Raw genomic sequence first — 218,404 nt, forward strand, 5'->3', positions numbered from 1 at the left:
GGCAAGGCGCACACCGCCCTTTTCGCCAGCAGCGGCTTCCTTGAACGAGCCCTTGCCGCGCCCGCCCGCGTGGATTTGCGCCTTCACCACCCAGAGCGGGCCATCGAGCGCTCCGGCGGCAGTCTTGGCCTCATCGGCCTTCAGGACGGCGCGGCCGTCCGAGACCGGGGCGCCGTAGGAGCGAAGCAGGGCCTTCGCCTGATACTCATGGATGTTCATGAAGGTGTTCCTCAAGCTGCGGTTTGTCCTGTCCTTGACACAGGCAGCGCGGCAGGCAAACAAAAATTTCCTGTAAATGCAGGGGTTGGGCAGGATTAATGCGATTTGTGATCACAGCCGAGAATTGTGTGATCACAAGTTAACGGGCTGCTAACGCTACCATGAGAATCACCCTGCCCGGCTCGCACCGGGGCTGGCCAGAGCCCGAGCGGGGCGATATGCATAACCACATGAACACGACCCCGAAAGCAGAGGCCTCGCCCGCAGGCAAACCAGGCCGCGCCCCCAGCTTTGCCGTAACGGCCACCGTTCGGGAGCCCGCCGAACTGGTGCTGGCCTTCGTCGCACACCACCTCGAGCTCGGTGCCAAGAAGATCATCATCTACCTCGATGATCCCGACGATCCGGTGCGCCCCCTTCTGGTAAAAACCCCAAGGGTCAACGCCATTCGCTGCACCGAGGCCTATTGGAACGACGTCACAAGTGGCCGAGGCCGCCCGCCCAACCAGAATGCCCGCCAAGCGGTCAATGCCTCTCAAGCTTATAAAAAGGTGAAGGCCGACTATCTGCTGCACCTCGACGCCGATGAATTCCTGCACATGGCCCGCCCCTTCGCTGAAGAGGTCGCGCGGCTGGAGGACGATGATGTCTGGCTCCGTGTGCCCGCGGTTGAACGCTGCTGGCTGGAGGGCGACGCCTCCGACCATATCTTCTCCGGAGTCTTCCGCCATCCGATCAAACAGGCCCCGCTGATTGCCAAGCGGATCTACGGGGAAGAGGTGACGCCATTTCTGGCCAATGGGCTGGCAGGCTCATCCCACGGCAAGCCGCTGGTGCGCACCGGGCACAAGGTTCAAGTGCAGGTCCATGCTGCCAAGCTGCCGGGCAAAAACAACGGCTGGGCCAAGCACAAAAAGGCGACCGGCCTGCACGTGCTGCACTTCGACGGGCTGACGCCGCTGCACTGGGCCGCAAAAACCCTGCGCTATGCCGAGCAGGGCGATGAGGCCATCGACAAGCTGCTGCACCAAGAGCGCGCCCGGCAGGTCCGTGAGGTGCGAGACAATATTTCCACCATGCCCGAGCTTTTGCGGTTTTTCCGCAAGATCACCGGTCTGACCCCGGATCAATCCCGCGCGCTCACCGAGCATGGCCGCCTCAGCGCCATGAAGATCGACCCCGAAGCGGCGATGCGCCGCGTCTTCCCCGAGGTCGAGGCCGATTTTTCCTTCCGCGCCTTCGATCTGAAGCTGGGCAGCGAGAACGCCAAGCGACTGATGAAGAAGATCGCTGCAAATCAGGCGGCGTGAACGGCTTCAGTACCGCGTGAAGAGGCGGCGAAGGCCAGCGGGGATATCGTTGACCAGCAGGTGTATGGCCCCAAGCAAGCCACGGCGCAGAAGCGGCGTGACGGCCCCGTCATTGCCAAGTGTCCGGTCTGCGGTGATCAGGCGCTTAATGTGACGGGCATAGCGCGGGCCGCAAACTTCCTCGAGCGTGCGGAGCTCGCGTCGCGTGCGTTGCTTGCGCAGATGCTTGTGAAGGCGGGGCAGGTGCAAAAGGCGGGGCGCAGCGGTGCGTCGCCCCATGGCCTCCAGCGCAGTGAACTCGATCAGGTTGTACTCACTCGGCAGCACGGCCAACCTCAGATCGCTCTGATACAGCAATTCGCGCAGCACAGGCTGGTCGCGGTCGTATCCGCTTTCAGTCAAAACGGCCTCGATATTCTGCATGAAGGCGCGCGTTTGCGGTGAGGCACGCAGCCCGATGCAGCCCGAGTTGATCTGCGGAAAAGCCGCCGGAATGGCTGTGCGAAACGGCCTGCGGCCCCAGTCGGAGTTACGGTTGGGCTCATGAGCGGCGGCGATGTCGAAGTGATGGAGCAGTTCGAACACATCCGCCATCGGGGCCGTGCAGATGACATCGCCGTCCAGATAGATCGAGCGGTCAAAGCGCGAGCGGTACAGCGCCTCGAACTTGGGCCGAAACCCCGAGGTTTGCAGCATCGTGACCTGCGAAAACACCGATGCGTCACAGGGCACATCGGTGAACAGGTCTATCGGATGGTCGGGATGGTGACGGCGGATGGTCTCCGCCGCCCGCACCGTCAGCGGGAGGTAGGCCGCACCGCTGACGGCAAAGACGAAACCTTCGTCAGGCAAGCGAGCTGTCGATGCCCTTGCAGGCCTCGACAAGGCCCTTCACGGCTTCGACCGACTTGTCGAACATCACTTGCTCTTCCTTGTTGAGCTTGATGTCCACAACCTTCTCGATGCCACCAGCGCCGATGACGGTCGGCACGCCAACATACATGTCCTTCACGCCAATCTCGCCGTCGCAATAGGCGGCGCAGGGCAGCACGCGCTTCTGGTCTTTCAGGTAGGCCTCGGCCATCTCGATGGCGGAGGTGGCCGGGGCGTAATAGGCCGAGCCGGTCTTCAGCAGGCCAACAATCTCGGCGCCGCCGTCACGGGTGCGCTGGATGATCGCGTCGAGCTTTTCCTGCGTGGTCCAGCCCATTTCCACGAGGTCCGGCAGCGGGATGCCGGCAACGGTGGAGTAGCGGGCGGAGGGCACCATGGTGTCGCCGTGGCCGCCGAGCACGAAGGCGGTGACGTCTTTCATCGATACGCCAAATTCGAGGCTCAGGAAGTGGCGGAAGCGGGCGCTGTCGAGCACGCCGGCCATGCCGCACACCTTGTTGGCGGGCAGGCCACTGAATTTCTGCAGTGCCCAAACCATCGCGTCGAGCGGGTTGGTGATGCAGATTACGAAGGCGTCGGGCGCGTGGGCGGCGATGCCCTCACCGACCGACTTCATCACCTTGAGGTTGATGCCGAGCAGGTCGTCGCGGCTCATGCCGGGCTTGCGCGGCACACCGGCGGTGACGATGCACACGTCGGCGCCGGCAATGGCGGCGTAGTCGGTGGTGCCCGAAAGGGCGGCGTCGAAGCCCTCGGAAGGGCCGCTTTCAGCGATGTCGAGCGCTTTGCCCTGCGGCACACCATCGGCGATATCAAAGAGGACAACGTCCCCAAGTTCCTTCATTGCGGCAAGGTGGGCGAGCGTGCCGCCGATCTGTCCCGAGCCGATAAGTGCGATCTTCGGTCTGGCCATTATGGGTCGTCCCTCATTGGTGACATGAAATCTCGCCACGCCTAGCCAATGGCTTGCGGGCGTGCAAGGCTGCAATGCAGCAAACATGCCGCACCTGCACATGGGGCACGGGCGGAAAGGCTAAAAGATGCAAGGAGTTGGCAGGCATGTGGCCTGATCCATGGGTGATGGCCGTGGCGGTGCCCGCGGTGATGTTTGCGGGCATTTCCAAGGGCGGTTTCGGCTCTGGCGCGGCCTTCGCTGCGGCCCCGATTCTCGCCCTTGCGATTGATCCGCGCATGGCCGTCGGGTTGTTACTGCCGCTGCTCATGCTGATCGACGTTTTTACGCTCAAGAGCTTCTGGAAGCAGTGGCATACCCCCTCCGCATGGGCCCTCTGCCTTGGCAGCCTTCCGGGTATCGCGCTTGCGATCTGGCTCTTTCAGGTTGCCGATGCCGATACTTTCCGCCTGCTGATCGGAGCCATTGCTATCTTCTTCGTGGTCTATCAACTGGCACGGTCGTGGGGTCTGCTCAAAATTCCCGACCGTCCGTTCGATCCCGTCACCGGAGGGGCGGCAGGGGCGGTTGCAGGCTTCACCAGCTTCCTCAGCCACGCGGGCGGCCCGCCCGTCGCGGTGTTCCTCTTGGCCCAGGGAATGGGCAAGACAACCTATCAGGCGACGTCTGTCATCGTGTTCTGGGCGATCAACCTGCTCAAGTTCATCCCCTACGCGGCGCTCGGCGTTTTCACCAAAGAGACCGTGGTGCTCGATCTCTGGTTGGCCCCCGCCGCCGTGCTTGGCGCATGGCTCGGGGTGAAAGCGCATCACGTGGTGCCCGAAAAGCCGTTCTTTGCCCTCACCTACGTGATGCTCCTGCTCACCGGCGGCAAGCTGATCTGGGACGCGCTGACCTGAGACCAGCGCATCCGCGCGGTATCAGGCGTCTTTCTCACCCGCAGGGATCAGCGCCTCTTCCACCAGTTCAAAGGCCTTGCCCGAGGCGACGAGGCAGGTGATGCCATTGGGCATGGTCACAACCACAGTCCAGGTGCCGCTTTCCAGGTTGGCGAAGGTCTCGACAACCCGGTTGTTGGCGCCCAGCCCAATGGCCTGGCGGCTCTCGCCGTAACCATCGGCGAGGCGGGCAACCACCTTTTCACGGTTGGCGCAGTTGCGGTTCTGAGCCTCGGCCCCGGAGGCGGCGAGGCAGGCAAAGCCCGCGGCGATAAAGAGAAGTTCTTTCATGGTCCAAACCCTTTTAGACAGCGTGGCCCCATGTCGGGCGTGCCCGGCTTTGCCGGTGGCATGGGTGGCGCATTCGGCGCCGGTCTTGCAAGGTCGGACTGATTATTGCCGTCTGTCTTGGCGGCCCTGCCAAGAACGGCCCTCCAGTCGCCCGACTCGGTCAGAATGCTGCGCCAAAAGTGGTGATCATCTCGTTAACCCTCCGCGACGGTGGCAAAGGCCCCTCTTCGGAAGGACCGAAAGTTGCCATCCTGCCTCATTTTCAGAAATGATCTTGCGCGGCGGCGCAGCATTTGGTCTTTCTGCGCGTGCAACCTGCCCGGAGAGAATCAATGCCCGCCACACGCCCCTATCGCTCGCTGCTCTATATTCCCGGTTCCAAGCCCCGCGCGCAGGAGAAGGCGGCAACCCTGCCGTGCGATGCCATCATCTTCGACCTTGAAGATGCGGTGACGGCGGACGCCAAGGAGGAAGCGCGCGCGCTGCTGGCCAAAACCCTCCCGACGGCAGACTATGGCCCGCGTGCCCGCATCGTCCGGGTCAACGGCGCAGACACGCAGTGGGGCGCGGCGGACCTTGAGGCCATGTGCAAGCTGGCCCCCGATGCAATTTTGCTGCCCAAGGTCGGCCACGCTGACGAAATTTCCGCCGTAAAGGGGCAGCTCGACGCGGCCGGTGCCACCAACACGAAGATCTGGGCGATGATGGAAACGCCGATGGGCATCTTTAACGCGCTCCCCATCGCGCAGGCTCCGGGCATGGGCGGCTTCGTGATGGGCACCAATGATCTGGCCAAGGAGTTGAACTGCCGCAGCCGCGCGGACCGGTTGCCAATGATGTTCGCCCTCCAGCAATGCCTCATGGCTGCCCGGGCCGCCGGGATCGTGGCCATCGACGGGGTCTATAATGCCTTCAAGGACGACGAGGGCCTGAAGGCCGAATGCGCGCAGGGCCGCGACCTCGGGTTTGACGGCAAAACCCTGATCCACCCCGCGCAGTTGGACATCACCAACGCTGCCTTCGCCCCATCGGATACCGAGATCGACCTCGCACGCCGCCAGATTGCGGCCTATCAAGAGGTCGAGGCGAGCGGGCAGGGGGTGGCGGTGGTCGATGGCCGGATCGTGGAGAACCTGCATATCGAAACCGCCCGCGCCACGCTCGCCAAGGCAGAGGCCATTGCAGCGATGGCCGAATGAGGGCAAAGTGAACTCAACGGTTCACTTGCTGAGGATACCCAGATGGCACTCCCGCTCACACTCCTGATCGCCGGCCTTGCGCTCTGGTGGCTCGCCCACCTCTTCAAGCGCATCGCGCCAGAGCGCCGCGCGGCTATGGGCAATGGCGGCAAGGGAGCAATGGCACTGGCCCTCATCGCCTCCGTCGTGCTGATGACCTTCGGCATCCGCATGGCCGATGCGTCGCCCGACATCTGGTATCCGCCCTATTGGCTGCGCCACCTCAACAACCTGCTGGTGCTCGTCGCGCTCTATTTCACCTCGCCCGGCCCCTCCAAGGGCGCGCTCTTCTACAAGATGCGCCACCCCATGCTCTTCGGCTTCGCGCTCTGGGCCTTCGCCCACCTGCTGGTCAACGGCGACCTCGCCACTATGATCCTCTTTGGCGCGCTGCTCGTCTGGGCTTTGGTGGAAATGGCGGTCATCAACCGCGCCGAGCCGGAGTGGACTCCGCCGCCGAAAGGCTCCATCGCCAAGGATGCGATGTTCTTTGCCATTTCCATCCTGCTGCTCGGCCTGATCGGCTGGATCCACGGCCTGCTCGGCTACCCTGTGTTTGGATAACTCTATGAAACTCTACCGCTTTCTCACCGAAGACGACACATCGGCCTTTTGCCACAAAGTCACCGATGCGCTGAACAAGGGCTGGGTGCTGCATGGCGACCCGCAATACAGTTTTGACGCCTCCAACGGTGTGATGCGCTGCGGTCAGGCCGTGATCAAGGAGGTCGAGGGCACCTACACGCCGGACACCAAGCTGGGGGCGCACTGATGAGCAAAACCAACGCGGGCCGGTTCTTTGAAGACTACAGGCTGGGCGAGGTGATCCGCCATGCGGTGCCGCGCACGGTGGCCGAAGGCGAGCGGGCGCTCTACCACGCGCTCTACCCGGCCCGCCATGCCTTGCACTCCTCCGATGTGTTCGCGGCAAACTGCGGGCTGGAAGGCTCGCCGCTGGATGATCTCATCACCTTCCACGTGGTCTTTGGCAAAACCGTGCCCGATATCTCGCTGAACGCCGTGGCCAACCTCGGCTATGCTGAAGGCCGTTGGCTGAAGCCTGTCTATGCGGGGGATACACTGAGCAGCGAGTCCGAGGTGATCGGGCTCAAACAAAATTCCAACGGCAAGTCTGGCGTGGTCTACCTGCGCACCACCGGGCGCGACCAGCTTGGCGAGCCGGTGTTGGACTACGTTCGCTGGGTGATGGTGCGCAAAGGCAACCTAGATGCCCCCGCACCCGAAACCACGATCCCCGAGCTGGCACAGGTCGTAGCGCCGCAGGATCTGGTGATCCCCGAAGGGCTCACCTTTGCCGACTACGACTTCACCGCCGCCGGTGAGCCGCACCGCTGGGGCGATTATGCTGAGGGTGAGGTGATCGACCATGTTGACGGAGTCACCATCGAGGAGGCCGAGCACATGCTGGCGACGCGCCTCTGGCAGAACACCGCCAAGGTGCATTTCGATGCCACCAACCGCGAAGACGGCAAGCGGTTGATCTACGGCGGCCACGTGATTTCGCTGGCCCGCGCGCTCAGCTTCAACGGGCTGGCCAATGCGCAGATGCTGGTGGCGATCAACGGCGGCGCCCATGCCAACCCCTGCTTCGCGGGTGACACAGTGCGCGCCTGGACGGAGGTGCTCGACACTGCGGCGCTGACCGAAGACATCGGCGCGCTGCGTCTGCGGCTCGTGGCGGTCAAAGGTGCCAAAACCCGGGCCGGTGAGCTGAAGGGCGACGACGGCAAATACCTCCCCCACGTTCTGCTCGATCTCGACTACTGGGCACTGATCCCGAGGTAGAAACTTAAGCGGTGAGGGTGGTTGAGGAGCGACGGGCAAAGCCGGGCCAGAACCCCTGGATTTGTGATCACGCGCCGGAAATTCGTGATCACAAGCCGAAGAAAACTCTCTGTTAGCGCCCAAACTCCGGCCGATTTTCATCGGTTTAACCCGTGACTCCCCCGACGAAAAATGCCAATGGAAAGGCGCAGCACGCCCGCACGGCCACCCGCGCGGCACGCCACCCACTGCGCCGCGTCCGGCCACTCGCACCGCGACAGCGCCCAACAGGAGAGCGTTCATGGCAGATATGAACCGGGACCGCCCGCTTTCGCCCTTCATGATCGGCCCGTACTACCGGCCCCAGATCACCTCGATCTCCTCGATCATGGTCCGCATCACCGGCATTGCCTCCTTCGGCACCGCCTTTCTCGTGGTGTGGTGGCTTCTGGCCGCGGCCTTCTCGGAGCCTGCCTTCAACTGGATCAACTGGCTGATGACCAGCTTCATCGGCGATATCATCATGTTCCTCGCCAGCTGGGCGATCTGGTATCACATGCTCGGCCGCCTTCGGCACGTGATCTGGGATTTCGGCTACTGCCTTGAAGTCCCGATCTCCGAAAAGCTCGGCTGGGGCATGTTCATCGGCGCCACCGTTCTGGCGCTCTTCACGGCCATCGTGGTGTAAGGGAGAGAGACGATGAAATTCATCACCGACCGCAAACGCGCCACCGGCCTCGGCTCTGGCTCCGAGGGCACCGCACACCACTGGAAGATGATGGCAAGCTCGCTGAGCCTCGTCATCCTCGTGCCGCTCTTCGTTTTCATCTTCGGCGCCGGGCTGGGCCGCGGCTTTGACGAGGTGCAGAGCTATTTCGCCAACCCCTTTGTCGCCCTAGCGCTGGGCATCGGCCTCACCATGGGGCTGCTGCACATCAAGATGGAGATCGACGAGGCGGTAGAAGACTACGTGCACGGCGTCGCTGGAAAATTGCTGCTGATGGCCGTCGCCGCCGGAACCTGGGTGCTGATCGCCGCCGGTGTTCTGGCACTGATCAAGCTGGCGCTCTAAGGGGCGGCAATGTCTGAATTTACTGACTACATGCAACTGCAAACCAGCGCCGAGACTCTCTCGGCGCTAGAGGCGCAGATCGTGCTGTTAGTGGGTTCTGCAAGCCTGCCGCTCTACGAACTCTCTGGAGACGCCGGGGAAGACAGGGAGCTGGCAGAGGCTGTCTGGGCTGGGCTCGCCAAGCCGCATTGGATCATGCTCGGAACCGACGGCACGCTTGAGCAGCTTGCACAGGCCGGCCCGGCCTATCACCACCTCGTTGAAGAGGACTTCGCCACCTGGTCGGTCACAACCTATTTCGACGGCGAAATCCTGTCTCTCGCCTTCCTCGCTGATCCGGCCAGCTACCGCGAGGCAACACTGAGATACGCCGCAACGCAGGTTTACGATCCCGCGCAGCACGGCGAGGAACTGGCACGCCTGGCGCGCTACTTCGGGGTCGACAGCGCCGCGCTTCACTCCACATTCCTGCCTGACGGCGGCGAAAGCTTCAGCGCCCTCATCGGCGCGCGCTACGAACAGATGGAAGATCTCAGCTCCCCCGGCCTCGCTCCGGGGCAGGTGGAGCTGGGTGTTCTCTCATGGTTCGAATAGTAGAAACAACCTGACGCGAAAGCGCCCGAGACAACCGCAAGGACGAGACCATGGCAGCTTACGAATACGAGACGCACACCTATGACGTGGTGGTTGTGGGCGCAGGCGGCTCTGGCCTGCGGGCAACCCTCGGCATGGCCGAGCAGGGGCTGAAAACTGCCTGTGTCACCAAGGTCTTCCCGACCCGCTCGCACACCGTGGCGGCGCAGGGTGGCATTGCCGCGAGCCTCTCCAACATGGGCCCCGACCACTGGCAGTGGCACATGTATGACACCGTGAAGGGCTCCGATTGGCTGGGCGACACCGACGCGATGGAATATCTCGCCCGCGAGGCGCCCAAGGCGGTGTACGAGCTGGAGCACTACGGCGTGCCCTTCTCCCGCACCGAAGAGGGCAAGATTTACCAGCGCCCCTTCGGCGGCCACACCACCGAGTTCGGCGAAGGCCCGCCCGTGCAGCGTACCTGCGCGGCGGCCGACCGCACCGGCCACGCGATCCTGCACACGCTCTACGGCCAGAGCCTCAAGCACAACGCCGAATTCTACATCGAGTATTTCGCCATCGACCTGATCATGGGCGATGACGGTGCCTGCCAGGGCGTGGTCTGCTGGAAGCTGGATGACGGCACGATCCACGTCTTCCGCGCCAAGATGGTGGTGCTGGCGACTGGCGGCTATGGCCGCGCCTACTTCAGCGCCACCTCCGCCCACACCTGCACCGGCGACGGCGGCGGCATGGCCGCCCGCGCTGGGCTGCCGCTTCAGGATATGGAGTTCGTCCAGTTCCACCCCACCGGCATCTACGGCTCCGGCTGCCTCATCACCGAGGGCGCGCGCGGCGAGGGCGGCTACCTGACCAACTCCGAAGGCGAGCGCTTCATGGAGCGCTATGCACCGACCTACAAGGATCTCGCCTCGCGCGACGTGGTCAGCCGTTGCATGACGATGGAAATCCGCGAGGGCAGGGGCGTCGGCAAGGAGAAGGATCACATCTTCCTCCACCTCAACCACCTGCCGCCTGAAACCCTCGCCGAGCGACTGCCCGGCATCTCCGAGAGCGCCCGCATCTTTGCCGGGGTGGACCTGACGAAAGAGCCAATCCCGGTGCTGCCCACCGTGCACTACAACATGGGCGGCATCCCCACGAACTACTGGGGCGAAGTGCTGAACCCCACGGCGGATGATCCCGATGCCATCGCGCCCGGCCTCATGGCCGTGGGCGAGGCGGGCTGTGCCTCGGTGCATGGCGCCAACCGCCTCGGCTCCAACAGCCTCATCGACCTCGTGGTCTTCGGCCGCGCCGCCGCGATCCGCGCCGCAAAGGTGGTGGACCCGGCCAGCGCCAACCCCGACCTCAACACCGCCTCGGTCGACGCCGCGCTCGACCGCTTCGACAAGCTGCGCCACGCCGATGGCTCCATCTCCACCGCCGATCTGCGCGACGAGATGCAGCGCACCATGCAGGCCGATGCGGCGGTGTTCCGCACCGACAAGACGCTGGCCGAGGGCGTGGAGAAGATGAAGGCCGTGGCCGCCAAGATGGACGAAATCAAGGTGACAGACCGCTCCCTCATCTGGAACTCCGACCTGATGGAAACGCTGGAGCTGACCAACCTCATGCCCAACGCGCTCGCCACCATCGTCGGCGCTGAGGCCCGCAAGGAAAGCCGCGGGGCCCACGCCCACGAGGATTACCCCGACCGCGACGACAACGAGTGGCGCAAGCACTCCCTCGCCACCGTCGAGGGCAACGGGGTGAACCTCAGCTACCGCCCCGTGCACCTCGACCCGCTCTCCAAGCACGAAGACGGCGGCATCGATCTCAAGAAGATCGCCCCCAAGGCGCGGGTCTATTGAGGCATTCGTGATGAGGCAGGGCACCATATCCCGGTGGGCGGCATGATCGTCGCCAACCTCGCCACCTATCCGCCGCGCGAGAGCAACCTCGCTGATGTGGTCGCGGCCATCCTGCCGCAGGTCAACCGGTTGAACATTGTGCTCAACCAGTATGACGCCCCGCTGGAGGCCTTCGCGGGCGAGGAAAAGATCGCCCAGATCATCCCCGATGAAGACCAGAAGGACGTGGGCAAGTTCTACCCCGATGTGAGCGGGGCCGATTGGGTGTTCATGATCGACGACGACATGATCTACCCGCCCGATTTCGTGGCCAACTCCATCGCCGCGATGGAGGCGCTGGGGCCGGGCAAGTTTCTCGGCGGCTACCACGGCTCGCTCTACTACGAGCCGCAGTTCAGCCTCGCGCCCAGCAAGCTGCTGAAATACCTGCGCTACAAGCCGGTCAACATCGCCGATTACCGCAAGCCCTTCCGCTTCTACGAGGCGCTGGAAAAGCCCTCCGTGGTTGACCAGATCGCCACCAATGCGGCGGTGATGCGCGGTGAGGATTTTCCGCTGCACAGCTACATGGCCGGCAGCCAGAAGTTCGTCGACGTGCGCCTGGCCCGCTGGTGCTTCGAGCGGGGCATCACCCCCGTCTGCCTGCCCCGCGCGGCGGGCTGGCTGGGCGAGGTGCGCTTCGAGGAAACCATCTTCCGTGGCTTCACCCGCCAGAACCCGCCCCACGTGGCCGAGGAAATCTGGACCTATGCGCTCAAAGTGCAGGGCCGGGGCCAACCCGTGGGGGCCACCCGCTGATGGCTCGCCTGATGTGCTTTGCCACCCACCACAAGTCCGGCACCGTCTGGATGCGTCGCACGATTCAGGCCATGGGTTGGGCGTTCGATCTCGATTGGCACGGCATCTGGCGCGACGAGGCAATGTGGAAGGTGCCCGCCGAGGGCCGCGCCTTCCTCGTCAACTGGGCGGGCTACTTCCCGCCTGACCTCTGGGCGCGAGACGACGTTGCCTTTGTCCATGTCATCCGCGACCCGCGAGACATCATGCTTTCGGGCTGCGTCTATCACCACTTTGCCGCCAAGCAGGGCGAGAAATGGCTGCATGAGCCGCGCGAGGATCTCGGCGGCAAGACCTACCAGCAGCACCTGAACGCGCTGCAAGACGACGAGGCCAAGCTGCTCTTCGAGATGGACGGCAAGCACCGCGAAACCGTGGAAGAAATGCGCGCCTGGCCCTGGGGCGATCCGCGCATCTTTGAATTGAAATACGAAGACCTCATCGAAGATACCGATTGCGCCCTCTTCGGCGCTGCGATGGCCCACCTCGGGCTTGAGGGCGAAGAGCTCGAAACCGCCAAAAAGGCCTTCTGGGAGCAGTCTCTCTTCGGTGGCATGGCCAAGATGGATGATCGCCCCCGCCACCTCATGGGCCATGTTGCAAGCGAAGGTGCGCTCAAGCGCTGGCAAACCGAGTTGCCGCCCGCCGTGGCGGAGGTTTACGCTGAACGCTACGGGGCCGACCTTGCGGCGCTGGGCTATGAACAAGACAACAGCTGGCTGTCGCAGGTTGACGGCGCTGCCGAACCCGCCGCGCAAGCCGCCGCCGGAAAGGGCTGAACCATGAGCCGAACCTCCAAGATCGCAATCGCGCTGGCCGCCCTTTCGTTGGCGGCCTGTGATGTGAACCCCGCCGATCTGGTCGCCCGTCAGGCGGCCAAAAGCGTGGTGCGCCCCATCGTTGTTGAAAAGCTGCCCGGCGTGCCGCCCGATCTGGTGACCGAATGCCTGATCGACAATATGACCGCCGGCGAAATCTCGACCATCGCGCAGGAGGCCGCCACCGGCATCTCCCCGCGCTCGACCGAAATCGTCGTGGCCGTGGCGCAACGCCCGGACGCCATCGAATGCATCACGCGGGAAGGCCTCCCGCTGATATTGAACGGATAGGAGCCTGATCCATGGTCCAACTCACCCTTCCCAAAAACTCCCGCATCACCACCGGCAAAACCTGGCCCAAGCCGGAAGGGGCGACGAACGTTCGCAAGTTCCAGATCTACCGCTACGATCCGGATTCGGGCAAAAACCCGGCGGTCGATACCTATTTTATCGACATGGACCAATGCGGCCCGATGGTTCTGGACGCGCTGATCAAGATCAAGAACGAGATCGACCCCACGCTCACCTTCCGCCGCTCCTGCCGCGAGGGCATCTGCGGGTCGTGTGCGATGAATATCGACGGCATCAACACGCTGGCCTGCATCTACGGCATGGACGAGATCAAGGGCGACGTGAAGATCTACCCGCTGCCCCACATGCCCGTGGTCAAGGATCTCATCCCTGATCTCACCCTGTTCTACGCCCAGCACGCCAGCATCATGCCTTGGCTGGAGACGAAGACGCAGCGCCCCGAGAAAGAGTGGAAGCAAAGCATCGAAGACCGTAAAAAGCTCGATGGCCTCTATGAATGCGTGATGTGCGCCTCCTGCTCCACAGCCTGCCCGAGCTACTGGTGGAACTCCGATCGCTACCTCGGCCCCGCCGCCCTGCTCCACGCCTACCGCTGGATCATCGACAGCCGTGACGAGGCCACCGGCGAGCGGCTCGACGACCTTGAGGATCCCTTCAAGCTCTACCGCTGCCACACCATCATGAACTGCGCCAAGACCTGCCCCAAGGGCCTGAACCCGGCCAAGGCCATCGCGCATATCAAGGGCATGATGGTCGAGCGGGTGGTGTGATGCGACTTGCCGTCAGCGCCGTGGGGCGTGGTCAGGGCACGGCCCGCACCACTCCCGTGACGCCGACGGTTGCGCCTTTCGTCTAACGCGCCGTGATCCTCTGGCTCCTTGCCTGCGCCGTCGTGGCATGGCTCGCCGGAGCAGCCGGTTGGCTCTGGCTCTGTGCCGGACTGCGCCATCAAGGCGCGCGGGGCAGGGCAGGGCGCATCGCTGTTCAACTCTCAGGCTTTGCCCTGCTGGCAGGCACATTAGCCGGAAGCCCCCTGATCGCGCTTGCCGGGGCCGCCTTCCCGCCCTCCGCGCTCTTTCTGATGGGCCGCATCCTGCGTGCTCCTGCGCTCGCCGCCGAGCTGATGCCTTGGGCACTCGGTGGCTTTCTCCTCGCTGGCGTGGGCGGATCGCTTTTTCTCAAATGGCGCGGTGCCCGCCCCGTTTGGGCATTAGGTGTTGCGCTGCTTGCGGGCACTTTGGCGATGGTCGTTGCAGGAGAGCTCACAAGCCGCCGGGCGATGTGTGCCGAAGCGGCCAAGCATGGGGCCACTGCCTTCATGCGCAACAGCTTTTCGTGGAGCCTGCGCCACCCGAGGCGCGAGTATAACTTCGAGGTCCACGCGCTGTCTCAGCAAGATGATGTTACCCGGGTCTGGAGCTACCAGCACATGCGTTGGGACGAGATCCCGCCGACAGTCTCGCAAAACACAGACGCGCCGCCGCACCGCATGGTCTGCCCGCGCCAGCCCTGAGCGCGCAAGTCAGTGCCGCATTGCCTCTTCGCGTGAAAATGGCTGACGGCCCCGAAACTCGGCAGGCACCAGCGCGTCCACCGCATCGCCTTCCGCCTGCCAGCGCCAGCCGCGCCAGTCGTGGGTAAAGATCAGGTCTTCCCGTTCAATCTCGGTGGTGGTCTTTTTCAGCTTGCCCAACACGCCCGGATGGGTGGGGGAGGCAACGCCAATGGTAAAGGCCATATGGCAATTGAAGGCATCTTCCCGCAGCCGTTTGCAGGCCCCGCGAAAGTCGCTGTAGGTCACACAAATCTCCACCTCGGGAAATTTGCGCAGGTTGGAGCGAAAGCCAGAAGGGCAGTTGTTCGTCGGATACTGCTTGTTCAGGGCGTTGAGAAAACCGCGTTTCAAGTCGCCCGAATGTGGCTCGGGGCTGATGAGCTTGGCCGTTGCGTAGGCCGGGATCACCTCGGCGGGCACCTCCGGCGGGGCATCGACAGGCCCGGACAAAAAAATTGCGGAGAGGACGGAACCAAGTGCGGGCAGAAGCATTATACCTCCGTTGACTGCCATTCGGGTGTTGGGTCGTACGTGCTCAACCCCACCCTAGACCGCTGTCTTCCGCCCTGTCATCCCCCTGTTACCTTGAAATCCAGTTAATGCCCGCCGATTGCGCAGCCTGCTGCGCCCGTGCCCTTTCGCTGGGCGCAACTGTCTGCTTACAGTCACGCCGAGCAGTCACAATCCCCTGAGCCCCATCATGAGCACACAAGAGCCCGACTATGCCGAGGCCGCCCGCGCGGTGCCGCCGGTCATTTGCTATTCGCCGAACAGCCTGCCGCAGCCGGACCTTGGGCTATACAGCCGTGCCCGCGCGCAGGCCCGCAAAACCGGCGAAGAGCTTGTGCCGCCCCGCGAGGCGCGCTGCATTCCGGTGCGGGCCGGGCAGTTCCTGCGCATTTCCTGCCCGGAGGGCGGGCAGGTGGGCGATTTGAATCTGTGGAACCTCGCCAATCTTTCCGAGCGCTTCTACTCGGGCAAAACCCGGGCACTTCATGGCACGCATATCACCACGGGCGATCGCATGTGGGCATCCTTCCCCACGCTTCGCCCCATGGCCACCCTCACCGCCGACAGCCTCGCTTGGTATGGGGCAGATGAATTCGGTGGCCGGGTGCATGATGTCATCGGCACCCGCTGCGACCCCTACACCAACACCCTGCTGACGGGGGGGCTTTACCACCACTGCTGCCACTCCAACCTCACCCGCGCTCTCGCCGCATGGACGGGGGAGGGCATCCAAGGTGCCGAGCCTCTGGTGCACGATGTCCTGAACGTCTTCATGTGCACCGGCTTCACTGCCGACACCGGCCAGTATTTCATGAAGGCCACGCCCGCGCGGCAAGGCGATTACATCGAACTCTTCGCCGAGATCGACCTGCTCGCCGGCCTGTCCGCCTGCCCGGGCGGCGACTGCGGCGCAGAGCATAGCTCTGATACCGCCCAGTGCTACCCGCTGCTTTGCGAGGTCTTTGCGCCGCCCCCCGCTGCGCTGGAAGGCTGGGAGAGCCCGTCGGTCAACGGCTATGACGGCAGCCATGGAGCGTGACCGTCGATTGGTGGGTTGGCACCCACCCTACAACCTGCGGAAACGTGGCGGTTGGCTGTAGGGTGGGTGAAACCCACCGCTAACAATAGCGCTCAACTCCAATAGTCTGCGTGTCCGAATAGCGGTCGCCATGGGCAAACCCTACCGGCAGGATCGCTTCGATCTCGGCATAATCCTCCGCCGTCAGCTCCATCTCGGCGGCGTCCACCCATTCCTGCAAATGCGCGCCCGTGCGCGTGCCGGGGATCGGGATAAGATGATCGCCGCGGCCCAGCACCCAAGCCATCGCGAGCTTCGAGGTTGGCACGCCCCGCCCAGCGGCATAGGTGCGGAAACCGTCTAGCGCTTTCTGGTTATAGCTGCGGTTGGGCTCCTGCCAGCGCGGGTTGTTCTTGCGGAAGTCGGTTTCGGCCATAGTCTCGGGGTTAGGCACCGTGTCGCTCAACTCGCCGCGCGCCAGCGGGCTGAACGGCACAAAAGCCACGCCCAGCTCTTTGCAGGCCTGTATCACCCCCATCTCGGGCTGGCGCGACCAGAGCGAATATTCGTTCTGCACCGCCATCACCGGCTTCACCGCATGAGCGCGGCGAATGGTGGAGGGTGCCACTTCGCTCAGCCCGTAGCCCCCAATCAGCCCTTCTTCCATAAACTTGGCCATGGTTTCAGCCAGCTCCTCCACCGGCCGCTCCTGCTCTCGCCGATGGGCGTAGAACAGGCCAACGCTGCTCACGCCCAGCCGCTCAAGGCTCTTTTCCAACTCGCTGCGCAGGTGGTCTTCGTCATTGCGATAGTGCCGCGTCGGCTTGGGCACGATAGAGGCTTTGGTGGCAATCACCGGCTTCGCATCGGTGCCCTTCAGCCATTCGCCAATCGCGCTCTCCGAACGGCCCATGCCATAAATGTTCGCCGTATCCAAAAAGTCGATCCCGGCAGCCCATGCGGTATCAAGGCAGGCGACAGAGGTTTCCAGATCGGTTTCGCCAAAAAAACCAGCAAATGACATACAGCCCAAGCCGATTGCCGAAACCTCTGGCCCGTTCGCACCAAGTTTGCGTTTCTTCATTTCTTGAGTCCTTTATTCAGGAAAGGCTGCTTCCAACGCGATTTCGACCATATCGCCGAAAGTCTTTTCGCGCGCATCACTCGGAAGCGCTTCATGGGTTTTCAGATGGTCAGAAACGGTAAGCACGGCAAGCGCCCTGCAACCGTAGCGGGCGGCAAGAGTGTAAAGTTCGGCCGCCTCCATTTCGACGGCCAAAATTCCGTGCCGCTCCATTTGCTCGTTCAGATCGGGGCGCTCGTCATAAAACACATCCGACGAATAGATGCCGCCAACATGGGTCGTGATAGATTTCGCCTCAGCTGCCTTGGCCGCTGCGCGCAGCAGGGACCAGTCGGCACAGGGCGCGAAGCTCAATTCCCGAAATATCCCGCGCGACGGGGTCGAAAGCGTGCTCGCCGTCATGGCCAGCACCACATCCCGCACCGCAACGGCCTCCTGCATCGCTCCGCAGGAGCCGATGCGGATGAGCGTTTTCGCTCCATAATCGCGGATCAACTCATTTGCGTAGATCGACAGCGAAGGCATCCCCATGCCGCTGCCCTGGATCGTCACCGCATGGCCGCGCCACGTGCCGGTGAAGCCCAGCATGCCGCGCAACTCGTTGATGCACTTGGGTTTTTCAAGAAAGGTCTCTGCCGCCCAGCGGGCACGATACGGATCTCCCGGAAGCAAGACCACCTCGGCGATCTCGCCCGGCTTTGCGCCGATATGCAATGTCATGCGCTGTCCCTCTGTCTGTCAGAGGGCGGCTCTTCTGTCCGCCCCGCACAGAAGTTGGCTCAGATAGCGAAATCCTCAAGCGACTTTCCCGCCTCAAGGCCCGACTTGATCCAGGCGGGCTGACGGCCGCGCCCAGTCCACGTCTGGCTCTTGTCGTCAGGATTGGCGTATTTCGGCGCGCCTTTCGGGCCCGATGCCTTGGCGCCCTTACGGCCGCGTTTCGCCGCACCGCCGGTCAATTCATCAAGGCTGAACCCATGGGCCAACGCGGCCTTTTCCGCAGCAGCTTTCGCAGCTTTGCGATCTTCTTCGGCAGCCTTTTCCAGTGCCTTTTCCACATCCGCTTTCAGCTTTTCCAGCTCTTTGCGGTTCATCCCCTTGAGGCTTACGGCCATTATGAAACCCTTCCTAGTTGTTCCGGTTATCGTGTGAGTGGTTGCGCGGGAACGTTAAATGGCGCCCAAAAATACAGGCAGCCCGCAAGAACCCACCATAATCGGATTAAAAATGAAATGAAAGTGTCAGAGGTCCAAGAGCCATTTCGCCCGGGAATTCCGGCCAATCGCCCTCGCGCACCAATCTCAGGCAGCCGCTTCCTGCGGCTCGGCCAGTGCGACGATATCCATCATGATCCGGTTCAGCTCAAAATCCTTTGGCGTATACACTTGGGAAACGCCCATGTCTTTCAAAGCCTTGGCATCCTCATCCGGAATGATCCCGCCCACAATCAGCGGAATATGCGAAAGTCCGGCCTCCCGCATTCTTTCCAGCGTTTCGGTAATGAGCGGTAAATGGCTACCCGAAAGGATCGACAGGCCCACAACATGCGCCTCTTGTTCCTGCGCGGCGGCCACAATCTCTTCGGGCGTCAGGCGAATGCCCTCATAGGCAATATCCATCCCGCAATCACGCGCGCGGCAGGCAATCTGCTCGGCCCCATTGGAGTGGCCATCCAGCCCCGGCTTGCCAACGAGAAAATTCAGCCGCCGCCCAAGCCGGTCTGATACCAAGTCGACAGCTTCGCGGATCTCGTCCAACCCCTCGGTGCGGTTGGAGGGCGCCCGCGCCACGCCGGTCGGCCCACGATATTCGCCAAACACGGCCCGCATCGCACCGGCCCATTCGCCCGTGGTCGCCCCCGCCTTCGCCGCGGCAATCGAGGGCTCCATCACGTTGTCGCCCGCCCGCGCCGCCGCGCGCAGCGCCTCCAACGCCTTGGCCACCGCGTCACTGTCGCGCCCCGCCCGCCACGCCTGAAGCCGCGCAATCTGGTCGGCCTCAACCGCCGGGTCCACCGTCATGATGCCGCCATCCTCGCCCATCAGCGGCGAGGGTTCGCCCTCGGCCCAGCGGTTGACGCCCACCACCACGGTTTCGCCGGTTTCCACCCGGCCAAGCCGCTCGGCATTGCTCTCTACCAGCCGCGCCTTCATGTAATCGATCGCGGCAATGGCGCCGCCCATCCCATCGAGTTGCGCCAGCTCCGCGCGGGCACCTTCCTTCAGCGCCTCCACCTTGGCATCGACCGCCGGGTTGCCATCAAACAGGTCGCCATATTCCAGCAGGTCGGTCTCAAAAGCCATGATCTGCTGCATCCGGAGCGACCATTGCTGATCCCACGGGCGCGGCAGGCCAAGCGCCTCGTTCCACGCCGGAAGCTGCACCGCCCGCGCCCGCGCCTTCTTGCTCAGCGTCACAGCCAGCATCTCGATGAGAATACGATAAACGTTATTCTCCGGCTGCTGCTCGGTCAGCCCAAGGCTGTTTACCTGCACACCATAGCGGAAGCGCCGCATCTTCGGGTCTTCCACCCCGTAACGCTCCCGGCAAATCTCATCCCAGAGGTCCACGAAGGCGCGCATCTTGCACATCTCGGTCACAAACCGGATGCCCGCGTTCACGAAAAACGAGATCCGCCCCACCAGCACCGGAAAGTCCTCCTCCGGCACCTGCCCCTTCAGCGCATCCAGCACCGCAATCGCCGTGGCCAACGCAAAGGCCAGCTCCTGCTCCGGCGTCGCCCCTGCCTCTTGCAGGTGGTAGGAACACACGTTCATCGGGTTCCACTTCGGCACGTTGGTGTAGCAGTAGGCCGCCACGTCGGTGATGAGCTTAAGCGAGGGCTTGGGCGGGCACACATAAGTGCCACGGCTCAGGTACTCCTTGATGATGTCGTTCTGCACCGTCCCTTGCAGCTTCGACACATCCGCTCCCTGCTCCTCGGCCACCGCGATATAGAGCGCCAGCAGCCACGGCGCGGTGGCGTTGATCGTCATCGAGGTGTTCATCTGCTCCAGCGGAATATCGGCAAACAGCGCCCGCATGTCGCCCAGGTGCGCCACCGGCACCCCCACCTTGCCCACTTCCCCCTTGGCGCGCGGATCGTCACTGTCGTAGCCCGTCTGCGTCGGCAGGTCGAAGGCCACCGAAAGGCCGGTCTGCCCCTTGGCGAGGTTGGCGCGGTATAGCGCGTTGGAGGCGCTGGCGGTGGAGTGCCCGGCATAGGTCCGGAACAGCCATGGGCGGTCTTTTTGCTGCGGTTGCGACATGATGGGCCTCCGATGAATCGGTTGAGCAAGAATATTCCGTTCGGCGTGTTTCTGACGAAAGAATATACCATTGTCAATTCGCTGCAACGCGGCGAGGGCAGGGATGCTGCAATTCCCCCCAACCGCGGCGCATTCGGCGGCCTCTGCCGGGGATTTACCCGGGGCGCGGCACCTGCAACTCTCTTCCCATGACGCAGACGGTCTCGCTCCCTCTCTGGCTCTTTCTCCTGATCCTGCTGTTTGCCGGTGTCACCTTCGCCTCGCACTTCCTCTTTCCCTCCGTGCGCTGGTTCTTCCGGCGGCGGCTGGAGAAGGCCGTGGCCCGGCTGAACACACGCCTCGCGCGGCCCATCGAGCCCTTCAAGCTGGCCCGTCGGCGCGACACGATCCAACGGGTAACTTACGCGCCACAAGTGCTCGCTGCCGTCACCGCGCACGCCAAGGCCGAGGGCATCCCCGAAGAGGTCGCCTTTGAGCAGGCCCGCCGCTACGCCCGCGAGATCGTGCCCGGCTTCTCCGCCTTCGCCTACTTCGGCTTTGCCATACGCGCCGCCAGATGGCTGGCCACCTCGCTCTTCCGCGTCCGCCTTGCCCGGCTGGATGAGGCCAAGCTGGCGGCCATCCCGACCGACGCCACCGTCGTTTACGTGATGAACCACCGCTCCAACATGGATTACGTGCTCGTCACCTACCTCGTAGCCCAACGCACCACGCTCTCCTATGCCGTGGGAGAATGGGCGCGGGTCTGGCCGCTGCGCACGCTGATCCGGGCGATGGGCGCCTACTTCATCCGCCGCAAATCCCGTGGCGAACTCTATCGCACGGTGCTGGCCACCTATGTTTCCGTGGCCACGCGAGCCCACGTGGCGCAGGCGATGTTCCCTGAAGGACGGCTCTCGCTCACCGGCGCACCGGGCGAGCCCAAGCTGGGGCTGCTGGCCTATATCACCGAGGCCGCGCAGGACGGCACCGAAGTGGTCTTCGTGCCCACCGCCCTCAATTATGACAGGGTGCTGGAAGACCGCGTGCTCATCGCCGCGCAGGGCGGCGGCGGCTTTCCCACCCGGATCCGCGTCGTCTTCCGGTGGCTGCTGCGGCGGTTGGTGATGCGGGTGCGTGGCATGTCACATCACCTTGGTTATGCGGCCGTCAGCTTCGGCGATCCGCTTTCGCTGTCCGGCTTCCCGGGCGATACCGAGGCGTTGGGGGGCGAGTTGATGCGCCGGATCGAGGCGGTGATGCCGGTGCTGCCGGTGCCTTTGCTCGCGTCGATGCTGCTGGAGGCAGGGGGGCCGCTGCCGCGCGCCGAACTGGAGCGCCGGTGGAACGCCCGGATCCGCCAGTTGGAAGCCGCCGATGTGGTGCTGCATGTGCCGCGTGGCAATCCGGCATATGCGCTGGAAAATGCCCTGCGCATCCTGCGCGACCGCAATCTGCTGTCTGAAACCCCGGAGGGTATCGCCGCTATCCGTGACGAAGCAGCGCTTTTCGCCTTCTACGCGGCCTCCGTTGCCACGCAGTTGGCGCAGGTTACAGATGCTGCAGATGCAACCTTGCCACGCTCCAGACTCCTGCCTGCCGATGATGCAGTTGCGAAGGGCACTGCCAAGGTTGACGCCGATCTGAAATCGAGTGAGACATAAAATTACAAATAAGACGTCAGTCGTATTGCAATATTGCGCAGGCATTCGTAGAACCCCGTGAGAGCACGGCGCGATTCTGCGCCGCAGAACGACCTGAGGAGAGAAGCCCATGGCTCTGGACACCACCGAAGCCCCGCAGGCCGCTTACGAGGCCGAGGAGAAAGAACTCTACGAAATCGGCGAGATGCCCCCGATGGGCTACGTGCCGCCCAAGATGTACGCGTGGGCGATCCGCCGCGAGCGTCACGGCGAGCCTGATGTTTCGTTTCAGAAGGAAGTGGTCGACACATGGGAGATCGACAGCCACGAGGTGCTCGTTCTCGTCATGGCCGCAGGCGTCAACTACAACGGTGTCTGGGCCGGTCTCGGCCAGCCGATCAGCCCCTTCGACGTTCACAAGCAAGATTATCACATCGCCGGCTCCGATGCTTCGGGCATCGTCTGGGCCGTGGGCGACAAGGTGAAGACCTGGAAGGTCGGCGACGAGGTGGTGATCCACTGCAATCAGGACGACGGCGACGACGAAGAGTGCAACGGCGGCGATCCGATGTTCTCGCCCACCCAGCGGATCTGGGGTTATGAGACGGGCGATGGCTCTTTCGCCCAGTTCACCCGCGTACAGGCGCAGCAACTCATGCCGCGCCCCAAACACCTGACATGGGAAGAGAGCGCCTGCTACACGCTCACCCTGGCCACCGCCTACCGGATGCTCTTCGGCCACCATCCGCACGAGCTGAAGCCGGGCCAAAACGTGCTGGTCTGGGGCGCGTCGGGCGGCCTCGGCTCCTACGCGATCCAGCTTGCCAACACGGCGGGCGCAAATGCCATTGGCGTCATTTCAGATGAGTCCAAGCGCCAATTCGTGCTCGATCAGGGCGCAAAGGGCGTCATCAACCGCAAGGATTTCAACTGCTGGGGCCAACTCCCCACGGTGAACAGTCCCGAGTATAACGAGTGGCTCAAAGAGGCCCGCAAGTTCGGCAAGGCGATCTGGGATATCACCGGCAAGGGCGTCAGCGTCGACATGGTCTTCGAGCACCCCGGCGAGGCGACCTTCCCGGTGTCGACGCTGGTCGTCAAGAAGGGTGGCATCGTGGTGATCTGCGCGGGCACCTCCGGCTTCAACACCACCTTCGACGTGCGCTACATGTGGATGCACCAGAAGCGCCTGCAAGGCTCCCACTTCGCCAACCTCAAGCAGGCCGCATCGGCCAACCGCCTGATGGTTGAGCGCCGGCTCGATCCCTGCATGTCCGAGGTGTTCCCCTGGGATGAGATCCCGGCAGCCCACATGAAGATGCTGAAGAACGAGCACAAGCCCGGCAACATGGCAGTGCTTGTGCAGGCCCCAAAGACCGGCCTGCGCACCCTCGAAGACGCGCTCGAAGCCCGCGCCAGCGGCCTCTGACCACAGCTCCGAGACCCCGCCGTGCATCCCTCATGCGCGGCGGGCTGTACTCGCTTAGGTTGTTTTTAATATTCACCGGGAGATGCCAGTTTCCCCGATTTTTTTGGCTGATTTACTAAACATCGCAACTAAATGCCTAAAAATTAACATCTCCCCATTTAAGGGGACCGCTTTTCCGCGAATTTTCCCGGGCGAAATCACATGCTAGGGTTGTGTTAATATGTCGTTAACCTTTAGGATTGAGGCTGCCTATGAAACACGAGTGGGTACTCGACGTCTTGGCCGATCTGCGGACCTACGCAGAGCGTAACAAGCTGACCGCGCTGGAGGGGAAGCTGCTGGAGACGATCGACGTCGCGCGTCATGAGACGGGCTGCGCGCCTGCATCGTTTAGGGGAGACGCTTCGGCGGACGGCGATGGCAGCTGTGCTGGAACAGTTTATCGAGGGCTTGCAGCAGGCGAGCACGCTTGACGATGTGCAAGCCAGCGTCTTCGATCTGCGCGATATCTACGAGGTCGAGCACGTCGTTTATCACTCCGTCAACGCCACCGGCGGGCAATACGCCGCGCTAACCTATTCCACCGACTGGGTCGATCAGTACCTTTCCAATGGATATGACCGGATCGACCCAGTGGTTGTAGGCTGCTACCAGCGTTTTCACCCGGTCGATTGGCGGCGGCTCGATTGGTCGGGCAAAGTCAGCCGCGATTTCATGGGCGAGGCGCAAAATGCCGGGGTTGGCAATCAGGGCTACACCGTGCCCATCCGCGGGCCCTCCGGGCAGTTCGCCATGTTCACCGTGTCCCATAACGCCAGTGACACGAAGTGGACGCGCTTCACCGAGGCCCACACCCGAGACCTCATCCTTGCGGCCCATTACCTCAACCAGAAAGCCCTCGAAATCGAGAATGGCGGCACCGCCAAGTCCACCGCCAGAGCGCTGTCCCCCCGCGAGCGCGACGCGCTGACCCTTCTGGCCCTCGGCTACAGCCGGGCCCAAGCCTCCGAAAGCCTCGAAATCTCCGAACACACCCTGCGCGTCTACATCGAAGGGGCCCGTTACAAGCTTGGCGCGATGAACACGACCCACGCGGTGGCTCTCGCCTTGGCGCAGGGACGGCTGGTTTTCTGAGCAGATCGGCAGAAGATTTACGCAATCTTAACGTGTCGTTTTTAGCTCATTAACAACTTTAACGATAAATTCCTAATCTGACTCCCGTTCCAAGCAACCATGACGGAGGGAGTCCCAATGTTGCGCTATATCTACGGTGAAGAGCTTTCCAAGTTTCCAAAACTGCGTGAGACCATGTTCCGCGACCGCGCCCGGCAATTCTCGGATCGGCTGGGCTGGGCGGTCACGGTCGATGCCGATGGGGCGGAGCGGGATGCCTATGACGCGATGAACCCGCTCTATGTCATCTGGCAGCGCGCCGATGGCAGCCACGGCGGGTCCATGCGGTTTTTGCCCACCATCGCCCCCTGCATGGTGAACGATCACTTCACCCACCTCACCGATGGCGTCACCATTTCCCACCCGCTGATCTGGGAATGCACCCGTTTCTGCCTCGCGCCGGAGGCCGAGGGGCGGGTGGCCGCCGCGCTCATGCTGGGCGGGGCCGAACTGGGGCAGGGCTTTCACCTGACTGACGCGGTCGGGGTGTTTGATGCCCGAATGGTGCGCATCTACGCCCGGCTTGGCTGGCCCCCCACGGTGCTCGGCACCTCCGGCAAGGGGCGCGAGGCCATCTCTGTCGGGCTGTGGCAAATGTCCGAGCCGACCCGCCTCGCCATGGCCCGCAAGGCCGGCCTCAGCCCGGCGCTCTCCCGCCACTGGTTCGACCGCGCCTTTGGCCGCCTTTCCGGCGCGCGCGAGGCGGTTTCGGCCTAGAAGCCCGGGGGCGGAGCAACTAAAGCCTTTCGGGTTCTGATCGTTGAACCCTGCAGCGCTTTTCGCGTTCGACCGAATGGAGAGTCAGCGAATAAGCGATTCAATGTGCACCCGAAAGGCTATAGTCTCCGCCCCATGACCCTCCCCGCACTCCACCTGTCCGACGACCAGGCCCAAGCCTGGGATACCCTGTCCGATGTGCTGCGCCGCCACGGTGTCGATCTCGACAACGAGGCAACGACGCCAATGGCAGAGGGGAAGGGAAGCGTGACGGCGGTGATGGGCAAGGCCGGCTCGGGCAAAACCCTGCTGCTCGCCCGGCTGGCCGATGCGCTGGCCGAAGCCGGGGTGGATGTGATCTCCGGCGATTGGGAGGGCAAACCCCGCAAGGATCGCCGCACCCTCGCCATCCTCGCCCCCACCAACAAGGCCGCCTCGGTGCTGCGCAATCGCGGCGTCGCGGCCACCACCATCCACCGCATCCTCTACACGCCGGTCTATGACCCTGAGTATGAACGCATCGCCGAGTGGTTGGCAGGGCAGGGCGACCGTCCCGAGCCGATGGAAGGGCTCACAGAGGCCGCGCTGGACCGTGCCTTTGCCGTCTATCAAACCCACAAATCGGTGCCCGCCGCGCTGGCCTCCGCTGGCCTTCGCGGCTCCGACTTCATCACCGGCTGGAAACGCCGCGAAGAGCCGCTCGATATCGGCTTCATCGACGAAAGCTCCATGCTTTCGGATGACCAGTTCGAAGACCTGCGCGAGATCTTCCAGGCGCTTGTGCTCTTCGGCGACCCGGCCCAGCTCGCACCGGTCAAGCAATCGGGCAACATGGTGTTCGACCGGCTGCCCGAGAAGCGCCGCCTCGAACTGCACCGCATCCACCGTCAAGCCGATGACAACCCCATTCTAGACCTCGCGCACGCGCTCGCCGATCCCGCCCTGTCCTTTCAGGACTTCGAGCAGATGGTCGCCGACAAGGCCCGCGCCGATGACCGCGTGGTAATGGCCGAGCGGGTCGAGGCCGCGCTCATGGCCCGCTCTCCCGTGCTGGTCTGGCGAAACAACACCCGAATCCGCCTGATCCACGCCTTCCGGGCCGCCTACCACGCTCCGCCCGACGCGCTGCTGCCCGGCGAGCCGCTGATCTGCGACGGGATCGAGCTGCCGATGAAGCACCGCAAAAAGCGGCTCGATCTTGAGGCGCGTGGACTGATCAAGGGCGCACAGGTCGTCTACCTCGGGCCGGGCAAGAAGGCGGGCTTCTCCAAGCTCCACGTCATCGGGGCCGAGCAACCGCAAGTCTCTGCGGCTTCCATCGTAAAAATCGAACTGCCCGACGAGGAAGAGCCCTTTATCCCCTATGCCGCCCGCATGGGCGCGACCTTCCTGCATGGGGCGGCGGTGACGATCCACAAGGCGCAGGGGTCACAATGGCCCTCCGTTCAGGTCTTCGCCCCCGATCTTTTCGTCGCCGCGCGGATGGGCCGCGAAGAGGCCGGCCAACCGCTGTGGAAACGCCTTGCCTATGTGGCCATCACCCGCGCCGAAGAGCGGCTTCTGTGGTGCACCCGCAACCGCCTCGCCCGGCCCACCGAGCCGCTCACCACGGCAGATCTTGAGGCCCCCGTGGCCCCGCTCACGCTGGAAGCGGAAGCGCCGGAGTAACTCCATCCCGCCAGCAGAAGCGCACCGTCATCCTCGGGCTCGACCCGAGGATCTCTAGCTGCCAGATCCCCGGGCCAGGCCCGAGGATGAGGCCTCAGTACCCCGCGCCCCGATCCACCAAGCCAATCAACGGCTCCCCGGCCTCGGCCCGGCGGATATTCTCCGCAACCGACTGGCTCGCGCTCCATGGCCTTGTTTCCGAGGCTGTATGCGCCGTCACCGTCACTTTGGGATGCGCCCAAAACGGGTGCCCCTCCGGCAACGGCTCCTCGCGAAACACATCCAGCGTCGCATGGGCCAATTGCCCGGACTCCAACGCTGCAACCAGTGCCGCATCGTCAATCAGCGGCCCCCGCCCGGGGTTAATCACAAATCCACCCTCCGCCATCGCCGCAAAGGCGCGCGTGCCCATCACATTCTCCGTTGCGGGCGTGTCGGGCAGTAGCAGCACCACGATCTCGGCTCCCTCCAAGGCCGCCATCAAGCCCGCATCGCCCGAAAAGCTCTCAACCCCGGCAATCTGCTTTTCGCTCCGCGACCAGCCCCTGACCCGAAAGTTCAGCGCCACCAGCGCCTCGGCGCAGGCCGTGCCCAAGGCACCCGTGCCCAGCACCGTCACCACCCGGTCACGCGCCAGTGGCGGGATCACGAATTTCCACTCATGTTCGGGGTTCACGATATGCCGGTCGATCCCGAGATGGTGGCGCAGCACCTGCCCCGTCACCCATTCCACCATGCCCTCGGTCAGCGAGGTGTCCACCATCCGCGCCAGAGGCATCGCCAGCGTGTCGTTGCCCACGATCTGCTCCACCCCGGCCCAAAGGCTCAAGGCGGCCTTGGCGCGGGTGAAGGGCGCAAAATCCTCTACCGGGCCATTTGGCGCAAAAACGATGTAATCCACATCACCCGCCGCCACCTCGCCGGGTTGAAACACCTGCGCGTCAAGCCCGGCCTCGGCCAAGGCGCGGGGCAGAGGGGCTTCGTATTGCTTCCAGAAGGTCGGGCGGGCGGAGAAGAGAATATTCAGGGTCATGCCGCGGACCCTATCTGCGCCCGCACCCGCCGCCAAGCCGCTCATCGGCCCGTGCGGCCCTCTCTGCAGATGCGATGCGAGGCAGCGCCGTCAGGCAAAGCCGCAAAGAGCTATCCCCGCCCTCGCGGTCGATGCACATGCGCGCTCTGCACCAGCCCAAAGGCCCCCAGCAGCACGATCATCGCCGAGCCGCCATAGCTCACCAGCGGCAAAGGTACGCCCACTACCGGTGCGAGGCCCATCACCATGCTCATGTTGACCGCGAAGAACAAAAAGAACGTCCCCGCAATCCCCAGCGTCAGCAGGGATGAAAACCGGTCGCGGTTCTTCAGCGCCGAGGCCACGCAGAACACGATTATCAGCACGTAAAGCAGCAACAGCGACACGCCGCCGACAAAGCCAAACTCCTCGGCCAGCGTGGTGAAGATGAAGTCTGTGTGCTTCTCGGGCAAAAAGTTGAGGCGGCTCTGCGTGCCTTCCATCAACCCCCGCCCTGTCCATCCGCCCGAGCCGAGGGCAATCTTGGATTGGGTGATGTGATAGCCCGCGCCCAACGGGTCGGACTCCGGATCAAGGAAGGTGTCGATCCGGCGATACTGATAATCCTTGAGCAGCTGCCACGCCGTCCCGCGTGAGGCCAGAACCGCCGTCACAAGCCCCGCCCCCGAGGCAAGGACCACGCCAAAGTAAAGCCAGTGCACCCCGGCGCAAAACATCACCATCGCCCCGCCGACGACAAGCAGCAGCGCGGTGCCAAGGTCGGGCTGGCGCAGCACCAGCGCCGTGGGCACGAGGATGATCAGCACCGGCAAGACCACCCAGAGTGGCCGCGATGTCTTGCCCACGTCCAGCCAGTCGTAATAGGCCGCAAGCAGCATCACGAGGGTGATTTTGGCAACTTCCGATGGCTGAAGCCGCATGAACCCAAGGTCGATCCAGCGCTGCGCCCCCATCCCGATATCGCCGAAAAGCTCAACGAACACGAGCAACAGCAGCGATCCGAGGTAGGCCAGCAAGGCAAGGTTGCGCCAAAAGTAAATCGGCACCATCGCCACAAGAAACATCAGCACGAGGCCAAGGGCAAAGCGCTTCATCTGCGGCTCCGCCCAAGGGCTCAGCGTGCCCCCGGCCACCGAGAAGAGCATCAGGAAGCCCACGGAGCACACGGCCACAAGCAGCACCACCAGCGCCCAGTTGATGTAGAGCACCTTGCTCAGGCCGGTCGGCACCGTCTCGCGGTTGTATTCAAGGTAACTCACGCCGCGCGTTCCCTCATGCCCGGTCGCTGGCTTCCTGCCGCAGGTCTTCGCGCAGCTTCAGATCCTTGCGCATTTCCTGCACCTGCCAGCGGCTCGCCTTCGGGTAGGCTTCCAGCGGCGGCAGCCCGCCGTAGAGCGCCTGAAGCATCACATCGCGGGCGATCGGCGCAGCCACCGCCGAGCCCCCGCCGCCGTGCTCCACAACCACCGAAACCGCGTACTTCGGGTTGTCGTAGGGCGCAAAGGCGACAAACAGCGCATGGTCGCGCTGCTCCCACGGCACATCCTGGTTGCGCACCACGACCGAGCGCACCTGGCTGGTGCCGGTCTTGCCCGCCATGGTCATGCCCTCGGCCACAATCCGGCTGCTCCGCGCGGTGCCCCGTGAGGAGTTCACCACGTTGTACATTCCCTTGCGCACCTGTTGCAGCGCGGTCGGCGAAATATCCAGCGGCTCCAGCCCCTTCACCTCGGTCTCGCGCCCGTCGACCGATTTGATGAGCCGCGGCTCGATTTGTGTGCCACTGGCCAGCCGTGAGGCCATCACCACGAGTTGCAGCGGCGAAGCCAGCACAAAGCCCTGCCCGATCGAGGCGTTCAAACTGTCGCCCACCACCCAATCCTGATCATAGCGCTCTGCCTTCCACGCCTTCGTGGGGGCGATCCCCTCTGCCACGGCGCTCATCGGCACATCATGGCGCACGCCAATGCCCAGCTTCTTGGCCATCGCCGAGATGTTCTCGATCCCCGCCTTCAGCGCCAGCTCGTAGTAGTAAACGTCACAGCTCTGCTGGAGCGAGGCATCAAGATCCACCCAGCCATGGCCCGAGCGCTTCCAGCAGTGAAAGCGGCGGCCCGAAACCTCCTTATGGCCCGGGCAATAAAACGTCTCGCCCGCCGTCACCACGCCCGCCTCCACGGCGGCCAGCGCGGTTATCATCTTGAAGGTCGAGCCCGGCGGATAAAGGCCCTGCGCCGCCTTGTTGGCCAGCGGGCGGTGGTCGTCTTCGGTGAGGCCTCGGTAGTCGGCCACCGATATGCCGCGCACAAAGAGGTTCGGGTCAAACGACGGGGCCGAGCCGATGGCCAGCAAATCGCCGTTGGTCACATCCATTACCATCGCCGAGGCGCTCTCATCGCCAAGCCGCGCCTGCACGAAGTTTTGCAGCTGGCTGTCGATGGTCAGCTGCAAATCGGTGCCCGAAACACCTTGCTGCCGGTCCAACTCGCGCATCACCCGGCCTGAGGCGTTCACCTCGATCCGCCGGTTGCCCGCCTTGCCCCGCAGCGGCTCCTCCCACTTGGATTCCACGCCGGTCTTGCCAATCTGAAACTGCGGCAGCTTCAGCAGCGGGTCCGGGTCTTCAATCTTGCTCAGGTCATAGTCGCTGACCCGGCCCACGTAGCCGATCACATGCGCCAGATCTTCGAGCATCGGATAATGCCGCGAAAGGCCAACTTCGGGCGAGATGCCGGGCAGGGCAGGGGCGTTCACCGCCACCTCCGAAAGCTGTTGCCAGCTCAGCCGGTCGGCGATGGTGTATTCGAGGAAGGGCGAGGATTTGCGGATTTCCTCCAGCGCCTCCGCCATCTCCTCATCGGAGATCGGGATGATCTTGCGCAGCCGCGCCAGCGTGTTCTCGATATCGCCGGCATCCTCCGGCACGATCACCACGCGATAGATCTGCTCGTTCACCGCAATCGGCCGCCCGTTGCGGTCAAAGATCAGCCCGCGCTCCGGCGGGATGAGCGAAAACTTGATCCGGTTTTCTTCGGCCAGCAGCCGGAAGGCGTCAGCCTGCTCCACCTGCATGTAGCGCATACGGCCCGCCAGCAGCGTGGCAAAGCCGCCCATCAGCCCGCCCATCACCAGCCCGCGCCGGGTGATCTTGCGAACGCTTTCCTCGGTATCCTTCGGCGCGCGCCTCATAGCCGGTGTCCCAACGCATCCACCTCACCCGGTGCCGCCTTGCGCAGCCCAAAGAGCATGTGTGAAGCCGCCACCACCAGCGGATAGGTCACAAGCGTCATTCCCATCTGCAACATCGCTACCCCCAGCGGCGGGCGCGGCACCATGAACAGCGCCAGCAGCGCCATGTTCGCCACCATCAGCACCACCATCAAAACGCCCGCCATTGCCCACTCCAACGGAAACGGCAACTCGCGTGAAAGGCCCTGCCGCGCGCGTAAAAACTCGGCGCCCAGCAGCACCAGCAGCGCCCAAAGCCCCGGCGGGCGCTGAAAGATGAAATCGGCCATCAGGAAAACGCCAACGATGAGGGCAGGGGGCACAAAGGCCGGGCGGCGCAGCACCCATGCGAAGGTAAGCGCCAACATCACATCGGGGCCGGGCATGCCGCCCGCCGTGGTGTCGAGCGGCAGCAAGCGGAAGAAGGCCAACGCCATGCACAGGCCCAGAAAGGCGGCGCGATAGGTCCAGATGCGCGCCGTGACCGGGTCAACCATCCGAGCCTCCCTCGGCCTGGCTCACCTCTTCGGGGTGCGGATTCGGCTGGCCTTCATGCGTCAGGATCAGCCCGCCGGGATCGGCAATCACCTCGGCCTCGTGGCTGCGCAGCACCCGCAAAAAGTCGAGCCGCTCGTAATCCGCTGAAAGTCGCACGCGCAGCCGCCCGTCACGCCCTTCCACCAGTTGCCCCACCAGCAGCCCGGCCGGGAACACCCCGCCATCGCCGGAAGACACAACCCGGTCGCCGGGCTGAACGCTGTCGCGATCTTCGATAAAGTCGAGCGGCGGCGCGGCGCGGTTGTCGCCCGCCAGCATCGCGTGCTGGCCCGAGGGCTGCACCGTCACCGGAATGCGGCTTGCGGCATCGGTCAGCAGGATCACACGAGAGGTCTGCTCACCAACCCCGGCAATCCGGCCCACCAGCCCCAGCCCGTCCATCACCGCCCAGCCATCACGAATGCCATCGCGCCGGCCCACATTCAGCAGCACCGACTGCCGAAAGGGCGAGCCGCTATCAGCAATCACCACACCCGACACGCTCGTCAGCCGCGGGTCCAGCCGCAGGTTGTTCAGCGCCAGCAGCTTGGCGTTCTGCTGCTCAAGCTGCACCGCAGCCTCTTTCCACGCCTTCATCTGCTGCAACTCGCGCCGCAGCTCCTGGTTCTGCTCGTAAAGCCGATTATAGCTCTGAAAGCTGTCGGCCATGTTGCCAACCTTCGTCGCGGGCACGCTCGCCCACTCAAAGCTCGGCACCACCGCGTCGATCAGATTGCTGCGAAACCGCTCCACCCGTGGGCTGTCGATCCGCCACAGCAAAAAGAGCCCGAAGCAAAGCACCACGAGCACAACGGTCAGGATGCGCCTGACCGGGCTGACATAGTCGATGTTCGTGTCTCTCTTCGCCAAGCGGGCAGCCTTTCCGCAAGGCCGCTCCCCAGCGTGCGGCCTCAGCTGTCGTAGTCTATCACATGCCTGAGCTGTTTTTCATATTCCAGCGCCTTGCCGGTGCCCAAGGCCACACAATTGAGTGACTCGTCGGCCACCGAGATGGCAAGCCCCGTCTGCTCGCGCAGCGCAAGGTCCAGCTCGCCCAACAGCGCGCCGCCCCCGGTCAGCATCACGCCCCGGTCAACGATATCGGCGGCCAGATCGGGCGGGGTGGCCTCCAGCGCCGTCATCACCGCCTCGCAAATCTGCTGCACCGGCTCGCTGAGGGCCTCGGCCACCTGCGCCTGGTTGATCTCGGTTTCCTTCGGCACGCCGTTCAGCAAATCGCGCCCCCGGATCTGCATCGAGGCTCCGCGCCCGTCATCGGGCATCCGCGCCGTGCCGATCGAGGTTTTCACCCGCTCGGCGGTGGCGTCCCCGATCAGGATGTTATGCTGGCGGCGCAGGTAGCTGACAATCGCCTCATCCATCCGGTCTCCACCGACGCGCACCGAGCGCGCATAAACAATGTCGCCCAGCGAAAGCACGGCCACCTCGGTCGTGCCGCCGCCGATATCCACCACCATGTTGCCGGTCGGATCGGTGATCGGCATGCCCGCGCCAATCGCCGCCGCAATCGGCTCGGCAATCAACCCGGCCCGCCGCGCGCCCGCGCTCAGCACAGACTGACGAATGGCCCGCTTCTCCACCGGGGTCGCGCCATGGGGCACGCAGACAATGATCTTGGGTTTGGTAAACGTGGTGCGCTTGTGGACCTTGCGGATGAAGTGCTTGATCATCTCTTCGGCAGTGTCGAAGTCGGCGATGACGCCCTCGCGCATCGGCCGGATCGCCTCGATGCTGCCGGGCGTGCGGCCCAGCATCAGCTTGGCGTCTTCACCCACAGCCAGCACTTCCTTGCGCCCGCCCTTGGTGTGATAGGCCACCACGGAAGGCTCGTTGAGGATCACTCCACGGCCCTTCACGTAAACCAATGTGTTGGCGGTGCCGAGGTCGATCGCCATATCCGACGAGAAAAGACCGCTCAGAAAAGCCATTCGAAGTTCACCCTTGCCCTATGCCACAGCACGTTCAGGGCACGACTCAGCCGCCCCCTCGGAACTTTCGGCTTATAGGGGCTTGGGCGGTTGAGGGACAAGGGGGCGCGATGGCCGAACACGGCAAGTTGCTGCCGGGTGCCGCGCCCCTTCGCCCCTCCCGGCGGCCCGGGCCCTCTTCGCAGCGGCGAAACTTGGGGCTAAAGTAAGCCCATGGTGGAGACAAAACCAAAAGAGCAGGATCTCTACGCCCCCGTCAAAGCCCTCCTCGAAGCCCAAGGCTACGAGGTGAAAGGCGAGGTGGGGGCGGCGGATGTGGTCGCAGTGCGTGCAAATGAGGCGCCCGTGGTGGTCGAGCTCAAGCTCGCCTTCTCGCTCGCCCTCATCCACCAAGGCATCGCCCGCCAATCGCTCACCGATGCCGTCTATCTCGCCGTCCCCCGTGGCTCGGGCCGCCGCTGGATGGCGGCGATGAAGCAGCACCGCACCCTCTGCCGCCGCCTCGGCCTCGGCCTCATCTACGTCCGCCTTTCCGATGGCCACACCCAAATCGCCCTCGACCCCGCGCCCTACCAGCCGCGCAAATCCGCCCCCCGCAAGGCCCGCCTGCTGCGCGAGTTCGCCCGCCGCGAAGGCGACCCGAACACGGGCGGTGCGGCGCGCAACGGCACCATCGTCACGGCCTACCGGCAGGATTGCATCCGGCTGGCCCAACACCTCGCCGCCAATGGCCCCTGCAAGGGGGCGCATGTCGCCAACGCCACGGGTGTCGAAAGGGCCACGCGGATGATGGCCGATGATCACTACGGGTGGTTTGAACGGGTAGACAAGGGTATCTACGCGCTCACTCCGAACGGCGCACAGGCGGTTGCCGGCGATGTGGAAGGCTAGGGCCTAGGCTTAAAATTGCCGCAGGTTATCAGAAGGTTGAATATGTATCAGGTGCAGTCGGCAGGTGACGCGAGGATCTTTGCCGCGCTCGATAAATGGATTCGGCTGCGGCACGGGCGCATTCTGGCATGGCTGGACAAGATGGAAGGCAGCACCGGACGCGTGCAGACGCCGGTGCTCCCGACCTGCCTGAACGACAAGTACACATGGCGCAAGATTTTCGATCGCAACCCGCTGTTTCGCATCGCCAGCGACAAGCTCGCCACGAAAGACTGGGTGGCGGAACAGGGCTACAAAATCGCATCCGCGCGGACGCTGTGGCAAGGCAACCGGCCCGCCGATATTCCCGAGGCGCTGCGGCTGAAACCGGGGTATCTCAAGGCTGCCCATGGCTCTGGCCGCAACATCGCCTTGGGGACAGATGCGCCGCCGCGCGATGAAGTGGTGGCAAAGGCAAAACGCTTTCTCAAGCAGGGGTACGGGCGCGGCGCGGGGCAGTGGGGCTACTACCGCGTGCCGCGACGCCTTCTCATCGAGGAAGACCTTGCCGGCGCGGCGCCGGCGGCAGACATCAAGTGTTTTGTCTTTGGCGGCCAAACGCAGTTTGTGGCGCATATCATGCCCCAGCCCGAGGGCGGCTACCGGGCCGATATGTTCGACTTCCACGATGGCAAGCTGGTGCGCTCTCCGCGTCAGTTCAAACCCGAGTATCCCCTGCTTGAGCAGCCATTGCCCAAAACCATCGAGCCCGCGCTGGCGCTGGCGCATGAGATTGGCGCGCAGTTTGACCATATGCGGGTGGATTTCCTGACAGACGGCACCTCGCTCTGGATGGGCGAGCTGACGGTCTACCCGCGCGGGGGGTTCCAGCGCGACTTCGGCACCGATCCAGATCACCCGGCAAACATGGCATGGGATTTGCGGCAAAGCTGGTTCATGCAAACCCCGCAAAAGGGTTGGCGCGAGGTCTATCGAAACGCGCTCTTGCGAACCTTGGAAGTACAGGTTGGGGAATGAGGGAACTTTGAGTTAGATGGACGCCGCGCCTTTGAATCCTCTCGCTCCTTTGAAGCCTCAATCTCGGGCGGATGGGCGTATTTTCGAGGTGGTCAACGCCTGGGCCCACCTGCGCCATCGTCGCATAATGAGATGGCTTGAGGCGCAGGAGCCGGGACAAAACCGGCGCATGAACGCGGCACTCCCCGATTGCGGGAATGACAAGTTCACATGGCGCAAGATCTTCGATCACGACCCGCGTTTCGTCACTCTCACAGATAAGCTCGCTTGCAAGGCTTGGGTCGCTGATCTCGGCCTCCCGATTCTCATCCCGCCAGTTCTCTGGCAAGGTGGGGATGCCGCCGACATCCCGCCGGACCTTTTACGCCAAGAGGTGCTGGTTAAAGCCAACCATAGCTGCGGCACCAATCTCTTTGCGGGTGCTGGCGGGCCGGATCGCGCGGAGATTGTGGCGCGTACCAACGCCTTCTTGCGCAACGGATACGGTAAGGGGGCGCGGCAGTGGGCCTACTTCGGAATCCCCCGCCAACTCTTCGTCGAACCGGTGGTTGGTGAGGGAGCGCCCTTGACCGAGATGAAGATCTACACCTTCGGTCGTTTCGTTGAACGCCTCATCCACATCGTCGATCGCTTCGGAGACATGGGGGCCGATGTCTGGGAGGATGAAGGCAAGGGTCTCCGGCTGTCGGATCGGAAGAGCAATATTACAAAGCGCGCGCCTAACCTGCCCTTGCCGGATTGCGCCTCGGAGGCGTTGAAAGCCGCCGCGGAGATCGGAGAGCGGTTCGATCACATGCGCGTCGATTTCCTGACCGACGGAACCCGATTTTGGCTGGGTGAGCTGACCGTCTACAATCTGGGCGGGCATCAGGGCCCGTTCGGTCATGCGCCTGATCATGCCACCAACCTCGCGTGGGATATCGGCAATACATGGTTCTGCCGCACGCCACAACGCGGGTGGCGTGAGCGATACAGACAGGCGCTGCTGCGCAGCGTAGCGGCGTCGCGGGGCGAATGAGGCCACTGCGGCCCGTCCAGATGGCGTTGCAGTCGGCTGTCTTGGGAAGACGGAAGCAGGTGCAGGTGTCGGCTTGCGGTGTTGGCCTGAGTACAACTGGCGCAGAGCGGGCAAAACCCCCTCTGCGTGGTTCTCAGTCAGCTCGGTGAGCTAATCGTAGGCAACACTTCACCCCGCGTCCTTGTAGCTCACTTCCCGGGTGTCCTTCCCGCCGAGCTTTTCCTTGCGCACCCGCAGCCGGTTCAGCGCGGTCACATAGGCCTTGCACGAAGCCACAACCGTGTCCGTATCGGCGGCCTCGCCAGTGGCCAGCACGCCCTCTTCCTCCATCCGCACCGTCACCGTTGCCTGCGCGTCAGTGCCCTCGGTCACCGCATGCACCTGATACAGCTGCAACCGCCCACCATGCGGATAAATCGCCTTTACCGCGTTGAAGGCCGCGTCCACCGGCCCGTCGCCCTGCGCGGTGGCCTGCTGGTCCACGCCGTCCACGCTCAGGGTGATATCCGCCGATTGCGGTGCTTCGGTGCCGCAAATCACCCGCAGGAACTTCACCTTCAGGTATTCCGCCGCCGGGTCGGTGCTGGCCTCACGCATCAGCGCCACCAGATCGTCGTCAAACACCTCTTTCTTGCGGTCCGCCAACTCCTTGAAGCGCACGAACACGTCCTTCAACTGGTTGTCGCCCATCTCATAGCCCAGCTCCGCCAGCTTCGAACGCAGCGCGGCCCGGCCCGAGTGCTTGCCCATCACCAGATTGGTGGCGCTGAGGCCCACATCCTCGGGGCGCATGATCTCGAAGTTCTCGGGGTTCTTCAGCATCCCGTCCTGGTGGATGCCGCTCTCATGGGCAAAGGCGTTCTTGCCCACGATGGCTTTGTTGGGCTGCACCGCAAAGCCGCTCACCGTGGCGACGCGGCGCGAGATATGCATGATCTTGGTGGTGTCGACGCCGGTGGTGAAGGGCATGATGTCATGCCGGGTCTTCACCGCCATCACCACCTCTTCCAGCGCGGTGTTGCCCGCGCGCTCGCCCAGCCCGTTGATGGTGCACTCGATCTGTCGCGCACCCGCCTCAACGGCGGCGAGGCTGTTGGCCGTCGCCATGCCCAGATCGTTGTGGCAGTGGGTCGCAAACACAGCATCGCCCGCGCCCGGGATCTCGGCTATCAGCCGGCGGATCAATTCGGCGCTCTCACGCGGGGCGGTGTAACCCACGGTGTCGGGGATGTTGATCGTGGTCGCGCCCGCCTTGATGGCGATTTCGATCACCCGGCAGAGATAGTCGAACTCGGTGCGCGTGGCGTCCATGGGCGACCACTGCACGTTGTCGCAGAGGTTTCGGGCGTGGGTGACCGTCTCGTGGATACGGTCGGCCATCTCGTCCTGCGTCAGGTTCGGGATTTGCCGGTGCAGCGGCGAGGTGCCGATGAAGGTGTGGATGCGCGGGGATTTGGCGTGCTTCACCGCCTCCCAGCACCGGTCGATATCCTTGAAGTTGGCGCGGGCGAGGCCACAGATCGTGGCGCTCTTCGCGGCGCGGGCAATCTCGCTGACGGCGGCAAAGTCACCCTCCGAAGCAATCGGAAAGCCCGCCTCGATGATGTCCACGCCCATTTCGTCGAGCAGGCTGGCAATCTCCAGCTTCTCGGCATGGCTCATGGTCGCGCCGGGCGATTGCTCGCCGTCGCGCAGGGTGGTGTCAAAGATCAATACGCGGTTTGCGTCGGACATCGGAAAATCTCTCTGGCTTGCTGTGCTTTTTCTCTGGGTGCTTCGGCGCGTCTATACCCCTGAGCGGTCGCGCCGGAAAGGCACGCTCAGAGGCAGGTAAGCAGAAGAAGCAGGCCAGCAAGGGGCAGGGCGACAACAGCGAGAAGGGGAAGCCGGGGGGCTTCCTCCTGACGGGCGATTGCGATGGCCCGCGGCTGGTTGTGGCGCTCTTGCGTCATGAAGGCGACTATACTGCCCGTTTGGTAAAAGGGAAGTGAAGATTTCCCCCGGCCCTCGTTGCGCACATTTGCGGCCCGTGCCGGCCTAGTCTGGCGGGTGGATCAGCGGCTTCAGACCTGTCGGAAAAAGCGCCGGCCCGCCTGCGTCCAGCCCGTCGAAGTCAAACCAGCGCACCGTGAAGGGCAGGCCGTTGTCCTCGCGCACCTCCAGCGAGTCGCTCTCCGTGAGTCGTCCCGGCGGCAGTGCAATCGGCGCGGCAAAAACCACCTCATGCCCTGTCTCGCCCTCGTGGGTGTAGATGTTTTCCATCACCACCGGCGGCCCGGTCACGGCAATCTCCAGCCCGAACTCCTCGGCCCACTCCCGCGCCAGCGCCTCTTCCCACCGCTCGCCAAATTCCACGCCACCGCCCGGCGGGCGCACGCCCTTGAGCCGCCCGGCATCGTCGCGCACCTCGGCGGCCAGCAGGGCAGAGCCGCGCCAGGCAAGGCCGATGGCCAGCACGCGAATGCGGGGGAGGGGGCGCCACTGTGTCATGTCGCCGCCATAGCACGCACCGGGCGGGTAGGGCAGGGGCCACCGCCACTTCCCCCCGCGCGATCAATCCCATAGCGTCGCCCCATGGCCCGCTACCTCGCCTCCCGCCTGATCTCCCTCGCGCTCTCGCTCGTCGCGGCCAGCGTGGTGATCTTCTTCATGCTCGAGGTGATCCCCGGCGATCCCGCAGCATTCATGCTCGGCCTCAATGCCAGCGAAGAGACCGTCGCCGCCCTGCGCAGCGAGCTTGGCCTCGATGGCAGCACGGTGCAGCGATACCTGCGCTGGATCACCGGGCTGGTGCAGGGCGATATGGGCACCTCCTACACCTACCGCGTCCCGGTCGAAGAGCTTATCGTGGACCGGCTCGCGGTGTCGGCGCCACTGGCCGCCTATGCGCTGGCGCTCTCCACGCTCATCGCCATCCCCGTCGGGTTGGTGGCGGCCGCCTTCCGGGGCCGCGCGGCGGATTACGGCATCATGGGGGTCACCCAGCTCGGCATCGCGGTGCCCAATTTCTGGTTCGGGATGCTGCTGGTGCTGGCCTTTGCCATAACCATCCCGCTCTTCCCCGCAGGCGGCTTCCCGGGATGGGACGCGGGCCTCTGGCCGGGGCTGAAGGCTTTGACCCTCCCCGCCATCGCGCTCGCCCTGCCGCAAGCCTCCATCCTCGCCCGCGTCATGCGCTCGGCTCTGGTCGAGGTCCTGGGGCAAGATTTCATCCGCACCGCCCGCGCCAAGGGCCTGACCCGCGCCCAAGCCCTCACCCGCCACGCCCTGCGCAACGCGCTGGTACCGGTGCTGACGATCCTCGGGTTGCAGTTTTCCTTCCTTCTCGCAGGCGCAATCATCATCGAAAACGTCTTCTACCTCCCCGGCCTCGGTCGCCTGATCTTTCAGGCCATCACCCAGCGAGACCTGATCGTGGTCGAAAGCGCCGTGATGCTCCTCGTCTTCGCCGTGATCTGCGTAACCTTCCTGACCGACATCGCCTACGGCCTCGCCGACCCACGGCTCAGGAGGCGCAGATGAACCAGAGGCCCCAACCGCAACGCAAGCCGTGCAGCGCCGTCCCGCGGGGGGGCGCAAGCAACGGCTGTGCGTGGCACTTTATGGCGCGGTTGTCATCTGCCCACAGAGGGAGGCGCTTGCCTAACCGAAGCGCCGCCCCGGGGGGCGGGACGGCGCTGCACGGCGCCTACGGCTTGATTCCGTGCAGGCCCACTCCATCGCCAGACCTTGCAGATCCGCTGGCGCACACAGGGCCCTACAACGCGGCCTCCATCCAGATGCCCACTCCAACACCCCACACGCAGCGCCGCCCCGCGCCACCCAAAACCGTGGCGCGCCACCATCAGCTCCGCGCTGCACTCCCCCTTACTCGAGCGCCGCAATGAAGCTCCCAGCCCAACTCGTCATCGGCGCCGCCCTCACCGCCGTCTTCGCCGCCGCCGCGCTGCTCTCCCTCGTCTGGACACCGCACTCCACCCTCGACCTCTCGATCGCCAACAAGCTCGCCGCGCCCAACGCCACCAACCTGCTGGGCACCGACCACCTCGGGCGCGACATGCTCTCCATGCTCATGGCCGGGGCGCGCACCTCCATCGCCGTCGCCCTCGTCGCCGTCACCATCGGCCTCACCATCGGCGTCCCCCTTGGCCTCACCGCCGCCGCCGCCCGTGGCTCCCTGCTCGACGAGGTCATCATGCGCGCGAACGACCTCACCTTCGCCTTCCCCTCCCTCGTCATCGCCATCCTCATCACCGCCACCTTCGGCCCCTCCGCGCTCAACGCTATCCTCGCCATCGGCATCTTCAACATCCCCGTCTTCGCCCGCGTCGCCCGCGGTGCGGCGCTGGGCACTTGGCAACGCGAGTTCATCCTCGCCGCCCGTGTGGCGGGCAAATCCCGCGCCCGGATCAGCGCCGAACACATCCTGCCCAACATCGTCAACCTGCTGGTGGTGCAGGCCACCATCCAGTTCTCGCTGGGCATCCTCGCCGAAGCGGGCCTCTCCTACGTTGGCCTCGGCGCACAGCCGCCGACCCCAAGCTGGGGCCGTATGCTGGCCGATGCGCAAACCTTCTTCTACGGCACCCCGCGCCTCGCCATGCTGCCCGCCTTTTCCATCGTCTTCATGGTCCTCGGCCTCAACCTCATGGGCGATGGGTTGCGTGACATGCTCGATCCCCGCCTGAGGCGCGCCGTCCAATGATCGCGCTGCAAAACCTCTCCCTCACCATCCATGGCACCCCGATCCTGCGCGAGGTCTCCCTTACCCTTGCCCCTGGCCAAATCCTCGGCCTCGTCGGCGAGTCAGGCTCCGGCAAGTCGATGACAGCCCTCTCACTCATAGGCCTCCTGCCGAACGGATCGCACACCACCGGCACCGCCATGCTGGACGGCGAAGACCTGCGCCAAGCCACCGAACGCCGCCTCTGCGCCCTGCGCGGCAATGAGATCGGGATGATCTTTCAAGAGCCGATGACGGCGCTGAACCCGATGCAACCCATCGGCACTCAAGTTGCCGAAACCCTGCGCATTCACGGCGCCGCCTCCCGCGCCGAGGCTGCCACCATCGCCCGCGAAAAGCTCGATCGCGTCGGTCTGCAAGACATCCCCGCCACCCGCTACCCGCATGAGCTGTCCGGCGGCCAGCGCCAGCGCGTCTGCATCGCCATGGCCATCGCCCTGCGCCCCCGCCTGCTCATCGCCGATGAGCCGACCACCGCGCTCGACGTCACCACACAGGCCCAGATCCTCGTCCTCCTGCGCGACCTCACCCGCGACGAAGGCATGGCCCTTTTGCTCATCACCCATGATCTCGCGGTGGTTTCCAACATGGCCGACGAGATCGCGGTGATGAAACAGGGCAGGGTGGTCGAGCACGGCCCCGCCGCCCGCATCCTCACCAACCACCGCCACCCCTACACTGCCGCCCTGCTCAAGGCCTCCGCCCACCAGCCGAACCGCGCCGCCACCCGCATTGAAGAAACGCCGCTCCTCTCGGTCCAAAACGCCACCCGCGAATACCCCACCCGCAAAGGCCCGTTCCGCGCGGTGAACGATGTGTCCTTCACCCTGCGTAAAGGCGAATCCCTCGGCCTCGTTGGCGAGAGCGGCTGCGGCAAATCCACCCTTACCCGCGCCATTCTTGGCCTTGATCCCCTGCAAGGCGGCACCATCGCGCTCGATGGCCAGCCCGTCTCGCCCGCCATGGGCTTCGAGCTGCGCCGCCGCCTCCAGATCGTTTTCCAAGACCCCTACGGCTCCTTCAATCCGCGCCACCGCACCGCCCGCCTCATCGCCGAGCCCTTCCACCTCACCGGCAAACCGCCCGACCTGCCCGCGCGCATCGCCGAAGCCCTCACCGCCGTTGGCCTCCACCCCGATGACGCCCACAAATATCCGCACGAGTTTTCCGGCGGCCAGCGCCAACGCATCGCCATCGCCCGCGCCCTTGTCACGCACCCAGAGCTGATCGTGCTCGACGAGGCGGTCTCGGCGCTCGACGTGCAAGTCCGCGCCACCATCCTCGACCTGCTCGCCCGCCTCCAAGCCGAGCGCGGCCTGTCCTACCTCTTCATCAGCCATGACCTCTCAGTGGTCCGCAACGTGACCGACCGGGTGCTGGTGATGAAAGCCGGCGAGATCGTGGAGGAAGGCGGCACCGAGCAGGTCTTCACCGCCCCCGCGCACCCCTACACGCGCCAACTCATCAAGGCCGCCCCGGTGCTCGCCGCGTAGGGTGGGCAATCTGTCCACCGCCACCCAGACACCGCCAAAATGGTATACCATCCCCCTTCCCAACCCGGCCCCACCAACCTAACCTCCCAACCGGAGGAGCCCATCATGACAGACATCACCGCAGGCTGGTTCGACCCCAGCGAATACCTCATCGCGGGCCAGTGGCACGACGCCCCCGCCACGCTCCCCATCGAAGATCCCTCCACCGGTGCCGAAATCGGTGCCATCGCCCGCTGCGGCGCAGCCGAGGTCTCCGACGCTGTCGCCGCCGCCCAAACCGCGCTGGATGGTGAATGGGGCGGCCTCACTGCCGCCGAGCGGGGCCGCATCCTCCTGCGCCTCTCCCGCCTGATCGAGGAGCGCGCCGAAGCCCTTGCCATGCTGGAGGCCCGCGACGTCGGCAAACCCCTCACCCAGGCCCGCGCCGACGCCCGCGCGCTGGCCCGCTACATGGAGTTCTACGGCGGCGCGGCAGACAAGATCGCGGGCCAAACGCTGCCCTACCTCGACGGCTACACCGTCTACACCCTGCGCGAACCGCATGGGGTGACCGGACATATCATCCCGTGGAACTACCCGATGCAGATCATCGGCCGCTCGGTCGGCGCGGCGCTCGCCATGGGCAACGCCTGCGTGCTGAAACCGGCGGAAGAGGCCTGTCTGACGGCCCTCGCTTTCGCACGCCTCGCGGATGAGGCGGGCCTGCCCCCCGGCGCGCTCAATGTCGTCCCCGGCACAGGCGAGGAGGCGGGCGCCGCGCTCTCCCGCAATCCGGGCGTCCGCCACCTCAGCTTCACCGGCTCGGCGGGCGTCGGCACGCTCATCCAGCAGGCGGCGGCCCATAACATCACCCCCGTCACCCTCGAACTCGGCGGCAAGAGCCCCCAGATCGTCTTCGCCGACGCCGATCTCGACGCCGCCATGCCCTTCCTGCTCTCCGCCGGGATCCAGAACGCGGGGCAAACCTGTTCCGCCTCCTCTCGCATCCTCGTCGAACGCCCGCTCTGGGAAGAGGCGATGGCCCGCATGTCCGAGGCCTACACCAAGCTCGCCACCGCCCCCGCGCTGGAAGACGCGGACCTCGGCCCGCTCATCTCCGCCCGCCAAAAGCAGATCGTGCAAGGCTACCTCTCCCGTGACGAGGGCCTGCAACTTCTCGCCGAAGGCCATGTCTCCCAAAGCGCCCCGGCGGCGGGCCACTACATCGCCCCCCGCCTCTACGCCACCACCGACCCGGCCCACATCCTCGCGCAGGAAGAGATCTTCGGCCCCGTGCAGGTGATGATCCCCTTCGAGGGCGAAGAGCAGGCCGTCGCCATCGCCAACGGCACTGGCTACGGGCTGGTGGCCTCCATCTGGTCCGAGAATGGCGCGCGGCAAATGCGCATGGCCAAGCGGCTGAAGGCCGGTCAGGTCTTTATCAACAACTACGGGGCAGGGGGCGGCGTCGAGCTGCCCTTCGGCGGGGTAGGCCGCTCCGGCCACGGGCGCGAAAAGGGCTTCGAGGCGCTCTACGGATTTTCACAACTCAAGACGGTGGCGGCAAAACATGGCTGACATCTTCCCGAACCGCTTCGCAAACCGCAAAGCCATCATCACCGGCGGCGCCTCCGGCATCGGCCTTGCCGCCGCGCTGCGGATGCAGGCCGAAGGGGCCACGGTGACGGTCTGGGACGTGAACGAAGCCGCCCTCGCCGCCGCCGAGGCCGAAGGCCTCACCCCGGCCCTTGTCGATGTGACCAACCCCCAAGGCGTCGAAGCCGCGATGAAATCCGCCGCCGCGGCGATGGGTGGGCTCGATATCCTTGTCTGCTCCGCAGGCATAACCGGCCCCAACGTGCCGACGTGGGAGTATCCGCTGGACGATTGGCACGCGGTGACCAACCTCAACTTCCACGGCGTCTACTACTGCTGCCGTGTCGCCGCGCCCCTGATGAAATCCGCAGGCTATGGCCGCATCGTCAACATGGCCTCCGTCGCGGGCAAGGAGGGCAACCCCAACGCCCCCGCCTACAGCGCCACCAAGGCCGCCGTCATCGGCCTCACCAAGTCGCTCGGCAAGGAGCTGGCCGACACAGCCGTCACCGTCAACTGCATCGCCCCGGCAGCGGTCGAGTCCCCTATCTTTGACCAGATGACCCCCGAGTTCATCGCCTACATGAAAAGCAAAATCCCGATGAACCGCTTCGGCACCCCCAACGAGATCGCCGCCATGATCTGCTGGCTCGCCTCGCCCGAAGCCAGCTTCACCACCGGCGCCTGCTTCGACCAGTCGGGCGGCCGGGCAACGTTCTGAAACCCGGCGCAGCCGCCCGGCGCCTTCAACCCTGAACGCCCACGGTCCGGACTCACCCCGGTCCCTGATCCCGCCACCGCCCTACCGACCCAAATGTCCGGTCCTTAACCCCGCATTAAGGTTAACGCGCTCCCCCCTGTTCATTTTCTTGCTGCAAATATCTCCGGGGGTGTGGGGGAAGCGCCCCCCCTCCCACACCAGCCCCCCGCGCCACCGTGCCCCCCCTTGCACCCCGCCCCCACATGCCCTCTGATCCCGCCACCAACAGGGAGGACGAACCATGAGACTCACGGGCAAACGTGCCATCGTCACCGGCGGCGGCTCTGGCTTCGGCGCGGGCATTGCCCGCAAGTTCGCCGCCGAGGGGGCCGAGGTGCTCGTCACCGACATCAACGCCGAGGCGGCCATGGCCGTGGCCGATGAAATCGGCGGCAAGGCCCTCGCAATGGATGTCACCCTGCTCGCCGATTGGGAGGCTCTCGCCACGAGCCATCCCGCCGACATTCTGGTGAACAACGCCGGTGTCACCCACCTTCCCGCGCCGATGGAGGAGGTTTCCGAGGACGACTTCGACAAGGTCGCTGCCGTCAACATGAAGTCGATCTACTACTCCGCCCGCACCGTCATCGCCGCGATGAAGGGCAGGGGGGCCGGGGCGGTGCTCAACATCGCCTCCACCGCCGGCCTCTCGCCCCGCCCGCGCCTTAACTGGTACAACGCTTCCAAGGGCTGGGTCGTCACGGCTACCAAGGCCATGGCGGTGGAGCTTGCGCCCGAGGGCGTGCGGGTAAACGCGCTCTGCCCGGTGGCGGGCGAAACGCCCCTGCTGGCCAGCTTCATGGGCGAGGATACCCCCGAGATGCGCACCAAGTTCCTCTCCACCATCCCCCTCGGGCGCTTCTCCACCGCCGAAGACCTCGGCAACGCCGCCTGCTTCCTCTGCTCTGACGAGGCAGGCATGATCACCGGCGCCACGCTGGAGGTGGATGGCGGGCGCTGCATATGAGCCTGCCTCCGGTCTGGTGGGCGGCGGTGCACGGAATGGCGGCGGCCCTCACCGCGCTGCTGGTGGCATGGCTCTGCACGCTGGGCTTTGGCGCGCCGCCGAGCCTCCTTTTGCGCCACTTTACCGAAATGCTCCAGCCGCTGCTCTTCCTCCTCCTGCTGATGGGGGCGCTGCTTGGCCTGCATGGGCAGCCATGGCGCGGCACTTGGGTCTGCCTCTCGGCGCTCGCCGTCCTCGGCGTTGCGCTGTCCTTCCTCGGCTACGTCGTGCCTCTTGGCCAATTGCGCTTCGCTCTCGCTGCCGCCCCTGGGGCCGGTGCTGCCCTGTTCGCCAGCCTGCCGCTGCTCTGGCCGCTCGCCCTGCTTGCGGCGCTGATCTGGCACCTCACCCACGTCTGGCGCAGGCACCCCTCTGGTGGGCGCCTCGCAGTCGCAGCCGGCGTGCTCTGGCTCGGGCTGGCCCTCGCCGCCATAGTCCTGCCGGTCCTCTTCCCACCAGCCCCTGCCGCCGCGCCAAACCCTTTCGCCTCCGTGGACGACATCATGCAATCGACCGCGCCCACGCATCTGCCTGCGTCCCCGCTCTCCACACCGGCCCACATCCTTCCAGACCCATGGCTGCTGCCGTTCTATGGCGTCCTCCGCGCTCTGCCGGGCAAGCTGACAGGGCTCGCCGCCCTCGGCCTGTCCCTGCTGGTCTGGGTCGCTCTGCCCTGGCTCGACCGGCACCGCGCCCAGCCCCTTTGGGCGCGCGGGGCCAGCGGCGGTGTTGCCGTGGCGATCGCGCTGTGCCTGCTGTTGCTGGGTTGGATCGGCACCCTCGGGCCAGACGCGGAAGGGTGGCTCTTTCCGCAACTGCTCACCGCAAGCTATTTCGCGCTCTTCCTGCTGGGCCTGCCGCTGGCGTCGCGCTGCTTGCCCGCCGCCCAGGCGGGCGGCTAGGGTGGCCCATGCGCCGTTTCCTTCTTCGTCTCTTCGGCCTCGCCCCCCGCCGCGAGGCGCGCCGCCCGGCCCCGCCGCTGGCAGGCCGCCGCCGCGTGCACCTGTTTTCCGGCACCTTCGGCAACGAGCCAGAGGCGATGAGCTACGTCATGGCCCCGATGGAGGGCCCCGTGGCCGACGCGCCCGCGCCGCTCACCGTTGACCTCCCCGAAGCCTTCATCGACCCGGCTTATGTGCAAATGGGCCACGGCGCCGGGCTGGAGCCTCTGCTGGAGCAGATCTTTTCCGACGAAACCCTGCTCGACGTGCGCCACATCACCGCCGGGGCCGACACCGTGGTGGTGATCGACGAGCGGGCGATGGGCGGCTACCCTTTCCGCCTCACCGATACCCCCCGCCTCAGCTACCATGGCGCCTTCGACATCCCCGCCTGATCGCGCCGCCCCATCCCCCTCTCGCATCGCCGTGCAGCACAACGAAGGGCCGCGCCCCCTTGCGCCGCGCCTGCAAACCCGCTTGAACATCCCGCAAGGGAACGAAGGGGTAACGATGAAACCGGGTCCACGCAATCTCATCACCGATGTCGCCGGGCTGCGCGTCGGCAATGCCACCAACGCACAGGTCAAATCCGGCGTCACCGCGCTGGTGGGGGATGATCCTTTCACCGCTGCCGTCCACGTCATGGGCGGCGCGCCCGGCACCCGGGAAACAGATCTGCTCGCCCCCGACAAGCTGGTGCAAAAGGTCGATGCGCTGGTGCTCTCCGGCGGCTCCGCCTTCGGGCTCGATGCCGCCTCGGGCGTGGCCGACGGGTTGCGCGCACAAGGGAAGGGTTATCAGGTGGGCGAGGCGGTGGTGCCCATCGTGCCCGGCGCGATCCTCTTCGATCTGCTCAACGGCGGCGACAAGGGCTGGAAGGACAATCCCTACAAGTCCCTCGGCCGCATGGCACTCGACGCGGCAGGCACCACCTTCAAACTCGGCTCCGTGGGCTGCGGCACCGGGGCGACCACGGCCACGCTGAAAGGCGGGCTCGGCTCTGCCTCGCTGGTGCTGGAGAGCGGCATCACCGTGGGCGCGGTCGTCGGGGTCAACGCGGTTGGCTCGGCGGTAGAGGGCCGCGGCCCCCGCTTCTGGGCCGGGGCCTGGGAGATGGCGGGCGAGTTCGGCGGTCTCGGCGGCCCCGAAACAACAGACCCGGGCTTTGAGCCCTCGCTGGAAAAACTGGCAGGCGAGGCCACCACCATCGCCATCGTCGCCACCGATGCGGCGCTCGATTCCGCGCAATGTCAGCGCATGGCCGTGGCCGCTCATGATGGCATGGCCCGCGCCCTCGTGCCCTCGCACACCCCGTTTGATGGCGATCTCGTCTTCGGTGCAGCCACCGGCCGCAAGGCCCTGACAGACCCGGATTGGGACAGTCTGCGCATCGGCCACGCCGCCGCCACCTGCCTTGCACGCGCCATCGCCCGGGGCGTCTATGCCGCCACACCCGCCAAGGGAGATACGCTGCCCACATGGCGGGAGGCCTTCGCGTAGGGTGGGCAATCTGCCCACCAGCGCATCACCGTATCATCTCACCATAGCTGCAGGCCGCTACGCGCCGCCCATCTTCTCCAACCGCTGCTGGGCCACAGCCTCATGGCCCTCGGCCTTCACCTGCTCGGCCAGCGCCTGCTCCACAAAGTCCAGATGCGCTTCCACAGCCGCCCGTGCCGCCGCCGGGTCGCGTCCAAGGATCGCTGCGGCAATCGAGCGATGCTGCTCCAGCAAGCGGCTGCGCGTTGGCTGGTTCCGAAACATGATCTGCCGGTTGTAGAAAACGCCCTCCCGCAGCAGCCCGAACATCGCCCGCATCATGTGCAACAGCACCACGTTATGCGCCGCCTCCAAAATCGCCATGTGAAAGCCCGCATCCAGCTCTGCCTCTTCCTCGGCGCTGGAGCGTCGCCCGTGGGCCGCCTCCATCGCCTCCAGCGCGCGGGCAATCACCGCATGGTCCGCCTCGGTCCCATGCACCGCCGCCCGCTCGGCAGCCTGCCCCTCCAGATCGCGACGAAAGCCGATGTAGTCCACCACCGCCTCCCGGTGCCCGGCAAACAGCCGCACCAGCGCCGGCGGAAAGACAGAGCGCAACTCCTCGGCCACAAACACACCCGCGCCCGCCCGCGCCTCCAGCAACCCTTTTTCCTGCAGGCTGCCCAAGGCCTCGCGCAGCGAGGGCCGCGACACGCCCATGCGCTCGGCAAGGTCACGTTCTGCAGGCAGCCGCTCTCCCGGGCGCAGCACGCCGCGCAGGATCAACAGCTCGATCTGCTCCACCACGGCCTCGCTCAGGCGGGCGGCAGCGACAGGTTGGAACGGCATGAAAAAGCCCCCCGGAATTGGTCAGTTGATTTGACCACGTTCCGGGGGGAGGGGGCAAGGTGCCCCCGCCATAGGGGCGGCGGGAGCGAAGACGGAACGGGGCAGGGACAGGCCCCGATCCGAAATGCGTCAGCTGTTCGGGATGATGATGATCTCAACCCGGCGGTTCGCGGCGCGGCCAGATACGGTCTGGTTTGTTGCAACCGGCTGGCTCTCGCCACGCCCGATCGCCTGAACACGCCCGGAGGAGACGCCACCATTCAGCAGCACGCCCCGAACGGCCAGCGCACGGCGCTCCGAGAGGTCTTGGTTGTAAGAGGCAGCGCCGGTGCTGTCGGTATGGCCGATCACCTGCACGGTGGTGTTCGGATAGTCGTTCAGCGAACGGGCCAGCGTGTAAAGGTCATCTTGAAGCACGGCAGAGAGCGCGGTGCTGTCAGTGGCGAAAAGGATGTCCTGCGGCATGGTCACAATCAGCCGGTCGCCGGTGTTCACCACGTCGATCCGTCCGTCGAGGTTCTGGTCCAGCTCGCGGGCCTGCTTGTCGAGCTGCGCGCCAATGGCACCGCCCACGCCTGCACCCACGGCCGCGCCAAGCACGGCACCGCGGCGGCGGCTCTCTTCGTCATCGCCCAGTGCCACGCCAGCCAGCGCGCCCACGGCAGCGCCGGCAAGGGCCCCGTTCTGGGTTTTCGGGCCAACGCCTTCGCACCCTGCAAGAAGGGTCACGGTGGCGGCGGAAATCATCAGTGAATTGCGGATCATGTCTGCTACAGTCCTTGTTTTATCGAGTGGTCCCCATGGACATTGAGGCCTTAACGCCCTCTTGAGCGCTTCGTTCCGTTAAAACGTGACATAGCCAACTGGATTTTACGTGATCTGCCGCCTGTGAGCGGAAACCTGCCAGAGACGGGGCGGCAATGTTTCAGCCACGCACCTCGATGTCACATGACGTGAGTCAGGGGGTGATACGCCCCGGCGCAGGCACCTCCGCGCCGCCCCGCTCAGCTAGCCGCCAACCCCTCGCGCCGCGCAGCTTCCCACGCCAGCATCGTCCGCTTCACCGGCAGCCCCCAATGATAGCCGCCCAATCCGCCCGATTTGCGCATCGCCCGGTGGCAGGGGATCAAAAAGCTCACCGGATTGCGCCCCACCGCCGTGCCCACGGCCCTTACGGCACGCGGGTTACCCACCGCCTTGGCGATCTCCGAATAGGTCGTCACATGGCCCGTCGGCACCTGCATCAGCGCCTCCCAGACCTTGATCTGAAACGGCGCGCCGATCAAAAACAGCGGCGTCTCCTCCACCCGGCCCTCAGCCCCAAAGGCGCTCTGCACCCAAGGCCGCAATGCCATCGGATCTTCCGTAAAGACAGCCCCCGGCCAGCGCCCCCGCAGGTCGTCCATCGCCGCCTCCGGCCCCATCTCGGCGGCCAGCGCAATGCCGCAAATCCCCTTTTTGGTCCCCATCACCAACGCCGGGCCGAAAGGGCTTTCAAACCATCCCCAGCGAATTTCCAGCCCCGCACCGCCCTTGGCATACTCGCCCGGGCTCATCGCCTCCCAACGCAGGAAGAGGTCATGCAGCCGCCCTGAGCCACTCAGCCCCACCTCATCGGCCGCTTCCAACGTGGTAAACCGCTCGCGCAGCAGCGCCTTGGCGTGGCCAAGGGTCAGATATTGCTGATACCGCTTCGGGCTCACCCCAACCCACTGGCTGAACAACCGCTGAAAATGCGCTTGGCTCATGCGCATCTCCCCCGCAAGCGCCTCAAGCGTCAAATTGCCCTCGGCCCCGTCGATCACATCGAGCGCCCGGCGCATCACCTGGTAGTGGTAGCTCTCTTCCATCTCTCTCACGGGTGCATTCATCGCCGCATCTCCTTCAAGCCTACAGCTAAGCCGCATCGCCGCACAGGGCGACCCGGAACTTGCGGGAGCGGGCCGGGCAGGGCATAGGAAGGCGATGCCTGCGCCCGTCATGACATACCACCAGATCTCCGAGGTCTTCGCCCGCTTCGCCGCGCAAGAGGCCGAGCCCAAAGGCGAGCTGGAGCACACCAACGCCTACACGCTGGTCGTTGCCGTGGCGCTCTCGGCCCAAGCCACCGACGTGGGCGTCAACAAGGCCACCCGCGCACTCTTCGAGGTGGCCGACACGCCGCAAAAGATGCTCGACCTCGGGCTCGACGGCCTCACCGAGCACATCAAAACCATCGGCCTCTTCCGCCAGAAGGCGAAGAACGTGATGAAGCTGAGCCAGATCCTCGTGGATGACTACGGCGGCGAGGTGCCCAGTTCTCGCGAGGCGCTTGTCTCGCTCCCCGGCGTGGGCCGCAAAACCGCCAACGTGGTGCTCAACATGTGGTTCAAACACCCGGCGCAGGCGGTCGATACCCACATCTTCCGCGTCGGCAACCGCACCGGCATCGCCCCCGGCAGGGACGTCGAAGCCGTCGAACGCGCGATCGAAGACCGGATCCCCGCCGAGTACCAGCAACACGCCCACCACTGGCTCATCCTGCACGGGCGCTACACCTGCAAGGCCCGCAAACCGCTCTGCGGCACCTGCCTCATCCGTGACATCTGCCTTTACGAGGAGAAGACCCTGTGAGTCGCACCCTTGTCTCTTCCGGCTCCTACCTTGAGCCGATCATGGGCTTCTCCCGTGCCGTGCGGGTGGGCAACCATGTGTCGGTCGCGGGCACCGCGCCCATAGCCGAGGGCGGCGGCACCCACGGGGTCGGCGACGTGGCCGCGCAGACCCGCCGCTGCTTCGAGATCAGCCTGAAGGCGCTGGCCGAGGCGGGCGCGGGGCCAGAGCACGTCACCCGCTGCCGCCTCATGCTCACCGACATCAGCCGCTGGAGGGAGGCCGCCGAAGTGCATGGCGAGATCTTCTCCGCCATCCGCCCCGTCCTCACCGTTGTCGAGGTTTCCGCCTTCGTGGAACCCGACTGGCTGGTGGAAACCGAAATAGACGCCATCATCACGGAGACACCTGAATGACCACTCAATATGACGTCGTCGGCATCGGTAACGCGATCGTCGATGTGATCTCGCATGGCGATGACAGCTTTCTGGATAACATGGGCATCGAGAAGGGAATCATGCAGCTGGTGGAGCGCAAGCGGGCCGAGGTGCTCTACGCCGCAATGACCGACCGGGTGCAAACCCCGGGCGGCTCGGTGGCCAACACGCTGGCGGGGCTGGGCACGCTGGGGCTGGCCACCGCCTTCGTCGGCCGGGTGAAGGATGACGCGCTGGGCCGCTTCTACGCCGAGAACATGGAGCTCGAAGGCACCACCTTCCCCAATCCGCCAGTCGATGACGCCTCCCAGCCCCCCACCTCCCGCTCGATGATCTTCGTCTCCCCCGATGGCGAACGCTCGATGAACACCTACCTCGGCTGCGGCGCCGAGTTCGGCGAGGATGACGTGGACGTCTCTGTGATGAAGAACACCCGCTACCTCTTCCTCGAGGGCTACCTCTTCGACAAGGACAAGGGCAAACGCGCCTTCATGGCCGCCGCCAATGCCTGCCACCACGCGGGCGGCAAGGCGGGCATCACCCTGTCAGACCCGTTCTGTGTGGATCGCCACCGCGACAGCTTCCGCGAACTGATCGAAAACGACATGGATTACACCATCGGCAACGAGGCCGAGTGGAAATCGTTCTACCAGACCGAAAGCCTCCAGACCGCGCTCGATGAGGCGGCAATGATCTGCCCCGTCGTGGTCTGCACCCGCTCGGGCGACCCGGTGATCCTGATCCGCGAGGGCGAGCGCGTCGAGGTGCCGGTCGAGAAGGTCACGCCGGTGGATGCCACCGGCGCAGGGGACCAGTTCGCCGCCGGCTTCCTCTATGGCCTCGCCACAGGCCAAACGCTGGAAATGTCAGGCCGCATGGGCGTGACGGCGGCGGCAGAAGTCATCCGCCACATCGGCCCCCGCCCCAAGCGCCCGCTGCGCGAAGTCTTCCACGACGCGGATCTGCTCTAAGGCAGAACGCCCCCACGCCGTGAGCGCCCGGCACGAAGGGCAGGCCAAAAGAGATACAGGCCTTCGGCGAGGATATTTTCAGAACCAATGAGATGCCAAAAGAAGAAGGCGGGCGCCGCACTTGGCAGCACCCGCCCCTGACAGAGCAAGGCTCTCATCGGTCCACGGTCATCGCCGTCCCCGGCTGTACCGTGGCCCCAGTCTTCACCAGCTTGGTTAACAAGTCCTTACCCGCCCCCTCATTTGTCCTGTAAATATTCCTCGGGGGGTTCGGGGGGGCAGACAGCCCCCCGTGCGAGGCTGCATCCCCGCGCGGCGGATCGGTCAGTCGCCCAGCTTGGCATGCACCTCCTCAAGGTCGATCTCGCCGGTGGGCATCTTGTTGCCCGGGTTCTCGAAATCGTATTTGAACAGGTGAAAGTCCCGCTTGTAGATCTCGTAAACGAGATGCATCGACAGGTCGTCGAAGTAATCTTCCACCGGATGCGCCCGCTTGGGCCCGTGCCCTTCGCTCTCGTTAAATCTGGGAATGTCCTCGATATTCACCTCATGCGGCACCTCGATCTCGTCGAGCACCGATTGCATCCCCTCGTTGAACTTCTCGGTCCAGAAGATGTTGTCATAGGTGCCACCGTTCACGATGAAGGTGCTCACGTGCCCGGCCATCGCGCTCCAGTGAATGTCCGGGTCCATCGGGCGACGCCAGCGAATGGTGTCGCGCGCAAACAGCAGAAACCGGCGGAAACTTTTGATCTGGTCGAAGTCAAACTCGTCTTCCGGCGAGCCAACCTCGATCCCGTATTTCTGGATCAGCATCGGCACCAGCTTGCCCCGGTAGCGCTTGCCGTTGCGCTGGATGCCGCAGATCTTGTCGAAGAAGCTGCTCAATATCCGCGTGTAGGGATTGCGCACGCAGGTGAAGGCGTAGCTCTGATGCGCCGTCACATTTGCCTCGATCAGCGGCTGGCTCTCTTCCTGCGCCCATTTGTGCAGCCCGCTTGTGCTGTCATGAATATCGCCGTCAAAAAACTTGCCGTGATCTGAGTAGAACATGATCTGCCCGATCGTCGAACAGGCGCACTTGGGCACCACGCGGTACACAACGCTCTCACTCTCGGTCATCCACGTGCCGGGAAAGCCCATGATTTACTGCCTCCAGAAATGCAATCGGCCACAAGTTGCTCTTGCGGCATCATTGTCGCGGAAATTTACAAGGAAACCCTGTCTTTTCAATGTTTGGTTACGCTACTAACCCTAAACAGTGGTTTCAAAACAGGGCAGAAAGTTTCCACATTGGCCAGAATCGCCTACATCCTCCTCTGTCACAAGGATCCAGACGCGGTTATCGCGCAGGCCCGCAGCTTGACGGCGGTGGGCGACTTCATGGCGATTCACTTCGATGCCCGCTCCAAGCCCGAACATTTCAACCGTATCCGCGACGCCCTGAAGGACAACCCGAACGTCACTTTCGCCCGCAAGCGGATCAAGTGCGGCTGGGGCGAGTGGAGCCTTGTGCAGGCCACGTTGAACACCGTGGAATCTGCGGTCGAGGCCTTCCCACGTGCCACCCATTTCTACATGCTCTCGGGCGATTGCCAGGCCATTAAATCGGCTGAATACGCCCATGAGTTCCTCGACCGGGAAGACGCCGACTACATCGAGAGCTTCGATTACTTCAACTCCGACTGGATCAAGACGGGGATGAAGGAGGAGCGGCTGATCTACCGCCACTTCCTCAACGAACGAAAGAACAAATGGCTGTTCTACAAAAGCCTTGAGCTGCAACGCGCCATGGGTCTTTCGCGCAATGTACCCGGCGATCTGCAGATGATGATCGGCTCGCAATGGTGGTGCCTGCGCCGCCGCACGGTGGAATGGGTGCTGGAGTTCACCCGCCAGCGCCGCGACGTGATGCGCTTCTTCCGCTCCACATGGATCCCGGATGAAACCTTCTTCCAAACCATCGTGCGCCACCTCGTCCCCGAGAACGAGATCCGCTGCCGCACCCTGACCTTCCTGATGTTCACCGACTACGGCATGCCGGTCACCTTCTATAACGACCATTACGACCTGCTGCTGAGCCAGGATTTTCTCTTCGCCCGCAAGATCAGCCCCGAGGCGAGTGAGCTCAAGGAACGGCTGGGCATGCTCTACGCCTCCGAAGGGCAGGAGTTTCAGATATCCAACGAGGGGCGGCGGCTGTTCCATTTCCTCTCCGGGCGGGGCCGGATTGGGCGCCGCTTTGCGCCCCGCTTCTGGGAGACCGAGGCCAGCCTTGGCCGTGGCCGCGAGCTGATGATCGTCCTGTGCAAAAAGTGGCACGTCGCCAAGCGCCTCTGCGAGCGGGTGCGGGCCACCACCAACATTCCGGTCATCGAATATCTGTTCAACGAAGAGGGCACCGATCTGCCCGATCTCGGCGGGATCCAGACCACGCTGGAAAAGCGCACACGCCACCGCCGTGCGCTGATGCGGATGCTGTTCGACTACCACGACAGTGACAGGCTGGTGATCTGCCTCGATCCCTCCAACATCGACCTGATGCAGGATTTCCACTCCGACAAATCCGTCACCAAGATGCTCGATATCGAGTGCGATTTCACCGACGATTACCTGCTCGGCCACGCCCGCCGCGTCGGTTTGGCAGGCGACCAGACACCGCAAGACACGCTGGAGCGGCTGCTGCCGACAATCCGCTACGATATCGTTTTTGAAAAAGAGCGCATCCGCGACGCCGGCTTCGAGCACCTCGACCGCATCCGCGAAAGCGCCAGCGTTGAAGAGAACGTGCCCCCGCTCGCCCGCTTTTTCGACATCCCGATCGACACCGCGTGGGAAATTGCCTCCACGCCGCATCTCTTTACCGACTGAGGAGGCCCCGGCTCATGGGCTACAGCTACGACCCCGAGAACATCTTCGCCAAGATCCTGCGCGGTGAGATCCCAAACGACACAGTGCTGGAAACCGAGCACAGCCTCGCCTTCCGTGATCTCTATCCGCAAGCCCCGGTTCATGTTCTGGTCATTCCAAAGGGCGCCTACGTGAGCTACGACCACTTCGCGCAAGCGGCCAGCGAGGCCGAGATCGTCGATTTCACCCGCGCCGTCGGCAAGGTCTGCGAGATGGAAGGGGTCGAGGCGCACGCCGAGGGCTGCCGCTTCATCTCCAACGCCGGATCCCACGGCGTTCAGGAGGTGCCCCACCTCCACGTCCACGTCCTCGGCGGCCGCCCCCTTGGCCGAATGCTCAACCCCGCCTAATCCGGGGCGCACCCCGCCCCATCGCCCGTAGGGTGGGCAATCTGCCCACCTCCAAACCCCATTTTCAAACGCCGCCTACCGCGCCAAAGCCTCCAGCGCGGCGCCAATCACATGCCGCGCCGCCTCCCATTGCTCAGGCCCGCTCGCTGCATAGGCATCCAACCCCGGCGCGGCGTTGACCTCCAGCACCACCGCTTCTTCTCCCACAATCACATCGACGCCGCCCCACCGCAGGCCAAGCGCTTCCACCGCCCGCACCGCCAGCGCCTCAGCCTCCGGCCCCGGTCCGCCCTCGCGCACCACCGCCCCGGCTGAAAGGTTGCCCGGCCCGCCGTCGGGGCCGACCCGCTCGTAGGCCAGCACCACGCGCCCCTCCAGCACCATCACCCGAAACTCCCGGCCCGGCACATCCACCTGAAGCAGCACATGGCGGTCCGCCACACGCAGCGGCACCATCGCCTCGCTCAGCGCATCGGCATCCGCCACCCGCACCACGCCTTCGCCGCCGTGGCCGTCATTCGGCTTCACCCAAAGCGGAAAGCCGCTCTCCTCCCGCGCCCATGCCAGCCCCGGCGCCGCATCGCGGCCCGCCAACACAATCACATGCTCGGGCACCGGCACGCCCGCGTAGGCCAGCGCCTTTGCGGCATAATCCTTGTCGCCCGCCAGCCGCGCCGCCGCATCGCTGTTCAGCCCAAGGGCGGCCCCATGCACCGGATGCGCCCGCCCGCTTGCCGCGATGAAAAACCCGAACCGCCCATGCAGCGGCTCTGCCACCACCCGGCCCCCCATCGCCGCGCCCGCCTCCGCCATCAGCCGCAGAAAGGGCCGCGCGCGCTCCGTTGGCGCGACAAGCCACCGCGCATCTTCAATGCCGTTGCCCACTTGCGCCATACCCCCATCCTGCTATTTTCGCCCCCAATTCTGGCCCGCCCCAGCGACCCCCGCAAGGAGACAACACATGCCGATCGACGCCCCCGAAACCGAAGTGGTCTCCGCCTGGCGCGTCGCCTGTGATGGCGGCGAAGGGGCGCTTGGCCACCCCCGGGTCTGGCTGTCGCTCAGCCATGAAACCGGCGAAGTCGAATGCGGCTACTGCGACAAGAAGTTCATCCACGAGAGCTTCGCCAAGGCCTCCTGATGGCCCCTCACCGCGTCATGATCATGCAGGTCGTCGACCCGGTCGCATAAGTCCGCCCGTCCTCCACACCCACGATCTCGCCCCGCGCAACGCCGGTCGAGCGCCCCACATGCTGGGTCTCGCCAATCGCCAGCACCTCGCAGCCCACCGGGATCGCGCGGGTGATATTCACCTTGTATTCCAACGTCGTATACCAGCTGCCCTGCGGCACCTTCGTCATCACCGCGCAGGCCATGCAGCTGTCGAGCAGCGTGCCATACCAGCCGCCATGGGTGCCGCCCATCGGGTTAGCATGGGCAAACTCCGGCGCACCGCGAAACACCACGCGCCCGTCCTCCACCTCATCAAGCCAATAGGTCATCACCTGCGAAATCGGCGGCCCCGCAATCTCCCCGCTGAGAATGCCCCGCATGAAGGCCAGCCCCGACATCGAGGTGAGTTGCTCAAAGCTCGCCAGCTCTTCCGGCCTCGCCGCAATCTTCCTGCTCATCCCGCAAATACCCCCGCGTACCTCTCCCGCAGCGCCGCCTTCTGCACCTTGCCCATGGTGTTCCTCGGCAGCGCCTCCACCAGCTCGAAGTGCCGCGGATGCTTGAACCGCGCCAGCGCCTCCCCCAGCGCCGCCTGCACCACGTCCAAATCCACTGACGCCCCCGGCTCCGCCACGATCACCGCCACCGGGCTCTCACCAAAATCGGCGTGCGGCGCGCCTACAACCGCGCTTTCCAGCACGCCCGCCACATCGTCGATTACAGCCTCCACTTCCTTGGGGTAGATGTTGTAACCGCCCGAAATGATAAGGTCTTTCCCGCGCCCGACGATGCTCAGATACCCACGCTCATCCATCACGCCCAAATCGCCGGTGATAAAGAACCCATCCTTGCGCAGCTCGGCAGCCGTCTTCTCCGGCATCTGCCAATAACCGCCAAACACATTCTCCCCGCGCACCTCGATCATCCCCACCTCGCCATCCGGCAAGGCGTCGCCGCTCACCGGGTCGCACACCTTCAACTCCACGCCCGGCAGCGGCCTCCCCACGGTGCCCGCCACCCGCTCGCCCTCATAGGGGTTTGAAGTCAGCATATTGGTTTCGGTCATCCCGTAGCGCTCCAAGATCCGCTGCCCGGTGCGCGCTTCAAACTGCCGATGCGTCTCCTCCAGCATCGGCGCAGAGCCGGAGATGAACAGCCGCATATGCCCCGCCAACTCGCGCCCAAACCGCGCATCCTCCAGCAGCCGGGTGTAAAACGTCGGCACCCCCATCATCGCCGTCGCCCGTGGCAGCGCCTCCAGCACCTGCGCCACGTCAAACTTCTCCAACCAGATCAGCGGCGCACCCGCCAGCAGCGCCACATTGGTCGCCACAAACAGCCCATGGGTGTGAAAGATCGGCAAGGCATGCAGCAGCACGTCCTCGCCGGTAAATCTCCAGGCCTCCACCAGTACCCGCGCATTGCTCAGCAGGTTCCGGTGGCTGATCATCGCCCCCTTCGAGCGCCCCGTCGTCCCCGAGGTGTAAAGGAAAGCCGCAAGGTCATCCTCGCCCCGCGCCACCGGCGCAAACTCGGCAGAAGCTCCCGCCGCCAGCGCCGCAAAGCTCCCCGCCGCTCCCGGCCCGAGGGCCTCAACCCTCGCAAAAGCCTCCAGCGCGCCCAGCGCCTCCCGCTTGCCTGGGTCGCACAAAAACAGCCGCGCCCCCGAGTTCTCGACAAAATATTCAAGCTCCGCCACCGGATACCCCGTGTTCAGCGGCAAAAACACCAGCCCAGCGGCAATACAGCCGCCCACCAGCGCCAGCATCTCCGGGCTCTTCTCCAGCTGCATCGCCACCCGGTCACCCGGCTCCAGCCCAAGGCTGACCAACGCATTGGCATAGCGCCCCACGGCGGCATGAAAATCGCGATACCCAAGCAGCACCGAGCCATCCGCCCGCAGCAAAAAACCGCCCTCGCGCCCAGCGCAGGGCGCAATCAGCGCGTCATAAAGCGGGTTCATTCCGCCGCCACCTCGCCCAGCCCGCTCAGCGCCCGGATCTCGCCAATCACCGCCTCCACGCCCTCGCCATGGCGCATCGCGCAAAAGAAAAACGGCCGCCCCGCCCGCATCCGCGTCGCATCCCGCTCCATCACCTCCAGCGAGGCGCCAACATGGGGCGCAAGGTCCGTCTTGTTGATCACCAGAATGTCCGACTTGGTAATCGCCGGCCCTCCCTTTCGCGGAATTTCCTCGCCCGCTGCCACGTCGATCACGTAAATCGTCAGGTCCGCGAGCTCCGGCGAGAAGGTGGCCGAAAGGTTGTCGCCCCCGCTCTCGATCAGCACCACCTCCAAATCGGGGTGCCGCTTTTGCATCTCCGCCACGGCCGCAAGGTTGATCGAGGCATCCTCACGGATCGCCGTATGCGGGCACCCGCCCGTTTCCACCCCGATGATCCGATCCGCAGGCAGGATCTGCGCCCGCACCAGCGCATCCGCATCCTCGCGGGTGTAAATATCGTTGGTAATGACCCCAACCGAATGGCGCGGCGCAAGCGCTTTGGCCAGCGCGCCCGTCAGCGTCGTCTTGCCCGCCCCCACAGGGCCACCAATGCCAATCCGCAAAGGTCCGTTCATCCGGGTCATGTCAAAGCTCCATAGGTCAGAATGAGAAATCCAGCGCCGAGCGCCGCAAAGACCAGCCCCGCCATCCGCTCCACCACGCAGGCAATCCGGCCCCCAAGCGCCTGTCGCACATGCAGAGCCGCAAACACGGTCAACACCAAGGACAAAAGGAGCGCAAGCAGGGTCATCGCCCCATCATTCCCACGGCCTCTGAAGGCGCGCAAGCTTGTCCAAACGCACAGCAATGCTCATTTTCTTGCTGCAAATACTCAATCCCGCGGGCGCAGCCCAGGTGCGGCCAGGCTTTGAGGCGATCACGGCGCAACATGCCCCGCCGATGAGGCGCAGCCGAAGAGGCCCTCCGCCGAGCGCAGCGAGGCCACCAAGGCGCCTCAGCTTCGGAACACGCGGGAATAGAGCGCCTCATGCCGCATCGCCGCCACATCGGCGGCAAAGCTCGCCGTGCCCATGCCCTCCAGCCCATCGGCAATTGCCGCCTGCGCCACCGCCTCACAGCGCCCCGTCAGACGGGCGAGGATCTCCTGCGCCTCGGTCTGGCCCAACGGCACCGCGCGGGTCGCCACGGCCACGAGGTTGCCGATGAAGGCTTGCAGATACATCACCGCCGTCAACTCCAGCGGCAGGCCATGCAGGCCCGCGGCCCGGCCCACGGCCACCGGGTAGGCCGCAGGCTCCACCGGCAGCTCCGGCCAGAGTGCTGAGACAGTGGTGGCAAAGGCCGTGCCCTGTTCCACCGTTTCCGCCAGCCGCTCCGCCGAGGGGGCCATGGCCCGCGCTAGCGCATCCACCTCACCCAGCGCCGCGCCCTCTGCTCCGTGGGCCTCGGCCAACAGCGCCACATCCGCGCGGCCCGCGCCATCGGTCAGAATGCCCTCCAGCCAGTGCTCTACACCGTCCCGGTCCAGCCGGCCCTCTGCGAGCGCCGCTTCCAGCCCGTGAGACCATGCAAAGGCCCCAACGGGAAAGCCGGGCGAAAACCACTGCGCCAACCGCAGAACATCCGCCGCCGCCGCGCCGGGGTTCGCGGCCTCAGCTCTCATGCGCGTGTTCATGCCCGTGCCCGTGATTATGCCCGTGCCCGTGCCCGTGCCCGTGGTCGTGACCATGCCCGTGGGAATGTCCGTGGTCATGCCCCTCCGGTCCATGCTGCGCCCCATGGTCATGCCCATGCGTGCGCCCCTCCCCATAGGCCCCGCCTTCGGGCGTAAACGGCTCTTCCACCTCCGCAACCTCGGCGCCGAGGCGGGCCAGCATGTCGGCCATCACGTGATCGCGCTGAATGAGCAGCCGCCCCTCTTCCACCTGGCAGGGGGTGTGCCGGTTGCCGATGTGCCAAGCCAGCCGCACCAGCTCTGCGCCGCGCACTTCCAGCAGCGGCTCCCGGTCCGCCTCCACGGCCACCAGCCCGCCGCCCGCAAGCACCAGCGCATCGCCCGCATCCAGCGATGTCGTGCGGGGCAAATCCACCAGCACCCGCGCTCCGGCCTCCGTCACCAGCACCTTGCGCCGCAAGAACCGCGCATCGTAACTCAGCCGCACCCGGTCGCCCGCTTCCACGCCACCGCCGCGCCGCACCTCCTGCGCCGTCTCAAGCTCTGCCATAATCTCTCTCCATCCTCTCGCGCCGCCAGTGTCGCCGCCCATGTGCCGCCGGGCTCAATCCACCGCTTCGATGGAGACGTATTCATAGCGGTCCACGTTGTCATCCTCATACCATGCGGCCGCATAGCTGAAGCCAAGCTCCGGCAGATAGCTGCGGGTCTCCCGCGCCACCAGCTCGCCATCCTCGTAAATCCGCTGCTCCACCGGCACCGCCGTGTAACGGCAGTCGCCAATCACAACCTCTTCCTCGGCGCCAAAGCGGATGCCAAGCATCTCTGGCACCGGCTCGCCGGAATAGGTCGCCACCATCTTCACGCCCCAGCCATGGCCGGGCAGCGGCTCGGGCGTCTCTGCGGGCAGAACAGGAAGGGCGAAGGTGGAGCGGGTGTCGGGCAGGGGGCCTGCGGCAGTCACATCAATGGATTCCAGAAGGTAAACGCCGCGCGCATAGGTAAACCGCGTTGCTGTCTCCGCGCCCTGGCTCAACCGGCTCTCCACCAGCACCTCGCTGGTGGCACGAAACACCTCCGTTTCGCCATCCGTCAGCGTCAACCGCACCCCGCGCGCCATATCCTCCGCCTGCGGACAGGCCGCCGCAACCGCCGCGCCCGTGACCGTCACCGCAGCCGTAAGCACCAGCGCCGCTGCACGTCCCATGCCCCGCGTCATCGCACGGCCTCCACGTTCACATAGGTATAAACGTCCTCACTCTCCTCGTCGGCGTAGGAGGCAAGGTAAGAATGGCCGAGCGCGGGGAAGTAATGCGCAACCTCCCGGCTCATTTCCTTGCCCGCTTGGTTGAAGTGCCGCGCCGTAACCGGAATCATCGCATAGGCGCATTTGCCAAGCGTCCATGTAACCACCGCACCAAAGCTGTAATCATGCCGCTCGCGCTTGGTCGCCTCGCCTGTCACCGTAACCTCTAGCGAAACCTCCAACCCCGGCGCAGGCGCGGGCAGGGGGGAGCTGGCATAGGCAAAGGTCTCCGGCGTTCCGGCAGGAACGCCGCCGTTCAGCGAGGCAATCTCCAACGGATAAACCCCATGGGCCAGCCGCACCACGCTCGCATACCCGTCCGCGCCATAGCTCGAAATCACCTGCCCCGCATCATCCGCCCGCTTGGCCGTTTCCACATCGCCATTCGCCACCTCAAACCGAATGCCCTTGCCCATATCGGCCCCCACCGGGCAGGCGGCATGGGCGGGCAGAGCCACGGTTGTGGCGGCTGCGGCTATGGCAGCGGCCAGGGAGGCGCGGCCGAGGCAAACAGAGTGGCGCAAAGCAAAACTCCCGGTAGGCTTCACTCCGAGCCTACCGGGAAAATCCCGCAATGGAAGGGCAGGGGCTCAGCTGTAGAGCAGATCGCGGAACACATGCCGCGGAATGTCTTCACGCTTCAGGCCCATCGCGTTCAGCTCCCGGTCGGAAAGCGCGTTGAGGCGGGTGATCTGATGCATCCGCGACCGGCTCTCCATATAGGCGTTGAAGCCCATGCCGACTGAAGCAAAAAACCGGTCGAGCCGTGCGCGCAGGCCGGGTTGGGCGGCGCCGTCTGTAGCTTGATATGTCATATTCGGAAACCTTGTCTGTCGTTCGGGTTGCAGGGTTTCCTCCCTTGCATTCAATCTAACATCGTACAGGCAGGGGGGAAGGGCCCGGGGCGCAGGGCAGCCATGTGCTGGCGGCAAGTCTGGCCGTGGGAGGGTAACGCCCTGTTAACCGAAATTGCGCCACCATCGGGCCATGAGCCGCATCGAATCATTCCCCGCCACCGCCCGCCCCGCTGCCCCCACCGCGCTGGCCGATGCGCTGGGCGCTATCCGGGCACAGATGAAGGCGCTCAAGGCCTGTGAGGCAGAGCTGTGCCGCGCGCTGATTGAGGCCCGCCCCAACGTTGTTGTCGAAGGCGCGGCCTATACCGTGACGATCCGCAAGAGCGCCCGAAAGGTCATAGACCCCTCCCGCCTGCCCGCCTACATCCGCGAAGACCCGGCGTTCTATCGTGAGACCGGTGGCACTACCGTCGTCACCTGGCCCGCCAGGCAAAACCAGCCTGCGGTGCAGCCGGAGGACGAAGACGAATTCGACGTGATCGAGCGCTTCGCCTGAGCCTGTGATGGGCGACGACCGCCACCCGCGCCGTAGGGTGGGCAATCTGCCCACCACCCACTATCCGGGGCGTCACTTCGGTCCCTACCGTCCTCATCGCAGCTGCGAAGAGAGACCGTAAGGCCCTGATGAGCTGCTGCCTGCCCTCAAAACATGAAATACCGCTGTGCCATCGGCAACTCCCGCGCCGGCTCGCAGGTGAGCAATTCGCCATCCGCCCGCACCTCGTAGGTCTCCGGATGCACCTCGATCTGCGGCTTCGCGTCATTCAGCTTTAGGTCGGACTTGCCAATCCCCCGCGTCCCCTTCACCGCCAGCAAATCCTTCGCCAGCCCAAGCTGCCCGCGCAGGCCGCCCGCCATCGCCGCCTCGCTCACGAACAGCGCCGCCGAGCGTTCCACCGCGCGGCCCATGCTGGCGAACATCGGGCGCGAATACACCGGCTGCGGCGTCGGGATCGAGGCATTCGGATCGCCCATCTGCGCCACCGCAATCGACCCGCCCAACAGCACCATCTCCGGCTTCACCCCAAAGAACGCCGGGCTCCAAAGCACCAGATCCGCCCGCTTGCCCACCTCGATGCTGCCGATTTCATGGCTCATCCCATGGGCAATCGCCGGGTTGATCGTGTATTTCGCCACGTAGCGCCGCACCCGGAAGTTATCATTCTCCCCGGTTTCCTCCGCCAACCGCCCGCGTTGCTTTTTCATCTTGTCGGCGGTCTGCCATGTGCGGATCAGCACCTCGCCCACGCGCCCCATCGCCTGACTGTCCGAGGCAATGATCGAAAACGCCCCCATGTCGTGCAGAATGTCCTCCGCCGCAATCGTCTCGCGCCGAATGCGGCTCTCGGCAAAGGCCACATCCTCGGGGATCGACTTGTCGAGGTGGTGGCACACCATGAGCATATCCAGATGCTCTTCCAGCGTGTTCACCGTGAAGGGCCGCGTCGGGTTGGTGGAGGAGGGCAGCACATTCTCCTCACCGCACACCTTGATGATATCCGGCGCATGGCCCCCGCCCGCGCCCTCGGTGTGGAACGCATGGATCGTCCGCCCCTTGATCGCCGCCACCGTGTTTTCCACGAAGCCGGACTCGTTGAGCGTGTCGGTGTGGATCATCACCTGCACGTCCATGTCGTCGGCCACGCTCAGGCAGCAATCAATCGCCCCCGGGGTAGTGCCCCAATCCTCATGCAGCTTCAGCGCACAGGCCCCGCCGTTCACCATCTCCACCAGCGCGCCCGGCAGCGAAGCATTGCCCTTGCCCGCCAGCCCGATGTTCATCGGCACGCCATCAAGCGCCTGCAACATCCGCCCGATGTGCCAAGGCCCCGGCGTGCAGGTCGTCGCCAGCGTCCCATGCGCCGGCCCGGTGCCGCCGCCCAGCATCGTCGTCAGCCCCGAATGCAGCGCATCCTCGATCTGCTGCGGGCAGATGAAATGGATATGGCTGTCAAACCCGCCCGCTGTCAGGATCTTGCCTTCCCCCGCAATCGCCTCGGTGCCGGGGCCAACGATGATATCCACCCCCGGCTGCGTATCCGGGTTGCCCGCCTTGCCAATCGCCGCAATCCGCCCGTCCTTCAGCCCGATGTCGGCCTTGTAGATCCCGGTGTGGTCCAGCACGAGCGCATTGGTGATGACAGTATCCACCGCCCCCTCCGCCCGCGTGGCCTGCGCCTGCCCCATGCCGTCGCGGATCACCTTGCCGCCGCCAAACTTCACCTCCTCGCCATAGGTGGTGAAGTCCTTCTCCACCTCGATGATCAGGTCGGTATCCGCCAGCCGCACCTTGTCACCCGTGGTCGGGCCAAACATCGCGGCATAGTCGGAACGGGGAATGCTGGTGGCCATCTCGGTCTCCTTCAGGCGGCCCAGAGGCCGTGTTTCTTGTGCCAATCCTCAAGCGAAAGCTCGGGATAGGCGTCATAGGTTTCATCCTCCGGCCCCGCCTCCAGCGGCACCCAGTCCGGCTTGTCGGCCAGCATCAGGTGCACCCGGGCGGGGGCAGGGGGTAGGGGAGTGTCGATGGCGCTGGCCATCGGGTGGATCAGCTCGGGCCATGTCGGATCAAACAGCCAAAGCTCGCTGGCGCAGGCCGGGCAGAAGTTCCGCTCTCCCGTCGAAGTCTCGCAAACCCCGCCGCGCTCCACCTTTGCCCGGTAAACGGCCATCTCGCCCTCCACCTGCATCGTCTCGGCGATGCCGCCAATGTTGATCGCATAGCCGCCCCCGCCGCCGGTCTTGCGGCAGATGGTGCAATAGCAAAGCTGGTAGGGCACAGGCGTGTGGCTTTGCAGCGAGAACCTCACAGCGCCGCAGCGGCAGGAGCCTTTAAGGGTCATGGGCATCGGCACATCACCTTGAAGTGGTGCCGGGGCTGAAGCCCCGGCTCGCGCCCGACCCGCCCCCGTCGCGCCAAAGGCGCGCGTTCCGCGCGACGGCGGGCGCGACCTTGTCGCCCCCACCCTCGGGTCGGGCGCGAGCCTCCGTGCCATCCCGAGCCCTCACACATCAAACACCTCATCCACCGGCACCTGCAGCGCCGTGACCATCCCGTTAGTCATCATCGCCGCGCCGATCACCCGGATCAGCTCGGCGTGCATCTCCTCGCTCATTCCCTTGCCCTTCGCCGCCGCCGTATGGCTGTGCACGCAATACGAACACCCGTTCGCCGTGCTCACCGCCACGTAGATCATCTCCTTCACCAGCGGGTCGAGCGCCCCCGGTCCCATCAGGACCGAGAGCTTGCCCCAGGTCTCCTCCAGCGCGTCCTCGTCATGGGCGAGCGCGCGCCAGAAGTTGTTGACGTAATCGGTGCCCCGCGCCTCACGGATCGCGGCAAACACCGCCGCCGCGCGGGGTGATAGCTCCTCGTCGGCCAAAAGGGGCACCGTCGCCATTCAGACCACCGCCATCACGCGGGCCGGCCCGCCGGTGCCGCCGCCGTGCTTCGGTGCGCCCACAAACAGAGTCGCACCGCTCGCGGGCACCGCATCGAGGTTCGCCATGTTCTCGATCCCGTAGCGCCCGGCTGGCAGCCAGGAGTAATGCACGGCAAAATCCGCCGAATTGCCCGGATCGAGCGAGAGCGTATCCACCCCGATGCTCGCCACACCCATCTCCAACAGCATATCCGTCGCCGCCTTGGCAAAGCCCGGAAAGGCGAAGTTGCCCTCACCGTCATTGCGGAACGACGGATCGCCCATCTTCGCGCCCCAGCCCGACTTCATCGCCACGCAGGCGCCCTCGGGGATCTCGCCATTGGCCGAGACCCATGCCTCGATATCCTCCGGCTCCACCATCGCGTTCGGCTCCTCGGCGGCCTTGGCCTTCAGGTCGATCACGCAGAGCGGGCACATCAGGCTCTCGGGCGGCAGCATGTCCACCGTGTGACTGTCCTCGGCAAAGTGGGCAGGCGCGTCGATATGGGTGCCGGAATGCTCGAAGAAGCTCACCTTCCAAACCTTGTAGCCATCCGGCCCGTAATCCTTGTCGATCTCCATCTCGATCCCCGGCATCCCGTCAAAGGTCGGGAACTCGGGCGTCAGCGTATAGGTTAGGTCCACCACCTTGCCGCTGGATTGCGCCAGCGCGGGCTTCGAGGCCATCGCCCCGGCAGCCACCGCAGCGGCCCCGGCGGCGGCGGAGCGGGCAAAGAAGCTCCTCCGGTTCATCGCGCTCTTGCGAACGTTCTCGATCAGGCAGGCATTACACATCTTTCAGTACTCCCTTTCCGGTTGGTCTTCCCGTCACCTCTTCACCGCAGCTTCGGCCCCCGCTTGGCGAGCCGATACACGTTCGAGCGGGTCTTGCGCCGCACCGGGCGCAGCGCGGCAGCGGCCACGTTGCGGCCCCCCATCGCGGCCAGCGAGGCCTCCTGCGCGGCCTTCACAAAGGCCACCTGCTTTTCGCGCACCATCCGGCTGTTCTCGCCGCCAGCCACGTTCCATGCCCCTGCCATGCCCATCATCCGCATCCAGATCACGGCGCTGGCTTCCATGGTCATCACCGCCATCTGCATCTGCAGGCGGATCAGCGCAGCAGGGCTCATTCCAGCGCCCCCATGACCTTCTGGTTGAAGCCATAAATCTTCCGCGCACCGCCAATCGCAATCAGCTGCACCTCCCGCGCTTGCCCGGGCTCAAACCGCACGGCGGTGCCTGCGGCAATGTCCAGCCGCATCCCCCGCGCGGCGTCGCGGTCGAAGTCGAGCGCCGCGTTGGTCTCGGCAAAATGATAATGGCTGCCCACCTGCACCGGGCGGTCGCCGGTGTTGGCCACCATCAGCGTCACCGCCTCGCGCCCCACGTTCAGCGCGATCTCGCCCTCCGCGGTCATAACCTCTCCGGGGATCATTTGCGGCTCCAGAGCAGGGCCGCAAACCCGGCAGCCACGATCACCGCCAGCGCGGCCATCAACGGCAGGGCAGAGTTGGCCTCATGCGGGTGCAAATGCGCGCCGGAATGGGCGAGGGCGGGGGAGGCGGTGGCCAGCAGGGCAATGGCGTATTTCATGTCTCGGTCCTTCTCAGCGTATCGGGTTATGCACGGTCACCAGCTTGGTGCCGTCGGGAAAAGTCGCCTCCACCTGCACCTCGTGGATCATCTCTGCGATCCCCTCCATGCATTGCGCGGCACTCACCACCTGCGCCCCCGCTTCCATCATGTCGGCCACCGAGCGGCCATCGCGGGCGCCCTCCACCACCGCGTCCGTAATCAGCGCAATCGCCTCAGGGTGGTTCAGCTTCACGCCGCGGGCCAGCCGCTTGCGGGCCACCTCGGCAGCCATGGCGATGAGGAGCTTGTCCTTTTCGCGGGGGGTGAGTTGCATCTCTCTAGAGCCTCCAGGATCGTGGAAGGGTATTGCCGCTGAGCCGGTCCAGCGCGGGCATCAGCAGGCGGCGCAGGCCAAAGCCATCGGGGCCAAGGAATCGGGCCACCATCATATCTTGTGCGATCAACGACGCGCCCGCCAGTGCGTCCTCGGGCAGGGCATGGCGCAGGGCATCGCGCTGATGCTCGGCATCCGCGCCAACATAAACCACCAGTGCCGACGCTCGGCAGCCCGCGCCGGTGGCAGGCCCCGCAAGCTGGGCAGAAATGTCCCCTTCCAGCCGGGTCGCATCGGTAAAGGTGCGCTGCCCGTCGCGAAACAGCTCCACCCGGTCGCTGAGCCAGCCTTCCGTCAGCTTCTCGCCCATCGCCGTGCGGCCAAAAACCAGCGGCTCGCACAACAGCAGCCGCGCATCGCCCTCAAGCTCCACCCGCAGCCGCCGCCTGAGCGCGCAGGCCTGAAACAGGATGGTTTCCTGCGGCAGCCAGTGCAGCACCGCGCCCGCGCCCGCTTTCAGCCGCACCGTCACTTCGGCACATTCTCCCGGCTGGGCGCGATAGGCCCGCTCGGCGGCCTGCGTCGTCAGGCTCAACGCTGCGCCCGCCTCGGCCTCCGCCTCCAGCCTGAAGCGATCACCCCCGGTGATCCCGCCCGCCGAGTTGACCAGCATTGCCTGAAGCACGCCCCGCGATTGCGGAAACAGCAGTTTTAGCGCCCCCGACATCCGCAAATCACCAATCCGGCTGCCCCCCGCGCCACGCCGGGCCGAAACCCGGGCCGCACCTTCGGCCCTTGGCTGTTTCGCCCGCACCGCGCTTATCTTGCTCTCAATGGTGATGGCCGGTCCCCTCGTCTGCATCCTGCCGCCGTTTTCACCATGCGGCCCGGCGGCTGACCACATGGGAGAGCGGTTCTTGTCCTCAGGTCAAGTGCTGTGCGCAATAATTGGGCGATGACCCAGTTTGCCGCCCATGATTTAATCATTTCCGGGCGGGGGCTGCATTTCTGCACCGGCAAATTTGCGCCTTTCGGGCTCCGCTACAAAGCATGACCTCGCCCGGCAACGGTGGCCCAGATGCCACATCCGGGTGCGCAGCCACCGCTGAGGGAGATCAGGCGGACCGCCCGCGCAATTGGCAACAAGAACTGGTTCCGGGGTCTCGATGCGTGCTGCCAAAAGCCCGCCCGCACGCCCCGAACGGAGGGATGAAATGACAACTTTCAAGAAAACCGCCGCCTCAGTGCTGGCCCTCGGCCTCACCGCCGGCGCCGCCTCGGCACAAGAGGTGAGCTGCCCGATCAAGGTCGGCGTGCTGCACTCGCTTTCCGGCACCATGGCGATTTCCGAGACCACGCTGAAAGAGACAATGGAAATGCTGGTCGCCGACCAGAACGAGAAGGGCGGCCTGCTGGGCTGCGATCTCGAAGCCGTCGTCGTCGACCCGGCCTCCGACTGGCCGCTCTTTGCCGAAAAGGCCCGCGAGTTGCTCACCGTCCACGAGGTTGATGTGATCTTCGGCAACTGGACCTCCGTAAGCCGCAAATCCGTGCTGCCGGTGATCGAAGAGCTGAACGGCCTTCTGTTCTACCCGGTGCAGTATGAGGGCGAAGAGTCCTCCAAAAACGTGTTCTACACCGGCGCCGCTCCCAACCAGCAGGCCATCCCGGCCACCGACTATTACCTCGAAGAGCTGGGCGTCGAGAAGTTCGCGCTGCTGGGCACCGACTATGTCTATCCCCGCACCACCAACAACATCCTCGAGTCCTACCTGAAGGACAAAGGCATTGCCGAAGAGGATATCTTCGTCAACTACACCCCCTTCGGCCACTCCGATTGGTCCAAGATCGTGTCCGACGTTGTGGCGCTGGGCGCCGACGGTAAGAAGGTGGGCGTGATCTCCACCATCAACGGCGACGCCAACATCGGCTTCTACAAGGAGCTGGCCGCGCAGGGCATCTCCGCCGAAGACATCCCCGTTGTGGCCTTCTCCGTGGGTGAAGAAGAGCTTGCCGGTCTCGACACTTCCAACCTCGTCGGCCACCTCGCCGCATGGAACTACTTCATGTCCGCCGACACCGAGGCCAACGCCGAATTCATCGCCAAGTGGCATGAGTTCATCGGCTCCGAGGATCGCGTCACCAACGACCCGATGGAAGCCCATTACATCGGCTTCAACATGTGGGTGAACGCCGCCACCGAGGCCGGCACCACCGATGTCGACCCCGTGCGCGAGGCGATGTGGGGCCAGGAGTTCCCCAACCTGACCGGCGGCACCGCCGTGATGGGCGTCAACCACCACCTCTCCAAGCCGGTGCTCATCGGTGAAATCCGCGAGGATGGCCAGTTCGACATCATCTCCGAGACCGACCCCGTGCCGGGCGACGCCTGGACCGACTTCCTGCCGGAATCGGCTGTGCTGAAGTCGGATTGGAAAGATCTCGAGTGCGGCATGTACAACACCGAAACCTCGACCTGCGTGCAGCTCGAAAGCAACTACTGAGCCCTCTCGCTCAGCCGGGCGGCGCCCCCTCGTGCGCCGCCCGAATTACCATCGAAAGGGGCGGCCCGCGCTGCCCCCTTCGAACCCAAGGAACAAACGCGCGGTGGGACTTTCCAGCATGATCAAGGCCTTGAAGGCTCTGGCGCTCCTCGGCGCCCTCATCCTCGGCGCGCCGGTTACGGCGCAGGACACGGCGACTGACAGCCCCGCTGACACAATCACCCCCGGCCCGATCCAGAGCCTGCTGCAAGAGCACGCCGCCGACATCGCCAAGCCCTCCCGCCGCACCATCCAGCCGGTGATCGACGCGCTCGCAGGCTCCGGCCTGCCTGGCATGCAGCAAGTGCTGCAAACTTGGGAAGCCCGCGAGATGTATCAGCGCGAAAGCGACGGTTGGTTCTTCGCCGGTGAGAAGGGCCCCGAGCGCACCGTCATCCTCACCGATTTCGACAGCGGCGAAGTGCTGGAGCCCGTGCCCTCCGATACCGTCGATATCCTGCGCCCCAACTCCGGCGTGCGCGGCCTCATCGCCTCCGCCCTCGTCCGCTTCCAGCTGCAAGACGAGAACCCCGCGCTGCGCCAAGACGCGCTCACCGCCATCTCCCGCAACCCCGACCCTTCGCACCTCGCACCCCTTGCCGAGAGCATCGAGGGCGAGCCAAGCCCTGCGCTGAAGGCCCAGAAAGAGCGGCTGCTGACCCTGCTCACCATTGCCTATGGCGAGGCAGAAGCCGACCGTGTTGCCGCGATCGAAAGCGTCGCGGGCGACCTCAACGTCGATACCCGCGCCACCCTCAACCCTCTCGTCGCCACCACCCGCCGCTTGGCCGAGGGTGAAATCCCCGAGGCGGCCAACGTCGCCCGCACCCTGCGCCCCGGCACCGAAGAACTGCCGCGCGGCGAAGCCTATGATCTTGTCGCCGCCGAGGCTGGTCTGCCCGCCCGGATCGACCCCGCCGACAGGCGCAACGTGCTGCAAGCCAATGTCGCTGACGGTGCCGTAGGCGGCGTGCCGCTGGCAGAGCTGAACACCGACGCCGCCCGCGAACGCGCCTATGAGGCGCTCGAGGCCTCCGGCGCCGTCCCGCCCGCGCCCACCGAGGCCGAGATCGACGAGGCCCTTGCCCGTTTCACCTTCTACGAAGAATACGCAGAGCCCTCGGAAGCGGTGACAACCGCGGCCACCAAGGCCCTGCGCACCATCGATTCCAAGGTGGCGCTCAACACCGCCGCCGACCTCGGGCTCGACGCGCTCTCACTCGCCTCCATCTACTTCCTCGCCGCCATCGGGCTGGCCATCACATTCGGGGTGATGGGGGTGATCAACATGGCCCACGGCGAGTTCATCATGATGGGCGCCTACACCGGCTACGTGGTGCAGCAGATCATCCCCAACCACACGGTTTCAATCATCGTTGCCATCCCGCTCGCCTTCGCCGTCACTTTCGCGGCGGGCGTGGCGATGGAGCGGCTGGTGATCCGCTGGCTCTACAACCGCCCGCTCGAAACCCTGCTGGCCACCTTCGGCATCTCCATTGCCCTGCAACAGCTCGCCAAGAACATCTTCGGCACCCAGGCCCGCCCGCTCACCGCGCCGGGCTGGCTCGATGGACAATGGCAGATCAACGAAATCATCGGCATCTCCATGATCCGCGTCGCCATCTTTGTGCTGGCCATCGTCTTCCTGCTCTTCTTCCTCTTCCTGATGAAGAAAACGCGGCTGGGCCTCGAAACCCGCGCGGTAACCCAAAACCCCCGCATGGCCGCCTCTATGGGCATCAACCCGGGGAAGGTGAACATGCTCACCTTCGGCCTCGGCTCCGGCATCGCGGGCATCGCCGGGGTGGCCATCGGCCTCTATGCGAAGGTGACGAGCGAACTCGGGGCCGACTACATCGTGCAAAGCTTCATGACCGTCGTTGTCGGCGGTGTCGGCAACATCTGGGGCACCCTGCTTGGCGCGGGCATGATCGGGAGCTTGCAAAAGGGCATCGAGTGGCTGAACCCCTCCAACACGCTCGCCGCGCAAACCTACATGATCATCTTCATCATCATCTTCATCCAGTTCCGCCCAAGGGGCATCATCGCCCTCAAGGGCCGCGCGGCGGGGGATTGAGCATGTTTGGTTTGACCCTCCGCACCCCCCGCATCACGCCGCACCGGCCGCAGGACCAATCCGGCGGCTGCCAAGCCGACGATTCTTCACGCAAAATCTTCCCCGCGCCCAAGAGTTTTCAAGAAAACTTTTGCCACCCCAGCCCGAAAAATCTTCGTGAAGATTTTTCCGCCCCGGAGGTCACCGCATGAAACGCTCCTTCATCGCCCGTAACCCCTCCATCCTCATCTTCCTCGCCTGCCTTGCGATCTTCACCATCGCCGTCACCGTGGCCTCCGAAGGCTTCGGCCTCGGCCTCATCTCCACCTCCTTCGTCAAGACCTTGGGCAAAACTCTCTGCCTCTGCCTCGTCGCCGTCGCAATGGATCTGATCTGGGGCTATTGCGGCATCCTCTCCCTCGGGCACTTCGCTTTCTTCGGCCTCGGTGGCTACATGATCGGCATGTGGCTGATGTATGAGCGCACCCGCCTCATCGTCACCGAAAGCATGGCCGCGCAGGAAATTCCGCCAACCCCGCAAGAGGTGATCGACGCTATCGGCACGCAAATCTTCGGCGTGGTCGGCTCGTCCGAGTTCCCCCTTATCTGGTCCTTCTCCCACTCGCTCACGCTACAACTCATCCTCGTGGTCGCCGTGCCGGGCCTCCTCGCCCTCGTCTTCGGCTGGCTCGCCTTCCGCTCCCGCGTCGCAGGCGTCTACCTCTCGATCCTGACCCAAGCGATGACCCTCGCCCTCGCGCTCTACCTCTTCCAGAACGACTCCGGCCTGCGGGGCAACAACGGCCTCTCCGGCCTGCAAAACCTCCCCGGCGTCACCGCCTCGCAAGACGTTGTCTCCATCTGGTTCCTCTGGGGCTCCGCCCTCGCGCTCGGCCTCGGCTACCTGCTCTCCGCATGGGTCGTCTCCGGCAAGTTCGGCTCGGTCATCCGCGGCATCCGCGACAACGAGGCCCGCGTGCGGTTCTTGGGCTACTCGGTCGAAACCTACAAACTCGCCATGTTCACCCTCACCGCCTGCATCGCGGGCATCGCTGGCGCGCTCTATTACCCGCAGGCGGGCATCATCAACCCGGCCGAAATCGCGCCCATCGCGTCGATCTACCTCGCCGTCTGGGTCGCCATCGGGGGCAGGGGCCGCCTCTACGGCGCGGTCATAGGCGCGGCGCTCGTCTCCCTCGTCTCCACCTATTTCACCGGCGGGCAGGCCCCCGACATTCCGCTCGGCTTCTACACGATCAGCTGGGTCGATTGGTGGACAGTCCTGCTCGGCCTCACCTTCGTCCTCGTCACCCTCTTCGCCCCCAAGGGCATCGGCGGGCTGTTCGACCTCGTGGCAGAGCGCTTCCCGTCCAACCGCCACGGCGCAGATTACGGCCCCGACGCGGGCGCCAAGCGCGAGGAGGAAGGCCAATGAGCACCCTGCTGGAAGTCAACGGCATCTCCGTCACCTTCGATGGCTACAAGGCCATCAGGAACCTCAGCTTCAACATCGGTGAGGCAGAGTTGCGCGCCATCATCGGCCCCAACGGCGCGGGCAAAACCACCTTCATGGATATCGTCACCGGCAAGACCAAACCCGACGAGGGCAAGGTGATCTGGGGCGAGATGAGCCGCAACCTCGTGGGCATGAACGAGGCCAAGATTGCGCAGGCGGGCATTGGCCGCAAATTCCAGAAACCCACCGTGTTTGAAGATCAGACCGTGCGTGAAAACCTCACCATGGCCCTGCAAAACAAACGCGGATGGTCTTCCGTGCTGTTCTGGAAGCCCTCCCGCGCCGATGAGGGCCGCGTCGAGGAGCTGGCAGGCGAAATCGGCCTCGCCGATGCGCTGGAGCGCACCTCCGGCGAGTTGTCTCACGGGCAAAAGCAATGGCTCGAAATCGGCATGTTGCTCGCGCAAGAGCCGCGCCTCCTGCTGGTCGACGAACCGGCCGCAGGCATGACACTGGCCGAACGCGAGCACACCACCGACATCCTGAAGGAAGCGGCCAAAACCCGCGCCGTGGTGGTGGTCGAACACGATATGGAATTTGTCCGACGGCTCGAATGCAAGGTGACGGTGCTGCACGAAGGTTCCGTGCTGGCCGAAGGCTCGCTCGATCACGTCACATCCAACCCCGAAGTCATCGAGGTGTATCTTGGCCGTTGAAACCTTAAAGACCGACATGTTGAAACTCGACGGGCTGACGCTTCACTACGGCCACAGTCAAATTCTCCACGGCATCTCCATGGAGGCGCGGCTGGGCGAAGTCACCTGCGTGATGGGCACCAATGGCGTCGGAAAAACCTCGCTGATGAAGGCGATCTCCGGCACCCATCCCCGCTCCGGCGGCACCGTCATTTTCGACGGGCAGACCATCGGCAAACTCCCGTCGCATGACATGGCCCAACGCGGCCTCGCCTATGTGCCGCAGGGGCGTGATATCTTCCCCCTGCTGACGGTGAAGGAAAACCTTGAAACCGCTTACGCCTGCCTGCCCAAGTCAGAGCACTTCATCCCCGATGAGGTCTTCGAGCTCTTCCCGATCCTCAAGGATTTCATCGCCCGGCGCGGCGGCGACCTCTCCGGCGGCCAGCAACAGCAACTCGCCATCGCCCGCGCAATGATGACCAAGCCCAAGCTCCTGCTTCTCGACGAGCCGACCGAGGGCATCCAGCCCAACATCATCCAGCAGATCGGCCGCGTCATCGAGTACCTCCGCGACCGGGGCGACATGGCGATCATCCTCGTCGAGCAATATTTCGAGTTCGCCTACAACCTCGCCGACCGTTTCGTGGTGCTGAGACGCGGCGAAGTCACCGCCCGCGGTGCCCGCGGCGAGATCGAAAAGAGCGCACTGATGGCCGAAGTCTCCGTCTGATCGCCCCACAGGTCAGGCCTTGTCGCGACCCGCGAGGCGCACCGACACCCGGCCAGCCCCCAGTTGATTGACGGGCCACTCTCCGCTGCATAGGTCTGAGGCCACGACCCGCCTCGAAGTAAAGGCCCCATGTCCGACGAAATCGCCCTCCTGATGGTCCCCACAAGGCCTCTGCCGTTCGACGAGACGATCGCCCGGCTCTACGGCCCCGGCGCCACCCTCGGCGCACCCGGCCTGACCTTCGGCGAAGCCGCAAACGGCCATCAGCCCGCCGCCGTCGAATGGAACGCCCAGGCCTGGATCTTCGACCGCAGCCGCATCGCCGACTGGTTCTCCATCGCCCCTGTCGCTGCCGGGGAAGCCATCGCTCTCCACCTCGACCCGCAAGCCGATATCTACGGCTACGCGTTCTGGCAGGACGGTCAAAGGATCGCGGGCCGCCGCGGCGTGGGAGAGGTCTTCGAGATCACCCCCGGCGCCAACGAAAAATTCTACGAGCACCGCGGGGTCGGCACCTATTGGCCAGACGCCCCGGAGGGCACTGCCGAAGTCCTCCAGAACGGAGGCCGTTTCGTCGCTCCGCCGCCGCACAAACTGCGCCGCAATATCGTGCTCGCCGCGCTCGAAAACCACTTCTACGTCGCGCCCTTTGGCGAACACGCGGCCCATTTCAACAGCGTCCCCGTGCAGCCACTCCTCTAGCGCCCCCCACGTCGCCCGCGCTAGGCAGGGGCAGGCAACCCCGGAGGCCCGCCATGACCCTGCCCACCCAAACCATCGCCCTCATCGGCACCGGCATGCTCGGTCGCGAGATTGCCCGTGGCCTGCTCGCGTCCGGCCACCCGCCCGCGCGGCTGATCCTCGCCAACACCACCGGCACCCCGCCTGAGGGTCTGCCTTGCCGCACCACCACGCCCGACGTGGCCGCGGCAGAGGCCGACGCGCTCCTCCTCTGCGTCCCGCCCGCCGCCGCGCCCGCGCTCGGCATCACCACCGACAAACCCGTGCTCTCCACCATGGCCGGTATCACCCTCGCCCGGCTCACCGAGCTCACCGGCAGCGCGCGCACCATCCGCGCCATGTCCTCCCCCGCCGCCGGCCTGCGCCTCGCCTTCTCCCCCTGGGCCGCTGCCCCGGGCGCCACGCCCGCCGACAAGTCTCTCGCCAACGCCCTCTTCTCCGCCATCGGAACCACCGCCGAACTCCCCGACGAAGCCCAACTCGATGTCTTCACCGCCATCACCGGCCCGGTCCCCGGCTTCGTCGCCTTCTTCGCCGAGGCGGTCCAGCGCTATGCCGAGGCCGATGGCATCGCCCCGGAAACCGCGCTCGCCGCCACACGCAAGCTCTTCCTCGCTGCCGGCACCATGCTCGCCACCGGCCCCAGCCCGGCCGAGCACGTGCAGGAGATGGTCGACTACGCCGGCACCACCGCCGCCGGCCTAACCACCATGCGCGCTTCCCCCCTCGCCGACCTGATCGCCGAGGGCCTCGCCGCCGCAACCGCCCGCGCCCGCACCATCGGCTGAACCCGGGGCAGGGGGCTTCCCCCACCGGCCTCCCCGGTGCTAGATGGCCGCGACCTGACGAAAGACCACCCATGACCAGCCCCAGCTACGCCCGCCCCCCCGGCGGCCTGCCGCCACAGACCGATAAGCTCGCCTCCGCCGCCACCTTCACCCCGGCCTACGCGGTGATCCCGGCCAGCGTGCAGCGCGATATCGTCACCTCCTTCCTTCCGCATTGGCACAACGCCCGCTTCTGGGTGCTCGCCCGCCCGCTCTCGGGCTTTGCTGAAACCTTCTCGCATTACATCGCCGAGCTCGCCCCCGGCGGCGGCACCACGCACGAGGAGGGCGAAGAGGGCGTGCAATCGGCGCTCTTTCTGACCCACGGCGCGGCGCGGCTCGACATCGGCGGCGAAACCCACCTGCTGACCCCGGGCAGCTTCTGCTACATCCCGCCTTCCGCGCGCTGGTCACTCACCGCCGAAGGCGAGGGCGATTGCGTCTTCCACTGGCACCGCAAGCGCTACCAACCGGTCGATGGGCTCGACGCGCCCGCCTTCCTGCACCGCAACGAGCAGGAGATCACGCCCACCCCCATGCCATCGGCCCCCGAATGGGCGACCACACGCTTCGTGGACCCGGCCGATCTGTCGTTTGATTTCCACATCACCATCGTCACCCTGCAACCCGGCGCCAGCATCCCCTTCCTTGAAACCCATGTCATGGAACACGGCCTCTACGTGCTGGAAGGCAAGGGCGCCTACCGGCTCAACGCCGATTGGGTCGAGGTTGGGCCGGGCGATTATATGTGGCTGCGCGCCTTCTGCCCGCAAGCCTGCTACGCCGGTGGCCCCGGCCCCTTCCGCTACCTGCTCTACAAAGACGTCAACCGCCACGCCGCCCTGCCGCCGGTGCCGCACCTGTAGGGTGGGCAATCTGCCCACCACCCCGGCCCCGCCTCAAAACACCAGGCTCCGGTGCACCGCCGCTCCGGTAAACGCCCCTTGCCCCACCGCCAGCGCGATCGAATGCGGCTGCTTCGCCGCGTCTCCGCAAGAAAACACCCCCGCCACGCTGGTTGCGCCCATCGCATCCACCGCCAAAACGCCCCCCATCGGCGTTTCTTCCACCGCGCAGCCCATCGCCTCGGGCAGGGGCGACGCGGGCCACACCCGGCTCACCGCGAACAACCCGGCAAACCGCAGCGCCCGCCCGTCGGCCAAATGCGCCACCGGCCCGGCCTCCAGCCGCACCAGCTCGGCGTCCTCAACCCGCACCCCGCGTGCCGCCAGCGCCACCACCTGCTCCGGCGTGGGCACCGCCCCGGCGGGCAAAAACGTCACCTCGCCCCACTCGGTAATCAACTCCGCCACATGGGCACTCAACTCCGAGCTGCCGATCACGCCAATGTCGCCGCGCTCCAGCTCGTAGCCGTGGCAATAGGGGCAATGAAACACCTCCCGCCCCCAAAGCGGCTCCAGCCCCTCGATCTCCGGCAGGTCATCCCGCACCCCCACGGCAAACACCAGCCGCCGCCCCTTCAGCACCCGGCCCCCTGCCAGCTCCACCCGAAAGCCGTCCATCTCGCCAGAGGCTGCAACCGCCTCGCCCTCAACCCACTCCAGCGTGCCATAGCGCTCCAATTGCGCGCGCGAAATCTCCAGCAGGCTGCCCGGCGGCGTGCCATCACGGGTGAAGAAGCCCTGCGCATGAGCCGCGCGCCGGTTGCGCGGACGGCCTGCGTCCACCACCGCCACCGAGCGCCGCGCCCGCAGGAGTTGGAGCGCAGCAGATTGCCCGGCGGGGCCACCGCCGATCACGATCACATCGAATGTCATTGTTTTACCCTTTCAAAGCTCCGCCGGACTGTCCGGCAGCCTTATGCGCCGAAAACCGCGCGCCAAACTCTTCGGCCAGATCCGCCAGCGTCACCGCCGCAAACCGCTTGAGCAGCAAGGCTTCGGCGGCGGCAAAGGCATCGTCCATCACCGCATTCACCGATTGCTCCACAAGGCAGCCGGGCGCCTCGCTCTTGTTGCCGATGGCAAACACCGTCGGCTCCCCGAGCGCCTCATGCAGCGCCCGCAACGTCACGCTCTCCAGCGGCACCGCCACCTCCCAGCCCCCCGCCGCGCCCCGTGTTGCGCGCACTAGCCCGGCCTCGCGCAACAGCCCCATGGTGCGGCGCACCACAACCGGGTTGGTGCTCATGCACTTGGCCAGCACCTCCGAGCTCATCGGCCCGTCATGCTCGGCCATATGCAGCAGCGCATGAAGCACCGAAGAGAGCCTGCTGTCGCGTTTCACTAGCGCCTCCGATTAAACGTAACTTTTAATATTACGATTCGCCCCCACCCGCAAGTAGGGTGGGCAATCTGCCCACCACGCCGCCCACAACCGGCCCCCCTTGCCATCTGCCCATCCCCGCGCCACCTTCCGCCCCAACCGCCGCTCTCACCGGAAGCACCCCCATGCCCACCATCGCCATCAACGGCTTCGGCCGCATCGGCCGCACCGTCCTCCGCCAGCTCCTCGCCGGGCGGACCGGCCTCACCCTCGCCCTGATCAACGACATCGAGCCGCTCGACACCTGCGCCTACCTCTTCGCCTACGACTCTGTCTTCGGCCCCTGGCCCGGCACTGTCACCACCGCCCCCGAGGCCCTCGTCGTCGATGGCAAGCCCATCCGCTTCACCGCCACGCCAGACCTCTCTACGCTCGACCTTTCGGGCGTCGACGTGGTGCTCGAATGCACCGGGCTGGCAGGCAAGCGCTCGGTGGCCGAGCGGGGCTTGGCGGCAGGGGCGCGCACTGTGCTGGTCTCCGGTCCTTCCGATGAGGCCGACATCACGGTTGTCATGGGCGCAAACGACGCGGCGCTCACCAATCAGCGCATCGTCTCCAACGCCTCCTGCACCACCAACGCCCTCGCGCCGCTGCTTCGGGTGTTGGATGAGGCCTTTGGCATCGAGGCCGGCCAAATGACGACCGTTCATTGCTACACCGGCGCGCAGCCCACCGTGGATGCGCCGCGCAAGGCCCCCGAACGCTCCCGCGCGGCGGCCCTCTCGATGGTGCCCACCACCACCTCTGCCGCCCGGCTGATCGACCGTGTGCTGCCCTCCCTCGCAGGCCGCATCGAGGCCCGGGCGCTCCGTGTGCCCACCGCCTCCGTCTCGGCCATCGACCTCACTGTCACCACCCGGCAGCCCACCAGCACTGAGGCGGTCAATGCCGCCCTCGCCGCTGCCACCGGGCCGATCATCGGCACCACCGATCAGCCCCTCGTCTCCTCCGATCTGCGCGCCCGCCCCGAAAGCCTCATCCTCGCCCCGCGCGAAACCTCCGTGGCAAGCGGGCTCACCCGCGTTTTTGGCTGGTATGACAACGAATGGGGCTTTTCCGCGCGGATGCTCGACATGGCCGAGCGTATGGGCACCCGCTGACGCGCCAACTGGCCGCGCCCGCCTCCGTGCGCCAGTTTCAAGGCCCCGTCACACCGCGTTAACGGCGTGCGGTGCTCGTATTCTCGTAGGTATGGGTTGTGCATAGGATGTGCATGGGTTGTGCATCATTACTAATCATAGTTAACGCCAAACATCCCGGCGTTACGTGCGCTGCCGCACGGCCCCCGCTCCCCCCTAAACGCCCCCGCAACTGCGCATTTCAGCTCCGGCTAAATATGTGGAGGCCGTCTAAGGCTATGAAAATAAACAAATAAATGAGGCGATAGCCTCAGCCGAGCGCCTTCCCCGCCCCCCCTTAACCTCTCCATGCCATACTCCAGCACAGCAACGAGGGCTTCATTCCCCCCACCGGCCTGCTAGGGTCGCTTCAGCCAGACCAACACAAGGATCAGCCCAATGGCGGGATATCTCACCACCCACGTGCTCGACACCGCCCGCGGCCTGCCAGCAGAGGGGCTGGTGGTCATGCTGTTCCGGATCGAGGGCGGCGAACGTCGCGGTATCGTTCAAATGGTCACCAATGAGGATGGTCGCACCGATACACCCATTCTCCCGAAAGAGGATTTTGAAACAGGAACTTACGAGCTCCTGTTCCACGCGGGCCACTACCTTCAGGCCACCATGCAGGGCGAAGATGACACGCTGTTCCTCAACGAGGTGCCGATCCGTTTCACCATGACGGAAGACACGCATTACCACGTCCCCTTGCTGCTCTCGCCCTACAGTTATTCCACCTATCGCGGCAGCTAGGCTCTTGACCCTCCAGTGACTGGAACCCCTATGTAAGGTGCCGGACAGTCCCGTCCCCGGAGCCTTATCCATGCGCGACGATACCACAGCAACAGCTCGCTTCAGCATCTCAGGCATGGGCTGCGGCGCCTGCACCGCCCGCGTCGAAGCGGCCTTGCAGGAGGCGCCCGGGGTGCAGTCTTTCACCGTCACCCGTGCGCCGGATGAGGCCATAACCCTCTATGATCCCTCGCAAACATCTCCATCCGCGCTCGCCGAGGTGGTGGCCGCGGCTGGCTACCCGGCCACCGTCCAAACGCCCCAAGTCGAAGAGCCAGCCCCAGCCGAAGAGCAGGGCGATGGGGCCCGCTCCCAAGCCGATGAGCGCAGCGAGGAGGCTCTCCAAACAACCCAACTCAACATCGCAAACATGCACTGCGCCTCCTGCGTCTCCCGAGTCGAGCAGGCCCTTTCCGCAGTCCCCGGCGTCAGCTCGGCCAGCGTAAACCTCGCCACCCGCCGCGCCACCGTCGCGCACAGCCTGCCCGCCGAGACCCCGCTGCTGGAGGCCGCCGCTGCCGCAGGCTACCCGGCAATTCTCCAATCCCGCCAAGAGCTTGCAACCTCGCCCGACGCAACGGATGAAACCCGGTCAATGGTCCGCCGCACCTTGATCGCAGCCTTGCTGACCGCGCCGGTTTTCTTCATCGAGATGGGCGGCCACCTCTACGCGCCTCTGCACCACTTTATCGCCGCCACGATCGGCGTAACCCCTTGGCGCATCGTCCAATTCCTGCTCACCACCGCCGTGCTCGCAGGCCCTGGTCGCCTGTTCTTCAGCTCCGGCATCCCCGCGCTCCTACGTGGCGCGCCCGAAATGAACGCCCTCGTCACCCTCGGGGCAGGGGCCGCATGGGTCTATTCCACCCTCGCCACCTTCGCGCCCGGCCTGCTGCCCGAGGGGGCGAACCACGTCTACTTCGAGGCCGCCGCCGTCATCGTCACCCTCATTCTGCTGGGCCGCACGCTCGAAGCCGGCGCCCGTGGCCAAGCCGGGGCCGCGCTGCGTGGGCTGATGGCGCTCACGCCCGAAACCGCCCCGGTCGAAACCCCGCAAGGCCTTAAAAACACGCCGCTTTCCGAAATTGCCCCAGGCTCCATCCTGCACCTCGCGCCCGGCGCGCGGGTGGCGGTGGACGGCGTGGTCACAGAGGGCAGCGGCTGGCTCGACGAGGCCATGATCACCGGCGAGGCCCAGCCCGTCGCCAAGGCCCCCGGCGACAGCCTCACCGGCGGCACCCTCAACGGCACCACCGCCCTCAGCTACCGTGCCTCCGCCGTGGGCGCCGATACCGTGCTCGCCCGCATCGCCGCACATGTGGAGCAGGCACAAGCCACCAAGCTGCCGGTGCAGCGCACGATCGACAGGGTCACCGCCATCTTCGTCCCCGCCGTTCTGGTCATCGCCGCCCTCACCGCCTTGCTCTGGCTGGCCACCACCGGAGACATCTCCCGCGCCCTTGTGGCGGCGGTCTGCGTGCTCATCATCGCCTGCCCCTGCGCCATGGGTCTGGCCACGCCGGTCTCTATCCTCGTCGCCACGGGGCGCGCCGCCGAGCTGGGTGTGATCTTCCGCAACGGCGCCGCGCTAGAGCAGCTCGGTGCCGTTGAAACACTGGCGTTTGACAAGACAGGCACCCTCACCGAGGGGCACCCTGCGCTGACCTCGCTGACCACCTCCGGCATGGATCGCGCCGAAGCGCTCCGCCTCGCCGCCTCCGCCGAAGCCCGCTCCGAGCACCCCTTGGCCAAGGCCCTGCTCGCCGCAGCCGAGGCCGATGGGCTCGCCCTCTCCCCCGCCACAGCGGCCACCGCAAAGCCCGGCTACGGTCTCACCGCTGCGGTCGAGGGCAAGGCGCTGGTGTTGGGCGGCACGCGGGCCATGGAGGCCGAGGGCTTCACCCTCCCACCCGCGTTGACCGAGGCGCTGGAAGCCGCCGAGGCTAGGGCCGAAACCGCCTTCTTCCTTGCTGCCGAAGGCGAGGTCACCGCGCTCTTCACCGTCGCAGATCCGATCAAAGCAGATGCCCCCGAGGCACTGAAAACGTTGAAATCCAAAGGCATTTCCCTCACGCTCCTCTCCGGCGATTCCCCCCGCGTGGCAAAGGCCGTCGCCGCGCGCTTGGGCATCGACGCGCCTGAAGGCGGCTTGCTGCCTGAAGGCAAACTCACCCGCATCGAGGCTTTCAAGGCGCAGGGGCCGGTGGGCTTCGTCGGTGACGGCATCAACGACGCTCCCGCACTTGCGGCTGCCGATGTCGGCCTCGCTATCGGCACTGGCACTGAAGTGGCCGTTGAGGCCGCCGATGTGGTGCTGCTTTCAGGCCGCCTTGAAGGGCTCACCGCAGCGCATGAAATCTCCCGCCGCACCACGGCCAACATCCGCCAAAACCTCGTTTGGGCCTTTGGCTACAACGTGCTGCTCATCCCCGTCGCGGCAGGCGTCCTTGTGCCCTTCGGCGGCCCGCAGCTTTCGCCCATGATCGGGGCGGGGGCCATGGCGCTCTCGTCTCTCGCCGTCGTCGCCAACGCTCTCAGGCTCAGGAGGGCCGCCGCATGAATATTTCAGAAGCCGCAATCCGCGCGGGCCTGCCCCCCAAAACAATCCGCTACTACGAAGATATCGGCCTCGTCGCGCCCGACCGTGGGGCCAACGGCTACCGCTCCTTCTCCGAAAGCCACATCCACAAGCTGCACTTTCTCGCGCGCGCCCGGGGCCTCGGGTTTTCCATCGAAGATTGCCGCACGCTCCTTGCGCTTTATGAAGATGCAGGCCGCGCCTCGGCAGATGTGAAATCGGTCGCGCAGGAGCATCTCGGCCAGATCGAGGCCAAGATTGCCGAGCTAACCGCCATGCGCGACACGCTCACCGAGCTTGTGCAGGCCTGCGCGGGCGATCATCGCCCGGATTGCCCTATTCTCAAGGGTTTGGAGGAGTAAGGCGCGGCAGCCGTTGCTGGTGCTCAGCCTAGGCCGCCCGCAACCCCTTCAGTAGGGCAGCCCAACGTAGTTCTCTGCCATCACCTTCTGTGCTGCTTCATTGGAGCGCAAAAACTCCAGTTCGGCCCGCTGAATCTTCAGGTCAAACTCGGTTTGCTCTGGGAAGCGGTGCAGCAGCGTTGTCATCCACCAGCTGAAACGCTCGGCCTTCCAGACACGGGCAAGCGCCTTCTCTGAGTAGCTGTCGAGCCCCTCGGTATCCTTCTGTTCATAAAATTGGACTAGACCATGATAAAGGTAATGAATGTCCGAGGCGGCGGTGTTCAGCCCCTTCGCGCCAGTGGGTGGCACGATATGGGCGGCATCCCCGCACAGGAACAGGCGGCCCCAGCGCATTGGCTCGCAGACAAAGCTGCGCAGGGGCGCGATGGATTTTTCGATAGAGGGGCCGGTGATGAGGTTGGCCGCATGTTTGGCCGGGATACGCTGCTTTAGCTCCTCCCAGAACCGCTCGTCAGACCAATCCTCGGGTTTGTCGGTCAACGGGCACTGAACGTAGTAGCGCGAGAGGTTTTCGTTGCGCATGGAGCAAAGGGCAAAGCCCCGCTCGGAGTTGGCATAGATCAGCTCCTCATGCACCGGCGGCGTTTCTGACAGGATGCCAAGCCAGCCGAAAGGGTAGGTCTTTTCATATTCCCGCCGCACGTCCTCGGGGATCTGCTGGCGCGAAACACCGTGGAAGCCGTCACATCCGGCGACGTAGTCGCAGTCGAGCCGCACCACCTTGCCGTCCTTCATGAAGGTCACATAGGGCGCGTCGGTCTTCAGGTCATGCGGCATCACCGCAGAAACCTCGGTAAGCACCCGCCCTTCGTCCTGCTGGCAGGCGTCGTAAAGGTCGCGCGTCACTTCGGTTTGGCCATAAACGATCACAGAGGTGCCGGTATGTTCCTTGAAGTTGATTTCAAACTCTTCGTCCCCGTAAGAAATCAACGTGCCGTCATGGACATAGCTCTCATTGTCCATCCGCTCGCCCACGCCCGCTTCGCGCATCAGCCCGACAAATCCGGTTTCGAGAATACCGGCACGGATGCGGCCCAGCACGTAGTCGCGCGAGCGCCGCTCAAGCACCACGCTGTCGATGCCCTTCTTGTGCAGAAGCTGCGAAAGCAAAAGGCCCGAGGGGCCGCCGCCGATGATGGCAACCTGAGTGCGCATGATGTCTCCTCCCACATGTGGTGTCACACAATGCCGCGGATCGGGCGTGGGCCGAATGGACGGCTCGCGCGAAGACTTGTATATTTCGAACATGGAGCCCGCGTCTGAGATCACAAATTACAACCTCTTCGGTGAGACCGACGAAATGGCCGATGTGGTGCATTGCGAAACCATCGCGGCCCGCTCTGCCCTGCATGACTGGGAGCTTTCTCCCCATCGCCACGCGCGTCTGCATCAGGTGTTGCTGCTGGCCTCCGGTGGCGGCGTGGCGCTGGTGGAGGGGCAGGAACAAGCGCTTGGCGCGCAGGTCATGGTAAACATGCCTGCGGGCGTGGTGCATGGCTTCCGCTTCGATCCCGGCACCGAGGGCTGGGTGCTGACGCTCCCGGCAGATCTGGTCGATCACATCCTGCGCCCGGCGGAAGGGCTCTGGGCCGAGCTTCGCCAGCCAAGGGTAGAGCCCGGCGCGGGGGTGCTGGCCGCGCCGATGCGCGCGATATTTGGCGAATACGAAGGCCGCAGCTTTGCCCGCGCGCAGATGCTGCGCATGCTCACTGGGCAGGTTCTGGCGCTGGTGGCCCGTCATCTCGCGCAGCGGGCCGGTACGGGAGAGGGGGCCGCGCATCCGCTCTTTCGCAGGCTGGAGGCGCTTATCGAGGCGCAATATGCCGAGCGCCCCTCAGTGACGCAGGTGGCAAAGGCGCTGGCCGTCAGCCCCCAGCACTTGAGCCGAATAACCCGCGACGCCACGGGCCAACCGGTCAGCGCGCTGCTCGCGGCCCGCAGTCACCGCGAGGCCCGGCGGCTGCTGACCTACACCAATCTACCTGTCCAGCAGGTCGCCTTCCGGCTTGGCTATGCCGACCCGGCGCATTTTTCGAGGGTGTTCTCCCGCGAAGCCGGTGTGAGCCCGCGCGGCTTTCGTGCCGCGCTTGCCTAGGGTTCGCCCCGCTTCGTCGCGCGCATCAATGCTTCAGCGCCAACCCGGGTGAGAGCACATCAATCCCCAGAGCCCGGCCCACCGCGTAGTTCGTCAGCCGTCCCGCGTGGGTGTTGAGCCCTGCCAAAAGGTGCTCATCTGCTTCGCAGGCCGCGCGCCAACCCTTGTTGGCCAGCTCGATAACGAAGGGCAAGGTGGCATTGCCGAGCGCAATTGTAGAAGTGCGCGGCACCGCCCCGGGCATGTTGGCCACGCAGTAATGCACCACACCGTCAACCTCGTAGATCGGCGCGCCATGGGTGGTGGCCTTCGAGGTTTCAAAGCAGCCGCCTTGGTCGATCGCCACATCCACCAGCACAGCACCTGGCTTCATGCCCGCAAGCTCCGCCCGGCTCACCAGCTTGGGGGCCGCCGCACCGGGGATCAGCACCGCCCCCACCACCATATCGGCCCGTGCCACAAGCTCGGCCGTGGTGGCCGAAGAGGCGTAGCGGGTGGAGAACTCGCCGCGGAAGGCGTCGTCGAGATAGCGCAGGCGGGGCAGGGAGCGGTCCAGCACCGTCACCTGCGCGCCCATCCCGGCAGCCACGCGGGCGGCCTGCGTGCCCACCACGCCACCGCCGATCACCACCACTTCTGCAGGGCCCACACCGGGCACCCCGCCCATCAGCACACCGCGCCCGCCATTGGCTTTCTGCAACGCCCATGCGCCCACCTGAGGCGCCAGCTTCCCGGCCACCTCGCTCATCGGGGCAAGCAGGGGCAGGGCGCCCGCGCGGTCGGTGACGGTTTCATAGGCGATGGCAGTCACGCCGCTGTCGAGCAGATCCTTGGTTTGCTCCGGGTCCGGCGCGAGGTGAAGATAGGTGAACAAGATCTGCCCTTCACGCAGCATTGCTCGCTCTGCGGCCTGCGGCTCCTTCACCTTCACCACCATCCCGGCCTCGGCAAAAACTTCTTCGGCGGTCGTCGCAATCCGCGCGCCCGCGGCCTCATAGTCTGCATCGCTAAAGCCCGCGCCTGCCCCGGCACCACGCTCCAGCAGCACCTTATGGCCATGCGCCACAGCCTCCTGTGCTGCGGCGGGCGTCAGACCAACGCGAAATTCCTGAGCCTTCACTTCCTTCGGGCAGCCGATGAGCATTGCGGTTCCTCCTTCTGATTGTAGCACCAGAGTGCCACGCCCCCGGTGCAACAGCTTTGACTTTTCGCGCCCGTCCAGCCAGCTTGACGTGGAAATACTAGCGCCGATGCGGACAAGGGCGGGAGATACGTGCGTGGAAACGGAAATTGACGAGACCGACCGTCGAATCCTCTCGGCCCTTCAACGGCGCGGGCGGATGACATCGGCAGAGCTTGCGGAAGCGGTCAACCTCTCACCTTCGGCCTGCCATCGCCGGGTGCAGCGGCTGGAGAAGGCAAAGGTGATCCGCGATTACGTAGCGCTGCTGGATGCCCGTAAGCTGGGGCTGGCCACCACCGTTTTTGTCGAAATCAAACTCGCAGGCCAGACAGATGACATCCTCGACGCCTTCGAAAAGGGCGTGGCCCGGGTGCCTGCGGTGCTGGAATGTCACCTGCTCGGCGGTGCGGCAGACTATTTGCTGAAGGTTGTGGCTGAGGACACCGAAGATTTCGCCCGGATCCACCGCCAGTATCTTGCCCGCCTGCCCGGCGTTCAGGGTATGCAATCGAGCTTTGCCCTGCGCACGGTGTTCAAGACAACGGCCCTGCCCACCTGACCGTACCCCTAGATTACCCTTTCAAATGCGAGCTCTGCGCCCCGCTCATTCCGCGCAGTCGCCCCATTGTGGCCACGCTTCCGTGTCACCTGAGGAAACAATAGGGGTACTTTCGAGGGATCGGGATGCGTAGGCAGATCCGCAAACTTCAAATTGGGGCATGGCTATTGGTGCTGATCGGGCTGGCGAGCTTTGGCCTCGCCGGTGTCGGTCTGTTGAAGCAACTGCATGAAGCTGAACAGCGCAAGGTTGCTCTGGCCTCCGATGCGCCCACCCCTGTCGCGATTGAGGAGTTCAACCGCGAAACCGATGTTCACCCGCTCCACGAAGTCCGGGTGATCGGCCAGCTTGATGTCGAACTGCAATACGACCTCATCGCCACAACCCCGGATGGCGACCGGCTCGGCGTGATGATTCCGCTCTATCCTGCCGGTGCAGAAAATACCGCAGGCCCCGCGCCAGCCGTGCTGCTCTATGACCAGGGGCCGGGCGGCGAAACCATTGGCGATGCCGAGATCAACACCCTTGTCGCGCAGATCGACGGCGAGGGCGGGGTAGGGCCGATGATCACCCTTGGCGGCACGCTGGGCCATGGCAACATCTTCGGGCCGCTGATTGCTGACAGCTTCGCCGAGGCGGGTCGTCCGCTGGCAGAGAACGTAGTTATTATCTTCCCCTTCCGCACTGACCGCGCCGCTGCGCTGGCCAGCGGGCCGCAGTTTGAGCAGCTTATTCAGGTCGTGTTCATTGCTGCTGGTTTCACCCTCGTGGGGATGATCTTGCTTGCGTTCGCGCGCAACCGCTTGCGCCGTCTGGCGGCGGGCGATCCGGCAGATGCAACGGATGCGGCGGATGCCGCGCCGGAGCAGGATGCAGATGATTTGTTCAGCGATTACGCGCCAGAGGTGAACCCCGCTAACGGCGCGGTGATCATCCCGAGCTACGCGCCCGAAATGGCCGATGGGTCAAACGGGCTAGCCGTGATGCGTGAAGTTCTGGCCATCGGGCGCAGTAGCGAAGAAACCGGCACCTACACAGCGCGCCGGGACGGGATCGACGATTTTGCCGCGCTTGACAGCGGCGGGTTGAAGCGAGCCCTGCCGGGCCGGGGCATCCCCGAACAGCTGGCCGGGCCGAAGCCGGTGAAAAAGGAAAGCCCGCTTGCCGCAAAGCAGGATCCGACACAGGCCGCCGATATCATGGCTGCGGTGCAGGCCGAGATCACCGCGCCCACTCTCGCCCGAGCAAAAGGGGAAGCCGGCGATATATTTGCGGCAGTGCAGGCGGCTGTCGGTAGCCGGTCGTAGGCACCGGAACTTCCACGACAGGGATCGCGCCTATAGGCGCGGGCCGCGCTTCAGAAGTCGGCGGAGACGCCGGGTAGTTTGAGGTTGGTGATCAGGTCGCGCAGCTCTTGGCGGGCGGCAACGTTGGAGATGTTCAACCGCTCCACGCCCACATCCCCAAGGTCGAGCAGGGTCAGCCCACGTGGGAAAAGCTCGCGGAAGATCACGCGCTCCGAGAAACCTGCCGAAGCGCGGAAGCCGATGCGCTTGGAGAGTTTATCGAGCGCGTCACCCATCTTTTTCTTGTTGTGCATGGCCTGTGGGCCGAGCCGGTTGCGCACCACCAACCAGTCAATCGGCGGCAGCCCGGCCTGCGCCCGGACCTGACGGGCCGACCAGACCATCTCGGAATAGACCGAGGGGCCGAGGATTTTGCCAGAGGCCGGGTCGATCCGGGCCAGCAGGTCGAAATCCACGAAGCTGTCGTTCAGCGGTGTCACCAGCGTGTCGGCCAGAGAATGCGCCACCTGGCTGAGGCGGGTGTGCGAGCCGGGGCAGTCGATCAGGATAAAATCCATGTCGCCTTCCAGCCCGGCCACGGCAGCCGAAAGCCTGCGATCATAGATGTTCTCGCCGTCTTCAAGGCTTGCCTGATCCACCTGAGGCAGTTCGCGCAGCACCGGGCTGGCGAGCTCAAGCCCTTGGCTTTCGGCAAAGACCCGGCGGTTGTCGAGATAGCGCGCAAAGCTGCGCTGGCGCAGATCGAGATCGAGCGCGCCCACTTTCCTGCCCATCCGCGCAAGCGCAGTGGAAATATGCATGGAGGTCGTGGACTTGCCCGACCCGCCCTTTTCATTGCCGACGACGATTATATGCGCCATGGCCCTTGCCCTTCTGGCCGCGCGTCACAGCGGCCTCTGCCCCTTCTTCTTTGGCGCGCACCTTATATCCCGGAGTCTGCCGGGAAAAGCGGCTATCGGGGATTTTCAATAACATTGGCAGCGAGCGTGGTGAGGGGCGGTTGCGCGCCACCCTGCGCAGTTCACGCGATGGTGTTGGCTTTTGCGCTTCAAACGCTGTAATGTTCGCGCCAGAAGGCCGACGACAGATCGGCCCCTATCGGGCGGCCCCCTGCGCGGGGCGACATAACAAGAGGCGGGAACGAGGCACATGGGTTCCGAAACAGCTGCTATGGCGCAGGAGATCGACTTCTCCCTGCTTGCGCTTTTCATGCGCGCTACCCTGACAGTTAAGATCGTGATGATCATGTTGATCATTGCATCCTTCTGGTCGTGGAAGATCATCATCGAAAAGATACTGATGTATCGGTCGCGCCGGTCGGAGGCGGGCAGCTTTGACCGGGCGTTCTGGTCGGGCGAGCCGCTGGACGAGCTCTTCGACCAGATCGGCACAGAGCCAAAGGGCGCGAGCCAAAAGATTTTTGCCTCCGGTATGATAGAATGGCGGCGCTCGCACCGCGAAGACGGGGCGTTGATTGCCGGTGCGCAGGCGCGGATTGACCGCTCGATGGACGTGGCAATTGCCAAAGAGACCGACCGGCTCAATCAGGGCCTGCCGTTCCTGGCCACGGTGGGCTCCACCGCGCCCTTCGTGGGCCTCTTCGGCACGGTCTGGGGCATCAAGAATTCCTTCGAGGAGATCGCGATTTCCAAATCGACCGATCTGGCCGTGGTTGCACCCGGTATCGCCGAGGCGCTTGTGGCCACGGGCCTCGGCCTGCTGGCTGCTATCCCGGCGGTGATTTTCTACAACAAGCTGTCGAGTGACAGCGACAGGATCGCCGGCAATTACGAGAGCTTCGCCGACGAATTCGCCACTATCCTCTCGCGCCAGTTGGACAGCTGAGATGGGTGCGGGTGTCATCAACACCGGCGGCGGCAATCGCAAGCGCAGATCGCGCGGGCGGGGCCGAGCTGCCGCGATGAGCGAAATCAACGTCACGCCCTTCGTGGACGTGATGCTGGTGCTGCTGATCATCTTCATGGTCGCCGCGCCGCTGCTGACCGTGGGCGTGCCGATCCAGTTGCCCGAAACGGCGGCGCAGGCGTTGCCTTCCGAGCAGGAGGAGCCGCTGACCGTGACGCTGACAGCCGAGGGCGAAACGCTGATCCAGACCACCCCGGTTGACGAGGGGGCGCTGATCACGCGCCTGCGGGCGATTGCTGCTGAGCGCGCCGATGACAAAGTCTTCCTGCGGGCCGACGGGGCCATTCCCTACGAGCGCGTCATGCGGATCATGGGGGCCCTCAACGCCGGTGGCTTTGGTAACATCGGCTTGGTGACAGATACCGGCGGACCCACGCTCGACGGGTCGGACGGGTAGGGGGCACCATGCCCGAGAGCCTCGACAAAAGCACGATCATCTCCGGCGCGGGCCACCTTGGCCTGATCGGTTGGGCGCTGGTTGGCGGCATCATCCATTGGGATACGCCGACGGAGACCGTCACCAACGTCAGCATGATCTCTGGCGATGAATATGCCGCGCTTGTGTCGAACTCGACCCAAGAGGCCACGCCCGGGCCTGAGGTGCCTGAGGCCCCCGAAACGCCGGAGCCGCCCGAGGTGGCTGAGCCTGAAACACCAGAGCCGCCCACGCCCGAAACCGAGCCTCAGCCCTCCGAGGCCCCGCCGCCGCGTGCTACCGAAGTAGCGCCTGACGAGGCCCCCGATACCTCCGCACTGGAACCTCTGCCCGAAGCGGAGGTGACAGAAACCGCGCCCCCCGCGCCCGAGGCACCGGTTTCGGACCCCGATGACACCCCCGGGGCAAGCCTCGTGCTCGACAGCTCGAAGCGGCCCAAGGAACGCCCGGCACAGCGGGTTGCGCCAACGCCAGCCGTGGCCCCCGAGCCTGATGCGGCGGTGGATAGCGAGGTGGCTGAGGCCGCTGAGCCGACCCCTGCCGAGGAGGAGCCCGCGCAGGAGGCACAGGAAGACACCGCGCCCGAAGCGGCAAACACCGAGATTGTTACCGAGGCGGAGGAGCCGGCGGGCGGCGAAGTGGTGGCCCTCGCCCCGACCGGCTCGCCCCGCCCCAAGAGCCGCCCTGCACGCCGCACGCCAGAGGCAGAGCCGGCGCGCGCCGAAACCTCGCAGGAGACTTCCGATGCCATTGCCGACGCGGTGGCCGATGCGGTGAGCGAGGGACAAGCCGCCTCCGAACCCTCCACCAGCGCCCCCTCGCGCAGCGGTCCGCCGATGACGGCGGGCGAGAAGGACGCCTTGCGCGTGTCCGTGCAGCAATGCTGGAACGTCGGCAGCCTGTCGACCGATGCGCTTCGCGTTACCGTCACGGTGCTTGTGGCGATGAACGAGAACGGCACGCCCGACAATGGCTCGATCCGCATGACCGACTCCGAAGGCGGTTCCGGAGATGCCGTGCGTCAGGCCTTCGAAGCGGCGCGCCGGGCGATCATTCGTTGCGGCGCGAGGGGCTTTCCGCTTCCGGCGGAGAAATACGGCGAATGGGCCGAGATCGAGATGGTCTTTAACCCCGAAAAGATGAGGATCAAATGAGCTGGCCCCGCGTGCATGCCGTGCTGCTATGCGGGGCGCTGGCCCTTTCATCGCATGCGCTGGCGGCAAAGGAGCCTGCGCCGCGCCTTGCGGAGATGATCCCGGTTGCCGAATGCTGGAACGTCGGCGGCCTCTCTGCCGAGGCAGTTCGCACGTCTGTCACCGTGGCCTTCTCGCTGGACAGGACGGGCAAGCTGGTGGACGGCAGCTTGGAGATGGTCGAGTGGGACGGAGCCGATGTAGCTGCCGCAGAAGAAGCCTATAAGGCGGCCCGGCGCGCGATTTTGATCTGTGGACGGCAAGGATTTGCCCTTCCGGCGGAGCAATATGAAGCGTGGCGGAATATCCGGTTAACCTTTGACCCGCGCAACATGGTCGTGTCGTGATGCCGTGGGACAGTGCAACTGGCGGAAAATTTAGCGCCCCGGAGGCCTGAGGCACGCAGATCGGAATGGCAGGAACCTGCCGATATTGAATAACAGGAGCCCAAGAGGCTTCATGAGCGGTGAAATGCGAGGAATGAGAGCGGCATGAAAAAGTTAACGCACCTTTTGGCGGGGTTCGCCCTTGCCCTCGGTCTTACCCCTGCCATCGCGCAGGACGGACCGCTGCGGATCGAGATTACCGAGGGCGTGATCGAGCCGTTGCCCTTCGCCATTCCGGTATTCATCGCCGAAAACGCGGCGGCGCAGGAGTATGCCGCGCGGCTCAGCCAGGTGGTTGCCGCTGACCTTCAGGGCACCGGACTCTTCCGCCAGATCCCTCAGGATGCCTTCATCTCCGGTGTCTCCAACTTTGACGCACCGGTGCAATTTGCCGACTGGAAAGCAATCAACGCCCAGGCGCTGATCGTTGGCGCGGTTTCGGTGGCAGAAGGCGGGCGGGTGAACGTGAAGTTCCGCCTGTTTGACGTGTTCTCCGAAGCCCCCCTCGGTGACGGCCTCCAACTTGGCGGCACCACCACAAGCTGGCGCCGGATTGCGCATAAGGTGGCCGATCAGGTCTATTCGCGGATCACCGGTGAAGGTGGCTACTTCGACAGTCGGGTGGTTTTTGTCCATGAAGAAGGCCCCAAGAACGCCCGCCAGAAGCGCCTTGCGGTGATGGATTATGACGGTGCCAATGTGCAGTACCTCACCAACAGCGCCTCGATCGTGCTGGCACCGCGCTTCTCGCCCACGGGTGACCGGGTGATCTACACCAGCTACGAGACCGGCTTCCCGAAGATCTACATCATGGATGTGGGCACGGTGCAGCGCCGCATCCTCGACGATCAGCCGGGCACGATGACCTTTGCGCCGCGCTTCGCGCCAGATGGGCAAACGGTTGTTTTCTCGCTTGAGCGTGGCGGCAACACCGACATTTACAAGCTCGCGCCGGGAGGAACTGCGCAACCGCTGACCAACGCCCCCTCGATCGAAACAGCGCCGAGCTTCTCGCCTGATGGCACGCAGATCGTGTTTGAGAGTGACCGCTCCGGGAACCAGCAGCTTTATAAGATGTCTGCTTCGGGTGGTGAGCCGACACGGATCAGCTTTGGCGAGGGTCGCTACGGCACGCCGGTATGGTCGCCCCGCGGCGATCTCATTGCCTTTACCAAGCAGCATCAGGGCCGGTTCCACATTGGCGTGATGCGCACCGATGGCTCGGAAGAGCGGTTGCTGACGGCGAGCTTTCTCGACGAGGGCCCAACGTGGAGCCCCAATGGGCGGGTGATCATGTTCACCCGGTCGGGCAGCGGAGCGGGCGGTGAAAGCGCGCTTTATTCGGTGGATATCTCGGGCCGTAACCTAAAGCGCGTGCCCACCCCGGGCGCCGCGTCTGACCCGGCTTGGTCGCCGCTTCTGCCCTGAGGGCGAGCGCCCCGGCGCGGTAACACAGGTGTTTCCCAACACCCGCGCAGGGTGGTATAGACGTCACAAGGAAAGCGCCCGCAACAGGGCGCACCATGAGAGAGAGGCAGTCGAGATGAACAAGATCCTCGTGAAATCCGGGTTGATCGCCCTGGCGCTGGCCGTGTCGGCCTGTACCGACCCTGGCCGGTTTGGAGCCGGGGGCGCTGGCGCTGGCGGTGACGGCACGGTGGGCGCTGATGCCTACGATCCCAATAACCCCGCATCCAACCCCAGCTCGCCCGAGTATTTCTCGCAGCGCGTCGGCGATCGGGTGCTGTTTGCTGTCGACCAATCGACCCTCTCGCCCGAGGCGCAGCAAACCCTGACGGCGCAAGCGCAATGGCTGAACACCAACAGCTCCTACGCCGCTATCGTTGAGGGCCACGCCGATGAGCAGGGTACTCGCGAATACAACCTTGCGCTGGGCGCACGCCGCGCCAATGCGGTGCAGGAATACCTGATCTCCCAAGGCGTTGCCGGCTCGAGGCTGAAGACTGTCAGCTATGGCAAGGAGCGCCCGCTGGAGGTCTGCTCTACAGAGGTTTGTTACTCCAAGAACCGCCGCTCCGTGACGGTGCTTTCGGCTGGCGCGGGGTTCTGACATGAGGCTCCGGGGGGCTTTCGTCGCTTCGCTTGTCGCATTCGGCGGCCTGCCTGCAGTGGCGCAGGATGCGCAAACGCTGGCGGATATCCGGCAGGAACTCGCGACGGTTTATGTTTCGATGCAGGAGCTGAAGCGTGAGCTTTCGACCACGCAGGGCGCTTCAGGTGGCGCTGTGGCTGGTTCGGTGCTGGACCGGGTAAATGCCATTGAGGCCCAGCTTCAGGCGCTCACGTCGCGCACCGAAGAAATGCAAAACCGGATCGACAGGGTGGTGGCCGATGGCACCAACCGGGTCGGAGATCTCGAATTTCGCGTGTGCGAGATCGAGCCGGGCTGCGACTTCGGAGAAATTGGTGACACGCTGCCACTCGGGGGTACGGCCCCGGCGAGTGGCGGCGGGGGCGGCCAGCAGGCTGTGATCACCCCCGACAATGGTAACGGCAACGGCGGCACCACCGCTCCCTCTACCGGCCCCGCGATGGCCGTGGCCGAACAGGCCGATTTCGACCGGGCGAAGGCGGCCCTCGACTCTGGTAGCTTTCAAAGCGCCGTTGACCTCTTTGCGTCCTTTACCCAATCCTACCCGGGTGGGCCGCTGACCAGCGCTGCGCATTTCTGGCGCGGCGAGGCGCTTTATGAGCTGTCGAAAGTGCCCGAGGCCGCGCGCGCCTATCTGGAAAGCTATTCCTCCGATCCGCAGGGCCCAATGGCTGCCGATGCGCTTTACAAGCTGGGCACCTCGCTGGCCGATCTGGGCCAGAACACCGAGGCGTGCACCACGCTGGGCGAGGTTCAGGTGCGCTTCCCCAACAGCGACGTAGCGTTTGACGCTGGCGCCGCCCGCCGCACCATCGGGTGCAGTTGAGCCTCGCCGCAAACGTCTCTGCCGCTTACTCGCGCCTTTGGACGGACGGGCCGCCAACCCGGCTTGGTATTGCCCTTTCGGGGGGAAGTGACAGCACAGCGCTGTTGATCCTGACTCGTGAGGCCTTGCCTGAGACACAGCTTTTCGCGGCGACGGTAGACCACCAGCTGCGGGAAGGGTCCGGCAAGGAGGCCGAGCAGGCCGGGCAGCTTTGCCATTCTCTCGGTGTGCCGCACGAGATCTTGCCTTGGGAAGGCTGGGCCGGGGAGGGAAACCTTCAGGCAGAGGCCCGATCAGCGCGAAGCGCCTTGCTTGCGGATTGGGCAGAGCGCAACGGGCTGGCGCATGTTGCCCTGGGCCACACACGCGACGATCAGGCAGAAACTGTGCTGATGCGCCTTGCCCGCGGCTCCGGCGTGGATGGGCTCGCTGCGATGGCACCGTTGCGCACCTCGGCTGGCATAAGTTGGCTGCGCCCGATGCTGGAGGTTTCGCGCGAGGATTTGCGTGCGGAACTGACGGCGCGCGGGGTGGCATGGGCAGATGATCCCTCCAACGATGACTTGCGGTTCGACAGGGTGAAGGCGCGGGCGATGACCAAGGATCTATCACGCCTCGGGCTGACGCCGGAGCGCCTTGTGCGCACCGCGTCCCAGATGGCAATGGCGCGAGACGCCTTGAACCACGGCGCCGCGGCCTATCTCGGACGCGCCAGCGTCGAGCAGGGCGACCTGCTGATGCCGAGCCCCGCCAGCCTTTCGCCCCCCCGTGAAACCGTGTTGCGGGCCTTCGCCCACGCCCTCTGCTGGGTGTCGTCCACCGTTTATCGCCCCCGGTTCGAGTCGCTCACGGCTATGCTGGATGGGCTTGAGCAGGGCAAGGCCGGCACGCTGCATGGTTGCCGGATTTCTAGCGAAGGCACCACTTGGCGGATCACACGCGAATATGCCGCAGTGGCCGATGTGGCCACGCCACCCGCCGCACGATGGGACAAGCGCTGGCAGTTTCACGGCCCCAAGCCGCCGGATGGTGCCCATGTGGCCGCACTTGGAGCTATCGGCCTTGCAGAATGCGAAAACTGGCGCGACTCCGGCCTGCCAAGGGCGTCGCTGCTGGCCTCACCCGCGCTCTGGCTGGGAGACCGGCTGCTCTCCGCCCCGCTGGCCGGGCGACCCAAAGGCTGGGCCGCGCGGCTATGTCACGGGGCGGAACATCTTGTTTCCACCCTCCGGGCCGATTGAACCCCGGGCAAAAACCCCTATGTTGTGCGATGAACCGCGCCCGCGCGGCATTTTAGCTTTCCGGGAGGTGTCTGCCTGATGGGCAACGCACGAAATATCGCGTTCTGGGTCGTTCTGTTTGTTCTGATCCTGGCGCTCTTCAACCTCTTCTCCGGCGACAACGCCACTATGTCGTCGCGCAACCTCAGTTACTCCGACTTCATCGAAGCGGTCGAGGACGGCTCGGTGACGGAGGTAACCATCGACGGCGAGGAGATGCGCGTCCGCACCACGGATGACACCACCTACACCACGATCATTCCGCCCGAGGTCGATCCGACCGAGGTGCTGATCGACAATAATGTTGAGGTCTCAGCCAAGGCCCAGCAGCAAAACGGGCTGTTGGCCTACATCGGCACGCTGCTGCCCTTCATCATCCTGATCGGCATCTGGATTTTCCTGATGAACCGGATGCAAGGCGGTGGCCGTGGCGGTGCGATGGGCTTCGGCAAGTCGAAGGCCAAGCTGCTGACTGAAAAGCACGGGCGGGTGACGTTTGACGACGTTGCTGGCATCGACGAGGCCAAGGAAGAGCTTGAAGAGATCGTCGAGTTCCTCCGCAACCCGCAGAAGTTCTCGCGCCTTGGCGGCAAGATCCCCAAGGGTGCATTGCTCGTTGGCCCTCCGGGTACAGGTAAAACGCTTCTCGCGCGCGCCATCGCGGGCGAAGCGGGCGTGCCATTCTTTACCATTTCCGGCTCGGACTTCGTTGAGATGTTCGTGGGTGTTGGTGCCTCCCGTGTGCGCGACATGTTCGAACAGGCCAAGAAGAACGCACCCTGCATCGTCTTCATCGACGAGATCGACGCTGTGGGCCGCTCCCGTGGCGTGGGCTATGGCGGTGGCAACGACGAGCGCGAGCAGACCCTCAACCAGCTTCTGGTGGAGATGGACGGCTTTGAGGCCAACGAGGGCATCATCATCGTCGCCGCCACCAACCGCCCTGACGTGCTCGACCCGGCGCTTCTGCGCCCGGGCCGGTTTGACCGGCAGGTGCAGGTGCCCAACCCCGACATCAAGGGCCGCGAGAAGATCCTTGGTGTGCATGCCCGCAAGGTGCCGCTCGGCCCCGATGTGGACCTGCGCATCATCGCACGCGGCACCCCCGGGTTCTCGGGCGCGGACCTCGCCAACCTCGTGAACGAGGCCGCACTCATGGCCGCGCGTGTGGGCCGCCGTTTTGTGACGATGGAAGACTTCGAGAACGCCAAGGACAAGGTGATGATGGGGGCCGAGCGCCGCTCCATGGTCATGACCGAGGACGAGAAAAAGCTGACCGCTTATCATGAGGCGGGCCATGCCGTTGTGGGCCTCAACGTTCCGCAGCACGACCCGATCCACAAGGCCACGATCATTCCGCGCGGCCGGGCCTTGGGCCTGGTGCTGTCGCTGCCCGAGCGTGACCAGCTTTCGGTGAGCTACACCAAGTACAAGTCCAAGATCGCCATGGCGATGGGCGGGCGCGTGGCGGAAGAGCTGATCTTCGGCCCGGAAAATGTGACCTCGGGGGCCTCTTCTGACATTCAGCAGGTCACGCGGATTGCCCGCGCGATGGTGACGCAGTTCGGCTTTGACCCCGAGCTTGGATATGTCGACTATGCCAACGAGCAGCAAAGCCACCTTGGCAGCTATCAGGGCCAGACCAGCCATTCCGGCATCACCCAGAAGCTCATCGACGACAAGGTGCGCGAACTGGTGGATGAGGGCTATGAAACGGCCAAGCGGATCCTGACGGAAAAGTCGCAGGATTTGGAGAACCTGGCTCAAGGCCTGTTGGAATATGAAACTCTGACCGGCAATGAGATCACCCGCGTTATCGCCGGTGAGCCGCTCAACCGGGGCGACGATGACGATACCGGCGCCACGCCCGGTGGTGGTCAGGATGACAAGCCTTCGCTGACGGCGGTTCCAAAGACCAAACCGCGCAAAGGCGGTGGCATGGAGCCTGAGCCATCGGCTTGAGGCGATAGCCCCAGCCGCTCAGAACTGGGCTGATATCGAAATTCAGACGCCGCGCCTCGCGCGGCGTCTTTGTTTTTTGGCCCCCCAGCGCTCGATCGCGGCTGCCCGTGCAGCGCGCTCTTCCCCTTCTGGCAGCTCTTGCTTAGGGTCCGACGCAGAAGCGGAAGGAGCACTTCGATGGCAGGGCTGAAGAAACTCGAAACCGTGGCAACCGTCGCTTGGCTCGGCTGGGTCGAGAGCCGCGAGGCGACGCTGCGTTCGGAGCCGCTCAAGGCGGTGGACGCCACGCTGCAGGGCTTTCCCGGCGAAGACCATGGCGGGGCAACGCGGCCCTCCTGCTCGCGCGTTCTGGCGCTTCATCCCGAGCGGGGGACGACCATTCGCAACACGCGGCAGCTTTCGATTGTCTCGGCAGAAGAACTGGCGGAAATCGCCAGAACTTTGGAGCTAGAACATCTCTCACCCGATCTGATCGGCGCATCGCTGGTTGTTTCCGGTCTGCCCGATTTTTCTCACATCCCGCCCGGCACCCGTCTTCAGGCGCCCTCTGGCGCGACGATCACGGTTGATGTGGAAAACGGCCCGTGCAACTTCCCGTCCAAGGAAATCGAAGACACCCACCCGGGTCATGGGAAGGGCTTCAAGGCCGCTGCCATGGGCAAACGCGGGGTGACGGCGTGGATCGAGCGTGAAGGGCGGATTGCGCTTGGGGATCCGCTTTCCGTCTTCATACCGGATCAGCCCGCATGGGCTGGGCAGTAGGTGCCTGAAACGCGTGGTGCTGTGTGGTGCGCGCGGTAAAATGGCGTGGGTTAGGGGGCTCAGTTTCCAATCTGCCGCCTCGGTTTCCGCGTCTGGGCGTTTCCGCGCTGGAATGTGTCGGAAAACGCGCCCTGCCGGGCTGGTGTGAGCGTTACCACGTCAGTAATACCGCGACCGGAGGAGGGAGGCCCCATGAGCGTCAAGTCCGACATCGAGATTGCCCGCGAGGCAGTGAAACGACCCATTCAGGAGATTGGGGCCAAGCTGGGGATCCCATCTGCCGACCTGCTGCCCTACGGCCATGACAAGGCCAAGGTGGGGCAGGACTTTATTGCGGGCCTCAAAGACCGTCCCAATGGCAAGCTGATCCTCGTCACTGCGATTAACCCAACGCCCGCGGGAGAGGGCAAGACCACGACGACAGTGGGCCTTGGCGATGGGCTCAACGCCATTGGCAAGAAAGCGGCGATTTGCATTCGCGAAGCCTCGCTTGGCCCGTGCTTCGGCATGAAGGGCGGCGCGGCGGGCGGTGGCTATGCCCAGGTGGTGCCGATGGAGGAGATGAACCTCCATTTCACCGGCGACTTCCACGCCATCACCTCGGCCCACAACCTGCTCTCGGCGATGATCGACAACCATATTTACTGGGGCAATGCGCTGGGGATTGATGAGCGGCGGATCACGTGGCGCCGCGTGCTGGACATGAACGACCGCGCGCTGCGCGATGTGGTGGTGGGCCTTGGCGGCGTGGCCAACGGCTTTTCCCGTCAGACCGGATTTGACATCACCGTGGCCTCTGAGGTCATGGCCATCCTTTGCCTTGCCACTGATCTTGCCGATCTTGAGGCTCGGTTGGGCCGGATCATCGTGGCGTACACCCGGGATCGTGACCCGATCACTTGTGCCGACATCGGGGCCAGTGGTGCGATGACCGTGTTGCTCAAGGATGCGATGCAGCCAAACCTCGTGCAGACGCTGGAGCATAACCCTGCCTTTGTTCATGGCGGGCCCTTCGCCAACATCGCCCATGGCTGCAACTCGGTAATCGCCACGACCACGGCGCTGAAGCTCGCGGATTATGTGGTGACGGAAGCTGGCTTCGGGGCTGACCTCGGGGCCGAGAAGTTCATGAACATCAAGTGCCGCAAGGCAGAGCTGGCGCCCGATTGCGTGGTGCTGGTGGCAACGGTCCGCGCGATGAAGATGAATGGCGGCGTGGCCAAGGCCGACCTCGGGGCAGAAAACGTGGGGGCCGTTCAGGCAGGCTGCCCCAACCTTGGGCGGCACATCCAGAACCTGAAGGGTTTTGGCGTGCCGGTGGTGGTGGCGATCAACCATTTTGTCTCCGACACCGAGGCCGAAGTGGAGGCGGTGAAGGACTACGTGGCCGAGATGGGTGCCGAAGCGATCCTGTGCAAGCACTGGGCTGAAGGCTCGAAAGGCACCGAAGAACTGGCGACCCGCGTGGCCGAGATAGCCGATAGCGGTCAGGCCCAGTTTGCCCCGCTCTACCCCGATGAGATGGGGCTGTTTGAGAAAATCGAAACCATCGCGACGCGCATCTACCATGCCGATGAAGTGCTGGCCGACAAAAAGATCCGCGACCAGTTGCACGCATGGGAGGCGGCTGGTTTTGGCAACCTGCCGGTCTGCATGGCCAAAACGCAATACAGCTTCTCGACAGATCCGGGGCTGCGCGGTGCGCCAACGGGCCATTCGGTGCCGGTGAGAGAGGTGCGGCTTTCGGCTGGCGCGGGCTTCGTTGTGGCGATATGCGGTGAAATCATGACCATGCCCGGCCTGCCACGCCAACCGGCGGCAGAGTCGATCGGGCTGAACGACGCCGGAGAGGTGGAAGGACTATTCTGATGCGTAAAGCCCCTGCCGAGATCGACAACATGGCCGAGATGCGCGCCCAGATTGATGAGATCGACGGCGCGCTGATTGCCTTGCTGGCCGAGCGGCAGGCCCATGTGGATTGCGTGCCGGCGCTGAAGAAGCTGGCGGGCATTTCCGCAGCCGCGCCCTCGCGGGCGGCCGATGTTTTGGAGAAGGTCAGCGCGAGGGCCAAGGCGGAGGGCTTCGCCCCGGACTTGGCTCGGGCGATGTGGCAGGAGATGATCGACTTCTACGTAGCCCGCGAGCAGGAACACCTCGGCACCGCCGGAGCCGACCTTTAGGCCCTTCGCGCCACGGTCGCCGATCGCCAAATACGCACCCAGATGGAGAGCCACATGAGCGCAAAGATCATCGACGGAAAAGCCTTCGCGGCAACGGTTCGGGAGAAGGTGGCCAGCCACGTGGCCCGGCTTCAGTCAGACCACGGCATCACGCCTGGGCTTGCGGTGGTTTTGGTGGGCGAGGATCCGGCGAGCGAAGTTTATGTGAAGGCCAAGAACCGGCAGGCGGTTGAGGTTGGCATGGCCTCCTTCGAGCACAAACTGCCTGCGGACACCCCCGAGGAGGAGCTGTTTGCTCTGATCGACAAGCTCAATGCTGACCCAGCGGTGCATGGCATCCTCTGCCAGTTCCCCGTGCCCGACCACCTCGATGAGCGCCGCACCGTGGCCCGGATCGCCCCGGCCAAGGACGTCGACGGGCTGAGCGTTGCCAATGCCGGGCTATTGGCCACCGGCGGAGGGGCTTTGGTAAGCTGCACGCCGCTGGGCTGCCTGATGTTGCTGCGCGATCAGCTGGGTGATCTGACCGGGCTTGATGCCGTGGTGATCGGGCGCTCCAACCTGTTTGGAAAGCCGATGGGGCAGCTTCTGCTGCGCGACAATTGTACGGTCACGATTGCACATTCGCGCACTAAGGATCTGGCAGAGGTCTGTCGCCGCGCCGATGTGCTTATCGCCGCCGTCGGGCGCGCCGAAATGGTGAAGGGCGATTGGGTGAAGCAGGGCGCCACGGTGATCGACGTTGGTATCACGCGCATTCCGCATCCCGACAAACCGGGCAAGACCCGCCTGATCGGCGATGTCGATTTTGCGGCGGCATCCGAGCGGGCTACGGCCATAACCCCGGTGCCGGGCGGCGTGGGGCCGATGACGATCGCCTGCCTGCTGGCCAATACCGTGACGGCGTGCTGCCGCGCAAATGGGCTGCCCGAGCCCGAGGGCCTAACCGCCTGACCGCAGCCGAACTTCCCGGGCGAGTGCCTTGCGTTCGTCCGCCAGCGCGCCTTCGATGGCAAAGGCCTCTTCAGTAACGGCGCCCGGATCTTCCTGACCGTCGCGCATTGCCTCTTCGAGCCAGTGCAGGATTTCATCCTGACTGCGCCCTGCAATGAGCATGGCGATAACTTGGCGTTGCGCGATCAGGCGTCCTTCGGTGGTCGGGTCCATGTGGTCCTCCTTGAATGGGTTTTCATCATGGATAGTAGCGCGTTCGCGGCGACAATCACTCCAAGGGCACTGCCCACGCCCGTGGGCCGGTGAGCACGGCGATGGCGCGGGCGCTGAAAAGGCCTCGCAAAACCGGAGTACTGCAGCGCAAACCGCCGGTGTAGGCCCCGAAGGCGGGCAATATCAGGCGGCGCTGATCATAGACAAAGGCGGGCCGGGAAGTGCCTGAGCGGGGCAGCCGGTGCTTGGGGTGGTAGTGGCCCGAGACCTCGCCTGCTTCGGGGCGACGGCTTGCGATGTGGCGAAACACAAGCCCTTCCTCTGCCAGTTCTGCCTTGTGCTCGCCGCCCAGCTCCAGCGGCCCCGGGTCATGGTTGCCCTCGATCCAAATCCAGCGCCGCCCGGCCTGCATCGCCTGAAGCCTGAGCTGCATGTCCTCTGGCAGCGCGAGCGCGGCTCCGAGATCGTCGAAGCTGTCTCCAAGGCACACCACGCTGCGCGGCATCAGCGCGGCCAGTTCCGCTTCCAGCCTCGTTAAGGTTTCTTCAGTTTCATAGGGCGGCAGCAGCGCCCCGCCGCGACGTGCCATGCGCTCGGACTTACCAAGATGCAGGTCGGAGACGCACAGCAGTCGCGCATCCGGCAGCCAGAGCGCCCCGGATGGCCGCGCGTCAAGTCTGCAACCGGCGAGGGTGAAACTGTGGGCGTTCATGGTCCGTTCTTAGGCTGGAATGTTGGATTTGTGCAAGCCCTAGCCCTTGAGCCCGACCTTGGCCATGAGCGCTTCGGCCTCTTCCTCCGCCAACCGCTCGCGCCCCTTACCCGCAACAGGCACCTTGCCCACTTCGAGCAAAAGGGGAGCGGCCATGGGGGTGACGCGATCCAGCTGCATATGGTCGATCCGCCCGGCAACACGGGCGAGCATCTCTTCGACACGTCCGAAATCTACAAGGCCCTTCATCGCCTCTTCGCGTGTGATCCGCATAAGCAGGTGGTCAGGGTCATACTTCAACAGAGTGTCATAGAGGATATCGGAGGAGAAGGTAGCCTGCCGTCCCGACTTGCGGTTTTGCGGCAGGTTGCGCTCGATCAGACCGGCGATGGTGGCAGAGGCACGGAAGGTGCGTTTCATCACGGCGTTCTTTGCCAGCCACCCCTCCAATGCATCGCGCAACACCTGCGGAGCGAGCAGCGGGTCCGGGTCTTCCACCGGTTCAAGGCCCCAGATGAGCGTTGCGTAGTCCGTCGCCACAAAGCCAAGCGGATCAAGCCCCAGTTCTTCCATCCGGCGCGTTACCAGCAGCCCCAATGTCTGCTGCGCGTTGCGCCCGGCGAATCCATAGAGGCATGTGTGAGCGCGGCTGTCGTGCGGAAAGCTCTCGATAAGCAGCCTGTCGCCGCGGGGTAACTGCGACGCGTCGCGTTGGAGCGCCAGCCACTCTTGTACGTGGTGAGGCAGGGCAGACCAATCGCCGTGGATCAGCTCCAGAATGCGCTCGGTCAGCCGGGTCGAGGCCGAAAATTTGGTGCCGCCGAACACGGCGATCTTCGGCGTCTTGTTGCCCGAGCGGGAGACCTGGACGGTCATCTCCTTGAGCCCTTCATAGCGAACGATCTCGCCACCGATCAAAAAGGTGTCTCCCTCGGTGAGGGTCGCGGCAAAGCCTTCCTCGATTTCGCCCAGCGGTTTGCCGCCGCGCCCGCGCAGGCGCACTTTCAACAGCTCAGTGTCTTGGATCGTGCCGATGTTCATCCGGACACGCTGCGCCGCGCGGGGGTCGCGTAGCGTCCAGCGGCCATCGCGTTGCATCAGTTTCTGCCAACGATCATAGGCTTTTAGCGCGTAGCCACCTGTTGCGCAAAATTCCAGACAGTCATCAAACGCGGCCCGGCTGAGATTGCTGTAGGCTCCCACCGACTTCACCTCGCCGAAAAGCTCGGTTTCGTCGAACGGACCGGCGCAGGCGCGGATGAGGATGTGCTGGCAGAGCACATCGCGCGGGCCGGGGCCGCGCGGCTCGCCATCGAGGTCATGGGCGGCAACGGCCTCCAAAGCGGCGCGACATTCGAGCACTTCGAAGCGGTTGGCAGGCACAAGCCGCGCCTTTGACGGCGCGTTGTAGCGGTGATTGGCCCGGCCGATGCGCTGAACGAGCCGCTTGATGTTCTTGGGGCCGCCGATCTGGATGATCAGGTCGACATCGCCCCAGTCGATCCCCAGATCGAGCGTGCCTGTGCACACAATCGCGCGTAACTCCCCAGCCACCATCGCCGCCTCAACCTTCTGGCGCTGCTCGCGGGCGAGGCTGCCGTGATGGATGGCGATGGGCAGGCCTTCTTCATTGGCGAGCCAGAGGTTGTGAAAGAAGATCTCGGCCTGAGCGCGGGTGTTGTGGAAGATCAGGGTGGTGCGGTGCTTGCGCACCTCCTCCAGCACTTCTGGTAGGGCATGGGCCGCGCCGCCTCCGGCCCAGGGCGGTGGGGCGGCAGTGTTGAGCATGGCAATGTCGGGGAGGGGGCCCGGATCGGCGAGGATCACGGGGCAGGGATCCGGATGACGGGCGAGTTGGTGAGCAAGCGCGGGCGGGTCTTCTACCGTGGCGGAAAGGCCAACGCGGCGCAGGCCGGGCGCGAGGGCCTGAAGCCGCGATAGCGCGAGCATCAACTGATCGCCACGTTTGCTTTCTGCCAGTGCGTGGATTTCATCGACCACAACGCGGGTGAGGCCAGCAAAGATGCGGGGAGCATCCTCGTAAGAGATCAGCAGCGCCAGCGACTCGGGTGTTGTCAGCAAAATATGCGGAGGGTCGGCGCGTTGGCGTTTGCGCGCTGAGGCGGAGGTATCACCGGTGCGGTCCTCAATGCGGACGGGCAGGCCCATCTCCTCCACCGGACGGCGCAGGTTGCGGCGAATGTCGGCGGCCAGCGCCTTGAGCGGCGAGATATATAGGGTGTGCAGCCCCTCGTGAGCGCCATCGGCCAGCTCAACCAAGGAGGGCAGAAACCCGGCGAGGGTTTTGCCGCCCCCTGTGGGGGCGATAAGCAAAGAAGCCGGTTCTTCAGCGCGTGCGAGCATCTCCAACTGGTGGGGGTGCGGCTGCCAGCCATGGCTTTCAAACCAGCTGGCGAAACGCGGTGGAAGAGCGGCCATGCGGCTTTAGCTGCCCTCCGGCGCTTCAGCGAGGTCGGCGAGGCTCTCTCGCAGGTCGGCTATTTCTGCGGCAATACGCCCGCTCGGATCTTCCGGCGCATCTGACCAGCTGGAAAACCTTTCGAGCAGGGGCACGAAGGTGCGCACCTCTTCTTCGGTCCAGCTCTTCAAGAAGTTCCCGAGGGTATAGAATTTGAAGGCCCGAACGGCCTTAACGATGCGGCCACCATCTGGAGTGACTTCTAGAATGGCCCGCCGGGCATCTTCTTGGCTTACACCGCGCCGGATAAGCCCCTTGCGTATGAGCTCTGTTGTCAGGCGGGAGGCACGAGAGGGGTCTATTCCAAGGCGGTTGGCCACGCTGCCAACGGTGGTTTCGCCCGACACTTCGTCGCCAAACTCATTCGAAGGCCGCCACACGGCAATGAGCGCATCCAGCTCTGCCAGTTCAACCTTCAGCCCAAGCTCCTGCACCGCCCGGATGCCCAGCTCGCGCTTGAACACTCTGCGGCGCCAGCGCTGTAACACTGCATCCAGGTCAAGTGCGCTTCGGGCCAGGGATTCATCAACCCCGACTTGCTCCAACTTGCGCACCACTTCGGTGTCTCTGTCGCCCAAGGCGGCCCTCCTGCTTCGTGCTGTTGACACATGTATGTTGACGACACATATATGCGCTATGCAATTTTCCCAAGCCCTTTGGCTTGAATGGAGAGGAAATACATGTGCGACCGGCAGACGAAAAGACATTTGTGAGCAACGAAGAGCACAAGAGTCGCATTGGGCTGGTTCTTGTGGCTGTCGCGGCCACTTTGCTCTTTGCCTCACTGGGCCAAACCATCGTGACAACAGCGATGCCCACCATGGTGGCAGAGCTTGGCGGGGTGGACCATATCACCTGGATCATTACCGCGTTTTTGCTGGCGTCCACGATCGGCGCACCGATCAGTGGCAAACTGGGTGATCTCTTTGGCCGCAAGATCGTGATCCAGGGCGGTATCCTCGTTTTTGTCCTCGGTGCCGCGATCTGTGGTTTTGCCCAGTCGATGGAAATGCTGATTGCCGGGCGCGCCGTGCAAGGGCTGGGCGGCGGCGGGCTGATCGTGGTGTCGATGGCCGTTGTTGCCGATGTTTTGCCGCCGCGCGAGCGTGGCAAGGCGCAGGGGCTGCTTGGCGCAGTTTTCGGTGTTTCCACGGTGATCGGCCCGCTCATTGGCGGCTTTCTCGTTGAAGCACTCAGCTGGCATTGGATTTTCTTCGTGAACTTCCCCGTCGGCCTGCTGGCTTTTGTCGTTCTTGGCTTTGCACTCGAAACACCGGTGCGAGAGAGCAGGGCGAAACTCGACTTTGCAGGCGCCGGGCTTTTGGCCACCGTCCTTTCGGTGGCAGTGCTCGGTTCCAACCTCGGCGGGACGGTCCTCCCCTGGGGCAGCCCTGCGTTCCTCGGCCTTGTGGCTTTGGGCGTGGCGGCTGCTGCCGGGTTCGTCATCGCCGAGCGGCGTGCGGAAGAGCCCATCCTCCCTCTGGGGCTCTTCCGCAACAATACATTTTTGGTGGTGAACGCGGTTGGTTTCATGGTGGGGGTGGCGATGTTTGGCACAATCACCTTCATCCCGCTTTACCTTCAGGTGGTGCAGGGCGTTTCTCCCGCCGTTTCTGGCCTGTTCCTGACGCCAATGATGGCCGGGCTCATCGCGTCCTCTACGGCGGCTGGGCAGATCATGGGGCGCACGGGGCGCTATAAGATCATGCCCACGCTCTCTACCGGGCTCCTCGCGGCCGCGATGCTGTCGCTTTCCACTCTATCGGAGGGTTCGCCGCTGTGGTTGGTGGCTGTGTCCATGGTCTGCGTTGGTCTAGGCCTTGGGCCGGTGTTCTCCATCGGGGTTGCGGCGATTCAAAACGCCGTGCCGCGGCACATGCTTGGCGTCGGCACCGCCTCTGCCAATATGTTTAGGCTCATTGGGGGCTCTATCGGCACTGCGGCGTTCGGCGCGCTTTTTGGCAATGGGCTGGCGAGTAACCTTGGCGGAGCTCTGCCGGACGATGCCAGCCTCAGCTCCATCAGCGCAGCCACATTGGCGGCCCTCCCACCGGAAGCGCAGCGGGAGGTGACGCACGGCTTCTCTATGGCCCTGCATCCGATCTTCTGGACGGCGGCGGGTGTGGCGGTGATCGCCTGCCTCGTCTCGCTCGCATTGCGAGAACTGCCGCTCGAGCAGGGCCCGGCCAAGGCCTGACGGTTAACGGTTGCCTGATCTGCCCTAATCCCCCATCACGGGGGCGAGCGAGGCAGCAGTTGAGCGTTAAAATGCCACTTCCAGTGACGATCCTTTATGCCAAGGGCCACGCAAAGCGCGGCTCAGTAACGATGCGGGCGATGCAACTCGCAAAGATCGGCCAACGCCACTTAAAGGACTTCGACGTCACCGCCCGCTCAATGCCCCAGAGAGATACAGGAGAGCAGATCGGGGCGGTGCGTGACATCACCGAGGGCGTGGTGATCCTCTGCAAAGCGATGATCCAGCATGTCGATCACGAGGTGATCGAGCATCTCAAATCGAAGGGTGTCGCCATCGCCGCAGACTGGATCGACAAGGCCCCGCGCTCCCGCCATATGGCGGCGATCGACCTGCACATCGGCTCATCGCGCAAGCAGGTGGTTGAGCTGGTCGAGAAGATGCCGGGCATTCGGGTTGCCTACGTCACCCACCATTGGGACGTGCGCCTGCAAAAGCTGGAGTTTGCGCCGCTCGACCGCCTCAGGATGATGTATCTCGGCCGGCCCGAGAACACGGCGATGCCCGACGGCGTGGAGGCCGAAGTGCTTCAGGCCGAAACCTCGGAGCAGTTCGAAGCGGTGCTGGCGCGGCTGCCAGAGTTCAACCTGCACTACGCTGTGCGCGCCGATGACACGCCGGAGGGCATTTGCAAGCCCTTCACCAAGGGTTTCACCGCCGCGGCCTGCCAGTCGAACATCATCCTGCAACCGGATGTGGATGATGCAGTCAGCTACCTTGGTGCCGATTATCCCTACTTTGTTGCCAACGACTCCCCGGAGGCCGTGCAGGACGTGCTCAAGAAGGCACGTGATGAGTTTGGCGGACCGGTCTGGGCAGAGGGGCTGGAGCGGATGCGTGACGTGGCGCACCGGGCCTCTCCCCGGCAAGTGGCGCGGGAGCTGGGCGCGGCGGTGGAGGCTGTCGCCGAGTAAAACGCAAAACGCGGACCCAAAGGCCCGCGTTTCTGATTTGTGGCTGACACGTCCGCCTCAGTGCACGATTTTTTCTTCCTTGACGAACATGTTCGCCCAAGCCCGGTCGATCAACTCAGGGCTCATCTGGTAGGGGATGCCCTCAAACTCGCAGATGGCGATCATCTGGTCGATCAGGAAGATCGGCTGATAGTTGGCGTAAACATTGTCGATCTCCGGATACTTCACCTTGAGCAGGTGAATGAGCGCATCCTGATCCAGCGGCATGCCGCGCTTCTTGGCGACCATGGCGAAGATCTTGAGGTAATCCTCCTGCTCCGGCCCGTCGATTTTGATCTTGAAGAAGATCCGGCGCAGGGCCGCCTTATCGAAGATCTCATTGGGGTGGAAGTTGGTCGAGAAGATCACAAGCGTGTCGAAAGGCACCTCAAACTTCTCGCCTGATTGCAGCGCGAGGATATCCTTGCTTTCTTCCAGCGGAACGATCCAGCGGTTGACCAGCGCCTGCGGCGGCTCGGCCTGACGGCCAAGGTCGTCCACGATGAAGATGCCGCCCGACGACTTCAGCTGAAGCGGCGCCTGATAAGTGCGGGCGGTGGGGTTGTAGACGAGGTCCAGCATGGAGAGCGAAAGTTCACCGCCGGTGATCACGGTGGGCCGCTCGCAGCGGACATAGCGGGTATCGAACCTCCCTGATGTGCGGCGCAGGGAGTTTGGATCATCGCCCTCTTCTTCAACTGCGTTATGCACAATCGGGTCATACACAGTGATCACCTGGCCGGCGTATTCGATGGCGCGGGGCACAAAAATCTTGTCACCCATGGCGTCGCGAATCCCGTTGGAGATCGAGGATTTACCGTTGCCGGGCGGGCCATACATCAGGATCGAACGGCCTGCGGAAACCGCTGGGCCGAGATGGTCTAGCAACTCGTTTGGCAGGATCAGGTGGCCCATCGCGTCGGTGAGCTGCTGACGGGTGATCTGAATGTTGCGGATCGACTGGCGCTTCACCTGCTCTTGATACACCTCGAGCGGCACCGGCATTGCGCCGTAGTATTCCGACTGCGCCAGCGCATCCAATGCCCGCGCCTTGCCAGCATCGGTGAGCTGATAGCCCATTTCGCCCGTACCGCCGGCCATCATCGAGCCGGTGGCCTCCACCAGCTTTTGCGTGCGGGCCAGATCAACCAGCTCCTGCGTTACCGGGATTGGCAGGCAGATTGCGGGGGCAATCTCGGCCACGGTCTCAACGTTCTTTCGGAAAATGGTTTTCAGCACGATGTCGCGCATCATCACCAGGGGCAACTGCATGTCTTCCAACCGCTTGGGGGCGGGGGGCGCAATTACATTGGCCACTTCCATGTTCATCCGGATCACCTGCTCATTTTTGGCGCGCGTCTCATTATTTCCCCGAGTCTCGCCCGATAACCGCCCAAAGCGTGGACAATACCCGTGGTGAACAAGACTGTGCCTCGCTAATGTGGCCAAAAAATGGACAAGAGCAGTGATGAAAAAGACAAACTCGGGAAGGTTGTTCGCGTTTCTGCTGGCCGTTCTGGTGATTCAGGCCGGAATTGCCGTGTGGCGTGGTGAGCTGCTGGTGGGCAAGCATGAAGGTGACACGCTGCACCTGCTTGAGATTGTCTTTCGCATGTCCGAAGGCGAGTGGCCGCATCTCGATTTCATGACACCCATCGGCTTCATGGCTTTCGCTCCCATCGCACTTTTCGTGAAGCTGGGGGCCGGGGTTGGCCATGCAATCCTTTACGCGCAGGCGCTGGTTGGGTTGTGCCTCGTGCCGCTGGCGTGGCGGGCCGGGCTTTCGCGGCTTGGGGGCTACTGGCCCTACCTGTTCGGGGCCGTTCTGATCGTTCTGGCCACTGCGCTGGTGCATGGCGAGGCGCAGCGCTCCGTGTCGATCTCGATGCATTACAACCGCTGGGCTTGGGCGGCAGCCTTCCTCGCCATCCTGATCGCCATGCTGCCTCCGGTCCCTGAGCGTCGCAACCAGATTGCCGACGGGCTGGTGGTGGGCGTGGCCCTGTCGTTCATGGCGCTTTGCAAGGTCACCTATTTCGCTGCCTTTGTGCTCCCGGTCGGTATTGGGCTTCTGGTGCACAAGCAGCATCGGGCCCTGCTCGTAGCGTTTATCACCGGGCTGACGGTGGCTGCCGTTGTCACGGCTTTTGCCGGGTTGGATTTCTGGCTGGCCTATATTCGGGATCTGCTGCGCGTTTCCGTCTCGGAAGTGCGCTCCAACCCGGGCGAGCCCTTTGTCGCCGTGGTCGCCGCGCCCGCCTATCTTGGCGGCTCGCTGGTGTTGCTGGCGGCCGTTATCCTTTTGCGGCAGGGCGGCAAGTCGGCGGAGGGCATGTTGCTCTTGCTGCTTACGCCGGGCTTTTTCTACGTCACCTTCCAGAATTACGGGAACGACCCGCAGTGGCTTCTGCTGCTCGGCATCCTTCTCTTCGCGGCCCGGCCCCCGCACGACGTAAGCAATGGCCTAGGCTGGGACATGCATAATGCCGTCGGCCTCACAGCTGCGGCCGCCTTCGCGATGATAGTCCCTTCGGCGATAAACCTCGCCTATAGCCCGCTTCGCCACCTTGGCCAAAAGGCTGAAGACCACGCTCAGTTGCTGCCGCGCGCCACGCTGCATGGCGATCTCAAAGCCGCTAAGATCAGGGTCTATAGCGCCGCCAAGCGCGTGCCGATGGACCTGCCGGGCGACGGCACCGCAGATTGGCCGGAGCGGCCCGAACAGGAAGAGCCACAACTGCTTAACGGCGAGCTGCTGGCCCAATGCGAGATCATGATCGGCGTGCCGGCTTGGTTCGACTCAATCGCGCGGAGCCTCGAAGACAGTGGTCATCGGGGAGAGCGGATCTTCTTCGCCGATCTTTTCTCTTCGATCTGGCTTTTTGGAGAGTTCGAGCGGCTGGAAAACGGAGCACCCTGGTACTACGGCGGGCTCCCGGGCTTCGACGGTGCCGATTACATTCTGGTGCCCATTTGCCCGGTTCTGCCGCCAGTGCGCAAGCTGGTGCTGGAGCGGATCGAAGAGCGGGGAGTAACGCTTGAGGAGGTGGATCGCACGCCGCTCTACATCCTGTTCAGAAGGAGCTAAGCGGCGCTACTGAGCGCCGTATTTCGCCGCCATCGCCAGATAGGCCGCAAGCGTTCCGCCTAGGGCAAGACCCATAGGAAAGTCCTTCCGCTTCCAGCTTTCCCACTCTGGCACAAGGTTGCGAATGGGTGGGATGGCGCGGGCGAGGCGGTGCGTGACGAAGGCGGCAAGCATGATGGCAGCGAAGAGCATCATCACGTTGAACAGATCGCCGAGCGCGATGAAGGGGGCCATGGCTGCGGCAAACTTGGCGTCCCCTGCGCCGAGCATGCCGACCATGTTCATCACGAAGCCAATCGCGAGCACCACCACGATATGAAGCCATCGCCATGCATAGTCGCCGAAGGGTAGCAGGATGAGCCCCGCCACGGCGAAGACCAGCAAGGTGAGGATAACCGCCTTGTTGGGGATCTTCATACGCGCCATGTCTGACCACGCGACGAAAAAGCAGATCGGCGCGGTCAGCCAGAAGAACCACAGGCTAGGGTAGGCGGGGGCGAGCATCTATTGGCCCCGCGCTCAGTTGGTGACGTTGTTTTCCAGCGCCCTGAGAGCGCGCACGGCCTCTTCGAAGTGCTGTGGGTGGGCGTCGATTGCTTCCTGCAGCAGGCCCTTGCCAGTTTGCACATCGCCCTGCTTCACAGCGGCCAACGCTGCGGTGTGCAGAAGTTGAGCGCGTTCGACCTGCGTCATCTGAACCAGCGGCAGCCGGTAGTTGCGCTGGGCACCGCGCGCGAGGACGAGGTTGTTTTTGGCGGTGAAGAGCTCGGGATCATACTGGATCGCTTCAACAAAGAGCTTCTCGGCGCCTTTGTAATCGCCCCGGGAGAGCTTGGAATAGCCCCAGTTGTTGAGCACACCGGAGGGCTTTGTCGTAAGGCCCACGGCTGTTTCATAAAAGCTATCGGCCTTCTTCCACTCCTTGTTGCTGTCAGCAACCATGGCCTCAAGGCGGTAACGCTTGTAGGTCTCGTGGGTGGGGGGGATGCTGTCGAGCTCGGTCTCGGCTTCTTTCCAGTCACCGTTGCGCAGAAGGGCGTCGGCGAAATCGACCTTATCGTCGAGCGTGCTGTCTTCATGTTTGATGACCCGGCGCCATGCTGCGACGGCTTCGGTGCTCTTCTTGGCGCGGACGAGGCTCATCGCTAGACCGCGTAACAGGTCGATCCGCTTGGGATTTTCCTTGCTGGCGCGCTTGAAATAGCTGACGGCTTCGTTGGGGTCGGCGACTGTTAGCATGATGTCGGAGAGGCCGTTTTCGTCTACGGCGTTTACCGAGGCCATGGCTCGGGAGACTTCTCCATCGGCCGATTTTTGGCAGGCCGAGAGGGCCAGGGCACTGGTAAGTGCTAGGGAAATAGCGATTTTCTGGCGCATTTTGCTGCGTCCTTTTACTGCTCTTGCTGCCTCACGGTGTGCCGAGGAGAAGGTATTGCCCACTGCCTCTGCGCACCAAGTCGAAATTGTATTCTTGTTCTTCTTCAGGACCATAGCCGGGGATCTTTATGCGATCCATAGCGAGGTTCAGGTTTTTCTTGATCTCGGCGGAATTGCCACTGTCGAGCGCGAAGGCGATTTTGAACACCCTTGCGGCCTCTCCGTAGTTCCCCTGTTCCATCAGAATAACGCCTAAGTTATTCCAAGCAGGGGGAAATTTCTCATCCTTCTTGACGGCGCGGCGCAGCAAATCCTCGGCCTGGCCCAGACGGCCGAGCTTGAGATTTGCACTGCCAAGTGCGCTCAATACATCAACGGTCAACCCCTGTTCGGCCCCGGCGCGATAATAGGCGGAGAGCGCCAGCTCATACTCGCCGGCATTCATCAGACGATGGCCGACGATAAGGCCGTCGGGATCTTCGAAGCTGCGGCTGACGGGGGCCTTAGTGCCTTGATTCAAACCGGAAAGCTTGTCGGACCCGCAGGCCGCCAGCGCGAGCAGGAGAAGGGCCGCGAGGGCCTTGGGGAGATGTGCCATGTGTGACAGGTGACTGCTCGCCTGCATGTTCTCGTTGCAGGCGAGAATGCGCAGGGCAGAGGTATCTGGCAACCACCATCCCCACTTCTTCCGGCCGTCAGGCGGCAAAAGGGGCAAAAAGGTGACAGGGGCGCCCGGTGGGGCAAGGGGCGCACGGGGGGTAACAGAGCACCTCAGCACAAGTGATGCACAAGCTATGCACAAGTGATGCACATGTCGTTTGACATAGTGGGGTGGTTAATGGGGTGGGGCGGTGGGGCGGGGGCATATCCATCCGATGAATTGCAATGAACGCGGATTCGATGGGCAAAGGCCCTCCTACGACCGACTGGTCGACACTGAGTTGTCCATGCCTGCATCCACCAGTGTGGTTGAGATGCGTGCAATAACATCCTAAAATTGTCAAACAACAATCAAGGGACATAATCGGCTGTGGAAGATTTGAGATCAATTGAGTCGTTCGGTGACATTGCAGCGGAAGACGATGCTGTATTGGATTATTTTCTCACAACTTCGGCTGTGGATGAGGTTTTGGAAGGAAAGAAGCTTCTTGTGCTGGGGCGTAAGGGGAGCGGAAAGACGGCTCTGGTTAAGCACTTTACACAAGGAGGGGCGAAGGAGCATGGCTCTCCACTAAGTTTGCGCAACTATCCATGGAATGCTCATGCAGAGTTAATCGACAAAGGGGCTTCCGACACTGAGGCGTACGTAGCTTCTTGGAGGCTTTTGATAGCAATCAGAATCGCAAGCTTGGTGTGTGATATTGGTTCGGCAACTTATACTGACTCATTGGATGCGCTTCGTAAGTTTTTAATGACGAACTTCGGAACGATCGATCCAGATACACGATCCATACTGACGAGAGGAAAGCTTGATATAGTTGGTCTTTCCCTCGGGCCTCAAATAGCGGGGTTCTCCCTAGGGTCAATAAGCTTTGGCAGCGATAAAAGAAAGGATGTCTTGGGGCTGGAGTTGAACTCCTTGACAAACTCCATTCTTCTGGATGCGACCAATGCTATTGCTGAACTAAAAATAGAAAAGCTATTCCTACATTTCGATGAACTTGACCAAGGTCTAGACAAAATTGACGACACCAAGTCACGTATGTTGATTGGTCTTATATTGGCCGCTAGGGAGATTGGGAAATCTGACGCCGTGAGGGCAAATATTTGCCCGATTGTTTACCTAAGGACAGACATTTGGGAGCAAATCAGTTTTAGCGATAAAAACAAAACCACTCGGTCCGGGTCGATCCAATTGATTTGGGACGAGGCTTCACTTCTAAAGTTGGTAGAAACAAGAATAGCAGCAAAGTTGGGCGAAAAAGCTACTTGGGTCGAGATAGCCGAAGAGCAAAAGATGAGAGGTTCCCAGCCAAAGTTCCTTCATATCTTAGCGCGCACATTTATGAGGCCAAGAGATGTGATCCAGTTCCTAAATGAAGCACATAGTGTAGCGTTGAGGCGTCAAGATAACCCGCTAAAGTTTGTTAACGACGATATAAACAACTGCCGAGAGAAGTATTCAAGCTATCTGCGAGATGAGCTCGACGACGAGATACAACCTCATTGGGCGTTTTGGGCCGATGGCCTAGCTGCCTGTAGCAAAACTGAGACCATAACTTTTAAGAAAGAAGATTTCTTGAAGAGCTATAGAAAGATGAAGGACAGGGACAACCCATTGGACGCCGAGAAGGCGCTCGAAACGTTGTATCGCTTCTCGGTTATTGGCTACGAGCGGCGGATTTCCGGTGGCGGCAGTAGCTGGGCTTTTCGGTATCTAGATCCGAGTGCCCCTTGGGATTCCAGCGCCCCGAGATACAAAGTTCATCAGGGCTTAAAGGAATATGCAAAACTTAAAGAAGAGCGTGCCTAGGGAAGAACGCCAATCTAAAGAAGAGTGTGGTCGCCGGCACCCTGTTGCCCCCCCCTCAAAAGAACGTCGCGTTGCTCAGCGTCTCGTAGATCTTGTAGACCGACGGGCCGATGAGGATGATCATCAGGGGGGGCACGGTGAACATCATGGTGCCCAGCGTCAGCTTGGTCGGCAGCACGTTGGCCTTTTCTTCGGCGCGCATCACCCGCTTGTCGCGCATCTCCTCGGAGAACACCCGCAGGGCGTCGGCGATCGAGGTGCCGAAGCTGGCGGACTGGATCAACTTCCACCTTCTTGCCCCACTCGTTCAGTGTCTGCGGCGCACAGCCGATCTTTGACGCAATCGACACAATCGCCGCCCGACGGCCTGCTCGGACGCTTCTCAGGCCGACGACATGATGGGCTTGTCATGGGCATGGGAGTACTGGGTTTCCCTGCGCACGGGGCCGACGAGTTTGCACAGGCCGGAGGTGGACGAACTGGCCCGCCCATATCGCCGACAGGGCGTATCGGGGCGGGCGGCGTGTCAGAAGTCCCAGTCTTCGTCTTCCGTGGCGACGGCCTTGCCGATCACGTAGCTTGATCCGGAGCCGGAAAAGAAATCGTGGTTCTCATCCGAGTTGGGCGAGAGGGCGGCCATGATCGCGGGGTTCACCTTGCAGGCCTCGTCGGGGAAGAGCGCCTCGAAACCGAGGTTTTGCAGTGCCTTGTTGGCGTTGTAATGCAGGAAGTTCTTCACGTCTTCGGTTAGCCCCAGCCCGTCGTAGAGCTGTTCGGTATAGCGGGCTTCGATCTCGTAGAGGTCGAAGAGGAGGGAGAAGGCGAAGTCCTTCAGCTCGGCGCGTTCGGCCTCTGTCAGGCGCTCCAACCCGCGCTGAAACTTGTAGCCGATGTAATAGCCGTGGATCGCCTCGTCGCGGATGATCAGGCGGATCAGGTCGGCGGTGTTGGTCAGCCGCGCGCGCGACGACCAGTGCATCGGCAGATAGAAGCCGGAGTAGAACAGGAAGCTCTCCAGAAAGACACTGGCCACCTTGCGACGCAGCGGCGAGGCGGTGGCGTCATACTCATCAAGGATGAGCCGGGATTTGGCTTGCAGGTGCTCGTTGTCGGCCGACCAGCGGAAGGCCTCGTCAACCTCGGCGGTCTGGCAGAGCGTTGAAAAGACGGAGGAATAGCTGCGGGCGTGGACGGCTTCCATGAAGGCGATGTTGCTCAGCACCGCTTCCTCATGCGGCGTGATCGCATCGGCCATCAGGCTTGGGGCGCCGATAGAGTTTTGGATGGTGTCGAGCAGGGTGAGCCCGGTGAACACCCGGATCGTCAGCTGCCGCTCGTCGTCGGTAAGCTGAGACCAGCTTTGGATATCGTTGGAGAGCGGCACCTTTTCGGGCAGCCAGAAATTGACGGTCAGGCGGTTCCAGACGTCGAGGTCCAGCTCGTCTTCCAGGCGGTTCCAGTTGACGGCTCGGGGGACGGGGCGGGAATGGGGCAGGTCTTTCATGGCGTCGGTCCTTTGGCGGAGCGGGTGGTGGGCAGATTGCCCACCCTACGAGGGCGCGGTTACAGCGTGCAGGAGACGCAGCCCTCAACTTCGGTGCCTTCCAGCGCGGCCTGCCGGAGGCGGATGTAGTAGATTGTCTTGATGCCCTTCTTCCATGCGTAGATCTGGGCGCGGTTGATATCGCGCGTGGTGGCCTCGGCGGGGAAGAACAATGTCAGCGACAAGCCCTGATCGACGTGTTGGGTGGCGGCGGCATAGGTATCTATCACCGCTTCGGGGCCAATCTCGTAGGCATCGCGGTAGAACTCGAGGTTATCGCCGGTCATGTAGGGCGCGGGGTAATAGACCCGGCCAATCTTGCCCTCCTTGCGGATCTCCACCTTCGCGGTGATCGGGTGGATCGAAGAGGTGGCGTAGTTGATGTAGCTAATCGAGCCGGTGGGCGGCACCGCCTGTAGGTTGCGGTTGTAGAGCCCGTGCTCCATGACGTCGACCTTCAGCGCGGCCCAGTCCTTCTTGGTGGGCAGGGTGATGCCGAACTTCTTGAACAACGCCTTCACCTCGGCACTCTCGGGCCGCCAGCTGCGGGCGGTGTATTTCTCGAAGAAGCTGCCATCGGCATAGGCCGACTGCTCGAAGCCCTTGAACCGGCTGCCCTTTTCCTGGGCCAGCGCGCAGGAGGCGGAGAGCGCGTGGTAGAGCACGGCGGCAAAATAGACGGAGGTGAACTCCACGCCCTCGGGTGAGCCGTAGTGAATGCGCTCGCGGGCCAGAAAGCCGTGCAGGTTCATCTGCCCCAGCCCAATGGCATGGCCCTCGTCATTGCCCTTGCGGATCGAGGGCACGGAGTCGATGGCCGACATTTCGCTCACCGCGTTCAGCGCCCTAATCGCGGTGCCGACCGAGGCGCCAAGGTCGCCGCCGTCCATCGCGCGGGCGATGTTCATGCTGCCGAGGTTGCAGGAAATATCGGTGCCCATCTGCGCATAGCTCAGATCGTCATTGAAGGCCGACGCCTCGTTGACCTGGAGGATCTCGGAACAGAGGTTCGACATGGCGATGCGGCCCGCGATGGGGTTGGCCTTGTTCACCGTGTCCTCGAACATGATGTAGGGGTAACCGCTTTCAAACTGGATCTCTGCGAGGGTCTGGAAGAAGGCGCGGGCGTTGATCTTACGCTTCCGGATCTTCGGGTTGTCGACCATCTCGTCATATTCTTCGGTGACGGAAATCTCGGAGAAGGCGCAGCCATAGACGCGCTCAACGTCATGGGGCGAGAAGAGATACATATCCTCGTTCTTCTTCGCCAATTCGAAGGTCACATCGGGGATGACCACGCCAAGGCTCAGCGTCTTGATCCGGATCTTCTCGTCGGCGTTCTCGCGCTTGGTGTCGAGAAAGCGCAGGATGTCGGGGTGGTGGGCGTTGAGATAGACGGCCCCCGCCCCCTGCCGCGCGCCGAGCTGGTTGGCGTAGCTGAAGGAATCCTCAAGCAGCTTCATGACCGGGATCACGCCGGAGGACTGGTTTTCGATCCCCTTGATCGGGGCGCCGTGCTCGCGGATGTTGGTGAGCATCAGAGCCACGCCGCCGCCGCGTTTGGAGAGTTGCAGCGCCGAGTTGATGCCGCGCCCGATGCTTTCCATGTTGTCTTCGAGCCGCAGCAGGAAGCAGGAAACGAACTCGCCCCGCGCCTTCTTGCCCGCGTTCAGAAAGGTGGGCGTGGCGGGCTGGAAACGGCCCTCGAGGATCTCTTCCATCAGCTGCATCGCCAGCGCCTCGTCGCCGCGCGCCAATGCGAGGGCGTTCATCACCACCCGGTCCTCGTAGCGCTCGAGGTAGCGCTGCCCGTCCCGCGTTTTCAGCGTGTAGGAGGTGTAATACTTGAAGGCGCCGAGGAAGGTGGGAAAGCGGAATTTCTTGGCATAAGCCGCATCCCAGATCGCCCGCTGGAAGTTGCGCGAATACTGGTCCAGCACTTCCGGCTCGTAATAGCCCTCGTCCACAAGGTAACCCAGCTTCTCATCGAGCGAGTGGAAGAACACGGTGTTCTGGTTGACGTGCTGCAAAAAATACTGCCGCGCCGCCATCCGGTCGGCCTCGAACTGGATGTTTCCTTGCGCGTCGTAGAGGTTCAGCAACGCGTTCAGCGCGTGGTAGTCCAGATCGGCGGTTTCGCTTGCGTCAAGCATGGTGTTACCTCTTGCTCGGCCCAGAAACGGGCCAGCCCGTCACGGATGCGGGCGGTGTCTTCGGGGGTTCCGGCCAGCTCGAAGCGGTAGAGCAGCGGGACGTTGCATTTGGCGGCGATGATCTTGCCCGCAAGGGCAAAGCTGGCGCCGAAGTTGCGGTTGCCACCGGCGATGACGCCGCGCAGCAGGCGGCGTGCGCCTGGGTCGTTCAGTAGCCGGATCACCGGCTTTGGCACCGCGCCGCGGCCCTGACCATCTGCGAAGGTCGGGCAGATCAACACGAAGGGGCTGTCGATCGCGGGGAGCGGGTCTTCGGGCCGTTGCGGCAGGCGGGTGGCGGGCAGGCCCAAGCGTTCAATCAGCCGGTGCGTGTTGTTCGACCGGCTCGAATAGTAGACCAGCCCGCCCATGGCTCAGGACAGCCGACCGATCATGTCGGGGCGAAAGCCTGCCCAGTGATCCTCTCCGGCGATCACAACGGGGGCTTGGCGATAGCCCAGCCCGGTGACGTGCTCCATCGCGCCCGCGTCTTCTGTCAGGTCGACGACCTCGTAAGGCAGGCCGCGCGCGTCGAGCGCACGGGTGGTGGCGCTGCATTGCACGCAGGAAGGCTTGGAATAAACGGTGATTGTCATTGCTCTGTCCCCATAGTTGTTTTGTTAGGCAGGGGAGCAGGGACATGAAGCGGATGGCCCTTACAGGCTCCGTTCACGCGCCCGGGCCCTCCGCCCGCACTCGTCGTCGTGTTGCCTTGGCAGGTCTCCTGGCTTTGCGGCTCAACCGCCTTGGCCCCCTTCCCGATGCGTGGATGCATCAGTGGTTACGGGCCTCGGCTTGCCGCTTACAGTTGCGGGGGCAGCGCCGGTCTTTCACCGGCTTCCCTTTTCACCTGTGACGTGAATCACAGGCACCAAAGCAACATCATATAGATGCTTATCGCGGTGAGCTGTCAACATGTAGATCGGTGCCGCCGGGTGAAAATTCTGCATCGCGCCTGCGGCACCACGTGGCCCGGCGGCGGATCGGGCCGCCGGGCCTTGCCAATCAGGCGGTTTCGCCAAGGGCCTTGATGTGGGCGGGGAGCCGGGCGTTGGTGCCATACATGAAGTGATTTTCCATGCGCTCAGAGTAACGGCTGGCCTCGGTGGTGCGCCCGACCGCTTCCGAAACTTCGCGGATCAGCATCGGGTTGGCCCCGCAGCAGACGCCGAGATAGTTGACGCCCAGCGCGAAGGCGTCACGCGCGAAGGCCCCGATCTCGTAACGATTGCAAAACATCGGATCGAGCGCGGTCGGGAAGGTGCGGCCATGGGGCGCCGGGCAGGTGCAATCGCCGGTGTCGCTCAGGTTGAAGAAGGTCGGTTCATCCGCGCGCGTGCGATAGGGGATCGGGAGGGCACCGACATGGCAGGACACCGCCGCACGCACCTTGCGCAGCCACGGCATCATGGTTTGCGGCCCGCGAAAGCAGTTGAGGCCAACAACATCTGCGCCGCCCTGTTCCAACTGCTGACAGGTTTCCACAATGCCTGTGCCGTCCATCATCTCGCTGGCCGCCATGGGGGCGAGGGTCAGAACGACCGGGAGGCCGGAGGCGCGAGCCACCTCAAGCGCGCAAAGCGCCTCGCCCGCATAGTAGAAGGTTTCGCCGATGATGATATCGGCCCCTTCATCGACGGCCCAGCCGACCATTTCTTCAAACATCGCCCGCACCTCGGCCTGCTTCGCCCCGTCGTCCGGCGACCAGATGTTGGTGTTCGAGATATTGCCTGCCATCAGGTTGCCCGGCTTTGCATCGGCAACCTCGCGGGCGATCTTTAGCGCGGCGCGGTTGAGCGGCTCCAGCAGGTCTTCCTTGCCGATCACCCGCATCTTCTCGCGGTGGCCGTTGTAGGTGAACGCCTCGACAATATCGCTGCCCGCCCGCTGAAAATCGACATGCAGGTTGCGCAGCGCATCGGGGTGTTCCAACGCCACCTCGGGCACAAACTCGCCCGCCGTGAGATAGCCGCGCCGCTCCAGCTCGAAGAGGAAGCCCTCGGCGCAGATGAGGGGGCCAGCATCGAGCCGGGTTTTCAGTTGGTTCTCATTCATGGATCCGTCCTTTCTCGTTGATCCGTCCATGACCATGGTTTTTGGAAGCCGAGCCTCGCGGGCTGCGTGCAATGCGCAGCCTGCTGCAATGGTCCTCGGTCAGGCCGCAGGATTGAGCGCGGCCGTGTTCACAAAGGTCAGAGGGCGATGCGCCCGATGCGCCGGGCACCAGCCCCGCCGCGCCGCTTGCGTGGCGGAAGCGAGAGGGGCAGGGGAGCGGGGGATGTGAGCGATTGCTTCAAAAGGGCGCAAAATTCGGCCACGGCGGGTGACAGGGTGATGTAGGGCGCAGCCATGACGTGGGCATGAAGCGCCGCACGCCGATAGTTGGCATCGCCGGGCAGGCTGGCGATCCATTGCATGTAGCCCAGTTGCGCCATCTGGCGCGCTTCCTGCGCTGGCACCTGGCCTATGTCGAGTTGGGATATCGTTCGTTCCAGTAGCATCGCGCCCTCCGCGCAAATTGGCGGGGGCAAAGCGGTAACGGCGATGTCTCAGGGCGTTCGTGGGCCATCTGTGTCTCTCCGTCCCAAGGCACCCCGCCCGGGTTTAGGTGACTGAGGCGCGCAACGCGCACCCGAGATGGCAGGTCTCCTGACTTGCGGGTCTGCGCTTCCCCGAACCTTCCCGCGCCTTTTGGCACAGTGGTGTTCATCGGGGTCGCTCGCCGCTCACAGTTGCGGGGGCAGTCGTGGAATTGGGCAAGTTGCCCGCACCACGTTCCCTTTTCAGCCGGACCAATCTGGCCGGGCACCATCACGGGTTTTGTTGCAGGAAATTCTGGCGGTGTCCAACGCGAATTGCAGCTATGGGCAAGGGCGCGCCGGGGCGCTGTTGGCGGCTATGGAGCGCCTTTGGCGCAGGGGGAGCGGGTGTGAAACCCGGCAGAAGGCACCGCTCGGCTCACGCCCCTCATCGGCTAAATGAGCGCTTGGGTGTCTGCGTGGGGCAGCCCTTGCCTGCGATCCAGAGATTCTGCGCCGAGATGCGCGGCAGCGGGAGGCGGGCGGTGGCAGTGTCGGCTGTACGGGATCGAGGAGCTCGGATTGGGCGACAGACGCCATCAAGAGCCAACTAGCGTGGGCAACAGGAACACCAGCCCCGGCACCGCCAGCAGGAGCGCCACGCGCAGCAGTTCGGCGAAGAAGAAGGGGAGCACGCCGAGGAAGGTATCGCGCATCGGCACGTCCTGTGCCTGGGCCGAGATGATGAAGACGTTCATGCCCACGGGGGGCGTGATCAGGCCGAGTTCGACCACGATAAGGGCGAGGATGCCGAACCAGATCTTGAGGTCTTCGGTGGTCATCCCGAAGGGGCTTTCGGCCGCGGTGGCCCAGTCGCCGCCGTTGATCTCTACCAGCACGGGCCAGAAGAAGGGGATGGCGAGGAGGATCATCGACAGGCTGTCCATCAGGCAGCCCAGCAGGATCAGGGCGGCCAACAGCAGGATGAGGGTGGTCATTGGCGCGAGGCCGGAGTTGGCCATCATCTCGGCCATGATCTGCGGCACGCCGCCCCGGGCCATGAAGATTTTGAGCAGTTCGGCTCCGAGCAGGATCAGGAAGATCATGCCGGTGGTGTGGGCAGTTTCGAGCAGGGCTTCGCGGGTTTCCACGAGGGTCAGCTTGCCGCGCAGCAGGCCGATGAGCGCGACCATGACCACGCCCACGGCAGCGGCGGGCGTGGGGTTGAAGAGGCCGAAGTAGAGGCCGCCGATGACGGCGGCGAAGACCACCAGCACCGGGAAGATCGCCAGTGTGGCCGAGACCAGCTCGGCGCGGGAGGCGCGCTGGCCGGAGGGGCCGGAGCCGGGGGCGAGGGTGGTGTAGGCGAGGATCGTCAGCAGGAAGAGCGCCACGGCGATGAGGCCGGGCAACAGGGCGGCCATGAACATGGTCACCACGTTGGCCTCGACGATGATGGCGTAGATGATCAGCACCACCGAGGGCGGGATCAAGATGCCCAGCACGCCGCCCGCTGCGATGGTGCCGGTGGCGAGGCGGTCGGAGTAATTGTACTTCTTCAGCTCCGGCAGGGCGACGCGGCCCATGGTGGAGGCGGTCGCCAGCGAGGAGCCGCAGACCGAGCCGAAGCCCGCGCAGGCCGCGATGGCCGACATCGCCACCCCGCCGCGCATCCAGCCGAGCCATGCGTTGGCGGCGCGGAAGAGGTCGGCCGAGAGGCCGGTGCGCGAGGCGATGGCGCCCATCAGAACGAAGAGCGGCACCACCGAGAGGTCGTAGTTGGAGAATTGCGCGTAGGCGAGATCTTTGAGCTGGCTCAGCACGATCGGCCAGCCATTGAGCACCGCCGTGCCCACGCCGCCGACGAGGATCATGGCGTAGGCGATGGGGATGCGGATGGCGATGAGCGCAACGAGTACGCCGAGGCCGGTGAGGCCGATGGTCAGGCTGTCCACGGGTCAGGCGCTCCGCTTGGATTGCAGGGCCGTGATGGCCTCTGTCAGCGTAATGAATGAGGCCAGCAGCAGCAGGGCAAGCGAGGCCAGAACGGGCACGAAGGCCCACCAGATCGGAATTTCAAGGATGCCGGTGAACTCGGTGTAGCGGCGGTAATCGACCAGCCCGAGCCACATGCGCCAGATCAGCAGCACGCTGAAGGCGAAGGCGATTAGCGCGGCGAGCAGCGACATCAGCGCGATCTGCCAGGGTGAGGCGCGCATGGTGAAGATGTCGGCAGAGACATTGGCACCGACCAGCTGGCAGTAGGGCAGAAAGGCGAAGACGGCGACGGCGGTGCCCATCTCCGTCAGCTCGAAGTCGCCGGGAAAGGGCGCGTTGGCGAGCCAGCCCGCGAGGATCGACCATGCGTTGACGGCCACCACGGCAAAGAGCACGAGGCCGCCGAAGAGCGCCCAGCCCTCGATCAGGCGTCGCGCGGGCCTGAAGCGGCCCGCGCCGGGGGTTTCACCCGTCATCTCAGTTGGTCTGCATGTTCTGGCCGACCAGCTCGACCGCCTTGTCATAAAGCGCCTGCCCGTCGATGCCCTGCCCGTTCATCTCCTCGATCCAGCGGGTGACGACGGTGGACATGGGCTCCTCGAAGGCGGCCCATTCCTCATCCGTGAGCTGGATGTGGGTGTTGCCCGCGCCGGTGGCGACCTCGATGCCGTGGGCATCGGCATTGGCCCAGACCTCGCCCACCTCGGCGTGCCATGCTTCATCGGAGGCTTCGCGGAAGATCGCCTGAATGTCTTCTGGCAGGCTGTCCCACTTGTCCTCGTTCATCAGCACGGAGAAGGAGGTGGTGCCGAAGCGCTTACCGCCCGGGCCCTCGATCTGGTAGTCGGTGACCTCGTGGATCTTGAGAGGGGGGATGATCTCCCACGGGATCAGCGCGCCGTCGATCACCTTTTTGGAGAGTGCGACCGGGATCTCGCCCACGGAGGTTTGCACCGGCGAGGCGCCGAGGGCTTCGAGCACCCATGAGCCGGTGCGCGAGGGGATGCGGATTTTCTTGCCGGCGAGGTCGGCGGGGCTGCGGACCTCTTCGGAGGCCATGTGGATGGCCTGGCCCTGGTGGACGTGCTGGAACATCGGCACAACGCCCTGGAAGTCCTCGGCGAGGAATTCGTCATACATCGCCAGCATGGCTTTGTTCACGGCCGCGTTGTCGCCCCGGTGGACGCCCGGAAGCTCGAAGACCTCGGTGCGCGGGAAGGCCCCGGCGGCGTAGGCGTTGACGATCCAGACGAGGTCGACCACGCCGTCGCGGGCCTGACGCGGAAGCTGGGGCGGCTTGCCGCCCAGCGTCATCGCCGGGAAGATCTCGATCTTCACCCGGCCCTCGGAGGCCTCCTCGATCTTCTTGGCCCAGGGCTCGAGCATCTGGGTGTGCGCGGGGGCCTTTGGGCTGAGGAAGTGGTGCAGCTTGAGCTGGATTTCCTGTGCGAAGGCCCCGCCGGTGGCAAGGGCGAGGGCCACGGCTGAGGTGGCGAGCGTTCTGACAAAAGACATTGGTTCCTCCCTGATTGTCTCTGCTTGCGGGGCGCCGCTCAGTGCGGCGCGGTTCGTGCGATGGCGATGTTGAGCAGCACCTGCCGCCGCTCGGTGGTGGCGACGGCAATGGCGCGCTCCAGCGCGGCGGGCAGGTCGGCGCCGTCGGTGACGGTTTCGGTATGGGCGCGGCTGGCCTCGGCGGTGCGGGTGAAGTCGGGGCTGGGACGGAGCGAGGTGAGCGGCACCTCGTTGGAGGCCCGCGCGGCGCCCTCGGGGTAGAGCCCCTCGACCGAGTGCCGGACCGCGCCCCATTCTTCGTTGTTCAGCACCAGAACGATCACCGGCACCTCATGGGCCTCGGCCACCAGGTGGCAGGCGGTGGGGTTGGCGAACATATAGCTGCCGTCGCCCATGGTGGCGAAGGTGAGCCGGTCGGGATGGGCCATCTGCGCGCCGATGGCGGCGGGCAGGCCCCAGCCGAGGCCGCCGGAGTGCGGCTCCTGAAAGTAGCTGTCGGGCTCTTGCAGATCGAGCGGTATGAGCGGGCAGCCGAGTTCGTGGAAGACTGTGGCGCGGCGGCCTTGTTCGGCCTGCTGGCGAATGGCGCGGCCAAGGCAGAGGCTGACCCATTCCTTGCTCATCGGACTGCCTGCGCCGGTTTCGGCCTGAGCCACGGCCTGGCCTCGGGACTTGGCGGCGGCCTCGGTGATGCGGATGCGGCGAGCCTCGGTCCGGTCGGGCTGCTGCGGCGCGCCCATCGCCTGCGCCAGCCCTTCGATCACCCGGTCAGTCGGGCCGGAGAGGGTGATGGCGGCGGGAAAGCCACGCACGGGGGTGCGGGTGAAGAGCGGGTCCGGCCCGGCCATGATGACGGTGGCATCCTCGCGCAGCGTGACCTTGTCGGGGAACCAGGGCGCCAGCGCGTCGAGCACCAGCACCACATCGGCCTCGGCCAGCCACGGGCCGGGATCTGCGCCCACCTGCATGGGGTGGGAAAGCGGCATGGCGAGCTGGTTCGACCAGTAGTGCGAGAGAGGCAGGGCGTGGGCCTCACAGAGGGCGGAGAGCGCGGCGAAGCCTGCGTCGCTGCCCGCGCCGCGCTGGGCGATGATGAGGGGGTTTTCGGCTTTTGCCAGCGCCTCAGCGGCCTGTGCCAGCGCCGCGCTGTCGGGGGCGGTGAGCACGGGGGCGATGCGCGAAGGGGCCTCCAGCCCGGCCTGCGGGCAGGGCTCGCAAAGCACCTCGCGCGGCAGGCTCAGGTAGACCGGGCCGCGTGGCGTGGAGTTGGCGATGGCCCATGCGCGGTCCATCAGCTCGGCGATCTGGTCGGGGAAGCGCAGCTCGTAATGCCACTTGGTGGTTTCGCGGATCAGCGCCTCTTGGTCGAACATCTCCTGCCCCCAGCCGATCGGCACGGTGCGCGCGCCGAAGCGGCTGTGCTCGGTGACGGGCGTGCGGCCCGACATCAGGATCATCGGCACCTGGTCGCACCATGCGTTGATCGCCGCCGTCGCGCCGTTGGCGAGGCCGACGTTGGTGTGCAGCAGCACCGCCTGGGGGCGGCCGGTGACTTGCCAGTAGCCGTGGGCCATGGAGACGGCGGCGTGCTCGTGCGGCACGGTGACGGGCGTGGGCAGGTCGAGCCCGGCGCGGCGGGCCTCCACCAGCCCTTCGATGATCGGCGGAAAGTCGGTGCCCGAGTTGGCAAAGACATAGTCCACTCCCAACGCCTTCAGCTTGCCGAAGATCGCGCCGCCTGCGGTGATGGTGGGAGTATCTTTCATGCGTGCGCCCTGCTGCCTGGCTCATATTTCAATATATGAGATTCTGTTTGCAGATAGTGAGGCAGCGCGGCAAGGTGAGTCAATGCTCGCTGAGGGAGACCGCCTGCATGGCCACGCCGATCAACCTGTCTGTCATGAAGGCCTTCGATGCGCTGGAGCTGTTCAACGAGGCGCGCAGCGAGCTGACGGCTGAAGTGGTGGCGCGGGAATTGCGGCTCTCGCACGCGACGGCGCACCGGTTTCTGGCGACGCTGGAGGCCGCGAGCGTGCTGACGGCGGTGCGGCGCGGGGTGTTCGCCCCCGGCCCGCGGCTCGCCCGGCTGGGGCGGATGGCCGAAGACCTCGCCCCGCTGCCCGCCAGCCTGCAAGCCACGCTGGACCGGCTGCGGCAGGGGCTGGAAGAGTCTGTGATGGCCTGCCGCTACACCCCACGGGGGCCGCTTTGCGTGGCGGTAAGCCAGGCCGACAGGCCGATTTCGGTGAACATCCGCACCGGCACCACCCTGCCCATGCTCAGCACCGCTCAGGGTCGGCTGTTTCTGGCCGGGATGGCACCGCGCGACCGGAAGACCTGGGCCATCGGGCAGAGCGTGGCGCAGGCCGCGCTGGCGGAGGTGGAGCCGCTGCTGGAGGGCATCCGCTCCGAGGGCCATGCGCTGAACCGGGGCGACAACGAGCCTGATATCGCCGCTGTCTCGGTGCCGGTCATCGCGGGCGGGCGCACGGTGCTGACGATCTCGGCCTTCGGCACGCTGGGACGTTTTGGCCCAGAGGTGCAGGAACGCGCCGCGCGCCTGCTGAAGGAGGCCGCCGCAGAGTTGGCGCAAGACATTGGCCGCACGAAAGATACCTAGGAACCCCAAGGGAGGAGAGACGAGATGAAAGATGATGAAACCGGCGGCAGCGAGTTCTGGCGCGATCTGAAGCCGATCACCAAGGTGTTTCAGCCCGATGCCTCGCCCGAGGTCTACCTGCCGAACATCGCCGATGATGACATGCGCTATTACGTGCCCTTCACCGAGACGGTGTTCTCCAAGCCTGTCTGGATTTCGCCCAGCAAGAACCAGTGGTGCGACGTGCTGATGGCGACCGGGCCGGGGCTGGTGAACCGGCATTACCACCCGCATGAGGTCTTCGCCTACACGATCTCCGGCAAGTGGGGCTACCTCGAGCATGACTGGATCGCGACGGCGGGCGACTTTGTGTACGAGACGCCGGGCGAGGGGCACACGCTGGTGGCCTATGAGCATGAAGACCCGATGAAGGTGCACTTCAAGGTCACCGGCCCGCTGATCTGGCTGGACGAGGACGGGGAGCCGGACGGCTACTTTGACGTTCACCAGTATATCGCGCTCTGCAAAGAGCATTACGAGAAGGTCGGGCTTGGGGCCGACTATATCGAGAAGCTCTTCCGCTAGCATCACACCGACATGCCGCCATCGGCCATAAGCACATGGCCGGTGGTGAAGCCCGATTGCGCCGAGGCGAGGTAGAAGATTGAGGCGGCGATTTCATCCGCCGTGCCATGGCGGCCCATCGGGATCATCTCGTTGAAGAACTCGGTGCCGTCGCGGCCGATTTCGGCGCCCAGCCCGTCTTCCACCGCTTTCTGAAAGCCGTTGTCCACCGGCCCCGGCGCGATGGCGTTGACCCTTATGCCGCGCGGGGCGAGATCCTTGGCAAGCACCCGCATCAGCCCGGTGAGCGCGTGTTTGGCGGTGATGTAGGCATAGACGCCGGGGTCGCCCCGGGTGGCGGCGACGGAGGAGGTGAGCACGATGCTGCCGCCCTGCCCCATGTGCGGCACGGCATGCTTGGCCAGCAGGAAGGCGCCGCGCACGTGAACGGCCATCACGCTGTCGAACACCTCTGTCGGGTAGGCCTCGATGGGGGCGACGGTGCCGAAGATTCCCGCGTTGGAGATGAGCACGTCGATGTGGCCGAAGCGGTCGACGGTGCGGGCAACGGCGCGGCGGACCTGGACCTCGTCGGTGACATCGCAGGCGAGGCGCAGCACGTCTGCGGCCTCGGCGCCGAAGGCCCGCTCGCAGGCCTCGTCCAGATCGGAGAGGTGCAGATCCACCAGCGCCAGATGCGCGCCCTGCGCGTGCAGCATCCGCGCGGCGGCGAGGCCGAGAGAGCCCGCGCCGCCGGTGATGAGGCAGGTCTTGCCCGTGAGGTCGAACATGCGCCCCGCCCTCAGATCGGGTAGTGCGGAGTGCCGTCCTGCACGGTGATCCAGCGCAGGGTGGTAAACTCTTCAATCGCTGCCGTGCCGCCGAAGCGACCGTAGCCGGAGTCCTTGACCCCGCCGAAGGGCATTTGCGCCTCGTCGTGCACGGTGGGGCCGTTGATGTGGCAGATGCCGCTCTCGATCCGCTTGGCGACGTTCATCGCGCCCACGGTATCTTCGCCGAAGATGCAGGCGGAGAGGCCGTATTCGGTGTCATTGGCGACGCGCACCGCCTCGTCGATGGAGCCAACGCGGACGACAGAGGCGGTGGGGCCGAAGCTCTCCTCGGTGTAGATCCGCATCGCCGGTGTGACATGGTCGAGCAGGGTGGCCTGCATCAGCACGCCATCGGCCTGACCGCCGGCGACCAGCTTGGCGCCCTTGTCCTGCGCGTCGCGGACGAGGCCCATGATGCGCTCCACCGCGTTTTTGTCGACCACGCAGCCGAGCGGCGTGTTGCCCTCGCGCGGGTCGCCCACGGTGAGGGTGCGGACCTTGGCGGCGAGCTTCTCGACGAAGGCATCGGCCACCGCCTCGTGCACCACCAGCCGCTCGGTCGACATGCAGATCTGGCCTTGGTTCATGTAGGCGCCAAAGGCGGCGGCGGCGACGGCCTTGTCGAGGTCAGCATCCTCCAGCACGATCATAGGGGCCTTGCCACCCAGCTCCAGCAGCGCGGGCTTGAGGTGCTCGGCGGCCAGCTTGGCGATGATCCGGCCCACGCGGGTGGAGCCGGTGAAGTTGACCCGGCGCACGGCGGGATGGGCGATGAGCGCTCCGACGATATCGGCAGCATCATCGGGCGCGTTGGAGATGACGTTGAGAACCCCCGCGGGCAGCCCGCCCTCCTGCATGGCCTCGACGATCAGCGCATGGGTGCGGGGGCTGAGCTCGGAGGATTTCATCACCACAGTGTTGCCGCAGGCGAGTGGCATGGCCAGCGAGCGGACGCCGAGGATCACGGGCGCATTCCACGGGGCCATCGAGAGCACCACACCCGCAGGCTGGCGGATTGCCATGGCCATCGAGCCGGGGCGGTTGGAGGGGATGATCTCGCCCTTGATCATGGTGGTCATCGACGCGGCCTCGCGCAGCATGCCTGCGGCCAGCATCACGTTGAACCCGGCCCATGCGGCGGTGGCGCCCAGCTCTTCGGCCATGGCCACGGCGATATCGCCCTTGCGGGCCTCGAGGCTGTCGGCGGCGGCCATCAGCAGGGCGCGGCGCTGGCCCGGGCCGGTGGCGGACCACTCGGGAAAGGCGGCGGCGGCGGCATCGGCGGCGCGCATGGCATCGGCCACGGTGGCGGCGGCGGCCTCGGTGGCCACCCCGCCTGTCAGCGGGTTGTTGCGGGCAAAGGTGCGGCCCCCCTCGGCACTCACCTTTTCGCCGGCGATCAGAAGTTCAAGCACGCTCATTGGTATCTCCTTGGCTTTGTGTCACGCGCTGCCGCCCAGAAAGGCGCTTTGCACCGCATCGTCCTTCATCAACTCATCCGCTGTCCCCGCGCCGGTGATCCGGCCCGCTTCCAGCAGGTAGCCCCGGTCGGCGTGGCGCAGGCTGATCTTCACGTTCTGCTCCACGATCAGCAGGCCCACCCCGGTGGCGCGCACGCGGGCGAGCGCCTTGAAGAGGTCGCCCACCACGATGGGGGCGAGGCCGAGGCTGGGCTCGTCCAGCAGGAGGAAGTCGGGCCTGGACATCATCGCCCGGCCCACGGCGACCATCTGCTGCTCGCCGCCTGACATGGTGCGGGCGATCTGGCCGCGCCGCTCCGCGAGGCGTGGGAAGATTTCGAATACCTGCGCCAGCGTCTCTTCCTCGGCGGCACGGGCGCGGGGCGGGGTGGCACCGAGGCGGAGGTTCTCCTCCACCGTCATCTGGCCGACGATGCCGCGCCCTTCGGGCACCAGCGCGAGGCCCTTGCCGGTGAGCGCATGGGCGGGCAGGCCGGTAAGGCGCTCGCCGTTCATCCGCACCTCGCCCGAGTCAGCGGGGACCATTCCGGCCACCGCCTTGAGGGTGGAGGACTTGCCCGCGCCGTTGGCACCCAGCACCACCACCACCTCGCCCTTCTCGACGGTCAGGCTCACGCCCTCCACTGCGAGGTGCTTGCCATAGCGTACGGTCAGACCGGAGAGTTCAAGCATGGTCGTCTCCCAGGTAGGCCTTGATCACGGCGGGGCGGGCCAGCACCTCGGCGGACGGCCCCTCGGCGATGATCTCGCCCGCGCTCATCACGATGCAGCGGGAGCAGAGGGCGCGGACGGCTTCCATGATGTGCTCGACCAGCAGCACGGTGATGCCCTGGCCTTGCAGGTGGCGCACCAGTTCGATGCCGATGGAGAGCTCGGAGGGGTTGAGGCCCGCGAGCCACTCGTCGAGCAGCAGGATATCGGGCTCGGAGGCCAGCGCGCGGGCCATCTCCATGCGCTTCTGGTCGATATAGGTGAGGTTGCCCACCTGCTCGCCGCCGCGCCCCTCCAGCCCGACGAAGGCGAGCTTCTCCTCGGCCAGATCACGGGCCTCGCGGCCCCAGTGGCGCTTCTTGCCGAAAGCGAGCGAGAGCATGACGTTTTCGCCCACGGTGAGCGTGGGCAGCGGGCGGACGAGCTGGAAGGTGCGGGCGACGCCGTGCTGGGCGACGCGGTGGGGCTTCATCCGGGTGATGTCGGTGGTGCCGACCTTTACCGAGCCGCCGTCGCAGGGAAGCGCGCCGGAAATCATGTTCATCACCGTGGTCTTGCCCGAGCCGTTCGGCCCCAGCAGGCCGACCACCTCGCCCGGCGCGAGGGAGAAGGACACGTCCTTCACCGCGACCAGCCCGCCGAAGCGCTTGTGGAGGTGGCTGAGGTGCAGCTCGGCGCTCATGGCTTGCCCCTCCCCCGCAGGTCTTCGAGCTTGGCCAGTACACCCTGCGGCATGACGAAGACGATGAGGATGAAGAGCAGCCCGAGGATGATCGAGAAGTGATCGGGGAAGCTGACCGAAAGCCATTCGAACAGCAGGAAGAGCGGCACCGCGCCCACCAGCGGCCCCCAGAGGCGCATCGCCCCGCCCAGCAGCGCCATGATGAGGGTCATGAAGCTGACGGTCGGATTGAAGACGATGGAGGGCTCGATGTAGGTCCACCTCGGGGCCTGAATGGCGCCGACGAGGGTGATGAGGGTGGCGGAGATGACGAAAAGCATCAGCTTGATCCGGGTCACGTTGATGCCCGCGTGGGCGGCGACCGTCTCGTCGTCTCCGATGGCCTTGAGCGCCAGCCCGATCCGCGAGCGGCCGATGGCCCATGAGATCAGCAGGGTGACGGCGGCAAGCGCCAGCAACTGCCAGTAGATATGCCGCCCCTCGAAGGGCAGGAAGACGTAGCGGCCCATGGTGTAGGTCACATTGACCTCCCACCAGCTCACCGTCTGGCGCACCAGCTCGGCGAGGCCGAAGGTGAAGATCACGAAGTAGACGCCTGCCAACCGCAGGGTGGAGAGGCCCACCACCAGCGCCATCGCCGCGCCGATGCCGCCCGCGCAGAGCAGCACCAGCGGGTAGGGCAGCACCTCGTTCAGCACGGCGACGGTGTAGGCGCCGACGCCGAAGAAGGCGACGGTGGCGAGTGAGACGTAGCGGGTGGGGCCGGAGAACAGCGCCCATGCGGTGGCTAGCGCCACGTAGCCCGTCATGCCCAGCAGGACGCCTGTCCAGTAGTCGGGGATGAAGAGTGGCGCGGCGGCGAGGGCGGCGAGCACCACGGCGGCGAGGGCGAAGGCGAGGGGTGTCTTCATCGCTCAGGCCTTTCCGAACAGGCCGTTGGGCCGCACCAGAAGCAGCGCGAGGAAGACGGTGTAGACGGCGGCCAGGGTCAGCCCCGGGTCGATGTAGGCGGCCACGAAGGTCTCGACGAGGCCAAGGAGCAGGCCTGCGAGGATCGCCCCCGGCACGCTGCCCTTGCCGCCGAGGATGACCACGATCAGCGCCTTCATGGTGAAGACCACGCCCCCCGTGGCGGTGAAGGTCTGGAACATCGAAAGCACCACGCCCCCGGTGCAGGCGAGCGCCCCGCCGATGGCAAAGGCGGTACGGGCGGCGCGGTTGGTGTCGATCCCGTAGAGCGGGGCGCTTTGCGGGGCGAGGGCCACGGCGCGGAGGGTCATGCCCCAGCGGGTGCGGAAGAGCACCACCACCAGCGCGGCGCCGATGGCGAGGCTGAGCGCCAGCGCCAGCAGGCGGTTGGCGGCCACGGTGGTGCCGAGCACGTTCACCGGGCTGTTGAGGTAGCTGTAGCTGGTGTAGCCGCCGCCGAAGAGGGTGAGCAGCACGCCCTGGATCACGAAGAGCAGGCCGAAGGTGACGAGGATGCTGTCGACCTCTAGCGCGCCTTCGTTGGGCGCGCGGTCGACCAGCGGTTTCATGATGAAGCGGTAGACCACGAGGCTCAGCGCGTAGCCTGCGGGCACCAGCACCACCAGCGCGAGGATCGGGTTCAGCGCGAGGCCGGTGAACATGAGCCATGTGGCGAAGCAGGCGGCGATGATCGTATCGCCGAAGCTGAGGTTCATGATCCGGGCGATGCCGTACTGGATGGTCAGCCCCATGGCGACCAGCGCGTAGGTGCCGCCGAGCACCAGCCCGTTGACGACGTGTTCAAGCATGAGGAGTCCGCTGCGTCTTGAGTGGGGGGAGGCGGCGGGGCAAGGCCCGCCGCGCTCCGGTTCGGGTTATTCCCAGCCGGGCTTGGGCAGCTTCACCGCCGCCTTGCCCTCGCCACCATCGGCAGAGACGGCGACGAAGTTGCCATCCTGCCACTGGCCGATCCAGTTGATCGCGCGGAGCTGGTTGTTCTCAAGCCGGGTCTCTTCGCCGAGCACGGTCGAGAAGCTGCCGGTGGAGAGTTCGTTGGCCACGGCGGCCTTGTCGAGACCCACCCGCTCGATGGACTGGGCGAGCATCTGCAGCGAGGCGTAGACGAGGATCGAGCCCCATAGATCGGGCGCGCGGCCGACGACCTTTTCGTGCTTGCTGCGGTAGGCCATGGTCAGCTCGTTGTTCGGGTCGATCCCGCCGAGGCTCATCACGCCTTCCACCGAGCCGCCCGCGATGCCCGGATAGACCGGGAAGGCCGCGCCGACGCCGAGGTAGAAGACCGGCGGGTTGAAACCCGCGACCTTGGCCTGCTTGGTCAGGGCGAAGGTGTGGGGCGGGTAGCTGAATGCCACGAAGGTATCGGCGCCCGCGTTGCCCGCCTCGCCGAGGATGGTGGCAAAGTCGGAGGTCTGCGGCGGGAAGGTCTTGTCGTAGCTGACCTCGAAGCCGGCGGCCTCGAAGGCGGGGCGCGCGGCCTTTACCAGATCAATACCGAAGCCGTCGGCGACCGAGATCATGGCGATCTTGTCATTGATTGTGCCGGCCTCGCGCTGGGCGACGAGGATCTCGGTGAGCGCGTCAACATAGTCGACGCTGCCGCCCATGAACCAGAAGCTGGTATCCCACCGTTTGACGAAGTCGGGGGCCTTGTCGGTTACTGCCGCGCCCGCAAGATGCGGGTAGCCGAACTTGGCCATCAGGGGTGCCACAGCAAGGTTAAAGCCTGTGCCCCAGGGCGGGAGGATGAAATCCACCTCGTCCTGCGTGGCCAGCCGCTCGACGGCACGCACCACCTCCTCGGCGGAGGAGCGGTCATCGTATTCGATCACCTCGATCATCTTCTGGCTGCCGTCGGGCAGTTTGAGGCCGCCCGCGGCGTTCACCTCTTCGACCCAGAGCTGGTAGTTGGGCGTGACCGTCATGTCGGACCCGCCCGCGTTGGGGCCGGACTTGGAGACGGCATAGCCGATTTTCACGGTGTCGCCGTCTTGGGCCAGCGCCGCCGTGGATGCCACCGAAGCCAGCAGCGCCGCCGCGGCGCCACGTGTCATCAGGCGGCGGACCGCGCCTGCGGTCTCCGCAATAAAGGATATCATGGTTTTCCTCCCGATATGTCTCAGGCACGGCCCGTTCGGGCCGCCCCCGGCTCCGCATTTCCTCCCATGCGGGGCGTGACAGAGAGCCTACGCCCGCACAGCGACGGCCGGAATAGACATTTTGAGGAAAAAATTGCACTTTTGACGGAGAGGCGCGGGAGGGATGCGATGGAGCGGCAGGCGGTTGAGGCACAGCGGATCAGGAGCGAGCTGACCACGACCGAGTTTGGCACCTCGGGCGGACGGGCGGTGATGCTCCTGCTGCTGGCGGGGCGCGGCACCTTCATTTCCGACGAGGTGGAGCGCGCGGTGGCCGGGCCCTGCCTGATCTGGGCGCCGACCGGCTGGTGGACCCGCATCTCGCTGGCCGCGGGGGCGCGGGGGTTTCTGGCCCGCCTTCCGGAACGCGCCCTTGGCCGGGCGATGCCGACCGATGCGCTCTCGGCCCATGTGCGTCAGGCGGTCAGTCGCCGCATTTTCCTGTCGGACATCTCACCCAAGATGATCGCCTCGGTCACGACCCTCTTCGAGAAGATCGACACAGAGTTGCGCGAGGCGCCGCCGGGCAGCGAGACCGCGCTGCACCATTGCATCACGCTCCTGCTCATAGACATCTGGCGCGCTGCCGCCCCGCCGCGCCGATCTTTGGAGCAAGCTCCACACCGGATATCGGACAGCTTCCTCAGCCTTGTCGAGCTGCACATGCAGAACCACTGGACCATTGCCGAATACGCCAGCCGGATCGGCATTTCGCGCGACAGTCTGAATACGGCGGTGCGCGGGGCCATCGGGTTGCCACCGCATGCCCATATTCAGCGCAGGCTGATGGAGGAGGCGAAGGCGCTGCTGGTCACAACTAATTTGCGCGTGGCGGAAGTGGGCTACCGCCTCGGGTTCGGGGATGCTGCCTATTTCACCCGCTTCTTCAAACGCCACGAGCAGCTGGCTCCGGCCCAGTTCAGGCGCAAGTACACGCCGCTTTATCGCCAGCGGACCGAGGAAGTCTCTTTTGCACAATGGCCGTAACGGCGAAAGCCGTGGGACGCTCTCAATGGCGGTGCGAAAGCGCCGCCCGAAAACGGCGGCGCTTTATGCCGACCTGCGCTTTATCTCAGAAGAACGTCGCATTACTCAGCGTCTCGTAGATCCGGTAGACCGACGGGCCGATGAGGATGATCATCAGCGGGGGCACGGTGAACATCATGGTGCCCAGCGTCAGCTTTGTGGGTAGCACGTTGGCCTTTTCTTCGGCGCGCATCACCCGCTTGTCGCGCATTTCTTCGGAGAAGACCCGCAGCGCGTCGGCAATCGAGGTGCCGAAGCTGGCGGACTGGATCATCACCGTCACGAAGCTGGCGATATCCGGCACGCCGCAGCGCTCGGCCATGTCCTTGAGCACGTTGGTCTTGTCTTTACCGGCCTTCATCTCATGTGCGACGATGGCGTATTCTTCGGCCAGCGCGGGGTAGCCCTGTTCGATCTCCTTGGAGACGCGAATGATCGACTGGTCCATCGACTGACCGGCCTCGACGCAGACCAGCATCATATCCAGCGAGTCCGGGAAGCCGTTGGTGATTTCTTCCTGGCGTTTTTTCAGGCGGCTGTTCACCCAGTAGCGGGGCAGGTAGTAGCCCGCGAAGCCCGGCAGGAGCACTGTGAGCAGGAGTTGCTGGGTCGACACCTCGCCATTGGAGGAGGAGATGATGGCCACCAGCAGGCCGATCAACAGCGCGCCGATGCCCAGCGAGAACTGGATGAAGTGATACATCCGCACCGCGTTTTTGCCACGGTAGCCAGCCTGCACCATCCGCAGGCGCGCGGCGCTCATCTCTTCCTCGCCTTGCGGTTCGAGGAAGGAGGCGAATTTATCGAGCTTCTCGGCGTTCTTGTCTCTGGTGCGCAGCGCGGCGGTTTTGCCGTTGTCGACCTTCGCGGCGCGGTTGCCGCCGGTGCCTTTCAGCTTGTCCATCGGGTCGGCCTGCCGCTTCAGGAAGGAGGGCAGGGTGAGCAGCACCAGCAGCAGCCCGAGCGCGCCGATGGCGTAGAGCGGGCCGAGTTCGCCGAGGTTGGCGATGAGCCAGTCGTTCGCTTGTTGCAGGAGTTCCATGGGCGCGGCCTCAGACTTTGATGTTCACCATGATCTTCATGAAGATCACGTTGATGGTGAGGAAGGTGCCCACGACGAGGCAGGCGGGGATGAAGGCGGCGGTGTCCTTCACGTCATCGTAGTAGTCGGGCTTGATGACGTTGATCATGATGATCGCGAGGATCGGGAACATCGACAGGAACATGCCCGACCATTTGGCTTCTGCGGTGATCGCCTTGACCCGGCGGAACAGTTTGAAGCGCGAGCGGATGACCTTGCCGAGGCCTTCGAGGATTTCGGCGAGGTTGCCGCCCGATTGCTGCTGGATGGTCACGGCGACGGCGAGGAAGCGGAGATCCTGCATGTCCATCCGTTCGGCGAGATCCTTCAGGCTTTCGGAGACGTCGCGGCCATAGGCGCTTTCATCGGCGATGACGCCGAATTCGGAGCCGAGCGGATCGGGCACTTCCTTGGCGACGATGTTGACCGCCGAGGAGAAGGGGTGGCCGACGCGGAGCGAGCGGACCATCAGCTCGACCGCGTCGGGCAGTTGCTCTTCGACGAGGCCGAGGCGCTTTTTGGCTTTGCGGTTGACCCAGACGTAGACGCCGCCGACGCCCATCACCAGTGAGACGATGAGGCGGATGCCGAAGCCGGCGGAGGAGGCGACGGAGAGGGCCCCGAAGGCGACCACGGCGAGGCCCAGCATGATCAGCACCAGCGCACCGGGAGAGAAGGCGATGTTGGCCTTTTGGGCCTTGTCCGCGAGGATCGAGTAGAGCGGGATGCTCTTGGTCGACATGTGCTGCTTCATCTCCTTGCGGAGCTGTTCGAGCACCTCTTCGCGGTTGCCGCCCTTCTCCATCATGTCGAGGCGGCGGTTGACCTTGCTGTTGAGCGAGATCGACTTGCCGAAGACCACAAGGTAGAGGCCCTCGACCAGCACGATCACGGCCACGAAGATCAGGCCGTAGATGAGCGGTTCTGCTGAGATTTGCATGTGCTGCGCTCCCCCTTATTGCGCGGCGATGGGTTCGAAGATCGTCGCCGGGAGGTCGTAGCCCCAGGACTTGAAACGGTCGGAATAGGCAGAGCGGACGCCGGTGGCGTTGAAGCGGCCGATGATCTTGCCGTCGGAGGCAAGGCCGAGGCGCTCGTAGCGGAAGATTTCCTGCATCGAGATGACCTCGCCCTCCATGCCGGTGATCTCGGTGATCGAAACCATCCGCCGCGAGCCGTCCTGCAGGCGCGAGGCCTGCACGATGAGGTTCACAGCCGAGGAGATCTGCGAGCGCACGGCTTTCAGCGGCATCTCGATACCGGCCATGGCGATCATGTTTTCAAGGCGCGACACGCCATCGCGCGCCGAGTTTGCGTGGATCGTGGTCATCGACCCGTCGTGGCCGGTGTTCATGGCCTGCAACATGTCGATAACTTCTTCGCCGCGGGTCTCACCCACGATGATGCGGTCTGGGCGCATCCGCAGGGCATTGCGCAGACAGTCGCGCTGGCTCACAGCGCCCTTGCCCTCGACGTTGGCCGGGCGGCTTTCCATCCGGCCCACGTGGGTTTGCTGGAGCTGAAGTTCGGCGGTGTCCTCGATGGTGAGGATGCGCTCGGCGTCGTCGATGAAGGACGACAGCGCGTTGAGCGTGGTGGTTTTACCGGAGCCGGTACCGCCGGACACGATCACGTTGAGGCGGCAGGCGACGGCGGCCTGAAGGTAGGCAGCCATCTCCTCGGTGAAGGCACCGAATTTGACGAGGTCGTCAATCGCCAGCTTCTCTTTTTTGAACTTACGAATGGACACCAGCGAGCCGTCCACCGCGATCGGCGGGACCATGGCGTTGAAACGCGAGCCGTCGGAGAGACGGGCGTCAACGTAGGGGTTGCTCTCATCGACGCGACGACCCACGGCCGAGACGATCTTGTCGATGATCCGCAGCAGGTGCTTTTCATCCTTGAAGGTGATGTCGGACATCATCAGTTTACCGGCCCGTTCGACGAAGATCTGCTTGGGGCCGTTGACGAGAATATCGTTGACGTCGTCATCTTTGAGCAGCGGCTCGAGCGGGCCGAGGCCGGTGACTTCGTCGTAGAGATCCTGGTGCAGCGTCGCGCGCTCTTCCTTGTTCAGCACCACGCCCATTTGCTCAAGCGTTTCGGCGGAGATGGCAACGATCTCGGCTTTCAGGTCATTCTCGGTCGCGGTTTCGAGCGCGGCGAGGTTGAGGTTGTCGAGCAGCGCCTTGTGCAGCTCGACCTTGATCTCGGAGATCCGCTCCTTGCGCTTCTTTTCCTTGTCCTCGGGCGTGGCCACGGCAGACACCTTGCCCGGCTTTTGCGGAGCAATCGCGGCGCGCTGGATCTTGGCCTTGGGCGCGGCGGCTGCTGCGGGAGCGGCGGCTGCGGCCGGGGCGGCCTGATTTGCGGCGTCGGGGCCAGCCTGCTTTTTGTAGCGCGAGAACATTGGCTTTTTCCTTCAGGTCTATGCGGTCAGCCCGCTGTCTCCTCGACCCGGACAAGGTCGAGCAGGGAGTGGGCGAGTTTTTGAACATCGCGGCGGAATGCGTTTTTCGGGGCGAATTCACCCAGTGGCTGGCCGTGGTCGGCGCTGTCGCTCACCTGTTTGGCGCCGTTGGCCAGCATCAGCTCGATGTCGATATCGAGCCCCTCGGCCATGCGCTTGACCCGCGATTTGCCGGAGAGATCGGTGAACTTGGGCGAGCGGTTGAGCGCGAAGCGCAGCTTCTCAACCGGCAGATCCTCGGACTTCAGCGCGCGGATCATCCGCATCACGTTTTGCGCCGAGCGCATATCCAGCTCGATGGTGGAGAAGTAGATTTGCGCGGCTTCAAGCACCGTCTCCGTCCAGGCGCAGACCGTGCTGGGCATGTCGACGATGACAAAGTCGAAGTTGTAGCGGGCCACGTCGATGACGGCAGTGATATCTTCAGGCGTGACGATATCGAGCGGCAGCATCTCGGAGGGCGCGGTGAGCACCTGGATCTTGTCTTTGTAGCTTTGAAGCGCGGCGAGGAAAGCGGCGCTGTCCATCGAGGCGGTGTCGTTGAGAAGCTCGAAGACGGCTTCCTTGCGATCAAGGTCGAGATAGGTGGCGGTGGAGCCGAACTGAAAGTCGAAGTCCAGCAGGCAGACCCGGTGGTTTGCGACCTTGTCCAGCGTTGCCAGCTCATAGGCGAGATTGACGGCGAAGGTGGTGGCGCCAGTGCCGCCTGCCATGCCGTGCACGGCGAGCACAACGCCGTTGCGGTCGCTCGCGGTATAGACGGTGGGCACGCCTGCCTGACCGGGCGCCTGCATTTGCACCGGCGCGGGCTCTGGCTTGCGGAGGCGCTCGATGGCCTCGTGCAGCGCGCTCTCGGGAAGCGGGTAGGGCACGAAATCATCCGCGCCGCCGTGCAGCAGCTGGTGCAGCACGATGGGGCTGACATCTTCGGCAATCACGATCACCTTGACGCCCTTGTCGCGGGCCTTGCTGATTAGCGAGGTAATTTCGGGGAGGCTGCCCTCATCGCTCGCGTCGAGGGCGATGGCAAAGAACTCCAGCTCTTTCGCCTCATCCTGATCGAGGAATGAGTAGGCATCTGCAAAGCCGAGGTCGCCCCAGCTTTCACCAAGTTCGGTTTCCATATCTTCGATGAGCAGATCGAAGTTCTGCACATCTCGTGACACGGTGCATGCAGTGATCGGCGCCGGTTCTGGCTGCAAAACTGCTGTCATCGTCATTGCCTCACGTCCTTTACTAACGGCAACACCCGGATATCCGATGAGGGGAGGGGCAACTTTTGCTGGCTTCCGCCCCCTCTGGTCCGGGTGCCTGCGCGAGTCGCTATACGCGCACTGCTCCCAATGAAGAGTTGATGCCCGCGAAGTTAGGCGAGATTGCGGCTGAAAAGCCGAAATTGTTGGGTATCTGCGGGGGGATTAACCCCTTGGAAGCTTGTTGTTTCTTGGACTCGGTGCAATCGGCTGCTTTCTCCACAGCATTTGTTGCAAGTCTGGAAACGAAGCTGCCGGAACGAAAAACGCGCGCCGGGGTGCGGCGCGCGTTCGTTGTTTCGGTTTTGGGGCCCCTGCCGCGTGAGAGGCAGGGCAGGGGAGATCCCCGCCCCGAGGTTAACGCTCTTCGGCGTCGCCCCCTTCGTCGATGATGACCAACTCGTGCGGCTCTGTCGCGGAGGTGATCGTTTCGGAGTAGGAGAACAGCGCGTATTTGCCGTCCTGATACTGCTGGCGCTTGCCGAGGAAGCCCGACACCTCTGTGACCGTGCGGCGGTTGCGGCGCTCGCGGGTCTGGGTGTGCACCAGCGGCTGGGTTTCGCCGTAGGAGACCACCGCCTCAAGCCGGGAGCGGGAGATGCCGCGCGACACGAGGTAGTTGACGGCCGCCCGGGCACGGCGCAGGCCCAGCGCCTTGTTGTAGCCAGCCGAGCCGACGAGGTCGGTGTGGCCGTAGACGCGGAAGCGCACCGTCGGATACTGGGCGATCCAGCGTGCCTGCTTGTCCAGCGCAACCCGGGCCGAGGCGTCGAGTGCGGCGGAGTTGAAGGCGAAGGTGATCGTTGTCGGGGCCTCTGCGGCGAACTTCCGGCTCAGTTCGATGGCCGCATTGAGTTGGCCGGTGTGAACGAGATGGTTGTTCATCGAAGCGTTGCCGAAGCCGCCGATGTCGAGGTCTGCCCCGGCCACCTGGCCGGGTTCGTCGCATCCGGCCACTGCAAGCGCAGCAGAGAGGATGCCGAAGGTGAGTGCCTTTTTCATGGTCTTCACTCCATCACGTAGCCGTAGGAACCGGAGAAGTCCTGCCGGGCCACTTCGCCTGCGCCACCTTTGGTGGAGGTGCGGGTGGAGGAGCCGTTGGCGGGCATGGCGTCTTTGCCGCCGAGGAAGAACTCACGCTCGGTGGGGGGGCGCACACGGTCGGTGGGAAGCGCGAGGGCTTCGCCGGTGGTGGGCGACACCAGGTGGGCCGAGACGATGATCACCAGCTCGGATTGGTTGCGCTGGTAATCCGCAGAGCGGAACAGCGTGCCCAGGATCGGGATGTCACCGAGCCATGGCACCTTGGAGATGCCGTCGGTGAAGTCGTCCTGGAGCAGACCGGCGATGGCAAAGCTCTCGCCGTCGCGCAGCTCCACGGTGGTCGAGGTCGACCGGGTGCGGAAGCCGTTTACGGTGAAGCCCGCATCGGTGAAGCCGATGGTGGGATCGACACCCGAAACCTCTGCCGTCAGGCGCAGGTTGATGTTCTTGCCGATCACGCGGGGCGTGAAGTTCAGCAAGATGCCGAAGGGCTTGAAGTCTACCGTCACCGAGCCGTTGTCGTTGGCCACGGGCACCGGATACTCGCCACCGGCGAGGAATTCGGCGTTCTGTCCCGACAGCGCCGTCAGGTTGGGCTCGGCCAGCGTGCGGATGAAGCCGCGGGTTTCCAGCGCTTCCAGAAGGATCGCCAGCTCGACGTTGGAGCCGCCGAAGCCGAAGGAGATGGCGCCGGTGCTTTCGCCCGAGCGGGTGATGCCCGTTGCGGGGTTGCCGTCGAACAGGTTGCTCAGGTTGTCACCGTCGATGTAGGTGCCGGAGCCGCCCACGGAGCCGAACTGACCCTCACCGCCGGAGACTCCGTTGATGCCCACGGACGCGGAGAGCGACTTGGACACGGAGCGGTTCATCTCGGCAAAGCGGACTTTCAGCATCACCTGCTGCGAGCCACCCACCGACATCATATTGGACACCCGCTGGGGTGCATAGCGCTGGGCGAGATCAAGCGCGCGGTCCAGAGAGGCCGCGGAGCTGACGATGCCCGAAAGGATCAACCCGTCATTGGCGGGGCGCACCTCGATGTGTTCGCCGGGGAGCACTTCGCGCAGACGTTCTTTCAGCTCGGAGATATCCGGCGTGACCTGAACCTCGACGTTGGTGATGAGCGACCCATCGGGCGCAAGAAGCGTGAGCGTCGTGCGGCCCGGCGCCTTGCCGAGCACGTAGATGGTACGCTCCGACAGCGTGGAGATGTCCGCGATGCCGGGGTTTGCAATGGAAAGCTCTGCGAAGGCCTCGTCGCTCTCGACGACAACGGCCCGGTTCATTGGAACTTTCAGACTGGAAGAAGCCGAACCCGACATGACCCGTAGGGTCTGGGCGGCCGCCCCCTCGATATGGGGAATGAAAGCAGCAAGGCCCAAAAGGCCCGCCGCCATAAGCGTTCTAAGTTTCATGTGACCCTGCCTCTATAGTCACTAATAGGAATGGAGCCTTATGGCCCACTTGTGGTGAGCACATCCTGCGAGGACTTATGTTTTTTTGCAAGAATCAAAGCGTTGTGGCGATTCCTTTATGTAGTTTCACAGCAACAGGGGGCTATTTGTAGCGGGCCGCCTTGCGAGTTGCCCCTAGGTATAGCGGTCAAGGTAATACAAGGCCGAAGCCACACGAACGTTGGGGCAGGCGCTCGGTGCCAGATGTCAGGCGAAACCGACTTTTGTGCCGGTTTGCTGACGCAGATCGCGGGGGCAGACCGCCTAGCGGGCGTTCCCGCGTCGCGCAGTGAATGCCCGAAGAGAGCCCAAATTGCTGGATGCTGCACCGTGCGTAGATGTCAGCTTTCGGTCTCAGTAAAACAACGCGAATGCGTTATCGCGTTAAAGCCTGCCATCTTATCGAGTGCTATCTGAGTGCTTTCACGAACGATACCGGAGCGAAATAGAACTACCTCGTCAAACTCAGCCGCGGCTGGCACTTTTAGTTCTTTGGGCAACACTGGGCCGCCACCAAAGCTACCGTACCAAGCGAAAAGAACTGGCTGATTACATGCCTCGTAAGTACCTGAGGCTAAATCCTCATTCGCTCGATCCAAAGCCCAAGAGACTGAAACGGGCGCGATGCCAATCCGCGATTGCACCTTCAAGTACGAGACCGGCGCAGTCCACGCTATGGCAAACGCGACAGCCCAAATGACAGCGATTGCTAACCCCAGATATTTAACAGCTTTCAGGAACACCGCGGCTCTCTCCTTCGCCAAATAACTGTGGGCTTTTGCTTATCGATCAATCCCTCGGTCATAAGAACGGGAACAAGCGGACCTTCAGTAGTCCACGCAAAGGGTCGGCTTTGTCTGCACAGCCGACGCTGACATGGACTGCGTCAGGTGTCCGGTTCGGGTCGTGAAGTGCGTGGGGACCGGGGCGGGTTTGCGCGGCGTGGAGTATCGACGCGGTTCAGGAAATGCATAGGGTCGCGTCGGTTTCGCATGGCGTTCGAGACCCGGGCGGCATGGGCGTGTGATGGTGTGCCGGAAGTTGACCTGAGGGTCAGGCCCCCAACGCGCGGCCACGACGCGGAAACTCCCACGCCACCGCGATTTGCCCTGCACAGAGAAAGGCCCGGCGCCTCAGGTGAGGGCCGGGCCGTTTGTGCAAGTGAGTGAGCCCGCGCGGCCCCGATCGGGCACCGCGCCGGGTGTTGGCTTAGTTGGTGCAGGGGATCGGCTGTTCGATCACCTCGGCGCCCTTGCGGACTTTGGTGGTGCAGACCTTTTCGACTTCGACCTGACGCACTTCCTTGTCCTTGATCCCCAGAAGGCTCTTCTGGTCGACTTCGATATCGGCAGAAACGGTGTCATCTTCTGCGCCAACGAGCGAGAGCGTAAGCCGCCCGGTGCTCTGCGCCTGGGCCAGAGCAGCCACCTGATCGGGCCGGACGGCCACGGTGACGGTTCGGGCGATCGACGGGCTGCTGTAGCCTTCGTCAGAGGTCTGGTCGACGGCGATGAGCTTGATGCTGGTGTCGATAAGCTTGGTCGCTTCGCGGCCGTTGATCGAGCCGGTCCAGTACACATCGACCCGGTCGCCGGGGCGCAGGAAGCCCGAGACGCCTGACGTGCGGTCGACCTTGATGGCAAAGGCGCGCATGCCCTTGCCCAGACGCGAGGTCAGGCCTGCATCTTCGCCCGGCTCGGTCACCTTGGATTTCAGCACCGGTTCGAATTTGTTCATTGCAGTGATGACAGTGCGCGGGTCTTTTCCGACCGGGAAGAGATCTTCCATCTCAAGGTAGTGGCCGGCGGGCAGGCTGTCTTTCTGCCAACGGATCGACACTACATCTTCAGGCAAGATGCGCTCGCCGTAGGCTTTATCCTTTTTGACGACGATCACGTTGACCGTGGGCTTTGCCTTTTGCTGCGCTGCGATCAGCGCGTTGCGTTCGGCGGTGGTTTTGGCGAGGTAGCCCTGCGCCATGTAGACAGCGAAACCTGCCAGTGCGACCCCGATGATCAGGACCAGTCCGAAAACCATTCGCATGGTCTTTCCTTTCTCACTTGCCACGGGTCGGGGGGAGGCGGATGAGCCCCACGCGCCGCCCGCGAGTCAAACTTGCTCGTGGCATCGTTGTCGTTGAGAATTCTGGCAACATCGGGGCGTGGCCACGGCGGCAGTAAGGAATGTTGGAAAAAAGGAAACGCCGGCCAGAGGCCGGCGTTGATTGCCCCGATCCAGCTTCGCAGATCGGACCGCTCTTAAGCGGCGAAATCAGTCGCGCAGAACTGAAAGGGCGCCAACCTTGTTTCCCAGGCTGGTGGAGTGATTGATGGCCCCATCTTTCAGGATGAGCGCCACTGTCACGCCAAGAACGGCCATTGCGCCAGTAAGTACCACCCAATCAACTGTAACGGCGCCATCGTCTTCTCGTGCAAAAGTCGCAATCAAGTTTCGCATGTTTTCATCCACTCAGGTCAGCCGGCATTATCGCCGTGTAATAGCTCGGTGCCCTTCCCAGTCTCTAGCGTGCCAAGCGAATGTGGCACGATTGGGAATTGAGAAAGGCCTTTGTGGGATAAAGACCGGCCCTGGCGAGCTTGCACCCGGGGCAGGCACACACAAAAGAAAACCGCGCCTTCCGTGGAAGACGCGGCTAACTTCAGACCTTGCGGTCGGCTTAGTAGGTGCCGACGCTCTGGCCTTCGAGGGCGCTCGAGATCTTGCCGGACAGCGAGGTCACGCCGTTCGAGACGGAGGCGAGGACTGCGATGCCGAGGCCAACGATGGCGGCGGTCAGCACAACCCAGTCAACGGTCACAGCACCGTCTTCGTCGTTGCGGAAGTTTTTGATCATGTTGAACAGTTTCATAGTATATCCCTCCAAGGATTTTCGCTCGTTTCCAGTGTTTACCTTGTCGGATCATTTCGGACCGGCCTCTGAAATGGCCCAATCCCCGTCTCGGTATGGCTGCTAATTAGCCCGTCGAATGGGGCATGAATTTGGCGGGGTTCGTACAATTTTGGAGCGGTGCAGAAAATCACGATAAAACTTGCTAAGATACTGTTTTACAATGATAAAAAGGTTAACAGGGGGTGTGGGGCGACGCCGGATTGAGGATGGACTGCGGCAAAATCACCGCGTCCTCTGGCGTTTGTTTCCTGCCGGGTAGCCTTGTGAGCCGGTATTTGCGAGGCTCGGGCAAAACGACAAAACGTCTATTGAGCAGGAAAGGCGCGAAACATGCGTCAACAAGTTATGGCCGCTCTGGCCTTGGCAGGGGTTTGCCTCTGCGGGCCGGTATATGCGGAGGGCGCGGGGCGATACCCCGATTTCACATTCAAGCGCGTGAAGGCGGGCAAGGGGCTGCCCGGTAAACGGATCACCGTGCAGATCGACCCCAAGGCGCAGGCTGAGTATATAGCCGCGCTTCCCAAGCCTGATGCAAAGGACAGCGCCGAGCCTGCGGTGGCAAAGGAAGACGAGGGCGAGGTGATGACGGCCAGCGTGGCCCCCACTGCTTTGCCGAACGCGCCGGCCTATGGGTGGTTCTGGACGGAAATTTCGCCGGAGTTGAGCGCCAAGGGTCCCGGGCGGCTGGATGCAGCGGTGCAGATGCTGACGCGCGGCCCGGACGGCAAGACGGTGAAGGCCCCCCGGCTGGCGCATATGAAGAAGATCTCCGACAAGTATGGTGCCGAGATTTTGAAAGCGACGATTGGCACCGATGTGTCGCCCGCGCTGGTGCTGGCAGTGATCGGGATTGAGAGTTCGGGCAAGGTGAAGGCTGTGAGCAGTGCCGGGGCGCAGGGGCTGATGCAGCTCATGCCCGACACGGCCGCCCGCTTTGGCGTGACCGACAGCACCGATCCGGTGCAGAACATCAAGGGCGGCGTGGCCTATCTCGACTTCCTGATGAAGGAGTTCGACCGCGATCCGCTGCTGGTGCTGGCCGGTTATAATGCGGGCGAGGGCGCGGTGAAGAAGAACAGCGGCGTGCCGCCCTATGCCGAGACCCGCGATTACGTGCCCAAGGTGCTGGCCGCCTGGACGGTGGCGCGGGGCCTGTGCCTCACCCCGCCGCAGCTGGTGAGCGACGGTTGCGTGTTTGCCGGAGGGTAAGCGGGGTGAGCGATGCCAAGCCGCTGGTGCTGGATGTTGACGGCACCTTTCTGAAGACCGACCTGCTGCTGGAAAACTTCTGGGCCGGGTTGGGGCGTGACCCGCTGCGCACGCTGGCGGTGAGCTTTGCCCATTTTCGGCGGCCGGAGAAGTTGAAGGCCGCGCTGGCCGATGTTGCGCCCGTTCGGACCGATCTGATGCCGGTGAACGAGGATATTCGCACGCTGGCCGAAAGTTCTGCCGCCGCGGGCCGCGCGGTGGTGCTGGCCTCGGCCTCCAATGAAGCGCTGGTGCGGCAGGTGGCGCAGGATCACGGCCTGTCGTCGCGGATCTTTGCCTCGACTGGCGAGATCAACCTGAAGGGCACCGAAAAGGCGCGCGCGCTGGTGGAGGCCTATGGCGAAGCCGGGTTTGACTACGCGGGCAACGCGCCGGTGGATGCCAAGGTGTGGGACCACGCCGAAAACGTCATCATGGTGGGCGAACAGCCCTCGGTGGCGGCAAGGCTGGCCGAGAAGGGCCGCAATGTGGTGACCTATGGCGGAGGGTGGCGGCTGGCTGACCTGATGAAGGCGCTTCGCCCGCATCAGTGGGTCAAGAACGTGCTGCTGCTGTTGCCGATGGTGGCCGCGCATGAGTTCACCCTTGCCACGTTGCTGCCGGTGCTGCTTGGCATCGTCGCCTTCTCGGCTGCGGCTTCCTCGATCTATATCGTCAACGATCTGCTCGATCTGGAGGCCGACCGGCTGCACAAGACCAAGTGCCGCCGCCCCTTTGCTGCAGGCACCGTGCCAATCGGGGTGGGTATGATCATCGGCGGGGCGCTCGGCCTTTGCGCGCTGATCCTCGCCGCCGCGCTCAACTGGGCCTTCTTCGGGATCGTGGTGCTCTATATCGTCACCTCGCTGGCCTATTCGCTGAAGCTCAAGCGGATGCGCTGGGTGGATATCGTGGTGCTGGCTTCGCTTTATACCATTCGCGTTATTGCCGGGGCTGCCGCAGGCGAGGTGGCGATTACCACGGCGATGCTGGTCTTTGTCTTCCCGGTTTTCATCACGCTGGGCTGCGTGAAGCGGATCACCGAACTGGCCAAGGCGGAGGATGACGAACGCCTGCCGGGACGCGGCTACGGGCGGCCTGACCGGCATGATTTGCTGAACGTGGCCGGGATTGGCGTGTTTGGCGCGATGCTGATCTTTTTCATCTACACGCTCTCGCCGCAGGCCGAGGCGCTTTACCCCGACCGCTGGCTGCTGTGGGCCGCCATGCCCTTTCTCGCTCATTGGCTCATCCGCATGGTGCGGATCGGCTGGCAGGGGAAGATGGACTATGACCCCATCGTCTTTGCCGCACGGGACCGGGTGGGGCTTGGGGTGATGCTGTTCACCATGTCGCTGATGTTCTGGGCGGCGGGCCTCTGGCAGCAGTGGTTTGGCGGGTAGGGATGGGGGGTGCGCCATGAATGCGCACCCTACAGGTCGCTCTCAGGTGAACTGCACGAGATCCCAGAGGGTGCCGTAAAGGTCGCGGAATACCGCGACGGTGCCGTAGGGGGCCTCTTTGGGGGCGCGCTCGAAGGCGACGCCCTTGGCCTTGAGGTCATTAAAATCGCGCCAGAAATCATCGGTTTGCAGGAACAGGAACACCCGGCCTCCGGCCTGATTGCCGATGAAGGGCTCCTGCTCTGGCTTGGAGGCGCGGGCCAGCAGGATCGAGGTTTCGCCACCTTTGGGGCGGACCACCACCCAGCGTTTGTCTTGCTCGGGCTGGTAGCTGTCTTCCACCAGCTCGAAGCCGAGGGTCTCGCAGTAGAAAGCGATGGCCTCGTCGTAATCGCGCACGACGAGGGCGATATGGGCGATGCTCTGGGTCATGGTGCCGACTGTAACGAGCGGCGCTCCGAGGTCACGAGTTTTCGTGCAAGAGTGCTGTCGCGGCGTCAGACCGAGAGTTTTTTGAAGATCGGCTCGGGGACCGAGCGGATGATGGCCATGATGTAGCGCCAGAAGAAGGGGGTGTAGAGCACGTTGCGGCCCTTGCGAGCCTTCTTGAGCATATGGGCGGCGACCTGCGCGGGGGAGGCGACGAGGAACATGCCTTCGACATCCCATGTCATCGCCGTGTCGACGAAGCCGGGCTTCACCGTCATCACATGCACGCCGGAGCGGCCCAGGCGGTTGCGCAGGCCCGAGAGGTAGGTGGCGAAGCCCGCTTTGGCGGCGCCGTAGACGTAATTGCCGATGCGGCCCCGGTCGCCCGCCACGGAGCCGACGCCGATGACGATGCCCTTGCCGCGTGCCTCAAGCCGCGGCGCGAGCATTTGCAGAAAGCGGGCGGGGCCGGTGAAACTGTCGGTCACCGTGCCGTCAATCAGGGATGGGTCTTCGTCGATGGCGTCTTGCGGCGGCATGGAGCCGACGAAGACCGCTGCCGAGAGGGTCTCATCGCCTGCCAGCTCTTCGGCCTGGGCCAACAGCGGCGCGAAGGTTTCAGGATCGCGGGCATCGAAGCGGACGGCGATGGCGCGGGGCGCACCGCGCAGGGCGAGGTCGGTGGCCTGGGCCTCAAGGTCGGCCATGTCGCGGCCTGCGAGCACGAGGTTTGCGCCCTCATCCGCAAGTTGGCGGGCCATGGCGCGGGCCATGGAGGAGGTTGCGCCGAGGAGAATCCATGTTTCGGTCATTTGGCGTTCCTCAGGTTCAGGCGTTTGGTGAGATCGGTCTCGTAGGCGTGGTCGGGGTCGGCGGCGTTCACGGCTTGGGCCCAGGTGGCGAGGTCTGGATACATGCCGGGGATATCCTCGGCGCGGGCCACGCTGTCTTTTGCGAAGTAAATGCGCCCGCCGACGGCCTTGGCCTCGGCGATCAGCTCCTGGATCAGCCCACGGGTGCCGGTGCGGTTGCGGAAATCGACGGCCAGCGTGTAGCCCTCCATCGGGAAGCTGAGGTGCCCGGCGCGGCCGGGGCCCATGCGCTTGAGCACCGCGAGCGGCGAGGCGAGGCCGGAGGTGGCGATGGCGTCGAGCATGGTGCGCAGCGTGGCGCGGGCGGTGAGGGGCACGACGCATTGGAACTGGTGAAAGCCCTTCTTGCCGTAGAGCTTGTTCCAGTCGTGGATGCGGTCGAGCGGGAAGAAGAAATCGTCAATCGGTTTGACGAGGGTGCGCCCGGTTGCGGGTACACGGTTGTAATAGCTCTTGTTGAAGAGGCGCACGATGGGGGCAGAGAGCGCCCAGCCCGGCGCGTTGAAGGGCACGCGGCGGCCCCGCTTGGCGGGCGGCACGAGGCCCGCGCCGGTTTCGCCCTCTTCGAGGATGCCGCGCCCGAGGGCGTCGCCCGTCGCCGTCGCGTCGATCCAGCCGACGGTGTAGGTGGCTTCTGAAGTGTCGAGCAGGTCGAGGAAGGCCTCAAGATCGTCAGCCCGGCGCTCGGTGACCATCATCACATCGACCTTCGCGCGCAACAGTTTGAGCTTGGCCGAGGCGATGGGGCCGGTTTGGCCAAGCCCGCCGATGGTGGCCTTGAAGAGCGGATCGTCGGGGGTGAGCACCTTGCCGGAGGCGAGGGTGATCTCTGCCACATGTTGGCCGAAGCTGCCTGCGCCGTGGTGGTTTTTGCCGTGCACATCCATCGCGATGCATCCGCCGACAGTGGCGAAGCCGGTGCCGGGCATGACGGCGGGCAAAAAGCCGCGCGGGGCAAGGATACGGGCGAGATCGGCGATGGTGATGCCAGCCTCGACCTCGATCAGCGCATCGGCCTCGTCGAAGAACAGGATCTTGTCGAGCCGGGTCATGTTGATGGCCCGGCCTTCGCTGACCAGCGAAGCATCGCCGTATGAGCGCGAATTGCCGATGGCCGGAGCCTGCGTTGCGAGTTTGCCAAGGGCGCTGCTCCGCTCGGGGCGGGCCAGCTCGCCGGTGGCCGAGAGGACGCGGCCCCAGCCTGTCCAGGTGTCTTTTTTCCAGCTCATGCGTGTGCCTTGGCTTTTGCTTTAAGAGAGGCCCGCTCGGCGAAGGGGAAGATCAGAAGGCCGATGCCGATGGCGAACCAGAGGGTTGTGACGCGGATGATGGCGGTGGCGGGCACCGACACTTCCAGCGGGATGCCGTGGAGCCCGAGCAGCGCGATCATCGCTGCCTCGGCCCCGCCCACGCCGCCGGGGGCCCCGGTGAGGCCGCCTGCGAGGGTGGAGAAAACGAAGATGGCCACAGCGGAGAAAAAGCCGATGTCAGCGCCCATCCACATCAGCAGCAGGTGGAAGGCGTAGCCCTCGGCCACCCATCCGGCGAGGCCCAGCGTGAGCGAGCCTGCGATGACCGGCGCGGTGGAGAACTGCTTGAGCGAGCGCGCGGCGGTGCGGATGCGGGCAAAGAGCCGGGGCAGCCAGCCAGTGGCGCGGTAGCAGAGGGTGACGAGCGCGGTGAGCAGGGCGGGGCGGGTGGCGACCACGGCAGCGGCCAGCGCCAGCGCAGCCACGGTGACGGCCCCCTTGATGCCCATGGCGGACAGCGAAAGGGCAACGGCAAGGATGAGGCCCATCGCGGCAAGGTCGGAGGCGCGATCCACCAGCACCAGCGGGGCGGAGCGGGTGAAGGGCCAGCCCGCCTCGCGGGAGATCCAGCGCATCCGTACCAACTCGCCCACCCGGCCCGGTGTTGCCGTCATGGCGAAACCGCCGAAGAAGTGGCGCATGCTAGCGCGGAGATCGAGGGCGATGCCGAGGCGGCGGGCGAAGAGATGCCAGCGCAGGCCACGGAAGAGGTAGTTGACGAGGGAGAGGGCGAGCAGCGCGGCCAGTTGCAGCACCGAAAGCTGCATGACCTGCTCCCAGCTTTCCTGCCATCCGCCTGCGAGGGCGAGGCCGACCAGCCCGAGGCCGAAGAGGGCAAGCAGGAGCAGCACAAAATACACCTCGCGCCCCACGCGGGGTGTGGCGCGGTGTTTGGTGCCGGAGGTATTGCTGCTCGTTGCCATTGTCATTGCTCGCTCGGGTAGCAACAGAATGGGGCGATAATGTGAAGTTGTTTCCAAATTCACAACGGTAGAACGGAAAAGGGCCACCCGATATGGGGTGGCCCTTTTGACAGTTGGTTTTTCGGCCCCCGTAGGCCCCTTGTCGCGGCTGCGAAGGCGGCCGGTCGGGCCGATGCGCCGGTGCTAGGAGACGATGGTGGCCTCGGTCGCGGCGCGCAGCTCTTCTTCGGTGACGCCATCGGCGAGTTCGACGATCTTGAGCCCGCCTTCAACCACGTCGAGCACGCCGAGGTTGGTGATGATACGGTCCACCACGCCGGTGCCGGTGAGCGGCAGGGTGCAGGACTTTAGCAGCTTGGAGTCGCCGTGCTTGTTGGTGTGGTCCATCACCACGATGACGCGGCCAACGCCGGCCACAAGATCCATTGCGCCGCCCATGCCTTTGACGAGTTTGCCGGGGATCATCCAGTTGGCCAGATCGCCGTTTTCGGCCACTTCCATCGCGCCGAGGATCGCGGCGGCGATCTTGCCGCCCCGGATCATGCCGAAGCTGGTTGCGCTGTCGAAGTAGCTGGTGCGGGAAAGCTCGGTGATGGTCTGCTTGCCGGCGTTGATCAGGTCAGGGTCTTCCTCGCCCTCGAAGGGGAAGGGGCCCATGCCGAGCATGCCGTTTTCGGATTGCAGTGTGATGTCCTTGTCGCCAACGTAATTGGCCACCAGCGTCGGAATGCCGATGCCGAGGTTCACATACCAGCCGTCTTCCAGCTCATCCGCCGCGCGGGCGGCCATTTGATTGCGATCCCAAGGCATTTATGCGTCCTCCTTCTTGCGCGTGGTGCGCTGCTCAATCCGCTTTTCGTGCTCGCCCTGAATGATCCGGTGGACGTAGATGCCGGGCAGGTGGATGTGGTCGGGGTCGATGGAGCCGCGCGGCACGATCTCTTCCACCTCCACAACACAGACCTTTCCGCACATGGCGGCGGGCGGGTTGAAGTTGCGCGCGGTCTTGCGGAAGACGAGGTTGCCGGTGTCATCGGCCTTCCAGGCTTTGACGATGGAGAGATCGGCGAAGATGCCCTCTTCGAGGATGTAATCCTTGCCGTGGAAGCTTTTTACCTCTTTTCCCTCGGCAATCTGGGTGCCGACGCCGGTGGCGGTGTAGAAGCCGGGGATGCCGCAGCCGCCAGCGCGCATCCGCTCGGCGAGGGTGCCTTGCGGGTTGAACTCCAGCTCAAGCTCGCCGGAGAGATACTGGCGCATGAACTCGGCGTTTTCGCCCACGTAGGAGCTGAGCATCTTTTTGATCTGCTTGGTGTCCAGCAGCTTGCCGAGGCCGAAGCCATCGACGCCGCAGTTGTTGGAGGCGATGGTGAGATCCTTGGTGCCCTTGTCGACGATGGCGTCGATCAGAAGCTCGGGTATGCCGCAAAGGCCGAAGCCCCCGGCGGCGATGAACATGCCGTCGAACAGGAGGCCGTCGAGCGCCTCCGCCGCGGAGCCATAGACTTTTTGCATGGTGTCTCCTTTGGTGACTTCCCCTCGTTTTCACGCCGGGGAAGGCGGGAGTCAATCAAATGCTGCGCTGCGGCAGGGCGGGGCGTTGGGGGAGGCGGTGGCGCGGTGGCTTTGCCGGGGCTATGGCGGGCAGATGTGCCGGGCTATTCAGCGGTTTCGGGCGCCTCTCCGCGGGCCGCGCGTGCGACGCGCCGTTCCAGAATGTCGAGGCCGTAGCCCACGACCAGCCCGGCAAATCCCCAGACCAGCAGCACGCCGACAGCAAACCCCGCCAGATGCGCGATGGTCATCGTGTGGCCTGCGTTCACGCTGTCGACGTAGGCATTTGCCACGCGCAGCAGGCCATAGACCATGGCTGCGATGGGAAAGAAGATCTTGGGCCGGACCCAAGAGAGGATTCCGTCGAACATCTGCGCATCTCCTGCTCGTCGAAAACAGGGTTAATTCCGGTTTCGGGCAGCAGGGGCGCGAGATTGGGGAAATACCGTGGCGAAGGCTATTTCTTCGCCGCGGTTTTCTTTGCCGGGGCCTTCTTGGCGGCAGGCTTCTTGGCCGTTGTTTTCTTGGCTGTCGCCTTCTTTGCTGCAGGGCGCTTCTTGCCCTTCTGCGCGGCCTTCTCGGCAATCAGCTCCACGGCGGCGTCCATGGTAAATTTCTCGGGGTCTTCGCCCTTGGGCAGAGTGGCGTTGATCTTGTCCCATTTCACGTAGGGGCCGTATTTGCCCTCCATGATCGCCACGACGCCACCGGCCTCGGGATGTTCGCCCAACTCGCGGAGGGTTTTTGCCGCACCACGACCACCCCGGGAGGCGACCTTTTCGGCCAGAAGCTGGACGGCGCGGTTCATCCCGACTTCCCAGACCTCATCGAGCCCTTCGAGGTTGGCATTTGTGCCGCCGCGATCCGACGTGCTTTCGGCGTGCTTCAGATAGGGGCCGTAGCGTCCGATGTTGGCCCAGACGTTCACGCCATCTTCAGGGTGGGTGCCGATGAGGCGGGGCAGGGCCAGCAGCTTGACGGCGGTGGCCAGCTCAAGCTCTTCGGGCTTCCATTCCTTGGGGACCGACTGGCGCGGGGGCTTCTTGTTGTCTTCCGTCACCTCGCCGCGCTGGACGTAGGGGCCGAAGCGGCCCTTCATCACCCAAATCTTGTCGCCGCCATCTTCGCCGAGCAGCTTGCCCTCGGGCGGGATCGCGCTTTTCTCGGCTTCCGGATCGGGCGGGCCGAAGGGGCGGGTGTAGCGGCACTCGGGGTAGTTGGAACAGCCGATGAAGGCACCGCCGGAGCGGGCGGTACGCATGGAGAGCCGGCCCTTGCCGCAGTGGGGGCAAAGGCGGGGGTCGCCACCCTCGGGGAGCGGGGGAAACAGGTGCGGTTCGAGCACCTCGTTGATCTTTTCGAGCACCTCGGTGATGCGCAGCTCGGAGGTCTCTTCGATCGCGGCTTTGAAGTCACGCCAGAAGGAGGCAAGCACCGCCTGCCACTGGGCGTCACCGGCGGAAATCTCGTCGAGCTCTTCTTCCAGCTTGGCGGTGAACTCATAGCCCACGTAGCGGCGGAAGTAGTTGGACAGAAAGGCAATGACCAGCCGGCCCTTGTCTTCGGGGATCAGGCGGTTCTTGTCTTTGCGGACATACTCGCGATCCTGAATCGTGGTGACAATGGAGGCGTAGGTGGAGGGGCGGCCGATGCCGAGCTCTTCCATCCTCTTGACCAGCGTGGCCTCGGTGTAGCGGGGCGGGGGCTGGGTGAAGTGCTGCTCTGGGGTGATCTGCTTTTTGCCCGCGGCTTCGCCCTCGGAAACCTGCGGCAGGCGGCGGTCGTCATCATCCACCACCTCGTCATCGCGGCCCTCTTCGTAGATCTTCAGGAAGCCGTCAAAGAGCACCACCTGCCCGGTGGCGCGCAGCTCAACCTGCCCATCGGCGCTGCCGACGGTGACAGTGGTGCGCTCGAATTTGGCGGAGGCCATCTGGGAGGCCAACGTGCGCTTCCAGATCAGATCATAGAGCCGGGCCTGCTCGGGTTCGAGGTTCAGGGCCTTGGAATCCTTGGTCATATCCGTGGGGCGGATACATTCGTGGGCTTCCTGCGCGTTCTTGGCCTTGTTCTTGTAGATGCGCGGCTCGCCCGGCACGTAATCTTTGCCGAAGCGCTCGCCGATGGCCTCGCGCGCCGCCGTCACGGCTTCGGGGGCCATGTCGATGCCATCTGTCCGCATGTAGGTGATATGGCCGGCCTCATAAAGACGCTGGGCGGTGCCCATGCAGGCGCGGGCGCCCATGCCGAACTTGCGCGAGGCCTCCTGCTGGAGCGTAGAGGTCATGAAGGGCGGCGAGGGGTTGCGGGTGTTGGGCTTGGCCTCGACTGATTTGACGGTGAGGTCACGCGAATTGATCGCCTGCACCGCCAGCTCGGCGGCGGTTTCGTTTTCGATGTCGTAGCGCTCAAGCTTTTTGCCACCGAGCACGGTGACGCGGGCCTCGTAGGTTTGGCCGCGCGGCGTGTCGAGCAGGGCCTTCACGCTCCAATATTCACGGGCGCGGAAGGCCTCGATCTCCATCTCGCGCTCGACGATGAGGCGCAGGCAGACCGACTGGACGCGGCCCGCGGAGCGCGCACCGGGCAGCTTGCGCCAGAGCACGGGGGAGAGGTTGAAGCCGACGAGATAATCAAGCGCGCGGCGGGCGAGGTAAGCCTCGACCAGCTCCATATCGACCTGGCGCGGGTTGGCCATGGCCTCGGTCACCGCATCCTTGGTGATGGCGTTGAAGGTCACGCGCGATACCGGCGTATCTTTCTTGATCGCCTTGCGCTTGGTCAGAGCCTCCTGCAGGTGCCAAGAAATCGCCTCGCCCTCGCGGTCGGGGTCAGTTGCGAGGATGAGCGCATTGTCATCCTTCAGGGCGTTTGCGATGGCGGCGACGTGCTTTTTGCTGTCGGAGGCCACCTCCCATTTCATCTCGAACTCATGCTCGGGGTCCACCGAACCGTCCTTTGGGGGCAGGTCGCGCACGTGGCCGTAGGAGGCCAGAACGGTGTAGTCGGAGCCCAGATATTTGTTGATTGTCTTGGCCTTGGCGGGGGACTCGACAACGACAACTGGCATGGGTGGCCTTTCGGGGCTGGGGGGTGACTCGGACTGGCGCGCAACATGTGGTGGCTGTTGCCGCGTTGTCAATGGAGCCATTCACGCCCCGCGCCGAGCCATCGCGCGGGCGCGCGTGGAGGCGGCAAAAAATCACGCAGTCTTTATGATGAGCCCGCCGGGCTGGCGGGTGATCTGGCCGTCGAGCTCGAGCGAGAGCAGGTTTTCAGAGAGGCGTTGAGCGGGCACGGCGAGATCGCGGGCGAGTTGATCTTCGGCCACGGGAGCGGGGCCGATGAGGCCGAGGATGCGGGCGTGGAGGGCGCGGGTGCTGGCCGGGCTTCGGCGGGGTGGCTGGGGCAGGTCGACGGGTGCGGGGGCCGGGGCGGACGCGGATTGGGGGCGGGGCGCGGCCTGCGGGCCGAGGGCTTCGATCACGTCATCCGCGCCGCGCACGAGGGTGGCCCCGTCGCGGATGAGCAGGTTGCAGCCCGAGGCGCGGGCATCAAACGGGTGGCCGGGCACGGCGAGCACTTCGCGGCCATGATCCAGCGCCATGCGGGCGGTGATCAGGCTGCCCGAGCGGGCCCCTGCCTCGACCACCACCACGGCGCGCGACAGGCCGGAGATGATGCGGTTGCGCTTGGGGAAGTGGCGGGCCTGGGGCTGGAGACCGGGCGGCTCTTCGGACACAACGAGGCCGCCCTCGGCGATCTGCGCCATCAGGGCGGCGTTTTCCTGCGGGTAGGTCACATCGACCCCGCCCGCGACCACGGCGATGGTGCCGCCCTCCAGCGCCGCCTTATGCGCCTCGGTATCCACGCCGCGGGCGAGGCCGGAGGCGACCACATGGCCAGCCTTGGAGAGTTCGGACGACAGCCGTGCGGCCATGCGGCGGCCGAGCGAGGAGGCGTTGCGCGCGCCGATCACGGCGAGGGTGGGCTGGTTGAGCAGGGTGAGGTCGCCCTGCGTCCAGAGCAGGGGCGGGGCATCGGGCAAATCGCGCAGGGCGGTGGGATAATGTGGCTCACCTGCGGCGATGAGGCGGGCACCGGCGCGCTTGCCGGCGGCCAGTTCGCGGGCGGCCAGATCGCGGGGGAGGGGCTGGTAGCTGCGGACACCGGCGGCGGCGGCAACCTCTGGCAGCGCGGCGAGCGCGGCCTCGGCGGTGCCATGCTCGGCCATCAGCCGGTAGAATGTGGTGGGCCCCACCCGCCGTGAGCGCAAGAGACGAAGCCACGCCAGCCTATCTTCTTCCGAGGTGGGTGGTGCGAGGGGGGGTGGGGAAGAAAACAAATCCACGCCAACGTCGCTCCGTCTGCTTGCAGGATTGGTTTTAGACTTAAGTGGTTAACTGGCCCTTAACGCACCGTGAGATTCTGGGCGGAAATGAGAAATTTCTTTCTGCTCTGCCGCTCGGTCCTGATTTTGTGACCGTATATCAGAGCGTTAGAGGCGCCCGCCCGGAATGCTCGGCGTCTTCCGGGCGTAGCCTTGCCAAAATGGGCCCGCTTCGGGCAGCCAAACTGCCCGAAACAGGGTTAACGCGGCGAACTCACCCCGCCGCGCCGCCCACCGTCAGCCCGCCGATCCGGAGCGTGGGCAGGCCCACGCCCACCGGCACCCATTGGCCCGCCTTGCCGCAGGTGCCGATCCCCGGATCGAGCGACATGTCATTGCCAATGGAGGTGATGTTTTTCAGAGAGGTCGCCCCGTCGCCGATGAGGGTGGCCCCCTTTACCGGCGCGCCGACCTTGCCGTTTTTAACCCGGTAGGCCTCGGTGCAGGAAAACACGAACTTGCCGGAGGTAATGTCGACCTGCCCGCCGCCGAAGCCCACGGCATAGAGCCCGTCTTCCAGCCCGGAGAGGATGCTCTCGGGGCTTTCGGAGCCGCCCAGCATGTAGGTGTTGGTCATCCGGGGCATCGGCGGGTGGGCGTGGCTTTGGCGGCGACCGTTGCCGGTGGCGGGAACGCCCATGAGGCGGGCGTTCTGGCGGTCTTGCATGTAGCCCACGAGCACACCGTCTTCGATCAGCGTCGTGCGCGACGATGGCGTGCCTTCGTCATCCACCGAGATAGATCCGCGCCGGTCGGGGATGGTGCCATCGTCCACCACGGTGACGCCGGGCGCGGCCACCTGCTGACCCATCAGACCGGCGAAGGCAGAGCTGCCCTTGCGGTTGAAATCGCCCTCCAGCCCGTGCCCCACGGCCTCGTGCAACAAGATGCCCGGCCAGCCGGGGCCGAGGACAACATCCATTGTGCCGGCAGGCGCGGGCTCGGCAGAGAGGTTGACCAGCGCGATTCGGAGCGCCTCGCAGGCGGCGGGCTGCCACATGGCAGGGTCGATCAGCCCGCCGAGCGCCACGCGCCCGCCGCCACCGTGGCTGCCGCTTTCGCGCCGCCCGTTCTCTTCAACGATGAGCGACACGTAGATGCGGGTCATCGGCCTTGTGTCGGAAACCTTGGTGCCGTCGGGGCGCAGGATGACCACCTCTTGCAGCGCCGCCGAAAGAGAGGCCGAGACCTGCACAACACGGGGATCAAGCGCGCGGGTGAAGGCGTCTATCTCGGCGAGGGTGTCGATTTTCACGGGAAATTCGACACCCTCGATCGGGTCGGAATCACCATAGAGCTTGCGGTTGGTGGCCTGGGGGCCGGGCGCAAGCACGCCGCCGCCGTCGCCCACGGCGAGCCGCGCCGTCTCGGCGGCGCGCAGCAGGGCCTTCTCGGAAAGTTCGGTGGAATGGGCATAGCCCGAGGTTTCGCCCTTCACGGCGCGCAGGCCGAATCCCTCCGACGCATCGAAGCTCGCCGTCTTTACCCGGCCATCCTCGAACACGAGGTTTTCAGACGCGCGGCGCTCTAGGAACAGCTCGCCATCATCTGCGCCATCGGTTGCCGCACGCAGTGCCCGAAGGGCTGCGGCTTCGTCGAGGCTTGTTTCAAAGGGGCGGAAGCTGCTGGACATGGTATCTCCAAGGGTGATTTTTGCGGGTCACGCGCCACATTGCCGCGCTGGAACCGCTTGAGCGATCTGACGTAATATGGTTTGAGACGCGCGAAGGAACAACGGGTGGCCCCGCGAACGCCACCCCGCAGACGCGCTTCATGACAAGCGAAGGGACGTGCCGATGAAGATTTTCAAGCTCCTTGCCGCCGTGACGACCGGCCTGATGATGGCGTTTTACGGCCTTGCCGCCCACGCCCAGGACGGGATTGAGGGGCTCGAAACGATCGGGAAGCCCCATGAGAAGGGGATTGACTGGCAGCCCGCCGCCACCGAGCTGGCGCGTGACATTCACTGGCTGGAAGGCATGGTGAACGTGATCATCATCGCCATCTCGCTTTTCGTGGTGGTGCTGCTTGCGATCATCATCCTGAAGTTCAACAAGAAGGCCAATCCGACGCCTGCGAGCTTTACCCACAACACGCCGCTCGAAATCGCGTGGACGCTGGGGCCGATTTTGATCCTCGTCTTTATCGGGGCCTTCTCGCTGCCGGTACTGTTCAAGCAACAAGAGATTCCGGAGCCGGAGCTGACCATCAAGGCCACCGGATACCAGTGGTACTGGGGCTATGAATATCCCGAAGAGGGAATCGCCTTTGATGCGCTGATGCTTCAGCGCGACGAGCTGGCCGACTACGGCTACGCCGAGGACGAGTATCTGCTGGCCACCGACAACGCGATGGTGATTCCGGTGGATACGGTTGTTGTCGTGCGGGTGACCGGCGCGGACGTGATCCACTCGTGGACGGTGCCGGCCTTTGGTGTGAAGCAGGATGCCGTACCGGGCCGGACCGCCGAGCTGTGGTTCAAGGCCGAGCGCGAAGGCGTTTACTTTGGCCAGTGCTCCGAACTGTGCGGCAAGGACCACGCCTATATGCCGATCACCGTGAAGGTGGTGAGCAAAGAGGCCTATGCCGCGTGGCTGGAGATGGCCACCGAGGAATTCGCCGGGATCAAGCCTTCGGTGAAGGTGGCTTCGGCCGACTGATCAGTTACCGGGCAGCCAAGCTGCTGCCCGGCCACTTGCTACTGCGCGGGCGATGCGAACAGGGCCCGCTAGGGAGGCAGACGATTTGAGCGACGTGAATGCATATGAGCGCACGGAAGAGCCGGGCTTCGGGGACTATGTTGCCCTGATGAAGCCGCGGGTGATGTCGCTTGTGGTCTTCACCGCCATGGTGGGCCTGCTGGTTGCGCCTGTGCCGGTGCATCCGTTTATCGCCTTCACCTCCATCCTCTTCATCGCCATCGGGGCCGGGGCCTCGGGCGCGCTGAACATGTGGTGGGATGCCGACATTGACGCGGTGATGAGCCGGACGCAGAAGCGCCCGATCCCGGCAGGCAAGGTGCAGCCGGGTGAGGCGCTGGGCCTTGGTGTGGCGCTGTCGGGCCTCAGCGTGATGATGCTGGGCCTCGCGGCCAACCTCGCCGCTGCCGCGCTGCTGGCCTTCACCATCTTCTTTTACGCCGTGATCTACACGATGATCCTCAAGCGCTGGACGCCGCAGAACATCGTGATCGGCGGCGCTGCCGGGGCCTTCCCGCCGATGGTGGGCTGGGTTGCGGCCACTGGCTCTGTCAGCCTTGAAGCCGTGCTGATGTTCGCCCTCATCTTCTTTTGGACGCCGCCGCACTTTTGGGCGCTCTGCCTGTTCATGAAGTCGGACTATGCTGACGCCAAGGTGCCGATGCTCACCGTGACCCACGGGCATGACGCAACGCGCTGGCAGATCTTCATCTACACCATCGTGCTGGCCGCTTCGGCCATTGCGCTGGGCTTCACCTCCATCGCCGGGCCGGCCTACATTGCCACCGCACTGGTGATGAACGCGCTCTTTGCCAAGGGGGCATGGGCCATTCTGCGGCGGAGCACCGAGGCTGCGCAGGCTGATGGCTACAAGGTGGAGAAGAGCTTTTTCAAGCTGTCGCTGATCTATCTGGCGCTGCACTTTGGGGCCCTGCTGGCGGACGCTGCCTTGCGGGCGCTGGGTGTGATCGGGGGTGCGGCATGATCCGTGCGGAACACGAAATTCACCAGCGGCGGCTGGGCCGGAACGTGGGCGTTGCGATTTCGCTGATTGCGCTTGTGGTGATTGTTCTGGGGCTGACCTTTGTGAAGGTGACCCGGGGTGGCATTGGCGCGATGGAAGGGTTTGACCATGCGGTTCGCCCGGCGATGACCACGCCAGAGGCGGGCAACTGATGGCCGGGCACGAGCAGAAACCCGAGCAAAAGAACGCTCGCGTGGCGCTTTATGCCGTGGGTGTTGTCGTGTTCATGGGCGCGATGGCCTGGGTGGCGGTGCCGTTTTACAACTGGTTCTGCAAGGTCACGGGCTACGGCGGCACCACCTCGGTGGCCGAGTCGGGCAGCGATGTGGTGCTCGACCGCGAGATCACCGTGCGCTTTGACGCCAACATCGAGGCCGACATGGAGTGGCAGTTCAAGCCGGTGCAGCAGAAGATGACCCTGCGGATCGGCGAAACGGGCCTGGCCTTCTACGAAGCCTACAACCCGACCGGCCGGCCCATTGCCGGCCAAGCCACCTACAACGTTGCACCCTTCGTGGCGGGCGGCTACTTCGACAAGATCGACTGCTTCTGCTTTACCGAGCAGGTGCTGCAGCCCGGCGAGCGGGTGCAGATGCCGGTGAGCTTTTATGTTGACCCGGAGATTGTGAATGACCGCGATGCGAAGTTCACAAACTCGATCACCCTGAGCTATACGTTCTACGAAATCGACCTGCCCGAAGAGCAAGCAGCCCTTTCGCCCAACGCGTCCGACCCGGCGCCGCGGGCCAACTGACCTGAATACAGAGACCGTCCGAGGAACCAAAGATGGCCCACGAAAAGAACCACGACTACCACATCCTGAACCCCTCGATCTGGCCCTTCGCCGGTGCGGTCGCGGCCTTTGTGATGCTCTTCGGGGCGGTGCAGTGGATGTCTCCGCAGGTTGAAAACAACCAGCCCTGGATTTTCCTGCTGGGCTTTGTTGGTGTGCTTTACGTCATGTTTGCCTGGTGGTCCGAGGTGGTGGACGAAAGCCAGGTGGGTGACCACACCCCGGTTGTTGCCATCGGCCTGCGCTACGGCTTCATCCTGTTCATCATGTCGGAGGTGATGTTCTTCGCCGCGTGGTTCTGGAGCTTCTTCAAGCACGCGATGTATCCCATGAACCCCGACATTGATCAGGCCCCCGCCGTCGATGGCGTTTGGCCGCCGGTGGGCATCGAAACTTTCGACCCGTGGCACCTGCCGCTGATCAACACGCTGATCCTGCTTTGCTCGGGCATGGCCGCCACATGGGCGCACCACGCTCTGGTGCATGAGAACAACCGCAAGGCCATGGCCGAGGGGCTGGTCCTTGCCGTGGTGCTGGGCCTGATCTTCACCGTGCTGCAGGCCTACGAGTACAGCCACGCGGCCTTTGGCTTTGCGGGCAACATCTACGGCGCCAACTTCTTCATGGCGACGGGCTTCCACGGTGCGCACGTTGTGATCGGCACGATCTTCCTGTTCATCTGCTACCTGCGCCTGCGGGCCGGGCACTTCACGCAGGAGAAGCACGTGGGCTTCGAGGCTGCCGCTTGGTACTGGCACTTCGTGGACGTGGTTTGGCTGTTCCTCTTCGCTGCGGTTTACATCTGGGGCGGCTGAGTGGTGGGTTTCACCCACCCTACTGGGAGAGGGTGAGACACCAGACAGATTTCAAACGCGGGCTGGAAACGGCCCGCGTTCGGCTTTGAAGGACACCCCATGCGCTACCTCTTCCCAGCCATTCTTGGCATCTGCGGCATCGCCATTCTGGTGAGCCTCGGAACGTGGCAACTGCGGCGGCTGGCGTGGAAAGAGGCGATGCTGGCGGACATCGACGCCCGGATCACCGCGGCACCGGTTGCGGTGCCCGCCGCGCCCGACCCGGAGGCCGACCGCTTTCTGCCGGTGCAGGCCGAGGGCACGCTGGGCGGGCAGGGGATCATGGTGCTGGCCTCGATCAAGCAGGTGGGGGCGGTGCATCGCTTTGTCAGCACGCTGACCACGCCGGAGGGCCGGGTGCTGCTGGTGGACCTCGGCTATCGCAAGGTGATCTCGGCGGATGCCTCCTTTCCGCAGGGCGCGGTCACGGTGACGGGCAACCTGCATTGGCCGGATGAGGTGGATGGCTTCACCCCCGACCCGGACGGCGCGCTGTGGTTCGCCCGCGATGTGCCCGCCTTGGCCGAGGCGCTGGGGGCGGAGCCGCTGCTGATTGTTGCCCGCGAGGTTCGGCCCGGCTCCACCATCACCCCGCTGCCTGTCAGCTCCGTGGGTATCCCGAATGATCACCTCGGCTACGCGGTCACATGGTACGGCCTCGCGCTCGTGTGGCTGGGGATGACACTTTTCCTGATGTGGCGTATCAAGCGCCGCACCGCCTGAAGGACTTCCAATGCGCTATATCTCCACGAGGGGCCAAGCCCCGGTTCTGAGCTTTGAAGATACCATGCTGACGGGCCTTGCCCGCGACGGAGGTCTCTACCTGCCCGAGACCGTACCGACCATGAGCGAGGGCGAGATCGCGGCGCTGGCCGGGGTGAGCTACGAAGAGGCGGTGGCGCGGGTGATTGCGCCCTTCATCGGTGACGCGCTGGGCACGCCGCAGGAGGTGGAGGCGCTGATTGGGCGGGCCTATGCAGGCTTTGGCCACCCAGCGCGGGCGCCGCTGAAGCAGCTGGCGGACAATCACTTTTTGCTGGAGCTGTTCCACGGGCCGACACTGGCCTTCAAAGACTTTGCCATGCAGCTCATCGGCCAGATGTTCCAGACTGTGCTGAAGCGCAACGGGCGCAAGATCACCATCGTGGGGGCGACCAGCGGCGACACCGGATCGGCGGCGATCGAGGCCTTTGCCGGGCTCGACAATGTGGATGTGTTCATCCTTTTCCCGCATGGCCGGGTGAGCGAGGTGCAGCGGCGGCAGATGACGACGCCCGACGCCGCCAACGTGCATGCGCTGGCCGTTGATGGCGATTTTGACGATTGCCAAGGCATGCTGAAAGAGATGTTTGCCGACTTCAGCTTCCGCGACGAGGTGGGGCTTGCCGGGGTGAACTCGATCAACTTTGCCCGGGTTCTGGCGCAGATCGTGTATTACTTCACCTCCGCCGTGGCGCTGGGTGCCCCGCATCGCAAGGTCAGCTTCTGCGTGCCCACCGGCAACTTTGGCGACATCTTCGCCGGGTTCCTTGCCAAGCAGATGGGCCTGCCGATCGACCGGCTGATCGTGGCCACCAACCAGAACGACATTTTGCACCGCTGCCTTGAGACCGGCGACTATGCCAAGGCCGGTGTGAAGCCCTCTATCTCGCCGTCGATGGATATCGAGGTGTCTTCCAACTTCGAGCGGGCGCTGTGGTTTGCTTATGGCAAGGACGGTGCGGCGGTGGCGGCGCTGATGGATGAGCTGAAGGCGGGCAAGTTCCGCGTGAGCGAGAACGCCATGGGCGCGCTGACCGAGCACTACAGCTCGGGTCGGGTGAGCGAGGACGAGACCCGCGCCGAGATTGACCGCATGTTCAAGGAAACGGGCGAGGTCATCTGCCCGCATACGGCAGTCGGCACGCGGGTGGCCCGCGACCACCTTGGCGCGACGCCGCTGGTGACGCTGGCCACCGCCCACCCGGCCAAGTTTCCGGCGGCGGTGGAGGAGGCCTGTGGCATCCACGCTGCCCTTCCCAAGCGCATGGCCGACCTATATGACAAGTCGGAACGGGTGACCCGGGTTGAGAACGACCTTGGCGCCATCGAAGCTCTCATCAGGGAAAGGCGGTCTGCGTGAGCGTGCAAATCGACAGGCTTGGCAATGGAATGCGGATCGTCACCGAGGCGATGCCGGGGCTGGCGAGTGCCTCTGTGGGCCTGTGGATCAACGCGGGTGGGCGGCATGAGCGGCCCGAGCAGAACGGGATTGCCCACTTTCTGGAGCATATGGCCTTCAAGGGCACCGCACGGCGGAGCGCCTTGCAGATTGCCGAAGAGATCGAGGATGTGGGCGGCTATATCAACGCCTACACCGGGCGCGAGATGACGGCCTATTACGCCCGCGTGCTGGAGGCTGATGTGCCTCTGGCACTGGATGTGATTGCCGATATCGTGCTGGAGCCCGCCTTTGACCTGAGTGAGATCGAGGTGGAGCGCGGCGTGATCCTGCAAGAGATCGGGCAGGCGCTGGATACGCCGGATGATATCATCTTCGACTGGCTGCAGGAGGCCGCCTATCCCGAGCAGGCGATGGGACGCACCATTCTTGGCCCGCCTGAGCGGATTCAGGCCTTTGGCCGGGGCGACCTTGCGGGCTTTGTGGCCGAGAACTATGGCCCCGAGCATCTGGTGCTGGCGGCGGCGGGTGCCGTGGATCATGACCAGATCGTCCGGCTTGCCGAGAAGGCCTTTGGCCACCTCACCCCCCGCCCGCGCCGGGTGGAGGAGGGCGCCCGCTTTGTGGGCGGCGAATATCGTGAGATCCGCCCGCTGGAGCAGGTGCATTTTGCCATGGGGCTGGAAAGCCCCAACTACCGTGACCCCGATATCTACACCGCACAGATCTATGCCAGCGCGATGGGCGGCGGCATGTCTTCGCGGCTGTTTCAGGAACTGCGGGAGAAGCGGGGGCTTTGCTACTCGATCTATGCGCAGGCCGGGGCCTATGGCGACACCGGGCTGATGACGATTTACGCGGGCACCAGCGGTGATGACATTGCCGGGCTGTCCGAGGTGGTAATCGACGAGCTGCGCCGTGCGGGCGACGACCTGAGCCATGCCGAGCTGGAGCGTGCGCGCAACCAACTGAAAGCCGGGCTGCTGATGGGGCTGGAAGGCCCGAGCAGCCGCGCCGAGCGGATGGCGCGGATGGTGACGATCTGGGATCGGGTGCCCTCGACGGCGGAGACGGTGGAAAAGATCGACGCGGTCACGCTGGACGATCTGCGCCGCTTTGGCACGCGTCTTGCCTCGGATGCGCCGGCGGCGCTTGCGCTTTATGGCCCTGCCGAGGGTGCTCCCGGCCTGTCGGGCTTGAAGGAGCGCTTGGCAGCCTGATGCGGCTGGGGCGGCGAAAGGTTCGGATCGACACGCCGCGCCTGTTGCTGCGTCCGCCCGCGCATGGCGATTATCGCGACTGGAGCGACTTGCGGCTGCAGAGCCGGGAGTTTCTGACGCCCTGGGAGCCGACCTGGGCCAGCGACCACCTTTCGCGCAAGAGCTTTACCAACCGGGTCTACTGGGCGCAGCGCGCGATTGGCGGCGGTTCGGCGGTGCCGTTGTTCTTGTTTGCGCGGGACGGCGAAGCGCTGCTTGGCGCGATCACGCTGGACAACATCCGCCGCGGCCCGGCGCAATCGGGAACGCTGGGATATTGGGTTGGCGAGCCTTACAAGCGGCGGGGCTACATGCGCGAAGCCATTGAGGCGGTTGTGCATTATGGCTTTACGGTGCTCGACCTGAGCCGCATCGAAGCCGCCTGCCTGCCCGAAAACGCCGCCTCGCGCGGCGCTTTGGAGAAATGCGGCTTCAAGTATGAAGGCGTGGCGCAGAGTTACCTCCAGATCAACGGGCGGTGGCGAAATCATGTGCTTTACGCCAATTTGCGCCGCGATCGCCGGGGGCGGACGGAGGCGGGGGCATAAACTTTTCGTGGGGGAGGTTCGGCGCGGGTATTTTGCGCTAGCCTTGGCCGCAGGAGGCCGCGCCCATGCTCAAACCACTCTTCGCCCTTGCAGGCCTCATCGCCTGCGTCAGCTCCGCCGCCGCGCAAGACAGGCGACCCTCGCATTGCATTGCCTTGGCGCAGAACACGCCGGGGATGGCCTATGTGCAAAAGGCCGCCTGGGCCGATCCAGTGGAAGAAGATGCGGTGCGGATCACCTATGTCGATCATTCGGTTTACGTGATCCAGACGGCGGGCGGGTTGGCGGTGGCGACCGATTACAACGGCTACCTCGGGCCGGAAGACTTTGTGCCGGATGTGGCCACGATGAACCACGCGCACAGCTCCCATTGGACACCCAACCCCGACCCGCGCATTCCCAATGTGCTCAAGGGATGGGGCGATGCCGACGGGCCAGCGGATCATCACCTCGACCTTGGCGAAATGCTGGTGCGCAACGTGACGACCGATATTCGGCAGGGCTTTGGCGGCACCGAGGAGGATGGCAATTCGATCTTCATTTTCGAGGTGGCGGGCCTTTGCATTGGCCACCTTGGACACCTGCACCATGAGCCCAACGCCGAGCAATACGCCGCATTGGGGCGGCTGGATGTGGTGATGGCCCCGGTGGATGGGGGCATGACGGTGGATATTGCCACCATGCAGCGGATCGTCAGCCGGTTGCGCTCTTCCATCGTGCTGCCGATGCACTGGTTTTCGGGCTATTCGCTGGAGCAGTTTCTGGAAGGCATGGCGGGAGAGTTCGCGATCGACCGGCGCATTGGCAGTTCGTTAACCGTGTCGCTCCGAGACCTGCCATCGCGGCCCACCATTGTGGTGTTGCAGCCTGTTGTGCTCTCCGGCTTCGATTGAATTTTGCGCTGAGCCGTGCGTAATGGCTCCCATGTTGAATGATGCGACCCCCGACATTGTAGAAACCTTCCGCGCGGCCCTGCCAGAGGGCGTGGTGCGCGGCGTGGAGCAACGATACCTCGAAGAACCGAGAGACAGGTTAACGGGGCGCGCCGGGGCGGTGCTGTGCCCTGCATCGGTGGAGGAGGTCTCGGCTATCTTGCGGCTGGCTTCGGCGCAGCGGGTGGGCGTGGTGCCCTATGGCGGCGGCACCGGGCTGGTGGGCGGACAGGTTGCGCCGGAGGGGCCGGTGCCGCTGGTGCTCAGCCTTGAGCGGATGACGGCGACGCGAGGGATTTGGCCCGAAGAGGGTGTGATGACCGTGGAAGCGGGCGCGATTTTGCAGGATATTCAGGGCGTTGCGGAAGATGCCGGGCGGCTCTTTCCGCTTTCGCTTGGAAGCGAGGGGACAGCCCGGATTGGCGGGCTTTTGGGCACCAACGCGGGCGGGGTGAACGTGCTGCGCTATGGCAATGTGCGGGAGCTGTGCCTTGGGGTTGAGGCGGTGCTGGCCGATGGGCGGGTGATGTCTGGCCTGAAACGGCTGCGCAAGGACAACACCGGCTATGATTTGCGCAACCTTCTGATTGGCTCCGAGGGCACGCTGGGGGTGATTACCGCCGCGTCCTTGCGGCTGTTTCCCCGCCCCTCGGGCGTGTCGGCAGCGGTGCTGGAGGTGGCAAGCCCGGCGGCGGCGCTGGAACTGCTGGGGCGGGCGCAAGCCCTTGCGGGGCAAGCGATTTCGGCCTTTGAGCTGATCGCGGCGCAGGGGCCGGAATTTTTGGTGGAACATCTGCCGCAGGTGCGCCTGCCCTGGGCCGAGGTGCCCGAATGGAGCGTGCTGATCGAGATCGGCACCTTTGGCGGGCAGAGCGCGCAGGAGCTGCTGGAGCAGGTCTTTGCGGAGGGCTTTGAGGCCGGGCTGGTGCGTGATGGCGTGGTGGCGGCGAGCGAGGGGCAGCGGGCCGAATTTTGGGCGATGCGGGAGGCTTTGCCGGAGGGAAACCGGAAGGTTGGGTCGGTGGTGTCGAACGATATTTCACTGCCGCTGAGCCGGGTGCCGGAGTTCATTGAGCAGGCGGGACAAGCGATTGGAAAGACGGGGGATTTCAGGATCAACTGCTTTGGCCACCTGGGCGACGGGAACCTGCATTACAACGTGTTTCCGGGAGCCGGAAAGGCGCGGGGCGACTATCCTGACAGTGCCTATGAGGAGCTGAAAGACATTATAAATCAGCTGCTTGCAGATATGGACGGCTCGTTCAGCGCCGAGCACGGGCTGGGGCGGGCGAAGGTGGGGGATCTGGAGCGCTGGGGCGATCCGGTGCGGCTGGAGATGATGCGGGCGATCAAGAAAACGCTCGATCCGCTGGGGATTTTGAACCCCGGGGCGGTTGTGCGGCAGGGGTAGGCGGCGCGGCGTTAACCCCCAAAAGCACAGGGCAACATCCTGTGCACAATCCATGCACAACCCATGCAGATGTCAGATGACATAGGCGCGGCCGGTTAACAGACCGGGCGCGGGGGCTTGCCTGCGCCTGCGCCTTGGGGTAGCTGCGGCGCCTTTCGGAAGGGAGCTGCGGTGATGGACAGGCTGGCGATCGACTTTGGCACATCGAATTCGGCGGCTGCCGTCTACGCGGGCGGCGCGGTGCGGCGGCTGCCGGTGGAGCAAGGCGCGGAGACGCTGCCGACGGCGGTGTTCTTCCCCGAGGGGGGCGGTGCGATGCGCATTGGCGCGGCGGCGGGCACGGCGCTGATCGGCGGCGAGGAGGGGCGCTACATGCGGGCGCTCAAAAGCGTGCTGGGCGTGCCGCTCTTCCATGAGAAGCGGTTGATTGAGGGCAAGCGGCGGACGCTGGCCGATGTGGTGACGGCCTTCTTGGTGCAGGTGCGGGAGCGCTCGGAAGAGTTCACCCGGGTGCAGTTCACCCGGGCGCTTTCGGGGCGGCCTGTGCGGTTTCACGAAGACGCGGAGAAGGATGCGCAGGCGGAGGCCGACCTGCGCGGGTGCTATCTTGCGGCGGGGTTTGAGGAGGTCGAGTTTATGCCCGAGCCGGAGGCGGCGGCGCGGGCCTGCCAGGGGATGGGCGCGGCGGGCGGCGTGGGGCTGATCGTGGATATTGGCGGCGGCACCAGCGACTTTACGGTATTTCGCTCGGGCGAAGAGGTGGAGATTGTCGCCAGCCACGGCATTCGGCTGGGGGGCACGGATTTTGACCGGGTGGTCTCTGTGGCTGAGGTGATGCCGCTTTTGGGGCTGGGCGGCGAATTGCGCCGCGAGTTTGGGCCGGGCCTGTTGCCGGTGCCGCGTGCGGTTTTTGTCGATCTGGCGACATGGGCGAAGATCCCGTTTCTTTATGCGCCGGACGTGCGGCGCGAGGTGGCGGGCATGGTGAAGCTGGCGGTGGAGCCGAAGCGGTTGGGGCGGCTGGCGACGGTTCTGGAGGACGAGCTGGGCCATGAGATGGCCTTTGCGGTGGAGCGCGGGAAGATTGCGGCGAATGATGCTGGCACTGGGCGGATCGGCATGGGGATGGTTGAGTCGGGGCTGGCGGCCGAGCTGAGCGCGGCGCGGATGTGCGAGGTGCTGGGCGAAGCGCAGGCGGCGCTGGGCGGCGCGGCGCGGGAGGTGCTGGCGCAGGCCGGGGTGGCACCCGGCGAGGTGGGCCGGGTGGTGCTCGTGGGCGGCTCGAGCCTGATGGGGTTTGTCGAGGCGGAGATGCGCAGCGTTTGCCCGGGGGCGGAGGTGCTGCGCTCGGAGGCGTTCACGGCGGTGGTGGACGGGCTGGCGATGGCGGCGGCGGGCTAGGCTGGCGGGGGAGGGGGACGCAGCCTAGAGGGGCAGTGGTGGTGGGCAGATTGCCCACCCTACGGTGTTGGGGATGGCGCGCGCGTTATTCGCCTTCGTAGGAGGTGAGGGCGTGGACTTCCATGCCGAGGCCTTCGAGGCGTTTGCGGCCGCCGAGGTCTGGCAGGTCGACGATGAAGGCGCAGCCGGTGATGACGCCGCCGAGGCGCTCGACCAGTTTGATCCCGGCTTCCGCCGTGCCGCCGGTGGCGAGCAGGTCATCGACCAGCAGGATGCGCTCGCCGGGCTGGATCGCGTCGTCATGCACCTCCATCACCGCCTCGCCGTATTCCAGCGTATAGGCCTCGGAGATGACCGCGCCGGGGAGCTTGCCCTTTTTGCGGATCGGCACGAAACCGAGGCCGAGCTGGTGGGCGATGGCCCCACCGAGGATGAAGCCGCGCGCCTCCAGCCCAACCACCTTGTCGATTGGCTGGCCGGCGTAGGGGTGCAACATCTGGTCAACGCAGAGGCGCAGGCCGCGCGGATCGGCGAAGAGGGTGGTGACATCGCGGAACATGATCCCCTCATGGGGAAAGTCTGCGATAGTGCGGATGTAATCAGCGACGGTCTTCATCGGCTTACTCGGAGGCTTCGCCTGCGGCGGCGCCTTCAGCCGCGCCCTCTTCGGATTCCTTGAGGGAGTTCTGCACGATGGCCTCTGTCACCTGAAACAGCATGGCGTTGGGGTTCTTCTGGCATTCGGCGAGGGTGATCTCGACGATCTTGCCGCCGCCGACTTCCTGCATCTTGTCGAGGAACGCGGTGGGCTGGCCGATGGAGGCGTGGCTCCAATAGCCCAGAATCCAGCCTGCCACCTGCCCCTGATCAGAGATGTTCTGGGTCACGAAGGCGGCGCGGGCGCGCTCGCATGTCCAGCGGCCGGTGCCCATCATGAAGGCCTCGGCAAAGGCGGGCGCGGTGGTTGCGACGCAGAGGGCGGCGGCGAGGATGGTGCGATACATGTGAAGTCTCCCGTGTCGGTCGCGTCATTGGTAGCGGGGCGGGGCCGGGATGAACAGGGGTCACCAGAGCGACGGGCGGGCGACCATGAGCCAGAAAACGCCCATTAGCGCGGCGAAGGCGGGCCAGCCGAGAGCGAACCAGATGCGATAGGCGCGGCGGGCTTCTGCCGGAAGGGGCGCACCGGTGGCTGCGGCGGTGCGGGCGAGGGAGCGGATGCGGATTTGCAGGTGCACCACGGGTGCCCAGCAGAGAAAGGCGAGGAGGTAGAGAGCATAGGTGAGCAGCAGCCACGGCTCGGTGAGGCTATAGCCGAGCGTGTGGATCAGAAGCAGGCCGGTGAGCGGCTGCACCACCCCGGCGGGCGTGGTGAAGAGCCAGTCGGCCAGCACGACGTGGTGGGCGGTATGGGCGATGCTTTGGGCGTTGCCGGTGCGCATGGCCATGACCATTTGAAACGCCGTGCCGATTCCGGTGCCGAAGAGCACGGTGGAAGAGAGGATGTGGAGCCACTTTAGGGTGAGGTAAGGGTCCATGTTGTGCCCTTGCGGTGAGCGTGCGGGGGGATGAAGCGGCAAAGGGGCTGCCGGGTCAAACAGTTCGGTAGAGGGCGGGGCGATTTTGTGCTAGGGTTGCGCGTGAGCTTGCCCCTTGGTTCCGGCCCCTGCCGGAGGAGTGAGTTTGCCATGTCCTCGACCCTTGATATTCAGCAGCCGCAGCCGTTTGACCTTGTTGGCCAGACGATCCTGATTGCCGGAAACGCCGCCGCTTTTGAGGGGACGCTGACCATCAGCGTGACCGAGGGGCATGACGAATACGCGGGGTTCACCTCGGTTGGGTCGTTAGGGCTGCGGCAGTTTCAGGGGCAGATCGAGATACCGGCGAGCAACAGCTTTCAGCTCAACCGGCTGTTCGTGACGCTGGCCGATGATACGGGCAATGAGAATGGCCCTTCGGTAACGATCCCGGTGCTGTTTGGCCCGCGCATCCTGCCCGGCTATCGTGGCTGGCAGCCCTATACGGTGCAGCCGGGGGATACGCTGAGTTCGATTGCGCAGGCGCAGTATGGCAATGGGAACTTCCAGCCGATCTTCGAGGCCAACCAGCATGTGCTGGCCAATCCGAATGTGATTTTTCCCGGGCAGGTGCTGCGGATACCGCGCGACGATATCTAGCCTTCGGGGTAGGCGCGCTGGCAGGCGGCGAGCTGCGCGCGGGACTCGCGCTCGAGCTGGTCGCGCTTCACGATCATATTGCGCAGTTTGCGCTGCTCGGCGCCCGGGTCGATCGCCACCTGCTTGTTGCGGTAGCGGGTTTCGGGGCGGTGGCACCATTTGACGCCGACGTTTTCCTTGGAGGAGCCGACGCACATCTGGAAGCTGGTGGCCACATAAGCCTCGCGCTCAATGGCATAGCCGCGGTCGACGTTGGCGCGGGTTTCGGCGATGAGCTCGTTCATCACCCGCAGATCCTTGGTGGCGCGGTTTTCGCAGGCCTCGCGGGGCGTGGCGCAGGCGGCGGCGAGGGGGATGAGCAGCAGGGGCAGAAAATGCCGCATCGGGCGTCCTTTCAATGGCTTGGGCCCCTGTTTAGGCTCGCCGCGCGGATTCGCCAAATCACGAATAAGGGGGAGGCTGGCCATGGATGCTGCGATGAAAGACGAGAAGGCGCGGGCGGCGGCGTGGTTTCGTGCGCTGCGGGACGAGATCGTGGCGGCGTTCGAGGGGCTGGAGGACAGCTTTGAGGGCGAAGGCGCGGCGGGGCGCTTCGAGGTGACGCCGACAAAGCGCGCGGGGGAAGATGGCAGCGATGCGGGCGGCGGGCTGATGAGCGTGATGCGCGGCGGGCGCGTCTTTGAGAAGGTGGGGGTGAACGTGTCAGAAGTGTTCGGCACGCTGGGCGCGGCGGCGCAGAAGGCGATGGCGGCGCGGGGTGTGCCGGGGGTGGCGGAAGATCCGCGGTTCTGGGCGTCGGGCATCAGCCTGGTCGCGCATATGCAGAACCCGCATTGCCCCGCCGTTCACATGAACACGCGGATGTTTTGGACCCCTTCGGCTTGGTGGTTTGGTGGCGGCTCCGACCTGAACCCCTGCATCGAATACGACGAGGATACGGCGCATTTTCATGGGGTGCAGAAGGCACATTTGGACCCGCACGGGGCGCAGCTTTACGCCGAGCTGAAGGCCTGGGCGGATGAATACTTTTTCATCCCGCATCGGGGCCGGGCGCGTGGGGTTGGCGGCATCTTCATGGATGATCGCAACACCGGCGATTGGGAGGCGGATTTTGCCCTGACGCAGGATATCGGGCGGGCATTTTTGCCGGCCTATGTGCCGTTGGTGGAAAAGCGGCGCGGCATGGCTTGGGGCGAGGCTGAAAAGGATGCGCAACTGGTGCATCGGGGGCTCTACGCCGAATACAACCTTGTTTACGACCGGGGCACCAAGTTTGGGCTGGCCACGGGGCATGACGCAAATGCCGTGCTGATGAGCCTGCCGCCGATGGCGAAGTGGGTGTGACTGAGGGGTGCTGACAAGGTGGAGGCCCCGCCAAGGGCCTGCATCGTGGTTTCTGCCCTCCCGGTCGAGGTGTGGCGCTGAGGGCCGCGCCCGACCCTGGGTGGGCGCCTCGCACCGCCTTTACCCCGCGCTTTGCTTGAGAGTCTGAATGCCGTCTGAGAGATGCGTGGCACCATCATTGCGCCCTCCCGGGGGGAGGGTCGGGCGCGGCCCGGGCTTTCAGCCCGCGCCCTGCTTTGGCCGGTGGGCCGAGGGGCTTTAGCGCTCCGTATCTAGCGCGCGGGTGGTGAGCAGCAGGGCGAGGATGGGCAGGTTTTTCAGCAGTGCGCCGTAGGGATCGAGCCAGAGGTGGGGGGCGATTGCCGTGAGACCCACCGTGTAGCCGCCGACCAGCAGGATCTGCGCCCAGAAGGTGAGGCGGGGGTGCCAGTTTCGGAACAGGGCGGCGGCAAGCGCAAGGTCGAGCACGCCGAAGGCGCGGGCGGCGGTGATAAGGGTGTCATCCGGCAGGCCGGTGGCGGCGAGGTCTGGCAGGTAGGCGCTGGGCGGGGTGAAGAGGCCGAGCAGGCCGGAGATCAGCCAGAGCAGCACGAGAGTGAGGCGCAGGAGCGGGCGCAGCAGGTAGAGGCGTGCGTGCCAGAGATCGGCGGGCGAGGGCGGACGTCTGGCGAGGAACTCCGAGGCGCCGGGGAGGGGCTGCGCGGTTTCGGCCAGAACGCCGTGTTCCAGTTGATTGATGGCGGTGGTGGAGAAGGGACCGGCGCGCATGGCGTCTCCGAGGCGGCCCATCAGGCGGGCGAGGGCCATGGGGATGGGCAGCGCGGGCACGGGGCGGAGGCCGAGGTGGGCGCGGGTGGCGGCGGTGAGTTGCTTGAGCGTGAGCGTATCGGCCCCGCCGGTGACGATGGGCTTGGGTCCACCCTCTTCCTCGGTTGCGGTGAGGAGGCGCTGGGCGAGGTCTTCAGCGTGACAGGGGTTGAAGCGGTGCTTGCCGCGCCCGAGGACGGGGGTGAGCAGCGGGAAGGCGGCGAGGCCGCGCAGCACCGCCGAGCCGCCATAGGCCCCATCGGAGAGCACGAGGCCCGCACGCAGGATGGTGAGGCGGTGGCGGCCATTCTCGGAGGCGAGCTTTGCGGTGCTTTCGCCGGTGCGCCGGGCTTGGGCGAAGGGGGTTTGCGCCTCGATGCCTACGGCGGAGAGCAGCACGAGGAAGCTGCCGTGGGGGAGCGCATCATAAAGCGCGGCGGGGGCGTGTTCGTGGACGGCGGCCATGGCGGCGGGCGAACCGGTGAGCAGGCCCGCGCAGTTGATGACGCCGTGGGCGGTGCGGGCGAGGTCTTTCCACTGCGAGGCGGCGTGCCATTTTTCAGCCGTGAGATCGGCGTGGAAGGTCTCAAACCCCAGCGCCTTCAGCGCGGCTGTGCTGCGGGCGATGCAGGTGACGCGGTGGCCTGCGGCGCGGGCGGCATAGGCGACGTGACGGCCGATGAAGCCGTCTGCGCCAAGCAGGAGGATGTGCTTGGCGTCGCTCACGCGCGGCGCAGCATGGCGGTGGCCGCGGCCATGGCCAGCAGCGCGCCGCCGCCGGCGCGGGTGAGCCATGTCAGCACCGCCGGGCGGCGGATGGTGGCGCGCAGGCGGTCGGCGGCGAGGGCGTAGGCCAGAGCGTTGAGGGCGGCGAGGGTGACGAAGGTGGCGGTGAGGATAGCGAATTGCGGGAGCAGGGGCTGCGCGGGGGTGACGAACTGAGGGACGAAGGCGATGAAGAAGGCGATGCTCTTGGGGTTCAGTGCCGTGACGGTGGCGGCGTGGCGAAAGATGGTGGCAGGGCGGGCCTGTTCGGCCTCGGGGCGATCAAGCGAGGCGGCGGGGGCGCGCAGGAGCTTGAAGCCGAGATAGGCGAGGTAGAGCGCCCCGGCCCATTTGAGGATCGTGAAGGCGGTGGCGGAGGCGGCGACCAGCGCGCCGAGGCCCGCGAGGGAGGCGCTCATGGCGATGAGGTCGCCCGCTGCGACGCCACTGGCGCAGGCGAGCGCGGTGCGGCGGCCTTGGGAAAGGGCATAGGAGAGCACCAGCAGCACCGTGGGGCCGGGGATGAGCAGAAGCGCGGTGGAGGCGGCGGCGAAGGCGAGCCAAAGGTCGAGCGGCATGGGTGTCTCCTTTTGCGGAGAGGAAGCCATGGGCGCGCGGGGGCGTCAATGGGGTGGGCGCGGCATGAATGCGCACCCTACGGGGGTTGCGCCCGGATCGCCTGCGAGGTCTGCTTGGCGGCAGGAGGGCGGCACATGTTCGAGACGGTGACGGCGGTTCTGGATTGGTTCGGGCTTTGCGTCTTTGCGGTGACGGGGGCGCTTGTGGCCTCTCGCAAGGAGATGGACGTAGTGGGCTTTGTGCTGCTCGCGGTCGTCACTGGCGTGGGCGGCGGCACGGTGCGTGACCTCGTGCTGGGGCTGTCGCCGGTGTTTTGGGTGGAGCGGCCCGAGGTTTTGCTGGTCTGCGCGGGTGTGGGGGCGGCGGTATTTTTCGTCGCCCATATCCCGGCCTCGCGCTACCGGGTGCTGCTGTGGTTTGACGCTGTGGGCCTTGCGCTGTTTGCCGTGACCGGCGCGGAGCGGGCGCTGGAGGCCGGGGCGGCGCCCTCGGTGGCGGTGGCCATGGGGGTGGCGACGGCGAGCTTTGGCGGCATTCTGCGCGACCTCTTGGGCGGAGAAGAGCCGGTGATCTTGCGGCGCGAAATCTATGTGACGGCGGCGCTGGCGGGCGCGACGGTGCTGGCGCTGGCCGATGGCGCCGGGGTGGCCCGCGAAATCGCGCTGGGCGCGGGCTTTGCGGTGGCGCTGGCGCTGAGGGCGGCGGGCCTGTGGTGGGGCCTGTCGCTGCCGCGCTACCGGGGCCGGCCCGGGCGGGAGGTCTCCGAGATCGAGGGAGATGGGGAGTGCTGATCCAGCTGGTTCTGGGCTCGGCCATCATGGGGCTGACAACGGTGGTGGCGGCGCTGTCGCTTTGGGGGCTTGAGGTGTTTCTGGCCCGCATCCACGCTTGGGTGATCCGCCCGCCGCAGGGCCCGCGACTGGTGGCGGCGGTTTCGGCGGTGATGCTCTGGACCATTCTGGTCATGTCGGTCGCGGTCTGGATCTGGGGGCTGGCCTTCTGGGGGCTGGGGGTGTTCGTGACGCTGGAAGCCTCGATTTACTTCTCGCTTGTTTCCTTCACCACGCTGGGCTTCGGAGACATCCTGTTGCCGCTGGAGTGGCGCCTGCTGGGCGGGCTGGCGGCGGCGAACGGGCTGTTGGTGTTTGCCCTGCTGGCGGCGATGCTGGTGGAAACCCTGCGCCAGACCCGGTTGCGGCAGCGGGGAGACCGGGGGTAGGGCGGCAAGTGAAGCGACGACTTTCCTAATCGAACCCGGCGCGGAAACTGGTGGCCGTCAGGGTGACGTGGTGCTCCAGTGGTGGGCGGAGTTCGAAGAGACCCGGCGCTCGAGCGAAGTTGTAGAGACGGAAGAGGTGCCACTCCTCGCGGCGGGCACTGGCCACATTCAACTCATTTTGGGAGATATGAAACGGGGTGCGGTCTGGCCCGTTTGTTGTTTTGACTTCCAGCAAGCGTGGCTGACCATCGGGGGTGAAGCTCGCGATATCAAAACCTGCGCCATCTCCTTCTTCGCGACTTGTCCAGACGACCTGTTTTGCCAGATCTCCGCGTCCAGCGCGGCGCAGACTGTCTTTCTCGTGCTCAAAGGCCAGTTCCTCTCCAGCAGTGCCAAGCGCGCGGTTTCTTTCGTCACGAGCGGCCACGTCGAAATGCCGAGCTATGGCGCGGACTTGCTCCTCTTCTTCCGTTGGAGGAGCATTGCGCAGGGTCGGAGCGACGCCTGCAAAGAGCGGCGGACGCTCGCCCATGCCTTGCGGCGCGGCGCGGGGCAGGCGCTCGATCCATTCGGGGTGGTGGGTAAGCCAGCGGTTGATTGCCTCTTTCAGAGAGTCCTGAATGTTGTACCGCGGCAGGTAGCCGGTGAGGATCGGTTGGGCAAAACCGAGGAGGGCAGCAGAGATGTTACAGTGTTTGAACTCTACAGAGCCGCGGGAGCGCCCGGTTTTTGCCTGAAGGGCCCGATTGTGTGCTGCTTTGTTGTAGGCGCGCCCGCAAAGGTCATCAGCGAGCATATCGAAGTAATCCGCGACGATCGCGTCGTTCTCTTCATCTGTCCAAGGTCCTTCTGCCATGATGGCCAGGGTAAGGACTCTTGGCGCAGGGCGGCAAGGGCTGCTCTGCGGGGCTTTCCTTTAGGGCGCGGGCGTCCCACATAGGGGCCATGACGGGTGAGACGCGACAGGTGAGGGTGCGGGGCTTTGTGCGGGAGACTTTCGGGTTTCGTGGCACGCTGGCGTTGCATCGGGCGGCCTTTGGGCTGGATCTGGTGCGGGCACCGGTCAACGTGGTTTTGGCGCCGGTCTTCCTGCTGGTGAAGCTGCTGGGGCTGATTGCGCGGTTGTGCCGGGCGCGGCGGCTAGCGGGGTGGCTGCTTTCGCGGCGGTTGCTGTTTGAAACCGCTGTGAGCCGGAAGGTGGCGGCGCGGGTGCGGGGATTTGTGGCCGAGTTGGACGCTGCGGGCGTGGGGCCGGGTGCGCCGGAGCCTTTGGTTGCGCAAGCGGTGGAGGATTACGTGGGCGTTCGCAACGCGGTGGCCGAGATCACAACGGTGCTCTTTGTGCTGCTGACGGGGTGGGCGCTGTTCCATTCGGCCACGCTGGGTGTGATTTCGCTCGCCGGGCCGGTGGCCGATATGCGGGCGCAGGCGCTGGCGATTGAGAATTACTGGGCCGGGCAATGGCTGGGGCAGGTTTACTTTGGCTGGTTTCCGCGCTCGCTGGACCCGTGGCAGGTGGTGGCGACAGGGGTTGTGCTTGCGATGGCGGCCTCGCTGGTGACGACCTTTGCCGGGCTACTGGCGGACCCGGTGCAGCTTTGGCTGGGTGTGCATCGGCGGCGGATGATGCGGCTGCTGGCGCGGCTGGATCGGCAGGCCGCGAGCGCCACGGGCCTCAGCCGGGAACATGCGGTGGCGCGGCTGGGTGACCTTACCGATATTGCGCTGGCGCTTTGGCGGGCGATGCGGCCCTGACGTTTGTGGGCGCCATGCGTTTGCTCGCCTGTCTTGTCAGGTTTTGACAGGCAAGTCGCTGATTTCAGAGGGAATTGAGGTAGCGCAGGAGGGCGGCGCGGTCTGCCGGGGGCATGGTTGCCACCTTGTCACGCTGGGCCTGTGCCTCGCCGCCGTGCCAAAGGATCGCCTCCAGCAGATTGCGGGCGCGGCCATCGTGGAGGAACTGGGTGTGGCCCGAAACCTGCTCTGTCAGGCCGATGCCCCAGAGCGGTGCGGTGCGCCATTCGCGGCCCGTTGCCCTTGCCTCGGGGCGGTGGTCGGCCAGCCCTTCGCCCATGTCGTGCAGCAGGAAGTCGGAGTAGGGCCAGATGAGCTGAAAGCTTTGCTCGGGCTGATCGGTGAGCCGGTGGGTGACGAATTTGGGGGTGTGGCAGCTTGTGCAGCCTGTTTCGTAGAACACCTGCTTGCCACGCAGCACCTGCGCGTCATCGACGGCGGCGCGGGCGGGGACGGCGAGGTTGCGGGAGTAGAAGGTGACGAGGTCGAGCCCGTCAGCCGCGATCTCGAAGCCGCGCGCATCCTGATCGCCGTGGGGGGCTTGCTGGCAGGCGGCTTGGGCGAGCGCGCAGTCGCCCGCGCCATTCGGGTGCAGGGGCGAGCTGATGCCGATGTCACCGGCGAAGGCGGCGGCGGATTGCTCGCGGATGGTCGGCATCCCGGCCTTGAGGCCGAAGCGGCCGAGCATGGGTTTGTCATGCTCCAGCGACCAGACGATGTTGGCGCGGCCCGAGATGCCGTCGTTGTTTTTATCGTCGGGGTCGGCGTTTGCGAGGATGTCGGCGGCGGGGATCGCTTCGATCAGGCCGAGGCCGATCATTTGGGGCGCGACGCGGGGGGAGAGCATGGCCTGCGGGTGGAGCGGGCCCCAGCCGAGGCTTTCGGCGGTGTAGGTGGGGGCGCGGAGGCTGGCCGCTTCACCGCCTGACAGCTCGACCGGGATTTCCTCGTAGGTGATGCCGAGGCGGTATTCTGCGGGGATGCCGGGCAGGGAGTGGTCCTGCATCTGGCCGCCGTAGGTGGGCTCAGGGAGGGTGGCGATGTAATCGGCGATCTCTTCGATCCCGTCCTCCGGGCCGCCGGGGATGGAGATGCGCAAGAACATGGTGGTGCCGTCGTCCTCGCCGGGCACCGGCGGGTGGCCGCGCCCGTCTTTCAGGTGGCAGCGCTGGCAGGAGCGGGCGTTGTAAAGCGGGCCGAGGCCGTCGGAGGCCAGCGTGGAGGAGGGGGCGGAGACCCAGAGCTTGCGGAAGAGGCCGTTGCCCAGCTTGAAATCGAGCTCGCGGGCGAAGTCGATGTTGCCGGAGGGCTGGGAGAAGGCATCGGCGTTGTCGCGCCGCCGCACAGTGGCCGCGCCGCCGGGATTTTGCTCGAAGGCTTCGGGCGCGGTGAAGCTGGTGGTGGGGGCGGTGACGGCAGCAATGCGGGCGGCTTCGGCCTCGGTGCGGGGGGCCACGGGCAGGTGATCGTCGGCCAGGGTTTGGGCCATGGCAGGTGTGGCCAGCAGGGCGAGGAGGGCGGAGAGGCGGAGGGGCATGGGCATGGCAGGCGCGTTCGGTTGGTGGGTTTCACCCACCCTACGGCGGGTGGGTGACGGGTTTATGCAGGGGTTACGCGCGAGCCCCCGGATTTATTCGTGGCCCTATTCGGCGTCCGCAGCGGTGGAGGCGTTGATCTGGGCGTAGTTCTGCTCGCCCACGCGGTCGTGCAGATCAAGCTGGGTTTCGAGGAAGTCGATATGGCCTTCTTCGTCGGCCATCAGCTCCTCGAACAGGTTTTTCGACACGTAGTCGCCCACGCTCTCGCAATGGTCGCGCGCTTCTTTGTAGAGCGTGCGGGCCTCGTGCTCGGCGGCAAGGTCGGCTTCCAGCATTTCCTTGGGCGTCTCGCCAATGCGCAGCGGATCGAGCTTTTGCAGGTTGGGGTGACCTTCAAGGAAGAGGATGCGGGTGATGAGCTTGTCGGCGTGGTGCATCTCTTCGATGCTTTCCTCGCGCGATTTGTCGGCAAGGCCCTTGAGGCCCATGTCGTCCTGCATCCGGTAGTGCAGCCAATACTGGTTGACGGCGGTCAGCTCTGACCGGAGTGCTGCGTTCAGGTATTCGATGACCTTTTCGTCGCCTTTCATGCGCTCTTTCCTCTCATGCGATCTGTTCTGAGGCCGCGCAATTCGGGCGGAACCTCCAAGTTGGTATTAGCACGCATGGTGGAGAGAAACAGGGGCATACAGCCGCCGCAATCGGCGCGTTTGCCGAGCGCGTGGTAGATTTTGCCGGGGGTGATGATCGTTTTCGGGTCGGCGGCGCGCATCCAGTCGATGGCGGCGTGGATATCGCGATCATTGATGCTTTGGCAGTGGCAGACGATCATTTTGGCAGGCCCTTGGCTGGCTGTGCTGTGGCGTGCGGGGGCGCGGCGGAGCGCCCCCGGGGGTGTTTTGTGAGCGTTTCACTTGGGCGGTTTTGGCGCAGCAGCCCAGTGAAACGGGCCGGGGTTACTGGAACACGGCGTCGGGCTGGTCGAGGCTGTCGGAGCCTTCGACGGCGATGCCATCGAGGCCGAGCGCGGTGACGGCCCGCTCGATGGAGCGGGTCTGGGCCACCAGCGCATCGACTGCGCCCATCACCAGCGCTTCGCCTTCGGCGTTGCCTGCCGCGAGCATCTGGTCATAGGAGTAGCCCGCTTCGGCGGCGGTCTTGATCTGGCCGAGTTCGCGCATGGTGTGGGCGAGGGCTGCTGTCAGCTCCGCATTCAGGGCCGGATCGGCCGCTGCGACGAGGGAGGCGAGGGACTCGCCGGAGACAACGGAGCCGTCAACGCGCTGGTATTCACCGAGGTAGACGTTCTGGATGCCCAAGCCGTCGTAGTAGTGGCTGTTGTGGGTGTTGTCGGAGAAACAGTCGTGCTCTTCCTCCGGGTCGTGCAGCATGACGCCGAGCTTCATCCGCTCGCCGGCCTGCTCGCCGTAGGAGAGCGAGCCCATGCCGGTGAGGATCGCGGTCAGACCGGCGGTTTCATCTGCCAGTACGGCCTCGCGGCCTTCGCCGCCTTCGGCCCAGGCTGCGGCCATCTCTTCGAGGTCGCTCACCAGCAGGTCGGTCGCGGCCTTGAGGTAGGCGGCGCGGCGCTCGCAGTTGCCGCCAGTGCAGGCGTCGCCGGTGGCGTAGTCTGTATAGGGGCGTTCGCCCGCGCCGTGCTCGGTGCCGTTGAGATCCTGGCCCCAGAGCAGAAATTCGATGGCGTGGTAGCCGGTGGCGACGTTGGCCTCGACCTCATCGGCCTCGTGCAGCGTGTCGGACAGAAGCGCCGGGGTGATCTCGGTGGCGTCGATCTCTTCGCCCGAGATGGTCAGCGTGGGGTTGGCCACCACGTTGAGCCCGCCGAGCGGGTTTTCATCGGTTGCGCCGCCGTTTTCGACATAGTCGATCAGCCCTTCATCCAGCGGCCATGCATTCACCTTGCCTTCCCAGTCGTCGACCACGGCATTGCCGAAGCGGAACACCTCGGTTTGCTGGTAGGGCACGCGGGCGGCGAGCCAAGCGTCCTTCGCCGCTTGCAGCGTGGCATCGGAGGGATCGGCGATCAGCGCGTCGATGGCGGCTTGCAGCGTGGTCGCGGTGGCGAGGCTGTCTTCATAGCCGGCCTGGGCGATATCGGCGTAGGTGGCGAGCACCTCGGCGGGTCCGGCGAGCGCCGGGAGGGGCGCGGCGAAGGCCGTGGCGAGGAGCGTGGCTTTGAGCTTGGAAGTCATGTGGCTTTTACTGTCCTGTTGGCTTTTGTGTTTGGTGTCAGTGGATTGCGCGGGGAGCGGCGAGCACCCCGGCCATGTGAGAGAAGGCCAGCCCGGCGCGGGCGGCGGCCCCCAGAAGCCCGAGGGGCGGGTGACCGCAGAAGAGGTGGAGGGCAAAGCCCGTTGCGGCCTCTTCATCGCCCTCCGCCGCTGCTGAGAGCAGCTGGACAAAGGCGCTTTCGTCGCCGCCATAACAGCGGCATCCGGGCGCGTGATGCGGGAAGGCGCGGGGCCGGGCCGCAAGCGCGGCGGCGAGCCGGGCAAAGGCGGCGTGAGCCTCAGAGCCGTCTTGCGGGCCGAGCAGCAGGGCGAAATCCTCGGCCACTGCGGCGCTGTCGCCGGTCATCTCCATGCGCAGGTAGGTGACGGCGGCCAGCTCGGGCGGGGTCAGCTCTGCGGTGCGGCCCACGGGCGCGGCCCCGCGCGGGTTGGGGAGGACCGCGTGCTTCATTTGGTCAGGATCAGCTTTCCGGCGCGGGTGATGCGCAGGAAGTAGGTTTGCCCGTCGAGCTCGATCATGGCCTGGATGCCGCCGTGGGTCAGTGTGCGGGCATCGTGCAGGGGCAGGGAGGTGGCGGGGGTGCTCACATGTGCGTTCATGCCCGGGCCTCCCCGATCATCCGACGAAAAAGTCGGGCCTCTCCGGCGCCGTAATGGCGGCAGAAGAAGCTTTGGAGGAGGGAGGTGTACGGGTCACTTGGGTGCGCGTTTCTCATAGGTCCGCCTGTTCGCTGGTGTCTCCGATTGTGCGACGTGTCCGGGCTGGCCCTGTGGTGGGGTGGCTGGGAGTCGGGTTAAATCTGAGTGAATTGCTCAGGCTTGTCAATTCCGATTGTTTTGCTCGGATTAATTCCGCTCTCCAGACCCTTCAATCGCGGGGCGTTTCGGGCTAGGGCGGGCGGATGAGAAGGGGTGCGTGATGAGCGAGATCCGGTTGGATGTGGCAGGATATGGCGTGGCGGAGCGGGAGATTCTGCGCCCGCTGACGCTGGAGCTGCGCGAGCGCCGCATCGGGATTGTCGGGCGCAATGGCTCGGGCAAGAGCACGCTGGCGCGGCTGCTGGCCGGGTTGATCGCGCCGAGCGCGGGCAGGATTGCGGTGGGCGGGGATGACCTGTTTGCCGACCGCAAGGCGGCGCTGGCGCGGGTGGGCATTCTGTTTCAGAATCCCGATCACCAGATCATCTTTCCGACCTGCGGCGAGGAAGTGACTTTTGGGCTCGCGCAGCAGGGACGGCGTGAGGCGGAGGCCGAGGCTGCCGCGCGGGCTGCCCTCGAGAGTTTTGGCAAGGCGCATTGGTGGGACAGGCCGGTGGGCAGCCTGAGCGGCGGCCAGCGGCATTTGCTGTGCCTCATCTCGGTGCTGGCGATGGCGCCGGAGTGGCTGATCCTCGATGAGCCCTTCGCGGGGCTCGACATTCCGACCACGCGGGCGCTGCATGGGCGGCTCGATGCGCTGGAGCAGCGGGTGGTGATGATTTCCCATGACCCGGCGGCGCTGGAGGGCTTTGACCGGGTGATCTGGCTGGAAGCCGGTGCGGTGGCAGCCGATGGACCTGCGGGCGAGGTGCTGGCGCGATTTCGGGCGGCGATGGAAGGAATGGGCGATGATCTCACTGACCTCGCCGGTTGAGACGGTGTTCCATCGCTGGCCAGCCGGACTGAAGCTGGGCCTGCTGTGCGTGGCGACGACGGGGCTGTTTTTGCTCGCGTCGCTCGCGGGGCAGCTCGCTGCGCTCGCCGGGGTCGCTGCACTTTACACCCTGCCGGGCCTGCGCTTTGCGCGGGCGGGCCTCGCTGCGCTCCGCCCGGTTTGGCTCTTCGCGGTGCTCATCGCCCTGTGGCATTTGGCAACTGGGACGCTGCAGGAGGGGGCGGTGATTGTGCTGCGGCTGGTGAGCGCGGTGGCGCTGGCCAACCTTGTGACCATGACGACGCGGCTGGCGGACATGCTGGGCGTGCTGCATTGGCTGACGGCGCCGTTGCGCTGGCTGGGGCTGCGCACCCGCCCGCTGGAGCTTGCCATTTCACTGGTGATCCGGTTTATCCCGGTCTTGAGCGAAAAGGGCGCGGCGCTGGCCGAGAGTTATCGGGCGCGCTCGCCAAGACGCCGCGCGGGCTGGCGGATCGCCGCCCCGCTCGCCGGTGTGGCGCTGGATGATGCGGATAGGGTGGCCGAGGCGCTGAGAGCGCGCGGCGGATTAAGTGAAGGGGCTGAACGATGAAACGGGTTTCGGAACGCGATGTGGTGATGATTGCGCTGTTTGCGGCGCTGATTGCGGTGCTGGGGCTGATCCCCAAGCTGACGCTGGCCTCGGGCATTCCGATCACCGCGCAGACGCTCGGCATCATGCTGTGCGGCACGGTGCTTGGCGCATGGCGCGGCGCGGCGGCAGCGGCGCTGTTTTGCCTGCTGGTGCTGCTTGGCCTGCCGCTTCTGGCGGGCGGGCGCGGCGGGCTTGGCGTGCTGATGACGCCCTGGGCAGGCTTTTTCGTGGGCTTCCCGGTTGCGGCCTTCGTGGCCGGGCTGGTGATGGAGCGGATGCGTGGCCAGCCTGCGGCCTATGGTGCCGGGGCGGGCGCGGTGCTGGGCGGGATCGTGGCGCTCTATGCGGTTGCGCTGCTGTGGTACATGGTGGCCAAGCCTGCGGGCCTCGGCGAAGCGGTGACGGTGGCGGCGCTGCCCTTCATCCCCGGTGACATCATCAAGGCGGTGCTGGCCGCGCTTGTGACCCAGGCGCTGGCAAAGGCGCGCCCGGGTGCCCTGCCCAGCCGGGGCTGATACGGTGGAGGGGCGGCCCCGCCGGGAGCTGAGTGTCAGCGAAGCGCTGGCACAGCGGCGCTCGGTGCGGGGCTTCTTGCCCGACCCGCTGAAGCGCGGCACGGTGGAAGCGATCCTGACCGACGCCCGCCGCGCGCCCTCAGGTGCCAACCTGCAACCCGGGCGCTTCATTGCGCTCACCGGCGCGCCGCTGCGGGCGCTGTCAGGCAAGCTGGCCGAGGCGATTGCCGAGGGGCGGCCGCAGGTGGCGGAATACTCCTACTTTCCAAAAAAGATGCCGCCCGACCTGAAGGCGCGGCAGAGGGCGGCAGGCTATGCGCTTTATGAGGCGCTGGGCATCGAAAGGCGCGACCTTGAGGGGCGGCGGCGGCAGTTTGACCTGAACTACCGCTTCTTTGACGCGCCGGTGGGCATTGTGGTGACGATCGACCGGGAGATGGGCAAGGGCTGTTTCATGGACCTTGGCATGGCGATCATGGCGCTGCTGGCCTCGGCGGAGGGGCGGGGGCTGGCCACCTGTGGTTTGGGTGCCATCGCACATTATGGCGATGTTGCGCATGAGGCGCTGGCGCTGCCGGAGGGGGAGCTGGTGGTGTGCGGCATTGCGCTGGGCCGCGCCGACCCGGACCATCCGGCGAATGCGGTGCGCACGGCGCGTGAGCCGTTGGAGGTTTTCGCGGAGTTGCGGGGGTTTTAGCGCCGTGGCACGGTGTTTGGCCTCGATCACGCCAGAACGACCTTAGCTAGAAAGAAGATGCCCGCCCCTGCTAGGGATAACGTGGGGCGGGCAGGCCTGCTTGAACCTTAGGGGAAAGGCTGTGGTGCAGGCTTTTCGCATGCATCAGGCGGCGACGAACTTGAGGCTCACCCCGTTGAGGCAATGGCGCTTGCCGGTGGGTGCGGGACCGTCATCAAAGATGTGGCCCAGATGCGAGCCGCAGCGGCGGCAGTGACATTCGGTGCGGACCGAAAACAGCTTGCGGTCTTCCTTGGTGCCGATGGCATTGGCCAATGGCTTCCAGAAGGAGGGCCAGCCGGTGCCGCTATCGTACTTTGTTTCGGAGGGGTAGAGCGGCAGGTCGCAGCCTTTGCAGATGTAGGTGCCCGCGCGCTTTTCGTTGTTCAGCGGGCTGGTGCCGGCGCGTTCGGTGGCCTCTTCACGCATGACGGCGAATTCTGTGTCGGTCAGCATGGCCTTCCATTCGGCCTTGGTTCTGGTGACTTCGAAGTTGCCTTCGGCGGCGGCAAGGAGCCGGGGGCTGAGCACCATGGCCACAGGCAGCGCGGCGGTGGCAGCTGAGAGGAATGTGCGGCGGTTCATGGTGGTCTCCTTTGGATGGTTGGGGCGGGGCGGGGCGGGCGCGGGGCGCTCTCGCTGAAATCTGGTGGCACCTCCCCGAGGTGGTGGGCAAGGGGAGGTGCCTGATCGCCGCCGTTAACCGATAGGTCCGGCAGCGGATCGCGGTGCCTTACATTTTGGGCAGGAGCACCGAGTCGACCACGTGGATCACGCCGTTGGATTGCTTGACGTCGGCGATGGTCACCTTGGCGGTACCGCCGTTTTCATCTTCGATGATGATGTTGGTGCCCATTTGCTTGGCCTCGAAGACACAGCCGCCAACCGTTTTGATCTCGTGGGAGCCGTTGTCGGCGATGATCATCTCGGACAGAGCGGCAGACATCACGTCGGCGGCCACAACGTGGCAGGTCAGCACCTTCTGGAGCGTTTCCTTGTTCTCGGGCTTCAGCAGGGTTTCGACGGTGCCGGCGGGCAGGGCCTCGAAAGCGGCGTTGGTCGGGGCGAACACCGTGAAGGGGCCTTCGCTGGAGAGGGTCTCGACCAGACCGGCGGCCTGAACGGCGGCGACGAGGGTGGTGTGATCGGCGGAGTTCACGGCGTTTTCGACGATGTTCTTGCTTTCGAACATGTCGGCACCACCCACCATCGGGTTGGCGGCCCATGCGGTACCGGCGATGAGTGCGGCGGCGGCGGTGGTGGCGAGCGTTTTGGCGAATTTCATTTGGGTCTCTCCTGATCTGTCATTTGCCTCGGCCATTGCGGCGAGGTTGTGCAGAGAGTTACGGAGCAGCTTTGCGATTGGTTTCAAAAGAAGCTGAGAAAAAGTGGTATCTAGCTGATTTTGAGGAAAAAATTTCCGCGCTTCGCTTAGAGCGCCTGCACCTGCGCTGCCGCCAGAACATCGCCCGTGGGGGCGCCGGTGGGGGAGCCGCCAGGGGGTTCGTCGGAGATGGCGAGGGTGCCGCCGGTGAAGGCGGCGCGCAGGGCTTCGGGCACCTCGATGCGCACGTCTTCGGCCTCTGGCAGCACGCCGAGCGAGACCGGTGCGGGCGCGCCCTCGGCAATTAGCCATAGCTCCAGCGCACGGCCCGGGCGGGCGGTGCCGGCCTCGCGGATCAGGTGCAGCTCGCCCTCGGCGCTGAGTGCGGCCTGCACCACCAGCGAGCCGTCTTCGGCGGAGATTTGCGCCTGATGGGTCGGAGGCGCAACGGGGCCGGGCGGCACGGCGAAGAAGAGGGCAACGGCGATGAGGGCCGCCACGAGGCCGCCGGTCAGCCAGCGCCAGGGCGAGATGCCCGCGCGGCGGGGTTTGGCCTCGCCGTGGGCTGCCGCTTCGATGCGGGGCCAGAGTGCGGCGGGGGGCGTTTCGGCCACCTCATCGGCCAGCGTGGCGAGGCCCTCCTGCCACTCGGTGACGAGATCGCGCAGCGCGGGCTCGGCGGCTAGACGGGCCTCGAAGGCGGCGACCTCTTCGGCCACAAGCAGACGCAAGACATATTCGCCCGCGAGGGCGATGTCATCTTCGTCGTATGTGGCCGTCTCGCTCATCTTTCGAGGCACTCTTTCAGTTTTATCAGGCTGCGTCGCAGCCATGTTCTCATCGTGTTGAGCGGCACGCTGTAGCGGCTTGCCAACTCATCATATGTGGCGCCCTCAAGATAGGCACCGCGCACCGCAGCGGAGCGCTCGGGCTCCAGCTCGCCAAGGCACGCGCCGATCCGGGCGGCCTCGCCAGCGGCCACCGCCGATTGCTCGGGCGTGGGGCCGGAAGCGACCAGTGGCGGCGCATCCTCAAGCTCGTCCGCCGGGGGCGCCTTGGCCCGCAGGCGGTCGATGGCGAGGTTGCGCGTGACCGTCGACAACCAGGCCATGGGTGAGGGCCCGCCCGCCGTGTAGCTATCGGCCTTCCGCCAGATCCGCAGGTAAACTTCCTGCAGCGCGTCTTCTGCTTCGGACCGCTCCTTGAGGATACGGAGGCAGATGCCAAAAAGTTTCGAGCTGGTGGCCTGATAAAGGTCGGAAAAGGCAGAACGGTCTCCCAGACTGCACCGCGCAATCATTCCCTCTATATCTTCCGGCGTTACCATGGAGCGGACCCTAACAGCACCGTTCCGCGATGGCGAGACGTCCGCAGCCCTTGCCGACTGCGGACGCCTCTTCCCTTCACACTCGTAAACCAGACCGAGGCTGCGCTCTCCAGCGCGGCGCTGCCCGTCGGCCTGCATGGAAAGACACGGCGCGCGCGGCGCGGGAGTTTCATCTGGTGTGAGATTTCTTTCAACCTGTTCATTTTAAATCTGGAAAACTTGAGATCCGGTGGAGTTCACGCGGCCTTCCACTTGATCGAACAGCCCATCGACGGCACTTGCTCTTCCGGGCCTTTGCCGGTGGCGGCCACCTGCATCATGGCTTCGACCAGCTCGCGCGGGGCGTCGGCGGGGGCCGCTTTTTTGCCGAAGGCGTCGAGGCGGCCGCGGTATTGCAGTTCGCCGTTGGAATTGTAGCCGAAGAAATCGGGCGTGCAGACGGCACCATAGGCCCGGGCGACCTCTTGGCTTTCGTCGTGCAGGTAGGGGAAGGGGAAGGCATGAGCCTTGGCGAATTCGGCCATTTTCTCGAAACTGTCGGCGGGGTGGCTGGTGGCGTCATTTGCGCAGATCGCGGCCACGCCAATGCCTGCGGTTTGCAGGGTTTGCGCATCCATCACCAGCCGCTCGATGATGCCCTTCACATAGGGGCAGTGGTTGCAGATAAAGATCAGCACGGTGCCCTTTTCGCCGGCCACATCGGCCAGGCTCCAGGTTTTGCCATCGGTGCCGGGCAGGAAAAAGTCGGGCGCTTTTGCGCCGAAGTCGCAGGTGGGGGGCTGTGCGGCCATGGGGATCCTCCGGTGTTCGTTTCGAGCAGAGCCTAGGGCACTGGTGCGCGGTGTCGAGGGGGCTCATCCGCCATTCGAGGCGTCTTCGCCCATGCGATGAGCGGCCCCGGAGGGGTCCGAAGAGCTACCCGTCTTTCACCACTTCAAGGGCGACGAAGGAGGAGGTGGAGGCGACGTGGGGCAGTTCGGAGAGCTTTTCGCCCATGACTTCGCGGTAGCTGGCCACGTCCTGCGTGCGCACCTTCAGCAGGTAGTCGAAGCCCGAGGCGATCATGTGGCATTCTTCCACCTCGGTCAGCCGGGCGACGGCGGCGTTGAAGGCCTTGAGCGCTTTTTCGCGGGTGTCGGTGAGACTGACCTGCACGAAGGTGACGCAGCCGAGGCCAAGTTTGGGCCAGCTCAGGGTAGCGTGGTAGCCGGTGATCAGCCCGGCCTCTTCCAGCCGTCGCACGCGGGCGAGCACCGGGGTTTTGGACAGGCCGACGCGGCGGGCGAGTTCTGTCATCGAGAGGCGGGCATCGCCGGCCAGCTCGCGGATGATAGATTCGTCCAGCGTGTCGAGGTCGAGCGCTGCGTTTGGTCCGATCTTCTGCATGTTTTTGATCCATTTGGCGGGTGTATCGGCCAAATTTAGACACATCGTCTGCGGAAAAGGAATGATAATCGCCCTATGAGCACCCTATCCTTCACCCCCGCCACAGGTGCCGCGCTGCGGCAGATTGATGACCTCAAGCACCAGCCGGAACCGGATCTGGTGGCCCGGCTTGTGGAGGCGGCGGCGCTGGACGGCACGGCGCGGGCGGAGATTTCGGCCAGCGGTGCCGATCTGGTGCGGCGCATCCGCAGCGATGCCCGGCCCGGGCTGATGGAGGTGTTCCTCGCTGAATATGGCCTGTCGACCGATGAGGGCGTGGCGCTGATGTGCTTGGCCGAGGCGCTGCTGCGGGTGCCGGATTCGGAAACCATCGACGATCTGATCGAAGACAAGATCGCCCCCTCCGATTGGGGACGACACATCGGCAAGAGCGCTTCGCCGCTGGTCAATGCCTCGACATGGGGCCTGTTCCTCACCGGCAAGGTGCTGGATGAGCGCCCCGGTATCGCCACCCGGCTGCGCGGGGCGGTGAAGCGGCTGGGCGAGCCGGTGATCCGCGCCGCGGTGGGCCGCGCGATGCGCGAGATGGGCCGCCAGTTTGTGCTGGGCGAGAGCATTGGCGCGGCGATGAAGCGGGCCAGCGGGATGGAGGCGAAGGGCTACACCTACAGCTACGACATGCTGGGTGAGGCCGCGATGACTCGGGCCGATGCCGAGGGCTATGCCAAGGCCTACGGCGACGCGATTGCGGCGATTGCCACGAACTGCAAGGGCGCGATGGCTGAGAACCCGGGCATTTCGGTGAAGCTCTCGGCGCTGCATCCGCGCTACGAGGTGGCCAAGCAGGCGCAGGTGATGGAGGAATTGGTGCCGGTTGTGACCCGGCTGGCGCGGCAGGCGGCAAAGGCGGGCATGGGCTTTGCCATCGACGCCGAAGAGGCCGACCGGCTGGTTCTTTCGCTTAAGGTGATCGGGGCGGTGCTGGCCGATGAGGCGCTGGCGGGCTGGGATGGCTTTGGCGTGGTGGTGCAGGCCTATGGCCGCCGTGCGGGTGCGGTGTTGGACTGGCTTCATGGGCTCGCGGAGCAGCTTGGCCGCCGGATCACGGTGCGGCTGGTGAAGGGTGCCTATTGGGACAGCGAGATCAAGCATGCGCAGGTGGAGGGGTTAGAGGACTTTCCGGTGTTCACCGCCAAACCTGCGACCGACATCAGCTACATAGCCTGCGCCCGCAAGTTGCTGGGGATGACCGACCGGATCTATCCGCAGTTCGCCACCCATAACGCCCATACGGTGGCCGCCGTGCTGCATATGGCCGAGGGCTTGCCGCGCAGCGCCTTTGAGTTTCAGCGGCTGCATGGGATGGGTGAGCGGCTGCATGATCTGGTGCTGGCGGACCATGGCACGCGCTGCCGGATTTATGCGCCCGTGGGCACCCATAAGGACTTGCTGGCCTATCTCGTGCGGCGGTTGCTGGAGAACGGCGCGAACTCGTCTTTCGTGAACCAGATCGTGGATGAGAGCGTGCCGCCTGAAGACGTGGCAGGCTGCCCGTTTGAGGCATGGAACGGCCCGGCGAAGATTGCGACGGGGCCGGAGGTGTTTCCGGGGCGGGTGAATTCGCGCGGGTTTGATTTGAGCGATGTGGGCGCGTTGGAGCGCATCGGCGAGGCGGTTGCGGAGGCGGAGCCGTTTGGGCCGGTGGCGGATGCGCGCGCCGAGGAGGTTGAGGCGGCGCTGGGCGCGGCGCGGGCGTGGGATGTGCCGGTTGCCGAGCGGGCCGAGGTGCTGCGCCGTGCGGCGGACCTGTATGAGCGGGATTACGGGGCGCTTTTTGCGGTGCTCATCGAAGAGGCGGGCAAGACGCTGCCGGATGCGGTGGGCGAGCTGCGCGAGGCGGTGGACTTTCTGCGGTACTATGCGGGCGAGGCGGTGGAGGCCGAGGCGCGCGGCGTTTTTGCCTGCATCAGCCCGTGGAACTTTCCGCTGGCGATTTTCACCGGGCAGGTGGCGGCGGCGCTGGCCTCGGGCAACGGAGTTCTGGCCAAGCCCGCCGAGCAGACGCCCCGGATTGCGGCGGCGGCGGTGGCCTTGCTGCACGAGGCGGGGGTGCCTGCGGAGGTGCTTCAGCTGGTGCCCGGTGACGGGGCCGTGGTGGGCGCGGTGATCACCTCCGATGCCCGGGTGAGCGGCGTGGCCTTCACCGGCTCCACCGCCACGGCCAAGGCGATTGCGCGGGCGATGGCCAAGGGCATGGCACCGGGCACGCCGCTGATTGCCGAAACCGGCGGGCTGAACGCGATGATCGTCGACAGCACGGCGCTGCCGCAGCAGGCGGTGCGCGATGTGGTGGCCTCGGCCTTCCAATCTGCCGGGCAACGCTGCTCGGCGCTGCGCTGCCTTTATGTGCAAGAGGACGTGGCGGATAGCTTCATCGAGATGCTGACCGGTGCGATGGACGCGCTGGCGGTGGGCGACCCGGGGATGCTGCACACCGATGTGGGGCCGGTGATTGATGCCGAGGCGGCGGAAGAGATCCGCGCCTATGTGGAGGCGGCGAAGGCCGAGGGGCGGCTGGTGAAGCAGCTCGATGCGCCGGAGGGCAATTTTGTGGGGCCCGCGCTGATTGAGGTGGGCGGGATTGCCGACCTTGGCGGGCGTGAGGTGTTTGGGCCGGTGCTGCATGTGGCGCGGTTCAAGGCCGGGCAGATCCGGAAGGTGGTGCAGGATATCAACGCGCAGGGCTATGGGCTGACCTTTGGGCTGCATACGCGGATTGATACGCGGGTGCAGGTGGTGTCGGACGCGGTGGAGGCGGGCAATGTCTATGTGAACCGCAACCAGATTGGCGCGATCGTGGGCAGCCAGCCGTTTGGCGGCGAGGGCTTGTCGGGGACCGGGCCAAAGGCGGGCGGGCCGCATTATTTGCAGCGGTTCCGCAAGGGCGGCGCTGTGGAGCGGCCAGCAGAGATGATCGAGATGCCCGGGCCCACGGGCGAGGCGAACCGGCTGCGGATGGTGCCGCGCGATGGCGTCGTGTGCTGCGGGCCGGACACGCGCGCGCAGGTGGAGGCCGTTGAAGCGCTGGGCGGGCACGCCGTGGTGGCGACGGTGGCTGAGGCGCTGGCGCGCGACGCACTGTCGGCGTTGCTGTTCTGGGGCGGCGAGGATGAGGCGCGGGAAATCGCGGTGAAGCTCGCTGAACGCGACGGGCCGGTGGTGCAGCTGGTGACCGGCGCGCCGGACGTGGGGCATGTGATGCACGAGCGGCATTTGTGCGTGGATACCACGGCGGCGGGGGGCAACGCGGCGCTGCTGGCTTCGGTTTCGGAGTAGGGATGGTGGGCAGATTGCCCACCCTACGGCGTCAGAGCGCTTTGCAGAGGCGCAGCGCGTCGTAGATCGCGGCGTGGGTGTTGCGCGAGGCGACGGCATCGCCGATGCGAAACAGGCGGAAGCTGCCCTTGGGGTTGGGCGCGAGCGTTTGCGGTGTGCCGTTGCGCAGGGCGGTATAGTCCACCGCGCCGAGGTTGCGGCTCAGGGGCTTGAGGGCGAAGTAGAGATCATCGAGCGGGCGGGTTCCGTTGGAGATGACGACCTGATCGACATGCCGGGTGGCCGCGCCGCCGTAGTCTGAGCCGATGGTTGCAATGAGGGCGTTGCCGGAGCGGGCCAGCCCGTCGAGCCGCCACATGACGGTGGTTTGCACGCCAAGGCGCTGGAGGGATTGCATGGCTGGGGTGAGGGACATGCCCATGACCTCGGGGGCAAAGCTGCGGTCGCGGGTCATCACCTCGACCTCGGCGCCGGAGGCGGCCAGCAGCTCAGCGGCTTGCAGCGCGGCGTAGTCGCCGGCCTCATCGTAGACCAGCACGCGGCGGCCCGGGGAGGCATCGCCGGAGAGGATATCCCACGGGGTGACGGCCAAGTCGTTGTGCGCGGGCAGGTAATCCTCTGCCGCGAGGCCGCCGGTGGCGATGATGGCGACATCGGGTGTGGCGGCGGTGAGGTCTTCGGGCTCAATGTAGCTGTTGAAGTGGAAGGTGACGCCGAGCCGCTCGCATTCGGCCACGCGCCAGTCGATCACCTGCATCATCTCGGCGCGGCGGGGGGAGCGGGCGGTGAGGCGGATCTGGCCGCCGGGGTGGGGCGCGGCCTCGTGCAGGGTGACGGCGTGGCCGCGTTCAGCGCAGACGCGGGCGGCCTCCAGCCCGGCGGGGCCTGCGCCGACGATGGTGATGGTGAGCGGCGTTTCGGTGGGGGTGACGTGGTGGGGCTGCTCCAGCTCGCGCCCGGTGGCCGGGTTATGCAGGCAAAGCGCGGCGCCGCCCATGTAGATGCGATCGAGGCAGTAGTTTGCGCCGACGCAGGGGCGGATGCGGCTCTCTTCTCCCGCTTGGATCTTGGCGACGATGTCGGGGTCTGCGAGGTGGGCGCGGGTCATGCCGACCATATCGAGCTTGCCGCTGGCGACGGCGTGGCGGGCAGTGGCAACATCTTGAATTTTCGCGGCGTGGAAGGTGGGGATTTGCGCCTGCGCACGGATTTCGCCAGCAAAGCCGAGATGCGGGGCGGAGGGCTGGCCCTGCACGGGGATCACCGTGGTTAGGGCGGCGTCGGTGTGGATGTGGCCACGGATGATGTTGAAAAAGTCGACCAGTCCGCTGGCCTTGAGGCGCTTGGTGATCTCGATGCCGTCTTGCGGTGTGATGCCACCGGGGCGGGCCTCGTCGGCGGCGTAGCGGATGCCGACGATGAAGCCGGGCCCGGTGCGGGCGCGGATGGCATTGAGCACGTCCATCGTGAAGCGCAGGCGGCTGTCGTAATCCTGCGGGCCGTAGGAGCCAGTGAGGTTGTTGAGGTCGGGCGACCAGAAAGCATCCATCAGGTGGCCGTAGCTTTCGAGCTCGATGCCATCGAGACCGGCGGCCTGCATCCGCTCGGCGGCATCGGCGTAGTCGGTGATGATGCGGGCAATGTCCCAGTCTTCGAGCTGCTTGGGGTAGTGTCGGTGGGCCGGTTCGCGGGCGTGAGAGGGGGAGAGGGCGGGGAGCCAATCGCCCCGGTCCCAGCGGGTGCGGCGGCCAAGGTGGGTGAGTTGAATCATCACGGCGCAGCCCTCGGCGTGGCAGTCGTCGGCCAGTTTACGCAACCACGGCACGCAGTCGTCGCGGTAGGCGAGGATGTTGCCGAAGGCTGGCGGGCTGTCGGGCGAAACGACGGCGGAGCCTGCCGTCATGGTGAGGGCGACGCCGCCCTTGGCGCGGGCGCGGTGGTAGGCGCGGTACCGGTCTTTTGGCAGGCCGTCCTCGGTGTAGGCGGGTTCGTGGGCGGTGATCATCAGCCGGTTTTTCAGCGTCAAGTGCTTGAGCTGGAAGGGCTGGAGGAGGGGATCGGTTGCCATAGGTGGAGGGTGGCTCGGCAAAGGGCGAGGCGCAAGGTCAGAGGGCGACAGGCGGGGGCTGGTTTGCGACCGCGGGCAGGGTCGGCTCATCAAGGCCCTCGGCGCTTTCTTCGCCTTGGCCGGGCGCTGCTGCGAAGACGTCTCGAAGGGCGGATGAGCGGCCCGCGTCAGCCCCGGAAGATCTTGCTGGCGCCGATCATGCCTTCGAGGGTCGAAATCCGCTCGGCGGAAGAGCGGGCGGCGCGGGTTTGCACCTCTGCCACCAGCGCTTCGATGAGCAGGTTGATGGCGAGGGTGGAATCCCATGCGGAGGGCACCTCGACCATCGCGCGAAAAACATGGGCCGCGTGACGCTCGATTGGCGAGCCCCATGCGTCGGTGAAGAGCACCACTTCGGCGCCCGCTTCCACCGCCAAGCCGGCCAGCTTTTCCAGCTCGCGCTCGTAGCGGCGGATATCGAAGACCACCAGCACCGCCTCGGGGCCCATATCGAGCAGGGCCTGCGGCCAGACGGAGGGCGAACTGTCGAGCAGGGTCACGCCTGGGCGGATGATTTGCAGGTGGTTGAAGAAATAATGCGCGTTGGAGCGGGTGATCCGCCCGCCGAGCAGGTGCAGGCGGCGGGCCGGGTCGGAGAGCAGGGCGGCGACGGCATCGAAGGTGGCAAGGTCGAGCCGGTCGAGGGTGCGGTTGATGTTGGCGGCCACGGCCTCGGTGAAGCGGGCGATGATGTGATCGCCCGGGCGGGGGCCGACTTCGAGCTTGGCCAGCGGGCGCTTCATCCGGGCGGCGATTTCTTCGCGGATGGCGTCTTGCAGGTCTGGGAAGCCATCGAACCCGAGTTTGCGGGCGAGGCGAATGATGGTGGGGGTGGACACCTCCGCCGCCTCGGCCAGCCGGGTGATCGACTGAAGCCCCGCGACGAGGGAATCATCGAGCAGCACCGCAGAGAGCTTGCGCTCAGCGGCGGTCAGCTCTGCCTGTTTTTCCTTCAGCAGGTCACGGATCAGCGGCTTCGGGTGCAGGGGTTGTTCCTTTCGGTACATCTGGGGGGCGAATGTAGGGAATGCTACAGGAAAAATCTTGACATGCTACAAATTCCTGTAGTGATGATTACGAAATCTGACACGGGGGACGACAGTGGCCGAAGAGTGGGAGCCGGTAGAGGTGACACGCGCCGAGGGGCGCGGGCCGGTGGTGCTGGTGTGCGAACATGCCAGCCGCGATTTTCCGCAGCCCTGGGGCGACCTTGGCCTGAGCCCGGAGGCCGCCGCAAGCCATGCGGCTTGGGATATTGGCGCGCTGGATGTGTCTCGGGCGCTGGCCGCGCTGCTCGACTCGCCCTTGGTTTCGGCCTGTGCGTCGAGGTTGGTGTACGATCTGAACCGCCCGCTGGAAGCCGATGATGCTATTCCGGTGCAGAGCGAAATCTATGACATTCCGGGCAATTCCGGCCTCAGCCCGCAGGAGCGGGCGTTGCGGCATCGGGCGTTGCATGATCCGTTTCATGACCGGCTGGCCGAGGTGCTGGACAGCCGGCAGAGGGATGCTTTGGTGACGATCCACAGCTTCACCCCGGTGTATCGCGGCAATCGGCGCGAGGTGGAGCTGGGCTTCCTCTATCACGAGGATTCTCGCATGGCCGAGGCGGCGCTGGAGGTGGAGCAGGCCAAGGGCAGCTATCGCGCGGCCCTGAACGAGCCCTATGCCGCCTCTGATGGCGTGACCTACACGCTGCGCAAGCATGGCGAGGCGCGGGGGCTGCCCTCGCTGATGATCGAAATCCGCAATGATCTGATCGACACCGAGGCCCGCGCCCGCGACATGGCGGTGCATCTGATGCCCGCGCTTGCCGCCGCGATTGCCGCCGTGGCGGAAGATCGGCAGGCGGCGGAATGAGGGCATTGCGCGGCTTCGTTGCGGTGGTGGACCGCTTCAACTACGGGCTTGGCCGGATCATGATGTGGGGCATCTTCGCGCTGATGGGCGTGTTGCTCTGGTCCACATGGACCAAGTTTGCCGGGGCCCCCTCGCTCTGGACGCTGGAGATGGCCCAGTTTGTGATGGTGGGCTACTACATCCTCGGCGGGCCCTACGCGATGCAGATGGGCTCCAACGTTCGGATGGACCTGTTTTACGGCGATTTCAGCCCGCGCCGGAAGGCGGCGTTTGATGCTGTTACCGTGCTGTTTTTGCTGACCTATCTCGGCATCCTGATGTGGGGCGGGGTGGAGAGCACGATGTATGCCTTCCAATATGGCGGCGAGCGCAGTTCGTCGGTCTGGCGGCCCTATATCTGGCCGATCAAGGTGGTGATGTGCATCGGGATCGGGCTGATGATCCTGCAATCGCTCTCGGAACTGGCGAAAGACATCCTTTTCCTGCGCACGGGCGAGCCCAAGCGCCATGACAGCCAGCAGGAGCCCGGCGATGCCCTATGAGTTGATCGCCATCCTGATGTTTTCGACCATGATGGTCATGCTCTTCACCGGGCAGCGGGTGTTTGGGGCCATCGGCTTTGTGGCCGTGGTCGCCGCCGTGCTGCTTTGGGGTGACAGGGGCGGCTATGACCTTGGCTTTGCCGCCGCAATCAAGCTGATGCGCTGGTATCCGCTGCTGACGCTGCCGATGTTTATCTTCATGGGCTACGTGATGAGCGAGTCCAAGATTGCCGATGACCTCTACAAGATGTTCCACGTCTGGTTCGGCGGCATCTCGGGCGGCTTGGCGATTGGCACCATCGGGCTGATGGTACTGATTTCGGCGATGAACGGTCTCAGCGTGGCGGGCATGGCGATTGGCGCCACCATCGCCCTGCCGGAGCTGCTGAAACGGAACTACGACAAGATCATGGTGACGGGGGTCATTCAGGCCGGGTCGTCGCTTGGAATATTGGTGCCGCCCTCGGTGGTGCTGGTGCTTTACTCGATGATCGCGCGGCAACCGGTGGGCCAGCTCTGGCTGGCGGGCGTGGTGCCGGGGCTGATGATGGCGGCGCTGTTCATTATCTACATCTACATTCGCTGCAAGGCGAACCCGGCGCTGGGCCCGGTGCTGCCGAAGGAAGAGCGCGACGCGGTGCCGATGGCCGAAAAGCTGCGGCTGCTGACGGCGGGGATTTTGCCGGTGGTGATCTTCGCGGTGATGATGGTGCCTTTTGTCACCGGCTACACATCGCTGGTGGAAAGCTCGGCGATTGGTGCGCTGGCGGCCCTGCTGGCGGCGGTGCTGAAGCGGCGGATGAGCTGGCCGGTGTTTGAAACCTGCCTGCGCCAGACGCTGGGCATCACCTGCATGTTTATGTGGATCATCCTTGCGGCGCTTGCTTTTGGCGCGGTGTTCGACGGGCTGGGCGCGGTGAAGGCGATTGAGAGCCTCTTCACCGAGCAGCTGGGGCTGAACCCCTGGGTGATCCTGATCCTGATGCAGCTGAGCTTTCTCGTGATGGGCACTTTTCTTGATGACACGGCGATGCTGGTGATCGTTGCGCCGCTTTACGTGCCGCTGGTGGGCGAACTCGGCTTCAACCTCATCTGGTACGGCGTGCTCTACACCATCACCTGCCAGATCGCCTATATGACTCCGCCTTTCGGTTATAACCTGTTCCTGATGCGGGCGATGGCGCCGCCGGAGATCGGGTTGAAAGACATCTACCGCTCCATCGTGCCCTTCGTCGGCGTGATGGCCGTGGCGCTGGCGCTGGTGATGGCCTTTCCGGAGATCGCGCTGTGGCTGCCGGAGCTGGTCTATGAGAGGTGAGTCTGGTGCGGTTTTTCCTGTTGGTGTCGGTCCTGCTGCTGGGCGGGTGCGAAAATCTGCCCTCCTGGACCTGGGTGCAGAAGACGGAGGTGTTTCTGGAAACGCCGGAGGGCCCGGTTTCGGCGAGCGCGGTGGCGCGGCTGACCCGGAAGCACTGTCCGCGCTGGAACTGCTTCGCCATCACCCACGAGACGCGTCACGTCTCGAGAGGCGAGGGCGTCTTCTTCGATCTGGGGCCGCGTGGATACCTGGTGATGCCGCGTCCGTATACCTTCCTGCGCTCGACGGCCCGGCCCTTTCATGTGGGCAGCGAGGCCTACTGGGAGGAGATCGAGGCGGCGCTGGACCATCTGCGACCGCCGAAGATGAAGGCCAACGCCTGGTTCCACCTCAAGCTGGACTACCGCTCCAGCCACCTCTTTGCCCCGCGCGAGGTGCGCATGGAGAACATGCCGGCCTTCGCCTGGTACCCGCCGGGCAGCGACTTTACCGGGCATCCGGAATACGTGGACCCCGAGGATCTGCATACCGTCCTGGGCGAGGGGGTGCGGCTGCTGCGGGTCGAGGTGTCGATCGTGGACGAGCCGATCACCTGCAACAAGATGCCGAGGGCGGCGCGCCAGAACAAGAAGCTGCACAACTGCGGCTGGTGGCGATGAATATCGAGAGGGCGGAGCCGCGTGGCTGGCAGCCCAACCCGAAACCCGGAACCCGGCGGAGATCGGGCCTGATGCAACAAGGAGAGAGACAATGACGACGAGAAGAACCTTCCTCAAGGGGGCCGCCATTGCCGCCCCCGCCGCGCTGGCTACCCCGGCCATCGTGAAGGCGCAGACCGCGATCAAGTGGCGCTGGCAGACCTATGCGGGTGCTGCGCTGGGTGAGCATGTGACCAAGCCGATGGTCGATTACATCAACAACGCGGCCAATGGCGAGCTGGAGATCGAGCTGTTCTACGCCGACCAGATCGTGCCCACGGGCGAACTGTTTCAGGCGCTTCAGCGCGGCACCATCGACGCCGTGCACTCGGATGATGACTCGATGGCATCGCCCACGCCGCTACGCCAGTTTGGCGGCTACTTCCCCTTTGCGACCAAGCACATCCTCGACGTGCCGGTGCTGTTCAACCAGTACGGCCTCAAGGAGATCTGGGAAGAGGAATACGCCAAGGTTGGTGTGAAGTGGCTTGGGGCTGCCGGGCAGGATCCGTGCAACTTCAACACCAAGAAAGAGATCAAATCGGTTGCCGATCTTGACGGGCTGAAGCTTTACACCTTCCCAACCGCCGGGCGGTTCCTGTCGCAGTTCGGCGTGGTGCCGATGAACATTCCTTACGAGGATGCGGAAGTTGCGGTGCAGACCGGCGAGCTGGACGGCATGGCATGGTCGGGGATCACGGAAGATTACACCGTGGGCTGGGCCAATGTGACCGACTACTTCCTGACCAACAACATCTCGGGTGCGTGGATCGGCTCCTACTTCGTGAACCAAGAGCGCTGGGCCGAGCTGCCCGAGCACCTTAAGACCCTCGTGATGGCGGGCGTCGAAGCGGGCCACACCTACCGCAACCAGTGGTACTGGGGCGGCGAGGCCAAGCTGCGTGCCACCGGCGACAAGCTGGAGCTGCGCACCGTGCCGGCCGAGGAATGGGCGGAGGTGGAAAATGCCGCCAAGGCATTCTGGGAAGAGATTGCCGAGGAAGGCGAGATCCAGCAGAAGATCGTTGGCATCTTCAAGGAATACAACTCCGTCATCAATCAGGCTGGCCCGCCCTACACCAACGGCTGATCTGGTTTGAAGAGAGCAACAGGGTGGCCCCGTCGCGGGCCGCCCTGACCCGTGAAAGGATAGAAAAATGCCCGGCAACCTGACCCTTGAGACCCTGAAAGAAATGGCCGCGACCGGCGAGATCGACACCGTGCTAGTGGCGCTGGTCGACATGCAGGGGCGGCTGATGGGCAAGCGCTTCCATGTGAGCAACTTTCTCGACCACTCGGTCGAAGAGACTCATTGCTGCAACTACCTGCTCGCCACCGACCTCGTGATGAGCACGCCCGATGGCTACAAGGCCACCAGCTGGGAGGCGGGCTATGGCGACTACGTGATGCGCCCCGACCTGGCCACCCTGCGCCATGTGCCGTGGCTCGAAGGCACGGCGATGGTGATCTGCGATATTCTCGACCATCACCACCACGCCCCGGTGCCGCATTACCCCCGCGCCATGCTGGCCGCGCAGGCGGCAAAGCTGGCCGAGATGGGCTTTTCGGCGGCGATGGCAACGGAGCTGGAGTTCTTCCTCTTCGAGAAGGATTACCGGACCAACCAGAAGGAGGGGTATCGCGCACTGGTGCCCTTCAACGGGCACAACGAAGATTACAACCTCTTCCAGACCACCAAGGAAGAGAGCATCATGCGACCCCTGCGCAACCACCTCGTGGGCGCGGGCGTGCCGGTGGAGAACACGAAGGGCGAGGCGGAGCTGGGCCAGCAGGAGCTGAACATCCGCTACGCGGGCGCGATGGATTGCGCTGACAACCACACGATTGCGAAACATGCGACCAAGGAGATTGCCTGGGCCAACGGCGTTTCGGCCACCTTCCTGCCGAAGTGGAAGGCCGGAATGGTCGGCTCTGCGAGCCACGTGCACATGTCGCTTTGGAAGGACGGTGAGGCCTCGTTTTATGATGCGGATGCGCCCCACGGGCTCAGCGAGCTTGGCCGCCAGTTCAGCGCCGGGCTGCTGAAATACGCGCCTGATATCATGGTTTTCCTCGCGCCCTACGTGAACAGCTACAAACGCTTCGCGCCGGGCACCTTTGCGCCGACCAAGACCGTCTGGTCGGTCGATAACCGCACCGCCGGTTTCCGCCTGTGCGGCGAGGGCACCAAGGGGGTGCGGATGGAATGCCGGATCGGGGGCAGCGACATGAACCCCTACCTCGCGCAGGCCGCCCTGCTGGCTGCCGGGATCGCGGGGATCGAAGAGAAGCTGGAGCTGGCCGACCCGGTGAACGGCGATGTCTATGCCGATGATGGCGCGCAGGAGGTGCCCCGCACGCTGCGCGAGGCGATGGAAACCCTGAAGGGCTCGGCCATGCTGCGTGCTGCCTTTGGGGATGACGTGGTGGACCACTACTACCGCGCCGCCGAGTGGGAACAGGAAGAGTTTGACCGGGCGGTGACGGATTGGGAAATCGAACGCGGGTTCGAGCGGGCCTAAGACGGGCCTGAGCGGGCCGAACAACAAGGAATATACCATGAGCGATGTGTTGAAATGCATCTCCCCGATCGACGGATCGGTGTTTGCCGAACGCCCTGTGCTTACGCTGGAGGCGGCCCGGGAGGCCGTGGCCAAGGCGCGGGCGGCGCAGGCGGATTGGGCCGCGCGGCCGCTGGCGGAGCGGGTGAAGCTGGTGATGGCCGGTGTCGCCGCCGTGGGCGAAATGAACGACGAGATCGTGCCCGAACTGGCCCATATGATGGGCCGCCCGGTGCGCTATGGCGGCGAGTTTGGCGGCTTTAACGAGCGGGCCAGCTACATGGCCGAGATCGCCGAGACATCGCTGGCGGATATCGAGGTGGGCGAAGATGAGACCTTCAAGCGCTACATCCGCCGGGTGCCTTGGGGCGTCGTCTACGTGGTTGCGCCGTGGAACTACCCCTATATGACGGCGATCAACACGGTCGCCCCGGCGCTAATTGCGGGCAACACCGTGGTGCTGAAGCATGCCACCCAAACGCTGCTGGTGGGCGAGCGCATGGCAAAGGCCTTCCACGCGGCGGGGGTGCCTGAGGATGTGTTTCAGAACTTTTTCCTGAGCCACGATGTGAGCGATGCGCTGATCCGTGAACGGGCGTTCAATTTCATCAACTTCACCGGCTCCGTAGGCGGTGGCAAGGCGATGGAGCAGGCGGCGGCGGGCACCTTTACCCCGGTGTCCACCGAGCTTGGCGGCAAAGACCCGGGCTATGTGATGGAAGACGCCGATGTGGATGCGGCCATCGACACGCTGATGGATGGCGCGATGTTCAATGCCGGGCAATGCTGCTGCGGGATCGAGCGGATCTATGTGCACGAGAGCCTTTATGACGTCTTCGTCGAGAAGGCGGTGGCTTGGGTCAAGGCGCTGAAGCTGGGCAACCCGATGGACGAGGCGACAACGCTGGGGCCGATGGCAAACGTGCGTTTTGCCGAAGTCGTGCGTGCGCAGATTGCCGATGCGGTGGCGGCGGGCGCGGTGGCGCATATCGAGACGCTGCCGGAGGATGACGGCGGGGCCTATCTGACGCCGCAGGTGCTGACCAACGTGAGCCATGACATGGAGGTCATGCGGGAAGAGAGCTTTGGCCCGGTTGTGGGCATCATGAAGGTGAGCGGCGATGAAGAGGCCGTGCGCCTGATGAATGACAGCCGCTACGGCCTGACCGCCTCTGTCTGGACCGCCGATGTGCAGCGCGCCGCCCGCATCGGGGACGCGCTCGAAACCGGCACCGTCTTCATGAACCGCGCCGACTATCTCGACCCGGGCCTCTGCTGGACCGGCTGCAAGGATACCGGCAAGGGCGGCGGGCTCTCGGTGATCGGCTACCACAACCTCACCCGCCCCAAATCCTACCACCTCAAGAAGGTCACGAAATGAGCCTCACAGGAAACTGGTCCTACCCCACCGCCATCCACTTCGGCGCGGGCCGCATTGCCGAACTGCCCGAGGCCTGCATTGCCGCCGGTATCAGCAGGCCGCTGCTGGTGACGGACAAGGGCCTGAAGTCGATGGAAATTACCACGCAGGCGCTGGATATTCTTGATGCTGCCGGGCTGGGGCGTGGCCTCTTTGCCGAGGTGGACCCGAACCCGAATGAGCTGAACCTTGAGGCGGGGCTGAAGGTGTATCGCGAGGGCGAGCATGATGGCGTTATCGCCTTTGGCGGTGGCTCCGGGCTGGACCTTGGCAAGATGGTTGCCTTCATGGCCGGGCAGAGCCGCCCGGTGTGGGACTTCGAGGATATTGGCGATTGGTGGACGCGGGCGGATGCCGATGCGATTGCGCCGATCATCGCGGTGCCGACCACGGCTGGGACCGGGAGCGAGGTGGGGCGTGCCAGCGTCATCACCAACTCCGAGACCCATGTGAAGAAGATCATCTTCCATCCCAAGGTGCTGCCGAGCGTGGTGATCTGCGACCCGGAACTGACGGTGGGGATGCCAAAGCACATCACCGCGGGTACCGGCCTTGATGCCTTTGCCCATTGCGTCGAAGCGTTCAGCAGCCCGCATTATCACCCGATGAGCCAGGGCATTGCGCTGGAGGGGATGCGGCTGGTGATCGAAAACCTGCCGCGCGCCTATGCCGATGGCACAGATATCGAAGCGCGCGCCAACATGATGAGCGCGGCGGCGATGGGGGCGACGGCCTTCCAGAAGGGGCTGGGGGCCATTCATGCGCTGAGCCACCCGATTGGCGCGGTGTACAGCACGCATCATGGCACCACCAATGCCGTGTGCATGCCTGCGGTGCTGGACCTCAACGCGCTGGAGATCACCGCGCGGTTTGACGCGGCGGCGGGCTATCTTGGAATTGAGGGTGGCTACGCTGGCTTCCGCATCTTCGTGCAGGAGTTCAACGACTCGCTTGGGATTCCACGCAAGCTCTCGGAGATGGGCGTGGGCCGTGACCGGATCGCGGAACTGACGGCGATGGCGCTGGAAGATCCGTCTTGCGGCGGCAACCCGGTGACGCTGACAGAGGCCAATGTGACGGCGCTGTTTGAAGCGGTGATCTGAGCAGACGCTTTGCGGAGGGGGTTACAACACCCGCTCCGCAATCGTTTTGAGCTTGGCAACGAGGGCCGGGTCGCGCGCTTGGGGTGCGGTCATGATAGCATGCTCCAGCGCGGTGTCGCATCCGTGGGGGCAGGGCGCGTGCTCTGGCCCGAGGCGGGCGGGAAGGCCCGCGACGGTGGATTTGGCGCGGGATGAATTGCCGTGCAGCGTGGCGAGGATGGCGGTGATGTCGACTGAGCCATGATCGGGGTGCCAACTGTCGTAATCGGTGATCATGGCGAGGGAGGCATAGCAAAGCTCCGCCTCGCGGGCGAGTTTTGCCTCGGGCATGTTGGTCATCCCGATCACATCGGCGCCCCAGCTTTCGCGATACATCTTTGACTCTGCGAGAGAGGAAAACTGCGGGCCTTCCATCGCGATGTAGGTGCCTGCCGAGTGAACCTTGGCCCCGGCGGCGCGGGCGGCCTCGGCCACCTCGGCCCCGAGGGTGGGGCAGGTGGGGTGGGCCATGCTCACGTGGGCGACGCATCCGGTGGTGAAGTAGCTCTTTTCACGGGCGATTGTGCGGTCGATGAACTGATCAACAAGCACAAAGTCGCCCGGTGCCATCTCTTCGCGGAAGGAGCCGCAGGCGGAGATGGAAACCACATCGGTGACGCCGAGCGATTTTAGCGCGGCGATATTGGCGCGGTAGGGCACGGTGGAGGGTGAGTGTACATGCCCGCGCCCGTGGCGGGGCAGGAATGCGAGGGGCACGCCGCCGAGGGTGCCGGTGAAGATGGCATCGGAGGGCGCGCCCCATGGCGTTTCGACGGTGAGCCAGCGAGCGTCTTCCAGCCCGTCGATGTCATAGAGGCCGGAGCCGCCGATAATTCCGATCATCCGTTTCATGCCATGCTCTCCTTGCCGCGTTGTGCCGAGTGGCCCCCTCTGCGGGCCAAGCTGCAACCCCCCGGGTTAGGGATAGCTTGACCTGCCGCGCGGTTTGGCTGACCCATAGGCAACGCTGACTGTTTTCAGGGCGTTGGGCTGGGGAGAAAGAGCGAATGATCGAGCGAGCCCCACCGGGGGTGGAGTGGCAAGATCTGGCCCGGGTGCGGCGCTGGCAATTTGCGGTGGAGATCGCCCTGCCGGTGCCGTGGCTGGCGCTGTCGCTCTGGCTTTATTCCGGGGCCTTCTGGCCGCTCGGCCTTGCGGCGAGCTTTGTCTTCTTTCTCTGCTGCCTGCGGCTGAACCATGAGGGGATTCACGGCAACCTCGGTTTGGCACGGCGGTGGGACCACGTGATCATGCATGGGCTGAGCGCGTTGATGCTTGGCTCGAACCACGCCGATGCCTTTTGCCACCTGAAGCACCATGCCGACACGCTGGGCGCGGAGGATCACGAGGGGCATTGCACCTCGATGAGCTTTTGGCAGGTGCTCGCATACGGCCCGCGCTTCCCGGTTGATCTGAACCGGGCCAGCTGGCGCGAGGGGGGTGGGCGCTGGCGGCGGCGGTTGCTGGTGGATTGGGGCTGCGTGGCGGGATTTGCCACGGCGGCGCTGCTCTTTGGCCCGCCCGCGCTGAAGCTGCACCTCGTCGCGATGGTGCTCGGGCAGTGCCTGACGGCGTTCTTTGCCGTCTGGATCACCCATCAGGGCACGGAGGGCAGCGGGTTGGCCGGGCGCAGCCAGCGCGGGGTGCTCGCGCGGCTGGCCTACCTGATGTTCTATCACCGCGAGCATCACCTGTTTCCGCGCGTTCCGGTCAGCCGCTTGCCGGAACTTGCGGCCCGGCTCGACGCCGGGGTTGCGGGCTATGCCGAGGCTCGCATGCCTGTTGTGGGGCGAAATAGCCGCAACACCCGCCCAGAGCGGCTTCTCAGGGGGTTTTGCCGCTAGCGCAAACATGCTAGCCGCAGCGCAGCGAACAGCCAATCAGCCGGATGATATACCATGAGTGAGACGCCACGCGCGGGCAAGAGCCCGTTTTTCGCCTTTGCAAAGGGGCTGATGGGAGACTTCCGGCAGGGCGACGAGCCGATGGCGGGGCGCGTGAAAACCGAAGTGCTCTCGGGGCTTACGGTGGCGCTGGCGCTGGTGCCCGAAGCGGTGGCCTTTGCCTTCGTTGCGCAGGTGCACCCGCTGGTGGGCCTCTACGCGGCCTTCATCGTGGGGCTGATCACGGCGGTCTTCGGCGGGCGGCCCGGCATGATTTCGGGCGCGACTGGCGCTCTGGCGGTGGTGATGGTGGCGCTGGTGGTGGAACACGGGGTGGAATACCTCTTTGCCACAGTGATCCTGATGGGGCTGATGCAGATTGCCGCCGGGATCTTCAACCTCGGGCGGTTCATCCGGCTGGTGCCCCATGCGGTGATGCTGGGCTTCGTGAACGGGCTGGCGATTGTGATTTTCCTCGCGCAGATGAGCCAGTTCAAGGTGCCCGGGGGCGAGGGCGAATGGCTTGGCGGCTGGTCGCTGGCGCTGATGCTGGGGCTTGTGGCGCTGACGATGGTGATCATCTGGGGCCTGCCAAAACTGACCAACGTGGTGCCCGCGCCGCTGGCCGGGATCGGGATTGTCGCCATCGTGGTGATCGTCTTCAACATTCCGGTGCCGCGGGTCGGCGATATGGCCTCGATCGCGGGCACGCTGCCGCCCTTCCACATTCCCTTCGGTGAGGGGGAGGGGCTTTATGGCTCGCCGCTGGCACCGCTGAACCTTGAAACGCTTTATATCATCTTCCCCTACGCGCTGATCCTCGCGGCCATCGGCCTGATCGAAAGCCTGCTGACGCTGAACCTCGTCAACCAGATGACCGACCAGCGCGGCGGTGCCTCGAAAGAATGCCTCGCGCAGGGTGCGGCCAACACTGTCACTGGCTTCTTTGGCGGCATGGGCGGCTGCGCGATGATCGGGCAGAGCATGATCAACGTTAAATCCGGCGGGCGGACCCGGCTGGCGGGCATTGCCGCCGCGCTCTTTCTGCTGAGCTTCATCCTCTTTGCCTCACCGCTGATCGAGCAGATCCCGCTGGCGGCGCTGGTGGGCGTGATGTTCATGGTGGTGATCGGCACCTTCGCCTGGAACACCTTCCGCATCATGCGAGTGAGCACCAAGTTCGCCAGTTTCGTGACCATCCTCGTGACGGTGGTGACGGTGTTGGAAGACCTTGCGATTGCCGTGGTGGTGGGTGTGATCGTTTCGGCGCTGCACTACGCTTGGCAGAACGCCAAGCGGATCACCGCCAAGAGCTACACCACGCCGGAGGGGGCGAAGGTGTATCAGGTGATCGGGCCGCTGTTCTTTGGCTCGGCGGATGGCTTCATGGAGCTTTTCACGCCGAAGAGCGACCCAAGCGTTGTGATCGTCGATTTTGCCGAGAGTCGGGTGGCCGACCAGACGGCGCTTTCGGCCATCGAAGGCATGGCCAAGAAGTACATCGACGAGGGCAAGGAGTTGCACCTGCGCCACCTGTCGCGCGATTGCCGCAAGCTGCTGAGCCAGACCGGGCTGATCGTGGAAAAGAGCGAGGACGACCCGGAGTATCAGGTCGCGGCCAACTATCCGGTGCAGACGGGGCTGTTTGGCGACGCGCATTAGGTTGGCGGGTCCGGCGGGGCCGTGCGAGGCTTTGGCATGGACATGATTGCTGAGGCCCGCGCGCTTGATGCCGCCGACCCGCTCGCCGATCGGCGCGGGCGCTACCTGATTCCCGAGGGGGTTATCTACCTTGATGGAAACTCGCTTGGCCCCGCCAGCCACGCGGCGCTGGCCGCGCTGGATGTAGCCGCGCGCGAGGAATGGGCCGAGGGGCTGATCCGGTCGTGGAACGCGGCGGGGTGGTTTGAGCTGCCAATGGTGCTGGGCGGGCGGATCGGGCGGCTGATCGGGGCGGGCGAGGGCTGCGTGGTGGCCTGCGATACGATCTCGGTGAACCTCTACAAGGTGCTGCACGCCTGCCTCGCCCTGCGCCCCGACAGGCGGGTGATCCTTGCCGAGGCAACGAGCTTTCCGACCGACCTCTACATTGCCGGGGGCGTCTGTGCGGCTGCCGGGGCGCGGCTGGTACTGGCCGAGGGGCCGGTGGAGGCGGCGCTGGGGCCCGAAGTGGCCGCCATGCTGGTGAACCATGTGGACTACCGCAGTGGCGCGCTGCGCGACATGGCGGCGCTGACGGCGGCGGCCCATGCGGCAGGTGCGCTGGCGGTTTGGGATTTATCCCATTCGGCAGGGGCGCTGGAGGTGGGGCTGGACGCGGCGGGCGCCGATTTTGCCGTGGGCTGCACCTACAAGTACCTCAACGGCGGGCCGGGTGCGCCGGCCTTCGTCTACGCCGCCGCGCGCCATCATGGGGGCATCCGCCAGCCGGTGACAGGCTGGTGGGGCCATGCGCGGCCCTTTGCTTTCGAGACGGGCTTTGAGGCGGCAAAGGGGATGAGGGCCTTCCTTGCAGGGACGCAGCCGGTGCTGTCGTTCCGGGCGCTGGCGGGCGCTTTGGAGGATTGGGACGGCGTCGAGATGGGGGCAGTGCGTGCAAAGAGCATGAGGATGACGCAGGCCTTCATCGACTGGGTCGAGGCCGCCTGCCCGGGGCTGAAGCTTGCCTCGCCGCGCGCGGCGGAGGCACGGGGCAGCCAGGTGTCGTTTTGCCATGCGAATGGCTACGAGATCATGCAGGCGCTGATCGCGCGGGGGGTGATCGGAGATTTCCGCGCGCCGGACGTGCTGCGCTTTGGCTTCTCACCGCTCTACCTGAGCTTTGAGGAGGTGGCGCGGGCGGTGCAGGCCTTGGCCGAGGTGCTGGAAGGCGGCGAATGGCGCGAGGCGCGGTTTGCCGAGCGGGGCGCGGTGACGTGACCGGTGCAGTGCGGGGCTGCCCCCGGTGATACTTGCAGCAAAACAATGAACAGCGGCGGTAACCCGATATTAAGGTTAACGCGCCATGATAGCGTTACGGTACAGGCTGGGAAGCCGATGACCGTGCAAGGAAATGCCCCGCCGTCGCTGGTTCTGAACCGTCCCGGCGGCGGGGTTCGCAAGAGGCCGTTCGAAGGCGCGCGTGAGAATCAAGATTTAGCGGTCCCTGCCTTGGCGCGGTGGCTGGGCGCGGTCGATTTGAGCCAAGGTGTTGCCGCCTGCCGGGCCGGGGTGACGAGGCGCGAAGAATGAACCGACCTGTGCATTTTCTTGCTTCAAATATTCCCCGCCGGAGGCCCTGAATCTTTTCTGGCGCTCCGGCGCGGCAGGTGCGCCGGTCAGCTCTCGGTCGTGACCTCGATCACCGCGCCGTCCGGCGCCGTGCGCACAACGAATACGGTGTGGTCCGCCTCGGCGGGCAGGGCACGAAAATCCCATGTAGCATGGGGGTTGCCGGGGTCGCTGCGCGGGCAGAGCATCACCCGGTCGAGGCGCAGGGCGCGGGTGAAGCGGATGTGCGGGATGTCGCCCGCCTCGCGGGCCTCGGGGAAAGCCTTGAAGAAGGGCCCGGCAAGTTCCGCCGTTTCGGGGTGCGACCAGTCGGCCGCCCAGTCGTGTCGCAGCGGGGCGAGGGCCTCGCAGAACTGTGGCAGCCGTTTGCGGGCGCCCTTGAGCAGCGGCACGAAGGGGTCAAGCTCGGCGGGCTCGAACTTCGGCGTTTCGGCAATCGGCAGGTAGAGCGACGCCGGCACGCGGCGCCAGCCGATCCGCTGGGGGCGCAGGTCGATCAGCGTGTCGCGCGGGATTGGGCCAAAGTGCCAGTGGTGGAGCGGCGGCAGGGAGGGCAGCAGCCGCAGGGCGCGGAGCCCCTCGGCCTCAAGTGGGATGTCACGGTTGCTGAAGAGGCTGCGGGCCGAGCCATCGGGTGCGACCAGAAAGGGATAGCGCGGCTCCTCGGACACCAGCACGATGCAGGGCTCGCCCTTGGCGGAATAGTGAAACTCCACCTCTGAAAAACTCAGATCCGCGGGCCAGCCGAGCCGGGACATCTCGGCATGGGCGGCGGGCAGGGCGGTGTCGAGCAGCGCGATGAAGGCGCGGGCCTCGGTGGCGAGGCGCCGGACCATGGCGCGGGAGGCCTCGGGGTTGGCGGCATCGGGAGTGCGGAGCATCTGGCTGATGGCGAGGCCGACCCTTCGGCTGCCCACGGTGATTGCGGGCAGTCGGGCGTGATGGGCCGCACCATCGAACCGTTCGAGCACGGCCGGGCCAAGCACCGTTTCGATGGTTTCTTCGCTGTGCTCCACCCTGGCTGTCCCTCAGTCGTCAGGGCGGGTCAGCTCGAAGACGTTTTCCACCACCGCGTAATCGCGGTAGCCCAGCCGGGAGAGCGGCTGGAAGGTGGTTACGTCAAAGCGGCCGTCTTTCAGGCAGGTGTCGCGGATATGCACAGCGGTCACTTCGCCGATGACCATGTGATTGTCTTTCCCCTCCAGTTGGATGAGCTTGGTCACCCGGCATTCGAGGTTGGCGGGGGCGTTCGCCACGCGGGGGCAGACGATGGTTTCGCATTCGGCCTTCTCGACACCGGCCGCCTCGAACTCGTCGACGGTGGGCAGGTGGGCCTTTGAGGTGGCGTTCATCACGTCACGGGCCGCTTGTTCGACGATGTTCACGCAGAACACCCCGGTTTCTCGGATGTTCATCAGCGAGTCCTTGGTGCCGGTGGAGCAGAACATCACCTGGGGTGGCACATAAGCCACCGCGTTGAAGAAGGAATAGGGGGCGAGGTTGTCATGCCCCTCGGCGCCGCGCGAGCTGATCCAGCCGATCGGGCGGGGCGAGACGATGGCGTTGAAGGGGTTGTGGGGCAGGCCGTGGCCGTCTTCTGGAGTGTAGAACATGCGCTCTCCTTGGGGCGTTTGCGGGAAGGTAGCCCGCATGCTAGGGGGCTGCCAGTGCGGAAGAGGCGGCAGGCGTGATCGGATACGGGCTGAGCGAGGAGAGGTCGGAGGACCGTTGGGAGGTGGAGGCGCTATACGACAGCTGCTTTGCGCCCGGGCGCGAGGCGCTGTCGTCTTACCGGCTGCGGGATGGCGTGGCGCCGGTGGTCGGGCTGTGCCTCGTTGCGCGCGATTCCCTTGGCATCGTGGCGGGGGCCATCCGCTACTGGCCCGTGCGGGTGGGCGGAGCGGCGGCGCTGCTCTTGGGGCCGATCGCTGTGCACGCAACCCGGCAGGGCGAGGGGCTGGGCGCTTGGCTGATGACCGAAAGCCTTGAGCGCGCCCGCGCGGCAGGCTGGGCGCGGGTGATGCTGGTGGGCGATGCGCCCTATTACGCGCGCTTTGGCTTTGCCAAGCTGAACGGCGTACAGATGCCGCCGCCGACCAACCCGGAGCGGGTGCTGGGCGTCGGAGAATGGGCGGGCGTTACGGGCATGGTTGAGAAGTGGGGCGCGTGATGCGCCTATCCCGCGCCAAAGGCACCGGCCTGCCGCGCTAGCCCTCTTCGGGGTCGGTGTTGTCCAGCAGCCAGGCTTCCACCCGGGCGCGCACGGATTGCTCGCCTTCGGTGCGGGCGAGTTCGATCACCTTGCGCAGCTCTGACAGGTCGATCCGGCGCAGCAGCGACTTTACCGCGCCGATGGAGGCCGGGCGCATGGAGAGCGAGCGCAACCCGATGGCGGTGAAGCAGGCGGCTTCCAGCGGTCGGCCCGCATCTTCGCCGCAGAAGCTGACGGGGGTTCCCGTGGCGTCGCAGCGCATGACGATCCATTCGAGGAAGCTCAGGAACGACACGTTCAGGCAATCGTAGCGGTGCCGGACGCGCTCGTTTTCACGGTCGGCGGCGAAGAAGAACTGCTTGAGGTCGTTGCCGCCGATGGAGATGAAGTCGGCCAGCTCGAAGAACTTCTGCGGCGCATAGGCGAGCGAGGGGGTTTCCAGCATCGCGCCAACCTCGACGGACTCGGGCAGGGTGTGGCCGAGCCTCGCTTCACGGTCCAATTCGCGCATCAGGTGGTCACGCGCCTCGGTAAACTCCGACAGCTGCGCCACGAAGGGGAACATCACCGAGAGCGGCCGCCCGCAGGAGGCGCGGATGAGCGCCTGAAGCTGCATCCGCATCACCCCGGCCTTGTCGAGCCCCACGCGGATTGCGCGCCAGCCCATGGCCGGGTTGGGCTCGTCTTGCGGCTTCATGTAGGGCAGCACCTTGTCGGAGCCGATATCGAGCGTGCGAAAGGCAACGCGCTTGCCCTGCGCGGCGTCGAGCACGCGGGCGTAGAGCGCGGCCAACTCTCCGCGGCGGGGCACGGAGTTGCGGACCAGAAATTGCAGCTCGGTGCGGAAGAGGCCCACGCCCTCGGCCCCGGAGGAGGGCAGGGAGGGCAGGTCGGCCATCAGCCCGGCGTTCATGTGCAGCGCGACGGTGGCGCCGGATTTGTCGGTGGCGGGCAGGTCACGGATCGAGGCGTAGCGCTCGACGGCCTTGGCCCGCATGGCGATTTTGTCCTGAAACGCGTTCTGCACCGTCTCTTCGGGGCGCAGGTGGACCATGCCCTGATCGCCATCGACGAGGATTGGATCGCCATTCAAAGCCTCGGTGGTGATACGGCTGGCGTGGATCACCAGCGGGATCGCCAGCGCACGCGCCACGATGGCCGCGTGAGAGCCAACGGAGCCTTCCTCCAGCACGATGCCGCGCAGCTTGCGGCCATAGGCCAGAAGCTCGCCGGGGCCGATGTTGCGGGCCACCAGAACCGGGTTGGCGGGCATTTCGGAGCCGTCATCCTGCCCCTGCCCGGTGAGCAGCCGCAAGAGGCGGTTGGAGAGATCATCAAGGTCGTGCAGGCGCTCGCGCAGGTAGGCGTCTGGCACCTGCTCCATCCGGGCGCGTGCGGAGGACTGTTCTTTTTCCACCGCGGCTTCGGCAGAGAGGCCGCGGCCGATGTCTTCCTCCATCCGCTTCAGCCAGCCCTTGGAGTTGGCGAACATGCGGTAGGCTTCGAGCACCTGGCGCTGGTCGCCCTCGCCGAGCGGGGCAGCCGAAAGCATTTCGTCGACCGAATAGCGCAGCTTGTCGACCGCGTCGCGCAGGCGGATCACTTCGGCCTCGGCGTCATCGGCGATGGGGTTAGTGAC

226 protein-coding genes, 2 pseudogenes and 2 riboswitches (2 of these 230 cut by a window edge) are annotated in these 218,404 nt (G+C 64.8%); of the genes and pseudogenes, 112 read left to right on the forward strand and 116 right to left on the reverse strand.

Annotated elements, in window-relative coordinates; translation table 11 throughout:
- Positions 1 to 219, reverse strand: partial view of an ADP-forming succinate--CoA ligase subunit beta gene (sucC, locus tag ACXAG6_RS07345; protein WP_475336557.1) — the 5' portion only. The gene continues 975 nt to the left of window position 1, outside the view; only the first 219 of its 1,194 coding nucleotides appear in the window; it begins with the start codon at positions 217 to 219; its stop codon lies off the left edge, out of view.
- 161 nt (positions 220 to 380) lie between these two features.
- On the opposite strand from sucC, the gene ACXAG6_RS07350 reads away from it, so the two are divergent.
- Positions 381 to 1,529 carry a glycosyltransferase family 2 protein gene (locus ACXAG6_RS07350; protein WP_475336559.1) on the forward strand — a complete coding sequence of 383 codons (1,149 nt, stop codon included), beginning with the start codon at positions 381 to 383 and terminating at the stop codon, positions 1,527 to 1,529.
- A 6-nt stretch (positions 1,530 to 1,535) separates the two neighbouring features.
- On the opposite strand, the gene ACXAG6_RS07355 is transcribed toward ACXAG6_RS07350, so the two are convergent.
- The gene (locus tag ACXAG6_RS07355) at positions 1,536 to 2,381 is read right to left on the reverse strand and encodes a hypothetical protein (RefSeq protein ID WP_475336563.1); all 846 of its coding nucleotides are present in this window, start codon (positions 2,379 to 2,381) and stop codon (positions 1,536 to 1,538) included.
- On the reverse strand, positions 2,374 to 3,336 hold the full coding sequence (mdh, locus tag ACXAG6_RS07360) for a malate dehydrogenase (protein ID WP_475336565.1): 963 nt from the start codon (positions 3,334 to 3,336) through the stop codon (positions 2,374 to 2,376). Before mdh ends, ACXAG6_RS07355 begins: the two co-directional genes overlap by 8 nt.
- Positions 3,337 to 3,482: 146 nt before the next feature.
- Between mdh and ACXAG6_RS07365 the strand changes: the two genes are divergently transcribed.
- The gene (locus tag ACXAG6_RS07365; protein ID WP_475336566.1) at positions 3,483 to 4,235 is read left to right on the forward strand and encodes a sulfite exporter TauE/SafE family protein; all 753 of its coding nucleotides are present in this window, start codon (positions 3,483 to 3,485) and stop codon (positions 4,233 to 4,235) included.
- 21 nt (positions 4,236 to 4,256) lie between these two features.
- Here ACXAG6_RS07365 and ACXAG6_RS07370 read toward each other — a convergent pair whose 3' ends face one another.
- On the reverse strand, positions 4,257 to 4,565 hold the full coding sequence (locus ACXAG6_RS07370; protein WP_475336569.1) for a hypothetical protein: 309 nt from the start codon (positions 4,563 to 4,565) through the stop codon (positions 4,257 to 4,259).
- A gap of 332 nt (positions 4,566 to 4,897) precedes the next feature.
- Here ACXAG6_RS07370 and ACXAG6_RS07375 point away from each other — a divergent pair, with 332 nt between their 5' ends.
- From ACXAG6_RS07375 to ACXAG6_RS07435, 13 genes are all read left to right on the forward strand, one after another.
- On the forward strand, positions 4,898 to 5,764 hold the full coding sequence (locus tag ACXAG6_RS07375; RefSeq protein ID WP_475336571.1) for an HpcH/HpaI aldolase/citrate lyase family protein: 867 nt from the start codon (positions 4,898 to 4,900) through the stop codon (positions 5,762 to 5,764).
- A 42-nt stretch (positions 5,765 to 5,806) separates the two neighbouring features.
- Complete coding sequence (locus tag ACXAG6_RS07380) at positions 5,807 to 6,367, forward strand: NnrU family protein (RefSeq protein ID WP_475336573.1); 561 nt, start codon at positions 5,807 to 5,809, stop codon at positions 6,365 to 6,367.
- A gap of 4 nt (positions 6,368 to 6,371) precedes the next feature.
- Entirely contained in the window at positions 6,372 to 6,575 is a 204-nt protein-coding gene (locus tag ACXAG6_RS07385; RefSeq protein WP_475336575.1) for a DUF1737 domain-containing protein, read from the forward strand.
- Entirely contained in the window at positions 6,575 to 7,609 is a 1,035-nt protein-coding gene (locus ACXAG6_RS07390) for a MaoC family dehydratase (protein ID WP_475336577.1), read from the forward strand. Before ACXAG6_RS07385 ends, ACXAG6_RS07390 begins: the two co-directional genes overlap by 1 nt.
- A gap of 280 nt (positions 7,610 to 7,889) precedes the next feature.
- A complete protein-coding gene (gene sdhC / locus ACXAG6_RS07395; RefSeq protein ID WP_140013294.1) occupies positions 7,890 to 8,276 on the forward strand; it encodes a succinate dehydrogenase, cytochrome b556 subunit in 387 nt (128 codons plus the stop codon).
- A 12-nt stretch (positions 8,277 to 8,288) separates the two neighbouring features.
- Positions 8,289 to 8,660, forward strand: coding sequence for a succinate dehydrogenase, hydrophobic membrane anchor protein (sdhD, locus tag ACXAG6_RS07400; RefSeq protein WP_140013295.1), 372 nt, complete (start codon positions 8,289 to 8,291; stop codon positions 8,658 to 8,660).
- Positions 8,661 to 8,669: 9 nt separating this feature from the next.
- The gene (locus tag ACXAG6_RS07405) at positions 8,670 to 9,254 is read left to right on the forward strand and encodes a hypothetical protein (protein ID WP_475336579.1); all 585 of its coding nucleotides are present in this window, start codon (positions 8,670 to 8,672) and stop codon (positions 9,252 to 9,254) included.
- Between the two features lie 50 nt (positions 9,255 to 9,304).
- The gene (sdhA, locus tag ACXAG6_RS07410; protein WP_475336581.1) at positions 9,305 to 11,110 is read left to right on the forward strand and encodes a succinate dehydrogenase flavoprotein subunit; all 1,806 of its coding nucleotides are present in this window, start codon (positions 9,305 to 9,307) and stop codon (positions 11,108 to 11,110) included.
- 42 nt (positions 11,111 to 11,152) lie between these two features.
- On the forward strand, positions 11,153 to 11,908 hold the full coding sequence (locus tag ACXAG6_RS07415) for a hypothetical protein (RefSeq protein ID WP_475336584.1): 756 nt from the start codon (positions 11,153 to 11,155) through the stop codon (positions 11,906 to 11,908).
- On the forward strand, positions 11,908 to 12,726 hold the full coding sequence (locus ACXAG6_RS07420; RefSeq protein ID WP_475336586.1) for a sulfotransferase domain-containing protein: 819 nt from the start codon (positions 11,908 to 11,910) through the stop codon (positions 12,724 to 12,726). Before ACXAG6_RS07415 ends, ACXAG6_RS07420 begins: the two co-directional genes overlap by 1 nt.
- Positions 12,727 to 12,729: 3 nt before the next feature.
- Positions 12,730 to 13,056, forward strand: a complete 327-nt coding sequence (locus tag ACXAG6_RS07425; protein WP_475336587.1) for a succinate dehydrogenase — start codon at positions 12,730 to 12,732, stop codon at positions 13,054 to 13,056.
- A gap of 11 nt (positions 13,057 to 13,067) precedes the next feature.
- Positions 13,068 to 13,847, forward strand: a complete 780-nt coding sequence (locus tag ACXAG6_RS07430) for a succinate dehydrogenase iron-sulfur subunit (RefSeq protein WP_475336590.1) — start codon at positions 13,068 to 13,070, stop codon at positions 13,845 to 13,847.
- A 92-nt stretch (positions 13,848 to 13,939) separates the two neighbouring features.
- A complete protein-coding gene (locus ACXAG6_RS07435; RefSeq protein ID WP_475336592.1) occupies positions 13,940 to 14,590 on the forward strand; it encodes a hypothetical protein in 651 nt (216 codons plus the stop codon).
- A 9-nt stretch (positions 14,591 to 14,599) separates the two neighbouring features.
- On the opposite strand, the gene ACXAG6_RS07440 is transcribed toward ACXAG6_RS07435, so the two are convergent.
- Positions 14,600 to 15,124 (reverse strand): hypothetical protein, encoded by a 525-nt coding sequence (locus ACXAG6_RS07440; protein WP_475336595.1) that lies wholly within the window; start codon positions 15,122 to 15,124, stop codon positions 14,600 to 14,602.
- A gap of 208 nt (positions 15,125 to 15,332) precedes the next feature.
- Between ACXAG6_RS07440 and ACXAG6_RS07445 the strand changes: the two genes are divergently transcribed.
- A complete protein-coding gene (locus ACXAG6_RS07445) occupies positions 15,333 to 16,181 on the forward strand; it encodes an urea carboxylase-associated family protein (RefSeq protein ID WP_475336597.1) in 849 nt (282 codons plus the stop codon).
- A gap of 79 nt (positions 16,182 to 16,260) precedes the next feature.
- Here ACXAG6_RS07445 and ACXAG6_RS07450 read toward each other — a convergent pair whose 3' ends face one another.
- The 4 genes from ACXAG6_RS07450 to ACXAG6_RS07465 all read right to left on the reverse strand — a co-directional run bounded on the left by ACXAG6_RS07450 (position 16,261) and on the right by ACXAG6_RS07465 (position 20,513).
- Complete coding sequence (locus tag ACXAG6_RS07450; RefSeq protein ID WP_475336600.1) at positions 16,261 to 17,244, reverse strand: aldo/keto reductase; 984 nt, start codon at positions 17,242 to 17,244, stop codon at positions 16,261 to 16,263.
- A 12-nt stretch (positions 17,245 to 17,256) separates the two neighbouring features.
- The gene (gene deoD / locus ACXAG6_RS07455) at positions 17,257 to 17,964 is read right to left on the reverse strand and encodes a purine-nucleoside phosphorylase (RefSeq protein WP_475336602.1); all 708 of its coding nucleotides are present in this window, start codon (positions 17,962 to 17,964) and stop codon (positions 17,257 to 17,259) included.
- A gap of 59 nt (positions 17,965 to 18,023) precedes the next feature.
- Positions 18,024 to 18,338: an H-NS histone family protein gene (locus tag ACXAG6_RS07460; protein ID WP_475336605.1), complete on the reverse strand. Its 315-nt coding sequence runs from the start codon at positions 18,336 to 18,338 to the stop codon at positions 18,024 to 18,026.
- Between the two features lie 207 nt (positions 18,339 to 18,545).
- Positions 18,546 to 20,513, reverse strand: a complete 1,968-nt coding sequence (locus tag ACXAG6_RS07465; RefSeq protein ID WP_475336607.1) for a protein meaA — start codon at positions 20,511 to 20,513, stop codon at positions 18,546 to 18,548.
- 188 nt (positions 20,514 to 20,701) lie between these two features.
- On the opposite strand from ACXAG6_RS07465, the gene ACXAG6_RS07470 reads away from it, so the two are divergent.
- The 5 genes from ACXAG6_RS07470 (at position 20,702) to ACXAG6_RS07490 (ending at position 27,122) form a co-directional block, all read left to right on the forward strand.
- Positions 20,702 to 22,156, forward strand: coding sequence for a 1-acyl-sn-glycerol-3-phosphate acyltransferase (locus ACXAG6_RS07470; protein WP_475336610.1), 1,455 nt, complete (start codon positions 20,702 to 20,704; stop codon positions 22,154 to 22,156).
- 109 nt (positions 22,157 to 22,265) lie between these two features.
- Positions 22,266 to 23,564, forward strand: coding sequence for a crotonyl-CoA carboxylase/reductase (gene ccrA, locus ACXAG6_RS07475; protein WP_475336612.1), 1,299 nt, complete (start codon positions 22,266 to 22,268; stop codon positions 23,562 to 23,564).
- Between the two features lie 417 nt (positions 23,565 to 23,981).
- Positions 23,982 to 24,698, forward strand: coding sequence for a helix-turn-helix transcriptional regulator (locus ACXAG6_RS07480; protein ID WP_475336615.1), 717 nt, complete (start codon positions 23,982 to 23,984; stop codon positions 24,696 to 24,698).
- Between the two features lie 117 nt (positions 24,699 to 24,815).
- Positions 24,816 to 25,454, forward strand: coding sequence for an acyl-homoserine-lactone synthase (locus ACXAG6_RS07485; protein ID WP_475336617.1), 639 nt, complete (start codon positions 24,816 to 24,818; stop codon positions 25,452 to 25,454).
- 135 nt (positions 25,455 to 25,589) lie between these two features.
- Entirely contained in the window at positions 25,590 to 27,122 is a 1,533-nt protein-coding gene (locus ACXAG6_RS07490) for an AAA family ATPase (RefSeq protein WP_475336619.1), read from the forward strand.
- Positions 27,123 to 27,216: 94 nt separating this feature from the next.
- On the opposite strand, the gene ACXAG6_RS07495 is transcribed toward ACXAG6_RS07490, so the two are convergent.
- From ACXAG6_RS07495 to ACXAG6_RS07520, 6 genes are all read right to left on the reverse strand, one after another.
- On the reverse strand, positions 27,217 to 28,155 hold the full coding sequence (locus ACXAG6_RS07495) for a 2-hydroxyacid dehydrogenase (RefSeq protein ID WP_475336621.1): 939 nt from the start codon (positions 28,153 to 28,155) through the stop codon (positions 27,217 to 27,219).
- A 110-nt stretch (positions 28,156 to 28,265) separates the two neighbouring features.
- Positions 28,266 to 29,414 carry a rod shape-determining protein RodA gene (gene rodA, locus ACXAG6_RS07500; protein WP_475336624.1) on the reverse strand — a complete coding sequence of 383 codons (1,149 nt, stop codon included), beginning with the start codon at positions 29,412 to 29,414 and terminating at the stop codon, positions 28,266 to 28,268.
- 13 nt (positions 29,415 to 29,427) lie between these two features.
- Complete coding sequence (gene mrdA, locus ACXAG6_RS07505; protein WP_475336627.1) at positions 29,428 to 31,344, reverse strand: penicillin-binding protein 2; 1,917 nt, start codon at positions 31,342 to 31,344, stop codon at positions 29,428 to 29,430.
- Positions 31,341 to 31,880: a rod shape-determining protein MreD gene (locus ACXAG6_RS07510; RefSeq protein ID WP_140013318.1), complete on the reverse strand. Its 540-nt coding sequence runs from the start codon at positions 31,878 to 31,880 to the stop codon at positions 31,341 to 31,343. Before ACXAG6_RS07510 ends, mrdA begins: the two co-directional genes overlap by 4 nt.
- A complete protein-coding gene (mreC, locus tag ACXAG6_RS07515; protein WP_475336630.1) occupies positions 31,873 to 32,790 on the reverse strand; it encodes a rod shape-determining protein MreC in 918 nt (305 codons plus the stop codon). Before mreC ends, ACXAG6_RS07510 begins: the two co-directional genes overlap by 8 nt.
- A gap of 41 nt (positions 32,791 to 32,831) precedes the next feature.
- Positions 32,832 to 33,869, reverse strand: coding sequence for a rod shape-determining protein (locus ACXAG6_RS07520; protein WP_140013320.1), 1,038 nt, complete (start codon positions 33,867 to 33,869; stop codon positions 32,832 to 32,834).
- A gap of 213 nt (positions 33,870 to 34,082) precedes the next feature.
- Here ACXAG6_RS07520 and ACXAG6_RS07525 point away from each other — a divergent pair, with 213 nt between their 5' ends.
- From ACXAG6_RS07525 to ACXAG6_RS07535, 3 genes are all read left to right on the forward strand, one after another.
- The gene (locus tag ACXAG6_RS07525; RefSeq protein ID WP_475336632.1) at positions 34,083 to 34,760 is read left to right on the forward strand and encodes a DUF2161 domain-containing phosphodiesterase; all 678 of its coding nucleotides are present in this window, start codon (positions 34,083 to 34,085) and stop codon (positions 34,758 to 34,760) included.
- A gap of 42 nt (positions 34,761 to 34,802) precedes the next feature.
- On the forward strand, positions 34,803 to 35,777 hold the full coding sequence (locus tag ACXAG6_RS07530; protein WP_475336635.1) for an ATP-grasp fold amidoligase family protein: 975 nt from the start codon (positions 34,803 to 34,805) through the stop codon (positions 35,775 to 35,777).
- 169 nt (positions 35,778 to 35,946) lie between these two features.
- On the forward strand, positions 35,947 to 36,795 hold the full coding sequence (locus ACXAG6_RS07535) for an ATP-grasp fold amidoligase family protein (protein WP_475336638.1): 849 nt from the start codon (positions 35,947 to 35,949) through the stop codon (positions 36,793 to 36,795).
- A 168-nt stretch (positions 36,796 to 36,963) separates the two neighbouring features.
- On the opposite strand, the gene ACXAG6_RS07540 is transcribed toward ACXAG6_RS07535, so the two are convergent.
- Entirely contained in the window at positions 36,964 to 38,529 is a 1,566-nt protein-coding gene (locus ACXAG6_RS07540; RefSeq protein WP_475336640.1) for a 2-isopropylmalate synthase, read from the reverse strand.
- A gap of 303 nt (positions 38,530 to 38,832) precedes the next feature.
- The gene (locus ACXAG6_RS07545; RefSeq protein WP_475336642.1) at positions 38,833 to 39,285 is read right to left on the reverse strand and encodes an NUDIX hydrolase; all 453 of its coding nucleotides are present in this window, start codon (positions 39,283 to 39,285) and stop codon (positions 38,833 to 38,835) included.
- 84 nt (positions 39,286 to 39,369) lie between these two features.
- Here ACXAG6_RS07545 and ACXAG6_RS07550 point away from each other — a divergent pair, with 84 nt between their 5' ends.
- From ACXAG6_RS07550 to ACXAG6_RS07590, 9 genes are all read left to right on the forward strand, one after another.
- Positions 39,370 to 40,317: an ABC transporter permease gene (locus ACXAG6_RS07550; RefSeq protein WP_475336644.1), complete on the forward strand. Its 948-nt coding sequence runs from the start codon at positions 39,370 to 39,372 to the stop codon at positions 40,315 to 40,317.
- A 361-nt stretch (positions 40,318 to 40,678) separates the two neighbouring features.
- The gene (locus ACXAG6_RS07555) at positions 40,679 to 41,500 is read left to right on the forward strand and encodes an ABC transporter permease (protein WP_475336646.1); all 822 of its coding nucleotides are present in this window, start codon (positions 40,679 to 40,681) and stop codon (positions 41,498 to 41,500) included.
- Positions 41,497 to 43,032, forward strand: coding sequence for an ABC transporter ATP-binding protein (locus ACXAG6_RS07560; RefSeq protein ID WP_475336648.1), 1,536 nt, complete (start codon positions 41,497 to 41,499; stop codon positions 43,030 to 43,032). Before ACXAG6_RS07555 ends, ACXAG6_RS07560 begins: the two co-directional genes overlap by 4 nt.
- Positions 43,033 to 43,137: 105 nt before the next feature.
- A complete protein-coding gene (locus tag ACXAG6_RS07565; protein WP_475336651.1) occupies positions 43,138 to 44,589 on the forward strand; it encodes an aldehyde dehydrogenase family protein in 1,452 nt (483 codons plus the stop codon).
- Positions 44,582 to 45,328 (forward strand): SDR family NAD(P)-dependent oxidoreductase, encoded by a 747-nt coding sequence (locus ACXAG6_RS07570; RefSeq protein ID WP_475336653.1) that lies wholly within the window; start codon positions 44,582 to 44,584, stop codon positions 45,326 to 45,328. The genes ACXAG6_RS07565 and ACXAG6_RS07570 overlap by 8 nt, the downstream gene beginning before the upstream one ends.
- Before the next feature lie 280 nt (positions 45,329 to 45,608).
- Positions 45,609 to 46,334: a glucose 1-dehydrogenase gene (locus ACXAG6_RS07575; RefSeq protein ID WP_475336655.1), complete on the forward strand. Its 726-nt coding sequence runs from the start codon at positions 45,609 to 45,611 to the stop codon at positions 46,332 to 46,334.
- Entirely contained in the window at positions 46,331 to 47,275 is a 945-nt protein-coding gene (locus ACXAG6_RS07580; protein ID WP_475336658.1) for a hypothetical protein, read from the forward strand. The genes ACXAG6_RS07575 and ACXAG6_RS07580 overlap by 4 nt, the downstream gene beginning before the upstream one ends.
- Before the next feature lie 8 nt (positions 47,276 to 47,283).
- The gene (locus ACXAG6_RS07585) at positions 47,284 to 47,709 is read left to right on the forward strand and encodes a hypothetical protein (protein WP_475336660.1); all 426 of its coding nucleotides are present in this window, start codon (positions 47,284 to 47,286) and stop codon (positions 47,707 to 47,709) included.
- A 115-nt stretch (positions 47,710 to 47,824) separates the two neighbouring features.
- On the forward strand, positions 47,825 to 48,814 hold the full coding sequence (locus ACXAG6_RS07590; protein ID WP_475336662.1) for a P1 family peptidase: 990 nt from the start codon (positions 47,825 to 47,827) through the stop codon (positions 48,812 to 48,814).
- 57 nt (positions 48,815 to 48,871) lie between these two features.
- On the opposite strand, the gene ACXAG6_RS07595 is transcribed toward ACXAG6_RS07590, so the two are convergent.
- The 3 genes from ACXAG6_RS07595 to ACXAG6_RS07605 form a co-directional block, all read right to left on the reverse strand.
- Complete coding sequence (locus ACXAG6_RS07595; RefSeq protein WP_475336665.1) at positions 48,872 to 49,642, reverse strand: FadR/GntR family transcriptional regulator; 771 nt, start codon at positions 49,640 to 49,642, stop codon at positions 48,872 to 48,874.
- A gap of 129 nt (positions 49,643 to 49,771) precedes the next feature.
- Positions 49,772 to 50,407 (reverse strand): YiaD family glycine zipper/OmpA-like lipoprotein, encoded by a 636-nt coding sequence (locus tag ACXAG6_RS07600; RefSeq protein ID WP_475336667.1) that lies wholly within the window; start codon positions 50,405 to 50,407, stop codon positions 49,772 to 49,774.
- A gap of 239 nt (positions 50,408 to 50,646) precedes the next feature.
- Positions 50,647 to 51,513, reverse strand: coding sequence for a methylated-DNA--[protein]-cysteine S-methyltransferase (locus ACXAG6_RS07605; RefSeq protein ID WP_475336669.1), 867 nt, complete (start codon positions 51,511 to 51,513; stop codon positions 50,647 to 50,649).
- A gap of 94 nt (positions 51,514 to 51,607) precedes the next feature.
- On the opposite strand from ACXAG6_RS07605, the gene nth reads away from it, so the two are divergent.
- The 3 genes from nth to ACXAG6_RS07620 are packed head-to-tail and all read left to right on the forward strand — an operon-like array spanning position 51,608 to position 53,642.
- A complete protein-coding gene (nth, locus tag ACXAG6_RS07610) occupies positions 51,608 to 52,255 on the forward strand; it encodes an endonuclease III (RefSeq protein ID WP_475336672.1) in 648 nt (215 codons plus the stop codon).
- A complete protein-coding gene (locus ACXAG6_RS07615) occupies positions 52,252 to 52,650 on the forward strand; it encodes a RidA family protein (RefSeq protein ID WP_254695430.1) in 399 nt (132 codons plus the stop codon). Before nth ends, ACXAG6_RS07615 begins: the two co-directional genes overlap by 4 nt.
- Positions 52,647 to 53,642: an adenosine kinase gene (locus ACXAG6_RS07620; RefSeq protein WP_475336674.1), complete on the forward strand. Its 996-nt coding sequence runs from the start codon at positions 52,647 to 52,649 to the stop codon at positions 53,640 to 53,642. The genes ACXAG6_RS07615 and ACXAG6_RS07620 overlap by 4 nt, the downstream gene beginning before the upstream one ends.
- 324 nt (positions 53,643 to 53,966) lie before the next feature.
- Here ACXAG6_RS07620 and ACXAG6_RS07625 read toward each other — a convergent pair whose 3' ends face one another.
- Complete coding sequence (locus ACXAG6_RS07625) at positions 53,967 to 54,785, reverse strand: sulfotransferase family protein (protein WP_140013340.1); 819 nt, start codon at positions 54,783 to 54,785, stop codon at positions 53,967 to 53,969.
- Positions 54,786 to 54,935: 150 nt separating this feature from the next.
- Here ACXAG6_RS07625 and ACXAG6_RS07630 point away from each other — a divergent pair, with 150 nt between their 5' ends.
- On the forward strand, positions 54,936 to 56,513 hold the full coding sequence (locus tag ACXAG6_RS07630; RefSeq protein ID WP_475336676.1) for a DUF5928 domain-containing protein: 1,578 nt from the start codon (positions 54,936 to 54,938) through the stop codon (positions 56,511 to 56,513).
- Positions 56,514 to 56,527: 14 nt separating this feature from the next.
- Positions 56,528 to 56,902, forward strand: coding sequence for an HIT domain-containing protein (locus tag ACXAG6_RS07635; protein WP_475336679.1), 375 nt, complete (start codon positions 56,528 to 56,530; stop codon positions 56,900 to 56,902).
- A gap of 75 nt (positions 56,903 to 56,977) precedes the next feature.
- Here the strand turns inward: ACXAG6_RS07635 and ACXAG6_RS07640 are convergent, their stop codons facing one another.
- Positions 56,978 to 57,796 carry an ATP-grasp domain-containing protein gene (locus ACXAG6_RS07640; protein WP_475336681.1) on the reverse strand — a complete coding sequence of 273 codons (819 nt, stop codon included), beginning with the start codon at positions 57,794 to 57,796 and terminating at the stop codon, positions 56,978 to 56,980.
- Between the two features lie 67 nt (positions 57,797 to 57,863).
- Between ACXAG6_RS07640 and ACXAG6_RS07645 the strand changes: the two genes are divergently transcribed.
- Entirely contained in the window at positions 57,864 to 58,043 is a 180-nt protein-coding gene (locus ACXAG6_RS07645) for a zinc-finger domain-containing protein (protein ID WP_140013344.1), read from the forward strand.
- 7 nt (positions 58,044 to 58,050) lie between these two features.
- Here the strand turns inward: ACXAG6_RS07645 and ACXAG6_RS07650 are convergent, their stop codons facing one another.
- The 9 genes from ACXAG6_RS07650 to ACXAG6_RS07690 form a co-directional block, all read right to left on the reverse strand.
- A complete protein-coding gene (locus tag ACXAG6_RS07650; RefSeq protein WP_475336683.1) occupies positions 58,051 to 58,533 on the reverse strand; it encodes a PaaI family thioesterase in 483 nt (160 codons plus the stop codon).
- A complete protein-coding gene (locus tag ACXAG6_RS07655; RefSeq protein ID WP_475336686.1) occupies positions 58,530 to 60,038 on the reverse strand; it encodes a malonate--CoA ligase in 1,509 nt (502 codons plus the stop codon). Before ACXAG6_RS07655 ends, ACXAG6_RS07650 begins: the two co-directional genes overlap by 4 nt.
- Positions 60,035 to 60,664 (reverse strand): urease accessory protein UreG, encoded by a 630-nt coding sequence (ureG, locus tag ACXAG6_RS07660; protein ID WP_475336688.1) that lies wholly within the window; start codon positions 60,662 to 60,664, stop codon positions 60,035 to 60,037. The genes ACXAG6_RS07655 and ureG overlap by 4 nt, the downstream gene beginning before the upstream one ends.
- The gene (locus ACXAG6_RS07665; protein WP_475336689.1) at positions 60,661 to 60,831 is read right to left on the reverse strand and encodes a hypothetical protein; all 171 of its coding nucleotides are present in this window, start codon (positions 60,829 to 60,831) and stop codon (positions 60,661 to 60,663) included. Before ACXAG6_RS07665 ends, ureG begins: the two co-directional genes overlap by 4 nt.
- A 204-nt stretch (positions 60,832 to 61,035) precedes the next feature.
- On the reverse strand, positions 61,036 to 61,704 hold the full coding sequence (locus tag ACXAG6_RS07670) for an urease accessory protein UreF (protein WP_475336691.1): 669 nt from the start codon (positions 61,702 to 61,704) through the stop codon (positions 61,036 to 61,038).
- On the reverse strand, positions 61,694 to 62,266 hold the full coding sequence (locus ACXAG6_RS07675) for an urease accessory protein UreE (RefSeq protein ID WP_475336693.1): 573 nt from the start codon (positions 62,264 to 62,266) through the stop codon (positions 61,694 to 61,696). Before ACXAG6_RS07675 ends, ACXAG6_RS07670 begins: the two co-directional genes overlap by 11 nt.
- Positions 62,267 to 62,320: 54 nt before the next feature.
- Positions 62,321 to 62,923 carry a hypothetical protein gene (locus ACXAG6_RS07680; RefSeq protein ID WP_475336695.1) on the reverse strand — a complete coding sequence of 201 codons (603 nt, stop codon included), beginning with the start codon at positions 62,921 to 62,923 and terminating at the stop codon, positions 62,321 to 62,323.
- 8 nt (positions 62,924 to 62,931) lie between these two features.
- The gene (locus ACXAG6_RS07685) at positions 62,932 to 63,546 is read right to left on the reverse strand and encodes a hypothetical protein (RefSeq protein ID WP_475336697.1); all 615 of its coding nucleotides are present in this window, start codon (positions 63,544 to 63,546) and stop codon (positions 62,932 to 62,934) included.
- Positions 63,547 to 63,612: 66 nt separating this feature from the next.
- The gene (locus tag ACXAG6_RS07690; protein WP_475336699.1) at positions 63,613 to 63,837 is read right to left on the reverse strand and encodes a hypothetical protein; all 225 of its coding nucleotides are present in this window, start codon (positions 63,835 to 63,837) and stop codon (positions 63,613 to 63,615) included.
- Between the two features lie 172 nt (positions 63,838 to 64,009).
- Between ACXAG6_RS07690 and ACXAG6_RS07695 the strand changes: the two genes are divergently transcribed.
- Positions 64,010 to 64,375: a hypothetical protein gene (locus tag ACXAG6_RS07695; RefSeq protein ID WP_475336701.1), complete on the forward strand. Its 366-nt coding sequence runs from the start codon at positions 64,010 to 64,012 to the stop codon at positions 64,373 to 64,375.
- Between the two features lie 146 nt (positions 64,376 to 64,521).
- On the opposite strand, the gene ureC is transcribed toward ACXAG6_RS07695, so the two are convergent.
- The 9 genes from ureC to ACXAG6_RS07740 form a co-directional block, all read right to left on the reverse strand.
- Complete coding sequence (gene ureC, locus ACXAG6_RS07700; RefSeq protein WP_475336703.1) at positions 64,522 to 66,231, reverse strand: urease subunit alpha; 1,710 nt, start codon at positions 66,229 to 66,231, stop codon at positions 64,522 to 64,524.
- An 11-nt stretch (positions 66,232 to 66,242) separates the two neighbouring features.
- Complete coding sequence (locus ACXAG6_RS07705) at positions 66,243 to 66,728, reverse strand: GFA family protein (RefSeq protein ID WP_475336706.1); 486 nt, start codon at positions 66,726 to 66,728, stop codon at positions 66,243 to 66,245.
- Positions 66,729 to 66,884: 156 nt separating this feature from the next.
- A complete protein-coding gene (locus ACXAG6_RS07710; protein WP_475336708.1) occupies positions 66,885 to 67,280 on the reverse strand; it encodes a carboxymuconolactone decarboxylase family protein in 396 nt (131 codons plus the stop codon).
- Positions 67,281 to 68,096 (reverse strand): cyclase family protein, encoded by an 816-nt coding sequence (locus ACXAG6_RS07715; RefSeq protein ID WP_475336711.1) that lies wholly within the window; start codon positions 68,094 to 68,096, stop codon positions 67,281 to 67,283. It abuts the gene before it with no gap.
- Positions 68,097 to 68,137: 41 nt separating this feature from the next.
- Positions 68,138 to 68,431 (reverse strand): antifreeze protein, encoded by a 294-nt coding sequence (locus ACXAG6_RS07720; protein ID WP_140013359.1) that lies wholly within the window; start codon positions 68,429 to 68,431, stop codon positions 68,138 to 68,140.
- Positions 68,428 to 68,736 carry an urease subunit beta gene (locus tag ACXAG6_RS07725; protein ID WP_475336714.1) on the reverse strand — a complete coding sequence of 103 codons (309 nt, stop codon included), beginning with the start codon at positions 68,734 to 68,736 and terminating at the stop codon, positions 68,428 to 68,430. The genes ACXAG6_RS07720 and ACXAG6_RS07725 overlap by 4 nt, the downstream gene beginning before the upstream one ends.
- Positions 68,733 to 68,894: a hypothetical protein gene (locus ACXAG6_RS07730; protein ID WP_475336716.1), complete on the reverse strand. Its 162-nt coding sequence runs from the start codon at positions 68,892 to 68,894 to the stop codon at positions 68,733 to 68,735. The genes ACXAG6_RS07725 and ACXAG6_RS07730 overlap by 4 nt, the downstream gene beginning before the upstream one ends.
- Before the next feature lie 13 nt (positions 68,895 to 68,907).
- Positions 68,908 to 69,210, reverse strand: coding sequence for an urease subunit gamma (locus ACXAG6_RS07735; protein ID WP_140013361.1), 303 nt, complete (start codon positions 69,208 to 69,210; stop codon positions 68,908 to 68,910).
- A gap of 4 nt (positions 69,211 to 69,214) precedes the next feature.
- Positions 69,215 to 70,072 carry an urease accessory protein UreD gene (locus ACXAG6_RS07740; RefSeq protein ID WP_475336719.1) on the reverse strand — a complete coding sequence of 286 codons (858 nt, stop codon included), beginning with the start codon at positions 70,070 to 70,072 and terminating at the stop codon, positions 69,215 to 69,217.
- Positions 70,073 to 70,424: 352 nt separating this feature from the next.
- Here ACXAG6_RS07740 and urtA point away from each other — a divergent pair, with 352 nt between their 5' ends.
- The 9 genes from urtA to ACXAG6_RS07785 all read left to right on the forward strand — a co-directional run bounded on the left by urtA (position 70,425) and on the right by ACXAG6_RS07785 (position 79,127).
- Positions 70,425 to 71,714, forward strand: coding sequence for an urea ABC transporter substrate-binding protein (urtA, locus tag ACXAG6_RS07745; protein ID WP_140013363.1), 1,290 nt, complete (start codon positions 70,425 to 70,427; stop codon positions 71,712 to 71,714).
- 118 nt (positions 71,715 to 71,832) lie between these two features.
- Positions 71,833 to 73,830 (forward strand): urea ABC transporter permease subunit UrtB, encoded by a 1,998-nt coding sequence (urtB, locus tag ACXAG6_RS07750; protein WP_475336721.1) that lies wholly within the window; start codon positions 71,833 to 71,835, stop codon positions 73,828 to 73,830.
- A gap of 2 nt (positions 73,831 to 73,832) precedes the next feature.
- Positions 73,833 to 74,021, forward strand: coding sequence for a hypothetical protein (locus ACXAG6_RS07755; protein WP_475336724.1), 189 nt, complete (start codon positions 73,833 to 73,835; stop codon positions 74,019 to 74,021).
- Positions 74,018 to 75,244 carry an urea ABC transporter permease subunit UrtC gene (gene urtC, locus ACXAG6_RS07760; protein ID WP_475336726.1) on the forward strand — a complete coding sequence of 409 codons (1,227 nt, stop codon included), beginning with the start codon at positions 74,018 to 74,020 and terminating at the stop codon, positions 75,242 to 75,244. The genes ACXAG6_RS07755 and urtC overlap by 4 nt, the downstream gene beginning before the upstream one ends.
- Positions 75,241 to 75,981, forward strand: coding sequence for an urea ABC transporter ATP-binding protein UrtD (urtD, locus tag ACXAG6_RS07765; protein WP_475336729.1), 741 nt, complete (start codon positions 75,241 to 75,243; stop codon positions 75,979 to 75,981). Before urtC ends, urtD begins: the two co-directional genes overlap by 4 nt.
- Positions 75,982 to 75,997: 16 nt before the next feature.
- On the forward strand, positions 75,998 to 76,693 hold the full coding sequence (gene urtE, locus ACXAG6_RS07770) for an urea ABC transporter ATP-binding subunit UrtE (protein WP_475336731.1): 696 nt from the start codon (positions 75,998 to 76,000) through the stop codon (positions 76,691 to 76,693).
- Between the two features lie 129 nt (positions 76,694 to 76,822).
- Positions 76,823 to 77,395 (forward strand): hypothetical protein, encoded by a 573-nt coding sequence (locus ACXAG6_RS07775; protein WP_475336733.1) that lies wholly within the window; start codon positions 76,823 to 76,825, stop codon positions 77,393 to 77,395.
- A 53-nt stretch (positions 77,396 to 77,448) separates the two neighbouring features.
- Positions 77,449 to 78,222, forward strand: coding sequence for a pyrroline-5-carboxylate reductase family protein (locus tag ACXAG6_RS07780; protein ID WP_475336736.1), 774 nt, complete (start codon positions 77,449 to 77,451; stop codon positions 78,220 to 78,222).
- A gap of 71 nt (positions 78,223 to 78,293) precedes the next feature.
- Positions 78,294 to 79,127, forward strand: a complete 834-nt coding sequence (locus ACXAG6_RS07785; RefSeq protein WP_475336739.1) for a bifunctional allantoicase/(S)-ureidoglycine aminohydrolase — start codon at positions 78,294 to 78,296, stop codon at positions 79,125 to 79,127.
- 33 nt (positions 79,128 to 79,160) lie between these two features.
- Here ACXAG6_RS07785 and ACXAG6_RS07790 read toward each other — a convergent pair whose 3' ends face one another.
- Both ACXAG6_RS07790 and ACXAG6_RS07795 read right to left on the reverse strand, forming a co-directional pair.
- Entirely contained in the window at positions 79,161 to 80,039 is an 879-nt protein-coding gene (locus tag ACXAG6_RS07790) for an NAD(P)/FAD-dependent oxidoreductase (protein ID WP_475336741.1), read from the reverse strand.
- A 4-nt stretch (positions 80,040 to 80,043) separates the two neighbouring features.
- Positions 80,044 to 80,508, reverse strand: coding sequence for an Rrf2 family transcriptional regulator (locus ACXAG6_RS07795; RefSeq protein ID WP_475336744.1), 465 nt, complete (start codon positions 80,506 to 80,508; stop codon positions 80,044 to 80,046).
- 164 nt (positions 80,509 to 80,672) lie between these two features.
- Between ACXAG6_RS07795 and ACXAG6_RS07800 the strand changes: the two genes are divergently transcribed.
- The 4 genes from ACXAG6_RS07800 (at position 80,673) to cueR (ending at position 85,397) form a co-directional block, all read left to right on the forward strand.
- Positions 80,673 to 81,647 carry a type I glyceraldehyde-3-phosphate dehydrogenase gene (locus tag ACXAG6_RS07800; RefSeq protein ID WP_475336747.1) on the forward strand — a complete coding sequence of 325 codons (975 nt, stop codon included), beginning with the start codon at positions 80,673 to 80,675 and terminating at the stop codon, positions 81,645 to 81,647.
- Between the two features lie 417 nt (positions 81,648 to 82,064).
- Positions 82,065 to 82,418 carry a hydroxyisourate hydrolase gene (gene uraH, locus ACXAG6_RS07805; RefSeq protein WP_475336749.1) on the forward strand — a complete coding sequence of 118 codons (354 nt, stop codon included), beginning with the start codon at positions 82,065 to 82,067 and terminating at the stop codon, positions 82,416 to 82,418.
- 70 nt (positions 82,419 to 82,488) lie between these two features.
- On the forward strand, positions 82,489 to 85,017 hold the full coding sequence (locus ACXAG6_RS07810; protein ID WP_475336751.1) for a heavy metal translocating P-type ATPase: 2,529 nt from the start codon (positions 82,489 to 82,491) through the stop codon (positions 85,015 to 85,017).
- Entirely contained in the window at positions 85,014 to 85,397 is a 384-nt protein-coding gene (gene cueR / locus ACXAG6_RS07815) for a Cu(I)-responsive transcriptional regulator (protein WP_475336753.1), read from the forward strand. Before ACXAG6_RS07810 ends, cueR begins: the two co-directional genes overlap by 4 nt.
- A 48-nt stretch (positions 85,398 to 85,445) precedes the next feature.
- Here cueR and pobA read toward each other — a convergent pair whose 3' ends face one another.
- The gene (gene pobA / locus ACXAG6_RS07820) at positions 85,446 to 86,615 is read right to left on the reverse strand and encodes a 4-hydroxybenzoate 3-monooxygenase (protein WP_475336755.1); all 1,170 of its coding nucleotides are present in this window, start codon (positions 86,613 to 86,615) and stop codon (positions 85,446 to 85,448) included.
- A gap of 55 nt (positions 86,616 to 86,670) precedes the next feature.
- On the opposite strand from pobA, the gene ACXAG6_RS07825 reads away from it, so the two are divergent.
- Positions 86,671 to 87,555 carry a helix-turn-helix domain-containing protein gene (locus ACXAG6_RS07825; RefSeq protein WP_475336757.1) on the forward strand — a complete coding sequence of 295 codons (885 nt, stop codon included), beginning with the start codon at positions 86,671 to 86,673 and terminating at the stop codon, positions 87,553 to 87,555.
- A gap of 25 nt (positions 87,556 to 87,580) precedes the next feature.
- On the opposite strand, the gene ald is transcribed toward ACXAG6_RS07825, so the two are convergent.
- On the reverse strand, positions 87,581 to 88,699 hold the full coding sequence (gene ald, locus ACXAG6_RS07830; protein ID WP_475336759.1) for an alanine dehydrogenase: 1,119 nt from the start codon (positions 88,697 to 88,699) through the stop codon (positions 87,581 to 87,583).
- A 133-nt stretch (positions 88,700 to 88,832) separates the two neighbouring features.
- Between ald and ACXAG6_RS07835 the strand changes: the two genes are divergently transcribed.
- A complete protein-coding gene (locus tag ACXAG6_RS07835) occupies positions 88,833 to 89,297 on the forward strand; it encodes an Lrp/AsnC family transcriptional regulator (protein ID WP_475336761.1) in 465 nt (154 codons plus the stop codon).
- A 125-nt stretch (positions 89,298 to 89,422) separates the two neighbouring features.
- The gene (locus tag ACXAG6_RS07840; RefSeq protein ID WP_475336762.1) at positions 89,423 to 90,604 is read left to right on the forward strand and encodes a hypothetical protein; all 1,182 of its coding nucleotides are present in this window, start codon (positions 89,423 to 89,425) and stop codon (positions 90,602 to 90,604) included.
- Positions 90,605 to 90,654: 50 nt separating this feature from the next.
- Here ACXAG6_RS07840 and ACXAG6_RS07845 read toward each other — a convergent pair whose 3' ends face one another.
- A complete protein-coding gene (locus ACXAG6_RS07845; protein ID WP_475336764.1) occupies positions 90,655 to 91,464 on the reverse strand; it encodes a division plane positioning ATPase MipZ in 810 nt (269 codons plus the stop codon).
- A 289-nt stretch (positions 91,465 to 91,753) separates the two neighbouring features.
- On the opposite strand from ACXAG6_RS07845, the gene tolQ reads away from it, so the two are divergent.
- The 13 genes from tolQ (at position 91,754) to folD (ending at position 104,622) form a co-directional block, all read left to right on the forward strand.
- Positions 91,754 to 92,449 (forward strand): protein TolQ, encoded by a 696-nt coding sequence (gene tolQ, locus ACXAG6_RS07850; RefSeq protein WP_140013383.1) that lies wholly within the window; start codon positions 91,754 to 91,756, stop codon positions 92,447 to 92,449.
- Position 92,450: 1 nt separating this feature from the next.
- Complete coding sequence (tolR, locus tag ACXAG6_RS07855) at positions 92,451 to 92,927, forward strand: protein TolR (RefSeq protein WP_475336768.1); 477 nt, start codon at positions 92,451 to 92,453, stop codon at positions 92,925 to 92,927.
- A gap of 8 nt (positions 92,928 to 92,935) precedes the next feature.
- On the forward strand, positions 92,936 to 94,120 hold the full coding sequence (locus ACXAG6_RS07860) for a hypothetical protein (RefSeq protein WP_475336770.1): 1,185 nt from the start codon (positions 92,936 to 92,938) through the stop codon (positions 94,118 to 94,120).
- A complete protein-coding gene (locus tag ACXAG6_RS07865) occupies positions 94,117 to 94,506 on the forward strand; it encodes a hypothetical protein (protein ID WP_475336772.1) in 390 nt (129 codons plus the stop codon). Before ACXAG6_RS07860 ends, ACXAG6_RS07865 begins: the two co-directional genes overlap by 4 nt.
- 144 nt (positions 94,507 to 94,650) lie before the next feature.
- Positions 94,651 to 95,973, forward strand: a complete 1,323-nt coding sequence (gene tolB, locus ACXAG6_RS07870) for a Tol-Pal system beta propeller repeat protein TolB (protein ID WP_140013387.1) — start codon at positions 94,651 to 94,653, stop codon at positions 95,971 to 95,973.
- 115 nt (positions 95,974 to 96,088) lie between these two features.
- Entirely contained in the window at positions 96,089 to 96,616 is a 528-nt protein-coding gene (gene pal, locus ACXAG6_RS07875) for a peptidoglycan-associated lipoprotein Pal (RefSeq protein ID WP_475336775.1), read from the forward strand.
- 1 nt (position 96,617) lies between these two features.
- The gene (ybgF, locus tag ACXAG6_RS07880) at positions 96,618 to 97,484 is read left to right on the forward strand and encodes a tol-pal system protein YbgF (protein WP_475336777.1); all 867 of its coding nucleotides are present in this window, start codon (positions 96,618 to 96,620) and stop codon (positions 97,482 to 97,484) included.
- Positions 97,481 to 98,725, forward strand: a complete 1,245-nt coding sequence (gene tilS, locus ACXAG6_RS07885) for a tRNA lysidine(34) synthetase TilS (protein WP_475336779.1) — start codon at positions 97,481 to 97,483, stop codon at positions 98,723 to 98,725. The genes ybgF and tilS overlap by 4 nt, the downstream gene beginning before the upstream one ends.
- Before the next feature lie 78 nt (positions 98,726 to 98,803).
- Complete coding sequence (ftsH, locus tag ACXAG6_RS07890; RefSeq protein WP_140013391.1) at positions 98,804 to 100,726, forward strand: ATP-dependent zinc metalloprotease FtsH; 1,923 nt, start codon at positions 98,804 to 98,806, stop codon at positions 100,724 to 100,726.
- A gap of 177 nt (positions 100,727 to 100,903) precedes the next feature.
- Positions 100,904 to 101,488, forward strand: coding sequence for an MOSC domain-containing protein (locus tag ACXAG6_RS07895; RefSeq protein ID WP_475336781.1), 585 nt, complete (start codon positions 100,904 to 100,906; stop codon positions 101,486 to 101,488).
- Positions 101,489 to 101,680: 192 nt separating this feature from the next.
- Complete coding sequence (locus ACXAG6_RS07900) at positions 101,681 to 103,357, forward strand: formate--tetrahydrofolate ligase (RefSeq protein ID WP_475336784.1); 1,677 nt, start codon at positions 101,681 to 101,683, stop codon at positions 103,355 to 103,357.
- Positions 103,357 to 103,668: a chorismate mutase gene (locus ACXAG6_RS07905; protein ID WP_475336786.1), complete on the forward strand. Its 312-nt coding sequence runs from the start codon at positions 103,357 to 103,359 to the stop codon at positions 103,666 to 103,668. The genes ACXAG6_RS07900 and ACXAG6_RS07905 overlap by 1 nt, the downstream gene beginning before the upstream one ends.
- Positions 103,669 to 103,722: 54 nt before the next feature.
- Complete coding sequence (folD, locus tag ACXAG6_RS07910) at positions 103,723 to 104,622, forward strand: bifunctional methylenetetrahydrofolate dehydrogenase/methenyltetrahydrofolate cyclohydrolase FolD (RefSeq protein ID WP_475336788.1); 900 nt, start codon at positions 103,723 to 103,725, stop codon at positions 104,620 to 104,622.
- Here the strand turns inward: folD and ACXAG6_RS07915 are convergent.
- The 4 genes from ACXAG6_RS07915 to ACXAG6_RS07930 are packed head-to-tail and all read right to left on the reverse strand — an operon-like array spanning position 104,611 to position 108,604.
- A complete protein-coding gene (locus tag ACXAG6_RS07915; RefSeq protein ID WP_475336791.1) occupies positions 104,611 to 104,835 on the reverse strand; it encodes a hypothetical protein in 225 nt (74 codons plus the stop codon). The genes folD and ACXAG6_RS07915 overlap by 12 nt on opposite strands.
- A 55-nt stretch (positions 104,836 to 104,890) precedes the next feature.
- Positions 104,891 to 105,547 (reverse strand): ligase-associated DNA damage response endonuclease PdeM, encoded by a 657-nt coding sequence (pdeM, locus tag ACXAG6_RS07920; protein WP_475336793.1) that lies wholly within the window; start codon positions 105,545 to 105,547, stop codon positions 104,891 to 104,893.
- 39 nt (positions 105,548 to 105,586) lie between these two features.
- Entirely contained in the window at positions 105,587 to 107,986 is a 2,400-nt protein-coding gene (locus ACXAG6_RS07925) for a ligase-associated DNA damage response DEXH box helicase (RefSeq protein ID WP_475336795.1), read from the reverse strand.
- Positions 107,987 to 107,992: 6 nt separating this feature from the next.
- Positions 107,993 to 108,604, reverse strand: a complete 612-nt coding sequence (locus tag ACXAG6_RS07930) for a MarR family winged helix-turn-helix transcriptional regulator (RefSeq protein ID WP_475336798.1) — start codon at positions 108,602 to 108,604, stop codon at positions 107,993 to 107,995.
- A 131-nt stretch (positions 108,605 to 108,735) separates the two neighbouring features.
- On the opposite strand from ACXAG6_RS07930, the gene ACXAG6_RS07935 reads away from it, so the two are divergent.
- Positions 108,736 to 110,223 (forward strand): MDR family MFS transporter, encoded by a 1,488-nt coding sequence (locus ACXAG6_RS07935; protein WP_475337936.1) that lies wholly within the window; start codon positions 108,736 to 108,738, stop codon positions 110,221 to 110,223.
- Positions 110,224 to 110,294: 71 nt separating this feature from the next.
- A complete protein-coding gene (locus ACXAG6_RS07940) occupies positions 110,295 to 111,197 on the forward strand; it encodes a hypothetical protein (RefSeq protein WP_475336800.1) in 903 nt (300 codons plus the stop codon).
- A 57-nt stretch (positions 111,198 to 111,254) separates the two neighbouring features.
- Here ACXAG6_RS07940 and ACXAG6_RS07945 read toward each other — a convergent pair whose 3' ends face one another.
- Complete coding sequence (locus ACXAG6_RS07945) at positions 111,255 to 112,565, reverse strand: ATPase (protein WP_140013402.1); 1,311 nt, start codon at positions 112,563 to 112,565, stop codon at positions 111,255 to 111,257.
- A gap of 139 nt (positions 112,566 to 112,704) precedes the next feature.
- Here ACXAG6_RS07945 and ACXAG6_RS07950 point away from each other — a divergent pair, with 139 nt between their 5' ends.
- The gene (locus ACXAG6_RS07950; protein ID WP_475336803.1) at positions 112,705 to 114,324 is read left to right on the forward strand and encodes a hypothetical protein; all 1,620 of its coding nucleotides are present in this window, start codon (positions 112,705 to 112,707) and stop codon (positions 114,322 to 114,324) included.
- A 6-nt stretch (positions 114,325 to 114,330) separates the two neighbouring features.
- Here the strand turns inward: ACXAG6_RS07950 and ACXAG6_RS07955 are convergent, their stop codons facing one another.
- The 3 genes from ACXAG6_RS07955 to ACXAG6_RS07965 are packed head-to-tail and all read right to left on the reverse strand — an operon-like array spanning position 114,331 to position 116,371.
- Positions 114,331 to 114,828: a prepilin peptidase gene (locus ACXAG6_RS07955; RefSeq protein WP_475336806.1), complete on the reverse strand. Its 498-nt coding sequence runs from the start codon at positions 114,826 to 114,828 to the stop codon at positions 114,331 to 114,333.
- Positions 114,829 to 114,843: 15 nt separating this feature from the next.
- Positions 114,844 to 115,701 (reverse strand): tetratricopeptide repeat protein, encoded by an 858-nt coding sequence (locus ACXAG6_RS07960; protein ID WP_140013405.1) that lies wholly within the window; start codon positions 115,699 to 115,701, stop codon positions 114,844 to 114,846.
- Between the two features lie 31 nt (positions 115,702 to 115,732).
- Positions 115,733 to 116,371 (reverse strand): tetratricopeptide repeat protein, encoded by a 639-nt coding sequence (locus tag ACXAG6_RS07965; RefSeq protein WP_475336809.1) that lies wholly within the window; start codon positions 116,369 to 116,371, stop codon positions 115,733 to 115,735.
- Positions 116,372 to 116,731: 360 nt separating this feature from the next.
- On the opposite strand from ACXAG6_RS07965, the gene ACXAG6_RS07970 reads away from it, so the two are divergent.
- A complete protein-coding gene (locus ACXAG6_RS07970) occupies positions 116,732 to 118,174 on the forward strand; it encodes a P-loop ATPase, Sll1717 family (RefSeq protein WP_475336812.1) in 1,443 nt (480 codons plus the stop codon).
- A gap of 55 nt (positions 118,175 to 118,229) precedes the next feature.
- Here the strand turns inward: ACXAG6_RS07970 and ACXAG6_RS07975 are convergent.
- From ACXAG6_RS07975 to ACXAG6_RS08025, 11 genes and pseudogenes are all read right to left on the reverse strand, one after another.
- Positions 118,230 to 118,457, reverse strand: a pseudogene (locus tag ACXAG6_RS07975) (type II secretion system F family protein); the annotation flags it as partial.
- A 243-nt stretch (positions 118,458 to 118,700) separates the two neighbouring features.
- Entirely contained in the window at positions 118,701 to 119,678 is a 978-nt protein-coding gene (gene nrdF, locus ACXAG6_RS07980; protein ID WP_475336814.1) for a class 1b ribonucleoside-diphosphate reductase subunit beta, read from the reverse strand.
- Positions 119,679 to 119,737: 59 nt separating this feature from the next.
- The gene (gene nrdE, locus ACXAG6_RS07985; protein WP_475336816.1) at positions 119,738 to 121,870 is read right to left on the reverse strand and encodes a class 1b ribonucleoside-diphosphate reductase subunit alpha; all 2,133 of its coding nucleotides are present in this window, start codon (positions 121,868 to 121,870) and stop codon (positions 119,738 to 119,740) included.
- A complete protein-coding gene (gene nrdI, locus ACXAG6_RS07990; RefSeq protein ID WP_475336819.1) occupies positions 121,825 to 122,280 on the reverse strand; it encodes a class Ib ribonucleoside-diphosphate reductase assembly flavoprotein NrdI in 456 nt (151 codons plus the stop codon). Before nrdI ends, nrdE begins: the two co-directional genes overlap by 46 nt.
- A 3-nt stretch (positions 122,281 to 122,283) precedes the next feature.
- On the reverse strand, positions 122,284 to 122,505 hold the full coding sequence (nrdH, locus tag ACXAG6_RS07995) for a glutaredoxin-like protein NrdH (RefSeq protein WP_140015256.1): 222 nt from the start codon (positions 122,503 to 122,505) through the stop codon (positions 122,284 to 122,286).
- A gap of 101 nt (positions 122,506 to 122,606) precedes the next feature.
- Positions 122,607 to 122,800: riboswitch (cobalamin riboswitch) on the reverse strand.
- 114 nt (positions 122,801 to 122,914) lie between these two features.
- Entirely contained in the window at positions 122,915 to 123,964 is a 1,050-nt protein-coding gene (locus ACXAG6_RS08000) for a homocysteine S-methyltransferase family protein (RefSeq protein ID WP_475336821.1), read from the reverse strand.
- 137 nt (positions 123,965 to 124,101) lie between these two features.
- On the reverse strand, positions 124,102 to 124,410 hold the full coding sequence (locus ACXAG6_RS08005; protein WP_475336824.1) for a hypothetical protein: 309 nt from the start codon (positions 124,408 to 124,410) through the stop codon (positions 124,102 to 124,104).
- A 121-nt stretch (positions 124,411 to 124,531) separates the two neighbouring features.
- Positions 124,532 to 124,737, reverse strand: a riboswitch (cobalamin riboswitch).
- A gap of 290 nt (positions 124,738 to 125,027) precedes the next feature.
- Positions 125,028 to 126,383 (reverse strand): TRAP transporter large permease, encoded by a 1,356-nt coding sequence (locus ACXAG6_RS08010; protein ID WP_475336826.1) that lies wholly within the window; start codon positions 126,381 to 126,383, stop codon positions 125,028 to 125,030.
- A 3-nt stretch (positions 126,384 to 126,386) separates the two neighbouring features.
- Positions 126,387 to 126,902, reverse strand: coding sequence for a TRAP transporter small permease (locus ACXAG6_RS08015; protein ID WP_475336828.1), 516 nt, complete (start codon positions 126,900 to 126,902; stop codon positions 126,387 to 126,389).
- A 1-nt stretch (position 126,903) separates the two neighbouring features.
- A complete protein-coding gene (locus tag ACXAG6_RS08020) occupies positions 126,904 to 127,941 on the reverse strand; it encodes a TRAP transporter substrate-binding protein (RefSeq protein WP_475336831.1) in 1,038 nt (345 codons plus the stop codon).
- Between the two features lie 38 nt (positions 127,942 to 127,979).
- Entirely contained in the window at positions 127,980 to 129,707 is a 1,728-nt protein-coding gene (locus tag ACXAG6_RS08025) for a thiamine pyrophosphate-requiring protein (protein ID WP_475336833.1), read from the reverse strand.
- Between the two features lie 107 nt (positions 129,708 to 129,814).
- Between ACXAG6_RS08025 and ACXAG6_RS08030 the strand changes: the two genes are divergently transcribed.
- Together ACXAG6_RS08030 and ACXAG6_RS08035 are read left to right on the forward strand one after the other, a co-directional pair.
- The gene (locus ACXAG6_RS08030; protein WP_475336835.1) at positions 129,815 to 130,561 is read left to right on the forward strand and encodes an IclR family transcriptional regulator; all 747 of its coding nucleotides are present in this window, start codon (positions 129,815 to 129,817) and stop codon (positions 130,559 to 130,561) included.
- A gap of 24 nt (positions 130,562 to 130,585) precedes the next feature.
- Positions 130,586 to 131,125 carry a 2,4'-dihydroxyacetophenone dioxygenase family protein gene (locus ACXAG6_RS08035; protein WP_475336838.1) on the forward strand — a complete coding sequence of 180 codons (540 nt, stop codon included), beginning with the start codon at positions 130,586 to 130,588 and terminating at the stop codon, positions 131,123 to 131,125.
- Between the two features lie 2 nt (positions 131,126 to 131,127).
- Here the strand turns inward: ACXAG6_RS08035 and ACXAG6_RS08040 are convergent, their stop codons facing one another.
- From ACXAG6_RS08040 to ACXAG6_RS08070, 7 genes are all read right to left on the reverse strand, one after another.
- The gene (locus tag ACXAG6_RS08040; protein WP_475336840.1) at positions 131,128 to 131,895 is read right to left on the reverse strand and encodes an SDR family NAD(P)-dependent oxidoreductase; all 768 of its coding nucleotides are present in this window, start codon (positions 131,893 to 131,895) and stop codon (positions 131,128 to 131,130) included.
- Positions 131,896 to 131,906: 11 nt separating this feature from the next.
- Positions 131,907 to 133,358 carry an aldehyde dehydrogenase gene (locus ACXAG6_RS08045; protein ID WP_475336842.1) on the reverse strand — a complete coding sequence of 484 codons (1,452 nt, stop codon included), beginning with the start codon at positions 133,356 to 133,358 and terminating at the stop codon, positions 131,907 to 131,909.
- A gap of 21 nt (positions 133,359 to 133,379) precedes the next feature.
- Positions 133,380 to 134,090, reverse strand: coding sequence for an ABC transporter ATP-binding protein (locus tag ACXAG6_RS08050; RefSeq protein ID WP_475336844.1), 711 nt, complete (start codon positions 134,088 to 134,090; stop codon positions 133,380 to 133,382).
- Positions 134,083 to 134,811 (reverse strand): ABC transporter ATP-binding protein, encoded by a 729-nt coding sequence (locus ACXAG6_RS08055; protein ID WP_475336846.1) that lies wholly within the window; start codon positions 134,809 to 134,811, stop codon positions 134,083 to 134,085. Before ACXAG6_RS08055 ends, ACXAG6_RS08050 begins: the two co-directional genes overlap by 8 nt.
- Positions 134,808 to 135,722 carry a branched-chain amino acid ABC transporter permease gene (locus tag ACXAG6_RS08060; protein ID WP_475336848.1) on the reverse strand — a complete coding sequence of 305 codons (915 nt, stop codon included), beginning with the start codon at positions 135,720 to 135,722 and terminating at the stop codon, positions 134,808 to 134,810. The genes ACXAG6_RS08055 and ACXAG6_RS08060 overlap by 4 nt, the downstream gene beginning before the upstream one ends.
- 3 nt (positions 135,723 to 135,725) lie before the next feature.
- Positions 135,726 to 136,589, reverse strand: coding sequence for a branched-chain amino acid ABC transporter permease (locus tag ACXAG6_RS08065; RefSeq protein ID WP_475336850.1), 864 nt, complete (start codon positions 136,587 to 136,589; stop codon positions 135,726 to 135,728).
- A 66-nt stretch (positions 136,590 to 136,655) separates the two neighbouring features.
- A complete protein-coding gene (locus tag ACXAG6_RS08070) occupies positions 136,656 to 137,852 on the reverse strand; it encodes an amino acid ABC transporter substrate-binding protein (RefSeq protein WP_475336852.1) in 1,197 nt (398 codons plus the stop codon).
- 213 nt (positions 137,853 to 138,065) lie between these two features.
- On the opposite strand from ACXAG6_RS08070, the gene ACXAG6_RS08075 reads away from it, so the two are divergent.
- Entirely contained in the window at positions 138,066 to 138,923 is an 858-nt protein-coding gene (locus tag ACXAG6_RS08075) for a helix-turn-helix domain-containing protein (protein WP_475336855.1), read from the forward strand.
- An 85-nt stretch (positions 138,924 to 139,008) separates the two neighbouring features.
- Here ACXAG6_RS08075 and ACXAG6_RS08080 read toward each other — a convergent pair whose 3' ends face one another.
- The 10 genes from ACXAG6_RS08080 to ACXAG6_RS08125 all read right to left on the reverse strand — a co-directional run bounded on the left by ACXAG6_RS08080 (position 139,009) and on the right by ACXAG6_RS08125 (position 149,133).
- On the reverse strand, positions 139,009 to 140,004 hold the full coding sequence (locus ACXAG6_RS08080; protein WP_475336857.1) for a type II secretion system F family protein: 996 nt from the start codon (positions 140,002 to 140,004) through the stop codon (positions 139,009 to 139,011).
- A 10-nt stretch (positions 140,005 to 140,014) separates the two neighbouring features.
- Entirely contained in the window at positions 140,015 to 140,983 is a 969-nt protein-coding gene (locus tag ACXAG6_RS08085) for a type II secretion system F family protein (protein ID WP_475336859.1), read from the reverse strand.
- Between the two features lie 15 nt (positions 140,984 to 140,998).
- Complete coding sequence (locus ACXAG6_RS08090; protein WP_475336862.1) at positions 140,999 to 142,453, reverse strand: CpaF family protein; 1,455 nt, start codon at positions 142,451 to 142,453, stop codon at positions 140,999 to 141,001.
- Between the two features lie 26 nt (positions 142,454 to 142,479).
- A complete protein-coding gene (locus ACXAG6_RS08095) occupies positions 142,480 to 143,733 on the reverse strand; it encodes a CpaE/TadZ family protein (RefSeq protein WP_475336864.1) in 1,254 nt (417 codons plus the stop codon).
- Positions 143,734 to 144,123: 390 nt separating this feature from the next.
- Entirely contained in the window at positions 144,124 to 144,768 is a 645-nt protein-coding gene (locus ACXAG6_RS08100; protein WP_475336867.1) for an OmpA family protein, read from the reverse strand.
- A gap of 5 nt (positions 144,769 to 144,773) precedes the next feature.
- On the reverse strand, positions 144,774 to 146,225 hold the full coding sequence (locus ACXAG6_RS08105) for a type II and III secretion system protein family protein (RefSeq protein WP_475336869.1): 1,452 nt from the start codon (positions 146,223 to 146,225) through the stop codon (positions 144,774 to 144,776).
- Between the two features lie 380 nt (positions 146,226 to 146,605).
- Positions 146,606 to 147,007: a hypothetical protein gene (locus ACXAG6_RS08110; RefSeq protein ID WP_475336872.1), complete on the reverse strand. Its 402-nt coding sequence runs from the start codon at positions 147,005 to 147,007 to the stop codon at positions 146,606 to 146,608.
- 466 nt (positions 147,008 to 147,473) lie between these two features.
- Positions 147,474 to 148,307 (reverse strand): Flp pilus assembly protein CpaB, encoded by an 834-nt coding sequence (gene cpaB / locus ACXAG6_RS08115; RefSeq protein ID WP_475336875.1) that lies wholly within the window; start codon positions 148,305 to 148,307, stop codon positions 147,474 to 147,476.
- Positions 148,308 to 148,535: 228 nt separating this feature from the next.
- Positions 148,536 to 148,733: a hypothetical protein gene (locus ACXAG6_RS08120; RefSeq protein WP_475336877.1), complete on the reverse strand. Its 198-nt coding sequence runs from the start codon at positions 148,731 to 148,733 to the stop codon at positions 148,536 to 148,538.
- A 208-nt stretch (positions 148,734 to 148,941) separates the two neighbouring features.
- On the reverse strand, positions 148,942 to 149,133 hold the full coding sequence (locus ACXAG6_RS08125; protein ID WP_140013416.1) for a Flp family type IVb pilin: 192 nt from the start codon (positions 149,131 to 149,133) through the stop codon (positions 148,942 to 148,944).
- Between the two features lie 372 nt (positions 149,134 to 149,505).
- Here ACXAG6_RS08125 and ACXAG6_RS08130 point away from each other — a divergent pair, with 372 nt between their 5' ends.
- Together ACXAG6_RS08130 and ACXAG6_RS08135 are read left to right on the forward strand one after the other, a co-directional pair.
- Positions 149,506 to 150,384 carry a lytic transglycosylase domain-containing protein gene (locus tag ACXAG6_RS08130; protein WP_475336880.1) on the forward strand — a complete coding sequence of 293 codons (879 nt, stop codon included), beginning with the start codon at positions 149,506 to 149,508 and terminating at the stop codon, positions 150,382 to 150,384.
- 5 nt (positions 150,385 to 150,389) lie between these two features.
- Positions 150,390 to 151,826 (forward strand): UbiA family prenyltransferase, encoded by a 1,437-nt coding sequence (locus ACXAG6_RS08135; RefSeq protein WP_475336882.1) that lies wholly within the window; start codon positions 150,390 to 150,392, stop codon positions 151,824 to 151,826.
- Between the two features lie 42 nt (positions 151,827 to 151,868).
- Here the strand turns inward: ACXAG6_RS08135 and ACXAG6_RS08140 are convergent, their stop codons facing one another.
- The 10 genes from ACXAG6_RS08140 to tldD form a co-directional block, all read right to left on the reverse strand.
- The gene (locus tag ACXAG6_RS08140) at positions 151,869 to 152,258 is read right to left on the reverse strand and encodes a VOC family protein (RefSeq protein WP_475336884.1); all 390 of its coding nucleotides are present in this window, start codon (positions 152,256 to 152,258) and stop codon (positions 151,869 to 151,871) included.
- A gap of 65 nt (positions 152,259 to 152,323) precedes the next feature.
- On the reverse strand, positions 152,324 to 153,067 hold the full coding sequence (locus tag ACXAG6_RS08145; protein ID WP_475336886.1) for an SDR family NAD(P)-dependent oxidoreductase: 744 nt from the start codon (positions 153,065 to 153,067) through the stop codon (positions 152,324 to 152,326).
- Positions 153,064 to 154,356, reverse strand: coding sequence for an FAD-binding protein (locus ACXAG6_RS08150; RefSeq protein WP_475336888.1), 1,293 nt, complete (start codon positions 154,354 to 154,356; stop codon positions 153,064 to 153,066). Before ACXAG6_RS08150 ends, ACXAG6_RS08145 begins: the two co-directional genes overlap by 4 nt.
- Complete coding sequence (locus ACXAG6_RS08155; protein ID WP_475336890.1) at positions 154,353 to 155,360, reverse strand: lysylphosphatidylglycerol synthase transmembrane domain-containing protein; 1,008 nt, start codon at positions 155,358 to 155,360, stop codon at positions 154,353 to 154,355. Before ACXAG6_RS08155 ends, ACXAG6_RS08150 begins: the two co-directional genes overlap by 4 nt.
- Before the next feature lie 183 nt (positions 155,361 to 155,543).
- Positions 155,544 to 156,170: a 3-oxoacid CoA-transferase subunit B gene (locus ACXAG6_RS08160; protein WP_475336892.1), complete on the reverse strand. Its 627-nt coding sequence runs from the start codon at positions 156,168 to 156,170 to the stop codon at positions 155,544 to 155,546.
- On the reverse strand, positions 156,171 to 156,875 hold the full coding sequence (locus ACXAG6_RS08165; protein WP_475336895.1) for a CoA transferase subunit A: 705 nt from the start codon (positions 156,873 to 156,875) through the stop codon (positions 156,171 to 156,173).
- A 143-nt stretch (positions 156,876 to 157,018) separates the two neighbouring features.
- A complete protein-coding gene (locus tag ACXAG6_RS08170) occupies positions 157,019 to 157,285 on the reverse strand; it encodes a hypothetical protein (protein ID WP_475336897.1) in 267 nt (88 codons plus the stop codon).
- A gap of 86 nt (positions 157,286 to 157,371) precedes the next feature.
- On the reverse strand, positions 157,372 to 159,984 hold the full coding sequence (gene topA, locus ACXAG6_RS08175; RefSeq protein WP_475336900.1) for a type I DNA topoisomerase: 2,613 nt from the start codon (positions 159,982 to 159,984) through the stop codon (positions 157,372 to 157,374).
- A gap of 132 nt (positions 159,985 to 160,116) precedes the next feature.
- Positions 160,117 to 161,259 (reverse strand): DNA-processing protein DprA, encoded by a 1,143-nt coding sequence (gene dprA, locus ACXAG6_RS08180; RefSeq protein ID WP_475337937.1) that lies wholly within the window; start codon positions 161,257 to 161,259, stop codon positions 160,117 to 160,119.
- Between the two features lie 259 nt (positions 161,260 to 161,518).
- Positions 161,519 to 162,937: a metalloprotease TldD gene (gene tldD / locus ACXAG6_RS08185; RefSeq protein WP_475336902.1), complete on the reverse strand. Its 1,419-nt coding sequence runs from the start codon at positions 162,935 to 162,937 to the stop codon at positions 161,519 to 161,521.
- Between the two features lie 163 nt (positions 162,938 to 163,100).
- Between tldD and coxB the strand changes: the two genes are divergently transcribed.
- The 12 genes from coxB to ACXAG6_RS08245 all read left to right on the forward strand — a co-directional run bounded on the left by coxB (position 163,101) and on the right by ACXAG6_RS08245 (position 174,386).
- On the forward strand, positions 163,101 to 163,964 hold the full coding sequence (gene coxB, locus ACXAG6_RS08190) for a cytochrome c oxidase subunit II (RefSeq protein WP_475336905.1): 864 nt from the start codon (positions 163,101 to 163,103) through the stop codon (positions 163,962 to 163,964).
- A gap of 85 nt (positions 163,965 to 164,049) precedes the next feature.
- A complete protein-coding gene (gene cyoE, locus ACXAG6_RS08195; RefSeq protein WP_475336907.1) occupies positions 164,050 to 164,988 on the forward strand; it encodes a heme o synthase in 939 nt (312 codons plus the stop codon).
- Positions 164,985 to 165,179 carry a hypothetical protein gene (locus tag ACXAG6_RS08200; protein ID WP_140013430.1) on the forward strand — a complete coding sequence of 65 codons (195 nt, stop codon included), beginning with the start codon at positions 164,985 to 164,987 and terminating at the stop codon, positions 165,177 to 165,179. Before cyoE ends, ACXAG6_RS08200 begins: the two co-directional genes overlap by 4 nt.
- Positions 165,179 to 165,781 (forward strand): cytochrome c oxidase assembly protein, encoded by a 603-nt coding sequence (locus ACXAG6_RS08205; protein ID WP_475336909.1) that lies wholly within the window; start codon positions 165,179 to 165,181, stop codon positions 165,779 to 165,781. The genes ACXAG6_RS08200 and ACXAG6_RS08205 overlap by 1 nt, the downstream gene beginning before the upstream one ends.
- Positions 165,782 to 165,813: 32 nt before the next feature.
- Complete coding sequence (locus ACXAG6_RS08210) at positions 165,814 to 166,635, forward strand: cytochrome c oxidase subunit 3 (RefSeq protein ID WP_140013432.1); 822 nt, start codon at positions 165,814 to 165,816, stop codon at positions 166,633 to 166,635.
- 99 nt (positions 166,636 to 166,734) lie between these two features.
- Positions 166,735 to 167,397, forward strand: a complete 663-nt coding sequence (locus ACXAG6_RS08215) for an SURF1 family protein (protein ID WP_475336911.1) — start codon at positions 166,735 to 166,737, stop codon at positions 167,395 to 167,397.
- 10 nt (positions 167,398 to 167,407) lie between these two features.
- Positions 167,408 to 168,796, forward strand: a complete 1,389-nt coding sequence (gene thrC, locus ACXAG6_RS08220; RefSeq protein WP_475336914.1) for a threonine synthase — start codon at positions 167,408 to 167,410, stop codon at positions 168,794 to 168,796.
- 29 nt (positions 168,797 to 168,825) lie between these two features.
- Positions 168,826 to 170,055 carry a M16 family metallopeptidase gene (locus tag ACXAG6_RS08225; protein WP_475337939.1) on the forward strand — a complete coding sequence of 410 codons (1,230 nt, stop codon included), beginning with the start codon at positions 168,826 to 168,828 and terminating at the stop codon, positions 170,053 to 170,055.
- A complete protein-coding gene (locus tag ACXAG6_RS08230) occupies positions 170,055 to 170,642 on the forward strand; it encodes a GNAT family N-acetyltransferase (protein ID WP_475336916.1) in 588 nt (195 codons plus the stop codon). Before ACXAG6_RS08225 ends, ACXAG6_RS08230 begins: the two co-directional genes overlap by 1 nt.
- A 65-nt stretch (positions 170,643 to 170,707) precedes the next feature.
- A complete protein-coding gene (locus tag ACXAG6_RS08235) occupies positions 170,708 to 171,535 on the forward strand; it encodes an MBL fold metallo-hydrolase (protein WP_475336918.1) in 828 nt (275 codons plus the stop codon).
- 31 nt (positions 171,536 to 171,566) lie between these two features.
- Complete coding sequence (locus ACXAG6_RS08240; RefSeq protein ID WP_475336920.1) at positions 171,567 to 172,985, forward strand: FAD-binding oxidoreductase; 1,419 nt, start codon at positions 171,567 to 171,569, stop codon at positions 172,983 to 172,985.
- 174 nt (positions 172,986 to 173,159) lie between these two features.
- Positions 173,160 to 174,386 (forward strand): Hsp70 family protein, encoded by a 1,227-nt coding sequence (locus ACXAG6_RS08245; protein WP_475336923.1) that lies wholly within the window; start codon positions 173,160 to 173,162, stop codon positions 174,384 to 174,386.
- 85 nt (positions 174,387 to 174,471) lie between these two features.
- On the opposite strand, the gene ACXAG6_RS08250 is transcribed toward ACXAG6_RS08245, so the two are convergent.
- From ACXAG6_RS08250 to ACXAG6_RS08260, 3 genes are read right to left on the reverse strand one after another with little or no spacing between them, the layout of a single operon-like run.
- On the reverse strand, positions 174,472 to 175,002 hold the full coding sequence (locus ACXAG6_RS08250) for an adenine phosphoribosyltransferase (protein WP_140013440.1): 531 nt from the start codon (positions 175,000 to 175,002) through the stop codon (positions 174,472 to 174,474).
- 4 nt (positions 175,003 to 175,006) lie between these two features.
- Positions 175,007 to 175,390: an HdeA/HdeB family chaperone gene (locus ACXAG6_RS08255; RefSeq protein WP_475336925.1), complete on the reverse strand. Its 384-nt coding sequence runs from the start codon at positions 175,388 to 175,390 to the stop codon at positions 175,007 to 175,009.
- A gap of 60 nt (positions 175,391 to 175,450) precedes the next feature.
- Entirely contained in the window at positions 175,451 to 175,924 is a 474-nt protein-coding gene (locus ACXAG6_RS08260) for a DUF2269 family protein (protein ID WP_475336928.1), read from the reverse strand.
- A 150-nt stretch (positions 175,925 to 176,074) separates the two neighbouring features.
- Between ACXAG6_RS08260 and ACXAG6_RS08265 the strand changes: the two genes are divergently transcribed.
- Positions 176,075 to 176,563 (forward strand): LysM peptidoglycan-binding domain-containing protein, encoded by a 489-nt coding sequence (locus ACXAG6_RS08265; RefSeq protein ID WP_475336930.1) that lies wholly within the window; start codon positions 176,075 to 176,077, stop codon positions 176,561 to 176,563.
- Here ACXAG6_RS08265 and ACXAG6_RS08270 read toward each other — a convergent pair.
- A complete protein-coding gene (locus ACXAG6_RS08270) occupies positions 176,560 to 176,946 on the reverse strand; it encodes a hypothetical protein (protein WP_475336933.1) in 387 nt (128 codons plus the stop codon). The genes ACXAG6_RS08265 and ACXAG6_RS08270 overlap by 4 nt on opposite strands.
- Positions 176,947 to 177,028: 82 nt before the next feature.
- On the opposite strand from ACXAG6_RS08270, the gene hemF reads away from it, so the two are divergent.
- Positions 177,029 to 177,907, forward strand: coding sequence for an oxygen-dependent coproporphyrinogen oxidase (gene hemF, locus ACXAG6_RS08275; RefSeq protein ID WP_475336935.1), 879 nt, complete (start codon positions 177,029 to 177,031; stop codon positions 177,905 to 177,907).
- Between the two features lie 258 nt (positions 177,908 to 178,165).
- Here hemF and ACXAG6_RS08280 read toward each other — a convergent pair whose 3' ends face one another.
- Positions 178,166 to 179,440: an SDR family oxidoreductase gene (locus ACXAG6_RS08280; protein WP_475336937.1), complete on the reverse strand. Its 1,275-nt coding sequence runs from the start codon at positions 179,438 to 179,440 to the stop codon at positions 178,166 to 178,168.
- Complete coding sequence (locus ACXAG6_RS08285; RefSeq protein ID WP_475336939.1) at positions 179,437 to 180,057, reverse strand: LysE family translocator; 621 nt, start codon at positions 180,055 to 180,057, stop codon at positions 179,437 to 179,439. Before ACXAG6_RS08285 ends, ACXAG6_RS08280 begins: the two co-directional genes overlap by 4 nt.
- 135 nt (positions 180,058 to 180,192) lie before the next feature.
- Here ACXAG6_RS08285 and ACXAG6_RS08290 point away from each other — a divergent pair, with 135 nt between their 5' ends.
- On the forward strand, positions 180,193 to 180,849 hold the full coding sequence (locus ACXAG6_RS08290; RefSeq protein WP_475336941.1) for a trimeric intracellular cation channel family protein: 657 nt from the start codon (positions 180,193 to 180,195) through the stop codon (positions 180,847 to 180,849).
- The gene (locus ACXAG6_RS08295) at positions 180,843 to 181,277 is read left to right on the forward strand and encodes an ion channel (RefSeq protein WP_475336942.1); all 435 of its coding nucleotides are present in this window, start codon (positions 180,843 to 180,845) and stop codon (positions 181,275 to 181,277) included. Before ACXAG6_RS08290 ends, ACXAG6_RS08295 begins: the two co-directional genes overlap by 7 nt.
- 25 nt (positions 181,278 to 181,302) lie before the next feature.
- Here ACXAG6_RS08295 and ACXAG6_RS08300 read toward each other — a convergent pair whose 3' ends face one another.
- A complete protein-coding gene (locus ACXAG6_RS08300) occupies positions 181,303 to 182,133 on the reverse strand; it encodes a protein NO VEIN domain-containing protein (protein WP_475336943.1) in 831 nt (276 codons plus the stop codon).
- 89 nt (positions 182,134 to 182,222) lie between these two features.
- On the opposite strand from ACXAG6_RS08300, the gene ACXAG6_RS08305 reads away from it, so the two are divergent.
- Positions 182,223 to 183,032, forward strand: coding sequence for a DUF6635 family protein (locus ACXAG6_RS08305; RefSeq protein WP_475336944.1), 810 nt, complete (start codon positions 182,223 to 182,225; stop codon positions 183,030 to 183,032).
- A gap of 64 nt (positions 183,033 to 183,096) precedes the next feature.
- Here the strand turns inward: ACXAG6_RS08305 and ACXAG6_RS08310 are convergent, their stop codons facing one another.
- The 6 genes and pseudogenes from ACXAG6_RS08310 to hemP form a co-directional block, all read right to left on the reverse strand.
- Positions 183,097 to 184,608 carry a di-heme oxidoreductase family protein gene (locus tag ACXAG6_RS08310; RefSeq protein ID WP_475336945.1) on the reverse strand — a complete coding sequence of 504 codons (1,512 nt, stop codon included), beginning with the start codon at positions 184,606 to 184,608 and terminating at the stop codon, positions 183,097 to 183,099.
- A gap of 105 nt (positions 184,609 to 184,713) precedes the next feature.
- A complete protein-coding gene (gene bfr / locus ACXAG6_RS08315; RefSeq protein ID WP_140013455.1) occupies positions 184,714 to 185,199 on the reverse strand; it encodes a bacterioferritin in 486 nt (161 codons plus the stop codon).
- Positions 185,177 to 185,441 (reverse strand): annotated as a pseudogene (locus ACXAG6_RS08320) ((2Fe-2S)-binding protein); the annotation flags it as partial. The pseudogene ACXAG6_RS08320 and the gene bfr, both read right to left, overlap by 23 nt.
- A 124-nt stretch (positions 185,442 to 185,565) precedes the next feature.
- The gene (locus tag ACXAG6_RS08325; protein WP_475336947.1) at positions 185,566 to 186,822 is read right to left on the reverse strand and encodes an imelysin family protein; all 1,257 of its coding nucleotides are present in this window, start codon (positions 186,820 to 186,822) and stop codon (positions 185,566 to 185,568) included.
- A gap of 37 nt (positions 186,823 to 186,859) precedes the next feature.
- Complete coding sequence (locus ACXAG6_RS08330) at positions 186,860 to 187,312, reverse strand: hypothetical protein (protein ID WP_475336948.1); 453 nt, start codon at positions 187,310 to 187,312, stop codon at positions 186,860 to 186,862.
- Complete coding sequence (hemP, locus tag ACXAG6_RS08335; RefSeq protein WP_140013459.1) at positions 187,309 to 187,461, reverse strand: hemin uptake protein HemP; 153 nt, start codon at positions 187,459 to 187,461, stop codon at positions 187,309 to 187,311. Before hemP ends, ACXAG6_RS08330 begins: the two co-directional genes overlap by 4 nt.
- A 319-nt stretch (positions 187,462 to 187,780) precedes the next feature.
- On the opposite strand from hemP, the gene ACXAG6_RS08340 reads away from it, so the two are divergent.
- From ACXAG6_RS08340 to ACXAG6_RS08355, 4 genes are read left to right on the forward strand one after another with little or no spacing between them, the layout of a single operon-like run.
- The gene (locus ACXAG6_RS08340; protein ID WP_475336950.1) at positions 187,781 to 188,494 is read left to right on the forward strand and encodes an energy-coupling factor ABC transporter ATP-binding protein; all 714 of its coding nucleotides are present in this window, start codon (positions 187,781 to 187,783) and stop codon (positions 188,492 to 188,494) included.
- Positions 188,469 to 189,086 carry an energy-coupling factor transporter transmembrane component T family protein gene (locus tag ACXAG6_RS08345; protein ID WP_475336951.1) on the forward strand — a complete coding sequence of 206 codons (618 nt, stop codon included), beginning with the start codon at positions 188,469 to 188,471 and terminating at the stop codon, positions 189,084 to 189,086. The genes ACXAG6_RS08340 and ACXAG6_RS08345 overlap by 26 nt, the downstream gene beginning before the upstream one ends.
- Positions 189,083 to 189,643, forward strand: a complete 561-nt coding sequence (locus tag ACXAG6_RS08350; RefSeq protein ID WP_475336953.1) for a biotin transporter BioY — start codon at positions 189,083 to 189,085, stop codon at positions 189,641 to 189,643. The genes ACXAG6_RS08345 and ACXAG6_RS08350 overlap by 4 nt, the downstream gene beginning before the upstream one ends.
- Complete coding sequence (locus tag ACXAG6_RS08355; RefSeq protein WP_475336954.1) at positions 189,621 to 190,340, forward strand: nitroreductase; 720 nt, start codon at positions 189,621 to 189,623, stop codon at positions 190,338 to 190,340. Before ACXAG6_RS08350 ends, ACXAG6_RS08355 begins: the two co-directional genes overlap by 23 nt.
- 144 nt (positions 190,341 to 190,484) lie before the next feature.
- Here ACXAG6_RS08355 and msrB read toward each other — a convergent pair whose 3' ends face one another.
- The 6 genes from msrB to ACXAG6_RS08385 all read right to left on the reverse strand — a co-directional run bounded on the left by msrB (position 190,485) and on the right by ACXAG6_RS08385 (position 194,416).
- Complete coding sequence (gene msrB, locus ACXAG6_RS08360) at positions 190,485 to 190,964, reverse strand: peptide-methionine (R)-S-oxide reductase MsrB (RefSeq protein WP_475336955.1); 480 nt, start codon at positions 190,962 to 190,964, stop codon at positions 190,485 to 190,487.
- A gap of 148 nt (positions 190,965 to 191,112) precedes the next feature.
- On the reverse strand, positions 191,113 to 191,664 hold the full coding sequence (locus ACXAG6_RS08365) for a fasciclin domain-containing protein (RefSeq protein ID WP_475336957.1): 552 nt from the start codon (positions 191,662 to 191,664) through the stop codon (positions 191,113 to 191,115).
- A 146-nt stretch (positions 191,665 to 191,810) separates the two neighbouring features.
- The gene (locus ACXAG6_RS08370; RefSeq protein ID WP_475336958.1) at positions 191,811 to 192,491 is read right to left on the reverse strand and encodes an anti-sigma factor; all 681 of its coding nucleotides are present in this window, start codon (positions 192,489 to 192,491) and stop codon (positions 191,811 to 191,813) included.
- Positions 192,488 to 193,030: a sigma-70 family RNA polymerase sigma factor gene (locus ACXAG6_RS08375; RefSeq protein ID WP_475336959.1), complete on the reverse strand. Its 543-nt coding sequence runs from the start codon at positions 193,028 to 193,030 to the stop codon at positions 192,488 to 192,490. The genes ACXAG6_RS08370 and ACXAG6_RS08375 overlap by 4 nt, the downstream gene beginning before the upstream one ends.
- Before the next feature lie 236 nt (positions 193,031 to 193,266).
- Positions 193,267 to 193,821 (reverse strand): thioredoxin family protein, encoded by a 555-nt coding sequence (locus ACXAG6_RS08380; protein ID WP_475336960.1) that lies wholly within the window; start codon positions 193,819 to 193,821, stop codon positions 193,267 to 193,269.
- Positions 193,822 to 193,945: 124 nt separating this feature from the next.
- On the reverse strand, positions 193,946 to 194,416 hold the full coding sequence (locus tag ACXAG6_RS08385) for an Lrp/AsnC family transcriptional regulator (RefSeq protein ID WP_475336962.1): 471 nt from the start codon (positions 194,414 to 194,416) through the stop codon (positions 193,946 to 193,948).
- Between the two features lie 75 nt (positions 194,417 to 194,491).
- Between ACXAG6_RS08385 and ACXAG6_RS08390 the strand changes: the two genes are divergently transcribed.
- Complete coding sequence (locus tag ACXAG6_RS08390; protein ID WP_475336963.1) at positions 194,492 to 197,752, forward strand: L-glutamate gamma-semialdehyde dehydrogenase; 3,261 nt, start codon at positions 194,492 to 194,494, stop codon at positions 197,750 to 197,752.
- 31 nt (positions 197,753 to 197,783) lie between these two features.
- Here ACXAG6_RS08390 and ACXAG6_RS08395 read toward each other — a convergent pair whose 3' ends face one another.
- Together ACXAG6_RS08395 and ACXAG6_RS08400 are read right to left on the reverse strand one after the other, a co-directional pair.
- Positions 197,784 to 199,820 carry an oxidoreductase gene (locus ACXAG6_RS08395; RefSeq protein ID WP_475336965.1) on the reverse strand — a complete coding sequence of 679 codons (2,037 nt, stop codon included), beginning with the start codon at positions 199,818 to 199,820 and terminating at the stop codon, positions 197,784 to 197,786.
- A gap of 167 nt (positions 199,821 to 199,987) precedes the next feature.
- Positions 199,988 to 200,866 carry a MurR/RpiR family transcriptional regulator gene (locus ACXAG6_RS08400; protein ID WP_254695439.1) on the reverse strand — a complete coding sequence of 293 codons (879 nt, stop codon included), beginning with the start codon at positions 200,864 to 200,866 and terminating at the stop codon, positions 199,988 to 199,990.
- 94 nt (positions 200,867 to 200,960) lie between these two features.
- Here ACXAG6_RS08400 and ACXAG6_RS08405 point away from each other — a divergent pair, with 94 nt between their 5' ends.
- From ACXAG6_RS08405 to ACXAG6_RS08440, 8 genes are all read left to right on the forward strand, one after another.
- Positions 200,961 to 201,719, forward strand: coding sequence for an N-formylglutamate amidohydrolase (locus tag ACXAG6_RS08405; RefSeq protein WP_475336966.1), 759 nt, complete (start codon positions 200,961 to 200,963; stop codon positions 201,717 to 201,719).
- Positions 201,716 to 202,261 carry a TRAP transporter small permease subunit gene (locus tag ACXAG6_RS08410; RefSeq protein ID WP_140013474.1) on the forward strand — a complete coding sequence of 182 codons (546 nt, stop codon included), beginning with the start codon at positions 201,716 to 201,718 and terminating at the stop codon, positions 202,259 to 202,261. Before ACXAG6_RS08405 ends, ACXAG6_RS08410 begins: the two co-directional genes overlap by 4 nt.
- Positions 202,251 to 203,579 carry a TRAP transporter large permease gene (locus ACXAG6_RS08415; protein ID WP_475336968.1) on the forward strand — a complete coding sequence of 443 codons (1,329 nt, stop codon included), beginning with the start codon at positions 202,251 to 202,253 and terminating at the stop codon, positions 203,577 to 203,579. Before ACXAG6_RS08410 ends, ACXAG6_RS08415 begins: the two co-directional genes overlap by 11 nt.
- 5 nt (positions 203,580 to 203,584) lie before the next feature.
- Entirely contained in the window at positions 203,585 to 204,238 is a 654-nt protein-coding gene (locus tag ACXAG6_RS08420) for a hypothetical protein (protein WP_475336969.1), read from the forward strand.
- 91 nt (positions 204,239 to 204,329) lie between these two features.
- Entirely contained in the window at positions 204,330 to 205,367 is a 1,038-nt protein-coding gene (locus ACXAG6_RS08425; RefSeq protein ID WP_475336970.1) for a TRAP transporter substrate-binding protein, read from the forward strand.
- 67 nt (positions 205,368 to 205,434) lie between these two features.
- Positions 205,435 to 206,799: a glutamine synthetase family protein gene (locus ACXAG6_RS08430; protein WP_475336971.1), complete on the forward strand. Its 1,365-nt coding sequence runs from the start codon at positions 205,435 to 205,437 to the stop codon at positions 206,797 to 206,799.
- Positions 206,800 to 206,836: 37 nt separating this feature from the next.
- Positions 206,837 to 208,219 (forward strand): aldehyde dehydrogenase family protein, encoded by a 1,383-nt coding sequence (locus ACXAG6_RS08435; RefSeq protein WP_475336973.1) that lies wholly within the window; start codon positions 206,837 to 206,839, stop codon positions 208,217 to 208,219.
- Positions 208,216 to 209,361, forward strand: coding sequence for an iron-containing alcohol dehydrogenase (locus ACXAG6_RS08440; protein WP_475336974.1), 1,146 nt, complete (start codon positions 208,216 to 208,218; stop codon positions 209,359 to 209,361). The genes ACXAG6_RS08435 and ACXAG6_RS08440 overlap by 4 nt, the downstream gene beginning before the upstream one ends.
- Before the next feature lie 21 nt (positions 209,362 to 209,382).
- Here ACXAG6_RS08440 and ACXAG6_RS08445 read toward each other — a convergent pair whose 3' ends face one another.
- Positions 209,383 to 210,252: an S-methyl-5'-thioadenosine phosphorylase gene (locus ACXAG6_RS08445; RefSeq protein ID WP_475336975.1), complete on the reverse strand. Its 870-nt coding sequence runs from the start codon at positions 210,250 to 210,252 to the stop codon at positions 209,383 to 209,385.
- A gap of 155 nt (positions 210,253 to 210,407) precedes the next feature.
- Between ACXAG6_RS08445 and ACXAG6_RS08450 the strand changes: the two genes are divergently transcribed.
- The 3 genes from ACXAG6_RS08450 (at position 210,408) to kynU (ending at position 214,202) form a co-directional block, all read left to right on the forward strand.
- A complete protein-coding gene (locus ACXAG6_RS08450) occupies positions 210,408 to 211,244 on the forward strand; it encodes a fatty acid desaturase (protein ID WP_475336977.1) in 837 nt (278 codons plus the stop codon).
- A gap of 111 nt (positions 211,245 to 211,355) precedes the next feature.
- Positions 211,356 to 212,945, forward strand: coding sequence for a SulP family inorganic anion transporter (locus tag ACXAG6_RS08455; RefSeq protein ID WP_475337941.1), 1,590 nt, complete (start codon positions 211,356 to 211,358; stop codon positions 212,943 to 212,945).
- 36 nt (positions 212,946 to 212,981) lie between these two features.
- Positions 212,982 to 214,202 carry a kynureninase gene (gene kynU, locus ACXAG6_RS08460; protein ID WP_475336978.1) on the forward strand — a complete coding sequence of 407 codons (1,221 nt, stop codon included), beginning with the start codon at positions 212,982 to 212,984 and terminating at the stop codon, positions 214,200 to 214,202.
- A gap of 398 nt (positions 214,203 to 214,600) precedes the next feature.
- Here the strand turns inward: kynU and ACXAG6_RS08465 are convergent, their stop codons facing one another.
- Together ACXAG6_RS08465 and ACXAG6_RS08470 are read right to left on the reverse strand one after the other, a co-directional pair.
- Positions 214,601 to 215,569: a hypothetical protein gene (locus tag ACXAG6_RS08465; protein WP_475336979.1), complete on the reverse strand. Its 969-nt coding sequence runs from the start codon at positions 215,567 to 215,569 to the stop codon at positions 214,601 to 214,603.
- A 12-nt stretch (positions 215,570 to 215,581) separates the two neighbouring features.
- Entirely contained in the window at positions 215,582 to 216,166 is a 585-nt protein-coding gene (locus ACXAG6_RS08470; RefSeq protein WP_475336981.1) for a flavin reductase family protein, read from the reverse strand.
- Between the two features lie 74 nt (positions 216,167 to 216,240).
- Between ACXAG6_RS08470 and ACXAG6_RS08475 the strand changes: the two genes are divergently transcribed.
- Positions 216,241 to 216,723: a GNAT family N-acetyltransferase gene (locus ACXAG6_RS08475; protein ID WP_475336982.1), complete on the forward strand. Its 483-nt coding sequence runs from the start codon at positions 216,241 to 216,243 to the stop codon at positions 216,721 to 216,723.
- Positions 216,724 to 216,760: 37 nt separating this feature from the next.
- Here ACXAG6_RS08475 and ptsP read toward each other — a convergent pair whose 3' ends face one another.
- On the reverse strand, positions 216,761 to 218,404 hold the 3' portion of the coding sequence (ptsP, locus tag ACXAG6_RS08480) for a phosphoenolpyruvate--protein phosphotransferase (protein ID WP_475336983.1). 615 nt of this gene lie beyond the right edge of the window; the window shows 1,644 of its 2,259 coding nt (coding positions 616–2,259); the start codon falls outside the window, past its right edge; its stop codon occupies positions 216,761 to 216,763.

Source organism: Vannielia sp. ABF1_015, from assembly GCF_056160745.1.

What these genes read in the sequence shown, in the direction of transcription:
- ACXAG6_RS07350 (WP_475336559.1), top strand. Translation starts at nt 381, where the DNA reads ATGAGAATCACCCTGCCCGGCTCGCACCGGGGCTGGCCAGAGCCCGAG.
- mdh (WP_475336565.1), bottom strand. Translation starts at nt 3,336, where the DNA reads ATGGCCAGACCGAAGATCGCACTTATCGGCTCGGGACAGATCGGCGGC.
- ACXAG6_RS07365 (WP_475336566.1), top strand. Translation starts at nt 3,483, where the DNA reads ATGTGGCCTGATCCATGGGTGATGGCCGTGGCGGTGCCCGCGGTGATG.
- ACXAG6_RS07370 (WP_475336569.1), bottom strand. Translation starts at nt 4,565, where the DNA reads ATGAAAGAACTTCTCTTTATCGCCGCGGGCTTTGCCTGCCTCGCCGCC.
- ACXAG6_RS07375 (WP_475336571.1), top strand. Translation starts at nt 4,898, where the DNA reads ATGCCCGCCACACGCCCCTATCGCTCGCTGCTCTATATTCCCGGTTCC.
- ACXAG6_RS07380 (WP_475336573.1), top strand. Translation starts at nt 5,807, where the DNA reads ATGGCACTCCCGCTCACACTCCTGATCGCCGGCCTTGCGCTCTGGTGG.
- ACXAG6_RS07385 (WP_475336575.1), top strand. Translation starts at nt 6,372, where the DNA reads ATGAAACTCTACCGCTTTCTCACCGAAGACGACACATCGGCCTTTTGC.
- ACXAG6_RS07390 (WP_475336577.1), top strand. Translation starts at nt 6,575, where the DNA reads ATGAGCAAAACCAACGCGGGCCGGTTCTTTGAAGACTACAGGCTGGGC.
- sdhC (WP_140013294.1), top strand. Translation starts at nt 7,890, where the DNA reads ATGGCAGATATGAACCGGGACCGCCCGCTTTCGCCCTTCATGATCGGC.
- sdhD (WP_140013295.1), top strand. Translation starts at nt 8,289, where the DNA reads ATGAAATTCATCACCGACCGCAAACGCGCCACCGGCCTCGGCTCTGGC.
- ACXAG6_RS07405 (WP_475336579.1), top strand. Translation starts at nt 8,670, where the DNA reads ATGTCTGAATTTACTGACTACATGCAACTGCAAACCAGCGCCGAGACT.
- sdhA (WP_475336581.1), top strand. Translation starts at nt 9,305, where the DNA reads ATGGCAGCTTACGAATACGAGACGCACACCTATGACGTGGTGGTTGTG.
- ACXAG6_RS07415 (WP_475336584.1), top strand. Translation starts at nt 11,153, where the DNA reads ATGATCGTCGCCAACCTCGCCACCTATCCGCCGCGCGAGAGCAACCTC.
- ACXAG6_RS07420 (WP_475336586.1), top strand. Translation starts at nt 11,908, where the DNA reads ATGGCTCGCCTGATGTGCTTTGCCACCCACCACAAGTCCGGCACCGTC.
- ACXAG6_RS07425 (WP_475336587.1), top strand. Translation starts at nt 12,730, where the DNA reads ATGAGCCGAACCTCCAAGATCGCAATCGCGCTGGCCGCCCTTTCGTTG.
- ACXAG6_RS07430 (WP_475336590.1), top strand. Translation starts at nt 13,068, where the DNA reads ATGGTCCAACTCACCCTTCCCAAAAACTCCCGCATCACCACCGGCAAA.
- ACXAG6_RS07440 (WP_475336595.1), bottom strand. Translation starts at nt 15,124, where the DNA reads ATGCTTCTGCCCGCACTTGGTTCCGTCCTCTCCGCAATTTTTTTGTCC.
- ACXAG6_RS07445 (WP_475336597.1), top strand. Translation starts at nt 15,333, where the DNA reads ATGAGCACACAAGAGCCCGACTATGCCGAGGCCGCCCGCGCGGTGCCG.
- ACXAG6_RS07450 (WP_475336600.1), bottom strand. Translation starts at nt 17,244, where the DNA reads ATGAAGAAACGCAAACTTGGTGCGAACGGGCCAGAGGTTTCGGCAATC.
- deoD (WP_475336602.1), bottom strand. Translation starts at nt 17,964, where the DNA reads ATGACATTGCATATCGGCGCAAAGCCGGGCGAGATCGCCGAGGTGGTC.
- ACXAG6_RS07460 (WP_475336605.1), bottom strand. Translation starts at nt 18,338, where the DNA reads ATGAACCGCAAAGAGCTGGAAAAGCTGAAAGCGGATGTGGAAAAGGCA.
- ACXAG6_RS07465 (WP_475336607.1), bottom strand. Translation starts at nt 20,513, where the DNA reads ATGTCGCAACCGCAGCAAAAAGACCGCCCATGGCTGTTCCGGACCTAT.
- ACXAG6_RS07470 (WP_475336610.1), top strand. Translation starts at nt 20,702, where the DNA reads ATGACGCAGACGGTCTCGCTCCCTCTCTGGCTCTTTCTCCTGATCCTG.
- ccrA (WP_475336612.1), top strand. Translation starts at nt 22,266, where the DNA reads ATGGCTCTGGACACCACCGAAGCCCCGCAGGCCGCTTACGAGGCCGAG.
- ACXAG6_RS07480 (WP_475336615.1), top strand. Translation starts at nt 23,982, where the DNA reads ATGGCAGCTGTGCTGGAACAGTTTATCGAGGGCTTGCAGCAGGCGAGC.
- ACXAG6_RS07485 (WP_475336617.1), top strand. Translation starts at nt 24,816, where the DNA reads ATGTTGCGCTATATCTACGGTGAAGAGCTTTCCAAGTTTCCAAAACTG.
- ACXAG6_RS07490 (WP_475336619.1), top strand. Translation starts at nt 25,590, where the DNA reads ATGACCCTCCCCGCACTCCACCTGTCCGACGACCAGGCCCAAGCCTGG.
- ACXAG6_RS07495 (WP_475336621.1), bottom strand. Translation starts at nt 28,155, where the DNA reads ATGACCCTGAATATTCTCTTCTCCGCCCGCCCGACCTTCTGGAAGCAA.
- mrdA (WP_475336627.1), bottom strand. Translation starts at nt 31,344, where the DNA reads ATGAGGCGCGCGCCGAAGGATACCGAGGAAAGCGTTCGCAAGATCACC.
- ACXAG6_RS07510 (WP_140013318.1), bottom strand. Translation starts at nt 31,880, where the DNA reads ATGGTTGACCCGGTCACGGCGCGCATCTGGACCTATCGCGCCGCCTTT.
- ACXAG6_RS07520 (WP_140013320.1), bottom strand. Translation starts at nt 33,869, where the DNA reads ATGGCTTTTCTGAGCGGTCTTTTCTCGTCGGATATGGCGATCGACCTC.
- ACXAG6_RS07525 (WP_475336632.1), top strand. Translation starts at nt 34,083, where the DNA reads ATGGTGGAGACAAAACCAAAAGAGCAGGATCTCTACGCCCCCGTCAAA.
- ACXAG6_RS07530 (WP_475336635.1), top strand. Translation starts at nt 34,803, where the DNA reads ATGTATCAGGTGCAGTCGGCAGGTGACGCGAGGATCTTTGCCGCGCTC.
- ACXAG6_RS07535 (WP_475336638.1), top strand. Translation starts at nt 35,947, where the DNA reads ATGAACGCGGCACTCCCCGATTGCGGGAATGACAAGTTCACATGGCGC.
- ACXAG6_RS07540 (WP_475336640.1), bottom strand. Translation starts at nt 38,529, where the DNA reads ATGTCCGACGCAAACCGCGTATTGATCTTTGACACCACCCTGCGCGAC.
- ACXAG6_RS07545 (WP_475336642.1), bottom strand. Translation starts at nt 39,285, where the DNA reads ATGACACAGTGGCGCCCCCTCCCCCGCATTCGCGTGCTGGCCATCGGC.
- ACXAG6_RS07550 (WP_475336644.1), top strand. Translation starts at nt 39,370, where the DNA reads ATGGCCCGCTACCTCGCCTCCCGCCTGATCTCCCTCGCGCTCTCGCTC.
- ACXAG6_RS07555 (WP_475336646.1), top strand. Translation starts at nt 40,679, where the DNA reads ATGAAGCTCCCAGCCCAACTCGTCATCGGCGCCGCCCTCACCGCCGTC.
- ACXAG6_RS07560 (WP_475336648.1), top strand. Translation starts at nt 41,497, where the DNA reads ATGATCGCGCTGCAAAACCTCTCCCTCACCATCCATGGCACCCCGATC.
- ACXAG6_RS07565 (WP_475336651.1), top strand. Translation starts at nt 43,138, where the DNA reads ATGACAGACATCACCGCAGGCTGGTTCGACCCCAGCGAATACCTCATC.
- ACXAG6_RS07570 (WP_475336653.1), top strand. Translation starts at nt 44,582, where the DNA reads ATGGCTGACATCTTCCCGAACCGCTTCGCAAACCGCAAAGCCATCATC.
- ACXAG6_RS07575 (WP_475336655.1), top strand. Translation starts at nt 45,609, where the DNA reads ATGAGACTCACGGGCAAACGTGCCATCGTCACCGGCGGCGGCTCTGGC.
- ACXAG6_RS07580 (WP_475336658.1), top strand. Translation starts at nt 46,331, where the DNA reads ATGAGCCTGCCTCCGGTCTGGTGGGCGGCGGTGCACGGAATGGCGGCG.
- ACXAG6_RS07585 (WP_475336660.1), top strand. Translation starts at nt 47,284, where the DNA reads ATGCGCCGTTTCCTTCTTCGTCTCTTCGGCCTCGCCCCCCGCCGCGAG.
- ACXAG6_RS07590 (WP_475336662.1), top strand. Translation starts at nt 47,825, where the DNA reads ATGAAACCGGGTCCACGCAATCTCATCACCGATGTCGCCGGGCTGCGC.
- ACXAG6_RS07595 (WP_475336665.1), bottom strand. Translation starts at nt 49,642, where the DNA reads ATGCCGTTCCAACCTGTCGCTGCCGCCCGCCTGAGCGAGGCCGTGGTG.
- ACXAG6_RS07600 (WP_475336667.1), bottom strand. Translation starts at nt 50,407, where the DNA reads ATGATCCGCAATTCACTGATGATTTCCGCCGCCACCGTGACCCTTCTT.
- ACXAG6_RS07605 (WP_475336669.1), bottom strand. Translation starts at nt 51,513, where the DNA reads ATGAATGCACCCGTGAGAGAGATGGAAGAGAGCTACCACTACCAGGTG.
- nth (WP_475336672.1), top strand. Translation starts at nt 51,608, where the DNA reads ATGCCTGCGCCCGTCATGACATACCACCAGATCTCCGAGGTCTTCGCC.
- ACXAG6_RS07620 (WP_475336674.1), top strand. Translation starts at nt 52,647, where the DNA reads ATGACCACTCAATATGACGTCGTCGGCATCGGTAACGCGATCGTCGAT.
- ACXAG6_RS07625 (WP_140013340.1), bottom strand. Translation starts at nt 54,785, where the DNA reads ATGGGCTTTCCCGGCACGTGGATGACCGAGAGTGAGAGCGTTGTGTAC.
- ACXAG6_RS07635 (WP_475336679.1), top strand. Translation starts at nt 56,528, where the DNA reads ATGGGCTACAGCTACGACCCCGAGAACATCTTCGCCAAGATCCTGCGC.
- ACXAG6_RS07640 (WP_475336681.1), bottom strand. Translation starts at nt 57,796, where the DNA reads ATGGCGCAAGTGGGCAACGGCATTGAAGATGCGCGGTGGCTTGTCGCG.
- ACXAG6_RS07645 (WP_140013344.1), top strand. Translation starts at nt 57,864, where the DNA reads ATGCCGATCGACGCCCCCGAAACCGAAGTGGTCTCCGCCTGGCGCGTC.
- ACXAG6_RS07650 (WP_475336683.1), bottom strand. Translation starts at nt 58,533, where the DNA reads ATGAGCAGGAAGATTGCGGCGAGGCCGGAAGAGCTGGCGAGCTTTGAG.
- ACXAG6_RS07655 (WP_475336686.1), bottom strand. Translation starts at nt 60,038, where the DNA reads ATGAACCCGCTTTATGACGCGCTGATTGCGCCCTGCGCTGGGCGCGAG.
- ureG (WP_475336688.1), bottom strand. Translation starts at nt 60,664, where the DNA reads ATGACCCGGATGAACGGACCTTTGCGGATTGGCATTGGTGGCCCTGTG.
- ACXAG6_RS07665 (WP_475336689.1), bottom strand. Translation starts at nt 60,831, where the DNA reads ATGACCCTGCTTGCGCTCCTTTTGTCCTTGGTGTTGACCGTGTTTGCG.
- ACXAG6_RS07670 (WP_475336691.1), bottom strand. Translation starts at nt 61,704, where the DNA reads ATGAGAGCTGAGGCCGCGAACCCCGGCGCGGCGGCGGCGGATGTTCTG.
- ACXAG6_RS07675 (WP_475336693.1), bottom strand. Translation starts at nt 62,266, where the DNA reads ATGGCAGAGCTTGAGACGGCGCAGGAGGTGCGGCGCGGCGGTGGCGTG.
- ACXAG6_RS07680 (WP_475336695.1), bottom strand. Translation starts at nt 62,923, where the DNA reads ATGGGACGTGCAGCGGCGCTGGTGCTTACGGCTGCGGTGACGGTCACG.
- ACXAG6_RS07690 (WP_475336699.1), bottom strand. Translation starts at nt 63,837, where the DNA reads ATGACATATCAAGCTACAGACGGCGCCGCCCAACCCGGCCTGCGCGCA.
- ACXAG6_RS07695 (WP_475336701.1), top strand. Translation starts at nt 64,010, where the DNA reads ATGAGCCGCATCGAATCATTCCCCGCCACCGCCCGCCCCGCTGCCCCC.
- ureC (WP_475336703.1), bottom strand. Translation starts at nt 66,231, where the DNA reads ATGGCCACCAGCATTCCCCGTTCCGACTATGCCGCGATGTTTGGCCCG.
- ACXAG6_RS07705 (WP_475336706.1), bottom strand. Translation starts at nt 66,728, where the DNA reads ATGCCCATGACCCTTAAAGGCTCCTGCCGCTGCGGCGCTGTGAGGTTC.
- ACXAG6_RS07710 (WP_475336708.1), bottom strand. Translation starts at nt 67,280, where the DNA reads ATGGCGACGGTGCCCCTTTTGGCCGACGAGGAGCTATCACCCCGCGCG.
- ACXAG6_RS07715 (WP_475336711.1), bottom strand. Translation starts at nt 68,096, where the DNA reads ATGTGTAATGCCTGCCTGATCGAGAACGTTCGCAAGAGCGCGATGAAC.
- ACXAG6_RS07720 (WP_140013359.1), bottom strand. Translation starts at nt 68,431, where the DNA reads ATGAGCCCTGCTGCGCTGATCCGCCTGCAGATGCAGATGGCGGTGATG.
- ACXAG6_RS07725 (WP_475336714.1), bottom strand. Translation starts at nt 68,736, where the DNA reads ATGATCCCCGGAGAGGTTATGACCGCGGAGGGCGAGATCGCGCTGAAC.
- ACXAG6_RS07730 (WP_475336716.1), bottom strand. Translation starts at nt 68,894, where the DNA reads ATGAAATACGCCATTGCCCTGCTGGCCACCGCCTCCCCCGCCCTCGCC.
- ACXAG6_RS07735 (WP_140013361.1), bottom strand. Translation starts at nt 69,210, where the DNA reads ATGCAACTCACCCCCCGCGAAAAGGACAAGCTCCTCATCGCCATGGCT.
- ACXAG6_RS07740 (WP_475336719.1), bottom strand. Translation starts at nt 70,072, where the DNA reads ATGCAGACGAGGGGACCGGCCATCACCATTGAGAGCAAGATAAGCGCG.
- urtA (WP_140013363.1), top strand. Translation starts at nt 70,425, where the DNA reads ATGACAACTTTCAAGAAAACCGCCGCCTCAGTGCTGGCCCTCGGCCTC.
- urtB (WP_475336721.1), top strand. Translation starts at nt 71,833, where the DNA reads ATGATCAAGGCCTTGAAGGCTCTGGCGCTCCTCGGCGCCCTCATCCTC.
- ACXAG6_RS07755 (WP_475336724.1), top strand. Translation starts at nt 73,833, where the DNA reads ATGTTTGGTTTGACCCTCCGCACCCCCCGCATCACGCCGCACCGGCCG.
- urtC (WP_475336726.1), top strand. Translation starts at nt 74,018, where the DNA reads ATGAAACGCTCCTTCATCGCCCGTAACCCCTCCATCCTCATCTTCCTC.
- urtD (WP_475336729.1), top strand. Translation starts at nt 75,241, where the DNA reads ATGAGCACCCTGCTGGAAGTCAACGGCATCTCCGTCACCTTCGATGGC.
- urtE (WP_475336731.1), top strand. Translation starts at nt 75,998, where the DNA reads ATGTTGAAACTCGACGGGCTGACGCTTCACTACGGCCACAGTCAAATT.
- ACXAG6_RS07775 (WP_475336733.1), top strand. Translation starts at nt 76,823, where the DNA reads ATGTCCGACGAAATCGCCCTCCTGATGGTCCCCACAAGGCCTCTGCCG.
- ACXAG6_RS07780 (WP_475336736.1), top strand. Translation starts at nt 77,449, where the DNA reads ATGACCCTGCCCACCCAAACCATCGCCCTCATCGGCACCGGCATGCTC.
- ACXAG6_RS07785 (WP_475336739.1), top strand. Translation starts at nt 78,294, where the DNA reads ATGACCAGCCCCAGCTACGCCCGCCCCCCCGGCGGCCTGCCGCCACAG.
- ACXAG6_RS07790 (WP_475336741.1), bottom strand. Translation starts at nt 80,039, where the DNA reads ATGACATTCGATGTGATCGTGATCGGCGGTGGCCCCGCCGGGCAATCT.
- ACXAG6_RS07800 (WP_475336747.1), top strand. Translation starts at nt 80,673, where the DNA reads ATGCCCACCATCGCCATCAACGGCTTCGGCCGCATCGGCCGCACCGTC.
- uraH (WP_475336749.1), top strand. Translation starts at nt 82,065, where the DNA reads ATGGCGGGATATCTCACCACCCACGTGCTCGACACCGCCCGCGGCCTG.
- ACXAG6_RS07810 (WP_475336751.1), top strand. Translation starts at nt 82,489, where the DNA reads ATGCGCGACGATACCACAGCAACAGCTCGCTTCAGCATCTCAGGCATG.
- cueR (WP_475336753.1), top strand. Translation starts at nt 85,014, where the DNA reads ATGAATATTTCAGAAGCCGCAATCCGCGCGGGCCTGCCCCCCAAAACA.
- pobA (WP_475336755.1), bottom strand. Translation starts at nt 86,615, where the DNA reads ATGCGCACTCAGGTTGCCATCATCGGCGGCGGCCCCTCGGGCCTTTTG.
- ACXAG6_RS07825 (WP_475336757.1), top strand. Translation starts at nt 86,671, where the DNA reads ATGGACGGCTCGCGCGAAGACTTGTATATTTCGAACATGGAGCCCGCG.
- ald (WP_475336759.1), bottom strand. Translation starts at nt 88,699, where the DNA reads ATGCTCATCGGCTGCCCGAAGGAAGTGAAGGCTCAGGAATTTCGCGTT.
- ACXAG6_RS07840 (WP_475336762.1), top strand. Translation starts at nt 89,423, where the DNA reads ATGCGTAGGCAGATCCGCAAACTTCAAATTGGGGCATGGCTATTGGTG.
- ACXAG6_RS07845 (WP_475336764.1), bottom strand. Translation starts at nt 91,464, where the DNA reads ATGGCGCATATAATCGTCGTCGGCAATGAAAAGGGCGGGTCGGGCAAG.
- tolQ (WP_140013383.1), top strand. Translation starts at nt 91,754, where the DNA reads ATGGGTTCCGAAACAGCTGCTATGGCGCAGGAGATCGACTTCTCCCTG.
- tolR (WP_475336768.1), top strand. Translation starts at nt 92,451, where the DNA reads ATGGGTGCGGGTGTCATCAACACCGGCGGCGGCAATCGCAAGCGCAGA.
- ACXAG6_RS07860 (WP_475336770.1), top strand. Translation starts at nt 92,936, where the DNA reads ATGCCCGAGAGCCTCGACAAAAGCACGATCATCTCCGGCGCGGGCCAC.
- ACXAG6_RS07865 (WP_475336772.1), top strand. Translation starts at nt 94,117, where the DNA reads ATGAGCTGGCCCCGCGTGCATGCCGTGCTGCTATGCGGGGCGCTGGCC.
- tolB (WP_140013387.1), top strand. Translation starts at nt 94,651, where the DNA reads ATGAAAAAGTTAACGCACCTTTTGGCGGGGTTCGCCCTTGCCCTCGGT.
- pal (WP_475336775.1), top strand. Translation starts at nt 96,089, where the DNA reads ATGAACAAGATCCTCGTGAAATCCGGGTTGATCGCCCTGGCGCTGGCC.
- ybgF (WP_475336777.1), top strand. Translation starts at nt 96,618, where the DNA reads ATGAGGCTCCGGGGGGCTTTCGTCGCTTCGCTTGTCGCATTCGGCGGC.
- ftsH (WP_140013391.1), top strand. Translation starts at nt 98,804, where the DNA reads ATGGGCAACGCACGAAATATCGCGTTCTGGGTCGTTCTGTTTGTTCTG.
- ACXAG6_RS07895 (WP_475336781.1), top strand. Translation starts at nt 100,904, where the DNA reads ATGGCAGGGCTGAAGAAACTCGAAACCGTGGCAACCGTCGCTTGGCTC.
- ACXAG6_RS07900 (WP_475336784.1), top strand. Translation starts at nt 101,681, where the DNA reads ATGAGCGTCAAGTCCGACATCGAGATTGCCCGCGAGGCAGTGAAACGA.
- ACXAG6_RS07905 (WP_475336786.1), top strand. Translation starts at nt 103,357, where the DNA reads ATGCGTAAAGCCCCTGCCGAGATCGACAACATGGCCGAGATGCGCGCC.
- folD (WP_475336788.1), top strand. Translation starts at nt 103,723, where the DNA reads ATGAGCGCAAAGATCATCGACGGAAAAGCCTTCGCGGCAACGGTTCGG.
- ACXAG6_RS07915 (WP_475336791.1), bottom strand. Translation starts at nt 104,835, where the DNA reads ATGGACCCGACCACCGAAGGACGCCTGATCGCGCAACGCCAAGTTATC.
- pdeM (WP_475336793.1), bottom strand. Translation starts at nt 105,547, where the DNA reads ATGAACGCCCACAGTTTCACCCTCGCCGGTTGCAGACTTGACGCGCGG.
- ACXAG6_RS07925 (WP_475336795.1), bottom strand. Translation starts at nt 107,986, where the DNA reads ATGGCCGCTCTTCCACCGCGTTTCGCCAGCTGGTTTGAAAGCCATGGC.
- ACXAG6_RS07940 (WP_475336800.1), top strand. Translation starts at nt 110,295, where the DNA reads ATGCCACTTCCAGTGACGATCCTTTATGCCAAGGGCCACGCAAAGCGC.
- ACXAG6_RS07945 (WP_140013402.1), bottom strand. Translation starts at nt 112,565, where the DNA reads ATGAACATGGAAGTGGCCAATGTAATTGCGCCCCCCGCCCCCAAGCGG.
- ACXAG6_RS07950 (WP_475336803.1), top strand. Translation starts at nt 112,705, where the DNA reads ATGAAAAAGACAAACTCGGGAAGGTTGTTCGCGTTTCTGCTGGCCGTT.
- ACXAG6_RS07955 (WP_475336806.1), bottom strand. Translation starts at nt 114,828, where the DNA reads ATGCTCGCCCCCGCCTACCCTAGCCTGTGGTTCTTCTGGCTGACCGCG.
- ACXAG6_RS07960 (WP_140013405.1), bottom strand. Translation starts at nt 115,701, where the DNA reads ATGCGCCAGAAAATCGCTATTTCCCTAGCACTTACCAGTGCCCTGGCC.
- nrdF (WP_475336814.1), bottom strand. Translation starts at nt 119,678, where the DNA reads ATGAAAGACCTGCCCCATTCCCGCCCCGTCCCCCGAGCCGTCAACTGG.
- nrdE (WP_475336816.1), bottom strand. Translation starts at nt 121,870, where the DNA reads ATGCTTGACGCAAGCGAAACCGCCGATCTGGACTACCACGCGCTGAAC.
- nrdI (WP_475336819.1), bottom strand. Translation starts at nt 122,280, where the DNA reads ATGGGCGGGCTGGTCTACTATTCGAGCCGGTCGAACAACACGCACCGG.
- nrdH (WP_140015256.1), bottom strand. Translation starts at nt 122,505, where the DNA reads ATGACAATCACCGTTTATTCCAAGCCTTCCTGCGTGCAATGCAGCGCC.
- ACXAG6_RS08000 (WP_475336821.1), bottom strand. Translation starts at nt 123,964, where the DNA reads ATGAATGAGAACCAACTGAAAACCCGGCTCGATGCTGGCCCCCTCATC.
- ACXAG6_RS08005 (WP_475336824.1), bottom strand. Translation starts at nt 124,410, where the DNA reads ATGCTACTGGAACGAACGATATCCCAACTCGACATAGGCCAGGTGCCA.
- ACXAG6_RS08015 (WP_475336828.1), bottom strand. Translation starts at nt 126,902, where the DNA reads ATGACGGGTGAAACCCCCGGCGCGGGCCGCTTCAGGCCCGCGCGACGC.
- ACXAG6_RS08020 (WP_475336831.1), bottom strand. Translation starts at nt 127,941, where the DNA reads ATGTCTTTTGTCAGAACGCTCGCCACCTCAGCCGTGGCCCTCGCCCTT.
- ACXAG6_RS08025 (WP_475336833.1), bottom strand. Translation starts at nt 129,707, where the DNA reads ATGAAAGATACTCCCACCATCACCGCAGGCGGCGCGATCTTCGGCAAG.
- ACXAG6_RS08030 (WP_475336835.1), top strand. Translation starts at nt 129,815, where the DNA reads ATGGCCACGCCGATCAACCTGTCTGTCATGAAGGCCTTCGATGCGCTG.
- ACXAG6_RS08035 (WP_475336838.1), top strand. Translation starts at nt 130,586, where the DNA reads ATGAAAGATGATGAAACCGGCGGCAGCGAGTTCTGGCGCGATCTGAAG.
- ACXAG6_RS08040 (WP_475336840.1), bottom strand. Translation starts at nt 131,895, where the DNA reads ATGTTCGACCTCACGGGCAAGACCTGCCTCATCACCGGCGGCGCGGGC.
- ACXAG6_RS08045 (WP_475336842.1), bottom strand. Translation starts at nt 133,358, where the DNA reads ATGAGCGTGCTTGAACTTCTGATCGCCGGCGAAAAGGTGAGTGCCGAG.
- ACXAG6_RS08050 (WP_475336844.1), bottom strand. Translation starts at nt 134,090, where the DNA reads ATGCTTGAACTCTCCGGTCTGACCGTACGCTATGGCAAGCACCTCGCA.
- ACXAG6_RS08055 (WP_475336846.1), bottom strand. Translation starts at nt 134,811, where the DNA reads ATGAGCGCCGAGCTGCACCTCAGCCACCTCCACAAGCGCTTCGGCGGG.
- ACXAG6_RS08060 (WP_475336848.1), bottom strand. Translation starts at nt 135,722, where the DNA reads ATGAAGACACCCCTCGCCTTCGCCCTCGCCGCCGTGGTGCTCGCCGCC.
- ACXAG6_RS08065 (WP_475336850.1), bottom strand. Translation starts at nt 136,589, where the DNA reads ATGCTTGAACACGTCGTCAACGGGCTGGTGCTCGGCGGCACCTACGCG.
- ACXAG6_RS08070 (WP_475336852.1), bottom strand. Translation starts at nt 137,852, where the DNA reads ATGACACGTGGCGCCGCGGCGGCGCTGCTGGCTTCGGTGGCATCCACG.
- ACXAG6_RS08075 (WP_475336855.1), top strand. Translation starts at nt 138,066, where the DNA reads ATGGAGCGGCAGGCGGTTGAGGCACAGCGGATCAGGAGCGAGCTGACC.
- ACXAG6_RS08080 (WP_475336857.1), bottom strand. Translation starts at nt 140,004, where the DNA reads ATGGAACTCCTGCAACAAGCGAACGACTGGCTCATCGCCAACCTCGGC.
- ACXAG6_RS08085 (WP_475336859.1), bottom strand. Translation starts at nt 140,983, where the DNA reads ATGCAAATCTCAGCAGAACCGCTCATCTACGGCCTGATCTTCGTGGCC.
- ACXAG6_RS08090 (WP_475336862.1), bottom strand. Translation starts at nt 142,453, where the DNA reads ATGTTCTCGCGCTACAAAAAGCAGGCTGGCCCCGACGCCGCAAATCAG.
- ACXAG6_RS08095 (WP_475336864.1), bottom strand. Translation starts at nt 143,733, where the DNA reads ATGACGATGACAGCAGTTTTGCAGCCAGAACCGGCGCCGATCACTGCA.
- ACXAG6_RS08100 (WP_475336867.1), bottom strand. Translation starts at nt 144,768, where the DNA reads ATGAAAAAGGCACTCACCTTCGGCATCCTCTCTGCTGCGCTTGCAGTG.
- ACXAG6_RS08105 (WP_475336869.1), bottom strand. Translation starts at nt 146,225, where the DNA reads ATGAAACTTAGAACGCTTATGGCGGCGGGCCTTTTGGGCCTTGCTGCT.
- cpaB (WP_475336875.1), bottom strand. Translation starts at nt 148,307, where the DNA reads ATGCGAATGGTTTTCGGACTGGTCCTGATCATCGGGGTCGCACTGGCA.
- ACXAG6_RS08125 (WP_140013416.1), bottom strand. Translation starts at nt 149,133, where the DNA reads ATGAAACTGTTCAACATGATCAAAAACTTCCGCAACGACGAAGACGGT.
- ACXAG6_RS08130 (WP_475336880.1), top strand. Translation starts at nt 149,506, where the DNA reads ATGCGTCAACAAGTTATGGCCGCTCTGGCCTTGGCAGGGGTTTGCCTC.
- ACXAG6_RS08140 (WP_475336884.1), bottom strand. Translation starts at nt 152,258, where the DNA reads ATGACCCAGAGCATCGCCCATATCGCCCTCGTCGTGCGCGATTACGAC.
- ACXAG6_RS08145 (WP_475336886.1), bottom strand. Translation starts at nt 153,067, where the DNA reads ATGACCGAAACATGGATTCTCCTCGGCGCAACCTCCTCCATGGCCCGC.
- ACXAG6_RS08150 (WP_475336888.1), bottom strand. Translation starts at nt 154,356, where the DNA reads ATGAGCTGGAAAAAAGACACCTGGACAGGCTGGGGCCGCGTCCTCTCG.
- ACXAG6_RS08155 (WP_475336890.1), bottom strand. Translation starts at nt 155,360, where the DNA reads ATGGCAACGAGCAGCAATACCTCCGGCACCAAACACCGCGCCACACCC.
- ACXAG6_RS08160 (WP_475336892.1), bottom strand. Translation starts at nt 156,170, where the DNA reads ATGCCTTGGGATCGCAATCAAATGGCCGCCCGCGCGGCGGATGAGCTG.
- ACXAG6_RS08165 (WP_475336895.1), bottom strand. Translation starts at nt 156,875, where the DNA reads ATGCAAAAAGTCTATGGCTCCGCGGCGGAGGCGCTCGACGGCCTCCTG.
- ACXAG6_RS08170 (WP_475336897.1), bottom strand. Translation starts at nt 157,285, where the DNA reads ATGTTCGACGGAATCCTCTCTTGGGTCCGGCCCAAGATCTTCTTTCCC.
- topA (WP_475336900.1), bottom strand. Translation starts at nt 159,984, where the DNA reads ATGCCAGTTGTCGTTGTCGAGTCCCCCGCCAAGGCCAAGACAATCAAC.
- tldD (WP_475336902.1), bottom strand. Translation starts at nt 162,937, where the DNA reads ATGTCCAGCAGCTTCCGCCCCTTTGAAACAAGCCTCGACGAAGCCGCA.
- coxB (WP_475336905.1), top strand. Translation starts at nt 163,101, where the DNA reads ATGAAGATTTTCAAGCTCCTTGCCGCCGTGACGACCGGCCTGATGATG.
- ACXAG6_RS08200 (WP_140013430.1), top strand. Translation starts at nt 164,985, where the DNA reads ATGATCCGTGCGGAACACGAAATTCACCAGCGGCGGCTGGGCCGGAAC.
- ACXAG6_RS08205 (WP_475336909.1), top strand. Translation starts at nt 165,179, where the DNA reads ATGGCCGGGCACGAGCAGAAACCCGAGCAAAAGAACGCTCGCGTGGCG.
- ACXAG6_RS08210 (WP_140013432.1), top strand. Translation starts at nt 165,814, where the DNA reads ATGGCCCACGAAAAGAACCACGACTACCACATCCTGAACCCCTCGATC.
- ACXAG6_RS08215 (WP_475336911.1), top strand. Translation starts at nt 166,735, where the DNA reads ATGCGCTACCTCTTCCCAGCCATTCTTGGCATCTGCGGCATCGCCATT.
- thrC (WP_475336914.1), top strand. Translation starts at nt 167,408, where the DNA reads ATGCGCTATATCTCCACGAGGGGCCAAGCCCCGGTTCTGAGCTTTGAA.
- ACXAG6_RS08225 (WP_475337939.1), top strand. Translation starts at nt 168,826, where the DNA reads ATGCGGATCGTCACCGAGGCGATGCCGGGGCTGGCGAGTGCCTCTGTG.
- ACXAG6_RS08230 (WP_475336916.1), top strand. Translation starts at nt 170,055, where the DNA reads ATGCGGCTGGGGCGGCGAAAGGTTCGGATCGACACGCCGCGCCTGTTG.
- ACXAG6_RS08235 (WP_475336918.1), top strand. Translation starts at nt 170,708, where the DNA reads ATGCTCAAACCACTCTTCGCCCTTGCAGGCCTCATCGCCTGCGTCAGC.
- ACXAG6_RS08240 (WP_475336920.1), top strand. Translation starts at nt 171,567, where the DNA reads ATGTTGAATGATGCGACCCCCGACATTGTAGAAACCTTCCGCGCGGCC.
- ACXAG6_RS08245 (WP_475336923.1), top strand. Translation starts at nt 173,160, where the DNA reads ATGGACAGGCTGGCGATCGACTTTGGCACATCGAATTCGGCGGCTGCC.
- ACXAG6_RS08250 (WP_140013440.1), bottom strand. Translation starts at nt 175,002, where the DNA reads ATGAAGACCGTCGCTGATTACATCCGCACTATCGCAGACTTTCCCCAT.
- ACXAG6_RS08255 (WP_475336925.1), bottom strand. Translation starts at nt 175,390, where the DNA reads ATGTATCGCACCATCCTCGCCGCCGCCCTCTGCGTCGCAACCACCGCG.
- ACXAG6_RS08260 (WP_475336928.1), bottom strand. Translation starts at nt 175,924, where the DNA reads ATGGACCCTTACCTCACCCTAAAGTGGCTCCACATCCTCTCTTCCACC.
- ACXAG6_RS08265 (WP_475336930.1), top strand. Translation starts at nt 176,075, where the DNA reads ATGTCCTCGACCCTTGATATTCAGCAGCCGCAGCCGTTTGACCTTGTT.
- ACXAG6_RS08270 (WP_475336933.1), bottom strand. Translation starts at nt 176,946, where the DNA reads ATGCGGCATTTTCTGCCCCTGCTGCTCATCCCCCTCGCCGCCGCCTGC.
- hemF (WP_475336935.1), top strand. Translation starts at nt 177,029, where the DNA reads ATGGATGCTGCGATGAAAGACGAGAAGGCGCGGGCGGCGGCGTGGTTT.
- ACXAG6_RS08285 (WP_475336939.1), bottom strand. Translation starts at nt 180,057, where the DNA reads ATGCCGCTCGACCTTTGGCTCGCCTTCGCCGCCGCCTCCACCGCGCTT.
- ACXAG6_RS08290 (WP_475336941.1), top strand. Translation starts at nt 180,193, where the DNA reads ATGTTCGAGACGGTGACGGCGGTTCTGGATTGGTTCGGGCTTTGCGTC.
- ACXAG6_RS08300 (WP_475336943.1), bottom strand. Translation starts at nt 182,133, where the DNA reads ATGGCAGAAGGACCTTGGACAGATGAAGAGAACGACGCGATCGTCGCG.
- ACXAG6_RS08305 (WP_475336944.1), top strand. Translation starts at nt 182,223, where the DNA reads ATGACGGGTGAGACGCGACAGGTGAGGGTGCGGGGCTTTGTGCGGGAG.
- ACXAG6_RS08310 (WP_475336945.1), bottom strand. Translation starts at nt 184,608, where the DNA reads ATGCCCCTCCGCCTCTCCGCCCTCCTCGCCCTGCTGGCCACACCTGCC.
- bfr (WP_140013455.1), bottom strand. Translation starts at nt 185,199, where the DNA reads ATGAAAGGCGACGAAAAGGTCATCGAATACCTGAACGCAGCACTCCGG.
- ACXAG6_RS08325 (WP_475336947.1), bottom strand. Translation starts at nt 186,822, where the DNA reads ATGACTTCCAAGCTCAAAGCCACGCTCCTCGCCACGGCCTTCGCCGCG.
- ACXAG6_RS08330 (WP_475336948.1), bottom strand. Translation starts at nt 187,312, where the DNA reads ATGAAGCACGCGGTCCTCCCCAACCCGCGCGGGGCCGCGCCCGTGGGC.
- hemP (WP_140013459.1), bottom strand. Translation starts at nt 187,461, where the DNA reads ATGAACGCACATGTGAGCACCCCCGCCACCTCCCTGCCCCTGCACGAT.
- ACXAG6_RS08340 (WP_475336950.1), top strand. Translation starts at nt 187,781, where the DNA reads ATGAGCGAGATCCGGTTGGATGTGGCAGGATATGGCGTGGCGGAGCGG.
- ACXAG6_RS08345 (WP_475336951.1), top strand. Translation starts at nt 188,469, where the DNA reads ATGATCTCACTGACCTCGCCGGTTGAGACGGTGTTCCATCGCTGGCCA.
- ACXAG6_RS08350 (WP_475336953.1), top strand. Translation starts at nt 189,083, where the DNA reads ATGAAACGGGTTTCGGAACGCGATGTGGTGATGATTGCGCTGTTTGCG.
- msrB (WP_475336955.1), bottom strand. Translation starts at nt 190,964, where the DNA reads ATGAACCGCCGCACATTCCTCTCAGCTGCCACCGCCGCGCTGCCTGTG.
- ACXAG6_RS08365 (WP_475336957.1), bottom strand. Translation starts at nt 191,664, where the DNA reads ATGAAATTCGCCAAAACGCTCGCCACCACCGCCGCCGCCGCACTCATC.
- ACXAG6_RS08370 (WP_475336958.1), bottom strand. Translation starts at nt 192,491, where the DNA reads ATGAGCGAGACGGCCACATACGACGAAGATGACATCGCCCTCGCGGGC.
- ACXAG6_RS08375 (WP_475336959.1), bottom strand. Translation starts at nt 193,030, where the DNA reads ATGGTAACGCCGGAAGATATAGAGGGAATGATTGCGCGGTGCAGTCTG.
- ACXAG6_RS08380 (WP_475336960.1), bottom strand. Translation starts at nt 193,821, where the DNA reads ATGGCCGCACAGCCCCCCACCTGCGACTTCGGCGCAAAAGCGCCCGAC.
- ACXAG6_RS08385 (WP_475336962.1), bottom strand. Translation starts at nt 194,416, where the DNA reads ATGCAGAAGATCGGACCAAACGCAGCGCTCGACCTCGACACGCTGGAC.
- ACXAG6_RS08390 (WP_475336963.1), top strand. Translation starts at nt 194,492, where the DNA reads ATGAGCACCCTATCCTTCACCCCCGCCACAGGTGCCGCGCTGCGGCAG.
- ACXAG6_RS08395 (WP_475336965.1), bottom strand. Translation starts at nt 199,820, where the DNA reads ATGGCAACCGATCCCCTCCTCCAGCCCTTCCAGCTCAAGCACTTGACG.
- ACXAG6_RS08400 (WP_254695439.1), bottom strand. Translation starts at nt 200,866, where the DNA reads ATGTACCGAAAGGAACAACCCCTGCACCCGAAGCCGCTGATCCGTGAC.
- ACXAG6_RS08410 (WP_140013474.1), top strand. Translation starts at nt 201,716, where the DNA reads ATGAGGGCATTGCGCGGCTTCGTTGCGGTGGTGGACCGCTTCAACTAC.
- ACXAG6_RS08415 (WP_475336968.1), top strand. Translation starts at nt 202,251, where the DNA reads ATGCCCTATGAGTTGATCGCCATCCTGATGTTTTCGACCATGATGGTC.
- ACXAG6_RS08425 (WP_475336970.1), top strand. Translation starts at nt 204,330, where the DNA reads ATGACGACGAGAAGAACCTTCCTCAAGGGGGCCGCCATTGCCGCCCCC.
- ACXAG6_RS08430 (WP_475336971.1), top strand. Translation starts at nt 205,435, where the DNA reads ATGCCCGGCAACCTGACCCTTGAGACCCTGAAAGAAATGGCCGCGACC.
- ACXAG6_RS08435 (WP_475336973.1), top strand. Translation starts at nt 206,837, where the DNA reads ATGAGCGATGTGTTGAAATGCATCTCCCCGATCGACGGATCGGTGTTT.
- ACXAG6_RS08440 (WP_475336974.1), top strand. Translation starts at nt 208,216, where the DNA reads ATGAGCCTCACAGGAAACTGGTCCTACCCCACCGCCATCCACTTCGGC.
- ACXAG6_RS08445 (WP_475336975.1), bottom strand. Translation starts at nt 210,252, where the DNA reads ATGAAACGGATGATCGGAATTATCGGCGGCTCCGGCCTCTATGACATC.
- ACXAG6_RS08450 (WP_475336977.1), top strand. Translation starts at nt 210,408, where the DNA reads ATGATCGAGCGAGCCCCACCGGGGGTGGAGTGGCAAGATCTGGCCCGG.
- ACXAG6_RS08455 (WP_475337941.1), top strand. Translation starts at nt 211,356, where the DNA reads ATGGGAGACTTCCGGCAGGGCGACGAGCCGATGGCGGGGCGCGTGAAA.
- kynU (WP_475336978.1), top strand. Translation starts at nt 212,982, where the DNA reads ATGGACATGATTGCTGAGGCCCGCGCGCTTGATGCCGCCGACCCGCTC.
- ACXAG6_RS08470 (WP_475336981.1), bottom strand. Translation starts at nt 216,166, where the DNA reads ATGTTCTACACTCCAGAAGACGGCCACGGCCTGCCCCACAACCCCTTC.